Genomic DNA, 230,686 nt, shown 5'->3' on the forward strand with positions numbered 1-230,686 from the left:
GCGGTCATACTGATCGCCCAGAATGGTTTCAGCAGTCTTAACAGTACAGTCAGCAGGATGCCCCTGAACAGGATTTCCTCGGTTATCGGGGTGAGCAAGGCAGTCCCGATTGTGCTGGCCAAACTGCTGGCTGTAAGCATGTTGTATTTGAAATCGTAAATATAATAGATATCCAGCAGCACTTCAAAGTGAATGCAGAACCGGAAGAGAGTGTAGGGAATCAGAAAGGTGGCAAAAATGAAGAGATAGCTTTTGGGATCTTTCATAGCCTTGAAGTTAAACAGCGGTGTAATCAGCCTCCGGGTTGGAGCAAAGCCGAAAGTGACGATCATAAAATAGGAAAACCATATAAAATCCTTCGCACCGTTGAATGGATCACCTGGGAAAGGAAGCCGGTTGATGAAGTATCCCGGTACGGCCAGGATGACCCCATAAAGCAGGAGATGCAGAAATCGCACCTTGGCATCATTTTTTATCACCGGACTTTCTGGATTCGGCTGCAATTGACCTAACATGAGCAACTCCCCTTTTGGAAAATTCATACATATTAAGTTTATCATAAAAAGATTGTTTTATAGACATATAGAAGGGAAAACACATAAAAAAACAGGAGGGATAGTTCATGTCAGGCAAACAAGAAAAGAATGAAAACCTCAAAGAAACAGAACGCAACTTTCAGGAAGAAAAGAAGAATGAAAGTGTAGAAGACAAAAGCAGAGTGCCCGATCAGCAGAACAGGCTGAAGGATCAGGAGAATTTGAGGCGATAAGTGTGAGGAGGGAATGAAATCATAGAATTTCATTCCTTTTTTACGTAAATGGGGCAAACGTATCCTTACAGGATGGGGGTTACCTCGGTGTACGATTACAAAGAAACCTACTAATAATAGTATTTAATAAAACAATTGCTCTCCGTATGGCAGGTAAATAGACTCGCAAAAAAAGAGGACGAAAACCGCCCTCTCCTCAAAACGTTTTAATTCCCATACCAGCTCTTATTGTTCTGGATCTGCGTATTATGCTGCGGGTGCCAGTAGTCGACAGAATAAGAATAATCATAATTCATGACACAGCGGATGCCACTTCCTTGGGCGTCATGGCTAAGGCCGTAGTTATGGGAAAATTCATGCTGCGCGGCTTTCGCCGTGTTGGTGACACCTTGATCCAAGTTGACACTGAACGCGCTGCCGCCAGGTGCGGAAGGATACACATAGGCGATTCCGCCGGCTTCAAAGTTTGCGTCCCTTGTGAATCCGACAACGAAGTCATAATTGTAGCCGCTCCAGTCCCTGCTCAGGTCGGAGAGGATCTGCGAGCTGTTTCCGCCTTGGGAAGTCCAGTTTGCAACGGCCTGAACTTGAAAGTCGATGCCATGATCACGGGTGAAAGCATCATCTGCCTTTTCAACGATTTGCTGGACGCGTGTCTGCCAGTCGCTGTAGGCTGCACGGTATTCTTCATCGGCCACTGCCAGAACTGTGACTGTTTTAGTGGCGGCCGCTTTTGCCTGGGCTTTATTGGTATTTTTAGATGAGAGCGTTTTTTCTGTTTTCATATTCGCTTTTACTTTTCCGTTTTCATCAAGCTCGACCACATTGGTTGATTTCTCAACGACGGCCGGCCCTTTATCCGGGGCGAATTCCTTCGCTTTTGGAAGGGAGTCAATATACGTGGATGTGACGTTATGGTCATGATGATGCTCCGTTTCAACAGCTTTATCCTTCGCGATGCTGAAGGCAGGGGCGACAGAAAGGGACAGGGCTAGAGTGACAGCGGCAATTTTTGATTTTTTCAAGTTCATTCCTCCTCTAATAGATTACCTACTAAATTCGGAGAAAAAGCCTGTTATCCTGCTGTTTGAGGGTTGGGAAAGAAAGCGGAATTCCACAGATTTTAATTGCGGTTTTCCACGATTTTTGTGGAAACTTTCTTTTTAAACACGCGAGATACCCTCCTTAATTTCAGCTGTCAATCTATTGGAAATAGATCCTTCTTTTCACGGCATAAAAATTACCAATTCAGGGCTGTTACAGCTTTTCGCAATCAGCGGTTCAATTGTGGTACAATCAGTTACGACAAAATGAGCGAAGGAAGTAATACGATGAGTAAAAGAGCACCCGTTAATAAAAACGATTATATAGAAGATGCCTATTTCGAAGACCTGACCCACGACGGGAACGGGGTCACGAAGATCGATGGCTATCCATTGTTTGTACCGAATGCCCTCCCTGGTGAAAGAGGGAAAGTCAAAGTCGTCAAAGCGAGCAAAAACTACGGCTTCGGCAAGCTGATTGAGCTTCATGAAGAAAGTCAATACCGCAAAGTCCCTGAGTGCCCAATCTATCACCAATGCGGCGGCTGCCAGGTCATGCATATCTCTTATGAAGGCCAGTTGAAGGCAAAAGAAAAGCATGTCCGCGATGTCATGGCCCGGATTGGCAAGCTTCCTGAGGTACCGGTGCACCCGACACTTGGAATGGATAATCCGTGGCGGTACCGCAACAAAGCTGCCGTACCGGTCGGCGAAAGGGAAGGCGGGTTGGTTGCAGGTTTCTACCAGCAGCGCACCCACGAAATTATCGACATGGAACGCTGTGCGATCCAGCATGAGAAAAACGACGAGATCATTCAGAAGGTAAAAGAAATCTGCCAAAAGTACGGCATCCGTCCCTATAATGAAGAAAAGCACCGCGGCACCCTGAGACACATCATGACCCGGTACGGATATCAAACGGGCGAAGTGATGGTCGTCCTGGTGACCCGGACAGCGGATCTTCCCAATAAAAATCAAATCGTCGAGGAAATCGTGAGCGCCATTGAAGGGGTGAAATCCGTCATCCAAAACGTGAACTCCAAGAAAACAAACGTCATCATGGGCGACCAGACGAATGTCCTTTGGGGAGAAGAAGTGATCTATGACTTCATCGGCGACGTTAAGTTTGCGATTTCAGCCCGCTCCTTCTATCAGGTGAATCCTGATCAAACACGTGTCCTTTACGAAAAAGCCCTGGAATATGCAGATTTGAGCGGAGATGAAAACGTCATTGATGCCTACTGCGGCATTGGCACGATTTCCCTGTTCCTTGCCCAGAAAGCGAAAAAGGTATATGGAGTCGAAATCGTCCCGCAGGCAATTGAAGATGCAAAGAAAAACGCTGAATTGAACGGCTTCACCAACACCGAATTTGAAGCAGGACCGGCAGAAGTGGTCATCCCCAGATGGTACGAAGAAGGCATCAAAGCGGATGTGCTTGTCGTGGATCCACCGCGAAAAGGCTGTGATGAAGCACTTCTGAATACAATCCTGGAGATGAAACCGGGTAAGGTTGTGTATGTATCCTGTAACCCTGCTACCCTCGCCCGCGACCTGCGAGTGCTGGAAGACGGAGGATACAAAACACAGGAAGTGCAGCCGGTGGATATGTTTCCGCAGACGATGCACGTGGAGTGTGTAGCAACGATAGAGTTGCAATAGCTTTTGATATTGTTTTAGTTGAATATAAAGTGGTTGATGTTCCCCCGAACTAATGGTTCGGGGGATTTTTTTGAACGAGGAGTTGTACGTTTCACAAAAGGAAAAGGTATGGATCAATATCTAGTGAATGCTACTTATATAAATCTTCTTTAAATTTCCAAACGAGTTAATTGAGAATAGTTATCAATTATTGTATAGTATAAAGTAACGATCAATTTACGTGAGTGAGGAGAATGTATTATGCAAATTTATTGGACTAAGATAAATAAAATTATTGAAGAAACGCCTGAGGTCAAAACGTACTTACTCGACATTCCGGAAAACTTCACATGGGAAGAAGGTTCCCACACGCACTTTGCACTGGAAGGGTTTAATGCCGGAGATAAACCAAACCGAAGCCTGATTCGCCATATGTCAATCTCTACTTTACCGCATGAAAATTCAATCGGAATCACGACACGCATTAAAGAGCAATGCTCTGAATTCAAATCGATTTTAAGAAATCTTGATGTCGGAAATGAAGTGGCGATATTTAAAACACATTCGAATGTACCGCTTAAAAGAGAAGGGAAAAGTGTTTACCTGCTGTCATCAGGTGTCGGCCTGGCAACTTTCAGACCGCTTGTACTTGATTATCTCGAACGTGCGGACAATGTTAATCAAGTACATTCCCTGAACATTGATTCATCTAAGGATTTCCTCTTTACTACTACTTTTGAATCAACACCTGATAAGAAGTTCACAGCACAGTTCGTTGATAACCGTAATGACTACTATGAAGAAGTGAACCATCTTGCAGCAGACAAGGATGGACTCTTCTATATTGTTGGAAGTGACGAATTTCTCGTTCAGAACATTGAAGTATTGCGCGGGCATGGAATCAAGCCCGAACAGATCATGCTCGACAAACATGAGCAGTCACTCCAACATTTTTTAGCATTTGAATCAATCAATTAAGTCCTGTTTAGTATCACTCTAAGCATAATGACGGTTCCTATGGTTGTGGAAATCGTTTTCGCGCTGCACAAAACCGGAAAATTGGTGTGAATATGTCAATTGCTCAAGATTACACTCGTGGAGTTTGTGCCACGGCCGATACATCCATAAGAAAAGGGACAAGGGACCGCCTTGGCCCTTTTCTTATGGAACAGGACGAAGTGAACTCCAACCTTGGGTGAGTCCATCTTCCCTCCTGAAAAACAGACATACATAAAAAAGAAACGAACCCTCTCTATATCAAGCTTTTACAGATCCGCAACCAGTGGTTGCACGGGGCTGCAACGATAATTATCTTTACTTTTTAGGCTGATTTCACCAATATGGAATTATAGATTAGTAAAGGGTGGCGTTACGATAATGATATTTAGTGAAAAGTTGAAAACGGAGAGAAAGAACAAAGGCTGGTCTCAGGAAGAGTTGGCTGAACAGCTCTTTGTGAGCCGGCAGTCCGTTTCTAAATGGGAGAATGGCCAGAATTATCCCAGTATCGAAGTCATCATCCGCTTAAGTGACCTATTTGGAATTACCATCGATGAACTGTTAAGAAGTGATGAAGAACTGCAGGAGAAAGTGATTAAGGATAGTAAGCAGTTAGCCTACCCCAAGGTAAAGTTTTTCTTTGATGTACTGTTCTTAATTGGGTTTGTCCTTTTGGTCATGAAGATCGGCGTTCTTCTTCTGAACAAATTTTTGTCTTTTGATATCACTTTTATTGGTGGTTCTTTCCTTTGGAACTTTGGTCCGTTGATATTGATGGTTGGGGGCGGAATCGGTTCCGGTGCCGTTAAGGAGAAATATAAAGAAAGCTGAGGATCGAATTAACGATCTTCGGCTTTTTTCGTAGGTTCTGTTAGGTAAAGGTGTAGGAAGAAGTCGTTTCTTTTTTTCAGTTAATCTAAAACTATATCACCGCTTAAATCTTCTATAAAATGTTAATGGAAGATTAATCTCTCTATGAAATGCTAGTTTCCGTATCTTTTTTCGAATAGATACTTTAGTTCTTCTGCAGCGTTGATTGAAGTGGAAGGTGTGAGACCGCCCCGCGGAGTCGCACACCTGGAGCGGAAATCAACATATTCTTCAAAAACAATAACATACTTTAACAGAGCCCCTTCGTGAAATGCATTGCGGCCATTGAGTTTCCCTGAATTCGGCAAAGCGTTTGATTCCCTGCTGGCTTTGACCAACTTGACATTCCCCGCAATTCAATAAATGATAAGGTTAATAACGATGAGGATGATTGCGATGAATGATACAGTAAATATCTTAATAATCGAAGACGATGAGGACATTAACCGCCTGCTGTGCAATATTGTCAGTAAGAGCGGCTATTCGCCAAAGCCGGCTTATTCCGGAACGGAAGCATTGATATACCTGGATTCCCAAAAATGGGATATGGTCCTGATTGATCTGATGCTCCCGGGTTTGTCCGGTGAGGAGATTTTAAAAAAGGTGACAAATGAGAGCAAGATCCCTGTCATTATCATTTCGGCAAAGCTTGAGACTCAATCCAAGATTAATGCGTTAAGAGCCGGGGCTGATGACTACATAACCAAGCCTTTCGATATTGAAGAGGTATCTGCCAGGATTGATTCATGCCTGAGAAGATATCGTGATCTATCGGGTAGGGCGGAAACGAAACAATTGATCCATAAGGACATTCGGTTGGATGTGGACACTAAGATCGTGACAGTGAACGGAATCGAGCTTAAATTGACGGCTCGGGAATACGATATAGTGCTTCTGATGATGTCGTCCCCCAAAAAGGTTTTTTCCAAGGCGAACTTGTTTGAGAGCGTGTGGAATGAAAAATTTTACGGAGATGACAATACGATAAATGTTCATTTGAGCAATATCAGGAGCAAACTGGCGAAAGCAAATGGGAATGAAGAGTATATTGAAACGATCTGGGGAATGGGCTACAAACTCAAAACTTAAGGTTTTCTTAAGGATTCGCTTAAGACTTTCTTATGGTTTCCTTCTTATAGTATAAGAGCGTTCAAATTGGAATTATGACGTAAGGAGGAAGCTCTTCATGAATGATTATGTACTGACAACCAGCCAATTGTCGAAGAAATATCAAAAGAATATGGCGCTTGATAAAGTAAGTGTAAAGATAAAAAAAGGTTCTATTTATGGGTTCATTGGACAGAATGGTGCCGGGAAATCAACGTTGATCCGTGTGATCACCGGTCTTGCGTACCCAACATCGGGAACGTTTGAATTATTTGGAGAGAATAATGAACGGGACATCATTGAGGCCAGAAAGAGAATCGGAACGATCATTGAAGGGCCGGCTTTATATCCGCAGATGACCGCCAAGGACAACCTGGAAGCACACCGTCTTTTGAAAGGCATACCAGGCAGAGAGTGCATCGACAAAACGCTTAAGCTGGTTGGGTTGCAGGATACAGGAAAAAAGAAAGCGAAGAATTTTTCTTTAGGAATGAAGCAGCGCCTTGGTCTGGCGATTGCGTTATTGGGAGATCCTGAGTTTTTGATTTTGGATGAACCGATTAATGGGCTGGACCCAATGGGTGTTGTGGAAATCCGGGAACTGCTGAAAAAGCTTAACAGGGAATATGGGATTACGATTCTGATTTCAAGCCATATCTTAAGTGAGCTGCATTTATTGGCCACCCATTATGGCATCATCCATAAAGGGGAGCTGCTGGAACAGTTATCTGCGAAAGAGCTTCATGAAAAATGCCAGCAGTACTTGCATATCAAAGTAGATGATCCAACCAAGGCGGCAACCATAATAGAAAGCCAGTTATCTACGAAGGATTTTGAAGTAATGCCCGATGGAACGATTAAGCTGTTTGCCTCTGTTGGTGCACCAGGAAAAGTCTCCAAATTCTTAACGGATGAGGGCTTGATCATCGAAGAATTCATGCCTATGGGCGAAGATTTGGAAACCTATTTCAGCAATCGTATCGGAGGTGTGCAGCATGGGTAACTTACTGAGAACAGAGTGGTACAAGTTAAAGAAAGACCGTTCATTCCGCTTCCTGACCTGGATGTTACTTGCGCTGGCAGTCCTGTTTCCTCTTATAGAATTCGACAATGGCGCTTCAGGCCTGCCGGCAGTAAGTGATTACTACCGGGAAAGCATTCTTGGGCCACATGCGAATATTGTGAAACTGATCCCGAGTATTCTCGCCGGGTTCTTTATAACAAGTGAATATTCCATGGGGACGATGAAAAGCATCGTATCTTCAGGAAAAAGCAGGCTGAGCATCTACTCTGCGAAGTTACTTGCGTTTTCCATTGGAGCGGTCATCATATCCCTGCTTTTACCTATTGTGATGACGGGAACAAGTGCTATCTATTTTGGATTTGACAGAATGCCTGAAATGACATATTACCTGCAAACCATAGGGCTGATTGTTTTATACGGAGCTGCCTTTGCCTCCATCATGGCGATTTTTTCAATCCTGTTCACGGACAGTGGAAAAACGATAGGCTTTCTTCTGATGTTCTTTATATTTGCTGACTGGCCGCTGCAAGTGCTGGCCGCTAAAGTACCGGCTTTTGAACCTATACTCACTCATTCTGTTTTTATGTTGATCTACAAGATCAGCATTGTAGAGACCTTGAATAGCAGTGACATGGTTTTCATCGTCGTGATTCCCATTTTAACGTTTCTATTATTCTGGGCAATAGGCGTCTTTATCTTTAAACAAAAAGAAATTAAGTAACCAAGAAAGCGGGTGAGGTCTGATGCTCTATTTATTCATAATCGTCATGATAGCATTCGCAGTTGTCCTCACTCGTTTCTATCTGCTGAAAAAAGAAATAAAACATACAACCCGTCAGCTTCATCAATTCAATCGTAACCAAACAGCCAAGAAGGTCGATATCAGCTATAATGACCGCCATTTTGAGGAACTGGCAAAGGAAATCAATAAACAGATTGATCTGACCAGACAGGCCGAGGCCGTCAAACGTTCCACAGAAAACGAGCTGAAGCAGGCAATCTCTCATATTTCACATGATATCCGCACACCTATGACCTCGATCCTTGGGTATATACAGTTTTTGGAATCTGATGAAATTAGCCCGGAGTTGAAAAAAGAATACATTAAAACGATAAAAAATAGTGCAGGAAGATTGAAAATCCTTCTTGAAGATTTTTTTGAGCTGTCGATTATCGAACAAACAGATTATCCGTTGAAAATGGAGAGAGTCAGGCTCAACGATTTGATTACGGACGCTCTATTGGGGTTTTATGAGGGTTTTAATAAAAGAAAAATAGAGCCGGAAATCCATATTCCGGAGCAGGAAATTATGATGTCAGCCGATTCATCTGCTGTTAAAAGAGTGGTGGAAAACCTAGTGGTCAATGCGATCAGATACTCAACAGGAAATGTGGCCATCAGCCTTGAAGAAGCGGATGCAGCGGTTCAACTGAGGATCTCCAATACAGTCGATCAACTCACTGAACAGGATGTCACTCAAATGTTCGACCGTTTTTATAAAGCGGACCAGACGCGGACAGGAAAAGGTACCGGGTTAGGGCTGCCGATTGCGAAGAGCTTAATGGAAAAAATGAACGGCCGTATCTCGGCTGAGTTAAAAGGAAATCAATTGACCTTGATATGTGAATGGAAGGGCTGAAAAGGACTAAATACAAAAAGCTGCATATCCCTCACTGGAACTCCATCTTTCATCAATTCGGATTTTCCTACAACACTGCTCGATCAGCAGGTATTTCACAAATAGGGTTTTTTCGGAACGAAGGCTTTTCAAATAGGGCGAAAAAAATAGGATGCAGCTGCATCCTATTTTTCATTCTTTAGTTTCATTCATTAAAACTCTGCATTTCCTGGTGTACGAGGGAATGGAATGACATCTCGGATATTCTTCATTCCAGTCAAATACATGACAAGGCGTTCGAAGCCAATTCCATAGCCTGAATGTTTTGTTCCGCCGTATTTTCTAAGTTCGAGATACCACCAGTAATCTTCTTCAGACATACCAAGTTCTTTGATTTTATCCACAAGGATTTCTTCTCTTTCCTCACGTTGGCTTCCCCCGATTAACTCGCCAATACCGGGAACCAGAAGGTCTGTCGCAGCTACTGTCTTGCCATCCTCATTTGCTCTCATGTAGAATGCCTTGATTTCTTTCGGGTAGTCGGTTACGTAGACAGGGCGCTTGTAAATTTCCTCACTAAGGTACCGTTCATGTTCCGTTTGCAAATCAGTACCCCATTCAACCGGGTAGTCAAATTTCTTACCGGAGTTCTTTAATAATTCAACAGCTTCTGTATAAGTAACTCTTCCGAAATCGGATTCTAATGCATTCTTCAATCTGTCAATAAGTGTTTTATCAATAAAGCTATTAAAGAAGTTCATTTCTTCAGGGGCATGTTCAAAAACGTAATCGATGACGTACTTGACCATTTCTTCACCGAGATCCATGATATCCGGTAATTCTGCAAAGGCAACTTCCGGCTCGATCATCCAGAATTCCGAGGCATGGCGTGCTGTATTTGAATTTTCTGCTCGGAAGGTCGGACCAAAGGTATACACATTACGGAAAGCAAGGGCAAAGGTTTCCGCATTTAATTGACCACTTACGGTTAAATTGGTTTCCTTGCCGAAGAAATCAGCACTGTCATCGAAATTTCCTTCTTGATCTTTAGGAAGCTGGTTCATATCCATTGAGGTCACGCGGAACATCTCTCCGGCGCCCTCTGTATCGCTTCCGGTAATAATCGGTGTATGTACATTTACAAACCCTTTTTCTTGAAAGAATTGATGAACTGCATAAGAAGCAAGAGACCTTACCCTGAAAACGGCTGCGAAGGTATTGGCTCTCGGACGTAAATGAGCGATTGTTCTTAAGTATTCAAGAGAATGTCTCTTTTTTTGTAAAGGATAATTTGTATCCGATAAGCCTTCCACAACAATTTTTGTTGCTTTAAGTTCAAAAGGCTGCTTCATTTCAGGAGTCAGTACGAATTCACCTTCCACTGAAACAGAAGAGCTGATTGGTAACTTCGTAATTTCTTTGAAGTTGTCAAGGGTATCCTCGAAAACAATTTGTACACTCTTAAAGAATGTTCCGTCGTTCAACTCCATAAAGCCAATGGTTTTGGAATCGCGAAGAGTACGGATCCAGCCGGAAAGTTGAACCGTTTTGTCTTTGAAATTTTCTTGGTTTCTGTACAGGTCTTTTACTACGGTCTTTATCATAATTCGCCTCCTAATAGTCTTCTTTATAAAAAAAGCCTTCCATCCCAAAATAAGGGACGAAAGGATTACTTCCGCGGTACCACCCAAATTGTCATAAAATGACCATCTTTAAAGTTACCCCAGTCATTAACGTCCTGGCAACGTCTAAGCCTACTAAAGAAATCTCTTTCGGTCAGAACTCAGAGGTGTTCTTCATTCATGCTTCATCGCCAGGCTTCCACCGTCCCTGGTTCGCTTCAGAATATAGCAAAAACTACTTTCCTCTTCATCGATTTAAAATATATAGTTTTAAATGAAATTTTATTGTAATAATTTATCATAAAACACAATACTTTGTCTAGTTTTCACAGGAGGATAGTGAATGGGTTAGGCAATAGTGTGCTTAAACTAAGTGGGTCGATGACTAAAGGGCAGCTACTGAATGCCGCCTATTGCTCTTTCCAGCAATCAGAGCCTTATTTCTCTATAGTGGCAACTTCTGTTTTACATCCATTCGGAAGGAGGTAAATGGAGTTGAAATGGCTTGATGAAAGGAAAAGATTAGGGAGAAGGGTAAGATAATTAAGTGGAGTGTCAGTGGAGCATTTGAAGTGATCGGATCCCGCTCTTATTTCATATAAATCAAAGAACGCGTCTATACATTTTATGCAAAAATGTATAGACGCGCTCTTTTCGTGGATTTTGTTGCTATTCAGATGAGTTGCGAAAAGCAAGAAAGAAAAAACTGCACTTTCATTCATAATATAAGCTTTAGTATCCAAGGGGAAATCCAACCCTTTGGATTTTTCCAAAGACTGTGTTTTTCCTTTCTCCTATAACTGCATGACGTTGCTTGCCAGATGCCTCGTTTTTATACTGTCTCATTTATAATGGTAAGAATATTTTCACTAATGGGTATGATGTAAATGAGCAGATATGGTTTCATGTTAACGGGCATCCGCACTTGTCCATGCCAATCGATAATCATTTATCCAAAAAATGCTGCGAGATAAAATCCCGGTATGAATGGAGACTGGGATATCCGGAGAAATTCGACAGCATTCCATGAATGACCGGCCCTCTAGGAGCTTCTTTTTCAATTTCCTCTTTTAGGACTTGAAGGGTGACCGTCAGTTCGTCTGCCCCCAGCTTTTCAATTTCTTCTTCAAGGTCTTTCATCACAGTGGACAGTTTTGGCTGTTCCGAAAATAAGATATTGGATAAAACGGTTTCGGCCTTTTCTTTTGTAAAGAAGGGCTGGTCTTTGTGAATATCTTTTACAATACTGTCAATCCTGTTCAGCATATATTCTGTTAAGCTTCTCAAATCAAAATCGTGAGTGGAAAACAATAAAATGCCCATATACGATTTGATGATTCCTTCAAGGATAATGGTGATATCCCAAGAGAAAGGCTCGATTTCAGGACCATAAATCTCAATAATGCTTTTTCGGTAACCTTGGTGTGTTTCCATTTGTTTTTCAAAAATCAGCTGCTTTACCGTCTCGTTTCTCGGGATTGCCTGCTCTTTGGCCAGCATGACGAGAAGATCGCGGTGGGTAATGAAATGTGAATACACCGCCATTTGTTCCCGTAATAATTTTTCCCGAGGATCTTGTATATCCTTTGTTTCTTCGATAGTCGTTCTGCTTATCATGTCAAAATGATATTGTAAAATACCTAGTAATAGATCGTCTTTGGATTTGAAGTGTAAGTAAAAAGCTCCTTTTGAAATCCCGCTTTCTGTGGCGATCTCTTGGACAGAGGTGGTTGAGAACCCCTTGCTGGCGAACAGCCTCATTCCTACTTCAATTATCTGCATTTCTTTCTCGTTCATAAAATCCCCCCGGAACCCCAAGTTCGACTTGAATGTTTATTCGAAATGTGAAACTTTTGTTAACGGTAAACGTAAATAACTGTGTAAAAAGTAACAAAAAGATTGACGTCTGACTGGTCGGTCAGTTATATTTGATTTATTGCAATTGGGGTTATGACTAACCGGTCATTTACATTATACCAAAGTTGTCAACGTTATTCAAAAGGGAAGAGGAAGGTGTCTTTTATTGAAAAGTTTAGTGAACTTTGTCCTGAAAAATAAACTGGCTGTATGGTTATTGACGATCATCATTACCGTTGCGGGTTTATATTCAGGCACAAAAATGAAGATGGAAAGTATACCGGATGTATCCATTCCGTACTTGATTGTTATGGATGTGTATCCAGGCGCCACTGCTGAACAGGTGATGGACAAAATATCCATGCCTATGGAGCAGTCGATTGATGGACTGGAAGATGTTAAAGCTGTTTATTCGAATTCTTCAGCAAACGTGTCACAGGTCCAAATCGAATATGAATATGGCGTCGACATGGATGAGAAGAAACGCGAGCTGGAAGCAGCCATTGATAATATTTCATTGCCGGAAGATGCGGAAGAACCATCGATCATGGCAATCAGTATGAATATGATGCCGGTTGTGGCATTATCCGTCAGCAGTACAGAGGGAGACATTGTTGATCTGTCGGCTACTGTTGAAGATAAGATCCTGCCTGAGATTAAAAAGATCGATGGCGTTGGATCCACAACGATCACGGGGCAGCATGTTGAGGAAGTGGAATTCACCTATGACCAGGCGAAGATGGAATCATTGGGATTAACCGAAGATACGGTCAAACAAATGGTTCAAGCAAGTGACATGGCTCTGTCTCTTGGCCTGCAGGAATTCGAAGAAGGGGAAGAAGCCCTTGCGGTTGATGGCGACATTAAAACGATTGATCAATTGAAAGAACTGATGATTCCTGTTACACCATCAGAGGCCAACCCGAATCCTTTTGTAAAATTAGGGGATATTGCCACAATTGAAACAGTTGGCCACGTTCAATCCATTTCCCGCACAAACGGGGAAGAAGCGATTTCTGTCCAAGTAACGAAAGGGCAGGAGGCAAACACAGTAGATGTCGTGAATGCCGTTAAAGATGTAATAGCAGAACAAGAAGAGGAAATCGATGGCCTAGTCATTGATGTCACACTGGATCAGGCAGAACCGATTGAAGACTCTGTTTTCACAATGGTGGAAAAAGCATTATTCGGCGGCTTGTTCGCAGTCATCATCATTCTGTTATTCCTTCGTGACTTCAAGTCAACGATCATTTCGATTATATCCATTCCAGTATCGATCTTTATGGCATTCCTGCTGTTGAACTGGCTCGATATAACCTTGAACATTATGACATTGGGTGCGATTACCGTGGCAATCGGCCGGGTTATCGATGACTCGATCGTTGTAGTGGAGAATATATACAGAAGGATGCATTTACAAGAAGAGAAACTTCGCGGCCGTGCGTTAATCCGTGAAGCAACGATTGAAATGTTTAAGCCGATCCTATCCTCAACACTTGTAACGGTTGCGGTATTCGCGCCGCTTATGTTTGTCGGCGGAATGGTTGGCGAATTGTTCAGGCCGTTTGCCTTAACGATGGCATTTGCTCTGGGTGCATCACTGCTTGTTGCGATTACAATCGTACCGGCACTGTCTCACTTCTTATTCCGTAAGTCATTATACGGAGAGAAGAAAGAATCGAAGCATAAAGAAGTTGGCAGACTTGCTAACTGGTATAAAGGCGTACTGGTAAAAGTACTGAACCACAAGATCATCACGTCCATCCTGGCGGTCGTTCTGTTAGCTGGTTCCCTTGCTTTAACACCTCTTATTGGCTTCAGCTTTATGGGGTCTGAAGAGGAAAAAACGATTTACCTGACCTATACACCAGCAGCTGGTGAGCTTGAAGAAGAATCGTTGGAAAATCTTGAAGAAGTTGAACAGGAATTAATGAAGCGTGATGACCTCAAAACGGTTCAGTTATCGTTCAACAACAGCAATAGCGCAGATGCCTCTACGATGATGATGGGCGGAAGCAATGGTGCGTTGATGTATCTTTTCTTTGATGAAGATACCGAAAACTTCTCTGATGTGAAAGAGGAAGTTGAAGACTATGTCTTCAATATCGGCCATTCCGGTGAATGGAAGTCCCAGGATATGATGGGCGGAGGAATGGCATCGAATGAAGTAAGTTATACATTGTACAGTGAAGATTTAGATGATCTAAATACTGCAGTTAACGAGATTGAAGACTCTTTGAAAGAGGTGAAAAATCTCGAAGATGTGGGATCCGACATGGAAAATCCATATGTCGAGCATGTACTGAAAGTAGATCATGAAAATATTATGCAGTATGGATTGACAACAGGACAAATCGTTGGCGCCTTGACCGCTACAAGTTCTGAGGAAGTACTGACAACGGTGGAAAATGATGGTGAGGAAATTGATGTTATCGTCCAGCGTGAAGAGAAAACGGACGCAGCATCCATTGATGAACTTCTGGAAACACCAATTCCTACTGCAACTGGTACGACGATGCCGCTATCTGAACTGGTAACGACAGAAGAGGGTACGACGTACAACACATTGTCCCGCAGTAAGGGAGAATACTACGCAACAGTTTCAGGCACGGTGACGACTGATGACGTATCTACAGCAACCTCTCAAGCGGATAAGAAAATTGATAAGCTTGATTTGCCGGAAGGTGTAGAAGTTGGCGTGGCAGGTGTTGCGGCTGATATGCAAGAAACATTTACACAGCTGGGAATTGCCATGCTTGCAGCGATTCTGATTGTTTACTTCATCCTGGTTGTAACATTCGGTGAAGGATTAGCACCATTTGCGATTTTATTCTCCTTGCCATTTGCTGTGATCGGTTCCTTTGCAGGTCTATACATCGCTGGGGAAACCATTTCAGTTTCGGTCATGATGGGTCTTCTGATGCTGATTGGTATCGTTGTGACTAACGCAATTGTACTCGTGGACCGTATCATTCATATGGAACGCGATGGAATGCCGCTGCGTGATGCCATTGTGGAAGCAGGAGCGACAAGACTTCGCCCAATCCTGATGACGGCGATTGCTACAATCGGCGCCATGACGCCAATGGTATTTGGCGGTGCCGGATCTGCCCTCATTTCAAAAGGGCTGGCCATCACCGTAATCGGCGGTCTGACATCATCTACGATCTTAACATTATTGATTGTGCCGATCGTATATGAGCTTCTCTCCAAAATGCTGAAGAAAGACCGTAAAGAAATCGAAGAAAACTAGAATAGACAGTGAAAACCCCTCCGTTATCGTGAGGGCACTGAAAAAGTCCGAGAAAAATCAAAAAGGCAGAATCGTTCAATTCAATGAGCGATTCTGCCTTTTTCACTTGAGATTTTATGAGAAAGTGTTGGTTTCCGTTCCAGGTGTAAAGTCGATTATTGTAGATGCCACCCACAAAGGCACGATATAACCAAATGACCCCATGCAAGTACTCAAGGATCGCTCCAAGAATCTAAGAAAATCCATTTATAAGATTAAAGTATGAAGGATAAATTCCCCTCTATTAGAGCGCTTTTTGAAGGAAAGACACCAACTACCTGGCAAAAAAAATGCCCTCCCCAAATGGAAGGGCAAAGACATTAGGTTGTTAGCGAAGGTGTATTCTTAATAAACTTTATGAACACCATCCGAATAATAGGTCCCATCACTATTAGTTGTAGAGGGAGGGCAAAAATGAAATTCATAGTGAAGATATGCAGGTAGTCTTTATAGAGAGTCCCATTCTGGAACCCGGCATGTAGATAAGACGTAACTAAACCATAAAATGACATACAAAAAGCCATGCCAATTACCATGCATGTAGACATAGAGATAACAAACAACGGGACATTTCTCTTGTTAAATGGCAGTGAAGAAACGATCTTCCTGGCAAGCGGCCCCACAAGGAATAAATCCAATACAAGAGCAATGACATAAGCCAGAACAAATTGAATGACGATCTCTTTGAATGATATCTTGCCAAATAAATCATTCAAAAATAGGTTATAAATGGTCATTACCACCACCATTCCAAAGCACATAAACAAACCAAAGTATAAACCTTCTTTTCTCGTTTTCGGCAAACCTTTCCACCCCTTGATTTTTCATAATGAAAGTCACTCAGTAAGTATAGGTAAAGATAAGTCCTTCTCGTAAGTGACAAATTTGTGAACATATTTGACGGGAAACATCAGAGATCAATAACTAATTCTACTGACAAGGAGTCGTAATAAAAAAGAAGAAGAAATAATCCCTTGCTGCACAATACAACCAGAAAAATACGAATGCCCCATTACCACAAAAATGTGCTATTGATCCGGCTGCTGCCCACCGTCCATGACTGCACAGATGAACGGAGGATGAAAAAAATGAATCTTTTTATTGTTCGTTTTCGTAAAAGTAAATAATTAGGAGGGGAAACGTATGAAAAGAATATCTGGTATAGTAGTATCCTTATTAGCCATTTTCTCTTTGTTCGGATGTGGAAATGACGAAACAGAAGAAATGACAAAGGAACAAGCTGAAGAAATTGCAATCGAGGAGTTGGAAAAAGACTTAGCCCAATTCAATGAAAAGAGCAACGAGAATATAGAGATGGGAACTGTTGAGTTATTATCAAATGATACCCACCTCAGTAGTTCTTCAAAAGCCTGGGAAGTAACGTTCAATTTAAAGGATGGGTTAACCAATGAGCAAGAAGCAACAAATTCTATCGCACAATACAGCATAAGCCCTGATGGGGACATCAAACGGAAATCAACCTCTTTTGAGTGATGCCTATATTCAATGACAGGTGGCAATAAGATCTGGTGTCCAACTGTTGCTGAATTGAATGAAGGTCTTCTTCCTTAACCATTCCATTTAAATTAGAGAGTGCCATTTCAGGAATCAATCCTGCAGGATCCCTTGCGATTTTCCAGTCCCGTCTAGAGATGTTTTACCTGGAGGGGGGATTTTCCGGCAGGGTCATTCTGCAGGTGGCTTTGCTTTTTACTTGAGCAGGCATATATACCGTCTAGAAAAAATAACGGCCACGTTTTTAATTAACATGGCCTATTTGTGTGTCCAGCTCAAAAGCAGTCCAGTCACAGGCAGCAGTTTAAGGTAGGCGGCTATCCCTCTGTTCTTCCGAAAACTCCGCTGCAACCTGTTTATCCTTTTTAGTAAAACGCGAAAGTGTTTCAATCCACCCAGTGCATATTTTATAAGACAACTGAAAGATCGGACTCTGGATGAAGGTGAAAATGAAGGTGAAGATAAAGACGGGACCCCCTAGCAAAAGCGCCACCAGGAGTACCGCGCTTTCGACGGATATTCTCACTTTGCTTATCGAATATCCCAGCTTATCTGAAATCGAAAGCATGAAACCGTCCCTTGGCCCGGCGCCGACTCTCGATGCGTTATACATTCCTCCTCCAATTCCCATAATGACAATCCCTATCAATAGGACTAGAATATCCCACGGCAGTATGGAGGGCTGGGGAAGAACATCCAGCCAGAGAAAAAGGTCTACCATCGGCCCGACCATAACTGCATTGAAAAAAGTGCCGACATTGATATAGCTTCGATCGATGACCAATGAAACAAGTACAAGAATAATGCCGACGATCACGCTCCACGTTCCGATGGTGAACCCCCATCTTTCTTGGAGTGCGATGTTCAGAACATCCCAAGGGTGTACGCCAAGAGATTGCACCTTAATTGCCACAGCTATCCCATAACTAAAAAGGATCAGCCCTGATAGGAAAAAGGGGATCTGTATTTTAAGCCTCACAACATCACTCCTTTCCACTGTTAATTTTCATTAGTTTACCTTATTACCCTAGTGTAGAAAAGATGTTTATCTTCATATAGACCCTGTTGGTTAGTAATCATTGGCGAACAGATACAGTGGCGGTCCTTCCTGCACGAGAGACCACACAGGTTTCCCCTGGGAAGAAGTTGTTCTGAGGCCGTGGCTGCCTGAAAAAACGATCCTGAAACAAAGCTGCTGAGTCGAAAAGTTTCTTAATCAAGAGAATAGTAAAGTATTCTTGTGATTCACATAATAAAATCGCTGTTATTAAAGTATAAGCCAGCCAGGGTGTATTATATTGGTCATTATCAGAATTTACTAATAATTTAAACTATAGTATTATTTTTATATACTAATGACAACTTGGTAACACGAAGGCACCTCCTTCTTCCTTCCCATTTCCTCAAGGAAACAAGCCAAAATCTCCATTAGTAAGACATCTCTAATCGTTCCTCTTCATGGAACGAATCTAAAGAATGTTATATTCTAAAAACAAAGGAGTGGTTGGTTGGACACCGACAAAATTAGAAAACCGTCTTTTATGTACGCGCTGATAATGTTACTCTCAGCAATTGCGATTATTTCAGTTGGAATCCTCGTTTTTGATGCACCTATTCAAATTCTGATGTTTATGAGTATGCTTGTACTGATTCCCTTTATGATGAGATTGGGATTCACGTATAAGCAAGTTGAAAAGTCGATGATGAGATCGATGAGCAAGGCATTGCAGCCTGGCTTGATTCTTTTAACCGTCGGGATTTTAATAGGTGCATGGATTGCGTCCGGTACCGTACCTACATTAATTTATTTCGGTATTGAAGCCGTGTCGCCTCAATTCTTTTTAGTGACAACCTTGATATTCTGTTCACTTGTATCATTAGCTACAGGTACGTCCTGGGGAACAATCGGTACGGCAGGGATAGCCATGATGGGTGTTGGCACAAGCCTCGGTATACCGGCTGCCATGACAGCCGGTGCCATAATCAGCGGAGCCTATTTCGGAGATAAAATATCGCCTCTTTCCGATTCGACAAACCTGGCTCCAACTGTTACTGGGGGAGAGTTATTCTCTCATATTAAACATATGCTCTGGACCACTGTTCCAGCTTATATCATGACAGCTCTCATCTTTACGGTCATGGGCTTGCAATATAATGCTGGTACCGCTGAAGAAGGAAGTGTTACGGCATTGACTTCTTATTTAGCTGAAACATTTAATCTGGGGCTTGTGCCGTTACTTCCGATTGCTGTTCTTGTGGCTCTACTAGTATTAAAGAAACCGGCCATTCCATCTATCTTCATTGCTTCAGCGACTGGCGGACTGGTTGCCATTGTCTATCAAGGGGTCGGTTTCGCTGAGACCATTGGAATTTTTTATAATGGATACAACGTAGAGTCTGGTATTGAGGTTGTTGACAGTTTACTGCAGCGCGGCGGCTTGACAAGTATGCTCGGCCTGATTGCCTTATTCTTGTTTGCCTTAGGGCTTGGAGGAATGCTTGCTGAATCAAAGGTCTTGGAAGCGCTGATTGCTTCCTTTGTAGATAAAATTCAACATACGGGCGTCCTTGTTTTCGTCACGATCATTGTCAGTTATGTGACCCTTGCTATTGGAGGAGCGATTTATTTCTCTACCGTCATGGGCGGAACGCTAATGAAGCCGATTTTCGACAGGTTGAATCTTAAACCGGAAAATCTCTCAAGGATTTTGGAGGATACAGGTACCCAGGGCGGTGCGCTGATCCCGTGGACTGGAAGCGGAATTTATACAGCAGGTGTGCTGGGTGTCGCGACGTTGGCCTATCTTCCATTCTGCTTCTTGGCACTTCTTACACCGATGGTTTCATTGTTCTACGGAATAACTGGTTTAACGATGACGAAGAATGAGGAACCAAGGAAAGGCAAAAGAAAAACAGGTGCTGTTGAATCTGTAGGAGCGTAAGACTGAATGACCCTTAAAGCGGAGGTTGAAAGACTCTGCTTTAAGGTTTTTTTTGTTTGTTATGGTTCTTATTGGCTTTGCCGCGATTCTGGAGGATGGGATAGAAAAAAGGCAAAAGAGAAGAGGAGTAACTGAAGGGATAAGGGAGATTTACTATCACGCGATACCAGATCCGTTATCAAATGACAACCAGGCGATTCATTACCCGAGAATTAATTTTCGAAAAAGTGAAAGTTTTTCCATTTTAATGTTGACAATCGATAATGATAATTGTTATCATTTAGTCGGAAGTAAGATACTTGTTTAAAAAGACAGGTAAAAGTGAGTGGATGGCTCACTACTTTTTTTGGCTCTTAATGATAATCATTATCATTGAGAATGCAGCCGGGATGATGTCATAGTTGTGAGGAAGAAGAGGTTATGAAACTACTTTATTTAGTGATCATGTTAGTGGTATTGTCGATTACATCACTTTTTGTAGGCGTTTCCAGTTTATCGCCATTGGATATCTTCAGTTTAAGTGAAGATCAGCTTGAAATCTTGCTGATTAGCCGCATCCCGCGGCTCGTCAGTATCCTGATTGCGGGTATGGCAATGAGTATTGTCGGCTTGATCATGCAGCAGCTCAGCAGGAACAAGTTCGTCTCTCCCACGACTGCGGGAACGATGGATTCAGCGAGACTCGGAATCCTGGTTGCGTTGATTCTTTTCCCGGCAGCAGGAATGCTGGAGAAAATGGCGGTGGCTTTTGTTTTTGCCCTGCTTGGAACGTTTGTCTTTATGAAGATACTGGACAAAATCAAGTTCAAGGATGCCATCTTCATCCCGTTGGTCGGATTGATGTTCGGGAATATCGTTGGATCCATCACAACGTTCTTTGCCTACAAATATAACCTGATCCAGAGCATCGGATCCTGGCTGCATGGTGATTTTTCCATGATCATCAAAGGACGGTATGAGCTTCTGTATATCAGCATACCGGCTGTCATCCTGGCTTACATATTTGCAAACCGCTTCACCATTGCCGGAATGGGCGAGGATTTTGCCACAAACCTCGGATTGAATTTTAAACAGGTAGTGAATATCGGGTTGGTCATTGTCGCTCTTGTATCATCCTGCATCATGCTGACAGTTGGTTCGCTGCCGTTCCTGGGTTTGATCATTCCCAATATCGTGACGATTTATCAAGGAGACCACCTGAAAAAGAGCCTGCATCATACAGCGCTTCTTGGCGCCGTGTTCGTATTGATTTGCGACATCTTCGGCAGGATCATCATCTTCCCGTACGAAGTGTCCATCGGGTTGACTGTCGGTGTCATCGGGAGCGGGATTTTCCTTTACTTACTGATAAGGAGAAGAGCGCATGGGCTATAAACCAAAACTTATCATTCTCTTAATCTTAGCCATAACATTATCGGCCTTGTTCTTGTTCTGGGATATCGGGGAGCATTGGGGATACATACTTCCGAAACGGGCGATCAAAGTATTTGCCATCATACTGACGGGCAGCTGCATTGCCTTTTCAACCGTCGTGTTCCAAACCATAACGAACAACCGGATCCTGACTCCGAGCTTAATCGGCCTGGACTCCCTTTACATGCTGATTCAAACCGTTATCGTGTTTGTGTTCGGCGGGGCTTCGCTTGCCATGATGAGCAGAGGATATCACTATCTTCTGTCTGTTGGACTGATGGTCTTATTCGCCATCATTTTATTCCGGTTCATTTTCATGAAAAAGGAAGGCAGAAACATTTACTTCCTTCTATTAATAGGCATCATCATGGGGACTTTCTTTGGAAGCATTTCGTCCTTCATGCAGTTACTCATAGATCCCAATGAATTCCTGGTAGTGCAAGATTCAATGTTTGCGAGTTTCAACAATGTGAATACAGACCTTCTATGGGTTTCGGTCCTATTGCTGATTCTTGTGACGCTTTATTTCTTCAGGTTTATAAAGTATCTGGATGTCCTGTCGCTGGGCAGGGATCAGGCGGTAAACCTTGGAGTTCCTTACGACTTTGTCGTCCAGCGCCTGCTTATCGTCGTAGCGATTCTTGTGGCGATCTCGACTGCATTGGTGGGACCGATTACATTCTTAGGCCTCCTTGTCGTCAATGTCGCTCATGAATTTTTAAAAACCTATCGGCATGCTGTCCTGATCACCGGTTCGATTTTGATCAGCATCGTGGCATTGGCCGGAGGGCAGTTCATTGTCGAAAGAGTCTTCACGTTCTCTACAACCGTAAGCGTCATCATCAACTTTATAGGCGGCGTCTACTTCATTTATTTGCTGCTAAAGGAGAATAAATCATGGTAGAAGTAAAAAATGTTTCGAAGCTCTATGGAAATAAGAAGGTGGTAGAGGATGTATCGCTCAATATCCAAAAAGGGAAAATCACTTCTTTCATCGGGTCGAATGGGGCAGGCAAGAGCACCCTGCTGTCGATTGTCTCCAGGCTGATTCCCAGGAATGAAGGGTCTGTCCTTCTGGAAGGAAAAGAGATCACGTCTTATAAGAGCAATGATCTTGCCAAGACGATTTCAATTTTGAAACAGTCCAATAACGTGAATGTGCGGATTACGATTCGTGAACTCGTGAGCTTCGGCCGTTTTCCCTACTCACAGGGCAGGCTGACAAAAGAAGATGAGCGATTCGTTGATGAAGCGATTCACTATATGGAATTGGAAGAATTGCAGGATACCTTCATCGATGAATTAAGCGGCGGCCAGCTGCAGAGAGCGTATATCGCGATGGTCGTCGCCCAGAACACAGAATACATCCTGCTGGATGAGCCCCTTAATAATCTGGATATGAAACACTCAGCCCAGATCATGAAAGCCTTGCGGAAAATGAGTGATGAGCTTGGAAAGACGATTGTCATCGTCATCCATGACATCAATTTTGCCTCCTGTTATTCGGACTATATTGTCGCCCTGAAATACGGAAAAGTCATCCGGGAAGGCAAAACCGAAGACATCATCAACAATGAAGTTCTGAAGGAAGTATTTGATATGGATTTTCACATCGAAGAAATTAACGGCAACCGTATCTGTGTCTATTTTACTTAGGTCTTAAAATATTTTTAATGGCTGTATTCTGAGAGATTGTTGATTCTACACGATTTAATCCTACTTCTGTAAACAGCGGAAATCTTATCTGAAATCAACAATTTTACGGAACTGGCCATTTAGAATAATTTAAACATAAATCAAAAAAATCTTAAGGAGTGGTATACATGAAGAAAGGTCTTGTAGGTCTATTGATGGCAGCCATGCTAATGGTTGTTCTTGCAGCTTGCGGTACAAATGAGGGAGCATCAACGGATACAGAAAGAGTAGAAACAGCAACGGAGTCTGCGACATCATCAACGGATACTGAGGAAAAGGCAGAAGAGCCTGCTGACATCACAGTGAAGCATGAACTTGGTGAAGCAGTCGTTCCGAAAAACCCTAAGAATGTCGTTGTGTTCGACTTTGGTGCATTGGATACATTGGATAAGCTTGGCGTTGAAGCAGCTGGTGTCGCGAAAGGAAGCGCATTGCCTAATTATCTCTCAAAATATGAAGATGATAAATACGAAAATGTAGGGAGCTTGAAAGAGCCTGACTTTGAAACCATCTACGGCATGGAACCGGAATTGATCCTTATCTCCGGAAGACAGTCTGCTGCCTATGAAGAGTTGAACAAGATTGCCCCAACTGTATTCATCGGGGTAGATGAAGCGAATTACATGGAGTCGTTCTCTCACAACGTAGAACTTTTAGGTGAAATCTTCGGCAAGGAAGAAGCAGCTGCAGAAGAGCTTGCCAAGATTAATGAAAAAGTGGCAGAATTGCAGGAAATGACAAAAGCAGATGACAAAAAAGGATTGCTGACGTTAACAACAGGCGGTAAATTGAGTGCTTATGGTGCAGGTTCAAGATTCGGCATCATTCATGATGTTTTCGGTGTCAAGCAGGCGGATGAGAATATTGATGCTTCTACACACGGCATGAATGTAACATTTGAATATATCGCTGAGAAAAATCCTGACTACCTATTCATCATCGACCGTGACCAGGCTATTGGTGAAGACGCAAAAGCAAGCGAAATATTCAACAATGAGCTTGTGAACAAAACAAATGCTGCTAAAGAAGGGAAGCTTATCTATTTAGATCCGACTGTTTGGTATCTATCCGGAGGCGGCTTGACTTCCGTTGCGCAGCAAGTGGATGAAGTAAAAGCAGGGCTTGAGCAGTAAATTATACTTAGGACAAATGCCCATTTCCCGATGGGTATTTGTTTTTTTAATGTAAAAAGGAGACTACTAACCATGACCAATATGAGTATCAGTGGAGCAATCAAAGGGCGCCGGTCGATCAAACGGTTTAACAGCGAGGCCATCCCAACAGAAGTTTTGTTTGAACTATTGAACACAGCCGCATGGGCTCCAAACCATGGGCTCAGGGAACCTTGGAGATTTATTCTATTCATGGAAGACGGCCGTGAGCAGCTGGCAGAAGCGATCATCAATAACCCGGGCGGCAAAAAGAAAACGCCGGAAATGATCAGGGCAAACATCATGAACGCCCCGGTATCCCTGCTGGTCGTCATGAATGAAGATCCACGCCAGAAAGAATGGGAAGAAGACTATGCTGCGGTTTGTGCTTTTATCCAGAATCTTCAATTGGCTGCCTGGGAAAAGGGCATCGGGACCATCTGGAAAACAAGCCCGTTCATCCACTCGCCATTCTTCAGGGAACAGGTTGGCGTCAAGCCGGGGGAAAAAATCGTCGGGCTGATTCATTCCGGATATCCGGAGAAGGTACCGGAAGCAAGACCAAGGACGCCGATTGAAGAAAAAGTTCAAATGATTACGGCTAAGGTGCACTTGGTCGAAGCATAAGAGAAACAGGACAGGCCGCCTGTCCCTGTTCGATCAAAAGAAAGGATGATAAATCATGAAACAAATCAATCGCTATATTGATTCACTATTTGGTTATCAGGATGAGCTTTTGGAAGAGGTGCTCTCCTCTATCAAAGAAAATGGGATGCCTTCGATATCAGTATCTTCTTCATCGGGAAAACTCCTTACCATGCTTGTATCCATTTCCGGAGCCAGGAATGTCCTGGAAATCGGGGCGCTTGGCGGATTCAGCGGAATTTGCCTGGCAAGAGGTTTCGGCAGTGAAGGGAAGCTGACTTCTCTTGAATTGGAGGACAAATATGCACAGCTTGCCCACAGCAACCTAGAAAAGGCAGGCTATGGTGATCAAGCATCCTATTTGGTTGGACCTGCCTTGGAGAGCCTTCAGAAACTGGCAGGCGAAGATCGTCAATTCGACTTCTTCTTCATTGATGCGGACAAAGGAAATTATGAGAATTACCTGAAATTCTGTGTTGAATTGGCTGAACCGGGTGCCTTGATCGTTGCGGATAACGTGCTCTCACGCGGGAGCGTAGCAGATCCAGCCATTGAAGCAAGACACTCTACCGAAGCCATGAAGAAGTTTAATGAAGCAGTATCCAAACATCCTCAACTGGAATCGATCCTTCTTCCTATCGGAGATGGATTAACCGTTTCAAGAGTGAAGCCGAAATAGGCTCTTACTCCTTTCAATCGTTGGATTCCCAGAAAAACGGTACTGGCCTTAAACCAAACTGCGGCTGGCAGGAGATCCAGCTGATTTTTTGAACACTCAATGACAGGCTTTTTAGAGACATCCAAAACGTACCTGTTTGTTGTTAAGGAAACAGAAGCAATTCACAACTAAAATGTAATCCTTCTTTAACACATCAAATCATATAAAGAATAGCAGGCCAAATGGTGAAATGGGTGTCTGCTATTCTTTTTTGTTGTAACGCCGGATCAACGGAAATGGTAGCTGTATGTCTCCATGAGAATGGTCTGGATAGAAATTCAGTTATCAGAACCTTGCCGATTAATTAGTGGTTGGAGGATGTTCCGTGAATGGAGCTGGTTACTGGAAGAGGATTGGATAGAAATGAAGGAGCTTTTACAATCTTTATTGAACCTAAAAGGAAAGGGAAAAGGGGGAAATTAAATTGGGTTCGAGAATAATGCACTTGGTTATAGCAAATAGAATAGCAGACGACCTATCAATCAAAGATAAAACATCATTTCTTTTAGGGGCCATCGCAGCTGATGCAGTTTCACCTAAAGACTTATCACATTTTTACAAAGGTGAAGTTAATGACTATTCCCGATATATTGATTACACGGAATTCATATATAAATATAATTTTAATAAAGATTCCCACTTTATACAGGGATACTATACTCACTTAATCGCTGATGACATTTGGTTGAAAGGCTTTTATTTACCTTGGTTAAAGAACCGAATGGAGGCAGACGAAAATATATACAATCGATACCATAATGATTTTCGATTACTCAATGGGAAACTATTAAATTACTATGGTTTCACACAACGATTAAGAGAATCATTAAGTAAATGCGGGACAATCATTGACACGGAAGAGGTAAAATCCAACGATATAAAAGAATTTGTCCCTTATGTAATAGGGGATATGGATTATGGTAGCGGCGAACTGGAACAGCCACTAAGAGTGTTCACAATGGAACAAATTATTGGGTATATAGAGACTTCCGTAGATAAGGGCTTAATCTGCATTAAATCTCTATAAATAGTTAAGGGGCTCGTGTTGAACTAAACCACTTAATAAATGATTAACCTTATTTTTAAAACGGGGAGTTTCTGAACAAGCATCCGCTCCTACTTTATTCAAGTAAGGTTAATTGGAGAGATAAAATAAAAACGGGAATACCAAACCAATCAAAATTGAAGCAGTTTTTGTTGACCGTGATGGAACTATTGCTGGTAATGGACCCTTTAATCACCCGCAAGATTTCTCCCCATATGCATTTTGTAGAGCTGCCATACAATTTTTAAAGGATAATAACATAAAAACTTTTGCCTGTACTAATCAACATAGAATAAGTAGAGGTGAAGCTACTCTCGAAGATTTTCACAAGGAATTTCAATCGTATAAATTTGATGATGCCTTTATTTGTCCTCATAGTTCAGGAGATGATTGTAATGGTCATAAGCCAAAACCAGGAATGCTTTTAGAAGCATCAAAGTTTTACTTGGCGAAAGTTTCACAAGTGAAGAACTAAAAGCAGCAATAGAAAATGATCCTGCCACAAGGGAGTACCTTGAATATGTTGATCACAAACGTGAAAGAAATAAATAATGAAGAACAAATAAAATATCTTTCCTTTCAATTATTGAATTTCTATCTGAACTACATTTTCAACCTATCTCCAACTTAGATATAAAAAAACAGAGTGTTGAAGATATACATCAATCCATAGTTGAGTTATACGACATTTTTAGAGATAAGCTATTCCCATATATGAATGAAAAATAAAAGTCAGAGGCCTCTCAAAACTGTCTTATCACGGGGATTTTGCTGCATCTAATATTTTATGGGATTCAAAAGGCAACGGCTACCCTATGTGTATCAGAACCCGTTCATAAAAGTTGTACTTTTATGAACGGGTTCTGAACCATATGTTCAAATCATATTTCATTTTCTTAGAAAACTATAAATGACCGTTGCACATTGCAGCAGACTAGGGATTTACCTGTGTAATTTTACATAACGATATAGCTGCAGTGATTATGGTTTCTTCATCAATAGGTAGTTCACCAATTACAATTCCAAGACCTGTTCTGTCCACATTATAATTGGCAGCCACTGAACCTTGACTGAGCCTAATATCTACTGTTGAGCCGATAAGAGTATCAAATAATTGTCTAAGTGGTCGTTCGCGACAGGCACATTCGCCTGGGAAATCGACAGGAGGTTCCAATTCAATGTCAGGTCCGGGTAAAAAGGCGACCCCAAGTAAGTCTGCGATGCTGACTACAGAAGTTGTGGATGTTATTTCGTTTGTAACAGTAACCAAAAAATCATTTACATCATTGATGGTAACTAAAAATAGAAGGGGGGGTTCATTTGGTGGGTCTGCAATAGTTGGGAGGATAACCATTTCTCCGATTAGTTGTTGTAGAACATTTTGAAGAGGAGAAACACAACAATCACAAATACTGGTTTCTGGTCCAGGAGGTCCTTGTTCTCCTTGAGGTCCAGAAGGTCCTTGCTCTCCTTGAGGTCCAGAAGGTCCCTGTTCTCCTTGAGGTCCAGGAGGACAATCACACTTGAACGGGAAAAAATCACAACTTTCAGGAGCAACCACCAATTCTTTTGGGTGATAGCTGTTTCCTTTTCTAAGTTTAGGTAATATTCCTTTCTCGAGATCTCTCATCATTTATCTAGTTCCTTTCTATTTTTTATTAAGTGAGATAAACCTATAACGGCCATTTTCACTTACTTTGCACTAGGTTTGCTTTACTTCACGGTTATCGTTCTATACTTTATGGTAAGTACAAGGAATTGGCTTGGACGAATAATAGTATCACCCCAATTAGTGATACTTTAATGGATAAGTTTCCAGATGGGAATTTAAAAGCCAAACCAACAGCACCGCCTGGGGTGCTACTGGTTAGGTGAGTAGAAAATAACGACTTCGGAGATATGGACAAGCTTACACCTCCGTTTATTTTTCGAGGTTTCTATATACATTTATAAATATGTTAGGTGATTAAATTCAGCTTTAATTTTAATGGGTTAAAAATGGTCAAAACCAAAAGTTTGTGAATAATTGCACTTAAACTAACGTGGGCTTTAATGGAACACAAAAGAATCCTCCTTATTGTGGTTTTTAGTCTTTTTTACCACCTGTATGATTGGATCGATAGGCGGGCTCGCCGCACGCCTGGAGCGGAAATCATTTTGAAGAACGTGTTCCATAACCATACTAGTCACGAATGCACTGCTAAAAAAGGGGGGGGGGACGGTGGCAGGTTCCTCCTCTAGAAGCTATGCTATTTTATGTTTTAGCCCCGGAAAGGATGTCTTTTTTCGTTGGAAGGATAGGAGCTTAAGGAGAAAAGAAGCCTGTATGAGCAGCCCTGCTTCATCAATCGTTGGAATACGCAAGTTACTTCATCTGTCTTTTGAGCATTAAAGTGGTAAGATAGATGAAGGATTTTCATGTACTTTTTTAAATAGAGGCGAAGAAAGTGCACACCAGATATCCTGATCTCCGCATCTTCGTTTGGTTTTGGCCGGAATTTACATAGAAGAAAGGGATAATACAAAATGAATAGTGAAACCAAACAAAAATCAGTTGTTTTTGCTTTATTAATTGCAACGTTTCTAACTGCGATAGAAGGAACGATTGTCAGCACAGCGATGCCGAAGATTGTAGAAGATCTGGGAGGGAGTGAGCTTTATACCTGGGTCATCTCCGTCTATCTTCTGGCCATTGTCATTAGTACGCCTGTCTTTGGGAAACTGGCCGATTTATTTGGTAGAAAGATCATGTTTACTATAGGGGTCAGTATTTTTCTAGCAGGATCGATGCTCTCCGGGTTATCACAATCGATGGAACAGCTGGTCCTGTTCCGCTTGATTCAGGGAATTGGAGCAGGGGCGTTGACGACACTTCCTTTTACCATCATTGGTGACGTTTTTACATTTGAACTGCGTGCCAAAATGCAAGGATGGATGAGCAGTGTCTGGGGGATAGCGGGGATAGCAGGTCCGCTTGCAGGCGGGTTCATTGTGGATACCATTTCATGGCATTGGATCTTCTATATGAATCTTCCATTCGGAATCATTTCGCTCTTCCTGTTATGGACGTCGTTAAAGGAGAATGTAGAAAAGAAAAAACACAAAATCGACTATGGCGGGATTTTCACTTTTGCTGTCAGCATAACGGCCTTCCTGTATTCCTTAACCTTATTAAAGGAACAAAAGCAAGTGACGACTGGAATTCTATCTTTAATGATTCTGGCGGTCGTTGGAATCTGTCTATTTATCTGGATTGAATCGAAGGCGGAAGAGCCCATGCTGCCCCTTTCATTATTCAAGAATCGCTTTATCACGATCTCGACTATTGCAGGTTTTCTGCTTGGCTTCATTCTGGTTACCGTCACGTTCTATATCCCATTATGGGTCCAGGGGGTCACGAATTTAAATGCCACCCTGTCTGGTGTGACAATGCTGCCGATGTCCATTACCTGGCCGTTCGCTGCGGTCCTGTCAGGGAAACTGTTAGCCAAAACCTCCATTGGAAGAATTACGATAATGGGGATTACGGTCATTACAGCGGGATGCTTAGGATTAGTACTATTTAATGAACATACGACTGTGCCGTGGATGATGGTTGTCACGGCAATCATTGGATTTGGTTTCGGCTTATCGCTGACAGCCTTCACTGTAGCGGTCCAATCAGCCGTTGAATGGAAAGTCCGGGGAGCGGCCATGGGCACATTCAATTTAATGCGGAACTTGGGCCAGTCCATCGGGATTGCCGTTTCAGGCCTGTGGCTGAGCGACCAGTTAAGAGGCTATGTGTTAGAGACCAGCTTACACACAGTCTTTATAATTCTCGTGGTACTAGCAGTTTGCGCCATCGTGACAGCAGGAATGTTACTTGGTGAAAAAGGGAAACAACTCTCATTGAATTAGAAAGTAAAATAGTGAAAATCAAAAGTAATGCGCCGTCCTAAAGATCTGCGCATTGCTTTTTTTTATGCCGTTTTCACTCTTCGGCCAAAGAGATCGTTCCCTTGTTCATTTTGATCTTTTGTTCCTACTTTTTGGCGTAACCCATATATATAGGAGTAAAAGCAAACAGGAGTAGATCTCATTGAGCAAAAACAACAATAAATTCAGATGGATCATATTTGCTTCCGTATTGTTCACTTATTTGATCATATCGAGCCAGCGGACGGCTCCGGGCTTGATCACAGACAAATTGATGGCTGACTTCAGTGTGACGGCGTCCACCATAGGATTGGTGGCAAGTATTCAGTTTTTTGTATACACCGGTTTACAGATTCCAATGGGGATTTTGGTTGATCGTTATGGACCCAATGTTTTTCTTATTTTCGGTGCGGCACTTACGGGTATAGGGACAATCCTTTATAGCCTCGGCACACATGCATTCATCCTGTTTTTTGCACGGATCCTCACGGGAATAGGGGATGCCACGATCTGGGTAAGTATGGTGTTAATCCTTAGTTTATGGTTTGGCAAGGAGGAATTTCCACGATTGATTGGTTTTGCCGGGATGACAGGAAGTCTTGGTTTCTTACTGGCAACCGTTCCTTTCTCTGCAGTCATCGTCTCGCTTGGATGGAGGGAAGCATTTCTAACAGCGGGGATTCTTTTGTGTCTGTGCAGTTTCTTTCTGTATTTGATACTTGTAAAAAAACCAAAGCAATCTTTATTTGTGAAAAGTAACGTACAACATGAAAAAATAGCAGTCGTACTGCGAAGAATATTCCTGAACCGCCAGGCATGGGCCTTATTCTTGTGTCATTTTGGGATTGTAGGGGGATATATAGGGTTTATTGGGTCATGGGCAGTTCCATATACAATGGATATGTATGGGATGACGCGTATACAAGCAAGCCAACTCATTATGATCAGTCTAATTGGCGCATTGGTTGGCGCCCCTCTGATAGGATGGGTTTCAAGCAGTTTAGGAAAAATCAAACGGCCTTATGTTGTTTTTCATATCATGGTTCTAACGTGTTGGGCTGCCTTTCTTTTATTTAAAGGACATCCGCCGTTTTTTTTGCTGATCGTCCTGATTTTTCTCATAGGATTCGGATTCGGCGCCAATTCATTGACGTTTGCCGCTGTTCGTAAATCGTTCCCTGTCACGGAATCTGGTATCGTTTCCGGGTTTGCGAATACCGGCGGTTTTCTCAGTGCGGTTTTGCTGCCGGGCGTTTTCGGATTCATATTGGAATGGGTTCAGTCCACATCGGGGACTATCGGTGTTGGATACTACTACGGTTTCTTTACCCCGGTGATTTTCTCCATGTTTGGCTTGATCGGCGTGATTATTTTAAAAGAAAAGCAGGAAGCAGCCGGGCGGAACTAGTCTGCTGTTCCTGATTCTTTTCCTGGACAGAGATCCTGATCCTCTGGAAACTGTGCAGGGTTTCCTTGTATCGCTGTCTTGGATGTGAACTGTACCCTGAAAACGGGGGTGGCAAAGGGAATGGCCTGTCCTGACCAGTAATTGCAAGAAAATTATAAAAATAAGTTGACATCGGACCGTTTGCCGTTTATAGTGTATTTAATAACTTAATAGTGTTTCATTTTCTTATCCAGAGAGGTGGAGGGACTGGCCCTTTGATACCTCGGCAGCGGACTATTTATAGTACTGTGCCAATTCCAGTAGCGTAATGCTAGAAGATAAGAAGAGACGGTCATTTACATTTGTTTAATCAACCCCTCTTCTTATGCCGAGAAGAGGGGTTTTTACATTTTGCAGAAAAGGAAGGGATTCAGATGACAAAGACATTGGTTGCTGCACCATTCAGAGCGGATCATGTAGGGAGTTTATTAAGGCCGGAGAGGATTCATCGGGCGAGGAAGGAATTTCAGGAAGGAAGCCTATCTTCAGAAGAATTGCACAGCATCGAGACAGAAGAAATTAAACGAATTGTAGACAAACAGATTGAAGTCGGGCTCCAGGCCGTAACCGACGGGGAGTTCCGCCGCAGGTTTTGGCACACCGATTTCCTTGAGCATTTAAATGGTGTGGAGGGATACGTTCCAGAGCACGGGTTCCATTTTAAAGGTGAGGAAACCGAAAGATACGATGTGCGTGTTACAGGGAAGGTTTCGTTTAACCCGGATCACCCGCATGTGAAGGACTTTGTTGAATTCAAAGACATCGTCGGAGACAGGGCGGTTGCCAAACAGACGATTCCAAGTCCCAATCAGTTGTTCAATGCCGGCATCCGTGATTTGGAGATCTATCCGGATGTGCAGGAGTATGCGGAGGATGTAATCCAGACCTATCGTGAGGCTGTAAAAGCTTTTTATGATGCAGGCTGCCGTTATCTGCAATTTGATGATGTCTATATTGCCGGGCTGAACGCGCCGGAGATACCGTTCAACGACAGCGGCTACTCACGGGAGGAACTGATTGATTTAGCCTTGCACGTGGTGAACAGTGTATTGGAGGATAAGCCGGATGACCTGATTGTGACGACTCATCTCTGCAGAGGCAACTACCGGTCGAAATGGGCCTTCGAAGGCAGCTATGCCAAAATTGCGCCTGTGTTATTTGCCAAAGAGAAAGTAAACGGATTTTTCCTGGAATATGATGATGACCGTTCTGGTGACTTCAAGCCGTTGGATTACATACCAGACGGAGGGCCGAGGGTTGTGCTTGGTGTGTTCACGTCAAAGCATGGTACGTTGGAAGACAAGGAAAACATCAAGGCACGTATTGAAGAGGCAACACAATTTGTGCCTCTGGAACAATTGTGTATCAGCCCGCAGTGCGGTTTTGCCTCCACGCATCACGGAAATATTCTAACCGAAGAAGAACAATGGGAGAAGCTGAAGTATATTGTGGATGTTTCCAGAGAAATTTGGGGATAAGATTCTAATCGGGACGGGGCTGCCTCGTCCTGATTTTTTTGGAGGGCTGCAGACCTGTCCGCCAGGTTGTCTGGTGTTCGAAAGAGTTATATAATGGAAGTATCTTAGACATAAAGGAGGGAATATCATGCAATCGTTCACTTTAGATATCAAAGAAGAGAAAAAATATCTTGTCTTCATGATGTCTATTTTTGGATTTTCAGCTGCCAACGGGACAAGTCTGTCCATTTTCAGCTGAGGATTTAATCTGAACGATTCATGGATTTCCTAAAGATAGTCACGACCACAGGGGATCTCCCTGTGGTTTTTTACTTTTATGTTTAAGAGAGGGCGTATTTTATGGCTATAAAACAAAATAATATATACTTGCTTTATTTTTATCTATTTTTTGCTCAGTTATTTTTTGACCGGGCGTTGTGGGTCATCTACCTTGGCGACAAGGGGTTAACATTCGGAGAAATCGGAATTTTAGAAGCGTTTCTTCATTTAGCAATCGTTCTTTTCGAGGTTCCGACCGGAATGGTGGCTGATTTATATGGAAGGAAGGTCAGCCTGATAATCGGGAATGTTTTCAGTCTTCTTTACGGATTGTTTATGCTGATCAGCGGCACATTTTCAATGTTCACTCTTGCCTTTTTATCCATGGGGCTCCTGGTCACATTCCACTCCGGGGCCGAGCAGGCATTTGCTTATGACACATTGAAAAGTCAAAATCGTGAAAAAGAGTATACGAGGGTCATTGGAAGTATGACCGCTCTCAGCTTATTATCGTTGAGCCTTGCCAAATTCCTCGGCGGCTTCATGGCCGATATCAGCTGGGAGTGGGTGTACGGTTCAACTATTTTCACCCATGTCCTTGCGATTGTTCCGCTCTTATTTATGAAGGAACCAGACCGCGAAGAGCCGGAAGAAATTTCGGGACGCTGGTATCACCAATGGGTTCACCAATTCAAGTTGGGGATCAATGTCTGGAGAAAGAATTCTGTCATTCACCAGCCTGTCGCACTCTTTATTTTAGCGAGTGCCGTCATGGTGATCATTGTGTTCTACGGGCAGGAATACTTCATTCAATTGGGATATTCCCCCGTGGTGGTCGGGGCTGTTTTTACAATTGAGGGGCTCCTGGGAGTGGCGATGGCCAAGATGGCATACAGGGTGGAAAGGCGATTCAAGTTTTTCAATATTTTATACTATGGGTTCGGCATGTTTCTTCTATTCTTTGTGCTTTTCATCTTTGCCAGTGACTGGGCCATCCTGTTGTCGTTTCTTTTCCTTGCGCAGCTGCTGAGCCTGTTTGAACCAATCTTCAGCTCGTTCGTGCAGCAATTTTTAAAAAGCAATATCAGGTCTACTTTCCTTTCGCTTATCGGGCTGCTGGAAAGTTTCGTCATCATGATCAGCTTTCCGTTATTCGGATTTGCGATAGAACGAATCGGTTTCACCAACGGCTTTACTGGCCTTTTGCTTGCCTTCTTTTTTCTGGCAGCGGGGTATCTGGCGGACCAAAGAGTGAAGATGCATCGAAAATCTTGAATGGTAAAGTCAAAAGCTGAAGTTCCCATGCGATCTTCAGCTTTTTTATTGTTTAGCAAGTTATAAAACGGTTGGGGTGTGGATATTGAGGGATAGGTCTGCATCCAGCTCCAGCGGCCAGCACCTCGGGGGCATAAGCCAAGCCGTCAAGAAGGTTAAAGACCAGCCTTCCCGCCGGATCGTCTTATGGCTGTCGGGGCTGATCAAGTCGCTTTCGCTTTTGTTATTGACCATGGCTACTCAAGCCAACCGGAGCCAGGTGGAAATCCGATATAACTGGATGCTTCGGCCCCGATCATGGTCCTGCCTTCATATTCATAGCGGTTAAGATTCCTGGCGATGACAATCTTTTCCCCTCGTTCACCGTAAATTTCTTTCAGCTCTTCAGACTGTATTTCCGGCCTGAATTCAACGGACAAGTTATAAATCTGGTCTTCATCCCGCTTTACCGGCAGAACGATATTTTTGGACCTGGCTTCGACGGTCCCTTCATAAACCGGGGTCTCCACAGGCTGGACACTTTCGTCCGCAATCCCTCTTAGGGAAGCGCCCTTTGGATACTCCCTTAATATGATGTTCAAAATCGTTCCCTTTGGCAAGGCTGTTTCCAGCTTCAGGGTGATTTGCTTTTCTCTATATACAACATCCCCATTCAGAAACACACTCACAGGTTCTTTCTTAATCGTGTCATTGGGAGTGCTGGGCTGCCCATCAGCTTGGGCAATTGGGCGTGGCGAAGAAACCCCGTTTAGATCCATCTCTATACGGCAGCCGCTTAAAAGCAGCAATAGAACCATCATCATACATGCCTTTTTCACTATAAAACAAGCCCCCTTTGGATATGACCTTGGTTCCTATTGAAATGGCTGGTTACTATATCTTTTCTACTATATGCGGGGATATTCCTGCATAGTGGTCTTAATGAAAAATAGGAGAACTTCTAATATCGATCAATCATTTTCTTGAGTAAGGTGATCAATTTCGGAATAATGAATAAAAAGATAGGTTAGTCGGTTTTGGGTGGGGGGCTGTTTGGATGGCGGGGGTAAGGCTGGATTCCTTGTGAGTGAGTTTGTCGCGATTTTTGTGGAATCGGGACAGGAAGGGGCTGGGATTGGGGAAAGGAGTCGCGATTTTGGTGGAATCGGGACAGGAAGAGGCTTGGATCAGGGAAAGGAGTCGCGATTGTGGTGGAATCGGGACAGGAAAGGGCTTGGATTGGGGGAAGGAGTCGCGATTTTGATGGAATCGGGACAGAAAGGGGCTTGGGTCAGGGAAAGGAGTCGCGATTTTGGTGGAATCGGGACAGGAAGAGGCTTGGTTGGGGGAAAGGAGTCGCGATTTTTGTGGAATTGGGACAGGAAGAGGCTTGGATCAGGGAAAGGAGTCGCGATTTTGGTGGAATCGGGACAGGAAGAGGCTTGGTTGGGGGAAAGGAGTCGCGATTGTGGTGGAATCGGGACAGGAAGAGGCTTGGTTGGGGGAAAGGAGTCGCGATTTTGGTGGAATCGGGACAGGAAGGGCTGGGATTGGGGAAAGGAGTCACGATTTTGGTGGAATTGGGACAGGAAGGGGCTTGGATTGGGAAAAGGAGTCGCAATTTTGCTGGAATCGGGACAGGAAGGGGCTGGGATTGGGGAAAGGAGTCGCGATTTTTGTGGAATTGGGACAGGAAGAGGCTTGGCTTGGGGAAAGGAGTCGCGATTTGGTTGGAATCAGGACAGGAAAGGGCTTGGAACAGGGAAAGGAGTCGCGATTTTGTTAGAATCGGGACAGGAAGCGGCTAGGATAGGGGAAAGGAGTCGCGATTTTGCTGGAATTGGGACAGGAAGGGGCTTGGATTGGGGAAAGGAGTCGCGATTCTTGTGGAATCGGGACAGGAAGAGGCTTGGTTCAGGGAAAGGAGTCGCGATTGTGGTGGAATCGGGACAGGAAGCGGCTTGGATCAGGGAAAAGGAGTCGCGATTTTGCTGGAATCGGGACAGGAAGGGGCTGGGATTGGGGAAAGGAGTCGCAATTTTGATGGAATTGGGACAGGAAGGGGCTGGGATTGGGGAAAGGAGTCGCGATTGTGGTGGAATTGGGACAGGAAAGGGCTTGGATCATGGAAAGGAGTCGCAATTTTGATGGAATCGGGACAGGAAGAGGCTTGGTTCAGGGAAAGGAGTCGCGATTGTGGTGGAATCGGGACAGGAAGAGGCTTGGATCAGGGAAAAGGAGTCGCGATTTTGGTGGAATCGGGACAGGAAGAGGCTTGGTTCAGGGAAAGGAGTCGCGATTGTGGTGGAATCGGGACAGGAAGAGGCTTGGATCAGGGAAAAGGAGTCGCGATTTTGCTGGAATCGGGACAGGATGGGGCTGGGATTGGGGAAAGGAGTCGCGATTTTGCTGGAATCGGGACAGAAAGGGGCTTGGGTCAGGGAAAGGAGTCCCGATTAGGACGGAATCGCGACAGAGAACCCTTCGCTCCGTTAAAAAGAGCCCGATTAAACCAGGACGTTTTAGAAATCCATTTTTTATAGGGGGAAATCTTATTGATACGTTTGGCGAAAGAAACTGATGCAGAAGCGGTAATCAAGATAAAAGAAGATATCATTTTATCGGAAAGGACCACAAAATTCTTTCTATCTTCACCAGATGAGCTGGAAGGTGACATCGAGAAGGAACAGAAGAAAATCCGGAGAAGCCTTGAGAAAGGGAATCTTTATGTTGTCTATGAAGCGGACGGAGAAGTTGTCGGGTTTATGATTTTTTATCGGTATGATATGAATCGCTTGAATCATGCAGGATCTATGGGCATGGGAATCAAGGAAGGGTACACCAATCAAGGGATCGGCACAAAACTTATTGAGTACCTTTTGAATTGGGCTAAACAGCAGGATGGCTTGGAAAAAATCTGTTTAGGGGTTGTGTCTGTCAATCATAGAGCCATTAATCTATACACGCGTATGGGTTTTATGGAAGAAGGCAGGCAGAAGAACCAGGTTAAATATGAAGACGGTACATATGCGGATGATATATTGATGGCTTATTTTATATGAAAAAGGAGGCTAAAGCATGTTTGGTAAAAATGAAGAGAAAAAGGAAAAGAGATTCATGTTGAGGGTACGGTGTCAGGGAAAAAATCAGCGTAGATAAGGAGAAGGGGGTGCATTTTCCGGAGGGCACACGCCGTTATTGGCAAGCTGGTAGTTAAATAAGGTAAGAGAAAACTCGTCGATGACGGGTTTTTTGCTTTGAAAAATTTAAGAAATTGAGTGTTTAATGGTTGGGAATATGGAGAAAATGGTGTTAAGAGGAGATGGGCCGGCTTAAAAAAGCCTTTGATCTCAGGTTCTATCAATCTTTTTGGAGACATTCAGTCTGGAATTACTGGACATGTCTCCCCGTAACTTTATAGATTGTGAGGGGAATGTATATGAAAGCGCCTGGTACGAAAGAGAATAAGACCGGCAAGCCGACGGTTGAAAATGTTTTAAGCACACTTTCAAAAGAACAGTTGATTCAGATAATCGCAGATATAGCTGATGAAGATGAGAGGGTGGAGAACAGGCTGCTGCGGACCTATGGCACAGCAGACAGCGGCGAGGCACTGAAATTATGCAGACAAGAGATGAGATCCATTGTAAGAAGATACAAAGGAAGAGAAAGATTTATCCACGCCAGGGCGGCAGGGAGCTTCGCGGTGGAAATGGAAGGCATTTTACAAACAGCAAGGAGCAGGAAAGATCCAGTGTCAGGAGTGGAGATTGCCCTCATGATAATGGAAGAAGCCATCAAAGCATTTCAATATGCTGATGATTCAAATGGAGACCTGGGTAGTCTCATTTCACAATCACAGTCTGTCCTGGAAGAAATCTGCTCCACTCTTGATAAGTCCTCGAACCTTAGGGGGGGGATTTCCACAAAGCTTCTAAAACATGCGGATAAAAAGGTTTTTGAAGGCTGGGAAGATTTCAGGATTGACCTGCTGAATGGTTGTTTTCTGTTTGCGGATGATGAGGTTTTTAGAGAGCGGTTAAGGGATAAAATTGAATCCTTCTTAAGTGAGAAGCCGAATGGTTTTTCTTCAAGATACGATAATGAAAGGTTGCTTCAATTGCTGTACAGACTGCTGGATGAGTATGGAACAGATGGTGAAGCGATGCAGTTTATCCTGGAGAACGTGCATCTTCCCTCTTTTAAAGAGCAATTGCTGGAGAAATACCTTCAGGAGGGAAGTTACCAAAAGGCGGTTGACGTCTGTCTTGAGGGTGAAAAGGACGATCGTCAATACCCCGGGCTGGTGGCGCGATGGAAAAAGTACCGTTATCAGGCATATAAGTCACTCTCCATGAAAGAAGAACAGGAACGATTGGGAAGAGAACTTCTGTTTAATGGGGAATTCGGCTGCTACTATGACTTGAAAGAACTGGCCGCCGGCAATCATGAACAATTCTACTCAGAACTGAAAAAGGAACTGAAGGAAGCCGGAGGGGTATACGCAGAACAGATCTTTCTTAAACTGGTAGAAGAAGAAAATGATATGGAGGCATTGCTGGAGTTCGTCAGGAATAAACCAAGATATTATATTGAACAGTACGCGGGGAAGCTGGAAAAAGATTATAAAGAAGATGTCCTGCAGATATATAAGCAGTATTTATTTGACCAAGCTACGGAGGCATCAAACCGCCGGATGTATAAGGAAGTAGGCCGCAAACTTAATCGATACGAAAAGATTGCTGGAAAAGAAAAACAGATGGAGGTCGTTGACACATTGGAGGATTTGAACAAGAATAAGCCTGCGTTTTTGGATGAGTTGAAGAAGATTAAGTGAGTGGGGAGTGAAGGATTGGGGGCGATGGCCGCAGGGACAGGCAAGGATGCTGCCCCCAGAATCCATCATTAGTTCATACAACACTTTTTATATTTCTTTCCGCTGCCGCAAGGACAAGGGTCATTTCTGCCGATTTTGTTTTGGTTGACGGCAGGCTCGTTGCTTCCTGGTATGCTGCTGCTGGGGCTTTGATTGTCCATGTGGGCAGCCATGGCATCCATATCCCCTGATTCGAATGCCATTCTGGCTTTCTGAGCTCGTATTTCAATTTTTTCCAAGTGACTTCTCCATTTTGACATATGGGGGTGATCAATATTGTTGATGACACAGTTAGCGTAAAGTGACTCTTCTAATTCAAGCAGTCCGCTGTCATACCCTGTTTCAACCAGGTCAGCCACTAAAGGAATTGAATCTGCGGAGAGATGTTTGCTCAGCGCTTCTGCAATCATTGTTTTTGCTGTAAGGTCTTTGGCCTCCGGCAGGAGCTTCATCAAAGATTGTTCTGCTTTCAGGGTCTTAATATTCTGCAGTACTGGTATGGAAAAATAGTATACGTCATCCTTTAAAGCAATCTTTTCGACCTCATCAATCACATCGTCTGTACCGATTTTCACCAATGCATCGACAGCCTCTTCCAAGGCTATGTCACTTTCCTCAGCATTTCCAAGTACTTCAATCAAATAAGGGATGGCCTTTTCACATTTTAATTCTCCAGCTGCATATAAAGTGTAAAAACCGTGATAATCAAGAAAATTTTTCTGAAGCTGCTGATTCAACCAATTTGTTACCGCGAACTCATCGATGGCTTCCGACTTAATCAAGCGATCGACAATACGCTTCCCAAAGTCGAACACCCATTGCTCATATCGATTGTTTTCGAGATATTGTTTTGTTTCTGAATAAGTATCGAATAATTCTTCTTCATCCATGACGGCTATCTTCTTAATGTCTTTTAGTGCATCGTGGTTAAAATAATCTTTCAATTGTGATTCATACGTTACCAGCAGCTCTGTGTCAGCACGCAATAAAAGTCTAAGATAGAAGAATTTATCATTGTTGCTTGTTTCCTTTTGTTCTGCCCGTGACAGGATGTCAAAGAGTGCTTTTTCGTTTATAGGCATATACCCGATGAACGGAAGAATCTGCTTTGAGAGTGGACTGGAGGGTACACTACCTGCTGCTTCCAATGCTTTCAATAGTGTCTCTTCTGTAGCAAGATGAGTTCCTTTCAATGCGGTAATAGCAAAATGCTGAACAATGGGGTCTTCATGGGAGAAATAACTTTCTATTCTATCTTTGAATCTATTGTTCATGGCTGTAGGCTCCTTTTGGATTTATTTTAGGCAGGATGTAAGGACTATTTTATCTAAGTAACTTGTTTTTGTTAAGGAAAAGGTAGAGATATTCTTCCGGGTGCAGTCAATCCCTATGACACTAAGTCTGTCTTGCACCCTTTATCCATAGAGCCGGCCCATGATAATATTAAAAGAAGGGATTATGTGATTCGGCTAACAAACAAAGGAGATAGGAGTGTTGGAAAATGGCCAAAAAGAAAAATGCGGATGCCTGGGCCGAGGCGAAAAAACGCTGCCGGCTGAATGAAGCGGATATACGAATGGCGAAGGAACTGGGGATGTCTCCAAAGAGTTTGATAAGAAATATCCCTTCCCCTCAACAGCAGTGGAAAGCTCCTGTAAAAGACTGGGTCAGGGAGATTTATGAAGAAAAGTTTGGAAAAGTGCTTAAATCTGAAGGTAATCCTAGAAGAAAATCGGTTGAAACCATCACTATTGATAAGGATCCATTTTGATGGGTGTTCAAAAGCGAATTTCCCCAGAAGAAATTAAAGTGATTTTGAGAGCGGCTGATCCCATTATTGCTCAGGGAGGCAGGACACTCCTCGCTAAAATATTGAAAGGCTCAAAGGAGAAAAAGGTGTTGGAACTGCAGTTGGACAAGACTCCGTTTTACGGATACTTCAAAAAAGAAAAGCTGGAGACTGTAGTGGGAAAAATCGATTGGATGATTGACCATGACTTCCTCGATATAGAGTATTTTGGAAAGCTGCCGATGATTGTCTTTACAGAAAGGGGCTGGCTGATAGAGTCTGACCAATATGCCGACGAATTAATCAGTGAGTGGAAGGACTGGATATCTGAGGGAAAAGAAACGCCTGACATGGCCTATTTAAAAGACCGCAATCGGCAGATGATCCTTTTAATGCTGGAAAAGATCAAGGAATCGGGTAATACAGCGTTTATCCCTTATCTAAGACTCTGGGAAGAGGTTGAGTACAAAAAAGTCAGGGGAGAAATCCGAGAAACCATCTGTATGCTTGAAATTCAGACACCGATTGAGGACCAGCCAGTCCGGCAAAGACAGGACAAGATTGAAGAAGCATTGCAGGGCTCAGATCCAAGTGATTATCTATTAAAATGCTTTGAATGCGGAGATCGGTTCACTTTTACTGTGGAAGAACAAAAGTTTTACAAACAAAAGGGATTTAAACTGCCGAAGCGATGCAGGAAATGCCGGAATAAGAATCCGTTTTGGTAAGTTGAAAAGGCAATTGAGGGAGAAGATCCATTGCTAATAAAGGGGTGGCTTTTTATTGATTTTTCAACATCCGTTTAAACTCTTTCAATTCGCTTTCGTGTTGTATTGAACGGGCTGAAAGTGTATCGATTACGTTTTGCTGTCCCTTGATGGTTTCTTTCACTCCATCCAGCTTTTCATCGATGTGTTTCTCTATCTGCTCAAAATAGGGTCCAAGTCCATGGATAAGTTTATCTTTCAACTGTTCTTGTCCCACTTTTAATTCTTTTACGTCTTTTTCTAACCCTTCCATTCGCTGGTCCATTCGATCAAGCCGCTGGTCCATTTTTTCGAATCGCTGGTCCATTCGGTCAAGCCGCTGGTCCATTTTTTCGACTCGCTGGTCCATTCGGTCAAGCCGCTGGTCCATTTTTTCGAATCGCTGGTCCATTCGGTCAAACCGCTGGTCCATTTTTTCGAATCGCTGGTCCATTCGGTCAAGCCGTTGATCCATTTTTTCGAATCGCTGGTCCATTCGGTCAAACCGCTGGTCAACTTGGTCAAAACGGTTGTTCATCTGTTCCATAAATTGTTTTAATAGTTCTTCCATTATCATCATACCTCCTTTCTTTTAAAAGATTATATCATGATTGGCAGTCGTTTTGTAAGAATAACTGACTTCCTGGAAATGGAGGAGGGCAGGGGTGGTTTCAAGGACATGGACCAGGGAAACTGAAGCTGAAAAAGACTTGAAAGAGGGTTTCAAAGACATCAAAGAGAGAAACTGTAGCTAAAAAGATTTTGAAAGCGGGTTTCAAGGACATGAACAAAAGAAACCGATGCCGAAAGTGTCTTGAAGGAGGGTTTCAAGGACTTGAACCCGAAGTAACAACCCCAAACGTGCCTTGAAAGTTCCATCTCAACAATCAAGAAAGTCCCCGGTCCACACCGCTGGGGACTTTCTTTGTATCGAGGGCAGGAATGCGGGAATTCTACAATGAATGGGGTATTAGGCCTGTCCTGGCTGGGGTTTTTTCCTCTCCAAAAAGTGGTAAAGGTAAAATGGATTCTGTTTTGAATGAAGGAGGAAGAATGATGTCAGAACATAAAGAGATGCCGAAAGAGTCAGGGATACTGGAAAACGTCCGCCTTCTTAAGGAAGGTTATCTATACATCATGAACCGGAGTGAAAAGTATGATTCCCCGATATTTGAGACGAGCCTGCTGGGAGAAAAGGCTATTTGTTTGACTGGGAAGGAAGCGGCTGAACTTTTTTATGATAATGAGCGTTTCAGGCGGGAAAATGCAGCACCTAAGCTCGCCCAAAAAACCTTGTTTGGGGTGGGTGGTATCCAGGGGCTCGATGGCGAGGAGCATCGGAACCGGAAAGCCATGTTCATGTCTATGATGTCGAAGGAGTCGCTCGCTGAGGTCCAAGCGATCTTTGCTCAAAAATGGGACCTCTATAGTAAGCAGTGGGAACTGGAGGATGAGATCGTCCTTTATGATGAAGTGAAGAAGATGCTTGCGGAAACGGCCTTCGAATGGACGGGAGTGCCGCTGGAGAAAGACCGTTTAGAGGAGTGGACGGACGAGCTTAGCGATATGTTTGAAGGGGCGGCGAGCTTCAGCCTGAAGCACTGGCAATCAAGAAGGTCCCGGTCCAAAGCAGAGGAGCGGCTGGTCGATTTGGTAGAAAGGGTGCGGAACAAGGACGTACACCCCGATGAACAGCGGGCGCTTTACCGCTTTTCTTTTCACAAAGATCGGGATGGGGAGCTGCTGGAACCCCGTATCGTTGCGGTGGAACTCTTGAATCTGCTGCGTCCGATTGTTGCGATTTCTGTCTATGTGGATTTCACCGCCCTCGCTGTTCATGACTATCCGAGAGAAGCGGAAAAAGTGAGAAATGGCGGAAAAGCTGAACAGCAGCGCTTCATCCAGGAAGTGCGCCGATACTACCCGTTTTTCCCCTTCACAGCTGCCCGTGTAAAACAGGACTTCGAGTGGAAAGGGTATTCATTTAAGGAAGATACCCTGACTCTTTTGGACCTGTACGGCACCAACCATCATCCGGAGTTGTGGACTCAGCCGGATACTTTCAATCCTGACCGTTTCAAATCCTGGTCAGGAAGCCCATTTGATTTTATCCCGCAAGGCGGGGGAGAATATGATATCGGACACCGCTGTGCCGGGGAGTGGATAACGCTTGATCTTCTCAGGGTGGCCGTCGATCATTTGGTGAATCATCTCAGCTATACCATTCCGAAGCAGGATCTAAGCTACAGCGTGAATGACATTCCAAGCCTTCCGGAGAGTAAAATGAAAATGCGGGATGTGAGAAGAAAATAAGCTGCTCGGGAACGTCCAGTCACCAAAGGCAGCATCGATTCGCGGGAAACAGGACATCTTTTCCTAAGGTTGCTATCGCATGGATTGCTGCTCTTGGGATCATACCGAATGCCGGTTTTCCCCCTTTACATTCGTAGACGCATCTCGTTCATTTACGTTATGAATCATTCCATTTGAAATCAGGCGGCTGACAATACGTTCATGCCCACACTATTAGAATGCCGCCTTTCAATCAGCCGATAGTGCGACTAAGCTCCGGATCCCACTGGAAGGGGCCCAGCCTTCATGGTCAATTTCATAAACCACTAGTACAGATGTTTTCACAGCATACTCTGAAGGTTTAATGGGTACCCTTCATGATACTGCAGGTCCTGAAAAAGATACATTTTGATGAAGTTGGAATCTTTTTTATGTGAGAATCTCCAGAATGGAAACCGTTTGGCGTATCCCCTTAATTTTTTTATTTACAAAAGGATTTTTTATACTTACATAACCTATGAAAACGGTTTAGATTGGCCTAAGATGGACAGGTAATTAACTTAAGGGGGATATCCAGCTATGAAACAGACTTCAAGAGAAAATCTTATCCCGGCTGATGAAAAAAATAATAAGGGTGGCTTTTTCTCCAAGCTGCTCAGCGTGAAGATTGGCGTTATTCCACTTCCGCTTTATATATTTATTGCGGTCGTTGTCTTATTCGCCACAGTTTATGGCATCCTTCCTGCAGACATGATCGGCGGCTTTGCGGTCATCATTACTTTAGGAATCTTACTTGGACATCTAGGACTGAATATTCCTGTATTAAAAGATATCGGTGGGCCTGCCATTCTTTCGCTTCTGGTCCCGTCCATATTGGTATATTTCAGTATTTTTAATGAAACAGGAATGGATGCTGTCACTCAGTTAATGAAGACATCGAACTTCCTTTATTTTTATATCTCTATATTAGTAGTGGGAAGTATTCTGGGGATGAACCGCAGAGTACTCCTCCAGGGCTTCAGCCGGATGTTCGTGCCTTTGATCATAGGTACACTGGCTGCTGTAGCTGCGGGGATGGCAGTCGGCATGCTGTTTGGTTTTACTGCTAAACATACATTGTTCTACATAATTGTTCCCATTATCGGGGGAGGTATCGGTGAAGGGATCCTGCCGCTTTCCATCGGCTATAGTGAGGTTCTCGGACAGGCACCGGAATCCTTCGTCGGCCAAATGATCCCGGCAGCTGTCATCGGAAACATTGCCGCTATCATTTGCGCGGGTCTCCTTTCCCGACTGGGGAAAAAGAAACCACATCTTACTGGTAACGGTGTCCTGGTTAAAACCAAGGGCGGAGATGGAATTAATGAACCTGCCACGATTGACAAGCCAGTTGACTTTCAATTGATGGGGGCCGGCCTTTTACTTGCATGTACTTTCTTTATCCTTGGCGGATTAGGACATGAATTTTTAGGTATGCCAGGACCGGTTCTAATGATTGTGGCCGCAGCCTTGGTGAAAAGCTTTAAGTTCATGCCGGCAAAAATGGAGCAAGGTGCCCACCACATGTACAAATTTGTATCAGGAAGCCTCACATGGCCGTTGATGGTAGGATTGGGAATGCTGTACATTCCGCTCGAGGACGTTGTGAAAATTGTGACCCCTTCCTATATTGCCATTTGTGTCGCTGTAGTACTGGCTATGATTTCATCAGGTTACTTTGCCGGGAAACTTATGAAAATGTATCCAGTCGACTCGGCAATTGTCACAGGCTGCCATAGCGGTCTTGGCGGAACGGGTGATGTTGCGATCCTTTCTGCATCCGGCCGTATGTCATTGATGCCTTTTGCCCAGGTATCGACCAGGCTTGGCGGTGCATCTACCGTCATCCTGGCGATCCTCCTGCTGAAACTGTTCAGCTGATAGTAACGAGCAGGCAGCTGAAACACTGCCTGCTTTTATTCGTTACAGAAAGGGGAAATCAGGTTACATAACCTGGACGATCAGGCAGACATTATGAACATTGAAATGGAAGAGGTAATTTGCGAGAATTGATGAAGAAAGTCTTATAAAAAAGGCCTCATGTCTAAAAGTTCTATTTGGCAGGATCTTTTCGCAAACGTTGCGAGTGAATATGAGTTGGCCCTGTTTCCGGAAAGTCTCAAAAAGAAAAGAGCAGACCTGCCAATCAGACGGATCACTTGGGATTTTTTCAGCAGCAATCTATACGAAGAACAGCCTTTTGCAAACGTTGCTGCTATCCATATGAAGTTCGGAAATTACGCCATGACTCACCAGGGACATTTCGAAAAGCAAAAAAGAAAAGAGCTGCCCTCCTGTTGAGAGAGAACCCCTCCAGCTCTATGTGAAAACAGCATCATCAATAGAAAGAAGGTAAACTTATGATTACTCCAGACAATACCATTATTACAACATTAAAAGGAAAAGATATTCTCTCCAATCCCTTTTTGAATAAAGGGACAGCGTTCACTAAAGAGGAAAGGGAGGATCTGGGACTCGACGGATTGCTTCCGCCACAAGTGCTTACACTCGATGAACAAGTGAAGAGGGTGTATGAACAATATTCAATGAGAACGACGAATTTGTTTAAAAACGGGCTTCTTTATGATTTGTACAACCGCAATGTGGTTCTGTTCTACCGTCTGTTGAAGGAGCACCTGGCTGAAATGCTTCCGATTATCTATACCCCTACAGTTGGCGAAGCAATCCAGTCCTACTCCCATAGCTACCGCCGTCCTGGAGGCTTATATCTTTCCATTGAAGATCCGGAAGGCGTTGAAAAAGCATTTCAGAATCTCGGGCACTCGAAGAATGACATTGATTTAATTGTGGTCACGGATTCTGAGAGCATTTTGGGTATCGGAGACCAGGGAGTAGGCGGGATCAATATTGCTATCGGTAAGCTTGCCGTGTATACAGCGGCTGCAGGTATTGACCCAAGCCGTGTTCTGCCGGTGGTACTTGACGTTGGTACGAACAATCAGGAGTTGCTTGCTGATCCCATCTATATCGGAAACAAATTCGGCCGTGTGCGCGGTGACCGTTATGATCAATTCATCGACTTATTTATCCATACAGCACGAAAATTCTTCCCGGAAGTCCTTCTTCACTGGGAGGATCTTGGCAATGTCAATGCCCGCATGATCATGGAGAAATACGGCGACAACATCCTGACTTTCAATGATGACATCCAAGGAACAGGTGCTGTTACCCTTGCAGGAATTATGTCTGCCTTGAAAGAAACAGGGGAATCCATGAAAGATCAGCGCATTGTCGTCTTTGGGCCAGGGGCTGCGGGAATCGGTAATGCCGATCAAATCGCAGGTGCAATGGTTCTCGAAGGCCTGACCAAAGAAGAAGCTTATGACCGATTCTGGGCGATTGACTACCGGGGATTGCTGACAGATGAAACGCAGGATGTCCTTAAATTCCAAAAGCCGTATGTAAGAAAAGCAGAGGAAGTGAGCGGCTGGGATCGAAATGAGGACGGAATCATTACATTAGAGGAAGTAATCCAAAAAGTGAAGCCGACCATCTTGATCGGTACTTCCGGACAGGCAGGCGCCTTCACTGAGAACATCGTCAAAGAAATGGCCAAGCATGTAGAGCGTCCGATCATCATGCCTATGTCCAACCCGACGGCTTTGGCTGAAGCCATTCCGGAAAACCTGATTAAATGGACAGAGGGCAAAGCGTTAATTGCCACGGGAAGCCCCTTTGCCAATGTAGAGTACAATGGTGTTTCTTATGAAATCGGACAATCGAATAACGCCTTTGTATTCCCGGGTCTTGGACTAGGTGCGATTGTGGCGAAAGCTGAAATCATTTCAAAAGGCATGTTCACAGCCGCTGCAAATGCAGTTGCCAAAATGTCTGATAGCAGCACACCAGGTGCATCCCTGCTCCCTTCGATTGAGAAATTACACGCTGTCTCTATCGGTGTAGCCGTTGAAGTAGCGAAGGCAGCTATAGAAGAAGGGGTGGCCAGAGCAGACATTACGAATGTAGAAAAAGCAGTCGTGGATGCTGTTTGGGAGCCGGAGTATAAAGAGATTAAGAATATTGGTAACTGGACAAGCCTGACCAAGGATCAATAAGGTGAAATCTCCATCTTCATGGACGTTTTTAAGGGAAAGATGTCACTTCAACACAATATGAATTTTTGCCTTGAATCTTTGGGCGGAAAATAGAGGACCTTTACTAGAAGAGTCCCCGGCAGCTAGTTGCCGGGGACTCTCTTTTTCTGTCCGGAAAGGGCGGACAGACTTGAATCTCCATCCCTACCGCATATTCGACAGGCCTTTATTAATAAAATTATTAAGGATTTCCGCCATTTCCTTCGGGGTTTTGTTCTGTCCATTTTCGAGCCAATTCTTGGTTACATAGATGCTGCCGCTGACGATGAAGAGGTTGATGTATTCGTAAGTTTCTTCATCCATTTTCATGTCGGTGATCCAGTCGTTGAAGATGTATTGCCGGGTGATCATCATGCCCTTTTTTTGAAAGTGGATATCGGTGTTTTCACTCAGGAGGGTTTGGCAGACTTCACTGTTTTCGGCAATGAATTCAAAGAATTTTTCGGTCACTTGCAGGGAGTCCTCTTCTTTAGACAGGTTATATTGAGTGAGCGTTCCGACCAGGTCCTCGATGAATTCTTCTTCGATTGAATTGAGCAGCTCGTATTGGTTGGCGAAATGGGCATAGTAAGTCGAGCGGTTGATATCCGCTTTTTCACAGATTTCTTTAATCGTGATGCTGGAAATGGATTTCTCCTGCAGCAGTTCCATCAAGCTCTTCTTTAACACCATCCTTGTGTATTGCTTTCTCCGATCCATTTTTGAACTCATATTCAGCAATCCTTTCTTTCACACTTTATTCACAAAGTTAACCAACATAATGTTAAAAAATGTTGTGTAATGTACATAATATACGCAACTGTCTGTTGAATATCCAACACGGTGTTTAATATAATGATATAGTGTAAATCGGAAAGTGACAAGAGAGGATGAAAAATCATTAATATAGCATCTCGGATCATCAAACATAAAAAAGCTGTTTTGATCGCCTTCGTCCTTATTACGGCGCTCTCAACAGCTGCGCAATTCTTTGTGCAGGTCAATTACAATATGGTCGATTACTTACCGGAAGATGCCCAGTCGACACAGGCGATGGACATCATGGAAGAGGAATTTACTGGTGACGTCCCGGATACCCGGGTCATGGTCACCGATGTCACCATACAGGAAGCCCTCGATTATAAAAAACAACTAGAGGATATCGACGGGGTTTCAAGTGTGATGTGGCTTGACGATATGGTCGATTTGAAGAAACCACTCGAAATCGCAGAAGAAGAGACGGTGGAAAACTATTATAAAGACAACAATGCCCTCTTCTCAATCAGTGTCCGGAGTGGTGATGAAGTCGAAGCTACAGATGCCGTTTATGAACTCATCGGTGAAGACGGCGCGATTGCCGGGGAAGCCATCAATACGGCAAGCTCACAGAAGATGGCAGGATCGGAATCCATGTTCGCAGCCATGCTGCTGGTGCCGATCATCATCTTGATTCTGGTCGTTTCGACGACATCGTGGATTGAGCCGCTGTTTTTCCTGACAGCGATCGGTGTTTCCGTTCTTATCAATTTAGGAACGAACATATTTTTAGGGGAAGTTTCATTCGTTACACAGTCGGTCGCGCCAATCTTGCAGCTGGCGGTTTCCCTGGACTACGCAGTCTTCCTGCTCCATAGTTTTTCGGATTATCGGAAGACAACCAACAGTCCGGAAGAAGCCATGGAGCTGGCAATGAAGAAATCCTTCCCGGCGATCATGGCCAGTGCCGCGACGACCTTCTTCGGATTCATGGCGCTGACATTCATGAAATTTGAAATCGGGTCAGACCTTGGGTTGAACCTGGTCAAAGGGATCATCCTGAGTTTCATCAGTGTCATGGTCTTCCTGCCTGCATTGACGCTTGTCTTTTACAAATGGATGGATAAAACGAAGCATAAGAACTTTGTGCCTAGCTTCAAGGGCATCGGCAATAAAGTGATGAAGCTGAAGTTTCCAAGCTTGATTCTTGTCGCTGCGATCATTGTGCCTGCCTTCCTGGCGCAGAACAACACGTCGTTTATCTATGGGACGGGTACGCAGCCTGAAGATACACGTGTCGGAAGTGACGCGAAAATCGTCAATGAAGCCTTTGGTGAAACAACTTCAATCGTGCTGCTGGTCCCTAAAGGGGATGCGGCGAAAGAGTCGGAGCTTGTGGAGGATATCGAAGGGATGGATAATGTCACAGGCGTCATGGCCTATGTGAACCAGGTCGGTGCTGAAATCCCGCCTGAATACCTGGATGAATCGATTACGAAGGAGTTTTACTCTGAGAACTACAGCCGGATCATCATCAATACGAATCAGGGAACAGAAGGGGACATTCCTTTTGAAATCGTCGAGAATGTAGAAGGAGCAGCCCAGGACTATTATGGAGATGAGGCGCTTGCTCTGGGCGAAAGCGTGACCCTTTATGATATTAAAAATACGGTCAGTAAAGACAATGTCGTCGTCAATGTATTGACAGTAGTAACGATCGCGCTTGTCCTGCTGTTCAGCTTTAAATCGGTTTCGATCCCGATCGTGCTGCTGGTCACAATCCAGACAGCAGTCTGGATCAACTTATCGATCCCGTATTTCAGCAATACTTCACTGGTGTTTGTCGGATACTTGATTGTCAGTACCGTACAGCTGGCGGCGACGGTGGATTACGCGATCCTGTTCACGGAAGAATATAACCATAACCGGAAGCAGATGTCGGCAAGAAAAGCGATTGTGAAAACGCTGGATGAAAAGACGTTCTCGATATCGATTTCAGCCGCAATTTTATCCAGTGTCGGTTTCATCCTCTGGATCACTTCTTCCAACCCGATCGTCGGCTCCATCGGGCTGTTGATGGGAAGAGGGGCACTGCTGGCGTTCATTATGGTTCTATTCGCGTTGCCGTCCATGCTGGTCATATTCGATAAATTAATCAAAAAAACAACCTATAAATCAAATTACTATGAGGAGAAATGATGATGAGAAAAAAACAATTACGATACACTGCTCTCGCTGCGATGGTCATCATGCCTTCATTTCTTAGCCAACCTGCGCAGGCGGCAACGGAAGGGAATGTCGCTTCAAAAGATGAAGTGATCTATGCCACATTGAATGCCAGCGGGAACCTGGATAATATATATGTCGTGAACACCCTTGAGGTTGAGAAGGCAGGGGAAATCCTGGATTACGGGAAATACAGCAGCGTCAAGAACCTCACTGATTTAGCGGAAATCAATCAGGAGGGCCAGAAGATTGAGTTGGAAGCCCCGGAAGGAAAGTTTTATTATCAGGGAAACATGGATAAGGAAACGGAACTTCCTTGGGATGTAAAGGTTACGTATTTGCTTGATGGTGAAAAAGTGAAGCCGGAGGAACTGGCAGGAAAGAACGGGCACCTTGAAATCTCGGTGGATATAGCAGAGAACGAAGAGGGAGATGCCGTTTTTTATGAAAACTATCTTCTGCAGGTGTCCCTGGCAATGCCCAACACCTACCGGGACATAGAAGCACCTGACGGAATGGTGGCCAATGCAGGAAAGAATAAGCAGATCACCTTTACTGTCATGCCTGGGGAAGAGAAAACACTCAGCGTGGAGGCCAATGTATCCGACTTCGAGTTTACCGGAGTCGAAATTGCCGCGGTCCCATCCACACTGCCGATCGATGCATCAGGAACAGGAAGCATGACTGGTGACATGTCGGAGCTGTCCAACGCCATCAAGGAACTGAATGATGGTGTAGGGGAACTGGAAACGGGTGTATCGGAACTGAATGACGGAACAGCCGGCCTGCAGGATGGTTCGGCACAATATAAAAATGGGGTGAACGAATTGAGCGGGTCATCTGCCGGGCTTGTTAACGGTTCGGCTTCCATCCGCGAAGCGCTCGCGCAGATCAATCAATCCCTCTCAGGGGAGTCTGCTCAGGTGGACCTTTCCAGCCTGAATGAACTGCCTGATGGGTTGAAGCAATTAGCTGGCGGGTTGACGGATGTGGCGAACGGGCTTACATCTCTGCAGAAAAACTATGCACAGGCTTATGCGGCGCTGGATGGAGCAATCAGTGAGATTCCAGCGGGGCAGGTTACTGAGGAACAGATTGCAGCGCTTTATGAAAGCGGAGCTGATCGTGAGGTAGTGGACCAGCTTGCAGCCTCTTATGCTGCTTCGCAAAAGGTAAAAGCAACGTATGCCCAGGTAAAGGAAGCTTTTGCAGCGGTTGAACCGGCACTGATAGAGTTGAGCAGCTCGGTAAATACGATGAGCGGCCAGCTGACATCCACGGCTGACAGCATATCTGCTTCTCTCGATAAAACAGATATGAGCGGCTTGGTTGAATTGCAAAAAGGCATCGCCTCCCTGTCTGCCAATTATGGTGAGTTCCATTCCGGCCTGGTCAGCTATACAGGTGGAGTCGGGAAATTAGCGTCTTCCTACAGCGAACTCCATTCTGGAATTGTAGAGCTGAATGGCGGCACGAGTGAGCTGGAGAACGGAGTCGGCGAACTCCACAACGGAACTGCCCAATTATATGAAGAGACGAAAAACTTGCCGGGACAAATGCAGGAAGAGATCGATAAGATGATTTCAGAATACGACAAATCGGACTTCGAACCGGTATCCTTCGTCTCTTCTGAAAATGAAAATGTTTCGTCCGTCCAGTTTGTCATCAAGACGAAAAGCATTGAAATGGAAGAGCAAAAAGAGAAAAAAGCAGAACCTGAGAAAGAGAAGGGGTTCTGGGAGCTGTTCATGGATTTGTTTAAATAAGAGGAAGAATGAACCAATGAAACAGGACGAGGCGAAAAAAGCCTCGTCCTGTTTTTGTACGTGTCCTTCTTGTCGAAATTTGTCAGTTGGTCGATAGAGAGGTGATTTTCGCCGAAAGCGGTGCAGTTTTCGCCGAAAGAGTGCCCGGAACCGCCGAAAAGGGATCAATTTCCGCCGATAGTACACGCACGGCCAAGAATGTTTAAAGGGGGACAGTCCCCGCGTGCAGTAACGCGTTACCGCGTCAGCGTACCAGGGGACTGTCCCCACATGCGTTAAAGCGTTACTGCAACACAGAATCTCTTCCTTATGAAATCTTTTCTCTCCCCGCCAATTCGAACAGGTTTTCATCGGACGTGACCCCTATCTCTTTTTCCTTGACAGGTTGCTGAGGCGTTTCGCTTTTTTCAAGTTCTTTTAATAACCCTACGAGCATCATTTTCCCTGCCAGGATTGTCAAGGTGAAGAAGATGACAGGGATAAAGGCGATCCACGGGTACGTTGTCCAGAGGAATTCCCACCATGAACCAAGGGACCCCGACCATTCGTGGGATAACGAAACAAAATTGGGATTATTGAATACATCCTGCGCCAACTTGTTTCCGCCGATGAAGATCCCGAGCACCCCCAAATGCGAGATCAGCAGCATGGAGGCAATGAATTCCCGGATCAACACAAGATAAATCTGCGGAACGATGAACGGCCGGATATGATTCCTGATGAAATGAAATTTTTGGGCACCCAGCACCCTCGAACTCTGAATGAATTCCTTATTCATGACCGTCTCTATCTCATTGGCAAACAAAAGTGAGACGGATGGAAGCGAGATGGCCACCAAAATCATAATGTAAATGATGACTTTCTCTGAGAAGGAATACGGAAAATGTTCCGGATTCATAAGCGGGCCATCAAACATCACCCAGTTCATCAGCAAAAACGCCAAAAGAGTCGTCGGGAAGTAGTTGGAAGCATCCACAATGGAAGCCAGTACCCGCTTGATTTTATTCAAATAAAAGTGGATTCCCAGCCCGATCAAAACAGCCGGAATGACCCTCAGGAAGGCAATGATCATGGCAGCTCCGATGGTGTATTTGGCTCCCGCCAGCATCAAATAGAAGACATTATGCCCGAAATTGTCGGTCCCCAGCGGAGGGAATTCAATCGGCGAATAGGGAGGACTCATATACTCCCCCTTTTCATCTTTCAGAAGTCCGACTTCCGGTATCTGATCGCCCGTGATCCAATAATAAACAAGACTTCCACCGAACATGCCGAACAAGAACAGGAAACCGATGACAAAATAAGGATTCTTGAGTAACCTGAGAAGCAGCATCAGATCACCACCCTTTGCCCGGTTGTCAGGTGGATGATGATAGTACTGATCATCAGCAGGATGAAAATCGGAAGGTAAAACATAATCAGGCTGAAGCAGATCACATCGACCTGCGGAAAGGCAAAGATGAAGTGGGTGATTCCGTAGATGTTAAACAGCCGTTCAAAGACAATCAGATTCGATAACAAAATAAGGATAAATGCTTTCATATGGTTCATCAGGCTAGGCAGGATGTTCCGGATAATATGGTTCCTGAAAATATACATCTTCTTGAACCCCTTGCTGACAGCGAGATCCACATAAGGCTTGGTCAGCTCATCCTCAACCAGCAGCAGGCACATCCTGAAGATGAAGATCGAAGGCAGGATGCTGAGCGCAAAAATCGGCAGAAGGTAAACGGGGTCATTGCCTCCTGCGACAGGTGCAAGAAGGATCCCTGTCCTTTTAAAAAAGACAATCACCGAAAACTGAATGATGATGATGATCAATAGATCCGGGAGGGACTCCAGGAAATTGAGGATCCTAAGCATGATGCGTGAGGCCCTTTTCGGAAGCCTGATGGTAATAAAGGTTAAAACAAATGCCGCTAAAGTTGCCAGCAGAATGGAAGAAATAAAGATAATCATAGAATAGAAGTAATAACTCCAAAACGTCGGAAACATAGGATATGTATTATTGCTTTCGTTGGTGATGGTAATGGCGGCTGGGGACCCCAAAGACTGGATGATCAGCCAGATATTCTGAATATACTCCGTCAAACTAAGCCGGATGCCGCCGGTGAACAAACCGATAAGGCTGCTGATCAACATAATCCCAACCGAAACCAGGAGAAACTTCGCAGCCATACCGGCCAAGCTCCTATACAACAAGGCAATCACTCCTTCGCGAATTAAGTAATTCAAATATTTACCATAAGTATACCAGATAAGCAGGATGCTGTGCGGAGAATAACAGTCACCCTCATTGCAGGCGTGTTGTGTCGGAAATTGTCGTTTCGGCGATAGGAAGGGCTTTTTCGCCGTAAAGAGTGCCATTTTCGCCGAAAGGGAGTTCAGAAACGCCGAAACGGAGGCGGTTTTCGCCGATAACGCTGCTATTTTCGCCGAAAGGGAGTTGCGTTTGGCGTCGGAAAAATATCTTTTGGTCGAAAGGAAGCTAAACTCCTGCGAAAGAGTACTCGTAATCGCCCGATATAGGGACCAACGAAATTACTTTCTAAAATAAAGGGATTTCCTTCCTTTTTGTAGAATTTTTTTAAGAAATTAAATGAAGGAGTGAAGCGATGATCATAAAACCAAGAGAGAAGCCGCTGCATTTATTGAAGCTTGAAGCTCTGGACGGCCGCCTTCCAGCAGACCATCCTATGAAGGAACTAGTAAATCAGCACCTGACCAACAGAATGACCGGGTACAAGGGAGAGCAAAGCATTGATTATTTCCTCAGTTTTCTGAAGGAAGAAGAGTATAATATCTTCCACTCACTCAGACTCTATGACGGAACTAACTTCTTTCAAATCGATACGCTGCTGGTTTCCCGCAGGTGCATTTTGATTCTGGAAGTCAAACGGATAGCGGGAATACTGCAATTCGAGCCGGAATTTAACCAGTTTACGAGAATCACGGAACAAAATAAAAAGGAACCTTATTCAGACCCTATCCTACAGGCGGAAAGGCAGAAATTTCAGTTGGTCAAGTGGCTGAGAAAAAACAAAATTTTCAACATTCCAGTAGAAACGCTTGTTGTCAGTACCTCTCCTAAAGCCCTTTTACAAACCTCGCCTCATGATAAAACAGTGCAGGAAAAAGTCATTCATAAAGAAGCCCTCCCCTTCAAAATTGCAGAGCTCGGATCCCGGTTTTCTGCCAATTTACTCAACGAACGCCAACTGCTGGAGATGTACAACCACCTTCTCCATTCACACATTCCCTTAAACACCGACATACTCACCCTTTACAAAATTTCAAAAAGTGATATCCGCACTGGGGTCAAGTGTCCGGACTGCAACCACCTCCCGATGATTAGAGAGAGGGGGAAGTGGGGGTGTTCTGCTTGTAAAAAGACAAACAAAACCGCACACCTGCAGGCATTAACAGATTATTCGCTCCTGATTGATCCTCAAATCACAAACGAAGAGGCGCGTAAATTTCTTCACATTCCTTCTCAGCCTGCCGCCAAAAGAATATTAAAAGCAGCATGTTCAGATTGCAAAGGAGAAAAAAGAAGAAGAGTTTATTTAATATAATTGTGATGGCCAGAGGCTGGCTTGGGCATTTTCGAGTTGCGGTTTTGACGAAAAGTGCCGATTCGTCGATAGGGGAGTGATTTCCGCCGAAAGAGGTGTGGTTTTCGCCGAAAGCCTGCCCATTTCCGCCGAAAACCACTCCGGAATCGCAGAAACACACTCCGAAATCGCCGAAACCACCTACATCTGACCGGCGCTGAAAGCATGTTCAGGTTCGTCGTGATTGGAGTGGCAGTCATGCGAAAAAAAGTCGATTCGTCGATAGGGGAGTGATATCCGCCGAAAGAGGTGTGGTTTTCGCCGAAAGCCTGCCCATTTCCGCCGAAACACACGTGGAAATCGCCGAACCCACCTACATCTGACCGGCGCTGAAAGCATGTTCAGGTTCGTCGTGATTGGAGTGGCAGTCATGCGAAAAAAAGCAGATTCGTCGATACGTGCGTGATTTCCGCCGAAAGAGGTGTGATTTCCGCCGAAAGCAAGCCCATTTCCGCCGAAAACCACTCCGAAATCGCCGAAAACCACCTGCATCTGACCGGCGCTGACTGCATGTTCAGGCTCGTCGTGATTGGAGTGGCAGTCATGCGAAAAAAGCCGATTCGTCGATAGGTGGGTGAATTGCGCCGAAAGAGGTGTGGTTTTCGCCGAAAGTCTGCCCATTTCCGACGAAAACCACTCCGAAATCGCCGAAACACACAAGAAAACCGCCGAAAAGCAAGGGTCACCACCGCACGTATTGCTGTCAACCGGTATGCGCCGGGACAGGGCGGGATAGCGTTTGTTGAATATATTTTATAATGGAGCCGGAATGAACAAAGGGGACAAGGGGAAATCTTGTCCCCTTTTTATGGTCGGGACACCAAACAGTCCCTTGCTAACTATTCCTTCTCTTGGTATACCGATTCGCATAACTTGATGCAACGAACGCATCCGGCTTGATCTTCGGTTCCACGCCCATGGCTTCCATCCGGGCGACCATCTCCGTCACAAATTTACTGGTTTTGCTTCTCTTGCCGGCCCCGATATCGATATGCCCTTCCATGGTAAAGGAAGCGCCTTTATAAATGTAGGGGAGAACAATGTCTATCAACTGTTCTTTTCGTTCCTCCGTAAACAGCGAAACAATCTCCTCGGATAAAGACAATTCATAGGAAATCCGTTCATGCAGCTGTAGCATTTTCCGCGGGACAATTACTTTTCGGATGCAGGCCCAGGCCCCTTTTCCTTCATTTAAAATCACGATGCCGGTGATGAAGGTGGTGTGCTTTGAGTGGACTTGGGAATCCGTCCCGACCATAAGCCGGTAGTTCCCATTGGGCCGCAGATTCATGAATTTCACGATATGGTCAAACACTTGTTCAAACGACATATTGCTTTTCTTCAGGTTTCGGAATGAGTAGTGATCAGCACCATCGCTTTTCATCTTTCATATCACAGCCTTCTTTGCCAATTTGTGAATGAGCCTCTTATTGATATCTTATGATGAAAAATTTGATTGATGTGGGCAAATGGAGGGCGTCACAGTGTGCATGACCGAGCATTTCCTTTTTCGACAAGGCTCTTTTCGTAAGCTTTGTTGCGATTCACCATCATGTTTCGATCTTCTCATTCACCGGAAACGCCATGGTAAGCAAGAAAGAAAAGAGAGGGAAATCCGGCTCTTGGGATTTTTCCGAAAGCTACAATATACGAATACAGCCCTTCGACAAAGAGCGGGGAGTGACTGGCACCTTGTTTTCTCTTTACAGCGTAACAGTGTTATGTTACATTACTATCAAGGAGTGAGAAAATATGGAGAAAGATTTGATTTCGAAGAAGGATTTGCTGGAGCAGACGGATATTACGTACGGCCAGCTTTATCGCTGGAAGAGGAAGAAGCTGATCCCGGAGGATTGGTTCATCAGAAAATCAACGTTTACTGGGCAGGAGACGTTTTTTCCAAAGGAACAGATCCTCGAACGAATCGGCAGGATTAAAGAATTGAAGGATCATCATTCTTTGGATGAGTTGGCCACTGCGTTATCACCAAGAACAAAGGATATCAAAATCAACAAGGCGGATTTTATCCAAGGTAACATTGTTTCACAAAACACCATCTCGATTTTTGAAGAGCAGTTCGGCACCCTGGAGACCATCACCTTTCAAACCGCCCTGTACCTATACCTTTTAGATAGGTCGCTGGAGTCGGGAGAGGTCGGCTGGGAAGAAGGAAAACAGCTGCTCCAGACGCTCGAGGCTCATTTTCCTAAGTTGGAGGATAAGCAGGCTTCGTTGGTGGTACTCCGGAAGATGGGTGTTGTAACAGTGTTGCTCGTCACGAATGTCAAAGACTTTTATGTGGATGAAAAAACGAAAATGGCGGTTTCATTGTCCATTGATTCTGAAGTGGACCATCTGATGAACAAGCTAGTGACAGGAGGTTTTTAAATGAGTGTGGAAAGAACGAAACGATTAAAGGTTGTAGGAGAAGGCAGTTATCCGGGCGGAGATTATGAGAAAGTGAAAATCACCGGACAAGGGACTGTATCAGGGGATGTTCGTGCTTTGGAGGCAAAGGTGACTGGGGAAGGCCGCGTCAGGGGAAAAGCACAGGTGAACCAGTTAAAAGTGGTCGGAAAACTGACTATAGATGAGGAACTGAGCAGTAATGACATAAATATTATTGGAGAATTAAATGTGGGAGGTTCGGTAAAAGCAAACACCGTGCAAACGAGAGGATTTTTTAACAGCACAGGGAATGTCGAACTGGAAAAGCTGAACGTTAGAGGGGGCGTCACGATCAAGGGGCTGCTGAATGTCGGCAATCTTGAAATCAACTTGCAGAATGCGCCGAGCAGGGCGGCTGAAATCGGCGGCGAGACGATCAAAGTGAAAAGCAGGAGCTTTTTTACTAAATCGTATACCCTGGAAGCGGACATCATCGAAGGAGACAACATTCATCTTGAACACACAACAGCGAGAATGGTCAGGGGGAACCATGTTGAAATCGGGCCGGGCTGCCAGATTGAAAAAGTGGAATATCGATCGACTTTTACCAATAAGGGTCACAACCATTTGGACGCTGAAAAGATATAAAAGGGGGACTTTAGAATGAATCAGGAAGCTAAAGCAGATTTGGTCCTTTCAGGGAGCGGCGAGTCTGGAGGCGGCTCGTTTACGAAGGTTATCATCAACGGAAGTGGAAAGATTACCGGAAATGTGAATTGTGAACACCTTGAATGCAACGGGTCAGCCAAAATTTATGGAAATATTACCTCGGAGAACACACTCATCCAAGGAAGTACAAACATACAGGGGAATCTGACGTCGGAGGATATCAAGATTCATGGAGATTCCGGAGTGAGTGGAAAGATCGTCTTCAGAGAAATGGAAGTCAAAGGCCATGCCAACGGAAGTCAGTCATTGAAGGGAGATTCCATCCACCTTGAAGGAATGATGAAGGTGAAAGGCGATGTAGAAGTGGAAACGGCTGACCTCAAGGGTGCCTTCACGATCGGCGGCCTGCTGAACGGCGACCGGATTGATATCGAGCTTCATGGGAAATCGAAGGTAAAAGAAATCGGCGGGGAGACCATCACGGTAAAAAGGTCCGGGCGATCCCTTCTGAACCTGGATAAAATCATCAAGACCTGGAGCAGAGAACTGCATGCCGATTTGATCGAAGGAGATCAGATCAACCTTCAGTATACAAAGGCAAAAGTGGTCCGCGGGAATAATGTGGAAATCGGGCCGGGGTGTGAAATCGAGCTGATCGAGTATGGAAATGACCTGCAGGTTTCCGACAAAGCACAAGTGAAGAAGACAGAGAAGTGGCAATAACGGATTTGGCAGGAGATTGCGCAGCTTGAAACAGGGCTGCGTTTTTTTCTATGGGGGATAGCCGGGACATCGACACTTTGGCAGCACGGTCTATAAAGCATGAAAGTGAAATAAAAGACTTTAAACGCCTTCCACGTTGTTCTCCTACTGAACAAGATGCTTGCCATCCAGGGGATTTTAAAGGTTACCATTCAATCTGGCTCCACTCCACTCCACTACACTAAAGCATTAACGCGGTGGGGGACAGTCCCTCACTACGCTAAAGCATTAACGCGATGGGGGACAGGCACCCATGTATGCTCTCCAAACGTTTTGACATTTTAATGACAATGTTTCAAAATGAAAGGAGATAAGAGGTGACACGATGAGTGAACAGGTAACGAGTGTAAAGTGGTTTGGCATGGCGATTCAGGCGCTGGTCGTGTTGGCCAGTAATGAGGGGCTCTGCCCAAGCGGAGAGCTGGCAGAGAAGCTTAATTCCAAATCAGTGTTTTTGAGAAAAATATTAAGACACCTGGTGAAGAAAGAGTTAATACAGGCAAAAGAAGGCCGGGACGGCGGCTACTTTCTTGTGAAAGCTCCTGAAGATATCAAGCTGTCTGATGTTTATGAAGCCATGAGATCGGAGACCTTTCCAAAAGGATTCTTCGATGTGGAAAGCAAAGGATGTTTTGCTCCCTGTACGCGGGAATCGATGAGTGAACTGCGCGATGAGATGGAAAGCTGGGTAGTGACTGGTTTGGAGCAGAAGACGATCAAGGATTTGATGAAGTCATAGAAAGCTTTTTAAATAATAATAGATTTACAAGAATGAGCGGCGCGATTCAGCGCTGCTCATTTTTGTGAACGAAAGCTAAGGAAACCATCGCATGGAAAAATGAAAATCTTAAAGAACAAGTCAGGAACTGGCTGATGGAATAAAATATGCCATTTTCAGTTAATTCAAGTAAAAAAAACACAACAAGCCTGAAACTATAAGAGTCATCATACGTCACATATAGTAAAGGGGGGCTGTCATGTGTAAACGACTAGTGTATTTAACGGTATTTATGCTGTTTATATTCGCTGGCTGCAGTAACACAAATGGCAATGGGCATGGTGGGGAACCAGAACCTGGCTCAGAACCAGGCATCACCGGCTATGTAATGGATAAGGAAGGACAAGAGATTTTGATTGTCAGTACAGAAGCAAAAGACTTTAGCGGAAATGGCGGCATGGAAGAGTTTTATGATGCCGTATGGGCAAGTAATCCACCAAATGATGTTAAGGTAGGAGAACAGGTGAAAATCTGGTTTGACGGAGGAGTGGAAACGTCTTATCCGGGTCGAGCGGCTGTTGGGAAAATAGAGGTTATGCCAAGCTCCACTCCTGAAGGTGCAACCCTATCCGACACGGAAGCCTTGAATAGAGCATTATCGAAGAATAAGTTTGAAAATGAAATTGTAACGCCCCAGTCCTTTTTCTATGATGCCGATAAAGAGGAATGGACAATGATATTGAAAAACACAGACACCTACGAGGAACATACAGTTAAGGTAGAAGATAAGTGAAGATCCACGAATTATGTTGCAAGAGAAAAAGACCCGTCAATCGACGAGTCTTTATGTTTTAGGGTGCTGGCTGTGATTAGTCGGCCTGTTCAGGGGCTAAAGGGACCCTCTATTTTTCCACCTGATTAACTGTAGTTGACAAGAGAACAGTTTAGGATTTATACTGTTCCTGTGAAAGATACAGTTTAAGGAGGATGTTTTTTATGTCTGATAAAACAATGAGCAAAGAAGAATATTTAAATAAAGCAAAAGAACTTGATACGAGGACAGAAGCTCCGAAGCAACTGGAGGATACGGATTTTTTGACCGTTGCGAGAGAACGCCGTTCAGTCCGCCAATATGATCCTGCGTTTAAAATAGATGAGAGTGAAATCAGAGAATTGCTGGAAACAGCGACGCAGGCACCTTCCTCCAGCAACCTTCAATCATGGAGATTCTTAGTGATAGAAGACCAGAAGGAAAAAGAGCGCTTATTGCCGATTGCCAACAACCAGCAGCAAATCGTGGATGCTTCCGTGGTCATTGCCGTGCTTGGCGATCGTGAAGCGTACAAAAATGCTGATCGAGTCTACAGCCAAATCGCTGAAAAAGGAAACATGCCGCAAGACGTAAAAGAAATGTATGTAAACAGCATCATGGATAACTACGGGAATTTCCCTAAAGAGCGCCAAGCCAAAATTGCCCACATTGATGGCGGGATCGTGGCCAATCAGTTAATGCTTGCAGCCAAAGCGAAAGGCTATGACACCGTGCCAATGGGTGGTTACGATGAGGCGAAATTCATGGAAGCATTCAATGTTCCGGAAAGCTACGAACCAATCATGCTGATCTCACTAGGAAAAGGAACCAAAGCCGGTTTCGAAAAAACACGTCTTCCTCTTGATGATGTGATGAAATGGAATCGTTTCTAAAAAAATGATAGAACGGGACTTTGTCCATAATGAAGTGCGCAGCTTGACGAAAAGCTGCGCATTTTTTGTGTGCGCAACGCAACCTGAGTCAGTGGCGCAGATTTGTTTTTCGGAATTTTCCAAAAAATAACCTTGTACCCCTTTGGTAAGTCTAGTAGTATATATCTAAATGATATATATCTTTTAGATAGGTGGTTCAACATGAAGAACTATAACGATACAACGTACTCGATTTTAGGGATTCTCACCACGGACTGTAAATCGGGGTATGACATCAAACAACTGATTGATAATAGCTTGAGCCACTTTTGGAAAATCAGCTACGGCCAAATCTATCCTGCCCTGAAACTCATTGTACAAGAGGGGCTGGCCGAGATTAAAGAGGCTTCCACACCTGGCAAAAGGGACAAAAATGAATATCACCTAACCTCTCTTGGGAAAGAAACCTTAAAAAGCTGGCTGGAGGTGCCGGTTGATCAATTACCGGTCGAACGCAATGAAATTTTACTGAAGTTATTTTTTGGACAGCACCAGACCAAAGAGAAGACCCGCTTGCTTTTACAAAATTACCGACAGGATTTAGAGAAACGGTACCAGACGTATGTGGCAATCGAGCAATCCATCACTACGCAGCATGCTCACGATAAGGATGCTGCGTATTGGCTGTTTACATTGGATTATGGAAAACGGGTAACAAAAGCTGCTGTGGAGTGGTGTGAAGCTACTTTGGAAGAATATCCAAAAAATGGGGGATGAGTAATGGGAAATCCGATTTTCACTGGGCGTTATACGACTGAAAACAGTGATGACATCGTCGTGTTCATGATTGGAATGAGAGTCAATAAGCCGCTGAAGCTTCATAAGTGGCTGCCGGTTTTTAGCGCTATGCCGGGAATGATCAAGGAGCTTTACACCAACAAAGCTGAATTGGGCTTTCTGTCGATGGAAACTTATTTTGGGCTCAGAACCACTTGCATGATCCAATATTGGCGTTCGATGGATGACCTGCTCGCTTATGCCCATAACGAAAAGCATCTGACTGCCTGGAAAAACTTCAACCAGAAAATCGGCAGCAATGGAGCGGTCGGCATCTATCATGAGAGCTACCGGATAACGAGCGGCAACTATGAATCCATTTATGGAAACATGCCCCGCTATGGATTGGGGAAAGCTCTGCAGCATATCCCTATTTTTGCCGGACGACATACGGCAAGGGAACGGATGGGTACTCATGACTAATTGAAGGGCATCTAACCGGTTCACCAAACAGCTCATTAGACATTAAGCCTCCATACGATATACGATAATCCTATAAACGAAATCAGAAAGGGTGGAAATAATGAAAACACTAGTTGTCGGAGCAAACGGACAAATCGGAAAACAGTTAGTCGGACTGATTCAGGACAGCGGCAGCCAAACGGCCATAGCGATGATACGCAGACAGGAGCAGGCTTCCCACTTCGAATCACTTGGTGCGGAAACGGCAATTGTCGATCTGGAAGGTGAAATAGAAGATATCGCAAAAGCGGCAGAGGGAGTCGACGCCATCGTTTTTACAGCCGGGTCCGGCCCGCACACTGGTGCAGACAAAACCCTTATGATTGATTTAGACGGTGCCGTAAAAACAATAAAAGCAGCTGAAAAGGCAGGCGTGAAGCGGTTTGTCATGGTCAGCTCTTTCGATACGACGCGCAAGGCCATACAGGAAGCACCCGAATCCTTTGCGCCTTATGTAGTCGCCAAGCACTACGCGGATGAGTGGCTGCGGGGAACAGACCTCGATTACACAATCGTCCATCCAGGCAGGCTGACAAATGAAGATGGAACCGGAAAAGTGGAAATCGCGAGTGAAGTGGAAAGAGGAGACGTTCCGCGTGAAGATGTGGCACAGGTTCTCTTTGGATGCTTGGAGGATGATTCAACCATCGGGAAAGAGTTTCAAGTGGTCAGCGGATTAACAGGTGTTAAAGAGGCGTTGAGTAAAATGTAATTTATAAGGGGCAAGGTGCGGGTTTCTGCACTATTGTCCCTTTTTTATGGACAAGACTCCTGACTAACCTATTAACATACCGGGTGTGTGGATCTCCTTTCATTGGAGTGTGTCGAGATGTGTCGTTTGGCCGATGAACCAGTGAAAAGCGCCGAAAAAGAGTGCGTTTCCGCCGAAAACGGGGTCGAAAGCGCCGAAAAAGTATACGTTACCGCCGATAAGAGAGTCAAAAACGCCGAAACAACAACAGTTTACGAAAAGCGCCATCTGACTCGACTTTTAGCTTAATGGGAGTGGATCTCCTTTCATTGGAGTGTGTCGAAATGTGTCGTTTGGCCGATGAACCAGTGAAAAGCGCCGAAAAAGAGTGCATTTCCGCCGAAAACGGGGTCGAAAGCGACGAAAAAGTATATGTTACCGCCGATAAAAGAGCCAAAAGCGCCGAAACAACAACAGTTTACGAAAAGCGCCATCTGACTCGACTTTTAGCTTAATGGGAGTGGATCTCCTTTCATTGGAGTGTGTCGAAATGTGTCGTTTGGCCGATGAACCAGTGAAAAGCGCCGAAAAAGAGTGCATTTCCGCCGAAAACGGGGTCGAAAGCGCCGAAAAAGTATATGTTACCGCCGATAAAAGAGCCAAAAGCGCCGAAACAACAACATTTCACGAAAAGTGCCATCTGACTCGACTTTTAGCTTAATGGGAGTGGATCTCCCTCATCGGAATGTGTCGGAGTGTGTCGTTTGATCGATAAACCAGTGAAAAGCGCCGAAAAAGAGTGCGTTTCCGCCGAAAACGGGGTCGAAAGCGCCGAAAAAGTATACGTTACCGCCGATAAGAGAGCCAAAAGCGCCGACACAACAACATTTTACGAAAAGCGCCATCTGACTCGACTTTTAGCTTAATGGGAGATCTATAATAATCCTTCCTACCATAGTGAGTACTTTACAGGGTATGAAGGGCAGCTGGAAAAGTTCAGGAACATATTGAGGAAGCAAGACAATGAAGAACTGTATGAGTTCCTTTTTACACACACCAAGAGAAGCAAGGAGGATATAAAGGTTGATTTTTCTCTGTGAAGGAACTTCGATCATTTTTAGAAACAGTAGTTTCAAAGGCAGATAGACCCACTGTAAAAGAAGGTCCATCTGCCTTTATCAACATTTACTCACCCATTAAAGGATACGTCATAATTTCTTGTTCAGTTTCGTTCACCAATCGAACTTCCTCTGCATCGAAATCAAGGGCTGCAAGTTGGACTGCTTTAGTAAACACAATCCGATCAGCTTCTGTTACAAGCTCATCATCGAACGTATAGTGAATAGTAGCAATGCCATTTTCAAGTGAAGTGTTCACAACTTCCAACCCTTCTACAATGGCTGAAGAGTAAAACGCATGATCATTATCCACTGTGCCCATCGCTTCTATCGTTTCCGGAAAAGATAAAGGCTCTCCGTTCTCATGCGCCACTTTCTCACCTAATTCCCTGCCAGGCAGGAACAAGGTTTGCTGTAGGTCTTTGTTGTAAATAGTATAGTACCCACGCGGCAGACCTCTTTCCTCTTCGATTATTATAGGTGCATCAACCTGCCTTCCGGCTACAATGATATTCTGCTCTCCATCGGGATTGAAAAACACGATTTCCTCAATGCCATATAGATCACTGATCCCAACCAATGAGTCATAAAATAGCGTCATTTGGGCAGAGGTTGTGGATAATTGACTTCCCTCTTCCTTAAAATGGACATGAAGCTTTGGCCAATCGACAGATATATCAGAAAAGGAGCCAAGGATGTCTTGTTCAGAAGGATCGTTTTCAATAAGAGACAGCCTTAATCGTTCTTCGGGAGAAGTGTTCTCGTCTTCCTCTCGTTTAATAGTAAAGGCTGTAAGAAATTTGGTTTCGGCACTATACGTGTGTGAATCAATGAAGTAATCAGTCGCCGCTTCCGTTCTTCCGTAGGTGTCTGATTCATTATCAGGAGTCTCATTTGTTGACTCCTCTTCCACGTCCTCGTTAGTGCTGTTTTCATTACCATTTTCATCCGTTTCAACTGAGATATCTTCATTTTGAGAATTCCCATCAACCGGTTCGCTGTCTTGATCAGTTGCTGCATTTTCAGAGTTTTGGCAGCTTGCCAGCAAAAAAGCTATACAAGCCATTCCAGCTATTCTAGTTATTTTATTCACTCCTAACGCCTCCTTATTTATTCCTGTACCCTATGCGGTGAGATATAATAGCTTATTTTTCCAAATGTGGAAATGTTCAAGAAAAAGTGGGCAGCCAGAGAAATACGCTTAGTAAAACAGTTTCCTGTTTGTCCCTTTTCTGCGTAATGAGTGACCATTTAAAGGATTTCCCCCCTTTAACTAGAATTTAAAAAGTAATAGCACTGGAGGGGATACCGATGTTCAAAGAGATGAAGAAAATCATAGATGAAGAGATATCAGGCAGACAGGCGTTCCGATATGCCGACCGGATCGCCCAGTATCACCGCATCCAGGCCTCACCGGGTTACCGCGAAGCAGCCCATGAAGTGATGAAACTATTGAAAAGAGACGGAGTGGACGCTGAACGGGTATCGTATCCCGCACAATTTGGCGAGCGGTTTCTATCTCATCAGTCCTTTAAAGAATGGAGCTGCGAAAGTGCAGACCTGTGGATCGAAGCCCCGGAACGCAGGAGGATTGCCAGATTCACAGAAGAAGAGATTTCCGTTGTCCAAAGAAGCGTCTCGACACCGGAAGAAGGGGTAGAGGCTGAGCTCGTCGTCATTGAAAATGCAGAGGATGAAAGCAGTTATGAGGGACTGGACCTGGAAGGCAAGATGGCGCTTGTACGAGGAAATCAGTTCATCATCCATGCCTTGGCCGTTGAAAAATACAAGTGTGCCGGGCTGATCTTTGACAACCTCGCTGAATTCAAACCGGTCCGCACACGCATGGACATGCCGGACACCCGCCAGTACACATCCTACTGGTGGCATCATGAAGAGGAAGTGAAGTCCTTCGGGTTTGTCGTTTCCCCAAGGATCGGCGAAGAACTCAGGCGTCTGGCTGCAAAAGGGCCGGTCCAGTTCAAAGCCCATGTAAAAGCAGAGCTGAAGGACGGCCGCTTCGAAAACATCGAATACTTCATCCCGGGGAAAAAAGAACAGGAAATCCTGCTCGTCAGCCACCTGTGCCACCCCTATCCAGGAGGGCAGGACAACGCATCCGGCCCCGGTACCTTAATGGAAGTGATGCGGACATTAACGCGCCTGATAAAAGAGGGGAAGCTGCCGCAGCCGGAACTGGGAATCCGCTTTTTGATGATGCCGGAAATGACAGGGACGGCAGCGTATTTCCAACAGCACCAAGACCGGATCTCCAAAACCATCGCAGCCTTAAATCTCGACATGGTCGGAGCAGACCAGACGAAGGGCGGCGGACCGCTGTGCATCGAACAGCCGCCAATGGCTGTGCCGACATTCTTGGACAGGTTTGCTTACAAATTGGTTGAAGATACCGCCAACAACACATCCAACTTCACCGGCACGTCTCAATACAGCACGGTCCACTATGTCAAAACACGCTTCTCCGGCGGAAGCGATCACTATATCATCTCGGATCCGACCATCGGCATCCCGTGTCCGCTGCTGATTCAATGGCCGGATAAGCATTACCACACCACCTCGGATTCAGTAAACAATCTCGATGAAAACATGATGAAGCTGGTCGGGACGGTCACCGCCTTATATAGTTATGGCTTGGCGAATGGAGGAGAGGCGGAGTGGATTTCGTATACCTTGCAGCATATGGGCAGGGCTGGTTCACATATGAATGAAGCCAAAGAGTGGCTGGTAAAAGACAACCCTTCCAAACAAGAATTCCAGGATGCGTTCTCATTTTATATTCAGTATGAGAAGGACTCCCTGTCCCAGCTGGAAAAGTATGCGGAGGTCCGCGGCTTTGACGGTTTACAAGAGGAACTCGGGAAACTGAAAAACCTGGTCGAACAGCAGGCGGAGGCCGTCGCTGCTATTGGAGAGCGCGGACTCTCAGCGGAAACAGAAGACAAGGAAAAACAGAGCTGGACGACCGCCATTTATAAAAGAAACCATCAGGGGCCCGTCCGCCTGATTGATGAAATAGCCCTTCTGCCGCTGGAGGAAAGATACCATTGGCTGAAAGAAGTGGAACCGAAGATCCCGATGGGCCATTCAGACTTCATGTTATATTGGATGGACGGGAAGCGGACCATTCAGGAAGTGCTTGACCTAACATACTATGAAACGGGACAGTTTTACCCGGACTATGTAGAAAAACTCCTGAAACTCTACACAGAGCTCCATATCATCACTAAAATAGGAGATGCATAAAACCATGACGCGGATAACAGAACTCGACACACCAGCATTGCTGCTGGATTATCAGAAGTTGTTGAAGAACATGAACGAGATTGCCAGCTTTGCGAAAGAACACAGCCTTGCTTACCGGCCGCATATCAAAACACATAAATCCGTCGATATCGCGAAGCTGCAGCTGCAAGCGGGAGCTGTCGGTGTCACAACCGCCACCATCCCGGAAGCCGAAGCGATGGCTGCCGGCGGGATCAATGACATCTTAATTGCACGGCCAATCTCCAGCCCGCAAAAGATTCAGAGACTGATAAAGCTTCTGGGGCAAGGGGTAAAACTGAAAGTAATAGCAGACAGCACAGAGCAGCTGGCCTATCTGCAAACAGAACTGGAGCACACCCCTTTTACACTAGAGGTGTGGATCAAAGTCAATTCAGGCTTGAATAGATGCGGAGTGGAGCCTGGCAGGGATGCCGTGATATTGGCGAAAAAAATCAGGACGCATTCCAAGCTCAAGCTTGGCGGCATTTTAACCCACGCCGGACATTCCTATGCTGCATCAAGTTACGATCAGATTGAAGAGATTGGGCTGCAGGAAGGGAAGGCAGTCGTCGAAAGTGCCGAGGAATGCGAGAAAGCGGGGATCCCGATTCCTGTAAGAAGCGTAGGTTCCACGCCGACTTATAAAATCTCTGGAAAGGTACCGGGAATTACCGAAATCAGGCCGGGGAACGCGGTGTTCTTTGATGCCATTCAAGCGGGATTAGGTGTGACGACACTTGAAAATTGTGCGTTGACTGTAAGGGCTTCCGTCATAGGTGTCCACCCAGATCGAATCGTCTTTGATACAGGGAGTAAAACGCTCTGCCTGGACAAAGGTGCACATGGAAACGAGTCGGTAAAAGGGTTCGGCCATGTTGTCGGGCATCCGGAAATAACAATCGAACGGCTGTCGGAAGAGCATGGAGTTGGAGTATTCTCAGGGGGAACTTCACTAAAATTAAATGATAGGGTGGAGATTATTCCGAACCATGCTTGTACGGTTGCGAATATGTTTGAGGAGTACGTATTACATGAGGAAGGAAAAGTGGTTGATGCTTGGAAGGTGGAATAACATCACAGTAGAAGAATGGAATAATTAGGATGTTATGCAGTGTTTAAATGCAGTAAATAAGATGCTTTCCCTTTTTAGGGAGCAACACCTATCCCTCTGTCCATTGGCTTCAGCCCCATCCACTGACACTGATCAATTTGCGAAATAAGCACAAAGCTGAAATAATAGCTTTGTGTTTTTTTATTGTCTTAAGACGGCGCTGTGAATGGGCATCGAAGCCATTTTTGAGTATGAATTTACCCGGACTAACAGCATTGCCATCCCAATTTACCATGATATAAAATATAGATCTCTTGATTTCTAATTCAAGAAAAACGATCAGGACACCAAGCACCCAGGAGGTTTGACCATTATGTACGCTTCAAGTGAATTAGAAATGCTTCTTCGGTTATTTGAACGGGCAGCCCTGCTGCTTATCACGTTATTCTTTATGACGAGGATTCCGAAATTCAAAGAGATTCTTCAGCGAGATCATCATTCTCCGATAGAGCAGTCACTGTTAACGGTGATTTTCTGCATATTTGCGATTTTTGGTACGTATTCCGGCATTGAAGTGGAAGGCTCTCTCATCAATATCAGAACGATTGCCATCACAGCAGGCGGGATTCTGTTTGGACCGTGGGTCGGGATTGTGACGGGAATCGTTTCAGGGGTCCATCGCTATCTAATCGATATTGGCGGAGCGACCTCTGTGCCCTGTTTGATCACAAGCATTTTAGCCGGAATCATAGCAGGTTATATTCATGTTTATAGGAAGAAAAGCAGACGGTGGATATATGGGATTATAGCAGGGATGTTTTGTGAGAGTCTGACGATGATTCTAATATTGGGAATGGCGGATTCATTTGCAGTAGGGTTGGCGATTGTCTCAAAGATCGCTTTCCCGATGATTTTGGGGCAGGTCAGCATCGGGCTGATCATCCTGATGATTGCCAGTGTGGAAGGAGAGAAAGAGCGAATCGCAGCCCAGCAGTCCCAGTTAGCCCTTAACATAGCCAACAAGACCCTTCCGTATTTTCGCTCCATTAACGGGGAATCTCTTCGAGTCATTTGCAGGATAATAAAAGAGGATATTAAGGCAGACGCGGTTGCCATCACTGATACAAAGGATGTTCTTGCCTATGTAGGATATGGGGAAGAAAAATATAGGATTGGACAAGAAATCATTAGTGATTTAACGAAAGAAACCATCCGCAGCGGGGACATTACGATCAGAAACAATATTGCTGATCATCATACTCCGCAGATTCACTGTTTATTGATCATCCCTTTAGAGGAAAGAGGCATCATTACGGGCACGTTGAAAATTTACTATCGCAAAGCCTATACGATTACCTATACGCTGCAGACGATGGCCATTGGACTGGCACAGATCATCTCAACCTTGATGGAAGTGTCAAGGGTGGGGCAAATGAAGGAAGAAGCCGATAAAGCCGAAATCAGGGCGCTGCAGACAAAAATCAATCCGCACTTTTTATTTAATGCCCTCAATGCGATTGCTTCCACCACAAGGCGCGATCCCGAGAAAGCAAGGGAGCTGATCATCAGTTTATCCGGATATATGCGATATAATTTGGAAGTGGGAGAAGAATTGATTGATGTGCAAACAGCCCTCGAACAGGTGAAGAATTATATAAAGATAGAAAAGGCGAGGTTCGGCGAACGTCTTCAGGTTGACTATGATGTAGATGATATACAGTTGAAACTGCCGAGTCTCCTTATCCAGCCCCTGGTGGAAAATGCTGTCGTCCATGGCATTTTAAAACAGAAAGGGCCGGGCAGTGTGACCATTTCCATTAAAGATGAAGAAGATAAAATCCGGGTAAGTGTAAGGGATACAGGAAAAGGAATAGAGCAAGAAGTGATCGACCGTTTGCATCAAGGGAAGGTTTCCTCCAAACAAATCGGTCTATCCAATGTACATCAACGGGTGAAATTGATATACGGAACAGGTCTGGTCATCCATAGGCTGAACCCAGGAACGGAGATTTATTTTGACATAATGAAGGAGCAATCATGAGAGCAATCATAGTAGAAGATGAAATTCCAGCGAAGGAAGAGCTGGAGTATTTAATTCAGACCCATAGCAGCATCGAGATTGTGGCTTCCTTCGAGGATGGTCTCGATGTATTGAAGTTTTTACAGGAGGAAGAAGTGGATGCGATTTTCCTGGACATTAATATCCCCTCATTGGATGGCATGCTGCTTGCCGGCAGTATCAGTAAATTTGCCAAGAAGCCGTCTATTATCTTTACGACGGCCTACAAGGAACATGCAGCACAGGCATTTGAATTGGAGGCTTTTGATTATGTTTTAAAGCCTTATGATGAGAAAAGGATTGCGTCCATGCTGTCACGGCTGGAAACCGCTTTTAACAAAGGTAAACAAACACAGGAAGAGGCTTCCCAGGACCGCAAACAAAGGATTAATCTCAGGAAAAATGAAAATATCATTGTAACGGATGTCAATGACATTTATTATGCAGAGGCTAATGAGAAGTTCACCCTCGTCTATACAGAATCAGCCGAGTACACGATGCCGATGTCCATTACTGAATTCCATGACAAATTGCCGCAGGATGCCTTCTTTAGATGCCATCGGTCTTACACTGTGAATCTATCCAAGATCCGCGAAATTGTGCCATGGTTCAATAATACGTATCTGTTGAGACTAAAGGATGTACCAGCGGAAATCCCCGTCAGCAGAAGCAAGGCTAAAGCTTTTCGACAAATTATGCATTTGTAAAGACCGTTTATTCCGAATCTAAGGCATTTCGTTCTGAAAGCGATTTTATTTTGCTTTCCAGCGGTACAATTCAATTATAAATTATTGATACTGCTTAGAAAGAGGAGATTCGAATGAACGACCGAAATGTAAATCGCCTTCTTATCATCATTGGTACCGTTATTGTTCAGATGGGGCTGGGAACCATTTATACATGGAGCCTGTTTAACCAGCCTCTTGTAGATAAATTCGGCTGGGAATTAAGTGCAACCGCCATTACTTTTTCAATCACAAGCTTTGCCTTGGCCTTTGCCACGCTTTTCTCAGGAAAGCTGCAGGACAAATGGGGGCTTCGCCGACTAGTCGCTGCAGCAGGGGTCATGCTTGGTGCTGGCTTGATCCTCAGCTCGCAAGTATCCTCCTTATGGATGCTGTATGCTGTAGCAGGTGTGATTGTCGGCTTTGCTGATGGTACTGCTTATATCACATCATTAAGTAATCTAATCAAGTGGTTCCCAGAGAAAAAAGGCTTGATCTCCGGTATTTCAGTTGGGGCATTTGGGACCGGCAGCCTGATCTTTAAATATGTAAATGCAAGCTTGATTTCCTCATTCGGTGTTTCGACCGCTTTCCTTTTATGGGGAACAATCGTCTTGGTCATGGTCGTTGGCGGTTCTTTCTTACTAAAAGAAGCAAAAGAATCTGCGGAGAGTACGAAGAAAGCGGAATCCAAGCAAAAGGATTATACAGTCAAAGAAATGCTTAAAACGAAGCAGGCGTATCTCCTGTTTGTGGTCTTCTTTACAGCCTGTATGAGCGGGTTGTACTTAGTCGGGATTGTAAAGGACATTGGCGTCAGCTTGGCTGGTTTGGATGTAGCAACAGCCGCAAATGCTGTAGCCTTAGTAGCCATCTTTAATACATCGGGCAGAATCATTTTAGGAGCATTATCAGACAAAGTGGGGCGGATGGAAGTCATCAGCGGGACATTATTGGTCACTGCCATTGCCGTCTCTGTCTTAAGTTTTGTTCCATTGAATTTTCCGATTTTCTTCGCCTGTGTCGCGGCGATCGCCTTCTGCTTCGGGGGGAATATCACGGTATTCCCAGCCGTCGTGGCAGATTTCTTCGGGCTTAAGAATCAAAGTAAAAACTATGGAGTGATTTACCAAGGCTTTGGGATAGGAGCTTTAGCGGGATCAATCGTAGCCGCGATACTTGGAGGATTTCAGGCAACCTTCACGATTATTGCCGTATTATGTATCATCTCCCTAGTCATCGCCCTGACGATTAAACCGCCGAGCGAAGGCAATCATCCTAAGAGACAAAGAGAACAACTAAAGAACATGCAGCCTGATACCAGAGTTGGATAATCAAAGAGACGAGAGCGATCCTGGCTCCCGTCCCGGACTGTAAGCAAATTCGGTGAAATCGAATTTGCTTACAGTCCTTTTTGTTTCATGGTTTTGAAAACCCCTGGCTACGCCGGGGGTTCCAGAGAGCTTATAGCGTGGTATGGAAGATTCTCCCTTCATGATAGGTAAGCAGGTTTCCCTCACTTTATTTCTTTGTAGCAGGAGGTACGCCCTGTGAAGGAAATGAATAATCCTATCTAAAATAAGCGGAATTTTTCCCGTTAAGTTGTGGAATAGAATTCGATCTAGGGTATATAAGGGGAATTTTTCCACTTAAGTACAGCAAAATGAACCAGTTTCGCAATTTTTTAAGAAATAAGGGGAATTTCTCCGCTTATTTTAGCTGTTTTTCGTGCTTTTTCCTAAATAAGCGGAATTTCTCCCCTTATTTTTCAAAACCTTTCAAAGGGAATAAATGGCTGGAGTAAATCATTCAGTGGCCTTTTAGGCCGAGCCCGGCAAGAGAGGCTTACAGCCGAAGTGCAAGAGGCTGGGACATAAGTTGAAAACTAATTGATTTAAGTAGAAATAATCGAAAATAAAACCGTATGAGATCAAGGTTATATACTTGACTTCATGCGGTTCATTCATGTTATTAGACTCCATATTTAAAGGTGCTGCTTTTAAGGTTATTTACCGCTTCTTTCTGAACGTAGGCGGATTGGAGCGGAAGGTGTGCGGCCTCCTGCGGGACAGGTGAGACCCCGCAATCTAGCTGTAGCGCCCAGTCCCTCGGGGTCAAATAACCCTCAGAGAATAAAAGGAAAGAGCGCCTTTTTTTCTCTGAGGAACATTTGCCTGTCGGGGCTGAACAGGGCGATTCCGCTTTTTAGACAGGCAAAGCCGAGGAGGCCAATCCGGCTCCAGCGGCCAACGACTAGCGGATTTCGGTCTCCTTCCTTGCGATAAGTCATCATCAACTCACTATGTTCGTTGTGATTCCTTTATCTCATACAGAAGCCCTCCAATCCGTACGCCGTTGAACGGCCGCTTCCGCTTTTTAGTTCACCGCCCGCCCCGCGGAGTCGTGCACCTGGAGCGGAAATCCATCCTTTTTACTCTGACGCATTCTTTGCGAAAGGCTCTTTTCGTAAACTTTGTTGCTATCTGATATTCATTCCGAAAGATAATGGAGTAATGAACCAGAAAAAACCCTGTTTAACAAGAGAGAAAAGAGCTTCTCTCTTCGTTCAGAGCGAAAAACGTAGTATGCAGGGGAAAAATCCGGCTTTTGGGATTTTTCCGAAAGCAACAATATATGCGAAAACAGCCTTGCGAAAAGAGCTTTTTTATAGGTTTTGTCCCAGCCTCTTTGATTTTGCCTGCAAACGGAGTCTTTATTCAGAGAGAGCCCGGCCAAAGAAAGTGTCTGGGTTCAATCATTCCGCTTTATCAGGTCCCATCGCTTAAGGATGCACGGACCATTTCTTCTCTAATTCTTGATATGTGCTCTCTCATAAGATTTTTTGCGTTTTTAGAGTCTTTCAGCGCGATAGCAAGATAGATCTCCTTATGTTCATCCAGCGTATCCTGGAAGTTGCCGACACGTAAGAACCGATGATTTCGAGTGGTCCGGATGGTATCTCTTAATTGTTCACTTAACGTTTGTAAAAGGGCGGTGAAGATCGAATTGCCAGAAGCGTCAGCGATCGATTCATGAAACTTGATATCAGCCAATAAGCCAAGCTCTTCATCGTTTCCGGCTTTCGCCATATCATCAAGACATGCACGGATTTTTTCTAAATCAGTGGAGGCGGCCCGTTGTGCAGCAAGAAAGGCACATTCTGATTCAATGACGAGCCGCACCTCTAACATTTCATAGATTGAATTGTCATCCACCTTAAAAATGATCCCCGACAGCTTTTCGATCAATGACTGGGTCTCGGAAGATCGGATGAACGTCCCATCTCCCCGCCGTGCTTCTATAATTCCATTAATCTCTAAGACTCGAAGCGCCTCTCTAATGGATGTCCGGCTTACGTTGTAATGGCTGGCCAACTCTCTTTCGGGAGGCAATTTATCGCCAGGCTTCAATTCTCCATTTAAAAACGCCTCTTTGATTTTATGAAAGATTACTTGGTATACTTTTTGATTTTTTGTACCTTCCTTTGACATCTGATCACCATCTTTTGCTGAAAAGTATTGGACTGACCAATCTACAGGGTTAATGGTATCACCTTTTCTCTGTGAAATCAAAGTAATTTGAATAGTCAAAAAATAAGTATTGCAAATTTTCGAAAGGTATTTATAATAAATTGGTAAGACCAATAATAAATTATTAGTGATAGTTTAGTTATTGGTATGACAAATGAACCTCTTTTTTGAAAGCGATTTCATGTGTGGTGTATTTTAAGCTCGGCAACAAATGCAAAAGGTTTCTGAAAGATTTGCAACCCTTACTACTGATTTAGTTGATTGGAGACGGACAGCTGCAGTGTAGATCAACATTTCTGTTCCAAACACCAAAGAGCTAAGAATAAAAAAACATGGAGGATAACCAATGGTGTTGACTAAAGAAAAACTAATGGATGAATTGAAAGAGGTATTATCTGAGGAACAAGTAACCATCAACCCCACAATCTTAGAACAACACAGTAAAGATGAATCCTATCATGCCCCTCACCTTCCAGACGTTGTTGTATTCCCGAAAAGTACAGAAGATGTAGCGCGCCTATTGAGGTATGCGAATGCCCATGAAGTGCCGATTATCCCTTTTGGCGTCGGCTCAAGTGTAGAAGGACAGGTAATTCCCTATCATGGAGGAATCTCCATGGATTTTCAGTTGATGAACAAGATCTTAGAGGTCCGGCCAAAGGATTTCCTTATTCGGGTTCAGCCGGGGGTGACAAGAACTCAGCTCAATAAAGAATTGAAAAAATATGGATTGTTCTTTCCGGTCGATCCGGGTGCAGATGCCACGATAGGAGGGATGGCGGCCACGAATGCAAGTGGTACTACTTCTGTAAAATACGGGATTATGCGTGATCAAGTCCGGGATCTAGAGGTGGTTTTAGCGGATGGGCGAGTGATCCATACGGGAAATCAAACCGTAAAGTCTTCTTCAGGATACCATCTTACCGGCTTATTTGTTGGTTCTGAGGGAACCCTTGGTGTATTTACGGAAATTACACTTCAGGTATACGGTATCCCCGAATCGATCGTTTCCGGACGAGCGGTCTTTTCCACAACAGAGGCAGCAGTGACGACGGTAATTGACTTCCTGTCAGCAGGGATATCGGCCGCACGTACAGAGTTTGTGGATGGAGAGTCTATTTCTAAGTTCAATCTTTCTAATCAAACCGATTATCCTGAGAAGCCTACCCTTTTTATCGAGTTTCATGGCAATGAAGCCGGGCTTGGGCAGGATATCGAGTTTGCAAAAGGTCTGGCTGAAGATAACCAATGCGTTGAATTCATCATTGAAACCGATTCAAAGGAACGCCATCAATTATGGGAGGCAAGGCACAACTTAGCCTACGCTTTTATTCATAGTTCACCAGGAAAGAAGATGATGGTCACCGATGTCGTTGTGCCCCTGTCTGAATTGGTCGGTGCTGTTCAGGATGCGAGAGTGAGCATTGATCGCTCAGGTTTGAATGGAGGGATCCTCGGCCATGTAGGAGATGGGAATTACCATGTTCTTTTAATGATTGATCCCGGCGATCCAGATGAATTGAGTAAAGCAGAGAAGCTGAATGCCCATCTGGTGGATTATGCCCTTGAAGTTGGCGGGACCTGTACAGGTGAACACGGGGTGGGGATCGGGAAGATCAAGTATCAGCGCCAAGAACATGGGGATGCCCTTGATGTGATGAAAGCATTTAAACAAACAATCGATCCTAAAGGAATTTTGAATCCTGGCAAGATTTTTGAATTCGAATAATAGAAAGATAGGTTGAGAGGGGAGTAATCATGAGCGAACTAAAAGCAGGTTCCCATTTACAAGAGATAGAATCCAGCCAAGTGGTGCAAGAAACGAAGATCTCGGTTACCGAGAAAATGGCCTATGGAGCAGGAGATATGGCCAATAATCTCATTGCTCAGATGATACTGGTCTATTTGATGTTTTTCTATACGGATATTTACGGACTTCCTGCTGCCTTTGTCGGTACGATGTTTCTGGTCGTCAGGATCTTGGATGCCGTATTTGATTTAGGCATGGGGGTCATCGTGGACAAAACCCATACAAAATGGGGGAAATTAAGGCCGTATCTTTTGTTTGGAGCGGTTCCGTTTGGTGCCCTGGCGTTTTTATGCTTTACCACACCGGATTTTGGATTGGCAGGAAAAGAAATTTATGCCTACATCACCTATATCCTGTTGAGCCTTATGATATCAGTCGTGGGAATTCCCTATTCTGCATTAACCTCTGCCATGACCCAGGATGGGAATGAGCGGGTTTCGCTTTCCACATTCCGGATGATTTTTGCAGCTGTTGGCGGGATTGCGGTTACGGTTGTCGTACCGATCGTGGCTCCTAAAGTGGCCAATGGAGATCTGAAAATAGGGTACTCAGTGTCGATGTTGCTATTGGCAGTCGTTGCCGTCGCTCTACTCCTCTTTACCTTTAGTAAAACAAAAGAGAGATTCACTGCCCAAAGCCATGAGTCGGTTCCGTTCAAAATCATGCTCAAAACAACCCTTGGCAACAGACTGCTGTTACTTTTATGTTTATGTGTTACGTTTTTAGTAGGCTCCACGAATATCCGGGCATCCGTCATTGTGTATTATCTTACGTATAATCTGAACCGGCCCGAATTGCTGTCGATCTACTTCCTTGGACTCTATGCGACGATTATCCTCGGCATGGTCTTTGTGCCTTTCTTCAGTAGATTAATGGGGAGAAAAATGGCCTTCATCGCCGGATTGGTCTTTTTTGCGATTACCAACGGAATCATCTATTTTATACCGTATACAAACATTCCGTTGTTTTTGACGGTTACCCTGCTCAGCGGATTAGCGACTTCATTTACTTCGGTCTTACTGTGGGGGCTGCTTCCGGATTCTGTTGAATATGCAGAGTGGAAATATGGAGTCCGAACGGAAGGCGTCATTTTTTCCTTTAACAGCTTTGCGCAAAAAATGGCTACAGCGATCGGCGGTGCGATCCCTGGATTTGTATTGGCCTTTACGGGATATGTCCCCGGTGCTGAACAGAGTGCTTCTGCGCTTAATGGTATAGCACTCATGATGTCATTGATTCCTTCTGGACTGATCGCGATATCGGCCATTGTCATGTTGTTTTATAATATGGACGATAGGAAATACGCAGAGATTGTAGAAGAATTAAAAGAGAGAAAGCTGGCGACTAAATAGAGTGAGGAGAGGGTTGAATGAAAACAATCAAAACGAACGATGGCATTAACTTATCTTACTCCGATGAAGGTACAGGTCAGGCGGTCATCTTTATTGGAGGGTATGGTATTTCAAGACATACCTGGTCCATGCAAACCAAAGCGTTTCTTGAACAGGGCTATCGGGTAATCACCTTGGACCGGCGATCGCACGGAGCTTCTGATAATCCATCTTTTGGGCAGCGGATGTCCCGGCATGGAAAAGACCTTGGCGATTTCATTCAGGCACTCGACCTTCATGATGTACTCCTGATTGGGAATTCAATGGGGGCTGCTACCATCTTTGCCTACGTTTCATTGTTTGGCGATGAAAGATTAAGAGGGTTCGCAGCCATTGACCAAACGCCGAAAATGATCAATGACGACACCTGGCAGAATGGGATGTATGGATTGACCAGGGAAAGCATTGCCACATTTTTTGACGACCCTTTACCAAATCCGCTTTATAAAGAAGTGGATCCTAATTTTCTAATGCAGATTGCAAGAGAAACGGCCGATCTGCCGCCATTCGATTTGGTGTCAACAAAGCCGCTGCTTCTGGACCATGCGCACGCTGATTGGCTGGATGTATTCCCGCTCATTGAGGTACCCGTTCTCTTTATAGCAGGCAGAAACAGTCCCTTCTGGTCATGCGAACATGCTGCCGTTTCTGCTTCTTTATGCAAGAACGGGCAAGCCGTGGTAATTGAAGATTGCGGGCATGCCGTGAATTGGGAACAGCCTGAGGTATGTAATGAGAAATTAATTGAGTTTGCTGAATCCTTATGATAATCAGGGCCTGCCCTCCAGTACCTAACGTGTGAACGTACTGGGGGGCAGGCTCTGTCTTTGAAGTAGAAATGATAAGAGAATGGATTGACAAATATAGGAATTCTATTAAACTAAAAATAGTTCTCCACTCAAGTTTCTTCCTTAAGCTTCATTTGCTTAATTTCCCCCCAGGATAATTCCACGCGAAACGGTTTTTCTTACTCGCATTAATACAAAAAAACTTTCGTAATAAGAGTCCTATGATAAATATGAACATTGGATAGGAAGAGGGATGCTATGGGATTTGAAGAAGAATATCAGAACCTTATGGATAGCCACTTACAGACAAGAACCGGAGAACGGCTGCGGCGCTTGAAGGAAGGTCACAAACATGCGGAAATGTTATTTTTAAAACAAGTGTGGTGGCCATTATTTCAGCATTTTCGGTATCTGCATCCTGAATATGAAGTCAATGATTTTAAGGATGGGAAAAGGTACTTGGACTTTGCTTATATTCGCCCAACCATGCAGATTTGCTTTGAGATTGACGGGTACGGCCCTCATTTACAGAAAATAAGCAGATGGCAATTTTCCGATAGCCTGGAACGTCAAAACCAGCTGGTGATCGACGGATGGACCGTGATCCGCTTCTCATATGACCAAGTTAAAGAGAAGCCTCGCCGATGCCAGCAAATTATCCAGCAAGTGATTGGCCGATGGCTGGGGGATGAACTGGAACAGACGGCTCTTTCCTTAGTCGAAAAGGAAGTAATCCGGCTAGCGATCCAAAAAGGAGAGGCCATATCCCCTATAGAAGTCGAAAAGTATCTGAAGCTAAGCAGCAAGACGGTTAGAAAAGTACTTTCTCAACTAGTTGAGAAACAGATGCTCACTCCCGCATCCGGGACAGTGAGAGTGAGGTCTTATCAGTTAGGGGGTCAACTAAAACTATTTCATTTAACCTAAATTAGCGGTAAAATTTCCCCTTATTTGAGAAAAATCATCGAAAACAGGTGAAATAAAGGGAAAAATTCCTCTTATTTGACTCGAAAAACGCTAAAACAGGAAATTTGCTATGTATAAGGGGAAAAATTCCCCTTATTTATGCCAAACCAAGCAATAATCTGGATTTAACGGTAAAATTTCCCCTTATTTTTTTCGTTAGTGTTCAAAGGAAGTGAGATGAAGGTGGGAAACTTTGAGACGGGACGGAGAACTGTACCATAAGTATGAGGCTTATTAGAAGTTACCATAGAAGAATTAAATAAGCAGCAAGACGGTTAGAAAAGTACTTTCTCAACTAGTTGAGAAACAGATGCTCACTCCCGCATCCGGGACAGTGAGAGTGAGGTCTTATCAGTTAGGGGGTCAACTAAAACTATTTCATTTAACCTAAATTAGCGGTAAAATTTCCCCTTATTTGAGAAAAATCATCGAAAACAGGTGAAATAAAGGGAAAAATTCCTCTTATTTGACTCGAAAAACTCTAAAACAGGAAATTTGCTATGAATAAGGGGAAAAATTCCCCTTATTTATGCCAAACCAAGCAATAATCTGAATTTAACGGGATAATTTCCCCTTATTTTTTCTTAGTGTTCAAAGGAAGTGAGATGAAGGTGGGAAACTTTGAGACGGGACGGAGAACTGTACCATAAGTATGAGACATAGCAGGACCTGACCGCCGTAACGAACACGGGGGGGCAGGCCCTGCCTTTTTGTTTCGCATTATACCTTATGGGAATAAAGAAATAAGGCACCTCTGAGAAGCAGACTCAACCAATGGGTCAAGGGGTCAGACCCTGCCTTTTCATTTATCTCTTATTTCCTAACAACCGGAATCCACATTTCCCCAAAAATGAATCCGTTTTGCTGCCCCATCTCGACAGATGTATTTGGGCCGCCCACATAGGCAAAATCCGTTGCTTCCGGCAAGACTTGACCGAAGGCAATACCAGTTAGCTTATTATGCAATTCATCAGCGGTCTCTGCTTCACCTTTTACAACCAGGTATTCTCCCTTGGGAAATTGAACCACTCTGTCTGCTTCTGGCAGGGACTCATTTGTCAGGACGCCGGCATAATGCATCATTTTGTTGTTCACCGCTTCATTCACTACAAAAATGTAGTCGTTTGCGGCGATGGCTCTTAGAGCGTCAAGCCGTCCATCTTGTTTGACTGCCTCCCAAAAGTCTGCCTTTTCCTTATTGATGCCTGCGAAATCTGTATAATCGCTCTTAAGTTCGGTTCCAATACCTAGAACCGTAAAGCTTTCCTTTTCTTCCAGTGTATACTTTTCCATAGTAAACCATCCTTTTTTTAAAATTTATCATGTGATTTGTCTTTTCACTTGATGAGTTTATACTAGTCTTTAACCATGTCAAAAAGTGATACTGTTTAGGAGGACCTGATGAAAAAAGTTGAACGGATCAATACCATCATGCGATATATCAACAACCGAGCCCACTTTACTATTTCGGAAATCATGCAGGAATTCAACGTTTCCCGTTCGACAGCTATAAGGGACATCAAAGAGATTGAAGCCATGGGGATGCCGCTTGTCGCTGAAGTGGGAAGGGATGGGGGCTATTCTGTCATGACTAATTCTATCCTGCCCACCATACGCTTTACTGATAATGAGATTAAAGCTCTATTTATTGCTTTTATGGCAACAAGAAATCAACAGCTCCCTTATCTTGAGAGCCGTCAGTCATTAGCTGAAAAGTTACTGGGGCTTATTTCAAAAAACCAGCAAGATGATCTCGTTCTTTTAAATCAAATCCTGCTTTTCGAAGGGACCAACCCCAATAATCCCGACCTGCTTGAACTCTCAGACCTTCCACACCCCCTGTTGGAAAAGCTTATCCAAACCATCCTGGTTGAACGCCATTTATTGATTACGATTAAAGAAGGGAAGGGGGAAACGTCTTATCCGATTTATCTCCTCCACCTTTATCGTGAAAAAAGCTTCTGGCTGATTGAAGGCTTTGACGTAAAGGAAGAAAAGACGTTGATTTTTCCTGTAGACAATCTCACCAATGTTGAACTATATCCGGTGAAAAAACGGTTAAGTGAGAAAAAGATAGCAGAAAAACGGACAAAGCAGGATGAAGGAAACAACCTTGTCCTTGAACTGGGGCCAAAGGCAATTGCACAGTTCAAAAAATACCATCCATTACAATGTTCGATTTCCTATACGAATCCCTACCAGACCACAGCCATTCTAAAGACCTCTATCAATGTTAAGGATTCAGGAGAATTGGAAGACATAACGAATTGGCTGCTTTTCCTAGGCGGGGATATCAAGGTAAGGGCAATGCCGGAAGAGGTCCTGGAAGGGTTACAAGGGAGATTATCCCTATACTGCCCATAACAATGCTGCCTTAATAACGGAAGGAATCAGGGCAAGACCTCCAGTCAACAAACTTATGAACATACCGGGGCCAGGCACCGCATTCAGCAGAGATGACATACTTTGCTTATTTTAGCGAGGGAGACATGCCTTCTGTGGGGAGAGAGAATCCTGTTCCTCTTTCCCTAATAGAAACAGGTAGTGAAAAGCCCCTTTTCAGAGGGAGCATTCCACTACCTGTTTTAATGATTGCTGAAGCTGATTAAGAATACACCTTTACCCGGTTATGATAACGGCCAATCGGTACGACTGAAGGGGAACCGGAAACAGGGTCTGACACGACAGTGCAATGAAGACCAAAGATGTCTTCTATCATTGTACTTGTAATGACCTTGGACGGCTCTCCCTCAGCAACAAGCCGCCCTTTTTGTAGAGCGAATATATGGTCTGCATACCGTGCTGATAAGTTGATATCATGAAGAACCATTACAATGGTTGTTCCGCGTTTTCGATTGAGATCTGTTAGCAAATCCAAGATTTCGACCTGATAGGTAATATCTAAATAGGTTGTGGGCTCATCAAGGAACAATATGTCTGTTTGCTGCGCCAGGGCCATGGCGATCCATACACGCTGTCTTTGTCCGCCTGAAAGTTCATCAATGCTTCTGTCGGCATATTCAGTGATATTCATAATTTCCATCGCCTCAGCGACCGCTTCATAATCCTGCTTTGTCCAACCCTTCAAAAACGATTGATGCGGGTACCTTCCCCGTCCAATTAAATCTGCCACCGTTATCCCCTCTGGAACGATGGGTGACTGCGGCAGGAGGCCCAATACGCGAGCCAGTTGTTTTGGGGGGATTTTATTGATCGGTTTTCCATCCAGCGTCACCTCTCCGGAAGTAGGTTTAATAAGCCTGGCCATCGTCTTAAGCAGTGTGGATTTCCCACAGCCGTTGGCTCCGATGATCACGCTGATTTTATTATTGGGTATGGAAATACTTACATCATGCAAGATGGTCCTGTCATCATAGCCGGCGGTGATTCCTTCAGATTGAAAGTTATGTGTTGGTTTCATTATAAATCCCCCTTTCGGTTCATTCGAATGAGCAAGTAGATCAGATACGGTGCACCGAGAATCCCTGTGATGACACCCACAGGATATCGGGCAGTGAAAGCAAATTGTCCGATAAGGTCTGCCCCCAATACCAAGATGATTCCAATAAGACCTGCTGGGATGAGAGGAGAGAATCCAACACCAACCAATCTTTTGGCGATTGGCCCTGAAAGGAATGCAACAAAGGCGATGGGCCCTGTTGCAGCAGTAGCTAACGCAATCATAAGGACAGAACTGATAATAAGTATAAGTCGCGTCTTATCTGTATGGATTCCAAGTGATGTTGCTGCTTGCTCCCCAAGTTCCAGCATCTCTAATTGTTTCCCGAAGATGCTGATAATAGGTGCGCAGATCAGAACAATAATGATAAGAGGATAGAGAGTCTCCATCTTAGCTCCATTCAGGCTGCCGCTCAGCCACCTCATGGCTGTAGGAATATCGTGATGCTGCCCAATAAGCAATAGATAGGAAATGACGGCATCCAGCATCGCTTGAATCCCAATTCCCACTAATATTAGTCGCCCAATTGAAAAAGAAGTGCCCTTTGATAGTAGAAAAATAATGACTACTGCCGCAAGTCCGCCCACAACAGAGGCGATTGAAACAATCATATTACTTGCATGGAGAACAATGATACAAAATACGGCAGCAGCACTTGAACCTGCTGTAATTCCAATCACATTGGGATTTGCCAGAGGATTCCGTAACATGGTCTGAAAGACGGTTCCGGCAACTCCGAAAGCAAAACCAGCAAAAACCCCGGCAATCATTCTTGGCAGCCGGATCGTACCAACTGCAAACGATACTCCTTTAACATCCTCACCCAGAAGAACACGGAGGATATCCTGAGGAGGATAAATCGTATTTCCCAGCATAAGCATCGTACAGCAAAGGGCCAAGGAGATGATGGCCAGAAGGGAAGTAATGAGAATAAAGCGTCGTCGTCTTTTCATTCTGCCTGACATAACTGTATTTAGAGTAATGGATTCATTCATCATAAGGCACGCATTTTCGCTTTCATAGTTAGTAAGATCAAAATAGGAGCCCCAATAAACGCTGTTACGACGCCAACTTCCAATTCGCCAGGACTGCCGAGAAGCCTGCCGCTCACATCGGCAACCGTTAAAACAATGGCACCTGTAAGGGCGGACATCGGAATAACAAAACGTAAATCGGGACCAATCATGAGCCGTATCCAGTGAGGAGCTAACAGCCCGATGAAGCCGATCGGACCTGCTAATGCTGTTGTCACACCGCACAATAAAACCCCGCCAAAAGAAGCGATAAGCCGGAGTGTGCCAGTGCGCACGCCAAAGCCTTTGGCAACTTCATCCCCCAAGGCCAATGCATTTAGTGCTGGAGAGGTGAATAGTGCGATAAGGATTCCAACACTGAGAAAAGGAATGAAAAGGGAAATGGAATCCCAGTTTCCTGCTCCCACACTGCCCACCTGCCAAAACCTGAATTGGTCCATGACGTTTGAGCGGGGAATCATAATGGCGATGACAAGAGAGGATAACGCAGCACTTGTGGCAGCCCCCGCTAAAACGAGTTTAAGGGGCGTGGCACCGCCACTCCCCATTGAACCAATTCCGAATACAAAAATAGCTGTTATGAACGCTCCTATTAATGCTAGCCAAATGTATTGACTAGCAGAACCGATATTAAAAAAAGAAATTCCAATAACGACAAATAATGCTGCTCCTATATTAACTCCCAATATGCTGGGATCCGCTATAGGATTCCGAGTAACGGATTGCATGAGGGCCCCGGAGACCCCCAATGCAGCGCCACACATCAGACTGAATATCGTTCTGGCGATTCTTTGGCGGACTACATTGGCCCCATGGGTTTGTACATCAGGATGAAACAAGCCATTCATCAACTCATTCCATCCTACTGTACGGGACCCGAAGGCAAGTGAAGCCACTATACAAATACCGAGTAAGATAATAGAAAGGATCAATACCTTAATGAAGTTCTTTGGTAAAAGTAACTGCTTATTTTCTGAACCGGATAAAGTAGTCATTATTCAACTTTGCTTACAGCTTCTGAGAGCAGGTCTACGTACTCGTCAATTGTATAATTAATTGAAAGTGTGCTTGGCGTTCCTGCCGCTGCAAGTGGTGTGTTTTCTTCGATTATCACAACAGAACCTCTCTCTACCGCTGGAATCTTTCCAAGAATAGGGTCAGCCTGCATAGCTTCAAGTGTATTTTCATTCCCATATGATACGAATACATCAGCATCGTTCAGCATATCGGAATTCTCCGCGCTTACTTCTATATAGAAGCTGTCAGGATCCATTTGGCTGGAGATGCTTTCAGGATATTCAAACCCCAACTCAGTAAGGAAAGCTCCGCGAGGATCTGTTTCCGAGTAGATATAGAACTTGGATAAATCAGCAGCATCAACACTTACGAATGCAGCTTTCTTACCTTCGAATTCAGGGTGTTCACTGGCTTTTTCTTCAATCAATTGTTCGGTCTCGGCAATCAGTTGTTTCCCTTCTTCTTCCATTCCCATTCCCATTGAGTTGTAAGTAACTTGTTCTCTCCAAGAAGCAACCCAAGGACTAGTTTGATAAGCGACAACTGGAGCAATTTGGCTTAATGTATCATATTCTTCTTGAGTAATGCCGGAGTATGCTGCCAGAATGACATCCGGATTCGAATCAGAAATCGCTTCAAAATCCAACCCGTCTGTATCTTGGAAGACATTTGGGTTTTCTTCGCCAAGCTCTTCAATTTTCTCTGCAGTCCAAGGCAGCATTCCGCTTTCATCTTGAACTCCGTAGTTTGCCGCTGAGAATCCAACAGGCACAACACCAAGAGCCAGCGCAACATCCTGGTTTGACCATGCAATAGTAGCAACACGTTCAGGTTTTTCTTCGATTGTCGTTTCACCGAATGCATGTTTAATAACAATCGGATACTCAGTGCTTGATTCTTCAGAACCCGTCTTATCTGAATCAGATGCTTCATTGGAATCAGAATTGGATCCCTCACCAGAACAGCCGGCAAGTAAAAGCATAAGTAATGCAATCAATAAAGTGGAGACAAATGAGATTTTTCGCTTCGAATTCATATGTAAACCCTTCCTTAAACCGTTTTATTTGATAATGATTATCATTGTCATAAATATATAACCTAATTGTAAAGTTGTCAATACAATATTGACAAGGGCATGGAGAAAAAATGCTACAGAATAATAATAAGATATTTAGAGACATATTGATAGTGATTGTTCTCTAAGAATGCAGGGACCAGGGGACGGAGGGGCAAGTGAACGGTCCGATAAAAGAGAAATCAGCTGGATAGCCTTCGGAGGGACAAAGAACTCCGTACTAGTATTCACGACGCAAAAAAACAGGCTTGAGGTTCAAGCCTGTTAGAATCTACTTCCTGTACTCTTTCTCAGTGCCGCTGCCAAATTGGATCTCCAATTCAATAGTTTGTGCGTCCTCAGGTATGCTAAATGCTTTGGCAACAGTACTTAACACTTCCTCATCTGATGTATTTTCATCAAAGGTAAAGGAAGAAAAGATTCCATCAAGCTCGTCCATTGCTGCATCGCCAGTTAAATGTATATCTTGTGCCTTATCCAGATAGGAAGCTTCCATTTTGTCATTCTTTTCATTTTCATATTCAACATCCAGCGCATCATTGGTCTCATTATAATCTGCGTCAAGATCAAAGCTCGTGAAACCATATGCAGTGTTTGTATCTGCACCTGTATCGTCCGTTGTGTTTGTATTACTTTCATCTGTTTGCTGCTGATTTTCATCAGTGGTGTTTTGTGGTGGATTTTTTACTTCATCATTATCACCGCAAGCTGCAAGTAATAATAACAACATGAAACCCACCATTCGAAGTATTCCTTTTTTCATCCTTATAAGCACTCCTTTATCTAAGGTATGGTTTGAATTATTTCCAATTCAGACGTGGAATAAACTGCTCGGGTGGACATACCAAGGAAATGGAGTATGGATCGTTCTCTTGTTAGCGTAAAGGCATCTTCTTAATCAAACGTTTGATTAAGTAATAAGGCTGTTTTCACATAGATTGTGGTTATTTTAAAAGTACCGCTCCAGGCGCACGACTCCGCGGGACGGGCGGTGAGCCTCCTCGCTGCGCATGCGGGGTCTCACCTGTCCCGCTAATCCCGCAGGAGGTCACACGCCTTCCGCTCCAATCCTCTACGTAAAAATGGGGAGGCGGATAATAAAGCATCCAAAAGCAACAATTTTTTTAGAAAACAGCCATTAATAAAAACTCAATGTTGTCACTGCCGTGTATGAATCCACCTGCAGCTGGCTGCTTTCTGCCTGTTCCAGGACTTATAAAGTCTCTTGCATAAACACAACATAAAAATGTTTAACGACGAGCAAACGATAGAATAATATATTTGTATTTCGTCATTGACATTGGGTAAACTTTGTTTTAATGTGTTTATATAATGGCAAACAAATACATCATATGTTTAGTTTTATTGGTAGAAATTGATCGGGAGTGTTTATGACGATGGAAATATCAACTGATTTTTGGAATGCCTCTTTGGACGAATTAAAACGAGGCTATATTCAAGCTAGCGGGTCATTTACCTGTTTACTATGTGGCAAAACCATAGAAAAAGGAATAGTTTACCCTCATGAAAATAGACTTTACGAAGCTGAAAGATTTATGCGTATACACATTGAAAGTTCCCACGATTCCGTATTTGAGTATTTGCTTGGCATGGACAAGAAACTAACGGGTCTCACTGAGCACCAAAAGAAACTATTATCCCTGTTTTATCAAGGGAAAAATGACAAAGAAATCCAAAAAGAACTAGGTACCGGGAGTGCCTCTACTATACGTCATCATCGTTTTACTCTTAAAGAAAAGGAACGTCAGGCAAAGACTTTCTTAACCATGATGGAATTATTGAAAGAAAAAGATGAATATGCACCGGCTTTTGTACCTGTACATAAGACCGCTGCAATGGTAGATGAGAGATATAACATTACTCAAGAGGAACAAGAAAAATCGTTAAAAAAGTATTTTTCTAATGGAACATTGGTTAAATTTCCTCAAAAAGAAAAACAAAGACTTATGATCCTTAGGGAAATTACCAATCATCTAAAGCCCGATCACCATTATGATGAACAAGAATTAAATCAGGTATTGAAAGATATCTACGAGGATTACATGTTAATCAGAAGATATTTAGTGGAATACGGTTTTTTAAATCGTAAGACTGATGGAAGCCGTTATTGGGTGAATAAGTAAATTAAAAAAAGCAGGTGAAAATCATGGATCGAAAAAAAGAATTGAAACAACAATTTAAAGAAACATCCGTTGACGCGGGCGTATTTCAGATAAAAAATACGATGAACAACAAAGTATTGATTCAAAGCACGAAAAATCTTAAAACCATAAACGGACTGAAGTTCATGCTTGAAGGAAATACCTATAACCCTAACAAAGAACTGCAAAGAGAATGGAATCAGTATGGAAAAGAGGCTTTCAGTATTGAGATACTGGAAAAATTAAAAAGGGAGAATGATCCGTATTTTAATGAAAAAGAAGCATTAGCTGCTCTTGAAGAAAAATGGCTGGAAAAGAAACAACCATATGGGGAGCAAGGATATAACCGAAAAAAGGGGTGAATGGGGACAGGAAGGACGGGCTTTATCGATTAGTAACAATAGGATAAGTGAGTATGTCAGCAATAACAGGCTGTCATTTGTGACTGCTTTAGCGGACATTTTTAAGCAGACTCAAGCTGCTATTTCTACTGTTTTTTTAGAGGGTACCGCCTGTAATGATCTTACCAGGGTCTTAGTTTTCTTGAACAAATTAAACTAAAACTTTGGTAAGGTCATTTTAGGAGAGTGATAACATATGGGCAGAAGAAGCGTGGGGATGTCATTTATCGCGATATCAACACTATTAATATCGATAAAATATATAAGCGAAGCCATGTGGAAAGGCGATGTCGGGAGCACACTCAGTACCTTTAGCGTACTCTCCCTAATAGCAGGAATTGTTTATTTGGTGTGGGGAGAAATTGAAGAATTTAACAAAGATAAGAGAATTGAACGATAATTAGATTTCTTTAACGGAAAGGGTGCGCGAGCTGAACAAGCACCCCCGCCATTTTTCGTATAACTTTACTTAAAAACCGTGCAGAATATGATTGGCCAACCAGAATAAGGACAAAAGCCCGCATATTAAAATGGATAACCCGTTCAGTTCAGAGGGAGAAACCAATAAATTGAAAGGTAATTTGCGGTACAATTTGCCTAGCATTTTGTATCGGTTTTTTTATCGGCATACCAATGGTTTTGAAGTTTTTTCGCTTATTGTTGCATACTGATTTGCAGGCCAATTTGCACTACCGCAAGAATTTATATGGTGTTGCAAACTGGTCTGCATTTTATGTTACAAATTTGTCTGGGATTCGTTATTGCCAGATACACTAGATGGGAGAGAAAGGGGAATAACCCAGTGGGAGAAAAATAAGGGGAGATTTTACCGTTAGATGTAGAGTAGACGTGGTTTTTGCGGAAAATAAGGGGAGTTTTTCCCTTTATACAAAGCAAAGCTGCGTATTTTCAGGTTTTTTGAGTCAAATAAGAGGAATTTCTCCCTCTATTTAAGCTGTTTTCAATACTATTTGCTGATTAAGGGGAATTTTTCCCTCTATAAACCTCAATTAGCAAAAAAACCTGGTTTCATTGCTGAAGAATGAAAAGTTTAACGGGAGACCCGTTGTTCAACCGATCTGGGGCTTAATTAAATAACGCATAATAGAAGTGAGGAGCTGCAAGGTGGTTGGCAGCTCCTTTTTTTGTGCAATTTTTCATACATATTACACTTCAAAACAGCCTGCAAAAGTCTTTGTATTTTAATCCGCAAAACCACCAGCAAATAGGCATTATCTCCCACTCAACCGAACGAGTTGTTAAAATGGATTTACGGGTTATTTGTTGTTCACCTTCCTCGTTCTCACTTCAACCGGAACTGTACGGGCTTGCTGTCCCGTGTTTCGATCGTTTGCGGTTTCCTCTTATCGATTGTCTTTCTTTTCACCGAGCTTGTTACACTGTGGAGCATTTCGCCTACGTCTTGCGCCGACTCGATCAGTGGATCAACGGCTTTCATTTTGCCTTTTACATCGGCAGAAATTTGGTTGGCTGAATGAATCAATTCTTCTGCTTCATCTGAGATGCCGTTCACTGCAGTTCGGGCGTCATGTAATGTCTCTTTCGTTTCATCAAGTGCGGACATTAATTTCCGTAGTGTCAAAATCAAATAAACAACGAGGATGGAAAACGCGACAGCCGCAATAACAGCACTCCATGCAAGCATTGAGACCAGCTCCCTTCTTTTACTATATGTCTATGAGAAGGGCAGCTGAGAAATTCCTTCTCCTAAAACTTTCAATGGGGAGGAGGCACCGGATTTTCTTCTTAATCAAACGTTTGATTAAGAAGAAAATCCCGAACTCATGGATGGAAACACCCTATAATTGAAACGAAAATGAATTATCATTTCGATATATGGTAAAATTTAGATGAAGGGAGGGTTTCCGATGATTATGGAAGAAGGAAAAACAAATCCTGCAGCATTAATAGTAGACAATATTGATTACGATAAAGACCCTGGCTTTGTTTTTCTAATGTTGGCTCATGCAACTGAAATCAAACATCGCAAATTTGTTCGAAAAATATTACACACAGAAGATACTGTTTTTAAAAATAATGTCCGTTCTCATCAAGAGTATACAATGAATGTTTCATCTCTTATAACTGAGTTGAGAGATACTGAAAATCATCCCGTTGAGAATTTGGCCAATAGTAAATATTTGCTGGACTCTTTGTTTTTGCTCATCACGGAAAAAGGTTCATTGAAATATGAATACCAACAAGGATACCTTTACCGTTCCGATAGCATTTGCAGAAGCTTAGGGATATCTAAATCAACCTTAAGCCGATATGTAAAAATCGGGCTGGAAGTAGCGGAAACAAAAACACATTACCGATATCCCGCACATGTAACTTACACTTGGCATAACGCATTAGAGGCTTCTCGAACACAAGCCCTAAATCAAGCTTTTCAGGTCCGAAATCGCTCCACTTCAAGCATCATTAAAGAACTTGAAGAAGAAAATAGAAAATATGAAAAAAAACATGGGGACAAATCCTTTTACGATATCTATGCCAAGGTTGGAAATCCAGATGAGTTAGAAGAACCAGATGACTATTATGACTGGAAAGACGTAATTGAAGAACTTGAGGAACTGAAAAATGAAAACAAATCTGACTAAGCGTATTTAACATATCCTAAAACTCTTCAAATCACATCCGGACTTATTCGGCTATACAAAGCCTGAGATAGTTGAAATTAGAGCAAGGGGAAGTAAAAGAGTAGCAGCCGTACTTCCATTAAAGTATCACCCTGTTCATGGAGAAACAGTCCTTTTCATCAATGAAAAAATTGAAAATGAACATCTGGAAGAATACAGGTACGGATGGGAACGATCGCAAAGAAAAGGAAAAATGGGGGTTCCAACAAGGTTTTTGACTGCATTCGATAAACAGCGAAAACCGAACCCCCTTATAACAACATTGAAACAGACCGCTATCATCACCATTATGAAATAGGTAACAAGGTGCCACGTACTGAGACCTCCATAGAAACATTAGAAGATGTTATTAATATTTTAAAAGACTATATTAAAAGTGGACAACCTTATCACAGCAGCGATAGATTCATATAAAGTAAAAAACCCCCTCACCTAAGTTTTTCATTACTTTTTCATGCCATCTCTTTTTTAAAGAATTGCTTGTGAGTCGCACAGTAACCCCCAAAAACTCAAAGTTCCAATTTACCAAGAAGCAAAAGTGCCTTACTGCTGCAGTGGGGAAAGAGGGACAGGAACCATCTTATGTCTCATGCATAACGAATCTCCATCCTGGCAGTGACTCCCTTTATTCCTGACTGATTGACTGAAAGGACAAGAATCACATTGAGTCCGTCTTCCAATCTCCAATCAAGAAGCTCGTCTTTTATAATTTTAGTCTCATTATGTAACTGCACTTCATAATGGCTGAAGTGATCCATATTATTAAAGAATCTGAGATGAAAGTCAGGTTCTGCTAGAAATAAATGTTTGTTTTCTTCATAATCTTCTAAGCTTGTGATTTTATTGTCTTTAATAATTTGATTGGGATCGAGCTTTTCCTTGAATTCCATCAAGATGAGAGTGCGGTTGATTGAATGGTAAAGGTCATCTTCATCCTGAGTGTAAGTGGCATTGTTGAGGTCTGAATACTGGAAGGCGAGTTGCTGTTCATGATTGTCCAGGTGAAGGGTCAACCTTGTCTTTAACGAGTCTGAATATGGAAAAACAGCCATATATCCAAAGTAGTTCGAGATGAAGTTCTTATAAGCATCAATAAAGTTTTCTGCTGCAGAGGAAGCGTGGTTTTGCGACTTGATATCAATTTCATCAAAGGATCGATAAATTTCCAAGTAACTCAGGGGCACATCATTCAGTGTGGCAAAGGTATTGAATTGAGGGTCAAGATATATCCACTTTTCCAGGGAGTTTGACCAAACTTCAGCGGCCATATGCGCTTTCCCCAACCCTCCATAATCAGCATCTCTACTTAGAATATTAACCATTCTGGCGGAATATCCAAAAGCATTTAGAATGTCAGCCGTCACTTTGGAATACTCAACACACCGAAATCTTTCTCCTTCTTCTGCTCTATGTAATATCTCCAAGGACCTCGTTTCTTCAGGCACATGATTTCCGCCATCATGGCTCCATTGGGAATGGACCCAGTTCATCGTTTTGAAGAATACTGCAGGTTCATCCAACGTGTCGAGATGCACTTTTGATAAAACATACTCTCTGAGATCCACCCTCTCCTTGGATGCTGGGTCTTTAAAGTTGAAGTTGTATGGCATTCTCTCAATGCTGCGGTTATTTGATTCCACTATTTTTATTCTTTTCATTGTTTTCCCTCCTCTTACTTCCAATTATTTCAATTATTAAGTGATATTTCAATACCTGCCTGGGGTTTAGGCAAACTTCTCATTATTTTAAAGGCTCTTTGCGTAAACTTTGTTGCTATTCAATATAAATTTCAACTAATATCCTGGAAAATCGTCGATAAAAACAGCGGTGAGCAGGAAAGAAAAGAGCAGCCCGTTCTATTTCGAGAGTAAAGCCCTATGAATACAGGGGGGAAATCTGGCACTTGGGATTTTTCCGAAAGCAACAATAAATAAAGAGGGGATAGGGTGGGTGTTATTTTTGCAAGGGTGACAATCTGGACCTTAGAGTTCAATATTTTTTTAAAAAAGGGTGTCCGCTTCCCAAACAACTCTCTATATAAGAGGTGAAACTACTATTATCCAGGGAGGAATTTAGAATGACAGGATGGATCAAGTTTGAACGAAGTATGATGGAAGGTCCGATTTGGGGAAGTCCGCTTACTTTGAGGCTGTTTTTACTGCTGAGCTGCAGGGCGGTGCAGAAAGATTTTATTTATGTGGAAGACGTGAAGGTGCATAGAGGACAGTACTTGCGGTCCTATTCGTGGCTGGCTGACGATTTGCAGTATGTGGACAATGGCAATCTGAGAATCCCGTCGAAGAGCACGATCAAAGCGAGTGTGGACCGGTTGAAGAAGTATGGGTACATCTCTACGGAGGAAACAACCAGGGGCACGTTGTTCACTTTGCTTGGGAGTGAAGGTGATTTTTCTTTGCCTGAAAACGGTAGAACGGCAGAGGAATCCCAAGCGGACGAGCTGGATACGAATGCGGTACAAAAAGAAGAATGTAAGAAAGGTAGAGAAGGGAAAGAAGAAGAGAGCGGGCGCGCGAGGAATGAGCCGTCTTTCAAACCGGATAGGCAGAATAAGATCGAGAAAGTCACGGAAACGTTTTTGAAATTGCGAAACTCAGGATTCTATATCCCGCCAAAGGAACAGTGTGCCATTGAAAAAATCTGCGAAGAGGAGGTCGACTTGGACACGCTGCTGTCCTGGATGGAGACGATCGACTCCGATTATCGAAAGCGGAATGGTGACGACACCATCAGGTCATTTACATACTACGAGAAGGCACTGCAGAAGAAAATCAGGAACCGTGCGGAAAGGCAGCCAAGCTCTTCTGCCAGCCAGATAAAAGAAACGAATGAGTTCCTGGCCAAACTGGAAATGTGGAAGACAGAGGGGGAGAAGCGCCTTGCAAACGGAACAAAGAGAGTCAAACCGACATTTAGGCCTGTTTGGAACCGATGAAATGGCTGCTCAGCAGGAGCTTTTTGAAGCCGAAAGCATGCTGCTTGGTGCGGTTTTCCTGGAGCCCGCCGCCATCAACGACATCATCCTGAAACCGGAACATTTTTCACAGAGCCGCCACCAGGTTATTTTTACAGCGATGAGGGATCTGCAGCGCGACCGGTTGGAAATCAATTCGTTCAGTGTGGTCAATCTTCTCGGTGCTGAAATTGAAAATGTCGGCGGGGTTTCGTATCTGACGGAGATCTCCCTTTGCTGTCCTTCCGTAAGCGGGCTGGATCATTACCAGGAAGTGGTGCTGGAATCGTACCAGCTAAGGGAGACGAGGAAAGCGGCTGTCCATTTCCTGAATCATTCCAGTGCTGAAACAGCAGAGGCTATGTATCAAAGATATGTCGAGACACAGGAGCTCAGAATCGAGAAGGGTCAGGGAACAGGCAAAGCGTTGGCCGAGATCTTCGAGTCCTTGTATTCCGAGCCTGCACTCGGTGGCATTCCTTCCGGATATGAACCCCTTGATGGATTGACGGGAGGCTTCAAACCAGGGGAACTGATCATTGTCGCCGGAAGACCGTCAATGGGAAAGACCGCCTTAGTCCTGAATCTGGCCTATAATGCTGCCTCAACCGGAGCTGTTGTCGATTTCTTTTCACTCGAAATGAGCGAGGTGCAGCTTTATCAGCGGCTGATCAGCCGGATGACCTGCATTGATGCATCCAAGTGGCAGAATCCGTCCCGTGTTATCTCGGTAAAAGAGATCCAGAAGGCGAATCAAGCACTGGATGCCTGCTACAATATGCCTTTACATATTCATGACCAAGGCAGGCTGACCCTGGACGAAATCCGCGCAAGGATCCAGAAGACGAGAAGGGAAAACGAAGATGCCCCTTGTTTAGTTGTCATCGATTACCTGCAGCTGATCCCGGTTGAAGGCAAGTTCGAACGCCATGACCTCGCAATAGGAGCCGTCACCAGGGAATTGAAGCAGATGGCAAAACAGTACAAAGTGCCGATCATCCTCCTGTCCCAGCTGTCCCGCTCAGTTGAACAACGCCAGGACAAACGCCCGATGATGTCCGACCTCCGTGACTCCGGCAGCATCGAACAGGACGCGGACATCGTGATGTTTCTTTACAGGGAGGCGTACTATAAACGGGATTTTACTGGGCAGGAGACAGAAATCAATCTGGTCAAGCATCGGAATGGCCCTGTTGGGATGGTCCCATTGAGGTTTGTTAAGGAGTTTAGTTGGTTTAGGTTGTAATCAATCGAATTTAGAATTAATCAAACGTTTGTTTAAGTGGGGAAGAGGCTGAACTGTCATATCATTCATATATGTGGTTGACTCCTATGCACCTGCTGAAAATACGAAATTAGTTGATCAATCTTCAAGTCCATTCTCTTTATAGTAGAAGACAGACGCGTTTTCGGTGGGACAAGGAACCTGTCCCTCCGTCCCATCCCTCCGTCCCAATGTACCGAGGACAGGCCCGTTTTTCGGCTGTTCAATTAACCCATAAATGTAAAGCGTAATTGACATTTTGAAAAATGTAAGGTAAGCTTTACATATAAGCGATTGTAAAGTGCGCTTTACAATTGTGTTGGAGGTGAGGGCACACTGAAAAATCGAATTAAAGAGCTTCGCAAACATTCGAAGATGACGCAAGAGGATCTGGCCATAAAGGTAGGCGTCTCAAGACAATCGATCATTGCCATCGAATCCGGAAAATACAACCCGTCACTCGAATTGGCGTACAACATCTCAAAGGTATTTGATTGCATAATTGAAGAGGTCTTTATATTGGAAGAAGGGGGAGAATCATAATGGGAGAACAACTGGCTGGGGCCGCAGGATTATATGGAGGAGCGATACTTGGTATATTAGGCTGGTGGTTTGGCAGGCGAATGGCCGCAAAGCAAGGCGGGTTGGATGAATTATATGAACATATTTGGCAAAAGGCCCGGTCCATTTCCTGGTTTTTCACCCTTGCTGCAATCTATATTTTCTTTTCATTACTGATATTCGGCGTTGAACTTAATACAGCAATGGTTCTGGGAGTCATCCTTCTTGTTCATTTTGCGAGCTGGGGGTTTACCGGCGTGATTTTGTCGATCAACATGAATATGTCAGAGCCCTTGAAACCGTCCAGGGTTAAATTCGGGATTTCTATCGTGGCAATCTCACTGATCATTTTTACGATTACATCCATCATCACAGGGAACTGGTTTTTCCTGATTGCCAGCATCCCGCCCAACATGATTGGGCTGATAAGTGCTTTAACTCCTGAAAAAGGCAGTGAGGATTAAGCTTGGTTAGGCTTTGAAAAATTCAATAATGTCAGGCGTAGAAGTCTTTAAATAGGGACTGTCTCCGCCATTATGAAAACAAGCCGCTCCTCAAGAAGGAGCGGCTTGCGTTTGGTTTGTGACACACGGATTTTTCCGTTGACAACCTGTCCTGGGAATAGTGATAAAAGGTGAAAATGCTAAGTATAGAGACCGACCTGAATCCCATCTGAAATGCATGTACTGTTTTTTGTCTATATCCGAAGTGAAGCTGTTTTTCAATAAAGAGAATGGAACAACTCTTTATTAAGAAAAGTCAATGTTTTTAGCAATTAGTTCCGTTATAATGATTAGGGAAAATGGAAAAACCTTTAGACATCTGTTTAAGGGTAATTTTCACCTTTAAGTATGAAGCGAACGTTACGAACTCTCCTACAAGGAATGATGAAATGAAAAAGACGATGCTTTCCCTCTTTGCAGCAACAGTTATTTTGATTGCTTTGGCTTTTAATTGGACAGGTTCTGCTCATGACAAAGCGATATACGTTGCTGAAAATGGAAATGACCAAAATGATGGGACTAAATCAAATCCATATCGCACACTTAAGAAAGCTGCTTCAGAAGCTAGACCTGGGACGATTGTTTACATAAAAGAAGGTACCTATAAAGAGAGGCTGAGTGTTAAGCATAGCGGAACAAAATCAAAACCAATCACGTTTAAGGCCTACAATAAAGGCAAGGTGGTTCTTACTGGTGAAGATTTGAAGAATGTGGAAGGGGATACTTCCCTCGTTAACATAGACAACAAAAATCACATCACAATTAGCGGCCTCACAATTCAGGGTTTAACTACTAACTTAAAGGATGAAACTGTAATCGGGGTGTATGTAACGGGCTCAAGCAGCCACATTACGTTAGAAAATAACATTGTAAGAAGAATAGAAACGCATGCAGAAGATGGGAATGCACATGGGATCGCTGTATACGGAACTGGCCCGATGAAAGATATTGATATAGTAAATAATACAGTAGAGGATTTGAAACTCGGGTGGAGTGAATCCCTCGTACTTAATGGGAATATAGATGGCTTTAATGTTTCAAATAACATAGTCCGCAGAAACGATAATATTGGCATCGATTTAATAGGTCATGAAGGTATTTCAAATGATCCAAAAGCTGACTACGTTCGGAATGGTACCGTAAATAATAATGAAGTGTATGAAATATCCTCATATGGTAATCCGGCATATGGAGAAGACTATAGTGCCGGTGGAATTTATGTGGATGGCGGGGAAAGTATTACGATTGATAGGAATACTATTTATAATTGTGATATCGGAATTGAGGCAACCTCTGAGCATGCAAAACAATATGCTGATAACATCCAAATTAAAGAGAACATTGTGTATAACAACAATTATACAGGCATATCGATTGGTGGATATGACGAAGAGCGGGGAGGGACGATAAACTCCTCCATTACCAAAAACATTATCTATCGAAATGACACGAAAGGGCTGGCAGGGGGGCAGCTGCTATTACAGCATGATCTAAAAAACAATGTAATAGAAAGAAATATTCTGACCGCCGGGCCATCTCGTATTTTCATCGCCAATTACTTCACAACGAATTATGATAATACACTGAGAAGAAATGTCTTTCATAAAGAAAAGGGCAAAACAGGCCTTTGGGTGTGGAAGGAAGAAGAATTAACTTCATTTGAAGATTTCAAATCGGCTTCAGCCAGTGACTCAAAATCCAGTTACCTGGACCCCATGTTTGAAAATAAAATGAACTATCATTTTACATTGAAAAAGGAATCTCCTGCAAAAGATATAATAGAATAATAAACCTTAGTCCAGATGATGGTTTCATCATCAGACTTTTTTGCGTCAAAAAATATGTAACTATAGAGAATCTCTATGATTCAGCCTCTCCAGTCATTCTTTGGTAATCTCCAATATTCCTCTCTGTAAAAAAATGAATTGGTACTGCGCCTGTTTTCAGCTGATGGCCAAAGGGGTCTGCCCCTGCCTTCCTGATTTCCCGTCCATTAACCGACGAAGCGGATTTACGAAATACCGAAACTTCCCCGCGCAGGTTTTCGTCTAATGCATAAAGGGGGCGTCAACATTCAATATAGTTTGTGTGTAATCGTAGTCGTTGGATTTCTGTTTCTAACCGGGTGTTCTCCTGATTCCAGGGACTCCACTATTTTTGAGACACTGAACGTATCACAGGACGAAGTTGTTCCAGAAAGTACTCTTTTAAAGAGAGAAGAAATGGACAATAAGACCATGCGATACACTGAAGTAAAGATAGCAGAGGCAGGTGAAGAAGCAGCCAGGTTGTCTGCCGCCGATCGTTTCTCCGGGCTGAATGATCACTTCTCTTCCGGACTTATGAAAATTGTAGATGCAGAGGGCAATGAGTATCGTGCTATTTATATTGGCGGAAATTATAAAGAAAATTTCAGTGCTGAAAACGAGTACGAGAAAGCAGTTTTAGAATTTTACCGGTCAAAAGACAAGGAAGATGAGAAACCCTATATAGAATTTAAAGTAATGGATTAGAGTGGCCTGATGGAGATGGTAATTTATGATAAACTCAACAGTGATGACCAATAAGTGGAAAAGGGAGAAGAATAAATGAATAACAAGAACGTGATGATTCTACTGACCGTTTTTCTGGTTACTCTATTTTTATCAGCCTGCGGGAGTTCGTCAGCTCAAAATGATGCCAACAGCAGCAATCAAGATAAGGCGGCTGAAGAAGAGAATGACCATGGGGATGAGTCAACTAACGATGCTGAAGAAGTAAGTACTGCCAATAAGGATGAGACAGTATCAGATGAAAACAAGAGTGCAGATTCCAAGGAAAGTGACGTCCTGTCCGGTTATTCTGCTGAGGAAATAGAATACGCCCGCGTCTGGCTGCAGATCGTCGGAAATACAGATATAGAGGAATTGAATGTTGTCCATATTCCGGCAGGAGATCAAGTCAATCCATATGATGATGACAGCGTCAACTATCCGGAAGATGTCATCTCATTGGGCGGCAAGGCTATGGCAGATGGAACAGTGACCTATAGCGGCAATGGGGATGGTACGATTAATGTATATAATATTCCTTCACATTGGCCCAGCAATCAACAGATCGATACGTCCATGGAAGAGTATACAAAAGACATCATCACTAATACAAAGCAGGTTTACATAGAACCACGCAGCGATGAAGAAATCAGCACGTTAATTGAAAAGATTAAGCAAAAGAATAAAGATCAAGCTAAGGTCCAAAGTGGGAATGAGGATGGGGAAATTAAGACAGATACCCCTGAAAAAGACCAGAAAAAAGCGATTTCCTTAGTCAGAAACTATCTGCGTACTAACTATGAAGATTTCGTAGAAGATGAGGACCACTTCCTGGCATACGATGGGGAGATAAACGGTAAAGTCATTGTGAGATATGCTACATTACTTTCGGGCCATACCTCTACAAATGGGCGCTATGCAGTAGATATTTCCAGCGGGGAAGTCAAAGACTTTACTGCGGATCCACAAGCTATTAATTAAAATATGTTGAACAAAATAACAAATTTAGTTGCGACAGAAAAAATCAGGGCCTGATCTCCGAGTACACTTATGTTCGGGGATCAGGCCTTTGTGTCTCGGCCAGTTTTTACTTCACCCTAATCTTTTAGCCACAGAATCCTGGATGACTATGGAAGTAGGAATATAGGATCTTTGAACCGAATTGTTCTTGTTCTTTTTTATTTGATTGAACAGCAGTTGAGTCCCGACTTCACCTAATTTTCTAACTGGTATTTCAATCCGTGTCAGCCCTGGTAGTAAAAACGGTGAATAACTAGGATTACTGTATCCTACAATAGAAACGTCTTCAGGGATAGAAATTCCTTCTTCTGAGCATACCCTATAGACACTCATTACCTTTAAATCGTCAGTGGCAAAGATTGCTGTGGGACGTGATTGGGAAGTTAGCAGCCTTTTACTTGCCCTGTAGGCTTCCTCGATTGTAATCCCGCTATTAATGATCAGTTCCCCTCGAGGGGGGAGGTTGTTATCTTTAAGGCAGTCCATATACCCTTCTAACCGATCTATTGATACATGATAATCAAGTGTGGAATGAAGGCAGGCTATATCCCTATGCCCCTGCTTAATCAAAAAATCGGTGAGATCATAGCTGTCCTGGTAGTTATTGGTGTCGATAGAATAGATATTATTATATTCTCCTTCCACTTTTCCTACCACAACTATAGGAATATTAAATACATCAAGCTGCTTGAAAAAGTTTTCATTTGCAGGGGAAGTCAACATGATGATTCCCTTTATCATTTTTTCTTTTATCTTCCTTATACATTTTGCAAGTTCGTCTTCTGCATTCTTGGAAGTCTGCAAGACCACATCAAAATTTTCTTCCTCCGCTTTCTTTGAAATGGAGTATAGAATTTCTGAGAAGAAGGGGTTATTGGCTGTTGTCTTGGTAGATCTCGAGATGACCATGATAGCATCAAAGCCGGAAGAAAGGCCGCGTGCAAGTTTACTGGGATGATAATTTAGCTCTTCCATTGCCTTTAATACCCTGCTTCTGGCTTCTTCCGAAATGTTTTGTTGGTTATTCAGCACCCGGGATACTGTTGATTTTGATACATTCGCCACCCGGGCTATATCATAAATAGTAGGAACCATTCCTACAGTCCTCCTTTTATAAATCACTGAAGTATAGATGCTTTCAAGCAGCTATACGTGTATGCGGTTACAATTCAGGCTTTGATGAGAATGGATATATCAGGAAACTATAAAAAGAATCATAGTAAATTTTTTGGGAACGGTACAGCATAAATTATATGGATGAATCTGAAAAGTATCAATAAAAACTTCTCTCCATTTCATTTTAGAATCGGCTCCTGCATAGAGTGGTGCTGTATTCGCTGAATTCAAAAGAAATAAAATTCATACTTTTCCGTTGACAGAAAGCGCTTACTATACTAAAATTCTACTCGTGGGAGCGGTACCACGAAGTTAAATTTTCAGTTTCATCTAAGCATCAAGGCTGCTTTTTTCGCAAAAAAGGAACAAACTTAATGTACCTGGCTTCGTCCGGGAAGGGGCGTTAACCGAAAAATCAACAGTATTGCTTACTAGAACTGAATATATAAATCTTTTTCTTAATGCACTAAACTATAAATCTATTTTTTTTAGGCTTAATTGGGAGCGGTCCCAAACGGGAGGTATGTATGGAGACGATAAAAAAAAGACTTGAATTCATCTATGAAGACAAAGAAAAGGCCAATAAGCTTTGGAATGAAATGCAGAAGCGTATGGAAGAGACAAAGAGAAAATCGCTTGCCGGGAGAAAACAGGGGTGGGATGAAAAAGATCTCGTACTCATTACATATGGAGATCAGTTTCAGGAAAAAGATATCCCTGCGTTACCAACCTTTAAGAAAGTATATGACCGCTTTCTTAATGATAAGTTTGAAATTGTTCACATCCTCCCATTCTATCCATATTCTTCGGATGATGGCTTCTCGGTCATCGATTACAAGCAAGTGAATCCGATTATTGGAGATTGGGAAGATGTTGAAGATTTAACGAAATCCACGAGGTTAATGTTTGACTATGTTTGCAACCATATTTCAGCTAAGAGTGAATGGTTTCAGGAGTATTTAAAAGGAAATCCTGAGTATGATGATTTCTTTATAAACCTGGATCCATCAGTTGATGTCAGTGCTGTGACAAGGCCTAGGGCTCATCCGCTTTTGACAAAATTCAATATGGCCAATGGTGAAGAGAGGCATATCTGGACAACCTTTAGTGAAGATCAAGTTGATTTGAATTTTTCAAATCCGGAAGTCCTTATGAAGATGCTCGATGTCCTATTGTTTTACATTGAAGAAGGTGCTGAATATATTCGTCTGGATGCTGTCGGTTTCATGTGGAAAGAAGTAGGAACATCGTCGATCCACCATGAGAAAACACATGAACTTGTTAAATTATTCAGGGACGTCGTTGATGCAGTGGCGAAGGGAACAGTGATCATTACAGAAACGAATGTGCCCCATAAAGATAACGTCGCTTATTTTGGTAACGGACATGATGAAGCCCATATGGTTTATCAATTTCCTCTTCCGCCGTTAGTCTTATATTCATTGAAAAATGCAAATGGAAAGGCCCTCACGGAATGGGCCGATAATCTTCCTGAGACAGCTGAAGATACAACCTATTTCAATTTCCTTGCTTCACACGACGGCATCGGCGTTAATCCGATCAGAGGCATTATTCCTGAAGATGAAATTATATCCATGGTAGAGGAACTAAAACAGGAGGGAGCACTCGTCTCCAATAAACGAAATCCTGATGGCAGTGAAAGTCCATATGAAATCAATGTGACATATCTGGATGCCTTGAACCGCAAAGATGACAGCGATGATCTCAAGGCCCGAAGATTTCTGCTTGCTCATTCCATTCTTTTAACACTTCCAGGAGTGCCGGCTGTGTATATTCAAAGTATGCTGGGCTCCAGAAATGATTATGAGGGAGTCAGCAAAACAAAGATGAACCGCTCCATTAACAGACAGAAGTATGACTATGATGAAATTGAGCAAGAATTGGTTGATGAAGGAACGTTAAGAAATAAAATTTTTCATTCCCTCACAGACATGATTATGAGCAGGAAATCCGAGCAACTGTTCCATCCTAATGCAGGAATGAACGTGTTGAACTTGGGAGACTCCTTCTTTGCTTTCCAACGGTTCAATAAAGAAGGAGATCAATTGACCGTCATTCATAATTTGACAAATGAAGAGGCGGCGTGCGGAATTACCGGTGAATTCATTGATGTATCCACAGGAGAAAAGCTAATAAGCAGAGACTCTATCAAGTTGAGTCCTTACCAGTATTTATGGTTAAAAACTATTCAGTAGGAGGCAAAACGAATGTTTAAAAAATTCTTTGGTTTAACAGGTGTTTTGGTCCTGTCAGCAGCCTTGACAGCATGCGGAGGGGATGAGGGGAGCGGAGACGGAACGACAATCGAATTCATGCATTCTTCCGTTGAACAAGAACGTTTAGCGGTCATTGATAGCTTGGTAGAAAAATTCGAAAAAGAAAACCCGGATATTAAAATCAAGCAGGTTCCGGTTGAAGAAGATTCTTACAATACGAAAATTGTCACTCTGGCAAGTGCAGGGGAGCTTCCTGAAGTAATTGAAGTAGGGCAGGATTATGCAAAAGTAATGGATAAGGATCAGTTGATTGATAAAGAGTCAGTCAAATCAGTCCTGGATGAAGCAGGAGAAGATAACTTCTATACTGGTGCTTTGAAACTATTGAAAACGGAAGATGGGAAGAACTTTACGGGTCTTCCGATAAGCGGATGGGTTCAAGGAATCTGGTATAACAAAGAAATGCTGGCGTCTAAAGGATTCGAAGAGCCGCAAAGTTGGGATGAAGTAATGGAGATTGCAAAAGCCTTCACAGACAGCGGAAACAAGAAGTATGGCATTGGGCTGCCGACAGCAGAGAGTGGTTTCTCTGAACAAGCATTTTCTCAATTCGCTTTATCAAATAAAGCCAATGTATTGGATGGAGACGGAAATTTAAATATCAATACTCCGGAAATGGGAGAAGCATTAAGTTATTACAAAGAACTGGCACAATATACGATGCCTGGATCAAATGATGTTACAGAAGTTAAAGACGCTTTCATGAACGGCACCGTGCCAATGGCTGTCTATTCCACTTACATCCTTCCTTCTGTTTTTGAAGAAGGAACAGCTGACAATATTGGATTTGCAATTCCGACACAAGATGAAAAAGCTGTATTCGGAACTGTTTCAGCACTGACGGTTTCTTCAGGTTTAGAAGAAGCTCAAAAAGAAGCTGCTGAAAAGTTCATGGAGTTCATGGCACAGCCGGAAAATATGACCGAATGGGTCTTAATGTCACCGGGCGGAGCTCAGCCGGTCAGCCAGTTAGTTACTGAAAACGAAGACTATCAAGCAAATGAAGTCGTTAATGCATTTGGTGACTTATCGACGGAAATTGCAGATTCTTTCAATGATATCCAGGTATTCGGTTTGGTAGATGGAAAGAATTACTTGAAAATGGGAGATATCACAAGCTCGGGATTTATTCCGCGAATGGTAAATGGAGTAACTGTCGGCAGAAGCGAAGTCGACGCTGCATTGAAAGAGGCGGAACAAGAGCTTCAGGATGTCTTGAAATAATTATGTGAAGGGAGTTGCCTGTTAGGGGCAATCCCTTCTGTTTCTTCCAGGCTTTACTAGGATATTGCATAGGGATGCCTGGAGCTCAAATCCTGTTATAACTAATTAACATGTAAACGGCCATAAAGATAAACCAGAATCAGAGGATGCCAAAAGAAAGCCTTCAAAGGCATCTCAGTTTCGTCAGGGGGGAAAACCATGAAAAGACCTAAGAAAAAAACCGATTTAAAACTGGCGATAGTATTGCTTTTTCCGAGTATGTTCCTGCTGCTGTTGCTGGTAGCGTATCCTATGTTATCGAATATTCAGATCAGTTTCTTTGAGCAACCTGTTAACCCTCGTCTGCCTTCTACTTTTGTGGGATTGGAGAACTACATCAGTATTTTGACAGATAGTGCATTTTTCAAAGCGTTGGGAATCACCTTTTTATATACGATTCTGACAGTAGTGGGAAGCACCGCTCTGGGGCTTGGAGTTGCCATGTTCTTTAACAGGCCGTTCCGCTTCAGAAAGATTGCGCGTTCTTTAATCATCTTATCTTATGTAACGCCATCCATATCCTTGGTGTTTGCATGGAGATACATGTTTAATAATGGCTATGGGGTCGTCAACTATTTAAGTGTGGATGTTTTCAAAATCTTTGAAGAAGCTCCACTATGGTTTGACAGGCCAGTCAGCAGTTTTATCCTCGTAGTCTTATATGCCATTTGGAGATACTTCCCGTATGCGTTCATTTCCTTCCTTGCCATCCTTCAGACAATTGATAAAACATTGTATGAAGCTGCAGAGGTTGATGGCGCATCCGCCTGGGAAAAATTCAAGATCGTTACACTGCCGGCGATCATGCCAGTATTATTGACAGTCGTGACACTGAGAGCCATTTGGATGTTCTACATGTTTGAAGATGTATACCTCTTGACAAATAAAGTGAATATTTTAGGGATTTATTTATATGAAACAGCTTTTGCCTTCAATGATCTGGGTAAAGCTGCATCCATTTCAGTCATCTTATTCATCGTCTTATTCACTGTAATCATGTTAGCAAGAAAGCGGGTGAACTTTAATGGCAATGGCTAGGAGCAAGAAAAACAAAGTATATAAGAAAATAGGTTTTTATGCGGGATTGGTGTTGGTCCTGGCAGTCTCGCTGTTTCCATTTTTTATCATGCTGATGACTTCCTTCAAAAGTTCTAAGGAGGCTATTTCAACGAGCCCGACGCTCATTCCGAAGGAGTGGACGTTCCAGCATTATGCAGATATTTTCAATCCGGACATCTTTCCGTATATGTCCTACTTCACTAGCAGTTTAGTTGTGTCGTTATCAGCTGCAGCATTGTCAGTGACGATTGCCATCTTTGCTGCATACGCGCTGTCGAAACTCAAATTTATAGGAAGAACGACGATCAATGCCAGCTTCTTCACGGTTTATATGTTCTCGGGTATTCTGCTCGTTGTGCCTTTATTTAAGATCATATCAGGCTTAGGTTTATATGATACGAAGACAGCTTTGATCATCACGATGATCGTTCAAACTCTGCCAACAGCGATTTACATGCTGAAGAGTTATTTTGATACCATTCCGGAAGACTTGGAAAAAGCGGCGATGATTGACGGATTGAACCGCGTGCAGATCATTTTCTACATTATCATTCCGCTTGCGGTTTCAGGAATCATTTCTGTATTCGTCTATGCTTTCATGATTGCCTGGAATGATTACTTGTTTGCATCCATCTTCTTGTCTGATACAGGAAACTTCACATTGCCGATCGGCCTGTATGCCCTATTCAGTACCCCTGATTATATCTGGGGACGTATGATGGCTGCTTCATTGATTACGGCCTTGCCGGTAGTCATCTTATACGGTTTATCCGACCGTTTCATTAAAGGGGATATGACACAAGGCGGAGTTAAAGGATAAATTCACACCATTAAGGAAGGACGTTATTGTTATGAAAAAATTAGTTGCTGTAGAGCCGCGTGTAGCGGAATTAGTTGAATATGAAGAGGCTGGCGTAAAGCCCCATGAAGTGAAAATAAAGGTGGAATTTGCTTCGCCAAAGCATGGAACAGAGGTAATCGACTTCCGCGGGCAGACACCATTTATGGATGAAGATTTTTCAGAAGAATGGCGGATGTTCATGCCTCGTGAAGAAGGAGCAAAGGGAATCGTTTTCGGCGAATTCCAGCTTGGAAACATGGTGGTCGGAAAAATTGTTGAAACTGGCGATGCCGTGTCAGAGTATGAAATTGGAGAATTGGTCTGCACTTACGGCCCAATCAGAGAAACCGTCATCGTCAATGGAGTGAATAACCACCGCCTGAGAAAGATGCCTGAAGGAGCTAAATGGCAGAACGCTGTATGTTATGATCCGGCACAGTTCGCGATGAGCGGAGTGAGGGATGCCCATGTCCGTGCAGGTGATTATGTCGTTGTAGTTGGTCTGGGAGCCATTGGGCAAATTGCCATCCAGCTGGCTAAAAAGGCAGGAGCCAGTATCGTGGTCGGAGTTGACCCTATCATCCAGCGCCGTGAAATTGCCATTAAGAATGGTGCGGATTACTGTCTGGATCCAATTGTCGATGATGTCGGCTATGAAGTGAAAAAACTTACCAATAAGAAAGGTGCCGATTCCATCATCGAAACAAGCGGGAATTCAGAAGCATTGCAATCTGCTCTGAAGGGAATCGCTTATGGCGGAATTATTTCTTATGTAGCTTTCGGTAAGCCATTCCCAGTCGGCTTGAATTTCGGACGTGAAGCACATTTTAATAATGCAAAGATTGTATTCTCCCGTGCAGCCAGTGAGCCTAATCCGGATTATCCACGCTGGGACCGCAAGAGAATTGAAGATACGTGCTGGGAACTGTTGATGAATGGTTACCTGAATTGTGAAGACATCATTGCTCCAATCGTGCCTTTTGAAGAAAGTGCCGAAGCTTATATGAAGTATATCGACCGCCAGCCGCAGCTAAGTATAAAAATGGGAATTGAATTGAAAAAGTAAGCCAACCATCATAACAACGGCCGAGGAGGAATACTGGATGAAAATAGGTACTCAGAATCAACATTTTTTTCCGGAGAATATGAAAGAGAAATTCCGCTATCTGAAAGAAGCAGGATTTGAAGGATTTGAAATCGATGGAAAAGTACTGGTCGAACATTTGGAAGAAGTAAAGGAAGCCATTGCCGAAACAGGACTGCCGGTCACGACAGCATGCGGAGGGTACAATGGCTGGATCGGCGATTTTATTGAAGAAAGAAGAATCAATGGGTTGGCAGAAATAAAAGAAATCCTGAAGGCGCTCCAGGAAGTCGGCGGCAAAGGAATCGTTGTTCCGGCCGCCTGGGGAATGTTCACTTACCGCCTGCCGCCAATGGAATCTCCGAGAAGCAAAGAGGGAGATAGAAAAGCGATAGCAGAATCCCTTGTATACCTTGATAAGATTGCAGAAGAGACAGGAACGGATATTTTATTGGAGCCTCTGAACCGCTATCAGGATCATATGATCAACACATTGGCTGAAGCAAGAGAAATTATTAAAGGAAGCAACTTGAAAAATGTGAAAATCATGCCTGACTTCTATCATATGAATATTGAGGAAGATAGCATTTCCGAAGCGCTTCATGAGAATCGTCAGCTAATCAATCATATTCATATAGCCGATAATCACCGTTACCAACCCGGTTCAGGTTCAATCGATTTTGCTGAACACTTTAAGAGGTTAAAGGAAGACGGATATGACGGTTTCCTGACGATCGAGTGCAGAGTGAGAGGCGAAAATCCGGAAGCAGCATATTTAAAATCCTTGGAGTTTCTGAAAAATTCTTTAGCAAAATAGAGAGGAGTCCCATCGTGAAGAAATTGAAGGCAGCCATTATCGGCGGAGGGAATATTGCAGAAAACATCCATGTACCCTATTACCGGTCCAGGGAAGAATTGCAGGTGACAGCCGTTGTCAGTCCGAATGCCGAACGTGTCAAGAGCTTTGCGGACAGAAATGGAATCCCTCATTATTATACAGATACAGCAGAAATGCTTGAAAAAGAGAGACCAGATATAGTGAGCGTCTGCACACCAAACCGCTTCCATTATGAAAATGTCATGATGGCATTGAACAGCGGATGCCACGTCATGTGCGAAAAACCGCCTGCCATTACTGCCGCCCAGGCAAAACAGATGAAAGAAGCAGCAGACAAAAATGAGCGCATATTAGCTTACAACTTTCATCACCGTTTTGCGGAAGATGTCAAACTAATCAAAGAGAAAGTATCAGAAGGCGTGCTTGGTGATGTATATGTAACAAAAGTCCAAGCGTTAAGGCGGTGCGGAATCCCCGGCTGGGGACATTTCACTAATAAAGAGATGCAAGGCGGCGGGCCGCTGATCGATATCGGCATCCACATGCTTGATGCTGCCCTGCATGTACTGGATTATCCCAAAATTGCCAAGGTCACAGCCAAGATGTACAAAAAAATAGGTAATCAAAAGTCAGAAGGATCTCTTGGTAAATGGGATCCTTCCCACTATGAAGTGGAAGATTCGCTCTTCGGTTTTATAGAACTAGAGGGAGGCGGCCTGCTGCAGCTGGAAACCTCCTTTGCTTTGAACATGAAGGAAACATCCATCATGAACGTGGAATTTTTTGGAGACCAGGCAGGAGCATCCTTATTTCCTGCTGAAATCTACACAGACCATAAAGGTGAATTAGTAACTTTATATGAGAAAGAAGCTGCAGACTCAAAACGGAGCCAGAAAGGTATGGCAGCCTTTGTTGACAGGTGCTTGGGAGAAAATGTCATGGTGGCAAATGCAGATGAAGGATATGTTATCCAGAAACTGGTGGAAGCTCTCTATAAATCTGCAGAAAAGGGTGAAAGTATTTCCTTATGAAAAACCAACAGTGTATCTACGACAACAAGTTCGATCTCCATTACGTAAACAAGTTTGCAACATTAATGACCCTTGGGAATGGATATATGGGTATGCGCGGTACCCATGAAGAAGAATATCCCGACCAGACCAGAGGCTTCTATGCGGCCGGCGTCTATAACAAAATGACACAGGATGAAGCATCTGACTTGGTGAATCTTCCAGATATCGCAGGAATGCGGATTGAATTAGATGGAACGGTGTTTTCCATGCAGAATGGAGAAGTCTTATCCTATGATAGGCATTTAAGTCTTCTCACGGGGGAACTCCGCCGCGATATTATGTGGAGGAGAAGAGATGGAGCACGTTTTCATCTATTATTTCAACGGTTTGTTTCCAAAAGTGACCTGCATACATTTGCTTCAAAGGTAACCATTAACAGCCTTGACCAAACCACTGAGGTGAAGGTAGTTACGGGAATAGATGCACAACAGACCAATTTTGGAAGGCAGCACTTAATAGAGGATAAAGTTCGTGTGCTTAATGAAAAGGACATGCTGGGTGTCTATCGGACCACCGAATCCGGCCATACCATTGCGATAGCCGCTTCTTGCGGGACATCAATGAATAATGAACAATCCTTTGGAGCGAAGAACCGCCGGCTGTTAACAACCATTCAGCACACCCTTCATGTAAATGTTCCGCTAGTTTTGGAAAAGACAGGAGCTATTTATACTTCTCTTGATCATGGAGAAGAAGGGAAAGACCCTGAAAAGGCAAGTCTTAAGAAGCTGAATCAAAATATAGCCTTAGGATACGATAAGCTTCTCAAAAACTCTGTCCTTGAATGGGAGGATTTCTGGAACAAGAAACGAATACAGATTACCTCTTCCAATGAATTCGATCAGCTGGCGCTTGACTTTGCGCTCTATCATATAGAAATTATGACTCCTTTCCATGACGAACGATTCAGTGTCGGGGCTAAAGGATTGACAGGTGAAGGCTATAAAGGACATGTATTCTGGGATGCTGAAATGTTCATTGCTCCCTACCATATGTTAACTGAACCTGAAACAGCAAGAAAACTTTTAAGATATCGTTATCTTAAGCTGGAAAAGGCGAAAGAAAAAGCTGCTAAAAATGGATACAAGGGTGCGCTCTTTCCATGGGAAAGTGCATTTTCAGGAGAAGAAGAAACGCCTGAGTTTGCCGCGATTAATATCAGGACAGGCGACAGACAAAAAGTGGCTTCTGCAATAGCGGAACATCATATTGTGGCAGACATTGCCTTTGCTGTATGTCAATATTATCAATCTACAGAAGACGAAGAGTTTATGAAAAAAGAAGGTCTTGCTCTATTGAAGGAAACCAGCAGATTCTGGATCAGCAGGACCACAGAAAAAGATGGGCAGCTTTCCATCAACGATGTCATCGGCCCCGATGAGTATACAGAACACATTGACAATAATGCTTATACCAATTATCTGGCTTATCAAAATGTGAAGCAGGCAATACTCTTTATGGAGAAATTCCATGATATTGAAGAAGATCTGATCATTGAAGGAAGAGATTTTCTGGAACGATTGTATCTGCCTGTGCCAAATGGCCAAAACCTTATTCCGCAGGATGATTCATTCTTAAGCAAACCTGAGATCGACCTTTCACGTTATAAGAAACACCAGGGAAGTCAGGGCATTCTCCTGGATTACTCACGACAGGAAGTCAATGAGATGCAGATATTGAAGCAGGCGGATGTCGTCATGCTTATGTATCTTTTCCCAGACTTATTTCCGAATGAAGTAGTAGTGGATAATTTAAATTATTACGAAGAACATACAATTCATGATTCTTCTCTTAGTAAAGCAATCCATGCAATTGTTGCGGCAAGAATGGATCAGAAAGAATTGGCCTATCGCTTCTTTCAGGAAGCATGTTTAATAGATTTAGGACCGGAAGCCCATTCTTCTGATGAAGGGATACACGCTGCATCACTTGGTGCTTTATGGCTGTCAGTCATATTCGGCTTTGCCAATATTTCTATGAAGGAAAACGGCTTAAAGATAGATCCAAAGTTACCAGATGAATGGAATGAGGTCATCATACCGATCCAATACTTAGGAAGGGAACTGGAAATCCGATTGACTTCTGACAAAACGGAAGTGACTTTGCATTCCGGTTCTTCCATAGACATTGAAATCCGTGGAAAAGAGTTTCTATTATCAAACAAGATTGAACTTTCGCATGGTCAGCAAGAAAGTATCAATTAAGAGTTTTATAGAGAGGAATATAGATATGACGAATTCAATAATCGAAGCTGTTATCTTTGATCTTGACGGCGTAATAACCGATACAGCCCATTTTCATTTTCTGGCGTGGAAGCAGCTGGCGGAAGAACTGAATATTGAGATAGATGAGGAGTTCAACGAGAAGCTGAAAGGGATAAGCAGAATGGATTCCCTGGAACTCATCTTAAAAAAAGGAAACAAAGAGAATGACTTTACACTTTCAGAAAAAGAGGAAATGGCCGCAAGAAAAAACAGCCATTACCGTCATTTGCTGAAGGAATTGACTCCAAAGGATATCCTCCCGGGAATCATTGATTTAGTCCAAAACATTAAAGCAGAAGGTCTGCCGACAGCTATTGCCTCTGTATCCAAAAATGCACCAACAGTATTGAAAGCGCTTGGAATGGAAGGTACATTTGATTATGTAGTGGATGCTGCAAAAATCAATAATTCAAAACCGGATCCGGAAATCTTCCTGACAGCCAGTGAAAAACTGAACGTTAATCCCCGCAATTGTATAGGGATCGAAGACGCAGCAGCAGGCGTAGAAGCAATCAAAGGGAGCCAAATGTTCGCGGTCGGTGTCGGGGCAAACCTGGCAAAAGCGGACCTCAGAGTCCTTTCAACCAATCAGCTGGAGTGGGAATCCATCAAAACGGCTTACCAGAAGGCCAACAGATAAGTTCTATTTAACCAATGGAATTAATCCTGATGATCAGTAATCGGTTGATACGTATTTAAATTTTTTATTATGAATCAAGGAGAGAATGATGAAAATTGTAGTGGCACCTGATTCTTTTAAAGGTTCATTATCGGCAAAGGACATTTGCAAAGCGGTGAAAATGGGCGCAGAGAAAGTATTTCCTGATGCCGACGTCTTGGAAGTGCCATTGGCCGATGGAGGAGAAGGCACCATGGAAAATATGGTGTACGCATCCGGCGGCAAAACGATTGAAGTCACGGTCAAGGGGCCGCTTGGATTGCCGGTACGCGCCTCCTACGGTGTGTTAAACGATCAAAAGACCGCTGTCATTGAAATGGCCCAGGCCTCCGGCTTACCCTTATTGAATGTAAATGAACGGAATCCCTTCAAGGCAACAAGCTTCGGAACAGGCGAACTAATCAAGGATGCCCTTGATAAAGGCTACCGCCAATTTCTTGTTGCCATCGGGGGAAGTGCCACAAATGACGCCGGAACCGGAATGTTAAAGGCACTAGGGATGAAATTCTATGACGATAACAAGGTTGAGCTGCCTGAAGGAGGAGGCTATCTATCACTGCTCCATCACTATGATGATTCAGGGCTCGATGAAAGAATAAAAGAATCCAGCTTCCTCGTCGCAAGTGATGTGAATAACAAACTTTGTGGTGAAAATGGGGCATCGGTCATATTTGCTCCCCAAAAAGGAGCAGACGCTGAAATGGTATCCCGATTAGATACTGCCTTAAATCGTTTTGCTGATGTGGTCTATGCTCAAAGTAAAACAGATATGCGTGAGATTAATGGTGGAGGAGCTGCAGGAGGAATGGGAGCTGCACTAGTAACCTTCCTGAATGCAGAACTACGATCAGGAATCGATTTAATGATGAAGGAAATCCATTTTCAAGAACTTCTCAGTGATGCAGACCTGGTTATTACCGGGGAAGGAAGTCTGGACATGCAAACACTAGAAGGAAAAGTCATAAAGGGAGTAGCAGATGCCGCCGGTAAGCAGGGAATACCCGTGATAGCTTTGACAGGGAATTTGAATTTACCAGTAAATAAATTTGATAGCCTCGGCATCGTATCTGCCTTTTCGGTTGTACCTGGACCATGCTCCCTTGAAACGGCATTTGCTAATGGGAGTGAGTGGATTACTGACAGAACGGTATCTATCTTGAGGTTGCTGAAGGCAGTTACTCAATCATAAATCTAAAAAAATGTGATCATAAGTGGATGATTTCACAAAACCAGGGCCAACCCCTGCACCAAAAATTAGCGTAACAGGGGGCAGTCCCTTTTCTTCTTATCTTAAAAGTGATCTTGTAGTAAGGGAAAAGTGAATTTGAATTTTGAATGCTGGCTCTCGAACTGGGAGTTCAGCATTTTCTTATATAAGGGTGTCCATTTTCCAAGAAGTTCTTTCAACAATGTGGGAAAGAGAGACAGGTCACCCGTCCCATATTTACTGTATGATGTTAACTCCTATTCACCTGCTGATATACGATTTAGTTGAGGAGTCTTCAAGAAGGCAATTCCTAAAAGTCGATTCTGTATTTTAGCAGAGAGATATATCTTCGGTGTGACAAGGAACCTTCGTCCCTCTAAGATGGTCTCCCAAAGGCAACTCAGCGACAAGCTGTTGAATCAGCGGGTTATCGTCAACCTGTATCGAAACAGACTGCTCTTGAATTCCGAGCCACTCGATATAACCCAAACCCAAACCCAAATAAGCAAGCGTGTTATAAGTCCCCCAGTTTTCATGCTTCCCCACCCTCAATAACCTTAATGCCATGCTGCAGCATCGTTTCTTTCGCGGCTGTAGGATCAGATGAAAAGTGGACAAGATGATCAAAGGCAAGTGAAGTCATTTTGTTTTCCTCTTTTCTGGTTAGTGGTGTGATTCTATTTTAGCAGGTTTGTAGAAAGGACCTGAGTGTCTTACTCTTTCTCTAGGAGAATACAAAGAGGAGGGATAGGCTGCTGTTACTCCTTTACCCTTTTCGTCCCTCCGCCCCTTTTAAATTCCCTTTTCATAAAAAAACATTTTCTTATTGTCGAATCAACTCGCATTAGGGGTTGAAGGGTAAAATTCGGGTGCCACAGTGAGTTTATTTAATGTTAAAATCAGGTATAACAATATCTGTAAAAACTGAACAGATGATATTGGTGTGCAGCTATTTTATCTGCAAAAGGTTTATTGTGAGTTATTAACTAAATTGGATAGAGGAGTAGGGGAATGAATCAATTTCTTCAAATGGGTGCAAATACAGTTTTAGGTTCTACAAAAGGCTATGTTACTGTCAGCTACGAAATTTCTAATTCGATAGATATCTCTTTAACAGCTTTCCTTTTAAATGATTTAGACAAGGTACAGGGAGATAGCGGGATTATATTTTATAATCAACCAAAGAGCTTATCTGGTGCAGCTACCTTGATGCCATCTGAGAAAGCAGGTAGTAAAAAAGTACATAAACTTAATTTTGACATGAGTAAAGTCCCTGATGGTATTACTAAAATGGCTATAACTCTTACAGAAGATAATAACACGGGATTTTCAAATGTTAAGGATTTGAAGGCAGAGATATGTACCGGTAATACTATTATCCAATTGAACCCGTCTAGTTTCACTAATGAAAATGGAATCGTAGTTCTAGAATTATATCTTAGGAATGGTCAGACAAAGGCTAGGTCAATCTGGCGTGGATTTGATTCTGGGCTTGAAGGGTTATGTGTAAATTACGGTGTTGAGGTTAAAGCGGACGAGCAAACCAAGCCTTATGAACCTAAAACAATTCAAAAACAAACACCAAAAGATCCTGATCAAAGTAGTCAGGGTCAGATGTCATCGATCAACCTGGAAAAGGTAAAGGGCAAGATTAGTCTCGACAAAAATCAAAAGCCCGTTATCATTGAAAAAACACCAGAAATAACGGCTACAGTCTCTTGGAAGACCGGGACAGATTATGATATATATGCTCTTGTTTATACGAGTGATGGTAAACAGATAGATGTAGCGATGTTTGGGGCAAAAGGAACACCTCCCCTTAGGAATTTCGGCAATGGAGCAGTGGAACATATGGGGGATGTTAGGCGAGATAGTGGCCGATCCACTAAAACAGAAATAATCAAATTAAGATTAAATAATAATATTCTCGCAGTTGTTCCTGTGGTGTATTCTGCTCAGTCGAATGGAACAGGGTCATTCTACAGATACCAGGTGTCCATGAGTATTGATAATCATAATGGAACCTCTGTCACCGTATTCGCCAATAATGCAAATAATAATGAAAGAATTTACTCTTGTGTGCCCGGAATACTTCATAATACGCAAGATGGAGTGATTATAAGTCCATTAGAGCTTTACAGTATGCCCAACTCGGAGCGCAGACCTAAGCTTAGAATGGGGTCTTCAAATATGGTAGAAGTAATAATGGATAAAGGACCAATAAACGATTACAAGTAGACTTGAATTATATAAAGCTGTCTTTCTATATCTCTGAGTAGATAAATTATTTGTCGAGGAGTTACTGTGCCTTTATTTGAGTTGAATTTTTTATTAAGGAGTTTAGTTGGTTTGCATAGGATAAGTGTGGTTTGTGTATAACCAGGTAATTCTGCTTTGTTTTCAATTTCGGATGAATAGAATAATTTGAATGAAATAAAAAGTTATGGAAAAAGCCAGAGCCATAAAGTATTGTCATACCCTGGCTCTGACTTCAATCCCCCTTTGATAAGAAGGAAATTCAACGCCACATCTGTTAAAGCACTAAAGCAGCAGGGTCTAAGCTTGATACATAAGAACAAGAAACTACACTAACACCTTCCGACAAATTTCGGGGTGTCACTGTGACTTTATTTTATAGAGTATTTGGTAACGGTTATACACTAAATCAATTTACCACTGTAGGTTCTACAATATCCTTTCTTCGATAAACGTTCAGAATAAGGCCTAGCAGGGCAGAGTAAACGAGCAGCAGGCTCCCTCCATAACTGATAAACGGCAGGGGTACTCCCATGATGGGGACTATTCCAAGACTCATTAAGATGTTCCAGCAAGCAGGAACAATGAAGAATGCAGCCCCTCCGATGGCTAATAATCTGCCGAATAAATCCTCTGTTTTAAAAGCATTTGAAGAAATCCGCAAAATAAATACAAAGAGCAGTAGACAAAGGACAATTCCAAATACCCAGCCAAAAGAATAGACGAGAAATGGGAATACAAGATCTGTATGTGCTTCAGGGAGCTTTAGATTATTGTAAAGTCCGTTGCCGAACCAACCAGCCTCTGAAAGGATATCTTTCAATGGTATGAGTGAATCAGAGAGAGAGCTAGTAGGGAATGTAAGGATCATCATGCTAAAGAAAAGGATGCCTATAAGCAAATTACCCACGGCTGCTTTAATGGCAAATTGTTTATGAACATAAGAAAAAACATACATCGCTAATACGCAAGAAAAGTATATACTACTAAACATCAATTGTGGGACCATGATGTAGAGAAGGACTGGAGTCCAAAATAGGAATAATAGCAATCCTTGTTTTTTCCACCCCTTAGACTCATTGATTTTGGCTAAAATGCCGGCCCACGCGATCAAAAATAAAAATAAGGATATAAGTGGACCATCAATCGTAATACCTCCGAAAGAAATCCACCTTTTTGCTCCATTAATCTCAACGCCAACTAAAAAAGTGGTGAAAAATAGGATTAAGCCGCCTCCATAAAAATACATCCACAAATTTTTCAGTTTCCTGTAGTCAAAGAAAAGAAATCCTATGAGAGCAAGAACAGCAAGGACGACCCAGAATGCTTGTGTTTTCATAAAAGAAACGCTGGGTACTGAAACACTGCCAATCAGTGGAAGAAAACTAATGCCTGCAAGAAGGACAAATAAAGCAATAAGGAGCCAATCCATTCTCGGTTTATGAAGATGATTCATGTTTTTACCGACAGTAGAGGGATCTCCCATTTCCTGCATTGCCTTTTTATCCGCCTCCTTTACAGATAATCCTCTCTCTTGAAAGGACCGGCTTAGCTCTTCCATATGATTACTAAGCTCCTTTTTGATCATACTGTGAGCTTCCTTGGATTTCACTTTAGAGATTACTTTACTTAAATATTCCTCAAATTTAGAAGAACTCATAAAGAAGCCTCCTCGAGTAAGGATTGAAGTGATGCGCGTTGTTTAGAACCTCTAGGTTCCCGAGCAGCTGCATATTTTTTCCCTTTCGCAGTCAGGGAATAGTATTTCCTGTCTTCAACCCACTTGGATGTAATGATTTTCTTATTTTCAAGTAGATGTAAAAGGGTATAAAGCTGGCCTTCATCGCCTTTAAAGCTAAGCTCATTTTTTTGAAAAAGCCCGGTGGAAATATCGTACCCTTGCTTTGCTTCATCCTGCAGTGAATACAATATATTTTGAAGGGTTTCTACTTTCCAAGAATGAAGGTCCATGTGAGATTGCTTCTTCCGGATCGTTTCTTTCACCGCATTTTTTCTCTCCTCGGAAAAAGAAAACCCCTCAAAATCTTTTTTTATAGAATTCTTTAAGTTTTGGAATGAATCACCCATGGCTAAACCTCCTTTTTCATCTTGTTCTTTAATAATTCCCTGGCCTGTTTTAATCTGGTTTTTAAAGTATTTCTATTTACACCCGTAATCTTGCTGATCTCTAATAAAGAAAGCTCCTCGTAGTAATGTAAAAACACAACTTCCCTGTACTTTACCGGTAAATCTATAATGGCACTCGTCAAGCTGCTTGCTACATTCTTTGAGATGATTTCCTCTTCAACGTGTTTTGACTTGGATGGGATATAATCCAAAATTTTATCGCTGAATTTTAGTTTGCGATAATGCCAACTACGCAAATAATCCTTACAATGATTAATGGCAATTCGATATAGCCACGTCTTTATTGATGACTTATTATTAAACTGACCCAGTTTTTCATGGCATTTAATAAATATCTCCTGCGTTAAGTCCTCAGCAGTCGTTCGATTCTTTACATAGGAAAAAACAAGATGCAGTACATCATCGCTGTAGTTATCCATTAACTGGCCGATAACTTGTTCATTATCTTCTATGCTATTAACATTCACTGCTATTTCTTCAAGTTCAGCCATCTTCGTTTCCCCCCTTTCCCCATTTTAGACGAAGCAAGCATCATTTTGGTTTGGAAAAATTTAAAGGGAAAATAAAGGAAATATTTATGTTTTATTGGAATTGAAATACAAAGATCGTGTTTTCTATATAATGTCAGGCTGTCACTGTGACATAAAAAAAGGTCATAGAAAATCCCCCTCACCTTTTTAAGCGAGGGGGATTACGGGTTCTATTTGGACAGAGGTGGGATTCAGGGCCAGCACCAGTATACTAAAGCATTAAACTACCAGGAGCCATGCCATTGTCTTCGAATGCTGACTCTCGTTCTGAGAGTTCAGCATTCTTTTATAAAATGGTGTCCTTTTCTTAAAAATTTCTTTATATAAATCTCTAAATTTTTGCAGAGAGATACGTCTTAATTGTGAAAAGGAACCTCCGTACCCCTAAGATTCAACCTCTCTACTCATTCTTTCGTTATCTCATATAGTGCTCCTTGTAAAAGAATGGATTGGTTCTGTTGGCCGTTTTCAAGCTGAATGCCAAAGGGTCTTTCGCCAAATGTCTTGATGAAATCTTTAACAATGCCATCCTCAACAGGAGTACAAAACAACAGGTTTCCGTGCGGCATGTAAAGACGCTGGCATTTTGCACCCCATTTCTCATTTATAAACGCTTCTCCGATTTGCAGATCAAAAAGGGAAGACCAGCGGGAAATTTTTTCATCCAAGTTTTCAACGGCGAACAACACATCCTTAATTTGAAGAGAGCCGGCTGGATGGCTGGAGTGTACCTCCAGTTTCTCTCTTCTGACAGCATCATCTTCTCCCCATTGGATTAAGAAGGGAAGGGGAAGTGTTGGATGCTCCTCCGCAATAAACAGCATGGACCATTGCAAAAGTTCTCCACTGTCCGTTAACCGCGAACCTTTGACAGGGCCATGGAGTTTCAGCCCTTTTTCTTTAAGTTCGACAGCAAGTTGGTCCATGTTATTCGTCCTGAGAGCGATCCTTCCCGGGTGGTCTCCCAAAGGCAGCTCAGCGACAAGCTGTTGAATCAGCGGGTTATCGTCAACCTGTATGGAAACAGATCGATCTTGAATTCCGAGCCACTCGATATAACTCAAACCAAAATAAGCAAGCGTGTTATAAGTCCCCCAGTTTTCATGCTTCCCACCCTCGATAACATGAATGCCGTGCTGCAGCATCGTTGTTTTCGCGGACGTAGGATTAGTTGAAAAGTGAACAAGATGATCAAAGGCAAGGGAAGTCAATTTTATATCCCTCGTTTCTGTTTAGTAGTGTAATTCTATTTTAACAGGTTTTCAGAAACGAGCAGAGTGTCTGACTCTGTGTCCATGCAAGATGTGGGACAGAGGGACAGGTGAACTGTTCCATAATTTCGTTATGGTAATAACTCCTAAAAGCGTCTGCCGAATATATGAAATTGGTTGATAAGTCTTTAAGAAGGCCACAGCTAAAAGTCGACCCTCTGTATTTTAGCGGAGAGATACGGTTTCGGTGGGAAGAGAACCCAGCTTCTCAGTTCCTAAAAAGTATAAAGAGGTGAGATGTTAATCTTTGCTTTTTGGATTTTATAATCTGAATTTTCGGTCCATTGTGTTAAGATAGAAATAGAACCACTACTAGAAGGAGATGAAATTATGTGGAATAGAAATAAGAGTACGGGTCCAGGAGGTGGAATGTCTACAGGTCCAGGGGGCGGGGCTTCGACAGGTCCAGGAGGTGGACTATCTACAGGTCCGCAAGGTGGGATGTCTACAGGTCCAGGAGGTGGGCTATCCACGGGTCCGGGAGGTGGGCTATCCACAGGTCCAGGAGGCGGGCTATCCACGGGTCCAAGAGGTGGACTTTCGACAGGTCCAGGAGGCGGGCTATCCACAGGTCCAGGAGGTGGACTTTCTACAGGCCCCACACCTTATATGAGTAATGTTCCGCCTTGGCCTGTATTTGTTGAAGAATTGGAAAAGAGAGGAATGTATCAGCAGGCAAATATAATTAGAAAACACCATCTTAGATAAAAGATACAAATTGTGGCCCCACATAGGAGATTTATCATTCATCTTTTAGGGTGAAGTATATTTTAATAAGACTTGAAAAATTAGCCATGGGGCGCGTTTATATCTTAACGCGTCTCTTTTGTTGGAGCGCCTATTGCCAATACATAAAAAAAAATTAAGGGAGATAGAACCACTAAACGAACCCAGAGTGAGCTTGTTGTTAATATAAATTGTTCTTGTGCCAATAAATCCATAATAGTTAGGCTAGTAGAAATAAATAAGGGGGGCATACTAAATGGTTGATTTGAGTCGGAAATATTCGTGGAACGGAAACGAAGCACTGACAAATGCTGCTCATATGGTACATGAGTTACATGGTATTAATCAGTTACAAGTAGAAAACTGGTTAGATTATGATGAAGTTGATTTACTTTCGAAAACTTCTAAGCCGCACAAAGAAACCTTGTTACATGACTATATTCGTTTTATTAACTTTACAATGTATGAATATGCATTGGACAAACACTTTCCAATGACAGTGATCAATCCCTTAGTAGAGGTCATGGACATTTATGGTGTGCATTATTCTCACTTAGGAAATGCCCCTTTTATTGGATTGGATGATGAAGAGATACATGGATATGATCAGAATTTAGTAGAAGGTTTCGCTCATAAAATCTTTGACGTATATATTGAAACGTTAGAACCTACTATGATTAGTGACATATTTACAGTGCTATTTGCAAACAAACAATTCTTATATGAATTTAATAAGCAGATCCAAGAGGTGGTGGGAGGTCTGGAATTGAAAGACCACCCAAACTATTTAAGGAAAGACGGAGTACTTAAACGGTGTAAATATTTGCCGAAGTGGTTACAAAAAGGTGTTTTTATGAGGGATAAAGGTAGATGTCAAATCTGTGGAACAGATTTAACTAAAGTATTACATCTAGATAAACAAGAGAATTATGATCATATCATTCCTCTAAAAGCAGGGGGGACTAATGATCCGACTAATTTCCAATTAACATGTGAACATTGCAACAAATCTAAAGGTGCCAGAAGCACAATATATCATAGTTTGGGCACTAGGTTTTGGGAAAATGAGAATCTTCTCTCAAAATAGTTCTCACTTTTGTTACTTTTTAGAGAAAGGTAAAGGTCTATCTCCTGTATACTAACATGTTTATGTCCCTCTACAGTTATTTATAGAACAGCTCTTAAATCCGTTTTCATATATACTAATGTAAAATAATGGTATTATTAGTTGTGGAGAGGGTGAATAGAAATGAGTAATGATAACTTCTCGTTTTTAGATCAAAAAGAGATAAAGCTATTGGAGACTCTTACGAAGAAATATGAAGAATTCATTGAGCCGAACCCTTTGCAAAAACAATTAATTAAGGCAAAATATAAATTCACAGAGCTATTACCAGAAAAAGTAAAGGGGGTAACCTCAGATACTATTAAAAAAGCAAGCGATTGGATAGTGATAAGAAAGGCTATAGAAAGTGCTGGTAAAGGTTTTGGAGTCGTAAATGAAAATTCTGCAAGATTTACTTTAAGTAAAAAGAATGTATTAAAATCGTTAAATAGGGAAGATATCCAGATTAGTCAGTTTGATAGAATATGTGAATTAAGAAGTTATTACATAGAAAAGAATGTAGTAAATCGGAGGAAAGTATTTGATTTACCCACGGCGTTTCTAGGGGGAGGAGTAACGGGATTCTTTGGTCTATGGGGTGTACCGTTTAATTTAGCCTATACTTTTTTTATGTATTATAGAACTGTTCAGGCTGTGGCATTATATTATGGTTATGATGTTGTTGATGATCCAAGTGAGTTAGAGTTTGCATCCAGTGTAACAATCACGTGTATATCGCCTCATATAACATCAGATGCACAAAATCTTGGAACAATAGTTAGTAAGATGATGTTTGCTACAAACGTTACAGTCTTAAAAGAGTCATTATCGAAATTATCATATGAACAGATGGCACAAAAAGGAGGGGCTGAATTACTTTATGTTCAGTTAAGAGCTTTAGCTAATGCACAAGCAAAAAAGGCACTTAACAAAGCGGGTAAAGAGGGTGTAGAAGCAGGAATATTTAAAAATATGCTTGAACAGATTGGTAAAAAAATGAGTAAAGAAACTGGAAAAAAAGCCGTTCCTGTAATTGGAGGGGTAGTAGGAGCTTTATCCGATACACATACCATGAATAAAATAATTAAAGGGGCAAATTTAATTTATCATAAGAGATTTTTATTTGAAAAAGATATTAGAATAAATGAACTTCGTTCAGGCTCAGATAATGACCATAGCCCGGATATATTGGACTACGATGAAATAATGAAAAAAATCAGACCCTGACACAGTATGGATTAGTGGAAATGTAATTAATTTAAGTCAGATAAATAACTTCAATTCTTTCTACAAATGAAAATGACTAGCCCTTCAACGTAAGCTTCCTGCCTCATTGAGTATAGCTGATATAACCTACAATAATAACTTTGAAATATCCTATGAAAAATATATAACTAAAATTAAAAGTCGGGACAAGCTTCTCCTTGTCCCGAAAAAATCTTAGTGATTGTTTAAAAAGTAGATAAGTATTGTTGTCAGAGCCGCTCTCTAATTTTTCTTCAACAATCATCTTCACATCTAACTCAGTAAAGAATCACAAATAGGATTAGGACAACCGCAATTTCTTAAGATGGTAAAATCCTTTTTGTAGTACTTTCTCCTTTTCGATCATCTCCATGAATTTCACTATGACATTACTTTAATGCTTTTTATCTTTTGGAGGATGAGGATCATTACCGTAGCTATCTGAGTCTCGGAATTTTCCATTTTTTCCTTGAATTCGTAATTCTGAGCTGTTGCTCTTGGCCCTATCCCTTCCGTAACTAATGGCATCCTTTTGCGTATTGAATGTTTTTGATACCCTAGACTTTTTTTCTCCACGAACAGCCCATTTTTCTCCATGTTTTACAACATACTGATTTTCCTTGGCCAACTTTACACCTCCTATCTTTTTACAATATTCCACAAATTCATTAGCTAACCTTCTATTTTTTGGGAATTTTGATAAACTTAATTTATGGATGTCGTAAAAGATCCTTTGCTGGAAAGTGAACTTATATTTGTTCTCGAGGTTATTCATAAAGGCATTTAATTTTATCTTTATTAGTATTAAAAACCATCCTCATTAACTTAAATTTCCAAACATACAATTGTGATATATTTACTATTAGAAACGATAAGAGGTGTGTGTAAGTGAATGACAAGGCAAGGCAGTTATTTGAATATTTATTGGCCGTCAATAATTTGCGTTTCAATGTGATTCGGGACTACACGGAATATGATAAAAGCTGGAATAAACAAGCGTTGGAGGAATATGGGAAGGATGTATTTCTCTTTGGTGAGGGCAACGATGAGGAAGCGATTTTAGAGATTCATAGACAGAGAATTACCGCTGATGTGTTAACACCGCCACAACCAGACAAAAAGATAAAAGAGTGGATTACATATTCTTATAATAAAGAAAACCAACTTCTGCAAATGCCTGGTTCAAAAGTTATGCTGGAAGACGGCGAAAGAGTGGAAGTTAAATTTGAAGAGGACAGTTACAGGGTAAAGCTTTTTAATGAATGGAAAAAAGAGTGGCAGAACTGGGCAAAAGAAGTCACTAGGATGAAAAAAGTACAATCTCTTTATGAACTATTCTTTAGAGTGCATCAAGATTTCCAAAAGGAAGGTGAAGGACTTGAGCTCCTTCTCGGGGAGACGTTATTTACTTGGAAACAAGACGTTGGCACCATTCATCACCCTTTGTTTACGACTAAATTGGATATAGACCTTGATACTGATAAAGGTATTATCACGGTTAAGCCCACGAATCAAGGGTATAAGCTGGAATTAAACATTCTAAGCGGCATATCACTTCCTAATATAGAAAGCATACAGAACATTGGAAGGTTGGCTAGATACAAGGATGTATTAGAAGAAAATGTCCAGGAGCTTTCAAGCCAATTTATGCAATTAGTCGATGCAGCAGGAAGAACTGCAGAAAAGGGTGAAGCCTTACTACCTACTAAAGATGCAGTTGCTCACTTGGACGAATATGTCATTCTTCTCAGGAAGAAAGATAATCAAGTGTTGAAAAATGATTTGGAACAAATCATTGAATTAATGCAGGAGGAAGAGTATCCAGTACCTGCAACTATAGACTCCATTGTAGGAAATGAAATGAGCGAAGACACAATAAATAACCTGAAGTGGGATGAAGTAGGAACTGATCTGTATTTTCCATTAGCAGCAAATGAGGAACAAAAGGATATCGCCAGAAGATTAGCGACAAATTACGGTCTTACAGTTCAAGGTCCTCCAGGAACTGGTAAAACCCATACAATAGCTAACATTGTCTCGCATTTACTAGCTCATGGGAAAAAGGTTTTAATCACCAGTCAGAAAGAGAATCCCTTAAAGGTTCTAAAGGATAAGATTCCCGAAGAGATTCGTGACCTATGTGTCCCAGTACTCGGAGGAGGAAGGGATTCTCTAAGAGAAATTGAGAAATCCATCCGAACAATATCCGAAAAACTCGGGAACGCTTCTACTGAAAAGTTAGAAACAGAAATTAAAAGAAGTAAGGAAGAGTTGGATAAAAGTAGAAGAAAGGAAGCTAAGTTTAAAAATCAACTTCTTGAGTACAGTAAAAGCGAACAGACGGAAATAGAGTTTAAAGGAAACTTAATTACTAAAGCAGATGCAGCTAAAATGTTAATTGAAGAGAGTTTAGATTATAAGTGGATCCTGGATAGAATTCAACTAAACACCGAGTTTCCACTTACCGAAGAGGATTTCAAACTGCTTTGGGATATAAGAGGAACCATATTAAAAGATGACTTATACCTAAAGGAATCTTTACTCCCTGAAACAGACTTTCTAAAAAGCCCCGAAGAAATGAAGAAGTGGTTGAATCATGGAAGAGATTTAAAACACAAACATGATAATGCAATATTTCATACAGAGGAAGTCAAATTTCCAATTGAGAAAGAGTACGCTAAAGAGATTAAAGAACAACTTACAGCAATTATAAGTATGAAAGAATTCTTAAAAGAAAATACTGCATCACATAAAATTCTTGATGATATTCTTGCCGGTGAAACGCGCAAAGATCGTTGGATTAATTTTCTTGAAGATATGAAATCAATTAACAATGAAATGGCCTCAATTAACAGTTCTATAATTAGTTTTGATATTAAACTGCCGGATAAAGCAGATCACGAATTAGAGTCAGATATCTACCTATTAGGTGAAAGATTAAGACAAAATAAAAAGCCGAACGCAATGTTCGCTCTCACTAAGGGGAAAAATGCAAAGTATCTATGGCAGACCCCAATTATAAATGGAAAGCCAGTTACAAATGTACAAGAAATTGAGATCCTCCAACAACATCTGTTGCTTAAGAAAAAGAAAGAAGAAGTGGTAAGGACTTGGAATGCTAATCTTGACGAAGTTAATGGCGAATTTATTGAAATTGATGATAAACGTATTATTAGCTCGTTAGCTAAAAAGATCGCAGATTTTGAACAGGTTATTAAACTAGCTTCTAAAATAGAAAAATTCAAGGGGACCTCCAACCGATTATCTTTTAAAAATACGAATTGGTTAGATTATCACTTTTACAAAGAGTTACTTAAAGTTACTGATTTTGTATTTGATGCACTTAATTATAACGAGTGGGGAAAGGATTATACTTCATACAAAGGTAAACTTGAGAATACGCTTAAAGTCCAAAATGCTCATCCAATAACCCAAATATTAATACAAGTACTGCAGGATCAAGATGAAAATAGATGGGCTTCCATTCTTAATGAAATATCAATTCTTAAGGGAACAAAAGAGAAAGTATTGCAGTTCGACTCTTTAATAAAACGACTTGAAACCCAAGCCCCTCAAACAGCAACTAGGATTACTGAATTGCTGGGGAAAGAAGCTAAAATACCTCAAAACCCTTCAAAAGCTTGGGAGTTAAAATCTTTATACGATTGGATGACAGAAAATCAAGACTTCGAAGTAGAACGAATTGAGGGTCAAATTAAGACTGAGCAAGATTATCAAAAGAAATTAATAACTTCAATCGTGTCTAATTCAACATGGTTAAATCAAATTGTCCGTATAACAGAAACTCAGAAGAGAGCACTGGTCGCTTGGAAAAACTTTATAAAGCGCTACGGAAAAGGGACAGGAAATAATAAGCGTTATTTAGCAGATGCCCGCATGGAAATGGAGAAGGCTCAGTCAGCTATTCCTGTTTGGATCATGCCAGTGAATCAAGTGATTGAGAACTTTCCTGTCTATAACGAAAAGTTTGATGTCATTATCTTTGACGAGAGTAGTCAATGTGACATCATGTCTGTTCCTGTTTTATTACGAGGAGAGAAAATCGTCGTCGTGGGTGATGATGAACAAATAAGTCCATACGGGATAGGGACAAAGGACTCAGAGATAGAAGAATTAATCCAGCGTTATTTGGAGGGTGTACCAAACAAGCGGTTGTTTGACCATAAAATATCACTTTATGAAATCGCCGATCAAATTTTCCCTAAAAGCGGAAGGTTGATGTTAAAAGAGCACTTTAGATGTGTACCGGAGATTATTCAATTCTCTAATGACTTGAGTTATGGAGGACAGATGGTACCACTCAGGCTGCCTTTTGATTATGAAAAAATTGATCCACCAGTACTTGCAATAAAAGTAGAGGATGGCTATGCAAATGAAGGCAATACATTAGTAAATGAACCAGAAGCAGATAAGATTGTTGAAGATATAGAAGCAATTATTTCAGATCCAAAATATGATAACCAAACAATAGGGGTTATCACCCTGCAAGGAACAAAGCAAGCAGCTCTTATAGAGAATAAAATCCGCGAGAAAATATCTGAAAGTGAATTTGTAAAAAGAAAAATCATCTGTGGAAATGCCTATAGTCTTCAAGGCGATGAAAGGGATATTGTTTTTCTTTCGATGGTGGTTGCTGGGAACAGAAGGTTTGTTACAATGACAAAGAAAGATCAGCAGCAAACATTTAATGTAGCTGCAAGTCGAGCTAAAAATCAAATGAGACTTTATCACTCTGTAGAATTAGATGAACTGAAAAAGGACTGCTATAGATACAAGTTACTAAGTTATTGTAAGAACCCTTCAAGAGTAAACGAGATTGTAGAGAACTTAGAAGCGAAATGTGAATCTCCGTTTGAAATTGATGTCTTACGTATGATTGTTGCTAAAGGATATAGAGTTCAGCCTCAAGTTGAGGTAGGTAGAAACCGTATTGACTTTGTTATTGAAGGGATTAGAGACCGCTTGGCCATTGAGTGTGATGGAGAAAAATGGCATGGGCCAGAAAAATGGGAAGAAGACATGCAGCGACAGTATGACCTTGAGCGAGCCGGTTGGAAGTTCTGGAGAGTTAGAGGTCGACAGTTCTATTATGACCGAGTGGCTGCAATGGAAAGCCTGTGGAGGAAGTTGGAGGAATTAGGTATAGAACCCAGCCCGTTAGAAAACTCTGTAGAGCAGCAGGTTGACAGAGAAATCAGACCTAAAATTGAACGTGTAACCTTAAAGGCTAACCATTCAGAGAGAATTATGTCGCCTGTTATTGATAACTTAGAAAGTAAAAACGAATATGTAAAAGCTCAGAATGGACAAATAAAGTTAGACTTGTTTAACGGTACTGAGCTATCAAATGAATCATATAAGCAGATTGCTTTGTTTGATCAAGAAAATAATATCATTGAAAATGACCATCAATCTAAAGGTTTCTCTTTGCTTAAATATTTAAAACAGAAAGAGGTTGAGGTTATTGATCAACGTGAAAAGGGTGGCAGCCTATGGATTGTTGCTGGTGAGGAAATTGATCCTCTAATTGAAGAGCTGGATAAGAGGGGGATTACGTTTAGCTTTACCCAAAAAGGGAGTAAGTCTACAAATTATTTGCCAGGTTGGTATACGTCGTTTAACGGATAAATTCTGAAAAGTTTTTACAAAAAAAAATCTTGGCCTGCCCTACGGTACATTAATGAACGAAGGGCAGGCCAAGTCTTTATGCAATTTTCCAGGATATATTGATAAGGTATTCTTTGAAGTTTGTAGCCTGGAATGTGGAGAGATTTAGAAAGTAATTCAAATAAATTAAAAGGTAACAGGTTCTTTCTACTGTGATTAGGACAAGGTAGCTGTCCCTGCATTTCTTCAGAATACCAACCAATAATCCTAAATCAGAAAACATCCAACAAAATTCGACAGTGGTCGGGATGTCACTGTGACTTTACTTCAAACAGCTTTAGAGAAGATGAATTTAAGGTAAGCCAAACTGAGCTTACATTAGGAAGTTATTATTCCGTCTATAAAGAAGTATTGGTCCATCATAAGAAACCGGCTGGTGAACTGCTTCCAATGATGTACCAGGGAATACAGTTATTTTTAGAAATGCAGACAGAAAATAACACCGTCGTAAAATATATTTCTAAAAATAAACATTTACCCAAAGCCGAATTGCTTGAGCGGTTATTCGAGGTTTTTCCGACAATAGGATATGGAGATACACAATATATGGAGCTGATCAACAAAACAAAGTAAATGAAGGGATTCCGGGGGCTGCGTTTTCCCAGTTTCAAAGGTACCAAATTATTTATGTCGTTTGTTAACTTCAATCGAAATGAACTCCGGCAAATAGTTGGGGGTACATCCTTTTGATACTTTTTCATCTTTGTAAAGGCCCGTTTTCTCCCCAAGTTGAATGCAACGCTCACGATTCTTTTCATCATAAATGCCGATCCAGCCTGCGGTGAAATTCATCGCCCATTGAACTTCGGGTTCTTCCTGCGTAATATCAGCCTCTAATGCAGATAACAGGTCTGCGGTATTATCAGGTGGTGTTTGCCCGGTCCATCTCAATCGCCCTTGATAATACCAGAATGCCCGTCTTTGTAGAGCGGAAGGACTCTTTTGCCAAGACTCTATCAAGGCAATTCTCTTCTTGTCTTTGGTGAGCTGATTAGCCATCAACCAATCCATTAAGTTATTCCGCTCTTCAAAAGAGTGAGTCTGCATATCCTTATCAAGGCTATTCAGCACATCTTGTGAAAGAAGTTTTTTGTCCATAATCAAGATGGCTAGAAGTCTGGGCAAAAACTCTTCGGTTGACCAAAGTTCCATAGCCAGTTCGTGATCTTTTTTAATGTCTTTCGCGATTTTTCGCAAGTCGCCCAGCTTCGTTTTACTATTGATCTGAGATAGAATGTTTTCTGCTTTTGAAGAGCGTTTTAGTTCTGTATCATTTTTTTTATCCATTTTATACAACTCCTTTATTAAAGCACTGCTTCATGGAACAGAAGGACAGGTGACCCTCCGTCCCTCAATAGTGCAACCTCTCTAATCATTCTTCAGAGATCTCATATATTCCTCCCTCTAGGAGAATGGACTGGTTTTGGTGGCCGTTTTCAGAATCAAGGCCAGACCCCCCGTACACTAACGCATTAACGTACCGGGGGTCTGGCCCCTTTTCCAAATTAATTTACAATTGTAGGTTCTACAATATCCTTTCTACGATACACGTTCAGAATAAGGCCGAGTAGTGCAGAGTAAACTAGCAGCAGGCTTCCGCCATAACTAATAAACGGCAGGGGTACTAGCATGATGGGGACTATTCCAAGACCCATTAAGATGTTCCAGCAAGCAGGAACAAGGAATAATGCAGCCCCTCCGATGGCTATTAATCTGCCGAATAAATCCTCTGTTTTAAAAGCATTTAAGGAGATTCGCAAAATAAATCCAAAGAGTAGTAAACAAAGGACAATTCCGAATGCCCAGCCAAAAGAATAGGCGAGAAATGGGAAAACAAGATCTGTATGTGCTTCAGGGAGCTTTAGATCATTGTAAAGTCCGTTGCCGAACCAACCAGCCTCTGAAAGGATATCTTTCAATGGAATGAGTGTATCAGAGAGATAGCGATTAGGGAATGTAAGGATCATCATGCTAAAGAAAAGGATGCCTATAAGCAAATTCCCCACGGCTGCTTTAATGGCAAATTGTTTTTGTGCATAAGAAAAAACATACATCACTGATACGCTAAAAAAGTATATAATGCTGAACATCAATTGTGGGACCATGATGTAGAGAAGGACTGGAGTCCAAAACAGGAATAATAGCATTCCTTGTTTTTTCCACCCCTTAGACTCATTGATTTTGGCTAAAATGCCGGCCCACGCGATCAAAAATAAAAATAAGGATATAGCCGGCCCATCAATCGTAATACCTCCGAAAGAAATCCATCTATTTGCTCCATTAAGCCCAACGCCGACTAAAAAAGTTGTGAAAAATAAGATTAAGCCGCCTCCATAAAAATACATCCACAAATTTTTCAGTTTCCTGTAATCAAAGAAAAGAAATCCTATGAGAGCAAGAACAGCCAGGACGACCCAGAATGCTTGTGTTTTCATAAAAGAAACGCTGGGTATTGAAACACTGCCAATCAGTGGAAGAAAACTGATGCCTGCAAGAATGACAAATAAAGCAATAAGGAGCCAATCCATTCTTGGTTTGTGAAGATGATTCATGTTTTTACCGACAGTAGAGGGATCTCCCATTTCCTGCATTGCCTTTTTATCCGCATCCTTTACAGATAATCCTCTCTCTTGAAAGGACTGGCTCAGCTCTTCCATATGATTACTAAGCTCCTTTTTGATCATACTGTGAGCTTCCTTGGATTTCACTTTAGAGATTACTTTACTTAAATATTCCTCAAATTTAGAAGAACTCATAAAGAAGCCTCCTCAAGTAAAGATTGAAGTGATGCGCGTTGTTTAGAACCTCTAGGTTCCCGAGCAGCTGCATATTTTTTCCCTTTCGCAGACAGGGAATAGTATTTCCTGTCTTCAACCCACTTTGAAGTAATGATTTTCTTATTTTCAAGTAGATGTAAAAGGGTATAAAGCTGGCCTTCATCGCCTTTAAAGCTAAGCTCATTTTTTTGAAAAAGCTGGGTGGAAATATCGTACCCTTGCTTTGCTTCATCCTGCAGTGAATACAATATATTTTGAAGGGTTTCTACTTTCCAAGAATGAAGGTCCAGGTGAGATTGCCTCTTCCGGATCGTTTCTTTCACCGCATTTTTTCTCTCCTCGGAAAATGAAAATCCCTCAAAATCTTTTTTTATAGAATTCTTTACGTTTTGGAATGGATCGCCCATGGTTAAACCTCCTTTTTCATCTTGTTTTTCAATAATTCTCTGGCCTGTTTTAATCTGGTTTTTAATGTATTTTTATTTACACCCGTAATCTTGCTGATTTCTGATAAAGAAAGCTCCTCGTAGTAATGTAAAAAAACAACTTCCCTATATTTTACTGGTAAATCTATAATGGCACTCGTCAAACTGTTGGCTGTATTCTTTGAGATGATTTCCTCTTCAACGTGTTTGGACTTCGATGGGATATAATCCAAAATTTTATCGCTGAATTTTAGTTTGCGGTAATGCCAACTACGCAGGTAATCCTTACAATGATTAATGGCAATGGCATATAGCCATGTCTTTATTGATGACTTATTATTAAACTGACCTAGTTTTTCATGGCATTTAATAAATATCTCCTGCGTTAAGTCCTCAGCAGTCGTTCGATTCTTTACATAGGAAAAAACAAGATGCAGTATATCATCGCTGTAGTTATCCATTAACTGGCCGATAACTTGTTCATTATCTTCTATGCTATTAACATTCACTGCTATTTCTTCAAGTTCAGCCATCTTCGTTTCCCCCCTTTCACCATTTTAGACGAAGCAAGCCTCATATTGGTTTGGAAAAATTTTAAGGCGTCACTGTGGCATAAAAAAAGGTCAAAAAAATCCCACTCACCGTACAAAGAGAGGGGATTTCGGGTTCTAATAGAAATCAGGGCCTGATCCCATGCACATAAATGTACCGGGGGTCAGGCCCTGTTTTCCTGCGTCTCGGGTAGGATAGGTAAATTTCGAGTAGATACATCTTTAAATGGTATCAGCTATTACTCAAGGAATTTTTGAACGTAGTAATTTCCTCTTCTGAAATGATCTTATCGCCGTATCGAACTTTTTCATAAGTATGGATAATATCGACCGGCCCACTTATACGACGGAACCATTCACTAATAGTTTCCTGGGGTTTTTTCTTAGATGAGCTGCTTAAACTATTTTCCCATTCTATCAAGATTCTTCTGATCTTGTGCAGGTCATTGTAAGCTAAGGTGTCAATAACTTCGGGGGTATGGTCATACCCAATTTCTTCATTAACTGACGCTTCTGTTAGTATTTCATCATCTGCTATTTCACTTTTCTGCGCTCTTTTTTTATACCGCCTTATCAATACAATGGTTACTATTGTTATAAAAAGTAAGGCGGAAATACTGTACGTGATAATTTTTTTCTTAGACGTTCCAGGTTCGAAGTGCCATTCATCGAATAGTTCATCAAATTTATCATAATATATCCAACGCCCTCTTTCAGGATCTTCATCTAAAAGGGTCCATCTTGTGTATGATTCTAAAGGTGGCTTTGTTTCACTATCCTCGTTTGCAAAGTTATCCCTGATGCCAGAAGCCACACTCGAAGATAGGGTGGTGATTAAATAACCGCAGCCAATGCCTGCTACTAAAAACAACACGACAATTAGTTTTTTCATCTCAACCCCCAGGTAATATAGTTCTATAGAGAAGTACGTCTTTGGTTGGATAAGAACCTGCGTAACTCTAAAGTTCATCCTCTCTAGTCATTCTTTAGAGACCTCATATATTCCTCCCTGTAATGGAAAAAGGGGCAGATCCCCAGCACACTACGTACTGGGGATCTGCCCCCCGCCTTTCCAAATATTTATTCACCATATCTCCCGCTAAAGGAAACTTTTGTGATTGTATCCATATCTTTAATGGCTAAAGATTCATCATGATTAATATCTTTGATGGCAAATACTTTCGTTCCTTTTTGGAATTCGTTAGAAAATATTTGTTTTTCATCTTTTAATGATACATCAAGTTCGTTATCTGAAAAAACCGTTACTTCTCCTATTTGTTCTCCCAAATTATCTTCTGAAATACTTTCAGATGACACCTCATACATGTTACCCTTTCAGACAATAAAGCTGGAGTTCCAGTCTTTACTACCGGTTTGAGATTGATCACAGCCAACTATAAAAAAAGAAAACAGACTCAAGAATAACAAATACTTGGTAATGACTTTCATGAGGTACCCCCAATTCCTGAATATATCATTGTTTAAGATTGAAAATTTATAGCGACAGGTGAACCTGGGTCCCTATAAGATGCAGCCTCTCTAATCATTCTTTCTTTACCTCATATTTTCCTCCCTGTAAAAAATGGATTGGTTCTGGCGTCCGTTTTCAAGCTGAAGGCCAAAGGGTCTTTCGCCAAATTTATTGAGAAAATCTCTAACGACTCCATCCTCGACAGGAGTACAAAACAACAGGTTTCCGTGCGGCAAATAAAGGCGCTGGCATTTTGCACCCCATCCCTCATTTATATAAGCCTCCCCGATTTGCAGATCGAAAAGAGAAGACCATCTGGAAATTTTATAATCCAAATCTTCAACTGCTAACAACACATCCTTTATTTGAAGAGAGCCGGCTGGATGGCTGGAGTATACTTTCAGTTTCTCTCTTCTAACCGCATCATCTTCTCCCCATTGGATGAAGAAGGGAAGGGGAAGTGTTGGATACTCCTCCGCAATAAACAGCATGGACCATTGCAAAAGTTCCCCACTGTCCGTTAATCGCAAACCTTTGACAGGACCATGGAGCTTTAGACCTTTTTCTTTAAGCTCAACAGCAAGTTGATCCATGTTATTCGTCCTGAGAGCGATCCTCCCCGGGTGGTCTCCCAAAGGCAGCTCAGTGACCAGCTGTTGAATCAGCGGATTATCGTCAACCTGTATGGAAACAGATGGATCTTGAATTCCAAGCCACTCGATATAACCCAAACCAAAATAAGCAAGCGTGTTATAAGTCCCCCAGTTTTCATGCTTCCCACCCTCAATAGCCTGAATGCCATGCTGCAGCATCGTTTTTCTCGCGGCTGTAGGATTAGAAGAAAAGTGAACAAGATGATCAAAGGCAAGTGATGTCATTTTGTTTCACTCGTTTCTGTTTAGTAAGATAATTCTATTTTAACAGGTTTTTAAGAAGGAGCTGAGTGTCTGAGTTTGTCTTTATAACGAACCAAGAGGAAGAGGAGTCATTTCCTGATGCTATAAGAGGGTCAGATGAAAATTGGGGACTTTGATAGCTAAAGAAATGAAAGGTGGGCTGTGAGCCATGGACACTTGAGTATTGCGGACAGATTGAGCCATCAGTGCGGAGATTTGAGCCACTATTTGCGGGCAACTGAGCCATTAAGTGCGATGGTGAGAGCCACTCGTATTAATGTAGCTAATAATATAAACAACCACTGGAACTTCACTGGCTCCAATGGTTGTTTATATTATTATTTGAATCTCTTATCTCTCAATTCCTGATCAATAATCTCAATAGCCCAACGAACTAATTCATCCTGATCTATCAAATGCAGGAGGGTAATAGTTTTTCCTCTACAGCCTGCTGTACCTTATCAGGTAAATACATATGCAGAAAATATCTAGCTATACGGTTTTCAACTGCTGGCGGAATCATTTAAATACCCGCAATCCATGGCGTTCCCTCATCGAAACTTCACCATCAACTAGAATCTTATATGAATCATGGACGATTCTGTCAAGAATCGCATCTGCTATTTGTGCCTGTCCTAGTTTTGAATGCCATCCCTCCGGTGAAAACTGGGAACAGAAAATAGTAGAGGCTCTTTTGAGCCTTGCTTCAATAATCTCCAACACATGTAGTACATTCTCCTCTGAGAGCTCTGTTAGTAGCCACTCATCCAGGATTAATAAATCAATCTTTTTGTACTTCTGAATTAACTTACGGAAGCTGCCATCTGCTTCATACTTTGCTACAGCTAATTCATCCAGTAATTCCGGTAACCTTATATATTTCACTTTATAAAATTGGCGACAGGCATGTACCCCAAAGGCATTAGATATCCACGTTTTTCCGTTCCCGGATGCACCCATTAAAATGATGTTATGGTGATTTTGAATGTAATTTCCTGTTGCTAACTCTAGTATTTGATTCTTGTCTAGATTACGACCCGGATGATATTCGATATCTTCTATGGCTGCGGTTGGTTCGCTGAGTGTCGCCTGTTTAATTAGTCGTTCAAGTCGATTCGATTTACGTCTATCATATTCATAATCTACCAGGAGATTGAATCTATCATCAAAATCCATGTCCCTATAATCATTATTCTGCTTTTGCTGTTGATATAATTCCGCCATCGCACCCATTTTCATTTCTACTAGTTTACGTAAAGTTTCTTGGTTCATTATTTTGTATCCCTCCCAAAGTATTTAGCTCCACGGACAAATCCATAGTCGTCAGATGTAGTGCGAGGTCTGTTAATATCCGTTTTTTTAGTTTGTTTTTTCTTCTTATTTCTTTCTACTACACTTTTAAAGACAGAAACCGTTGGGTTTGTTGAAATTTCAAGTAAGGTTTCTGTTGCTTTCTCTATTTCTTCATTTGGGTATTTCTTAGCTATATTCCTCAGTGTGCTAAGGCTATTTAATGCTTTTTTCTCTACATTCATTTCTAAGATATGAGAGACAAATTGAGTCATAGATGGACCAATTGTTTCTGCCCACTTCCGGTTATTTTCTGGATTATGATCTAAATATAATCGGTGATTGTCAGGCATATGGTCTGGATTGGTCTCTAACTGGCCAATTTCACCATGTTGTCGTTTATGGGATGCAATCCGGACTTCTTTGAAGTAAACTTCAATTAAATCCGTGGTCAGTCGAACATCGACATTCTCTCGGACATAATCATATGGAACGGAATAATACATTCGATCAACTTGGATGTGGTAGTTCAGTTGAACTTTTGCTGTTTTCCATTCCGCAAGTTTATACCTTGTTTGAGGAAGCTGTTGAAGGTAGGATTTCTCTTCTTCCTCAAACACCTTTTTACGCGAACCTGGTCGCTTTTGAAATTCAGTGGCGTTGATTTCTTCTAACTTTTCAAAGATTTTCTGGTTTAAATCTTGAAGATGAAAACACTGATAGTTTCTTAGTGGAGCGATAATCTGCCTGGAAATATATCCAACAGTGCCTTCGACACTTGCTTTATCTTTTGGCCGTCGAACACGGCTTGGAACAATGACAGTACGGTAGTAATCTGCCATTTCACGATAGGCTTCATTTAGAAGAGGCTCTTCACGATGTGCTTTCGTAACCCCTGTTTTCAAATTATCGGGAACCATTGTTTCAGGAACTCCATCAAAATACTCCAATGCATGAATATGAGCGATAAGCCAATTAGCTGATTTCATATCTAAAAAGGCTTCAACATAACTGAACTGACTATAAGGTAAGGTCGCAATAAAAACATACGCCGGAAGCGTTTCTCCTGTTGAACGATCATTAATCTTCAGTGTAGTTCCAGCCCAATCTACTTCCATGACTTCACCTGGTTTTCTTCGAATAGGCATTGTCAATTTATACTTTTTCGCATATTTCCCATAGTTCTCACAAAAAGTACGATAGGCATAGGGGATCTTTCCACCTTCACGTGCCTCTGTCGAGTACTCGTGATGCAGTAGGGACAGGGTTACATTCTTCTTTTGTAGTTCCTTATGCACTCTTTCCCAATCAATTGGAAAGTACCCTTTCTCAACAGCCTGTTTCTCTGGGAAGAGAAACGCTTCTAGCCATGGATTGGTCATGGTGTCATTCAAGCTTTCTACACCCAGTTCTTTGGCACGTTGAACGACATCTGAAACTGTATTCCTTGAATGCCCAGTGCTTGAACTAATCGTTCTTTGACTGACTTCTTCAAAGTGAAGTGCCAAAATCTTACGGTAATTAACCATAAAAAAGCCTCCTGTATAATAATGTCATGCTTGCTGGCATGCAAGATAATTATACAGGAGGCCTTTCTCTATTCTATTTATAGTGGCAACGCATTCCGCAAAGGGTGGCTCTTTTCTCCGCAATGACTGGCTCAAAACTCCGCATAAGTGGCTCATTTCAACTGCAATAATCAGACACTAGATGAATATTCACTAAATTTTGTGTATAATCTTCCTTTGTATACATTTTAGAATTAAAAGATTGCAAACGATAGAGCTTGAGGTGATTAACAAATACAATTTTAGCGGAAAATAAAAAGGTGATGATGTAGACTGAGATATTTCTACACCACCACCAATGAAATTTTGTTCTTTTAGAATAAGAGTTAAACATTATGATGTTTAACCGCTATTTTAGATTTATTAAATCTTTCCACCCACACCCTTGAACTTATCCACAAAGGCAGAGATTTTCTGAAAAACGCTCTGCTTTTTTGTTAAATACTGAGGATTAAGAGGACTCATTCTAGGAAGAACTTTATTAAGCTCCGTTCCATTTTCACTGGCATATTCTCTTTTTAATGAAGCTAAAATATATCTTCTTGCAGCTTCTTCATCAAGATTTTCAGTACTAATCAATTCTTCTGCTTCACGTTTTTGCTCAGTTTGAGCAAATGAAAAAAAAGCATCGATAATACTTGCTTTATCTTGAATACGATCTAAATCAGCTTGGTTGATAAAATCAACGACTAAGCTTTCTTTTGCACGGTTTCCTACACTAGAACGAATGATGCGACGAACTTCTTCAACCAAGGACGCTTTATCTTTTACTTTTTTGTTATGTTCAAAAATAAGTTCAAGAATGTAATCTAAATTGATTTCTTGGGATTTTAATAGATCTACTTCAAATACAACATCATCCCAATCAATAGAGGAATTATCTTTTTCTTTTCCAGTCTTTTCACGGCGAAGCCAATCACGAATGTCATTATATGAAGAGCGATAATCTTGAATTGTTCTTTCTTCTGGTACTTGAATCTCTTGCATAGCCGCTATATCTTCATCTGTTACATAATGAGTCGATTTAAAATCTTCAAGAGCCATAGGGTCACTCACATCGAGTGTTTGTAGAGCTTTTAAACTTGTAAATTCATCATAGTTCTGTAGGGTATTTTCAATGCGCAAATATTCACCAAAAAGTTTCGCAAAATCCTTTTTATCCTTCTCTGTAGCAATATCTTCAACATTAGGAAAACGCTCTTGTAGCTCTTTGACTACGTCTACATAACCACGACGAGCTTCACCCGTTGCAACATCGGAGAATCCTTCCATGTACTCTTTATAGCTTTTTTCCAGCACCACATTTTTAGTGTTTTTATCCCCAAAAAGAGTAATGGCGTCTATGGTTGCTTGTTCTAAATCTCTAAAAGTAGCAATATTACCAAAGGTTTTGGTGGAATCATAAATCCGATTTGTTCTTGAAAAAGCTTGCATTAAACCATGATACCGAAGATTTTTATCAACAAATAAAGTATTTAAGGTAGGCGCATCAAAACCTGTTAAAAACATTCCTACAACAATTAATAAATCAATCTCTTTGTTTTTTACCCGTTTAGCAAGGTCACGATAATAATTTTGAAATTCCTTACTTTCAACGCCATAAGTGGTTTTAAACATCGCATTGTAGTCTTTGATGGCTGAACTTAAAAACTCTTTTGCACTACTATCCATTGCTGAAGGTTCAAAAGTTTCTTCAAGAATTTCACCTATAGCATTCTGGTCTTCATTAGCAGCAAAAGAGAAGATCGTCGCAATCTTAAGGGGCTTACTGTTTCCCTTTTGTAAGTTATTTAATGATTCATAGTAAAGTTTGGCTGCGCCAACACTACCCACAGCAAACATGGCGTTAAATCCTTTTCCATTCGCGTTTAAACGATGGGTTTTTACTTTAAAATTATTAAGAATATATTGAGAAATTTCTTTGATTCGTTCAGGATGCAGTAAAGCTTCTTTATTTTCTGCTGCTGATAGCTTTTTCTCATCCTGTTCTGTTTCAAACGTTTTAAACTTGGGACGTACATCGTTATAATCTACTTTGAACTTTAAAACTTTTTCATCTCTGATGGCATCTGTAATGACATATGAGTGTAACTCTCGCCCAAAAACAGAAGCAGTCGTTTCAGAACCCGAAGCATTTTCCGGAAAAATAGGCGTACCCGTAAATCCAAATTGATAATACTTCTTAAACTTTTTCTTGATATTTTTTTGAGCTTCACCAAATTGTGAACGGTGAGCTTCATCAAAAATAAAAACCACTTGCTTATTATATAGAGAGAGTTCCGCTTCGCTTTTAATGAGATTATTCAATTTTTGAATCGTCGTCACAATAATTTTATTATCATCTTTTTCAATGTTACGCTTTAATCCTGCAGTACTTTCTGAACCATTAACACTATCAGGAGAAAAACGCTGATACTCTTTCATAGTCTGAAAATCCAGGTCTTTCCGATCGACAACAAAAAATACTTTATCTATAAAATCCAGTTCAGTAGCCAAACGAGCAGCTTTAAAACTCGTAAGCGTTTTCCCTGAACCTGTTGTATGCCAAATATACCCTCCGCTTTCAGTGGTACTCCATTTTTTGGCTTGGTATGTACTCTTAATTTTCCATAAGATTCTCTCTGCAGCGGCAATTTGATAAGGACGCATAATCAACAGGTTATCACTCACATCAAAAACGGAATATTTCAGTAGTACATTCAATAAAGTATCTTTTTGAAAAAATGTAGCTGTGAAATCTTTTAGATCTTTAATCAGGATATTATCCGCTTTTGCCCAATTCATCGTAAAGTCAAAACTGTTCTTGTCACGTTTCGTCGTATTCGCAAAATAACGGCTGTCTGTCCCATTAGAAATCACGAAAATCTGTAAATATTTAAATAGAGATTTTTCAGAGTTAAAACTCTCTTTACTATATCGATGAACCTGATTAAAGGCTTCACGAATAGCAATACCACGCTTTTTAAGCTCCACTTGTACTAAAGGTAATCCATTGACCAGGATGGTCACATCATATCGATTGGCTTCCTTTCCTTTTTGTTCAAATTGCGAAATGACCTGCACTTTATTGTTGGCCATATTGTTCTTGTCTACCAGGTAAATATTCTGAATATGCCCATCATCAAAGACAAAGTCATAAATATAATCATTATGAATTTTACGGGTTTTATCAATGTGGTTATCACCGGGTTTATCTAAAAACTGCTCACAAAATCGAATCCATTCCTCTTCTGAAAACTGAACATTGTTGAGGTTTTGCAGTTGCACACGAACATTAGCAAACATTTTATCGCGAGTGTTTAAACTTGGCAGATGCTCATAGCCTTGATTAACTAAATCTCGAATTAGCTCTCGTTCTAAATTAGCTTCCGTTTGATAGCCAACCCCTTGTTCTGCAATCTTGGTATACTTATCTAACACTATATATTGATTTGATTCTGCAATGGGTTTGAAATCGCTCATTAAATTCCCGCCTCCTTTACTTCAATTTTATATCTTTCATCTTATTTAAAATGATATTTTTCCTTAAGTCCCTTTAGTAAATAATTCAAAACACGTTTATCATCATCTAATAATTCAGCTATTTCATCTCCTGAATGCTTAGAATGACTCGAAATATTAATGATTCTTGTAATATAAGGTTCAGGGTTTCCCTCTGTAATTTCAAATAAAAGTTCTCCCCAGTTGTCATAACCCAAAAATGTCGATGTTTTCTCCAAAATATTCCTAAGGTAATTAAAATGATACTTTTTTAATTGATCTGTTTCAATAGCTGTCTCTATTTCAGTTTTTAAGAAAAGATGATAGGAAAAAGGTGAATCATTTCTTTGGGAAACTAATTCATGTTCTCCATCTCCCTTTTTTTTAAGAAAATATTTTTTAAATTTATCTTTCTTAAACTCATTATGTAACACATTATAAAATAAAGGATTATGTGTGGTTATAATAAACTTAAGTTCTGACTGACTGCTCTTAATCAATTTTGCCAAATTCACCGCTAATTCAATCAAACGATTGTCATCCAATGAACTTACTGGGTCATCTATAAATACATATTCCAACTGATTAAATTGATCTGTTTCTCTATCACTTGGTTCAACTACATTTAATACATCAATAACTTGTTCAAGTAGAGAATTAAAAACACACCATACAAAGTTACTCTCTTCACCTTTTGAAATTTTAATGCTATCAGAACTCTCATCATTACCACGTTCATATGAAAAGGTTATTTCTGTAAAAGCCCCTACTATTACATTATTCCCATTCTTATCTTTAATAGAATATTCTTCATTAAAATGTGGAGTTAATTTTTCATCGGTATAGTGCTGAAAATTAGAAATAATATTCCTGTCTTGTCCTTGCCTTTCTAAAATCCAGTTTGTAAAAGTATTAGGATGAATTTTAAGTTTTGGTTCAGTATCATTTTCTAAGTCATTATCCCAATAAAACAAATCTTCCGTAAAAGCATTATAATAAAGATAATTTTTACCCACTACTTCCGATAACTCTAACTCCGTATCCCCATCTAAATTCGTTGATAATAACGATTTGAATTCCCGTGAAAGCCTAGTTTTCCCAGTCCCATTAAAAGCATAAACCAACTGAACTTTTACATTAGATTCACTCGCATCTTTGGCTTTAGTTTTGTGTTTTGCGTCTTTCAGCATTTGTGCAATTTCAGTTAATGAAGTTCCCATATTACTCCTCTACCTCCTCTTTTGGAAAACTAAGAAGCATATTACGATAATATTCGTACTGTTTTTCACGCAATTCTATTTCACGAGGTAAACCTTCAGTAATTGATGATGTCAAGGCTTCGAATTTATCTAAAATAGATACGATGCGTGCTTGTTTTTCTAGTGATTTTGTAGGATTGCTTGGATGAGGAATAGGAATAAGGTATTCCATAATTTTATCTCTGTTGCCACGTGGCATCTTTGCACCTTTAGAGTGTTGCATATTATAGTCAAAGAATCTGTCGTCAGCTAAAACCTGGTATAAAAATTTAGGGTTTACATCCTTGCCCGTTGGATGAATAACCAGTACATCACCATTGGTTCCACCAACACAATTAGCAAACCATATTTTTTTTAAGTAAGGGCGAATATTCCCAATAAGAATGTCATTGACACAATACCCAGTTGAGTTTCCTTCTGTTGGAACATAGTTGGAATCTGTTTTCCCAGCTTTATTTTGTAAAAGGTTGTCAACTCCAACATAGTTTGTTTTATTAAGATTTGCGCTTGCTATACGCGATTTAGAATATTCAGCAACCTCCTCTAACCTCTTCCACTTAACTTCACCCTCTTCAAAAGTAAACAACTTATCACGATAATACTCATATTGCTTTGTACGAGCTGTAAGCTCTACTGTAAGCTCTGCTGTAAGCCCTGCTGTAAGCTTTGAGAAGCCATCCAAAATACGAACGATTTCTTCTTGCACTTTAAGGGGTGGAATGGGGATTTGAATTTTTTTCATTAAGTTGTTAGAACTTAAATTTGGTTGTGCTCCTCCACCTGCTAAGATATAAATCTCTTCAACTTTAGATAAAAGAAAATGGTATAAATATCTATTATTAAGAAATGCTATGTTAGGTACAAATTTACCAACTCTCTGATTAAGATAGGCTGTATACTTATAATCATAAAAACCTATTTTTCCAGTAGTTGCACCAGACATTGCTATTAAAATATCCCCTTTATTTACTTCATATTTCTTTATGTTTTCCTTATAATCTGATGGATTAAAGTATTTAGCAAACGTTAAATCAATATTTTCGCCATTAATGTTAGCTATTCTAATTATAGGTAAACCCTTTTCTTTGAATAGACTACTTTTAAAGGCAAAACCATTTTGAAAGGAACAAACATCCCCCAAGTCCTTCCACTCAACTTCAACCCTCTCAAGGAGTTTCTTTATATAATTCGGCTTAATCATGATTCAATCACCTCAATAATATCATCAATTTCAGCACGAATTTGGTCTATCTTTGTTACGGTGGTTTTTATTTCTGCATTAAGCTCATTTATATTAATGACTTCCCTGATATCTTTTCTTACCACGTAGGTGTTCACAGATAGGTTGTAATCTTTTTCAACGATTTCAGCATAATCAACAGATTTTACAACATGATCAACATCTTCTTTGCTGTCAAACATGTTTATAATTTTTTCAATGTGTTCATCTGTAAGGATGTTATTATTGGTTCCTTTTTTATAAAAATCTACTCCACTTGCATCAATAAATTGGGTTTTATTATCGGTTTTATGCTTAGAAAGAATCAAGATATTAACCGCTATTGAAGTGCCATAAAAAAGGTTAGGTGCTAATGAAATAACCGTTTCAACAAAGTTATTATCAATCAGATACCTTCTAATTTTTTGCTCTGCACCACCACGGTAAAAAAGACCAGGGAAGCAAACGATAGCAGCACGACCTTTGCTTGAAAGATAACTGAGGGCATGAAGTACAAAGGCAAAATCGGCTTTGGATTTTGGCGCTAATACGCCTGCAGGGGCAAATCTCTCATCATTAATAAGCGTTGGGTCATCACTACCATCCCATTTTACGGAATAAGGTGGATTCGATACAATGGCATCAAAAGGCTTCTCGTCACCAAAGTGAGGATCTCTAAGCGTATTTCCTAAAGCAATATGAAACTTATCGTAGTTTATATTGTGTAAAAACATATTCATACGAGCAAGGTTATAAGTTGTAAAGTTAATCTCCTGTCCATAAAAACCATCTTCAATGATATAATCATCAAACTGTTTTTTTGCTTGTAATAACAATGAACCCGAACCGGCTGCTGGGTCATAAATTTTATTAATGGTTGTTTGCTTGTGTATTGCTAATTGAGCAATAAGCTTAGACACACTTTGGGGTGTGAAGAATTCACCTCCTGATTTACCAGCATTGGCAGCATAATTAGAGATTAAAAACTCATAGGCATCACCAAAAAGATCAATTTGACTATCTTTAAAACCTCTAAAATTAAGCCCTTCAACGCCTTTAATCACAGCAGCTAGACGACTGTTTTTATCCTTTACAGTATTTCCTAATCTATTACTTGTCGTGTCAAAATCAGCGAATAATCCTTTAATATCTAATTCAGAAGGATAACCATTTGCTGAATTTTCAATAGCAGAAAATATAGCAGCTAAATCCGTATTCAAACTTTCATTTGTTTTGACGGTTTTCGCTATATTAGCAAACAACTGATTTGGATATATGAAGTAACCTTTTGTTTTAATGGCATCCTCTTTGATTTCCTTCGTTATAATATCATCAGGAAGTTCTGCATATTTGATGCTTTCATCTCCAGCTTCAATATAGCTAGAAAAATTTTCGCTAATGAAACGATAAAATAGCGTTCCTAAAACGTATTGCTTAAAATCCCACCCATCTACAGAGCCACGGACATCATTGGCTATTTTCCAGATTTGAGATTGTAATTCGGCTCGTTGTGCTGCACTTGACATTTCTATACCTCCGATATTCTTTTTATACATTGAAAAAGTAATTCGTTCTAGATAGGTTTGAAGTTTTCCTTCAACCTTTAAGTTTCTTGCCATATTCAAACAGCAATATAATGGTTTGTTTTCTCTTCTGGCATAACATTTAAAGGTATGTGTAGATAATCTGTATATCTTTTTTTATTATGCTTTCGCAAGATATCCTAATGACAGGAGTGTACCTCCAAATTATACACCATCCCACCGTGATGAGGTCGATCGATGAGAAATTAATAGCAGGTGGATTAATATTTCATGAATTTAATGCACTCAAACGGCTAAAGCCTAAATAAAAACTCTCACCGACAATCATTCGGCGAAAGTTTTTGGCGACAATTCAAAAGAAATTTAGTCTCAGAAAGTCATATGTGTTTTACCTAAACGGCATAAAATCAACGTATTTCAGTGTTTAATGTGCCGCTTAATCACTCCCATTCAATCGTTGCTGGTGGCTTAGATGTAAACACTACGAGAATTAGGGGCAGGTGAACTGTCGAATTGTTCTATATTCCCTTTAAACCATTGATGAGTCTTTAAAATAGGAACTCAAAAGTCAATTCTCAGTATTTTAGCAGAGAGATACGCCTTCGGTGGAACAAGGACTTCCGTTCCTCTATAGGCTCAATCTCTCTAGTCATTCTTCGGAGATTTCATATATTTATCCCTGTAAAAGAATTGATTGGTTCTGTTGGTCATTTTTAAACTGTAGGCCAAAGGGTCTTTTGCCAAAAGCATTGAGGAAATCTTTAATCCTCAACAGAAGTACAAAATAACAGGTTTCCGTTCTGCAGGTGAAGGAGCTGGCATTTTGCACCCCATTTCTTATTTATAAACGCTTCTTCGATTCGCAAATCAAAAAGAGAAGACCATTTAGAAATCTGATTGTCCAAATCTTCCACTGCTAACAAGACTTCCTTTATTTGAAGAGAGCCGGCTGGATGGGTGGAGAGTACCTTCATTTTCTCTCTTCCTATAGCATTATCCTATCCCCATTGGATGAGAAAGGGAAAGGGAAGTGTTGGATGCTCTTCCGCGATAAAAAGCATAGACCATTGCAAAAGCTCTCCACTATCTTAACCGCGAACTTTTGACAGGGGCATGAAGCTTCAGACCTTTTTCTTTAAGGTCGACAGCAAGTTGATCCATGTTATCCGTCCTGGGAGCGATCCTCCCCGGGTGTCTCCCAAAGGCAGCTCCGTGACAAGCTGTTAAATCAGTGGGTTATCGTCAACCTGCATGGAAACAGAAGAATCTTGAATTCCGAGCCACTCGAAATAACTCAAACCCAAATAAGCAAGCATGTTATAAGACCCCCAGCTTTCATGCTTCCACCCTCAATAGCCTGAATGCCATGCTGCAGCATCGTTGTTTTCGCGGATGCAGGTTTAGATGAAAAGTGAACAAGATGATCAAAGGCAAGTAGAGTCATTTTATATCTCTCGATTCTGTTTAGTGGTGTATTTCTATTTTAACAGGTTGCCAGAAAGGACCAGATTGTCGTGTGTTTGTTAAGAACGTTAATTATTAGTCGTTAAACGTTTTATTTAATTATAAAAGTAATTTCAAAGAGGGATTTTTTGTTTAGAGCTTTATAATAGAGGGGATATACATAAATTTGTCGAACCTTTAAGTTAAGAAATACTAAACGGGATAACATAAGAGTAACCTACAAATAAAAAATACATGGGGTAGGTTTCAAACCAGACACTTAAGAACGAAGGTCTAAATATCTTAAAAAACAATTTAGAAGGTGGCAATTCTTATGGTCAAATTAAAAGAAATTAACTGGTTTCGAGCTTCAACTGAGATTCGTATGAGTGAATTCAAAGAATATGCGAATAACATTCAATCTTTTTTAGAGCAACAGTTAAAATTAATGCAAGAAGATTTTGATAAGCGGGCAGCGGGTTTAACTGATGATGAAAAAAATAATCTGTTTGAAGGAATGTTTGAGAATGACTTTTACAATTTCAATAAGTCATTCCCGAACATTTTGAGAGAATCTCTATTTATTTCCTGTTATGCATACCTAGAAAAAGAGTTGATGAATCTTTGTAAATTCATAGAAAGATCAAACGATTATAAAATTGGGTTATCGGATCTAAAACATAAAGGAATTATTAAAACTAAAGTTTTCATAGAAAAGATAGCGGAAGTAGATTTCCCTGAAAACACTAATTCTTGGAATAAGATTTTAAAGTTTAATATAGTTAGAAACCATATTGTTCATGAAGGTACTTACACAATAGAAAGAGGTTCAAAAATATTTAATGCGTGCAGAGATTTAAATACAATTTCACTTGAACATAGATTTACTAATCTAGAAAACCAGAAAGAATATTATCGCCTACAATTAACTGGGGATTTTTGTTTGGATTTTATTAGTACTGTTTCTGAATTTTTTTCTGAATTATATAAGGCATTTGATTTAATAAATCCAAGCAAGTAATATTTATTTATTATCTCATTAAATCAACAGAAATGGAGATCCATCAACTTGACGAGTCTCTTATCTATTAATGGATTGAATTAATTTTAATTGCTCTTTTAATGCATTTTGCCTCTTAAATACCCCCGGTGAACCATATCACAAATCAATAAATATTTATGAAAAGGAAGCTTGTTCATAAATCGAAGGAGCTCACATTGTTAGTGAGCTCTTTTAATCTAACTATTTGATCAAATGTATTTGTAGATATCTGTTAACTATTACAATATATTCTTATTAGCCCGAGGCACCAAATAAGAAGGCATCTCCTTCTCAAGCTCCCAAACAAAACTCATAGGCTTGTTACCAGAGTGCTTAATATAATTGGCTGTGCCAAGAAAGATGAAAGGTGAAGGAATGCTGCCTTTCTCTTTTTTGTATTCTCTGACAAATAGGGCGATTTTGTTTCCGGTCTGACGGTGGTGGATATATCGCTGGCCGGTCGGGCTTTCTTCACTGACTTTACTTTGGGTTTGCCAGTGGAATAGCTTTTCGTTAATGGCGTAGTCCTCGTAAAGTGTTGATGGCGAGAAGTCTTTTTCGGATTTGTTCAAAGTGATGAAAAAGATATCCAGGTTCTTGTCTTTGAAGTATTTGACTCCTTCCCGGAACGCCGGGCTTTGCTCTTCGTTGTTGTAGTCAAATCCGGCCAGTACTTGAGCTGTTGAGTAGCGGCTGTGGACTTGGAGCGGGCAAGGGAAGGTGAAGTTCGCCTTCAATTCAATCGTTTCTAGAGAGTCATATAGAACCTCTACAATTTGTTTGATTTCCTCTTTGAACGCAGGATGCTCTAACACTTTTTCAATTCCTTCCTTTATGGAAGAGAGTCCTTCTTTTTCAGGATTAGCTTGATAAAAGGAATAATAGAACATGTTCAGCATCAGTTCTTCTTCTTTCCCCTTCGCTTCTTCCGTTTCCATATAGTTTTTTAAAAACGCCAGCAGCTTTCTTGAGTTGAGGTGAAAAAGATTCGGCAGGCGGCTTGTAAGCCACTGTTCTCCTTCATAGGTGAAATCTTCTGCAAGTCCCGCTTCCACTAGCAAGCGAGAAAAGCTTCTATTTTTATTTCCTCCGTAAAAGTCATAGAGATCCAGGTGGTAGTGCTCCAGGAAGTTTTTCAAAGTAACGGGTTTCCCGGTAACATGCTCAAAGGATTTTAATTTTGAAACTAGGTTCAGTTTGGTATTGGAACCAGCTTTAATGTTTTGCAGAATGTATTCTTTCGCCTGTTTTTCCAGCTGGACGAAACAGCCTTTTGGCAGGTTAAAGAATCCGTTTTCGACATAGTACTGAACGGAGTGCTTTGATTTGCCGATCAGGGCTCTCAGTTTTTCTTCATACGAATAGTTGCGGTGGGCTTGTCCGACGAAATCCAGGACCGTCAGGCATTCTTTGTCTTCTGATAGACGAAGGCCGCGTCCGAGCTGCTGCAGAAAGACGGTTAAACTTTCTGTTGGCCGCAGGAACAGCACGGTGTTGATTTCCGGGATGTCGATTCCTTCATTGTATAAGTCGACGACGAAGATGAATTTGATTTCTCCTGAGACGAGCAGTTGCTGAGCTTCCTGACGGGATTTTTTGTCCGTTCCTCCGTGTAATGCAATGGAGGGGATACCCGATTTGTTAAAGAAATCGGCCATGTACTGCGCATGTGCAATCGACACGCAGAAGCCCAGTCCTTTTACATCGCTGATATCCGTTACATACTTCTGGACGCTTTGGACGATCTGCGAGCTTCTGAGGTGATTGGACGTATAGACATTTTCGAGTTGCTTGGTATCGTAACCGCCCCGGGACCATTTCAGGTTTGAGAGATCGACGGTATCGGTGACACAGAAGTATTGAAAAGGACTTAACAGCTTTTGATTGACTGCTTCGGTTAACCGCATTTCGGCTGCGATGTGATCATCAAAATAAGAGAGAACACTTTTTCCATCCATTCTCTCAGGGGTGGCTGTCAGTCCCAGGAGAATCTGCGGCTGATAATGGTTCAGCAGTTTTTGATAAGAGTCGGCGGCCGCATGGTGGAACTCATCGACGATAATAAAGTCGTAGAAGCCACTTTCGGTATGCTGATGAAGCTCCTTGCTGTTAAAGCTCTGGATGCTGACGAATAAGTGATCGAGAGAGGACGGCTGCTGTGTTCCGACAAGCATGTCCCCGAAGTTCGGTTCCCGTAAAATCGCACGGAAGGTGTTCAGGCTTTGTTTTAAAATCTCTTCCCGGTGAGCAACGAATAGCAGCTTTGCCTTCCCGCCGTTTGCCTTCCTGAAACGTTTGTAGTCAAAGGCAGAAATGACCGTTTTTCCAACACCTGTTGCGGCGACCAACAGGTTTTTATAGCGGTGATGAACTTCCCGTTCTGCCTGCAGCTTTTCCAGGATCTCTTTTTGATAGTAGTAAGGCTGGATGTCAAAGAGATACTGAACCGATTCCTCAGCGACTTTGCTTTTTTCCAAAGCCAGCTTAAGCGTCAGGTTGTCTTCCTCATTTTCTCCGTTAAACGCTTTGAACTCCTTGTCATTCCAGTAGCTTTCAAAGGTGGCCTCACATTTTTTGAGCACATCAAAGGAATCCTTCTCGGTTACCTTCACATTCCACTCGAGCCCCGAAGTCAGAGCGGGATTGGAGAGATTGGAGGAGCCGATGTAAGCTGTGCTGAAGCCGGTATCTCTTTTAAAAAGATAGGCTTTGGCATGCAGTCTTGTCCGCTGCACATCATAGGAAATCCGGATTTCGGTGTTGGGAAGCTTGCTCAGCTCCTGGATCGCCTTATAATCAGTCGCCTCCATGTAGGAGGTCGTGATGACCCGGAGCCTGCCGCCACCCTCCGTGAATGTCTTCAATTCTTCTAAAATGATCCGTAGCCCGCTCCACTTGATGAAGGAGACGAGCATATCAATAGAATCAGAGGAGACGATTTCCTTCTTCAATTCACCAAGCATATTCGGCTCGTAGCTGGAGCCGGTGAATAAGGAGCTCTCAGAGATGGGCGTCACGGGACGGATGACTTCCTGACTCCCGATGCTTCGGATGGAGTTCATTTTGGAGTAGATATGTGTCAGGACCTCACCTTCTTCGGCAATCTTTAGCCGTTCAAACTCCTGGCGGTCCAATCGCTGGCTAAGGATGGTGATAATTTCGTTGCAGGTCTCGATTTGTCTGAGAAGAGCCTGCCCATCATTCCGCTCCTCATCGCGGACAGCTTTCAGAGCATTCCTGGTAACCGAGCTGATGTAGGAAGAAAGGACCTTTCGTGCTTCCTCCACGTCCAGAGGGGTCTTGCCGATATCAAAATCCAGGTCGGAGCCTGCAAGCTCTTCCTGTAGCTTTTCAGTAATGATTTCTTCGTAGATTCCTTGTTTTAGCATGATGGGGATCCTTTCCTAATATATGGTTTTATTTGGTATAATCATAACATAAGTAATCTTAACTAGATGATGTTTTAAGAAACTTGTGTGGTTTGGAATTCATAGGGTGATTAGTTTACTCTATTGACGAGGTGGAAAATAGTGTATCAATATTTTGCTGATAACTATGAAAATATTAAATTCACTAAAGAAACAAAAGATAATAAGGGACTGAGAAAAGCTCAGTTAGGTGCAGTTCATGCGATTGCTTCCTATTTTACGAGAAAGAATCAAAATCAAGCTTTAGTAGTTCTACCTACAGGAACTGGAAAAACTGCAGTGATAATGATGAGCCCATATATTTTAGAGGCTAAAAAGGTTCTAGTTATTACTCCTTCAATACTAGTAAGAAATCAAATTGCTGAAGACTTTAGTGATTTAAAAACACTAAAAGAAATAAACGTTTTACCGGAAATCTCTTTAAAACCTAACACCTTTGAACTGACAGATAGCAAAATTAATAAACATAGAGAAGCTATTAATAACAGTGATGTTGTTGTATCCACTCCTCATGGTGCTTATAATATTTCGCTGGATGAAAATTTGCAATCTGAATTTGATTTAATCTTAGTAGATGAAGCACATCATGAGCCAGCAAAGAAGTGGAGAGAGGCGCTTAAGAATTTTTCAGATGCAAAAAAGATTCTTTTTACTGCCACTCCTTTTAGATTAGATAACAAAAAACTTAAAGCAGACTTAATATATTCTTATTCTTTGTCTCAAGCTTTTGATGATTAAGTGTTTGGTGAAGTCACTTTTATACCTATCACAAAAAATGGAAGCGAAGATAAACATGTAAGAATCGCAAGAGAGGCTGAAAAGGTATTTTTTGAGGACAAACTAAAAGGATATAAACATTCTTTGATGGTGAGAACGGGATCAATTGATGAATCGAAGTCATTATTAGAAATTTATAAGACGAATACTGATTTGAATCTTGAAGTTGTTCACAGTAAGCTGTCCGCTAAAACAATTAAATCAGTAATAAAAAATTGCGAGAGAGTGCTTTAGATGGAGTTATTTGTGTTGATATGATGTCAGAAGGCTTCGATTTTCCAAATTTAAAAATCGCAGCAATTCATTCTCCACATAAATCGCTAGCTGTAACTTTACAATTTATTGGTAGGTTCGCTAGAACAAATTCAATTAATATTGGAGATGCAAAATTTCTAGCAATTAATGATGATGATTTTATATTGGAGAATAATAGATTATATTCTCAAGATGCGATATGGAAGGATATTATCATTAACCTTAGTGATTCTCAAGTGAGAAAAGAAGAAAATAATCAACAGTTTATTAGTAATTTTATTGTTCAATCTAAAGAATCGGAAGAAATTATTAACGAAATACCAAATTTAAGGCCGAATTTTCACGCGAAAATTTTCCATACTTCTACTTTTGACATTGATTCAAGTTTCCCCAAGTTAGGGCTTACACTTGCTGGAGTACTAAAAAACAAAGAAGATAATACTTATATAGCTATATTAAAAGATTTAGTTGTACCAAAATGGGCAACAAAAGAGAGTGAATTATATGATCAAAATTTTTATTTGGTTGTAATGTATTATTCGACAGAAGCAAATTTATTATTCATAAATTCACAACTGAAAAATGAAAGTTTATATTACATGATTGCTAGCGCTTTTTGCGGAGAAGATTCCTTTTACAAAATTAGTAGAAATAATCTGCATAAAGTATTGGGAGGGATGCAGAATTTTGAAATATTTAATTCTGGATTACAAAACCGTGTATCAAACGAGGAATCTTATGTCATAAGTGCTGGTCCAGACGTAAGTAATACTTATGATCCTGCTACAGGGAAATTGTATGCCGCTGGGCATGTGTTTTGTAAAGCAATCTATAATGGAGTTGAAACAACCTTAGGATATAGTAGCGGTTCAAAAATATGGAGTAGTACTTATGGGTCTATAAAAGAATTTATAGAATGGTGCCAGGTTAATGCCTTAAAGATCAAAAATGAAAAACTAGTTGTAAAAACCAACACAGCGTTTGACTTTGTTCCAATTCCTGAAAAGATTAAATGGTTTCCTGATACTATATTTCTGATTAGGTGGTCTAATAATACCTATTCAAATCCGCGTAATTTAATATTGGAAGGGCATATTAGTAAGCGGTCTGTTCTAGATATAGATCTTGGTATTGTTGAATTATCTAAGGACACAATTAAGTTTTCATGCAGCTTTGAAAAAGAGGAATTCTTCTATTCTATATCTACTGAAGGGAAGGTTACTTCTTTTCAAAAGGAAGAACTAATGGTTCAATTTGGAAAACAACAACTTAAATTATCACAATATTTAATGGGAAATCCAGTAGAAATGCTTACAACGGATTTGTGTTTAATCTCGGATGGAGAGATAGCAAAGAGTAGTTATGAAATAGAAAGATTTGTTCCTAGCTTGATTAAAGATATAAATTGGAAGTCACACAATACAGATACTACACTTGAATTTGGAACATCCAAAAGTAGTGGAATGATATCCATTCATGACGCTTTAGCAAAAGTTCTAAAAAACACTAGTTATGATTATTTAATCTATGACCATGGTTCTGGAGAAATGGCAGATTATATTGGTGTGAAAACTACAGATTCAGAAATTAACATTGATTTTTATCATGTAAAGGCTATGAAAGCAAAAACTTTTAATAATTCAGTTAACGACGTTTATGATGTATTGGGGCAATCTGTTAAATCAGTAATTTGGTTAAAGACCAAATCTGTTTTTAGGACCAAAATGGCAAGCAGGAAAGAGTCAGGTTACTGTAACTTCCTTGTAGGAAATGTTACTAGTCTGAAAGATGAACTTCAATCAAATAAGGTACTAAAAGCAAAGGTGATTGCTGTACAACCCTCAATTCACCACACTAAAAAAATGACCAATAAAATTGCAGAGTTGCTGGCAGCCACGAACCATTATATTAAGCATTCTGGTGTAGCAAATGAGTTTGAGATTTGGGGAAGTTAAACAAAAATACTTATTGGAATTATTCTATCTAATGTTTGTCCAATACACAGACTATGTCGTAAGCGAAGATCTGAGAAGAATAAAACAGGTAGGTAGAATTACTAATAAGGTATAACTGACTGTATGCCAATTATACCTTATTAAATATTAACCGTTTACTTCCTTTTTCTTTTTCATATAATCCTCATAGTCATCCCTAACACTTTTGAATAATCTATCTAAAGCAATAAATAGAGTTAAAAGAAGTATAACAATATATTCATCGACTTCATTAAAAATTACGATTCCCAGCAAAGCCTGAAAATCAGAGTAACTCCTTACAAAAGCTAGTACCAATATTAATAGGTAGACCAAGATCCTACGTAAACCTTGCTCTGTTTTATTTTTGGAAGTGAAGTATATCCAACTCACCAAAGCAATTGGCAAAGTAAGCAATATAAAATAGTAGGTTTGTGTAGGTAATGTATTGACTGCAGCGGAAGCTACTAACAAAAAATACACAGCTAAAAAGTGAATCATAAAACTAAAAAACGTCCTCCCGAAAAGGAGTTTTAAACGACTAAATATATAGTTGTCAGAGCTAAGATAGGACATGAAATTTTCTAACTTACTCGAATAATTTCCTTCTCCAAGTTCTTTTTTGATTTTTGACACAAAAGAAGATTCCACTACAACAAAAATTGAGTAAAACAACATTATAATAAAAAACAGATATTGGTTTTTCTCTTCCCAAAGATTATTAGATATAACGAAAAAAAATAGACTTCCTAAAAATAATACTGAGGCAAAAACAAATAAGATTTCTGCTATAAACAATGTCCTATGTTTGTTATTAATCTTGTTTAAAAAGAAAGTAGAAATCCTATCACTTATGGTAGTCAAAAAAGGAAAAAGAATTTTGTTTAATAATAAATATGAAAGAACAGAAATTACTATTAATAAACCTATTAATACTAAAAATAAGAAAATGGCTTTCAAAAAATCACCCCAAATATATATATGGGATAATTGTACCAGAACTTAACTCCTGCATAACATAATTTTAAGCATAATTTGATAATGAAATATATAACTGGAGCAAGGTCATTCCAATTAAAGAGATATAGGTGTTTATTTTATAGTGAGTATTTGATTAATAAAGGAATCAACAAAGTTTCTCAAGTTGATGAGACAACAAGGAGACTTAATATGATGACTGAAATATTATCAAAGTATCATTCGTTAACTACCCATGATTGATATCACAGATTTAAATCATGGGAACATTGCTAAAAATTTTTCTCAGAGAATTAGGATAGTCTCAATGAAAAAAGTGTGTTTGATCATACTTGTCTCCACTTAGAACTTTATTTAGCGAGTTGGGGATGTTGAGAGGAAGTTCATTTCTATTGTATAAGGATTATAAGGTGTATCAATATTGAATAAGGAATGTCGTTATTAACCCGCAATATCACCAATTTTTCAATTTATAAAAGTAAAGATAGAATACCACCTGTATGCAATGCAATGGTCTCGCTGGGAGTCTACAAAATGAGGTATTACACCAAACAGCAAGTGGAAAGAGTTCAACCAATCTTGTACGATATTATTTAAAGTGAGATTTGTCGGATAAATACATAAATCTTGCAGATTAAAGACTAAGGAGACAGATAAACATGCTAAACCTAAAAAAAGAAATCCTAAAATTCCGATACGACCGAGGCTGGAATCATGACCACCGGGAAAAGGACCTGGCGATCTCCATCGTCCTTGAAGCGAGTGAACTGCTGGAGAACTTCCAATGGAAGACGAGTGAAGAGGCGGCAGCGGATACCAGGCAGAATATCAAAGAGGAAATGGCCGATGTGCTGATCTATTTAGTCCAGCTGGCTGATTCACTGGATGTGGATCTGGAAGAAGAGGTTTATAAGAAGCTTGAAAAGAATAATATTAAATACCCGGTAAAGCAAGGAAGTTAATGAATAGGCCAGTCTCCCGCAAACTAGGGGGAACAGGCCATTTTTATTTGGTTCGGACCTCAGTCTCCTTCTGACGTTCAGACACAAAGGCAATACTCCGTTCCACAAACTCCAGAACTTCCTCCGAAACCGGATACAGCCCCGTTTCCTCGGCAGGCAGCTTCCTGACTTCCCAGAATTTGTCCATCAGCTCTGTATCTCCTTCGAAACTGGCATCCGTTATTTCGATTAGTTTAGCTGCGATTTCGGCGCCTTGGTCTGATTCGGGCTTGATGTCGTGTTTTATACACCACTCAATCTGTCGCAGCAGGTTCATATATTGTTGTGTGGAGTCATCGTTATGGCTGAGGTTTGGGATGGCTTTTTGTAAGAATGTTTTTTCATCTTCTTGAAAGTAATCGATCCACTTTTTCGAGATCTCTTCGGAATTTTTAGCAAGCTCGGAAACGCGTTCCCAGGACAGCGTTTCTTCCAGGTCGATCATGTTGATCAGTGAGGCGGTCTTGGAAATGCTTGTTTGAAGGGCCGCTTGCTGCTCTTGCAGATAATTGTAGTGAGAGATCAGGATTTGCTTATAGGAAAGCTTGTCCAGTATCGTGCGGATGTCTTCCAATGGGAGCGAGAGGGATTTCAGGATGATGATTTTTTCCAATGTGAATAAATCTTCCTCTGAATAATACCTCTTTCCGTTATCATCCTTGAAGCTCGGTGTAAGGAGGTCGATTCCGTCATAATATCGAAGCGTGCGGATGGAGATATTCCTCTGTTTGGATACCTCTCCGGTTGTCCAGCGTTTCATTTCATTCCCCCTGAAAAAAATGCTTGCGGGTAACGCAGCGTCACCCTGTACAGTTGGATTATAGCATATAAAGGAAGAGGGATGAGGATGGAACAGCAAAACTGGAAAGAGAGAGACCAATGGGGTGTGAAAGAATTTGTCCTGCTCATGGTCCTTGAGTTTGTCATTGTGATTGGCGTCATTAAATGGACAGTGCAGCCGATATACTCAAACTGGCTGAACAACGAATTGTACGCGGGGTCGTTGATGGGATTAACGATCGCCATCGTATTACTCGGAGGCGTTTACATTATCGCTCTGCGTCCAAAAAAGCTTTCCTGGAGTGAAGTGGGAGTAAAGACATTTCAGATGAAGGATTGGAAACTGATTATTTTATATTCTTTTATTCTACTGACGGGTGCTGTCATCATTGTGGTGCTCACCAGTTTTATAGGGAATACGTGGGAGAACAGCAAGACGGAGGCAATGCAGCGGAATGTGACGCTGGTTACGGTTCTGCTTGCCTTTATCTCTGCTGCGGTTATTTCTCCCATTTACGAGGAGATCTTTTACAGAGGCTTTTTATACCGGTGGCTGCGGACGCGTGTTGGTTTTAAAGGAGCGATTTTGCTTAGCTCGCTCATCTTTACAATTGTCCATATTCCAACCTACAATGTCATGCCGGTCAATTTCTTCAGCGGGATTATTTTTGCGCTTGCCTATGAACGGACGGGTTCGATCTGGCCATCCGTATTGATTCATGGACTGACCAATGGAACGATGGTGCTGTTGACGAGTTTGGGGTGACGGGAAGTACTTGTAAAGAGACAGGGGGAACCTTGTCTCTATTTTTGTTGCTGAATTGTAGTGAAAAGACTAGGGAATTCGCAGGTTAGCTAATTACTTCTTACTAAGAAATATTTCTACTATTAAAGGCTATGTTTTGAATAATTGGGGTAATTATCCAAATGTAGAAGTCGTAAAACCTATGGGAATTTCAGCAGGATTAATAGGGGATGGCGAACATTCATACATAAAATTTAAAGGTGATTTGTAAAATGAACCTATTGCATTAGGAGGACCAGACATTCATGAACAGAAAAAACAAGGTGATTATATATGGAATCGGACTTTCATTAGTACTTGGAGGATGTATGGGTAATGGTGTGGATGAGAAGCAGGCTGAAGTAAAGGATGAGTATGCAAGAGTGCAGGATTATAAAGGGGAAGGGTACTCTTTGAATGATGGAGACGAAAACGATAAGATTGCCGAGGCTAAAAAGGATGAAGTGGAAAAAGCGGTAAAGGATTTCTTTTTAACGAAATATAAGACGGAGGTTGATGTACATAATCTGGTGGGGAATGTCGATGGAGTGACGGTATTTGTGGAATCGACAGGACCTGTGCACTTTTATTCTTATGCTATAGTACCGATTAATCAAGGAACGGAAGAAATCATTTCTGATGAAGTGAGATCCCAGGAAGATGTGGTGGAAGAAGGGATTCGAGAAGGCTTATATTATAAGCTTTTTGAAGAAGAGTTTAAGAATCTGGATCAATACCTTGAGGAACTGGCATCTGAAAAAGAGGTAGTGGGAAGAACGGTTAAATCACTGCAGAATACAGGTGGATCAGGATTCATGACACCTTACTATACGATTACTTCGTTTAATGGTGATGAGGCAATCCAGCCTGTGTACGATTTATATATGGAAGCCCCGGATACCAAAACAGAAGACCTGAAAAGTGCATTCAATACGGAATTATTTGATGAAGAATTTCTAACCATGAACGTTATCTTATATATGAGCGAGGAGAAGGCTTCCCCGAGTAAAAGCCTTCTGGAAAAAGTTTTAAAGGATTTAGAAGGGATGGATTCAATTCCGAATGGGACTTATCAAATCATCATCAATGATAATGGAATACACAAAGAAACATCTGAAGGGTATAAGGATAATTCGATTAAGGCTGAATTCATCAAATCTCAATAGGAGATGAACCCAGCCAATGAGGAGGATCAACCATTCATGAAACGAAAAAACAAGTGGATTATATATGGAATCGGGCTTTCTTTATTACTCGGAGGATGTATGGATAATGGTGTGGACGAGAAGAGTACGCAGGATGAAATGGAAGAACAGTATGTAAGTGTACAGGATTATAAGGGCGAAGGCTACGCATTAAAAGGTGGGAAGGAAAACGACAACATCGCAGAAGAACAGCGGGAAGAGGTTGAGAAGGCAGTAAAAGATTTCTTCCTGAATAAATACAGTACAGAAATCAAAGTTCATAATATTGTTGGGAATGTGGATGGGGCCACCGTGTTTGTCGAGTCAACCGGCCCGCTTTCTTTCTATACGTATGCTGTTGTCCCCATTGATTCGAGTGATCAGACCATCCAATTTGATAAGGTTTGGTCCCAGGAAGGGCAAGTAGAAAGTGCCATAACAGATGGCTTGTATAAACAATTGTTCGATAAGGAATTTAATCAATTAGACAATTACATGGAGAACGTTGTAACGGAAGGAGAAGTTGTTGGAAGGACAAAGGAATCTCTGGAAAATGTTGCAGGGGATGGGTATATGACTCCGTACTATTTCCTTTCAACGTCGCCAATGAAAGATGAGGCTATTAAACCTGTATATGAACTATACATAGAAAATCCTGATGCGGGTGTGGAGCAGTTACAAGCAGCGTTTAAAAAAGAAGCATTTGATCCGAAAAATCTAAGAATATCCATCATGCTTTTCATGAAAGAAAAAGGCGTGGAACCAAGCGAAAAAGTATTCAACCGGATTATTCATGATATAGAGGATGCAGCTGATTTTCCAAGGGGGGCCTATAGTGTCTTCGTAAATGATAATCGAATCCACAAGGACTCATTTGAAGGTGTGAAAGACAATTCCCTAGAACGGGCTTACCCAGATGAAATCATAAAAGAATAAGCTGATTTAATACGATGGTGACCCAACTGGACTTGAGGAAAATCCAGATATAGACGAAGTACCAATTAGGAGGAGCAGACATTCATGAACAGAAAAAACAAATGGATTATATATGTAATTGGACTTTCCTTCTTGCTTGCAGGATGTATGGGTAATGGTGTGGATGAGAAGCAGGCTGAAGTGAAGGATCCGTATGCAAGAGTGCAGGATTATAAAGGGGAAGGGTACTTTTTAAATGATGGAGATGAAAACGATAAGATCGCCGAGGCTAAAAGTGATGAAGTGGAAAAAGCGGTAAAGGATTACTTCTTAGAGGAATATAAAACGAAGATAAAAGTACATAATCTGGTGGGGAATGTCGATGGAGTAACGGTATTTGTGGAATCGACAGGGCCAGTGCACTTTTATTCAACTGCCATTGTTCCAATCAATCAAGGAACGGAAGAAATCATGATGGAGGATGTATGGACGCAGGAGGATGTAGTTGAAAAAGGAATCAGGGAAGGATTATACAGGCTGGTGTTCGAGAATGAGTTTGAAAACCTGGATAAATACCTGGAAAATGTTGCGGCGGAAGAAGCCGTTGTTGGGAGAACAGTAGAGTCCCTCGAGAACGTTGGTGGATCTGGTGTTATGACACCGTACTACTTTATGTCGTCCCTATTTGGAGATGAGGCAATAAAGCCGGTATATGAGTTGTACATGAGTAATCCAAATACGAGTAAAGAACAGCTGGAAAAAGCATTTGATCAAGCTTCATTTGATGAAGAAAATGTAAGAATTAACATCATGCTTTTTATGGAAAAAGAAAACGTATCGCCTGATGAAGAAATCCTGAAAAAAGTAACGGATGATCTGAAAGAGATGAAGTCTATTCCTGTTGGGATGTATAGAGTGATTGTGAATGATAATGGTGTCCATAAAGAATCATTTGAAGGCAATAAGGATAATTCAATAAAAAATGAGATTGTAAGAGCGGAAAGTTTGGACTGAATTTGATTAAAATACCTACACCAGACGTCCTGGAATTAAGAACTGTCTTGAATAGCAGCTTATCAAAAATCCCACCCCATTAGGAGGACCAGACATTCATGAACAGAAAAAACAAATGGATCATATATGGAATCGGACTTTCTTTATTACTCGGAGGATGTATGGCTAATGGAAAAATTAATGCGGATTCACAAGAGGTAACAGGACCCTACAAAGACACGTTTGTAAGAGTGCAAGATTATCAGGGTGAGGGATATGTACTCAGAAACGGGGAAGACGCAGATAGAATTGCAGAAGAAAAAAGAGATGAAGTTCAAAAAGCTGTTAAAGATTTCTTTTTGGAAAAATATAAAACAGACGTCAAAGTCCACAACATTGTAGGGAACAAGGATGGTGCGACTGTGTTTGTCGAATCGACAGGTCCGGTCCACTTTTATACGACCGCGATCGTGCCGATTGATTTGAGGGAAGAAAAAGTGAAGGCGGATGAAGTAGTGTCTCTTGAAGGTGAAGTGGAAAGTGCCATCCGTGGAGGGCTTTACCATTTACTGTTCGAGAAAGAGTTCCAGTACCTTGATACTTTTGTAAACGAGCATAAGGTAGTGGGAAGAACCATAGAAGCTGTAGAAAATGTGGGAGGAACCGGGTATATGACTCCCTATTATTTTATAACCACCTCTAAATCCGACAAAGCCATAAAGCCAGTATATGATTTATACCTTGAAAATCCAGATACTCCAGTAAGTGAATTCAAAGCTCAATTTGCAGAAGACGGGTTCTCTGCTGAAAATATCAAAGTAAATATTGAACTATTTATGGAGGAAGAAGACTCAGAACCGAACGTGGAATTGTTAAATCAACTATCAAATGATTTGAAAGGAATGGCCGGCATTCCTAAAGGAAGTTATAGCCTGACCCTCAATGACAACTTAATTAATGAGAAAGTGGGTGATGGATTGAAAGACAATTCATTAGAAGTGGGGTTTCCTGACTATATCGAAATTAATTAAGGTTGGTGGAAAGGAGGGCCAGACATTCATGAACAGAAAAAATAAGGTGATCATATACGGAATCGGACTTTCGTTATTACTCGGAGGATGTATGGCTAATGGAAAAAATAATGCCGATTCAAAAGAGGCAACAGGACCCTACAAAGACACGTTTGTGAGAGTGCAAGATTATAAGGGTGAGGGATATGTACTCCGGAACGGAGAAGACGCAGATGAAATTGCAGAAGAAAAGAGTGATGACGTTCAAAGAGCTGTTAAAGATTTCTTTTTGGAAAAATATAAAACAGACGTCGAAGTCCACAACATTGTAGGGAACAAGGATGGTGTGACTGTGTTTGTCGAATCGACAGGTCCGGTCCATTTCTATACGACCGCGATCGTGCCGATTGATTTGAGTGAAGAAAAAGTGAAGGCGGATGAAGTCGTGTCTCTTGAAGGTGAAGTGGAAAGTGCCATCCGTGGAGGGCTTTACCATTTACTGTTCGAGAAAGTTTGCGGAACTTGATCAGTACCTTGAAAAAATAGTGGCAGAGAATAAGGTGGTTGGCAAAACAAAGGAATCTATAGAGAATGTTGGAGGAACCGGCTATATGTCCCCTTATTACTTTATTACGACTTCTTCTTCTGACAAGGCCATAAAGCCTGTATATAATGCGTATATTGAAAATCCAACCATTCCTCCTGCTGAACTTAAATCCCTTTTCGCCATGGATGAATTTTCGGTTGTAAATCTAAAAATTAATCTGCAGCTTTTTATGGAGGAAGAGGGGGCAGAACCCAGCAAGGAATTATTTCATGGGATTCCTAAAGATTTAAAGAAAATGAACTCTATTCCTAAAGGAAGTTATAGTCTAGTAATCAACGATAATTTAATTAATGAAAAAGTCGACGATGGTTACAAAGAAAACTCATTACGTATTGGGGTTCCTGACTATATTGTCATTGAGTAAGCTTGAGGTGAAGGGGAAATGGGAAAGGAGGACCAGTCATTCATGAACAGAAAAAATAAGGTAATCATATACGGCATCGGTCTTTCATTGTTACTTGGTGGATGTGTGGATAGTGCAAATGGTAATGGCGTGGATGAAAAGAATACTCAAGTTGAAGGGAAGGACTCTGGCAATCGTTTAGTAAGCGTACAGGAATATGACGGAGAAGGGTTTTCTCTTGAAAACGGGCAACAAAATGACAAGATTGCAGAAAAACACCGTGATGAAGTGGAACAGGCTGTGAAAGATTTTTTCTTACACCAATATAAAACAGATGTTGAGGTTCATAATATTGTCGGTAATGCAGATGGAGCTAGTGTGTTTGTTGAGTCGATAGGCAAGCCGCATTTCCATACATATGCAGTTGTGCCCATAGAGGAGAGCGAGGAAAAAATTCTGATTGACCAGGTTTTTTCACCAGAGGGAGAGGTGGAAAATGCCATTGCCTCAGGTGTTTATGGGTTACTATACGAGGATGAAATCACCAAGCTAAATCAAGTAATTGAGGGACTGGTAGAAGAGCTGGCATTCACCGGAGAAACAAAAGAAGCAATAAATAATACTGCAGCATTCGGCTATGGAACTCCTTATTATTATGTTTCTTTTGGCGATATAGAAAGATCGAACCTAATCATGGACACATACATAAACAATCCCAAAACCAGTAAAAAGGAATGGAAAGAAACGCTGAACATTTCAGAGGTAGATCCTGAAAATATTTATATCACCATTCAACTCTTTAAAAATAGGCCAGGAAAAAATCCCACAAATGAAGAGCTGGAAAGGGTAGTTCAAACGATTGAGGATACGGAAGGAATACCTGCAGGTGCTTATAATATTCTGTTACATGACAATACCATTGATAAAGAAACAGGGGTTGGAAGCAAAGAAACCTCTATTGAAAGATCTTTGCCTGACTATATTATTAAAAAATAATCAGAGAAGGAGATCAGACATTCATGAACAGAAAAAAGAAGTGGATCATATATGGAATCGGGCTTTCATTATTACTTGGCGGGTGTATGGATATGGATAATGCGAATGGTAATGGTGAGGATGAGATCCAGGCTGAAGTGAGAGATCAGTATGCAAGAGTGCAGGAGTATGAAGGAGAAGGTTACTTTTTAAATAATGGTGACGAGAACGATCAGATTGCCGATGCTAAAAGAGATGAAGTGGAAAAAGCGGTAAAGGATTTCTTTTTAACGAAATATAAGACGGAGGTAAAAGTACATAATCTGGTGGGGAATGCTGATGGAGTGACGGTGTTTGTGGAATCGACCGGGCAGGTGCACTTTTATTCTTATGCCATGGTTCCCATAAATCCAGGAACGAAAGAAATCATGACGAAAGAAGTGAGGACACAAGAAGGGGAAGTTGAGCGCGGGATTCGTGAAGGATTATATAGATTAATATTAGAGGAAGAATTTAAGAATCTGGACTCGTATCTTGAGAAGGTCGTTTCGGAAGAAGCCGTTGTTGGGAGAACCGTTGAGTCCCTTCAAAATGTTGGTGGATCGGGTAGTATGACGCCATATTACTTTATGTCTTCCCTAAATAGCGATAAAGCCATAAAGCCTGTTTATAATCTCTACATGGAAGACCATGAAACAGCGGGCACCATACTAAAAAAAGCGTATGACGGGGAGTCGTTCAATCCTGATAGTTTAAGAATTAATATTATGCTCTTTATGGAAGAAGAGAATGTGGATCCAAGTGAAGAGAGCATGAAGCGTGTAGTAAAAGAGATAAAAGAAAAGAGCGCTCTCCCTAAAGGGACATATAGAGTGGCCATAAATGATAACGGGGTTCATAAGGAATCATTTGAAGGGTTTAAAGATAATTCAATTGAACAGGAAATGATTCGGAACGAATAGTGGTTAGTATGCCTGAAATTCAGCAGCCAGACGCACTCGTTATCAGTACCCCCGTCCCTTAAGGAGGATCAGATATTCATGAACAGAAAAAAGAAGTGGATCATATATGGAACAGGGCTTTCATTATTACTTGGCGGATGTATGGATAATGCGAATGGCAATGGCGTGGATGAGATGCAAGATCATAGCGATCGTTTAGTAAGCGTGCAGGAATATAAGTAATAAGCAAGGATGTTAAACAGCGTTAAACGCAGTAAGTGATTCGGGATGACTAGGAAATTCGGAGATTAACTAATTACCCAATATTAAGAAATATTTTCAAATTCATAGGCTATGTTTCGGAAAAATGGGTAATTATACAAGTGTATAAGTCAAAAGGCTCACAATGATTCCAATAACATAAATAGGTTAAAAGAAATACAGAAACGAAATGCCGCCACTACTTTTTTCCTGTTTTTCCTAATTAATCTAATGATTTCCCGAAGTAACTGTTAATACTTTACAGACTTTTATAAAATAAAAAGGTAATGCTTTAAATGAACCCATCCAATTAGGAGGATCAGACATTCATGAACAGAAAAAAGAAGTGGATTATATATGGAATCGGACTTTCATTATTACTTGGAGGATGTATGAATATGGATAATGCGAATGGTAATGGTGTGGATGAGACGAAGAGTACGCAGGCTGAAGTGAAGAATCATAGCGATCGTTTAGTAAGCGTGCAGGAATATAAGGGAGAAGGGTTTTCTCTGAAAAACGGGCAAAAAAATGACAAGATTGCAGAAGCAAACCGTGAAGAAGTGGAACAGGCTGTGAAGGATTTTTTCTTAAAGCAATATAAGACGGATGTTGAGGTTCACAATATTGTCGGTAATGTTGACGGAGCTAGTGTATTTGTAGAGTCGATTGGTAAGCCCAACTTCCATACATATGCAGTAGTACCTATAGACGCAAAAGAGAAAAGGATTTTGACTGACAAGGTTTATTCATTAGAAGGAGAAGTGGAAAATGCCATCACTTCTGGAGTTTTTGGATTGATATATGAAGATGAATTTAACAAGTTGGATAAGGTGTTGAAAGAAATTACAAGAGATTATCCATTTACTGGCGAAACGACTCAAGCCATTAATAACACTAAATCATTCGGATTTGGGAATGAATACTATTTTGTTTCATTTTTCGATATGGAATTATCAGAGCAACTCGTTGAACTTTATTTAGAAAATCCTGACCTCACAAAGGAAGAGTTAAAAGAATTTAATATAGAGAAATTAAGCCCTGAGTCAATAAATATTACGATTCAGCTTTTTAAGAACAAAAGAGATTCAGATCCAACCAAAGAAGAGCTGGATGCAATAGCAAAAATTATTGAAGAAGCGGAAGGGCTGCCTTATGGGGCGTATAACCTTCTTTTACATGACAATATGATTGGAGCAGTTTCGGGCAGCGGAGATAAAGATACTACGGTTGAAAGGGCAGACCCCGATTATATTATAAAAAAATAAAAATTGGAAAGAGTTGAGTAAGGTGCCATCAGTAAATAAGGTAAATCAGGTTAATATTACTACAGATACAACTGATAGGGACTTGGTAGAGTTAGCTGGATTACACGCCTATTCAGAAATTAATAGATTTGATGTTATAAAAGTTAATGGGAAAGTATTTAAGGTACTTGATGTAAACTTTCTCGATGACACTGGACTAGATGCATTTACAGTTCGAAATGAATCCACAAAAGAAATGACAATAGTGTATGTTGGTACAGACGCAGCAGCTGAAAATGGAAAGCAAGACATCATAACGGATGTTCAGCTGCTAAGTGATTTAACTTTGCCTCAACTTGAGGCTTCTTCTGAATATTTTAATAAGATGCAAAAGAAATATGCAAATGAGGGTGGAGTCAGCTCCGTTACCGGAAACTCCCTAGGCGGCCCCCTTGCAAACTACGCCGTAAGAAATCGCCCAGACATTAAGTCCGTTACTCTGAATCCAGCCCTATTCCCAAATGGTGTAATGGACCCTAACAAAAGCTACGACAACATCACCAACTACTTCACTAACTATGATCTCCTGACAGGCACCCTCATCGCCCTGGATCTCGATTCACGCATCCCGGGCAAAAGATATGATATATCAACCGGGATCCCCCAGACCGGAGAAGGGTTTAACATCCTGAAAAACAATCATACGGGATATATTGAGGATGGTAAGTATGAGATTGGTCAGCCCGGGTCCCCGGGTCATGGGTACATCTACGACGAAGCCGATGCCCATATCATGACAAGCATATGGACGGGTGAACCCCTTTATAGCGGCCATTCAGACAGAATCGACATCAATCGTGACAACCTCAATCTCCTGGCTGAAGCCCTGGCAGGAGATGTGTTGACAAGGCTGACACAAGCTCAAGAATACTTGACCCATTCAGAAGAAATTGCCCAGCATGAAGGCGACCGGTATGCTGAACGGTTAAGCCGCCTGCAGATGGTTTTTGAAGATTCTTTTGAAGGTCTGATTGGTAATCCTTTATTTATTGGCATTACCACAACCTCTCACCGATTGACTTCGGAAATCGATCACCTTATTTCTCTCGTTAATATGGCTGAAAATGCGAGCCGGTCTCTCAATGGTGTATTGAATTCACCGCCTGTCGAATTGGTGGAACACCTATTCAACAGAAGCATCAGTGTGGAGAGTATTTTCGGGCAGGCACGGAGTCAGCTGCTTGAGTTCAAAGGGGAGATCGCCAGTATGACCGGCTTCCTTCAGAACATCCTCCACAAAGAAATCCCGGAACTTTTTAGTGGGGGGAAGGAGACATTCGAGGACCTTCTTGTAAACGACATGCTAGAACACTATAAGATTATCGACTATAATACTGCGAAGCTGAATAGTAATATTGCAGAGTTTCAGAGTCAGGTTGCAAAATTGGGAGAGAACTTTGGTGAGCGGGATGCCTCCTTAAGCGCGAGTATTTCATCAGGGGCTTCCGTTCAACATACTGTGGCGATACCCAAGAAAAACGAATATGTTCTGGAAGCGTCTGATCATATGCTTATTGGAATGAAGATGAAAGAAGTCATTCTGGAAGGATCCTTTGAAAGTTTCAAAGGAGCTTCCCACGGTTTGCTTCTCCCACTGTTAGGATCATTAACCGGACTTGCGTTTGCCATCGAGAATACGCTGGAAATCATCTCAGCGTCGATCAAAGGCGCCATGAACATCGCGCTAAGCGGAACGGTGCCTGGAAAAATCATCAGCATCTTTTCCGACTTCGATGACAAAATCCGTTCATACGTATCTTCCGCACTGGAACCAATCGATGAGCTTGCCGCCACCATTGAAGGGCTCAGGGATGGATTAACCAGATTGACCATCGGATTCCCGGCCTTACTGGAGAGCTTCAAGCCCTATATAAACGCTGCTATTTTTGATTCAACGGGCTACGCGAATATCCACTTATACAATGTTTCAGCCATCGCCATCCATCAAGAAATGGAACTGCTCTTTGACGATATCGTCTATCAGCTCAGTCATCAAAAAGGAAAATCCATTGAAGCGTTATGCGAAATCTCAAAACGGCTGAAGAACAACATGATCCAACTGCGTCAACAAGTGGATCGTGTCACATTATAGGGACAGGTCCTTCACTTGTTCCTCTTTTTTTTGCCGATTTTGGAGATGGGACAGAGGGACAGGTACACTGTCCCATATTAAGGAACAATTCTGAAGGGACAAGGAACCTGTCCCTCCGTCCCAAAATTAGGAGGATCAGACATTCATGAACAGAAAAAAGAAGTGGATCATAAATGGAATCGGACTTTCATTATTACTTGGTGGATGTATGAATATGGAAAATGCGAATGGTAATGGTGTGGATGAGAAGCAGGCTGAAGTGAAGGAACCGTATGCAAGAGTACAGGATTATAAAGGGGAAGGGTACTCTTTGAATGATGGAGACGAAAACGATAAGATTGCCGAGGCTAAAAAGGATGAAGTGGAAAAAGCGGTAAAGGATTTCTTTTTAACGAAATATAAGACGGAGGTTGATGTACATAATCTGGTAGGTAATGAAGATGGGGCAACGGTTTACGTAGAATCAAAAGGCCTACTGCATTTTTATACTTACGCAGTAGTTCCAATTGATACAAATCAAAAGAAAGTCAGAACTTCAGAAGTGATGTCTGTTGAAGGTCAAGTGGAGAACGCGATGAGAGGAAGTCTATATGTCCATTTATATAAAAAAGAGTTTCAAAAACTTGATCAATATTTTGAGAAGCTAACATCTGAAGGAAAGGTGACAGGGAAAAGAATAGAAGCAATACAAAATGTAGAGGGATCAGGGTATATGACTCCTTACTACTTTGTCTCTACTTTTAATCATGATGATCAAATGAAACCAGTATATGATCTTTATCTTAATGATCCAGATATATCAGATAGTGAACTGAAAGAAACGTTGGATTATAACTCTTTTAAGTTGGAAAATTTAAAAATTAATGTAAGTTTGTTTATGAAAAAGAATGGCGCAGATCCTAATAAAGAAATATTCAAAAAGATATCATCAGACTTAGAAAGTTTAGAAGGCATCCCCAATGGAACCTATAGTTTCTTCCTTAACGACAATAAAGTTTTAGTAGAATCATCTGAAGGCATTAAGGATAATTCCTTAAAAAGGGCTTATCCGGATTATATTGTAAATAAAATTGGTAAGAGGTGAGTATTGGGTGGGACAGAGGTGGGACAGAGGGACAGGTACACTGTCCCATATCAAGGAACAATTCTGAAGGGACAAAGAACCTGTCCCTCCGTCCCATGAACTCATCCAGTTAGGAGGACCAAACATTCATGAACAGAAAAAATATGTGGATCATATATGGAATCGGACTGTCATTATTACTTAGTGGATGTATGAATATAGATAATGCGGATGGAAAAGAGAGCAATGGGAAACAAGCTAAGAATCAATATGTAAGAGTGCAGGAATACACAGGAGAGGGATACGCCCTTAAAAACGGGGAAGAAACAGACAAGATTGCAGAAGAGAATCATGAAACGGTGGAGAAAGCAGTTAAAGATTTTTTCTTGAAAGAATATAAGACAACTGTAAAGGTACATAATATCGTGGGCAATGAAGACGGAGCAACAGTGTTTGTGGAATCAACCAATCCGCTTCACTTTTACACTTATGCAATTGTTCCCATTGATAAATCCAATGAAAAAATTCAGTCCGACCGTGTGTTTTCACAAGAGGGACAGGTGGAGAGCGCTATAACTGAAGGCCTGTACAGAAGTATATTTAAAGACGAGTTTGATCGCTTGGATGAATATTTAGAGGGAGTTGTAAATGAAGAGCCTGTAACTGGAAGAACAGTTGAATCTCTTCAAAACGCAGGGGGAACTGGTTATATGACTCCCTATTATTTCTTGTCATCTACTGTAGTGAATGATGAATCAATTAAACCGGTTTATGGTTTATATATGGAAAATCCTCAGATCAGCACAGATAAATTAAAGGCTGCCTATAATAAGCAAGCATTCGACCCGACTAAGTTTGAAGTAGTAATAAATTTGTTTATGAAAGATAAAAATGCGGAGCCGGACGAAAAAGTGTTTAATAAAGTAGTGAGCGATATTGAAAGTATGGGTGATATACCAAAAGGGACGTATAGCATCTTCGTCAACGACAATACAGTCCTTAAACAATCATTTGAAGGGGTGAAAGATAATTCGCTCGAAAAAACGACTCCAAATGAAATTATTAAAGAGTAAGACGGTGTGTAACAGGGGGACGGTTCTTGTGGTTCATTGGGACAAAGGGACTGTCCCTCCGTCCCCATCAAATATAAAGCGAAAAGACACAAATAAATTATTCCCCTACTTGTGTCTTTTTACGCGCAAAACTTCCGATTGATTCCTTTAAGAACTATCCCCTTGCTTTTCTTGTTTTATGACTTATCGCTTATTATCATCTTTTATAGAGTAAGATATAATATACTTTAAGAAAAGTGAAGTCGGCAAACGTGAAGAAATTGAGGTGAGTTTGATGTTTGGCTTTTGGATTATCGTGACAATATGTTTAGCCATTTGGGGTGGGTATATTGCTTATAAATCTGAACGGTAAGTAGGATCAGTTGATCCTCTTACAGCCATAAAAAAATCCTCAAATATGAGGATTTTTTTATCGAAGGATCAATTTTGTTCAATCAAGTGTGAGGCAAATTCTCCGATGCTCCGTAGCATGTCTTCCCATTCTTTCTCATCCGCTAAATGGAAATGGATGGTCTCTGAATCATCTCTATATTCGCTCAGCCAAATTCCTTTTGTGGAAGGAAGGAAGAATAGGATATTCTCCAGATACATTTCATTCTCCAGTGACACAATACTGAAATTAGATATATTGAATAATGTCCATTCAAAGCTTTTTAAATCATCAATAAACAAGTCGAAGCTAATCTCTTCTTCGGGTGTGAAGCGTGAACTTTTTCGGACCTTCTCTAGTTTATCCCGATTGCTTAAACGGTCGAAGTTCTTCTCGCTCAAAATGAAGGATCGCTGCTCGTTCTTGTAAAGCTTCTGGATGCCATAGTATTCGATCATATAATGTCCCATTTCATCTGACGAAATGATGGAGAACTCATGGATGATATCCTTTTCAATAAGGTGAAGCAGCCACTCATCGTTTTCGTAGTGATGAATCATCAGCACAGACTGAGCGGGTGTATTGGAACAGCGGATCAGCCTCTTGGATTGCACATAGTTTTTAATGAAATGGAGCATTTCCTCCGTTAAAGGATTCTCTCCTCTTGCATCCCGCTTTTCATCCAAGATGACGCTTCATGATCAGCTGTTTACTCGTCGCCTCCATGATGGCAATCCATTCCTGTTCGTTTTTCTTTCCGATCGCTGCCTCTGCAATTCCCTTAGCTACACTGTCGTAGCCTGACAAACTGACCATTAACGCTAGTTCTTCTGATGTGCAGGTTAGTATATGGTTCATGGGATCACTCCTTAAATGATTCTGTCTACGTATAAGACGGTTGCTATTTGAATGTAATAATGTTTTAGGCGCAATATTTATCCATTTTAATAAGGACCGTAATTGTTTTATGATAGAAAAATGAGTTCTAGTAACCCGGTTATAATATAGTATAAGATGATTGAAAGAATTCCTTGGATAGCCAGTGCAATTAGAAATAAAATTTTTCTAACGAACCAATTATATTTTCCGATTTTCGTATAAATATAATGCCCGGAACCCAACAGGCCTTTTTGAAATGCGTTAATCATTTTCTGAATGGTGGTAGTGGGTGGATCGTATATCGAATACTCGTAGAAACCTAACATCGTTTTTTCTAAGAGTACTATTGTACAGCCGTAAGCAAATTGAGTACTTAAAATCAATGCGACTCCTATTTTAACAACTTCAATCGTGTCTTCTATTGTCCAAAACATAATTTCCTCCTAATTAAACCAACTCATTACAGAGTCCTTTACCTTACTGATCTTCTTGACTGTAGGGGATTCACCAATTGATTTACCTATTTTTCCTGTGAAATCCTTGACCTTTCCACCAAATTTAGAGCTGGCAAGACCGCCGACCAAACCACCAATTGCTCCTCCTGCTACTATTCCGATAGGTCCGCCAATACTCCCAATAGTTGCACCTAATTGAGTGCCTGCGGCAATTGCGGCCAAATCTGTTCCTACCCCACCGACGAAGCGACCGATTTTCTCGCTGGAACCCATATTAGCATTCTCGGAAGATGTAAATTCTCCAGCATTTGCTATAAATGAAACGGCAGTTCCAACAAAAGGTATTTTTTTACCTACTGTCGTTAGCCCTTTTGCACTTGCCGTTTTTCCGAGAACCTCTTTGGTACCTGTTGTCATACGGTTATATATGTTCTTTCTTAACTGTTCTCCGGTTAATTTATTGAAGTTTTTTGGAAATCCAGCTACATGTTTATATATATGGGCAGGGCTTTCGTATGTCTTAACGAATCCATGGAGTTGTTTTAATAAGGGGTTACTTGGCGTTTCTGCTCTTGAAAATGTAAGGATTTTTTTCGCCAGCTTGGAGCTGTGTTTTCCTTTACTTGTCCAGGATGGGTCTGTTCTGACACTGAACTCATATTTGCCTCTTAGTTTTTGCAATAGAGTAGGTTTGCTGCCAAGATAATGTACTTTAAGTTTCGAAGAAAACAGACCTGCAGACAGGACAGATAGAGTTTGGTAACCTGCCAGAAGATTGTCCCCCCAGCTCATCTTACTATTGATCGTATCGAATGGAGAGAAGAACATATCCCAAGCGGCAGAAATTTTTCGGTTTTTTTGAAATGAATTTATTTCTTCATGGAGTTTCGAATCATCTAGAGTGGAACTGTCGTACTTATTAATGTTTAATGTACCATTCTTAAACATCCCGTTCACTTCGTATAAATACTTTTTTAGCAGTTGAATATTTTGTTCAACCGTATCAAGTTCCTTGGTTTGGGCAATATCAAATGCAGTCAAGTCTTCAATCGTTTGGTCTATTTTGTTTTGAGCCTGTTGTTGAATAGTGGTAAACCGGTTTTCTTGAAGAGTTGGTGAGTAAACAATATCACTCACCCGCCTGATTGTGCAATTAGCTTCATCAACCAGTTCAAGTGTCAAGTTTTCACCCTTTCTTAAGGCTGCTTTCAGGTCATGGGAAAGAAATGATTGTTGAATATACCCGGTATCATCGGGCTCTAAGTCTCCGGCTGCACTCTGAATGTTGCTAAGGGTTCGCTCGAAGTCTTCTAATATAAATGAAAAGGCTGAAAGAAGAGTCCTATGAAAGTCCTCATAGAATGCACGGATGGCTGCTCCACCTTTTCCTTCAAAGGAATCGTCAAGATGAATAAATGCCTCAATTTCACGTTGAAGGGAATAAATCTGCTTGCCTTCCGTTGAAAGCCCGTTTATCAATTCTGCAATACCGTTCTGTAGTGATTGTGAATCCAATATTCTCAAATCTCATCCCTCCTAGCGCAGCTTTATAGAGGAAGATACTTGATGGTCTGCTTCCTCCATACTGATTAATGATTGTTTTACAGATTGATTATTCTCTGCCAAAAGTGTTTTATAAAGATTTCTGATTTCTCATAATTGATTATTCAGTTCATTTATTCGATCCACAACGTCTAAACGATTGCCGCTGCCAGTATCTTTAGGAAGTTCAGTATCAAATGAACCGGCGGCACTTTCAATATTCGAAACAGCTTGTTCTACAGCACTGTAACGTATCTTCAGTTCTTCAACCAACGTGATCGTCTCCTTTTCTCTTTTCCTCGTTTATTCTGGAAACCTCTTGAGAGATGTTGTACTGCAATGTTTGTATCTCATAATGGAGCGTAGTGACTTTATTTTCAAAGATCGTAATAGCCTCACTTAATTGCAATTGATAAAGATCCCTGTAGCTCAAAGAAAGATCTTCACGATACTCTTGAAATGCATTTGCTAACTGGCCCTTCCACGTATGTGAGGAGAGCTCTGGATCATTTATGGAATGTCGGTTGTGAACGAACTCATTTTGTATTTTCTCTAATTCTCGTATACTCGATTCTAAGCGGTTAACCTGCTCTTTTTTTTCTGTGAGTTGAGATTGTAAGTATGATAGGTATGACATCAGATTCATCTTCTTACAAAAAAATGTCATAATTCTTCCAGTAAAAATGGTACCAAATGGAATTTAAGAAAGTAATAGGAAAATAAGCACATATTTGCGACAGTAAACTAAGCATTTTGTCTTTTTAGAGGATATATACAACGAAAATTTACCCATAAAATGTAAAAGAAATTCCTTTTTATTAAAGATAAGGAGGTGAGGTGGACGGTTCTTGAAGAGGGAAATCGGACTTTTGCGTGGGGATATTTGGATGTTGGTAGGTGGATGAACAGTATGGGTGGAGTCGGTTTTCTATGGAGAGTACGGTTAAGGAGAGAAGTACTATTTATGGGGTTACCACTAAGGGTAACGGTGCCTAGGAAAATGAAAATTACTTTATAGGAACCCTGAAAGTAGGGACAGAGAGCCAGTGAAACTGTCCCTCTTCCTCATTAAAGCGTCTGTTAGCTCAGGTAGAACTTTTAAAAAGCTGCTCATTAAATATATTAATTGAATATACGTTTTCTTCTACTAAGTTATCCATTATCTGCTTTATTACATGCGGTTCTCGTAAATCCTCGCTTTCAAAGGCTAAAAGGTCGTTAACTTTTATCCATTGGCTGTCAGTAATTTCATCTTCTTCAAGGTTTAATGTACCTCCAGTAACCTCACCAATAAAATGAAATAAAATTACTTGATGGTTCGTGTTACTGATAAAATTATAGACTCCAGTCGTGCCAATCAGTTTTACCTCTAACCCCGTTTCCTCTTTCACTTCCCTTCGAGCTGAGTAAAGAATGTCCTCAGAAAAATCTACATGCCCACTCGGAAAGTTCCACTTATCGACTGCAGTAGGTTTATTCTCTTTTATCATTAAGACTTTATCATTATCAAAGATTGATACACTTGCTATTAAGACAATTCCATCTTGAGACATCCATTCTCCTCAATTCTATATGAAAATTTTACCTTTTTTAATTACACTGGCAATGGGACTGAGGGACTGAGGGACGGAGGGACAAGGAACCTGTCCCTCCGTCCCTTAAACCGGCATCAAAATCCGAATCGAAGTCCCTTCCCCCGGCGTGCTCTTCACATTGATGCTTCCCTTGTGAAGCTGGATCAGCTGCTTTGTGATGGCCATCCCCAAGCCGGTTCCGCTTCCGGAGTCGCTTGTGTTGGTGCCGCGGTAGTAGCGCTGGAAGAGGCTGTTGACGGTTTTTTGGTCCATGCCGATTCCGTCATCCGAGATGGTGATCTGGCGCAGGTGCTGTTCGATGACGGCAAGGGAGACGGTGACGGTCGTTCCTGCCGGGTTGTATTTCAGGGCGTTTTCGACGATATTGTCGATGATCCGTTGAAACCATTTGGGGTCGACGGATGCTGTGACGTTTTCGTCTTCTGCCTGGAAATCGATGTTCATTTTTTTGTAGTCCGGGTTGTTCATATAGCCGATGATGGTCCTGCGAATGAGTTCGGTTACATTCATTTTTTCACGGACGATCGGCAAAGCGCCGTTTTTGATGCGGTAGGTCAGCGTCAGGTCATCGAGTAGATCCTTCATATAGGACGATTTGCTGCCGATGATTTCGGCGAATTCCCGCACTTCTTCCTGGGACCAGTGATACTCCTTCGACTCCAGCATCTTGGAGTAGCCGGCGATGGAGGAGAGGGGTGTTTTCAGGTCATGGGAAATGCCGCTGATCCATTCCTCGCGGGTCACTTTGATTTTTTCGCGTTGATCCTGGTTGTCTTTCAGGGTTTCCGTTAGCTGTGAAAGGTTCATGATCAGTTCTTGATACAGCTTGTATTTTCGTTTGATCTTTCCGTTCTTTTTAAAAAGGAGAGGCTGCTCGACGTGGTTGACAGGCTGTTCGTAGACGCCGTTCCCGAGCTTCTCGATCCACTGCATCATGGTCATCAGGGGCTTGCCGAATTTGCGGGCATACCAGAAGGTGATGAGAAGAAGCAGTAGAAAGAGCAGGACGGAGACAATGATGATGCTGTTTCCAATCTTGTTGTCGATTTTCTCTTCCAATGTAGCCGCCATGTCCTTGAGCGGCATCCCCATCAAAATGGTCTGCTGCGAACCTTCATCATAATAGGAAGAAACGGATTCTTCCTTGGATTCCGTCATGGACAGGATCTCTTGATGAGAGTACGTCTTGGGCTTATTCCCGGCATTATAGCTGTCGATCACTTCCCCCGAGTTGTTCACGAGCTGGACCCAGGCGTTTTTGTCCTGCAGCTCCGAAAGGACACCTTCCTGAAAGACGAGCTTTCCCTGCCTCCAATCGACATGCTGTTTCACTGAATCGAGAAGAAGCGACTCGCCATTTTCCTCCCTGAAGAAGACCAGTGGGCCATCAGGATCGGTCTCATCCAGCCGCCAGTAGGAGTAGTCGAGCGTTGGGTCGTTTTCGAGCACCAGGCCGGCGAGTTCTCCTTCATTAAAAGTGGAAGGGAACTCTTCCAGCTCCGGATATCCGCCGAGAAGTTCTCCATCCTTTGATACGACCAGCAGGCGGCCATGCTGTTCTCCTGCGAGCTTCTTCAAACGGTCGGAAATGTCTGCTTTTCCATTTTCGACTGTAATATTTTGCGAAATAAAATAGTCTTCCGCCAAGGACAAATCATGTTCTGCTTCACTGTCGGAAAGGAAGTAGCCGATGATCCCGAAAAGGAAGAACAGCAGCGCGCCGATCAGGAAGAAGATGAGCATGAGCTGAAGAAACAGCTGGACGACAAATCGTTTATGGATGTTCATTCTGTGCTCCGTGGGGGGATGAATTTGTAACCCAATCCTCTGACCGTCAGGATATACCGGGGATCGCTTGGGTTTTCCTCGATTTTTTGCCGGAGCTTCCGGATATGCACCATCACCGTATTATCCTCGCCAAGGAATTCCTCGCCCCACACTTGTTCATACAGCTGATTTTTGCTGAACAGCTGGTTGGGATGTTTGCAGAAGAAGATCAACAGCTGATAGACCTGTGCCGGCAGTTCGACTTTCCTGCCATTTACCGTTACTTCCCCGGAAGAGGTATTGACGATGAGACCGCCGAATTGATACGTTTTTACTTTAGGCTTCATGGAAGTGCCGCCGCTCTTTCGCCTGAGGTGCGCCTTGATCCGCGCTACGACTTCCAGCGGATTGAACGGCTTGGTGATATAGTCATCCGCCCCTAAAGCAAAGCCTGACAGCTTATCCAGATCGGTGGTGCGGGCAGTCAGGAAAAAGATGGGGGCATCGGTTGTTTCCCTGATCAGCGGACAGATTTCAAAGCCGCTCCGGTCCGGCAGCATGACGTCCAGCAGGATCAGATCATATCTTTTATCACTGCAGCGGGCCAATGCGTCCTCCGCGTTATGGGCGGAATCGATGTATGTAAACTGTTCTTTTTTTAAAATGGTCGTGAGCATCTGGACAATGGACACTTCATCATCGACAATCAGAATCTTGCTGTCATGCATCTTGTAATCTCCTATTCTTGCTGAATTTATAGCTCCATCATATCAATTATTTTTAAGGGGAAGTAGGAATTAAGGTAAAATTAAGGAAGAGGTTCGCAAGGCTTAAGATACCCGATGTATGATCAGGATATCACAGAAAAACGTGTTCATATTGAAGGGAGATAAGGTATGCTTGCCATTGGAAAGAGAGAATTTCTGAAACTATTTAAAGGAATCAAATCGATTATCATTATTGTGATTTTGGTTGTAACGTCCTACTATTCTGCAAAGTTTTCGAATCTGCTGCTCTCGCTGGAGGAGTTCTCAGCTGAGGATGCGGATAAGATCGAATACGCGGGATTATTGGCCTTGCTGCTTTTTCTGGGGCAGCTATTTGTGATGGGGCTGTCGCATGATGCGATGAACAGGGAAACCCATGACCGGACAATCCGCTTCCTGGTGACAAGGACATCGAGGCTGTCGATCCTGCTTGGAAAGTTTTCCGGCATCGTGCTGTTTTGGCTGGTGTGTGTCACCGCGTCCTTCCTGATCATCTTTTTCATGACAGGAACCATGGACCCCCTCAGCTTCTTCCAGACAATGAGTTTGTTACTCTATCAAATTGCGTTGACCATCCTGCTGTCGACTGTTATCCCGAAGCCGGCATTCACAATGTTTCTCAGCATTGTCATCGGCCTGGCGTTTCCGATTGTCAGCCTGTGGTTGGCATTCACCAGCAATGGGTACGTGAGCTGGCTGAAATATTTGACGCCATTCTATTACTTGGAAGAGGATTATATGTTCTTTATGATCTTCCCGCTGGCCGCCGTCATGGTCGTGATATCCCATCTTGTGTTTAAAAGGAGAGAGTGCTGATGGCTGCAATTGAAACCAAACAGCTGGTTAAAACGTATGGTAGAGTGAAGGTGGTAAAAGGAATTGATTTGTCTGTCCAAAAAGGGGAGATCTTTGGGTTCCTCGGCAGGAACGGCGCAGGGAAATCAACCTTCATCAATATGCTGACAGGGATCATCCACCCAAGCGCCGGTTCGTTCTCCTTGCTTGGCACGGCCGGAGTGAATGATGACGTCAAAAGGCGGATCGGGGTCATGCCGGACTACACCAGCTTTGACGGTTCGATGACCGCGATCGGTTATTTAAAATTTTTATCAGAGGTGTCGGGGAAAAAAGCATCGACTGGAAGGTGCCTGGATGTCCTGAAAAAAGTGGGACTGGAAACCGATGCCGCTAAAAAGGTCGCAAAATATTCGTTCGGGATGAAAAAGAAGCTCGGCATTGCCCAGGCCATCATCCATGATCCCGAATTGATCTTCCTGGATGAACCGACATCCGGATTGGATGCAGAATCGGTTGTCCACATACATACCTTGATCCGCGAACTGCACCAACAGGGAAAAACGCTGTTCATGACGTCCCATAACTTAGGTGAAGTGGAAAAGCTCTGCTCCCGGATTGCCATCATGAAAGAGGGACAGATCGTAAAAATAGGGTCGATGGATGAACTGAGGTCCTTCTATCAATCCAGGATCGTCGTGAAAATCAAGCACGGAAGCATCCCGGCATCAGAAGAAGCCCGGTTGACACAATGGCTGGAAAGTGCGGGGGAAGACGTGAAGATTCAGGATAGGTATATCCACATCACCGTCGAACAGGAGAAGAAGATTGCGGAAATCATCCGTGCCTGCAACGAGTGCAAGGTGGATGTCTACCGCGTGGAGGTTGAGGAACCGTCACTGGAGGACATCTTCCTCGATGAACAACAAAATTCACATCACGGTTAGGAGAAAAGAATATGGAAATGCCGAAGAAGAAATTAGCGAAAGAGGTTGTCCGGGTCTGGCTGGTCCGCAATATCATTTCAAGTGTTGTCGGTTTTGTCGTCCTTGGGGTTCTGTTTTACCTGGATCACCGGTTCCAATGGACAGAGTGGATAGGCTGGATCCTGATTGCATTGGCAGTCTATTCTGTCATCGATTTCATTTGGTCGTTTTTCCAGCCCAAGTTTCTGTACAGAAGCTGGTTGTTTGATTTTGATGAAGAATTTTTACAATTGAAATCGGGTTTCTGGCAGGAGCAGCATCACCTGGTGCCGATGACCAAAATCCAGGCTGTATCGACTTCGCAAGGGCCTCTGCTCTGTAAATTCGGGCTGCGCTCCATTGGGATTGAAACGATGGGATCGACTCACGAGATACCCGCCTTGTCAGAGGAGATGGCTGTCGAAATCAGGAATACCATCGCTCATCTCGCCAAGGTCAAGGAAGTGGAGCAATGAGTACCCCAAAGCGCTATCATCCACTCATGATGGTCCTTCAGCTCTGGAGCTTGATCCGCGGTTCTTTCTTCTTCGTGCTATTTTTGTTCGTCATCAAGGCAGGATCCGACTCAGCCCTCGTCTATTATGCGAGGTGGGGATTGCTGATCGTCATCGGAGTCTCGCTTTTGGCCATTCCATTGAAGTGGCTGTTTGAGACGTATGCTTATGATAAAAAGGCTTTCTACCTGAATAAAGGGGTCCTATTCAGATCTGAACAGACGGTGGCTTTTTCAAAGATTCAAAACGTGAACCGCCACGTGTCCGTCATTCACCGAATGTTCGGTTTGACAGCCCTTCATTTTGAAACGGCGGCAGCAGGGGAAGATGCATCCGTTAAATTCGAGGCTTTGACTCTCCAGGAAGCGGAAAAGCTGGAGAAGATGGCCGCGAATAAGGAAGAAAAGGAAGCAGTCCTGGAGGAAACAGAGGAAGGGCAGGTGGCTGAGCCCGAGCTGCCGAGCGAAAGGACCCTTCACTTCCGCCCGACCAAGAAGGATACCATCAAAGCGTCCTTCATCTCGCTGGGCTTTCTGTTTCTGATTCCGCTGCTGTTTTCGATTTACTCGAACATCAGTGACATCTGGAATGTGGACGAGGAGGCGAAGGGCATCTTCTCATGGATCGCGCAGTCTCCGCTGACCTTCACGATTGTGCTGATCGGCTTGTTGATTGTATCCGCCATCCTGGGAATGGTCAGGACGTACCTGAAGTATGGGGCGTACGAGCTTTCCTCCGACAAGGATCGGATTTACAACCAAAACGGGGTCATCGAGCTGCAGAGTTTCTCGATTTTGAAGGAAAGGGTGCAGGCAGTGGAGCTGAAGCAGTCCTTGATTAAACGGTTGTTCGGCATGACCGAGGTCGAGCTGATCAGCATCGGACAAGGCGTGATTTCTGAAGACAGTCCGGATATCAAGTCGCTCTATCCATTCCTCCCGACTGAGCGGGCATATGAATTGGTGTCGGAACTTCTGCCGGGTTATCAGGTGGAGAAGAAGATGAACCCGCTTCCGTTAAAGTCACTGGTGATCCGATTGATCCAGCCCAGCTGGATTTGGGTGATCGCCACAGGGGCGCTCTTCTGGTTCAAGCCGGCGGTCTTTGGGATAGCCGGCTCATGGATCTACGTATCGATCGTCCTGTTGATTGCGATCTTGGTGTGGAGATGGCTGAATTTCCTTCACACCGGCTATCTCCTGCGTGATAACTTTGTTCAATTCAAAAAAGGCTTCTTTGAATCGTCGATCTTCTATACGAAGCGGGAAAAGGTGATTGAAGTAGAGGTAAGCCAGTCACGGCTGCAGAAAATGATCGGAGCAGCGTCCATCTCGACCATCAACCGGGCCAAACCGATCCGGGTGGAGGACGTAAGGGATATTCCATCTACCGTTGCTGAGGAATTTTATTCTTGGTATTTGGGGAGGAAGTCCTGAACTCCGTACTCTAATATGAGGGGGCAGGAGCTTTTTAAATAAAGAATGATACTCTGTCAAGAAAATGGACACTTTAAATTGAGTAGTTCCCTCTTTTCCCTACCGCGCTAACGCGCTTGGTGGCCTCATGTAAGAAATCAGGGAGGAACCCCGATTTCTTACATGAGGGCCAATCGGTTATCTTTTCTTTCTCTGTAATACTTAAGTTCGAAGTCAAGCAAAGAGAGGTAATCGCAAGCAGAGTGAATTCGCTCTGCATTATAAAAATGGACAAGGTACTCGAAGGTTTCCTGTTTTGCTTCTTCTCGTGTTGTAAATCTACGATGGAAGACGAGCTCACGTTTAATAACACCATGAAAAGACTCTATACAAGCATTGTCGTAACAGTTCCCTATTCGACTCATACTTGTGTACATTCCATTGGCACGCAGTAAAGCCTGATAATCATGCGAGGTATACTGGCTCCCCCGATCTGAATGATGAATTAACCCTGGAGTAGGTGGTTGTGCTGTGATGGCTCGCTTTAACGCCACCATAACCAATTCCTTTGTCATACGATGGCTCATTTGCCAGCCGATAATTCTCCTGGAAAACAAATCCATAATAGTCGCCAGATACAACCAGCCTTCTTTTGTCCAGATATACGTAATGTCTGCCACCCAAGCCTGACTTGGATGATTTACCTTAGACTGTTGATTTAAGAGATTGGAATACACAGAAAAAGAGTGCTTCGAATTCGTCGTCGCCTTGTACTTCTTCACTGCTTTTGACCTTAATCCTTCTTCCTGCATGATCCTTGTTACAGTCTTTTCTGAGACCTTGTTTCCTTTAGAGTGAAGGACTTTAGTAATTTTGGGGCTGCCATAATTTTGACGTGAAGCATAAAAGATAAACCGAATTTTGCGCGCTAATCTTTCTTTCCTTTTCTTCTGTTCACTTTTTTCTCTTTTCAGCCAAAGGTAATAGCCACTTGTTGAAACACCGAGGACGTCACACATCTTTGCCACACGAAATTCGTGTCGGTGCTGTTGTATAAACCCAAAAATCACTTCGGGTCTTTGGCAAAGATGCTCATAGCCTTTTTTTTAGATGGCATTCTCTTCTTCCAGATCTCTAATTCGTTTCTGAAGATTGGCATTTTCTTGCTTTTCAGGCTTCATATTCCCACTGCCCACAAAACTGGCTTCTCTTCTTCAGCATATTTTTTAATCCAGTTGTGAAGTGTTTGTTCAGCCAATCCCAGTTCCCGAGCTACTTCAGCTTTCACACGTCCTTTGGCCAATTTAACTGCTTGAATTTTAAATTCTTTATCATAGGTTCTTTTTGTCATTCTAAACACTCCCGTTCATTGGTTTACATGTTAGTTCTATTATACATGCATTTCTCCCAATTCAACGTGTCCAGTATACCCTAGTGAAGTAGTGGATGTTCGGTGTGCTGCTTAATATTTATAGATAGAAAGTACTGTAGAAACTTCAAAGTTGAGAAAATGCTTGGGATTTTTGGGGATTAGAATTTGTTTGTTTTGTGAATTTTTTTAAAACTCTATTCTTTATGTTGTTTTGAGCCACTTTCTTATTTTGCAAGTTTAATATGTTGAGAAATATAATCGTAAAATAAGTTATCACTTTATTTTATGAAGTTTAATTTATATACCGTTTGATTAATTTTTAACCTGAAATTACAAAATATGTTAAAATATTAGGTGTTAGGGAGGTGTAGGGGGATCGATACAGTAAATTTCGGAACGAAGATTAGATTTGAGAGAGAAAGACAAGAAATTACTCAATCAGCTTTAGCCTATGGAGTGTGTTCTATTTCTTATCTCAGTAAAGTAGAGAACGGGAAAATGGAACCCAGCCCTGAGATACTGGCACTTCTATGTAAGAAACTCAATATTGACATGGAGCGAGCAGGTGATTCTTCTAAATTAGTTCCTAGGTTCAAAGATGATATTGATCGTTTGTATAGTGCAATTAAACATTCAGATTTTGAAGAATCTCATTCAATCTATGAGGAAATCAACAATAAATATGAAACATTTACTCATCCTGCATTCTTATTAGTTAAAAAGCTATTTGATTTAAGGATAGCTATTTTAAATAATAAAATGAGCTAGAAAAGTTTAAAGATTTGGCATTAGAACAAATCAATTCTGGTAAAGTGAAAATTGATTCGAAAGATCTTCTCGATTTTTCAGGAATTACGGCTGTAACCACTACTTTTGAGAGAGTCTCTTCACTGTTACTGTACCGATTGTGGAAAAAGATTATCATGAAATGAGCAATGTTGTACTTAACTTCACAAAAGATTTTTCATTATCCACTTATTCAGAAACGATTGTAAAGAAATCAGAAGAAGGGACTTTTCACGTGATTGTTTCCATGAATGGTGAAGTAAAAACAAATCAAATAGTAGATACACCATTCATGACAGCAAAAGAGTATAGAGAAAATCCACCGTTCGAGATTGCAGGATTAAATAGGACAAAATTCTTCAAGTGTATGGAATTACCTACTGTGGTCGGAGCTGCAGTCATGCTCGCTTGCGAAGGTGCGTGTATGTTAATCGTCCCATGTATTCCTTGTCTAGCACTAAACGGCGGCTTTATGATTTCTTCTGTCTCCCGTTGTGTATATAAAGCCTGGGACTAATCTTTTGATATAAACCAAAAATGCAACAAAAATTTGTTACCTTTTCACCTTGCTTTGTTACTTAAGCAAGGTGAAAATAATTTTGGAGGAGGTGTACAATGACAACTTCGTTTAATTTTATGCTTGTTATTTTTATTCTAAGTTTGATATTTGTTCTTATTAATTTTAAATTAAGGAGCAGACATAAAGTTAATAGAGTGACTAGTATTTTTCTTTCTCTTTTTATTTTTTGCCAGACTATATTAATTGGATCTTTTACGTATAAATTTGATAGTACTTTTCTATTAATTGTTCTTCTTACAACTTGCCTTTTATGTATTGTAATACCCTCTATTTATACTATACGCTCTGAAAGAAATGGTGTAACTAGAAAGAAATAGACTTACCTCACTTACTATGATTGAATATCGTCAATCTGTGTCTTCAGTCAAAGTGTTTGTAAGGCTTGGAAGCAATTACATAACGATAATAGCCTAATACCACCTTTACAATGTCGGTAGATTAAGGGACGGAGGAACAGGTGATCTTTCCCGTATTCAGGGATATTGGAGGGATAAGGAACCTGTTTCTTCTCCCTCCGTGAATGGTCAGGACGTACCTGAAATATGGCGCATACGAGCTTTCCTCCGACAAGGATCGGATCTACATCCAAAACGGGGTCATCGAGCTGCAGAGCTTCTCGATTTTGAAGGAAAGAGTGCAGGCGGTGGAGCTGAAGCAGTCCTTGACCAAGCGGTTGTTCGGCATGACCGAGGTCGAGCTGATCAGCATCGGACAAGGCGTGATTTCTGAAGACAGTCCGGATATCAAGTCGCTCTATCCATTCCTCCCGATTGAGCGGGCATATGAATTGGTGTCGGAACTTCTGCCGGGTTATCAGGTGGAGAAGAAGATGAACCCGCTTCCGTTAAAGTCACTGGTGATCCGATTGATCCAGCCCAGCTGGATTTGGGTGATCGCCACAGGGGCGCTCTTCTGGTTAAAGCCGGCGGTCTTTGGGATAGCCAGCTCATGGATCTACGTATCGATCGTCCTGTTGATTGCGATCTTGGTGTGGAGATGGCTGAATTTCCTTCACACCGGCTATCTCCTGCGCGACAACTTTGTTCAATTCAAGAAAGGCTTCTTTGAATCGTCGATCTTCTATACGAAGCGGGAAAAAGTGATTGAAATAGAGGTAAGCCAGTCACGGCTGCAGAAACTGATCGGAGCCGCATCCATCTCGACCATTAACCGGGCCAAACCGATCCGGGTCGAAGATATCAGGGACATCCCTTTTTCTGTTGGGGAAGAGTTTTATCGTTGGTATTTGGGCAGGCGGGTGTGACAGGGGGACGGTTCTCTTGTTTCAATTGCAAGCGTCCCCGTGCTTTCCAGAAGCAATATACAGAAGCACAAAAGACTCATCGATTGATGAGTCTTTTTTTAGGGGAAGGAGGTTTTGGCAATGATCATTTCATTAGCCAGTTTACTTGGACAAACAATTGATGTTCCGGGTGACACAGGTTGATTATTCTGGAATCCACCCTAACTTAATTCATTTTTCCAATATATCGTTCTGCTAAAAAAATTTTTCAATAGAGTGATCCAAACCTTAACTAGTTCCGTTAGCTCGTCGAAAGATTGTTTGAATTCTTTTTATTAGGGAAAATCGAAAAGACGATAGTGAGAAGGAGGTGAAGAGAAACCGTGCCAAGACGATTTATACAGGCCCTGCTTTTCCTCGGAATTGTCAGCAGCCCTGTTTTGGCTTCCGCTGAAGACGGCTTACTCACGACTATCTCTGACAACTTGAGCAGCACTGTGGAGAAAGGGAAAGATGCCGTTCCGGTTCCTGACGAGGAAATGGATAATGCATCCGAAGTGGAAAAGGCTGTAAAGAAGTTAGATCTATCAAATTCACTTGATAAAGCTTCCAAGGCAGCTGGCGAAACAGTCAAAGCTGGTTCAACAGTTGTTTCCGATACCGTTAAAGATACTGCAAAAGCTGTTACATACACAGTAGATCAGACTTCAGGCAAAACAGCCGGCACATTATCTGAAACAGTTAAGAATACCACTGAACCCGCTTCAAAGATTTTATCTGAAACGACGGAAAAGGTCACTCGGACAGCTGATCAGGCAACAGCTACCGATACTCTCTCCAATACAACAAAAGTGGTGACTGACACTGTAAACAAGGTAACGGAAAACCTGACATCTTCTGTGGGAAATATCGGCAACGATGCGTCAGAAGATGTTTCTGGAATAGTAAAAAACACAACGGAAAATCTTACTGACACGGTCTACGGGACTGTCGAAACGGTGGCCGATACAGCAAATACGGTTGTAACAGAGACCACTGATTCTGCAACAGACATCGTTGACGATACAACTGACACAATCCATGACACCGCTTCTACTGTAAACGACACTGTCAAAGACACAGGAAGCATAGTGGCAGATGGAGATGAAACTAAAGAAAAGGACCTTGATACCACAGAACCAGTGAGTGAGAAGGACCTTTCGCCTAATCCAAAGCAGTCCTCTGATAAAGATGAAATTACTACTACTGATAAGGACGCAGTTATTACTACTGATATGGATAAGGATAAAACTGCAGCAAAAGCCAAAGGCGAGGCTGCCAAAACCCATAAGGCAACTCAAGAGTCAAAGGCCGTGCTGCAATTGACGAATAATAGTATTCCTGAGCAAGCACCTCCCAAACATCAGGAGAGCTATGACAATGCAGAACCGTCCCGAGAGGCCGCTCCTGGCAAAGTACCTGCAGATAACAGCAGCAGGAACTGGGAGCCTATCTTGCCAAATACAACCAGCCAGCCTGCAGGATCATCTCAGGTAAACGGGCAGCAAACCACAGGAGCCAGCCCAATCTGGATGCTGGGGACACAAAATGAGAACGGGATCCGTTTTCAAAAGATCAGTTCCCACGGTCATGAAAAAATCTATTATGATCAGTGGTTGAACGCACCACCGGCGCAGCCGCCGCGAAATTCTCTTCTTTTAAAAAGTATATAACCCAAAAACTTTTAAAAAGGAGAGAATTAAAAAATGAAAAAAAATGTATTTAGAACTTTAGTGGTTACAGGCAGTTTAGCAGCAGGATTAGCAATTGGAGGACAAACAAGTCTAGCCGCAGGTCATGACAGCCATAATGAAGACCAGCTTCTGGAAGGTATCGATCTTTTAAATTCTGAAGGTGGTTTGGCAGACGGAATCAACGTACTTGATACAGATGGTCTGCTTGGAAATTCCAGCCATTCTGATGAGGGCAGCATTGAAGTAAATACCGATGCGGACACAGAAACCGAGGTCACATCTGAGGAAAATAAGGATGAAGTATCTTCCACTACGGAAGCGGATGCTTCCCAGGACGTGAACGCTTCTCTTGAAGGCGAAGACGAGTCGGCAGAAGTGGATTCGGAAATGGATGCAGGTGTCATGAACGACACAGTAGTGAATGAGGATGAAGTAGCTTCCACTACGGAAGCGGATGCTTCCCAGAACGTGAACGCTTCTCTTGAAGGCGAAGACGAGTCGGCAGAAGTGGATGCAGAAACGGATGCAGGTGTCATGAACGACACAGTAGTGAATGAGGATGAAGTAGCTTCCACTACGGAAGCGGATGCTTCCCAGGACGTGAACGCTTCTCTTGAAGGCGAAGACGGGTCGGCAGAAGTGGATGCGGAAACGGATGCAGGTGTCATGAACGACACAGTAGTGAATGAGGATGAAGTAGCTTCCACTACGGAAGCGGATGCTTCCCAGGACGTGAACGCTTCTCTTGAAGGCGAAGACGGGTCGGCAGAAGTGGATGCGGAAACGGATGCAGGTGTTATGAACGATACAGTAGTGAATGAAGATGAAGTAGCTTCCACTACGGAAGCGGATGCTTCCCAGGACGTGAACGCTTCTCTTGAAGGCGAAGACGGGTCGGCAGAAGTGGATGCAGAAACGGATGCAGGTGTTATGAACGATACAGTAGTGAATGAAGATGAAGTAGCTTCCACTACGGAAGCGGATGCTTCCCAGGACGTGAACGCTTCTCTTGAAGGCGAAGGCGAGTCGGCAGAAGTGGATGCAGAAACGGATGCAGGTGTTACGAATGAAACTGTGTACAATGAAGAAAGTGAATCTTTTTACTCTAAAACTTCTGGACAAGCAGCTTCTGATTTAGGAACTTCTGTTTCAAACGACGACTATGAAGCTGGCGCTGATGCCAACACAGATTCAAATGTTTGGGTAATCACAGAAAAAAATGGAGAAAATGATTCTTCCAAAACAGAATTCGGAACAGAAACCAATAATGACTTCGTTTTATTCTCAGAAGATAAAGAAGATGAAGAGACATCAACTATATTCGGAAACGCCGATGCAGGATTATGGGCTGTTTCTGAGAACACAGACGATTCTTCTAAATTTGAGACTAAAGCTATGGGGAATCTAATGGCAGGATTCATGAACAACGGTGAAGACAGCTCCGCTGATTTCCTGACTGATACAACAGCAGGCTTTTGGTTCGAGTCAATGGAAAGTGATGAAGAAGATTCTGTCCATACTGGATTGAATGCAGATACAGCTTCTGCCCTGAATTTCCTTTTTGAAGAAGACGAATCTTCTCTTTTGACAAACCTTGGAGTAGAGGCAGATGCCAGTTACTCTCAAGTTGACAACGAAGATTCATCCGACTCGAAGCTAAGTCTTGGTTTATCAACTGACCTGGGTCTAAATACAATGATCGAGTCCACTGATGAAGGAATAGATTTAGAATAGTGATCTATTAAAAAAGGAATGACCTTCCCGGGTCATTCCTTTTTTGTGTCTTCACACCAGCAGTCAATGAGGGCCAAAGGGACAAGAAACCTGTCCCCCCGTCCCTACTCCAGAAAAACTATTAATACAATGGAAGCTCTGCCTCCTCAAGATTAAGCACGATTCTTTGAATAAGAAAAGTAATTGGCCTTTATTCTTGTACTGCTCTGCTTATAAATCTGTTATTTTCTTATCTTACTTATTCAAAATTACGCTTTGTTTGCTGAATAGCGGAAAATAAGATAGAGCTTTTATATATAATGCTGTCGTTTTGAATAGAATTTGGCGCAGTTAGCAAGTGTATTGTCGCCATTCGCTAGTTACAAAGCATCGTTGGAGAGTTACTATTAAACTGTACTATCAGCAAAGAAGAACACGCTAATCTACAAATGAAAATAGATAAAGGAGGCCGATAGGTATGACGTTCAATACCGCTGATCGTATAAAAATCCCTGCAGGATTTTGGACAGGATTACGTCAATTGGAAATAGTCGCAAACGAGGTACTTCGAAAAGCACAATTGCCAGTCTCCATTGTTTCTGCGCCATTTGTCACCACAGCCCAATATTTTGCAATCTGGCAGGCTTTTTCCGACCTTATTGGTGATCCCTCCAAAGGAATCATCAAGCTTGCGACATCCTTTGAAACAGATCATTTCCCTCCGACTGTCTTAGCAACTTATCACGCTCGTGACTACCGTGATGCTTTAAAGCGAATGGCCAAGTACAAACAGCTTTGCCCGCCTGAAAGCTTACATATCACCGAGGAAGGTGAACTCTGTACGATTGAAATCAAAACATTACATAGTGAACAACCGGGTCTGTCTATATTGATTGGCATTACTTTGGCATTTCTTCTCGAACTGGGGCGCCGGGGCACAGGGCAACCTTTGTCAGCAATGTTAGTGGAATTTTCTATCGATTCAATTGGCGACTTGCAGATACTTGAAGATTACTTCGGCTGCCGAATTCAAACCGGGGCAAATTGTAACAGGCTGACTATACATCGAGCAGATCTGGATCAGCCCTTTGTCTCGTACAATGCAGAATTACTGGAGATACTGACTCCCGTACTGGAACAGTCGCTGAATGAACAGCCTCACAGTCCTTCCATTACCGAGACGGTCAAGTGGATCATGAAACGCAGCTTAGCGGGGGGCCGCCCCGACATTCAGACTATTGCGGGCGAGTTAGGGATAAGTGACCGCACCTTGCAGCGGCGGCTTACGGAAGAAGGGACAAGCTTCAAGCATTTGTTAGCAAAAGTTCGACATGAGGAGGCAAGAGAATACCTGGCAGATCCGTCGTTGGATATTAAAGAGGTTGCCTTTTTGATTGGATATGAAGACCAAAACTCATTCTACCGCGCTTTTCACTTATGGGAAGGTGCTACCCCTTTAAAATGGCGTACTGAACATCTCGGTGCAAACTTGATAAAATGATAGTTTACTTTTCGATACTGTATCATCAGCAGGATAACGTAATAAGAACGACAAAAGAAACGGAATATCTTTCAATCTAAAAGGAGCACTGTATTATGGAGATGAACTTGAAAAATAAAACAGCATTAGTCACTGGTTCTACAAGAGGGATCGGTAAGGCAATTGCCATTGAACTTGCAAAAGAAGGTGTCAATGTACTGATCAATGGACGAAATGACGAAAAGGTAGAACGAACTGTAAATGAAATCAAGGTAGAGTTCCCTGATACCTTCCCTCAAAATGCTGCTGCTGATATTGTAGATAATCAACAACGGGAAGCATTATTTAAAAAACATCCCCAAATTGATATTTTAGTTAACAATATGGGAATTTATGAAATGATGAAGTATGAGGACGTGGATGATGAAGTATTGGAAAAGTATATCCGTACCAATGTCCTTGCAGCAAATGGATTATCCAAATTTTACTTGCCTAAAATGATAAAAAATAATTTTGGCCGAGTGATCTTTATTGCGAGTGAAGAAGCAGTTATGCCATCTGGACAAATGCCTCAATATTGTATAACAAAATCCATGCTGCTATCATTGTCAAAAAGTCTCTCCAAACTAACAATAGGAAAAGAAGTGACAATCAATACCATCTTGCCGGGACCAACACTCTCTGAAAATGTGCATCATATAATCGAGGGGATGTACCCAAATAAAGATATGCCTTTTTCAGCAAAAGAGAAAGAGTTTATGACTGAAAATCTGCCTCAGTCTGAAATACAACGATTTATCAGGCCGGCTGAAATAGGCAGATTAACTACCTTTCTATGCAGCCCTTTTGCTTCCGCCTTTAAAGGTTCTCCAATTCGTATGGATGGAGGCATGGTACCGACTATCTTCTAGCACTTTCGGGGACAGAGGGACAGGTGAACTTTCCCATTTTCAGGAAGACCTTATCAAAGGAGAGTGTGAACTATTTCTACTATGGGAGGGACAACGGGCCTGTCCCCCCGTCCCACACCTTCCCTCCCACCCTTTTTTTGCCCTTTCAAAGCGCGGATTCTTCTTTTTACATTATAGAAATTCATGAAATTATTTCCAATAGACATATCAACACAAAAAATCAATGGTTTTCCTATAATACCCTGTTAGTTTTTCACATTCTCTCACATAATTTCTTTCAGATCTTTTAGATAATACCACTCAGCGACGAACACCCATCCAATTTTATGTTAGTATTACATTTGTTGGTTGATTTCCAAGTTCCCTGAAGATGGACAATGGGAGGTGGTTTTTTTAAGTGATGTTTAGGGATGATAGTGTGAATTTCATATGTTAAAACACTTCAAACAGCAGCATTTTATAAACCACGCTGACTAAACTTGATTTTTTGGTATTCGTACCATTTGGACACTATTTAGGAGGATGAATTATGAATAAACGAAATCTATTAATAGTGATGATATCGATGTTGTTTCTTTTATTGGCTGCCTGTGGTAATTCTTCTGAAAAGTCGAATGCTGATTCCAAAAGCGAGGATAAATCCAATAGTACTTCTCAAAATGAAAATGACGATTCAATGAATACCGATATAGATGATGAAAAAACAGAAGAATCTGCTGCGTTAGATGAGGAACAATCGGAGGAAGATGGTACTTCTGATGCTTCCGACTCAGATGAAACAGCTCAAGCCAATAATGAAGCTGATGCTGCTGATGGCGGCATGAAATCAGAATATCTGGCTAAACTGAACAAGATGGAAGAAGAAGATAAAAACGCAGAAGCTAAAGAGACAACGGCCGGAATGGAAGAACAAGAGCAGGAAAGATATGCGAAGTGGGATAAAGCTTTGAATGAAATTTACGGAACGTTAGAAGATCAACTTAGCAAAGAAGAGATGGATACGCTCCGGGATGAGCAGCGGGAGTGGGTCCAGCAAAGAGATGCAGAGGCTAAGAAAGCGTCATTGAAGTATGAAGGCGGTACGACAGAATCATTGGAATACGTAGCCACCCAGGCAACGCTCACAAAGGAGAGAGCCTACTATCTGGTAGCACACTATATGGGGTGAAAGTTGAATTCACTTTAACACTCTAAAGCACGAAGAGGGACTGTCCCTTTTCGTGCTTTAAAGCGTTAAAAAACATCTTATTATTTTGATTCTACTATGGAGTGCTGGCTGCGACAGTATTGCAACTTACTCTTTCACTCCTAAAACGTATACAAGGGACAGAGGGACAGGTGAACTGTCCCTTTTTCAGAAGGCAATATTAAAGGAAAGTGCTAAGCAATATATTCTTATGCTCCAGTCTTTACGAGATTTAATATGGGAGGGACAACGGGCCTGTCCCTACGTCTTTCTAGAGTACAGAGAGATGTGATGAAAGTGATATAGATATTCAATAGTGAAATAATATATTTGAAGGGTGATAAGTCGATGATAGGAGTAAGTATAGCAACAAAATGGGAATATGAAGCGGCATTGGAATATTTCAGCATAAATGAAAATGAACGTTTCGGTTATCCTTATGGCGAGTATTTCATGAGAACCATTAATGATACTGAGCTTGTTTTTTACAGTACCGGTGTAAGAAAAGTAAATGGTGTTGGCGGTAATCAGTATATGATTTCTACGTTTAATTTAACGAAAGTAATCGTTGCCGGAACATGTGCGGGAATAGATGATAAGTTCAGTGTTTTGGATATTTTTGTACCCGATAAAGCCGTTCAATATGATTGCACAGTAAAAGAAATTGAGCCCTTTATTAAACAATCCTTCATAGTCGATATTAATCTATCGAAATATGGTAATGATTTTTATACCGGAACTATTGGCACCGCTGATAAAGCAGTGGTTATGTGGAAGGACTATTTAGAACTTAAAGAAAACAAAATAATAATTGCCGATACAGAAGGGGGTGCAATTGCTTATATCTGTAAGAAGAATGATGTGGAGTGCATTATTATAAAAGGAATATCTGATTTTCCAACGGAAGAAAGTAACTCTGATCAATTCGAATCGAATAGTGAACAAATGAATATTTATTTAGAAAACACCCCCAAAGTTATGAACAAAATATTTGGCGAGTATTTAAATAGATTTATTTAAACGTTAATAGAGGGGGACAGAGGGACGGGTATACAGCCCCATATAAAGGAACAAGTTGAAGGGACAAGGAACCTGTCCCTCCCATCGTCCCATACAAGTCTTTTTACCTAATTTACCCTTATCCAGAACTAAAAAATGGAAATAAACCCTCCCTTTGTTTATAAATAAATAGAGCATATTTTAAAGAAAAAAGGCGGGAGAGGGCAATGAAATCACTGAAAATCATCGTGTTGTTTTTAATCCTGTTTGCAGCTGGATGCAGCTCCAATCAAAAGGGTGCTGCAAGTGAGGAAAAGAAGCAGGACGAGGTGAAGAATGAAGAGACTGCAAATGCAAATGAGCAATCTGGAGATGCCGAAGAGGAAACTGATCTGGTCTGGCCGGAAGCCTTTGAAGGAAGCGGAGATGCTTTTGCTTTTCCCAGTTCGCTTGCAGAGGCAGAAGAACAGCAAAAAGGCATTTGGTGGGAGAAAATTGAAGATGAAGGCCTTTCCGAAGACGATTTGAATTCATCCGTTGCAGTGCTGCTAAAATCTATTTTAAATGAAGAAGATGACAGCAGGACCAATCTAATCAAACAATTCATATCAGATTCCTTTTTTCCTGACCTGCCTCCCATGTCGGAGTTTCAGCCAAGAGGAAAGATTAATCTCGAAGAAGTGGAAGCGCAATCAAGTATTAAACTGAACGGACGGGAAATGAAGGAGAAAATCAACATCGCCATCATTCTGGATGCGTCTGGCTCCATGAAAGCCGTACAAAACGGCAAAACCTTAATGGATATGGCAAAAGAATCCATACAGGATTTCACATCCAATCTCCCGGAAAATGCTCAGGTCTCCTTAACGGTCTATGGACATAAAGGGACCGGGAATGACGATGATAAGGAACTGAGCTGCAGCGGAATTGAAGAGGTCTATCCTCTTGGCAGCTATGAAAAAGACCAATTTTCATCAGAACTGCAAAGCATTAATCCCAGCGGCTGGACGTCCATGGGCAAGTCACTCGAGCAGGTTGGGGAGAAACTGAAACAGCAGACAGACAGCACAAATGTGATTTATCTGGTATCTGATGGAAAAGAGACATGCGATGGCAATCCGGCAGAAGCAGCAAAAAATCTTGCCGGTTCTACCATCGAGCCCATCATCAACGTAATCGGCCTGGCTGTAACACCGGAAGATGCTTCAGAGCTGGAAAGCATCGCCAAAAGCGGGGATGGCCGGTACATCAACTCCAAGACACAGCAGGAACTTGATCAGGAATTCCAGGAATCAACTGATACAATCGGCCAATGGAGCGACTGGTTCAAGCAAAATTCCAAGGAAAGCTCAGACCAGCTTCATGAAGACCAAAAACGCCTAAGTGAACTGAATGATGAAACCGTCAGCCGTCTGGGCGCCTTCCTCGATACAGGGAGAGAAGTCCTGATAGAACTCAATCGGCAGGAACTCCTTGGGGATGAAGTATATTCAAATGTATTTAACGCACTCGAAGATTTTTATAACACCATGTACCACGAAAAAGACAGCTTGTACCAGCAAAAATTCGGCGAAATCGAAGGCACCTTCAATAACACCAGAAAAGAAATGGAAGAAAAATTTGATGAAGGAAGCTAAGAGTGGCAGGGGGATGTCCCTCTGTTCAAAGTTGAATAAGAAAAAAGGGAAGAGAACACACCAGCAGACTGCTCATTATCTTATGTGAGGAAAAGCGGAGTATCTGTCTCCTTCCTTGTAAGTAACTGAATCGAAAGGGTAATGACGATGGTATCAAATTCATGCGAAGTGTTATTACATGACCTTTCTCCTTATTTGAATGCGCCAATCACCCTTAAAAAATGCTGGCCAGGCTAATTGGGCCGTTGGGTTTAACATCCTTTAGTTGAGTTTAGTGTAATATGTATGAAAAATTGCACAAAAAAGAGGAGCTGCCAACGACCTTGCAGCTCCTCACTTCTATTATGCGTTATTCAATTAAGCCCCAGATCGGTTGCACAGCCGGTTTCCCGTTAAACTTTACATTCTTCAGCAATGAAACCAGGTTCTTTGCTAATTGAGGTTTATAGAGGGAAAAATTATCCTTAATTAGCAAATCGTATTGAAAACAGCTTAAATAGAGGGAGAAATTCCTCTTATTTGACTCAGAAAACGTGAAAATAGGCAGCTTTGCTTTGTATAAAGGGAAAAACTCCCCTTATTTTCCGCAAAAACCACGTCTACTCTACATCTAACGGTAAAATCTCCCCTTATTTTTCTCCCACTGGTTATTCCCCTTCTCTTCCCATCTATTGTATCTGGCAATAACGAATCCGCGGACAAATTTGTAACATAAAATGCAGACCAGTTTGCAACACCACATAAATTTATGCGGTAGTGCAAATTGGCCTGCAAATCAGTATGCAGCAATAAGCGAAAAAACACCGAAACTATTGATATGCCGATAAAAAAGGCGATACAAAATGCTATGCAAATTGTACCGCAAATTACCTTTCAAATTATTGGTTTCTCCCTCTGTACTGAACGGGTTATGAATAAGAGTAAGGTGGAAATTTTCTATGAGTACGGAATGGAGTGATCTTCAATCCAGCAGACTATATCCTCAAAGGGAAGTGGGGGATTTTTCTTTCCTGCCATGAAAACGGTAAAAACTTCCGTTTCTTGGGGAGATACGGTCAACTTATAACTGTTTTGCCGAAGAAACATATTCAGACTAGCCAATGCTGTCCGCTTGTTGGCTCTATGGAATGCATGGTTTTTGCCAGGCTTTCATATCTTCCCGCCTAATCCTCGTCGCTAAATTCCTATCGCTTGACCCAAAATAGCCTCCATTTAAACACGCCCCTGTTTGTTCACTCTTCTCAGGAGAGCATAAGGATGCTTAAACTAGACGAGAATAGTAAGCTACATCGGCAACTCTGCCGCGTAAATTTGATTCAGGCAACACCGCTACCAAAGTAAATCCGAGTTTTTCAATTAACTTTTTGGACTTCACATTTTTATTATCTATAGTAGCAGATAGGCGTTTAAGGTTTACTGTGCTTTTACAATGCTCAATGACCGCGGAAACCGCTTCATACGCAAAACCGCTTCCCCAATGTTCCTTCATGAAGCGATAACCAATTTCTCCAAGATAATCTTCTGCTATTTCCGGAATCATTACATCGCCGATGAATTCATCAGTATCTTTTAAGGCGACCGTCCATTTTGTTTCAGTACGGTTCCTTACCATTTCTAACATGGAGTGTTCATCACGAGGGGGATTACTTCCCAGAAATTCTCTTACTTCATCAGTTTTAAACATTTTAAGCATATTGGGAATGTCTTTTTCCGCTCTCGGACGTAAAATCAATCGTTCTGTTTGAATTATCGGTGCTTCTTTTTTTGCCATAATGTATTCCAGCCTTTCGTACAGTATATAAGTGATCTATCAATGGGAAGGGTATTGAACTTCATCGTTTGTTATCACTTATGAAATATTTAATGTAATTCGTTACCGATTACGCACGAGAGTTTATACTTTCCGTGATCTTCATTTTTGTATACCATATAGTTTTCGTCCAGCGAAAAGCCCCATTCACTTAAATAACTTATACCAGTACAGTGTGGCTTCAATATTCGGATTATAAGACTGTTTCAATGTATCAACCCCGCCCAGTATGAATCCATGTTTCGCATAAAATCGGCAGGCTCCAAGATTATCGTCTTGTGCTTCCAGCGACATGCCTATAAGCTGCCTTTGTTTTGCCCACTCTTCCGCTTTAGTTAAAAGCAGCTTCCCAATCCCGCTTCCTCTATAATCTTTCTTCATAGCAATGTTTTCGATATAACAGAAGTGATTCCAATCCTTAACAATCCTGATCTGCCCTATGCAGGTATCATTCAGATAAGCTAAAAACAAGGCTCGATTCTCTCGGTTGATATATTGGCTCCAATCCAGTTTGTCATCTGGAAAACGTGTTTCTCTCGTCTCATCAAAAAGGACCTCTTTATAAGCCCATTTGCCTGATTGCAAACTGGGGACAACTCTGCCAAATAACGTAAAATGATCATTTGTCTTATTGATGTCGTCTATTAACTCATCTGTCAATGAAACAATTTTGATTTTATTTTCACTATTCATATTCCAAGCTCCCTTTTCTGATTGTTTTGAACTATTGAAAATTTCAAGAAACTAGCGTATTCAGCAAACGCCTATTATGGTTGTTTAAAACCCAAAAACGCTATAAAGGCTAGAAATAATGATAAAGAAATACCTAAAACATTCACCAAAACAAGACTGACTTTAATCTTGCCTTTTATCCCAATAAAAGCAAAAATTAAGCCTAACAGACCGAAAACCAATGGTGTAAAGATGCTTATATCTAATACAGCAACATATAGGCCATTACCCCAATTGGTTAAACCAGCTATTAGTGGCAAAATAGCTATTACAAAAAAACTCCCGACAAGACTGAACAAGTCTTCTTTTTCATGTTAAGTCCTCCTCTTCCAAGTGCAAACTCAGCAATCCTTCCTTTATTTGAACTTAGCGCGCAAGTTTATTTAGTGCTTTTTATTTTTATTATTAAATCTATTTACCACTAAACCAGTCAGAGCAGATAGAAAGACAACTATTAATCCCGTTTGTTCATTCAGATTTCCTGAACCCCTCAGGATACTTAATACTATGAATAAAAGCGGTAAGAAAACTACAAAGATTTTTATATTCAAACTCATCCTGAATCTACCCTCCCTTATGCTTTAGGGGCAGGTGAACTGTGAGAAGCTTGTTGAGAATCTTTTTGGCGTGATAATCCTTATATGTCCACATAAAGATTGAGTCATTGTGATCAAGAAATTTTAAAACGGAGGGATAAGGAACCGGTCTCTCTGTCCTCAATTTTCTACTTCAATTTAAAGATCCACTAAACTCTTTCCACTGACCGTTCTCTAATACCTCTAACACCTTGCCCTTTCCAGAAATAAATTCAATTGTCTTTTCGTCATCTTTGTAAGTGGTTATGGGGAGTTCAACTTTGATTGAATGAATTTCAGATTGGTTTTCTAGAAACATTTCGTGTGTTGCAGCCTCATCAAGTCCTTTCTGCACTTCATCGCCTATCAGCCTATATTTTTTAGAGTGACGTAACTCTTGGGACAACCCTCGTTGTTGATGCAGAGTCTCAAATATTTCTCCAAAGGTAACAACTCTTGTTTCAGTGGTAATCTCTTTGTTCTTATCGTATGAATAAAAAGCAGTATAGGCTATTATGTTCGGGATGTTTGCCAATAGGATCATTAGAATGAAAACACCTACTACTATAGAAACGGTCTTTTTCATAGCGGCTCCCCCTTCTACTTTCTGTTTACCAGAACATTCACATAATCTTCTATCCTGATTTTACCACAATTAAAACTCCTGACTTACCATTGATAAAAAACGTGATAGTGGCACTTTTTCTTTCACACCGCCTTATCTAAAAACTCAGCACATCGCAGCACCCCCATTTTTATTTTCTCTGGTCCATTAAGGGTATAATGATGGCAACTAGAACAACCATTGTTTGCGGAAAGCAAGGAGCGGAGGTGATAGCTTGTCTAAGTCGGTTTGTGTTATCGGCGCGGGTATGGGCGGATTGACGGCGGCTGCCTATCTGGCGAAGGAAGGGTATAAGGTGACGGTCCTGGAAAAAGCCACGACCGTGGGCGGTTCAGCGGGGTGGTATGTTCGCAAAAGAAGGAAGTTTCCTACTGGCGCAACGATTGCGTTTGGCTTGGAGGAAAAGGGCTTGTTGAGGACCGTGTTGAACGAGCTGGATATCGATCTTCCCGCGGAAGAACTGCTTCATCCCATGGATGTCATTTTACCGGAAGGGAAGGTTTCGTTTGTGAAAAATCCTGCGTTGTGGGAGCAGGAACTGAAGGGAGCATTTTATCCGAGAAGCGGGGAGGTAGTTAGATTCTGGGAGGCTCTTCAACGAATAAGTGACGGCGTCCTGGCTGTGACCGAAAGCAGGGTGTCTCTGCCAATCAGAAAATGGCATGACTTAGGGAGCCTGCCCCGTCACGCTGTGCAGCATCCAAAATCAGTGGCCCGTCTGGCGCGGTATGCGTTGTTTACAGTCGAAGACCTCATGAGGAAATTTAATCTCGAATCCTACGAACCTCTGCGCCAATTACTGAACGCCCAGCTGTTTGATGCGGTGCAGACGGATGTCTCAAAGGCAGCACTGCTTCCTTCAAGTTTGGCTTTGACGATTTATCGAAGAGGCAGTTTTTTTATAGAAAACGGGATGGGACAGCTGGGTAAAGCACTGGCGCATCGCATCAAAGGCCTTGGCGGTGAGATTCTGAAAGTGTCGCCGGTTGAAAGTCTTCTATATGAAGAAAGCCGGAAACAATGGAGTGTGACCAGCCGCAAATGTACGTCTTCTTTCGATTTTGTGATCAACAATTCAGGGATCTCCTTTGGGGAGGGAACGAGCTATGAGAGTGAGGACGAGTTTTCCTGGGGAGCCTTTAGAGTCGATGCGATCTTATCTGAAGAAGGGGTGAGCGAGACGTTAAAGGGTATGAAATTACCTTTCGCCTATCAAATCGTTCCGAGTCTGGATTCTCCCTCTCTCAGGGCAAACACCCATGGCCCTGTTTATGTCACCTTCAATCATTCTGTAGATCCGAAAGGTGATTTGGTTGAAGGGGAAGTGATGATGACCGTTTCGCTGCATACTGAATTAGAGAGGTGGCCGGGCTATAAAGAGGAGGAGTATAAGAGGATCAAGGAGAGGGTGACAGAAGAGATTCTGACAGAAATCGAGAGAGTCATCCCGGTAAAAGAGAACCTGCTGTTTGCAGAAGCGGGCACTCCCCTGACCTATGAGCGCTATATCGGAAAAAGGGCCGTCGGAGGTTTTCCGCTGACAGTGCGGAACGCCATCACCAAGCCGAAAAGCGTCCGGTCTTCACTGCCGCAGTTCTACATTGTCGGGGAGCAGGTTTTTCCTGGGCCTGGAACATTATCTTCGGCTCTCAGCGGCTATTACGCGGCGAGAAGTATTATGAAGGGGAGCTGAGCGTAAACTCGGCTTCCCTTGATTTTGTTGTGGAATTTACCGGCTGCCTCGGAATGTTAACATGGCCAATTCCTCCTGGCGATTTTATAAAGTATCGGTCTGATCAATCTGAAGCGGTTCATAGGTGATTTCGTATTCATCTGCTATTACCTTCATCATCCCATGATACTCCTCCAGCATTCCCTGGTATTCCAGCATCTTTTGATTCGCTTCTTCCATCACCTGTATGTCTTGCTTTTCCAGCGCTTCCTTTTGCAGTTCGACCGATTCCAAGAACGTCTTCGTGGTCATTTTGATCTGCTCTGTCGGCTGTTCAAGCTCTGGGATGGGGGCTTCCAGCTTTTCTGCTTCGCTCACAGCTTCTTTATAAGCAGGAAGAACGTCTTGCTTGATGACGGCCAGCATGGTTGGATCATCTGTGTAATTTTTGCCGGAAACAGACTCTAACGAATTAAAAGCGACCGTTTCCAATTCTGAAACTTTGTGGATATCCTCTTGGATAAAAGCAATGATCACGTCTTGCTTATCTGCATCCGTTGGCATAGCTTCTTCATTTTCTGTAGTCGATAAAGTTTCTTTGTTTTCTTCTGTGTCTGATACGGCCTCTTCATTTTCTTCAACAGATGACACAGTGTCTGCATTTTCAGTGGCTGGCTCAGGGGACGAGGTGTTAATCGAAATAAGACTGCAGCCGGACAAAACGAAGATCATACTAAGGGTTATGGGAATGGATTTCATAGCAGCTATCCTTTCTGGGGAAATTTGGTTTTGGTTCTCCTATACCCTAAAAGGATCTTATCCTAATCTGGAATATCAGAAAATTATTTATTTGAGAAGGAATAAGATTTGTCTTCGATTCAGGGTAGAGAACCATTCCCCATCATGCTACTATAGAGTAGGAAATTTAATAGAAGAAAATAAATTTTATAAATAGAGAGAAACCAAAGGAGACACAATCAAATGTCAGTCATAGTGAACAACGCTAGAATTGAAAAAGACTTCCTGGGACCAAAGGAAGTACCTGAGCATGCTTATTATGGGATCCAGACGCTTCGTGCGGTGGAGAATTTTCCGATTACGGGCTACAAAATCCATCCGGAATTGATCAAGGCGATGGCGATCGTGAAGAAGGCGGCAGCCAAGGCGAACATGGATGTCGGCCGACTTTATACAGGCATTGGCGAAGCGATTGTGAAAGCGGCAGATGAAATGATTGATGGCCAATGGCATGAACAGGTGCTCGTGGACCCGATACAGGGAGGCGCGGGGACGTCGTTCAACATGAATATCAATGAAATCCTGGCGAACCGTGCGCTGGAGTTCATGGGGAAAGAGAAAGGCGCATACAGCCACTGCAGCCCGAACAGCCATGTCAACATGTCGCAGTCGACGAATGACGCGTTCCCGACAAGCATGCATATTGCAATCCTGAATCTGCTCGAGCAGCTGATCTCGACGATGGAGCGCATGCATGAGGCGTTCAGTGCCAAAGCTCAGGAGTTCAGCCATGTCATCAAGATGGGGCGCACTCATCTTCAGGATGCGGTGCCGATCCGCCTTGGCCAGGAGTTCGAAGCTTACAGCCGTGTGATTGCAAGGGACATCAAGCGCATCAAGCAGACAAGGGAGCATCTCTATGAATTGAACATGGGTGCAACAGCAGTCGGAACAGGCCTTAATGCGTTTCCGAAGTATATCGAGCTTGTCGTGCCGTATCTTGCCGAAATCAGCGGCCTTCCGTTCAAGGGAGCGGAACATCTTGTGGATGCCACGCAGAACACGGATTCTTATACAGAAGTGTCCAGCAGCCTGAAGATCTGTATGGTCAACATGTCCAAGATTGCCAATGACCTTCGCTTGATGGCTTCCGGCCCAAGAGCAGGTCTTGGCGAGATTTCCCTGCCGGCAAGACAGCCTGGTTCTTCCATCATGCCAGGCAAGGTCAACCCTGTCATGCCGGAACTGATCAATCAGGTATCCTTCCAGGTGATCGGGAACGATCAGACGATCTCCCTTGCATCCGAAGCGGGGCAGTTTGATCTGAACGTCATGGAGCCTGTCTTGATTTTCAATCTGCTTCAATCGATCAGCATCATGAACAATGCCTTTGATTCGTTCACAGAGTACTGTGTAAAAGGAATCGAAGCAAACGAAGAGAGAATGAAGGCGTATGTGGAGAAGAGTGTCGGCATCATTACGGCCGTCAATCCGCATATCGGCTATGAAGTCGCGTCAAGAATTGCAAGAGAAGCAATCCTGAACGGCGAGCCGATCAGGGAGCTTTGCCTGAAGTATGATATCCTTACGGAAGAAGAGCTCGATTTGATTTTGAATCCTTATGAAATGACTGAACCGGGAATTGCCGGTGCGTCGTTGTTTGATAGAGAGTAATAGTAAAGGCGGGGCTAATTTCAGCTCCGCTTTTCTGTTGTTCTCTCAGGTGAGGGTTTTCATTTATAACTTAATGTACGATTTAGTCCGAAGAAAAGGATGGATTCGATGGAGTAGGACTCTCCATGGATTCTAAGGTATAATGGTAGGCAATTTCCAACTGGCCATCCTCCCACTTGGTTAATCTAACCGGAACCGTTAAAATGGACATACTAGTACTTTCATGCTAAATAAACCAACAGGTGTGATTCTATGAAAATTAAAACACTTATGATTGCTCCTTATCAGGCCATGACTCATTTGTTAGAAGAGTGCCGTCAAGATTATAAAGAACTTGATATACATATAGAAGTAGCGAACCTTCAAGAGGCAATTCCCATCGCAAAAGAGGCAGAGAACCGTGGTGTTGATGTCATTATCAGCCGCGGTGGAACATCTAAGTTGATTGAAGAAGCGGTCAATATTCCCGTCATTGATATTCCTGTATCAGGTTATGATATGTTGAGGGTATTGACGCTGGCGAATGATTTTCCTGGTAAAAAGGCGATTGTTGGGTTCTCGAATATTACCCTTGGCGGGAAGGCGATCAAGGATTTGCTTGAAATTCAAATTGATGTGTATACCGTTGAAATGGAAAAAGAGGTAGAACCTCTCGTTAAGAAGCTGAAGCTTGAGGGGTATGAGCTCATCATGGGTGATGTGATTACAATGGACGCTGCGATAAAGCACAGTCTTGAAGGAATTCTCATTCAGTCGGGACGGGAAGCCATATTTGAAGCTTTTCAGAAAGCGAAGTCGGTTTATCGCTTGCATCATAGACAGCAAGAAGAAATAACCTTATTACGTTCTCTTTTAGACGAAACTTCCTCGAACATGATCGTATTGTCACAGGATGGCAACGTCATGTATCAGTATTGGAGGGATTTTGAATCGTGTCCATTGCCAATAAGCAAGCTTCAGCAACAGATAGAGGAAAGCGATTGGAATGATGGCGTGAACATCATTGAAGCTGCAGAGAATCACCAGATTAAACAAAGTATGAAGAAGAAGGAAATAGATAACCAAACCTACTACTTGTTTTCGTTCTCTAAAACAATCACTCAACACCTGCATCCACAAGGGTTGAGTGTTGAGGTGATTTCCCAGCAGCCAATGTTTATTTCAAACAGCCAGTCAATGAAGAGATGTGTCAACTTGGTTGAAAAGAGCTTGAAGATCAACCAATGGCTGCTTTCAGGAGCTGAAGGGACAGGGAAGAGGTTGATGTCTCAGTATATTCACTATCGGAAAAACAATGGTAAAGGGCTTTATGCAAGTATTTCCGCACCGAATTTGCTGGCGATACAGGATGGGATTGATCGTGACATTCAGACCCTTTATATAAATGAAGTGGAAGCGTTGTCGACAAAAGAAATACAGACTCTTTTATCCATCGTTCAAAAATTAGAAAGAGTGAATGTAACCATCATTTTAGCCCTATCAAATGAAGAGGAAGTTCCTGATTCTCTCATTTATCATGAAGATATTCTAAAGATTCATATGCCTTCCCTAAGGGATAGAAAGGATGATATTAGACCGTTAGCAACCTATTTCATCGCGTTTTTTCACCGGCAGATTGGAACTTCTGCCATCAAGATGAAGGAAGATGCGTTAGATCTATTAGGACAGTATTCATGGCCGGGCAATGTCGCGCAGTTAAAGTCACTCATACATGCTGCCGTCTTAGGGGAAAAAGGGTATGTCATTGGCAAAAAGCTGATTCAACAGCATTTAGAAGAACAAAAAGAAGAAGAAACCACGCCGGAAAAGCATGAATTTCTTTCCGGTACATTGGAGGAAATAGAACAACGTATTATTGAGCATATTATGCATGAGGAAAATTATAATCAAACAAGAGCAGCAGACCGATTAGGTATTAACCGCTCCACTTTATGGCGAAAGCTGAAACAGTAAAATGTTTCAGCTTATTTTTATATGTTGCAAAATGCGACATTTTTATAGTGAAGTGTTGCAGAATTAAATGTAAGCCATTACAATAAGTTTTGTAACCGATTACTTTATGTATTAAGTGTTTAAAATTGAAACAATTTAAAAAGGAGTGTTACAATAATGAAGATAAAAGCAACTTTAGATCGAATTCCTGGCGGTATGATGGTTGTACCGTTGTTAATTGCAGCACTAATAAATACATTTTTTCCTGATCTATTGCGTATTGGTAACTTTACTCAAGCTTTATTTGTAGACGGAGCGGGTACACTCATTTCCCTTTTCCTATTATGTACAGGGGCACAAATCAATGTGAAATCGTTTGGTGTTTCAGTCGGTAAAGGAGCCACTCTATTAGGAACAAAATGGGCAGTGGGAGCCGTGTTTGGATTACTTGCTTACACGCTCGCAGGCGACAATGGCTTATGGTTAGGGCTTGCACCAATTGCTGTAATTGCGGCTATGACGAATAGTAATGGAGGCTTATTCGTTGCTTTAGTGGGTCAATATGGCAGTAAAGAAGACCGTGCTGCTTATTCACTATTAGCGCTTAATGATGGTCCTTTCTTAACAATGATCGCGCTATCGATCTTCGGGGCAATGGGCTTTGTTGATGGCATGTTCTCATTAACTTCATTTATTTCTGTATTACTTCCAATCGCTGTTGGGATGGTTCTGGGTAACCTTGATGATGATATGCGTTCGTTCTTAGACAAAGGAAGCTCAATGTTGATTCCATTCTTCGCATTTGCGTTGGGAATGGGAATTGATTTTGGAGCAATCCTTGAAGGTGGATTAGCGGGGATCATTCTTGGCTTATTAACGGTATTTGTAACAGGTACTGCTGGATATTTCGTATTTAAGGCTTTGAAGTGGAACCCGATTGTAGGGGCTGCGGAAGGTTCGACAGCTGGAAATGCGGTTGCAACACCGGCAGCGATTGCTGCAGCGAATGCCAGCTTTGCATCAGTTGTGGACATAGCAACTGTACAAGTGGCAGCATCCACTGTGACAACAGCGATCTTATTACCGATTTATGTTGGATTCCTGGTAAAACGACTAGAAAAAAGAGGCTATAAATTTGAACAGGAAGACGGAAAAGAAGCAAACGTCTAAGGGTGTGATAAGAGTGGAGAAAAGAATTGGCATTATTTCAGATGATTTAACAGGTGCTAATGATTCAGGTGTCCAATTAGCGAAAAAACACCTGACTTCGACCGTAGTGTTTGATTATGAAACAGCATCTGTACCCAAAAAGCCTGATGTATTAATCGTTGATACGGATAGTCGAGCGAAGATGGAAGATGAAGCGTTTAAAGCAGCATATGAAGCTGCTTTATTCCTTCAAAAGGAAGGCTATCCTCATCTATATAAGAAGGTTGATTCAACATTAAGAGGAAATATTACGGCAGAATTAACGGCAGTTGAACAGGTTTATCGACCTGAAATCGTTGTGATTGCTCCGGCATTTCCAAAAATGAACCGTCAAACGTTACAAGGAAATCATTATGTGAACGGCGAGTTGATCACAGATACAGAGTTTTCCAAGGATCCAAAAACTCCAGTAACTGAAGCGTTCATACCAAAACTGTTAAAGCAATATCAAGATAGAGAAATTGCTTTAGTGGAGAAACAAATGTTAGACCAACCGATGGAAGAACTAAAACAAGTTATCCATACGTTCCTCGATCAAGGAGTGACTTGGTTTGTGTGTGATAGTGAAACAGAAGAAGATCTTCAACGAATCAGCAGCCTGTTTTCCGCCCTCAATAAAAAAACGGTGTGGGCTGGTTCAGCGGGGTTGATCGAATATTTACCAGAAGCTCTTCAATTAACAGATTCTACTACAGCGCATCAGGAAGAAGTCAACATTGAAAAAACGCTGATCGTATCAGGAAGTTTATCTGAAGTGACGCGAAAGCAGCTTTGTCAGGTGGAATCTTTACAGAATTCTTTCTTTTTGGAAGTAGATCCTGCCGCTTTGGTGAAAAATACCTTTGAGCTTGATTTTTATATTGCCCAATTAGAACAGAATTCTCAGAAGTCACACTTTGTTGTATATGTAAAAGCTTCCGAGGAGAACCGCATATCTGCAAAGGAAGCAGGAGATAGCCTGGGATTAACATTTACAGAGATTAGTGAAGCTATATCGAATGGCCTTGGCAAGATAGCAAAAGGGCTTTTAGAAAACGGTCCGTCTATTCAAGGCTTAGTTCTTACAGGCGGAGATACAGCAAAGGCTGTCTGCTCAGAATTGAGCATTTCTGAAATGGAGCTATATTCCGAGGTAGAACCAGGTCTGCCATACGGCCGATTACGCAGTGCTGGCCGCAGCTATTGGGCCGTGACAAAAGCAGGTGGATTTGGGAACGAACACTCACTAGTGAATGTAGTGAATTATATGACAAACAAGGGAAAGGTGAGAGCATGAATCAACTAAAACCTATCGTCGGAATTACAATGGGAGACGCAGCAGGCGTCGGTCCTGAAATTATATTAAAAAGCCTGGCTAAAGAAGAAATGTATGAAATGAGCCGTCCACTTGTTATTGGGGACAGCAAAATCCTTGAAAGAGCCAAGAGTTTTGTGAAAAGTGAGCTGATCATAGAAGCTATCTCAGCTGACCGCATTCAAGATCTGACTTATAACTATGGAACAGTCTACTGCTTGGATTTGAATTTATTAGATGAAAATCTGCCAATCGGGCAAGTGTCACCAGATGCTGGTCATGCGGCATTTGAATATTTAGCAACGGCGATTGAATTAGCGAAAGACAACAAAATCGATGCAATTTGTACTGCCCCATTAAATAAGGAAGCATTACACAAAGGTGGACATAAATATCCTGGCCACACAGAAATCCTTGCTGATCTAACAGGCACTGAGGACTTCTCAATGATGTTATCAGCTCCTAACTTGAAAGTGATTCATGTAACAACACATGTGGGCATTATTGATGCAGTGAAAATGATTAACCCTGAGCGCGTATATCATGTCATTAAGCTTGCGCATGATACACTTAAAAAATCAGGCATCTCCTCTCCTAAGATAGCTGTTTGCGGGATTAACCCGCATGCTGGAGAAAACGGGCTATTCGGATATGGAGAAGAAGAAGAAAAAGTCATTCCTGGAGTAGAACGAGCACAAGGTGAGGGAATCGATGTCGTTGGTCCTCTGCCTGCAGACACGTTATTCTTCCGCACTGTTCGTGGAGATTTTGATGTAGTCGTAGCAATGTATCATGATCAAGGGCATGGGCCGGTTAAAGTTCTTGGATTAGATGCAGGTGTAAACATAACAGTAGGTTTACCAATCATTCGTACAAGTGTAGACCATGGCACTGCATTTGATATTGCCGGGAAAGGGATTGCTGATGAAAAGAGTTTGATGGAAGCGATCCGACAGGCAGTGGAGTTTGCCGGGTAAGAGTGTCTGTTGCACCAAAAAGCCCGTATGCGATTTGGAGCCAACCCGTTCGGATGAGAGAGAGAAAATGCCTATTTGCTGGTGTTTTTGCGGGTTAAAATACAAAGAGTTTTGCAGGCTGTTTTGAAGTGTAATATGTATGAAAAATTGCACAAAAAAGAGGAGCTGCCAACGACATTGCAGCTCCTCACTTCTATTATGCGTTATTCAATCAAGCCCCAGATCGGTTGAAGAGCCGGTTTCCCGTTAAACTTTTGCATTCTTCAACAATGAAAATAGGTTCTTTGCTAATTGAGGTATATAGAGGGAAAAATTCCCCTTAATTAGCCAAATAGACTGAAAACAGCTTAAATAGAGGGAGAAATTCCTCTTATTTGACTCAAAAAACGTGAAAATAGGCAGCTTTGCTTTGTATAAAGGGAAAAACTCCCCTTATTTTCCGCAAAAACCACGTCTACTCTACATCTAACGGTAAAATCTCCCCTTATTTTTCTATCACTTGTTACTCTCCCTTTCTCTTCCCATCTAGTGTATCTGGCACTAACGAATCCGCGGACAAATTTGTAACATAAAATGCAGACCAGTTTGCAACACCACATAAATTTATGCGGTAGTGCAAATTAGCCTGCAAATCAGTATGCAACAATAAGCGAAAAAACACCGAAAGCATTGATATGCCGATAAAAAAACCGATACAAAATGCTAGGCAAATTGTACCGCAAATTACCTTTCAATTTATTGGTTTCTCCCTCTGTACTGAACGGGTTAGATTTGCAGCACAGCGGGGCGGCATTATTGGATAGAGATTAATAGGAAAAGACCCGTCAACTAGGCGGGTCTTTTGTCTATTTTACTTCTGGCTGCAGGATATGAACATGGATGCATCTTTCTTCATGAAAATATTGCTGCCATGATGGAATGTCCTGATGGTGCTGGAAGAAAAGCCGGCGTCGGCTAATTTCGCTTGCAGCTCACCGTGTGAAAATCCGTTATGGACTTTCGGATGGCTGATCTGTTCGTTCTTGTCAAAATCGACAATGATGAGCTTGCCGCCGTCATTTAAGATGTTGAACATTTCTTGCAGGATTTTCTCTGTGTCCGGTATATGAAGAAGGACCAGTGACATGATCACGATGTCTGCCTTAAGGTCAGGAGTGGCCTGGGTGAAATCGGAATAAAGGGCTTCTGCGCTGGCCATTCCTTTTCTGGAAATTTTTGCTTTGGCCACTTCGATCATTTGTTCCGAGGAATCGACCAGCAAAACAGAGTACACCAAATCGGTTATCTCCAAACCGACGAGCCCGGTTCCGCTCCCATAGTCAATTAGTGATTTGGAGCGGCTGTTTTGCAATTCACCCCGTACTTCCTTCACGATAATCTCAGCCAATTCTATTCTCTCTTCTGTATCGTATCTTTTGGCCATTTGTTCAAAAACGTTACGGTTCATTCAATTCAACTCCTTTTTTATGATCTGTAGAAGATGTCTATAATCTTATCACAAATATCATGATGGGCAGTTCCGTCAAAATTAAGCAGGACGACCACGCCCAAATTGAGTTGGGGCACCATGGTTATGAGCGATCTTACGGCCATTTGACCGCCGCCGTGTTCCACAACTTTAAGCCCTTTATAGCTGTCCGTGAACCATGCCAGCCCGTAGCTTCTGACGTCACTTCCGAACCGCCACTCATCACTGACAAGATGGAAGGGATGCTGCATTTCTTCCACTGATTCTGAACGTAAGATATTCGGTTCCTTAGACAAGTGAAAAGCTGCATATTTTGCTAAATCATTGGCGGTTGAATACAAATAGCCAATTGGAGCGGAAAGCGAGTTCTTCGGAAAAGGGGTTTCAGTTCTTTCTTCGCCGAGATAATAGCGGGCACTGTTTTCATCCTGTTCCACTCGATGGGAATCACCTGTTGTCCGGTCCATATCCAGAGGAGTGAGAATCTCTTCCATTAGATGTTTTTCCCACTTTGAACCTGTGACTTTTTCAACTAAATCTGCAAGAATGACATAGGCATCAGTACAGTAATTCCATCCCTCTCCGACCGGATACTCCAACTCCACTTTTTGGAACCATCTCGTTATATCTTCTCTGGAAGTTATGCTGTCGATTTCTTCCTCCGTGAGCTGGTAGTGATCCAGTGCTTCCTGAAATTCTGTGGGGGTATCAGAAAAGATTTCTTTTACATTCGGAGCAATCATATTGGCGATGCCCAAGTCTGAAGGAAAGCCGGCCGTGTGAGTCAAAATATGGCGGATAGTGATGCGGTCACTTTGCTGCTTGACCTTTGTTCTGAAGTACGGCAGGTGGTGGACGACCGGATCATCTAATGTTAAAAGATCTTTTTCGGCAAGCTGCATAAGGGAAAGGGCCATGAAGTTCTTTGAAATGCTTTGAATGCTCATGAGCGTATCCCCGTCGATGGGCTTCTTGTCCGGCTGGGTTCGGGAATGGCCGAATCCTTCCGAGTAAATGATAGCCGAGTCCTTAACGATGGCAACGCTGAGACCAGTGCCGTTTTGTTCATGAAGGACTTCGTTAATGTATTCTGTTAGTTGATTAAGTTTGTTTTCGGTAGATAGGTTCATACTTTTCCCCATTCTATTGGTTGATATTGTTGGAATTATTCGATTTCTTACCTATCTTAACACAAGCAAGCTTTCTTTTTCGGTATAAACCAAAACGTTTATCCAGATCCCTATCTATTTCGGTACTAGAAATAACGTTGAAACTAAAGTAGACTATATCAAAGGATTGAATGCATCATTAGGAGTACCTAAATCAATGCAAAGGGCCAGATGGTTTTATATAAAATTCGTAACACAGTAAGGAAGGGATACAGCATGCCAGAGTTAACAGGGATACTGCCTGCGGTTAAAAGCATGAAAGAATTTGATAAGCTACTGGAGAGCGACCACAAGTACATCATTTTGCTGGAAACAAGGCTTTCGCAGCTGCCGAGCATGGCCAGCTACGCGCGAAAAGCAAATAAGAAATTGATTGTTCATGTCGATTTGGTCCAAGGGTTGAAAACAGATGAATATGGGATGGAATTTTTAATTAGGGTGATCAAGGTGGATGGCATTATTTCCACAAGAGGTAATGCCATTGCCATCGCCAAGAAAAACAACCTGATTGCCATCCAGAGATTATTCCTGCTCGACAGCCATGCGCTGGAGCATAACTTGAAAATCATCAACAATGTTCAGCCCGATTATATCGAGGTGCTTCCGGGGCTGATTCCAAAAATCATCCAAGAAGTGAATAGAGCCACTAATATTCCTGTGATTGCAGGGGGCTTGATCAGGCACGAAGAAGATATTCAAGCTGCCTACGAAGGCGGTGCGATTGCCGTAACGACCTCCAACCATTCACTTGTATGGGAATAGCAGCCGGAGTAACAAATATCTTTCCAAATGTATGGTTCGTATGCTATAATGTGGGTACATGTTAATACAACGGACGGAGAATTTGAGAGACCGCAATCGACCTATAACTTTATTATGGGTTGGTTTGCGGTCTCTTTTTTTTCGCCTCAAGTATAAAGAAGGAGAGATAATCATGTCTTTTTCAAGCTTAAATAGAACAGAACTATACCAAGAAATGAAAAGCACGACCCTTGATTTATTGGTCATTGGGGGAGGGATCACCGGTGCCGGGATCGCTCTGGATGCAAGCGTCAGAGGGATGAAAACAGGGCTTGTGGAAATGCAGGATTTCGCAGCCGGTACCTCAAGCCGGTCGACAAAGCTGGTGCATGGGGGCCTCCGTTATTTAAAACAGTTTGAGATCGGGGTCGTTGCCGAAGTCGGGAAAGAAAGGGCAATCGTATACGAGAATGCTCCGCATGTCACGACGCCTGAATGGATGATGCTCCCCTTTTATAAAGGAGGAACTTTTGGACCGCTGTCCACAAATATAGGATTACGTGTGTATGATTTCCTTGCGGGAGTGAAGAAAAGTGAAAGACGGAAGATGTTTTCAGCCAAGGAAGCATTGAAGCGAGAACCTTTGCTGAAGAGGGATGGCATCAAAGGGGCAGGTTATTATGTGGAATATAAGACAGATGATGCCCGTCTGACGATAGAAGTCATGAAGAAAGCTGTTGAAAAAGGTGCCATTGCTTTGAACTATTCAAAAGTGGAGAAGCTGATTTATAATCAAAACGGCAAGGTGGAGGGTGTCGAGCTTGTCGATCAGATTGACGGATCGAAACATCAGGTGTATGCCAAGAAAATCGTCAATGCGGCAGGCCCTTGGGTGGATACGCTGCGGGAAAAGGATAACTCGAAAAAAGGAAAGACGCTGCAATTGACGAAAGGGATCCATCTCGTTTTTGACAGCAGCCGTTTCCCTCTGAAACAAGCAATCTATTTTGATACACCTGACGGGCGGATGGTGTTTGCGATTCCGCGTGAAGGCAAAACCTATGTCGGTACGACGGATACCGTTTACAAGGGAAACATCAGCCATCCAACGATGACATTTGCGGATAGGGATTATGTTCTGAAGGCGATCGACTTCATGTTCCCTGAGGTGAAAATCACCGCGGATGATATCGAATCAAGCTGGGCTGGTCTGCGTCCTTTGATTTTGGAAGAAGGGAAGGACCCATCTGAAATCTCCCGTAAAGATGAGATTTTCATCTCCGACTCCGGGTTCATTTCGATTGCCGGCGGGAAGCTGACCGGCTACAGAAAAATGGCAGAAAGTGTAGTGGATTTGGTTTCGAAGCAGCTGAAGGAAGAAGAAGGTAAGACGTTTGGAGAGATTGCCACAAAGCACCTGGTGTTATCCGGCGGTGCTGTGGGGGGATCCAAAGGATACCCTGAATTCGTTAAGAAAAAAATTGAAAATGCGGCTGAGTTGGACATTGATCCGATTATGGCCAGGGGCTTGGTGACCCGATATGGATCCAATAGTGATAAGGTGCTGGATCTGTACCTGGAAGGAAAAGACCCTGCTGTAAACGGGAATCTTGATCCGATCGTGTATGCTGTCGTAAATTATGCGCTGAACTATGAAATGGCGTATAAACCGGTTGATATTTTCATCAGACGGACGGGAGCGTTGTTTTTCCATATTGACTGGGTTCATCAGCACAAAGTGCCGGTCATTCAGTATCTGAAAAAGGTGTTTAACTGGAGTGAAGAACAGGTGGAGGAGTATGCGCAGGAACTTGATGTGCTTCTTCATGAAGCAGTCACGCCTGTGGAAGGGTAAGGGGAAACTGCTTTACGTAATATGAAAGCTGACCTGTGCATTGCATGGGTCAGTTTTTTTATATCGTAACCCCTCGTTTTCAACTTGGACAACGAAGATCATCCGTGAAGAATAAAGAGCCGCTAGGTAATTTTATTATTAAGGGGTTCCGTTCAGGGAGAGAAAATAGTAAATAGCAGGCTAATTCGCATACGAATTAGACCTGCTTTATTTGTTTTTATATCAATGTTTTCATCAAATTCAGTGGTGAATTAGCACTTCAAATAGCACCTTAATTAACAATCGTACAATAATTATTGTGTTAACTGACTTTCCTATTCGCATCCGGTTCTTGCGGATATGAGCCTTTATTGAGGAATTGTGTGATACACTTGTAAATAATGGATTTTCCATTAAAGGGCAGAATAATTGAACATTGGGCAGTATTTTTAAAAGTAAAAAGAGAGGAGTTTTTAGTTTTTATGAAAGATGTTCCTAAAATTCAAATATATTTAGCTTTCTTTATGGCTATCATTTCTTTCTTTCAGGCGTTTAGCAACTGGGGAGAAAGAGTGGCTTTATCTTATTTCTTTTTAATTTGCGGGATTAGTCTTTTTGTTCTTTACTTTGTTGTACTATATAAAATGTGGAAAAATAAGAGCAATTTACATAAGGAATAGTCCTTCAGCAAGCGGGGAGTTTGTTGTAAAGGTCGTCGCCGTATGTTCAAGTAAAGGGCAGGTTAATTGAATAAGTATTACGGAAATTGTATGTTGGAAAGAACGTTAGTACTATACGTTTTTTCACTAAGTGCGGAGGTGTCATAATGGAAAGTAATAGAATAGACATGGAGTATAAACTTCAAGAAAAAGATTACATCAGTCTTTTTATGCACAGTCCTTCGGTAAGGTTATTAAGGTGGAAGGTATTAGGGGGAATGTTAATTTTAATTCCTATTGTCTATACTTTAATGAGCCTTGTGTATGTGTCAGTGTTTAATGGAGAACAGTATGAAATATGGGATAGTCTTGCTCTTGTTTATATTTTCTTGTTATATATTGGAGGCAGCTTCTATTTATTATCAAAGCTGAAATCAAAAACCAAAAAACAAGGGAAAGATAACTATGAGAAATTGTACAGTGGGCGAATGTTTTCTATTACTTATGATAAAAAGGAAGCAGAGTTCTTGGTGGGTAAACAGCAGAAAAGAGTTCCAGCAAACAAAGATTTGACGGTGTTTTCTACCCCTGATAATTATTTCTTTTATTATGGCAAAGGGAATAACGGAGTAATCTTTTTAATCCCTAGTAATGTTAGTGAACATCACGATTTGAAACTTCAATCTATTTTACAAGACCTAACGGGAAAAAAGGGAATTCAAATTCGTGAAATGAAAATTTCATAAAAATATAGGTAGCCTATTAAACTAAAGGGTGGCGCTTGTCGAATAGGCTGCCGCCCTTTATTGAGGTAAAGTGGCAGGTTAACAGAACAACAGAAGAAACATAAATGGATTGATTGCATCGGACATAATGTTAGGTACTGGATTTGTTCAGCAGATTTGAAATACAGTTGTAATTAGTATTATTTGTTTGCAGAAAGGAGAACGGAAATGGAGTCAGATTTACTAAAGTATGAGTTTGAATTAAAACAAAGGGATATTGTTGAATTAATGAGGTTCTTACCAGCAAGAAAAATTGTCTTTGGAATATTAATGATTGGAATTATACCTCTTATAATTATTATTAGACATACCCCATCTCACTCTGTAACTCTGGGAGAGGATTACAACATTATTGAGGTGGTTATGACTATCCTGACGTTAATAATAGCGGAATTTATGGCATATATAGCCTATAAATTGATGCCTAAAATTAGCGGAAAAAGTATATATAGGAAAATTTTTAAAAAATATGGAGAGAAAGTAACTATTCTCTTTAATAAGGACACAGGATACTTTTATTCAGGCAACCAACAAGAAAAAAAGGTCTTTTCTCCATCAAAGCTATTAATTGTTTCTACTGAGAGAAACTACTTATTCTACTTTGGGAAGGGGATTTTCTCCAAAAGATTCTACATTCCTAAATCTTCAATTAATTTAGATGATGTTTTAAAAGTATTGCCAGAAGACATTAAAATAGTGAAAAATACAGAATCATAACATCTTTTCGTTCTTATTGTGATTGGAAATAGGACTTAAAATGATAATAGACCGTTATTCCTTTAAAGGGGGCTTTAACAGAATAAGAAGTTAATAAAGACATACAATCCCAGAGTCATTTTCTCTGGGTTTTTTACTGTTAAATATCGTGCTATATACATCGTTATTTCTGCTGCTAATTGGTGTGTGATTTAAGGTTTTCCCTCCCTCAACGGAACCCGTTAGTAATTTTGCTGCCGGTTCTTCTGACCGGGTATTCCATTTATGGTAAAATAAGGATGGTGGATGGTTGTCGATTTTCCGGTGAAGGTGCATGATGCTTTGTCTGGAAGAAGGGGGTTAAAGCGTTTGGGATATCAACATTATAAAGAAATTTTGAGAACGACTGTTGGACAAGAATGTTCCCTTATTTATTGCAATACCCTTAGTCGTAATATTTCTACTGGAATTTTTGAATTATACGAACCTGCAATCTTACGGATAGGAAGGAAGTATATTCGTTTCGAGTATATTTAAGAGGATGCAGGCGCAGACGAAAAAGAACAGCATATTTTGGATATTCAAGTGCAAGATAGACCTTTTCCTTTGCCGCACACTCAATCAGAGTTTGGTTCAATAATGTTTAAGGAGCCGATATCCTCTATTGGGGTTTGGGCTGTGATATCTGAAGTGATCATTCACTCGGACAGTATTCTTGAATCTGTTACTGGAGTGGAAATGATTCTGGACAATTCAGGTTCGATAATGTTAACACACAATAAATCTTTTAGCGGGTGCAGTATTCTTTTTAAAAAATGAAGGTAGGGAAAAAGCTGGTCTCGCTTCAGTCATGACAGAAAGAGCTAGCAGCTTCGAAACGTGAAGGAAGTGATGCAATGCAAGGCTATAATGTGGTGATGGTTTATAACAAAGAGATGGACAAGCTGTTGATGTGTGAAAGACTGAAGAATCCTTATAAGGGATTAAGTAATTTAGTGGGCGGCAAAGTTGAAAGGGGAGAGCCGGGATTAAATGCCGCTTATAGAGAACTTCTTGAAGAAACGAATATTTCTAATGAAGATATAATTCTCCATCATTTAATGGATTTTACTTACTATCTTCAAGATTGATATGTGGAAGTATATGCAGGCAGGTTAAAAAGGGATGTATCGGTTACTGGTGGGGAAAATGTACTTTATTGGTCTCATTTGAATCATAATTTTTTGATCAGTCCTTATATGCAGGAGAAGGGAATATTGGTCATATGATAGAACAAGTGAATTCTGTTAAAGACAGACTATTCTCTGAAGAAGACTTCTCTGTGTAATCCATTTTTTATCAGCCGCTAAGCAAGGAGTGATTTATCTGGGAGTTCATTTAGCTGTAAATATCCCGACGTATACCAGTGGGGAGTCATCCTTCCCAAAACCAGTAAATAATAATTATGATTATTGGATTGCCATTATTGAGCATTTCCTGATAGAATCCGATGCTGTAGAAATCCAATGCTGGAATGAAGAGACGGAGACGATCAATGAAATCCTTTCTTTAGACAAAGGAAATTGTGAGACGGTGAAAGAAGAACAAATGAAAATTTTCAAATGGCCCCAATCCACCTTACTAGTAGAATATCTATTAAATAATTGTATACGTGATAACGGCGAGTTAAAGTGGTTCACACTCAATCTTGAAAAGAACAGGCTGCCTGTGCTGCATTCCGGCCACTGGGGTACAGAATTAGTCATCCCCAATATCCGTACAGAAGATATAACTTTTATTGAAAATGTATCACCAAGAGATACGGACTTTCTGGAATACTAGCCATTCAAGCCGGGATATTAATGACAGATCAATCTGCTGTCTCCCCAATAAGGATTTTTATAATCGTTGAATTTTCAAGAACCTGAAACTTTAATGGAATTTTTTTCGTATAACTATAAAAGAAGTATTCTTAGATATGGGGAGGAAGGGCCATGGGAGCGGGAAGGATCATTATATTAGCCATAATGGCAGGGGTTTACTCTGGTATTTTAGATGGGATTGAGGCCGAAACAGGGCTGAATAGTATTGGAAGCGCACTTATATTAGTTTTAGTAACATTCCTGACTGGTTATCTTCTGTTTAAGTTTAAAAGGAAAGATGTTAGCACAAAGCATTAATAGTTTTATGAAAATAGAGAAAAGACCCGTCACCATGAGCGACGAGTCTTTTTTTACATTAAGCGTTCTTCACAACATCTTGTCCGCGGACGTTCCATGTCACAGCGAATAGGATTGTAGCGAGTACACATGAGATAGTCAGCAGAATGAAACCTGCATCCCAACTTACGCGTTCTACGATGAGTCCCAACAAGGCATTGGCCATTACGGCTCCGCCTAAATAACCGAACAGACCTGTTAAGCCTGCTGCAGTACCGGCAGCCTTTTTCGGCACAAAGTCAAGAGCTTGCAATCCGATTAACATAACCGGCCCGTAAATCAGGAATCCAATCGCGATCAGTGCGAAGTTATCAATGAGTGGATTTCCGGCAGGGTTTAACCAGTAAACAACAACCGCTACCAATACACCAAGCATGAAGACGAAACCAGCAGGTCCGCGTCTTCCTTTGAATACTTTATCAGAGATATATCCGCATAGAAGTGTTCCTGGAATTCCAGCCCATTCGTATAGGAAGTAGGCAACACTTGAAGACTCCATATCAAAGCCTTTTTCTTCGTTTAAGTATGTCGGTGCCCAATCAAGTACGCCATATCGTACGAAGTAGACAAATACATTCGCGATGGCAATTGCCCATACCCATTTATTATTAAGTACATATTTAAATAGTATTTCTTTGGTTGTTAATTCTGTCTCATGCGTCTTTTTGGACTTGCTTGGATAGTCGTCGCGATACTCTTCAATTGGAGGCAGTCCAACTGATTGAGGCGTATCTCTCATCAAGAAATAAGACAATACCGCAAGTATCAGTGCTACGATCGCAGGTAAGATGAAGACCCCTTGGTAACTTGTATAGGCTTCCCCAAACAAGGCACCCATGATGGCGACCCCTCCGATTGCAAGTGGAGCCATCAAACCGCCGCCGACATTATGGGCGACATTCCAAATGGCGGTTTTCCCGCCGCGCTCACTGACACTGAACCAATGGACAAGGACACGGCCGGAAGGAGGCCATCCCATTCCTTGGAACCATCCGTTTAAGAATAACATAACGAACATAATGGCTACTGACGATGTGAATACAGGAATGGTACCGAATAACAAACTGACAATGGCGGAGAGTGCTAGACCTAAAGGTAAGAAAATCCTGGCATTGCTCCGGTCCGAGACGGTCCCCATGACAAATTTACTTATGCCATATGAGATGGAGATGGCGGAAAGAGCCAATCCCAGTTCAGTTTTAGAAAATCCTTCTTCTTGCAAGTAAGGCATGGCAAGAGAGAAATTTTTACGAATAAGATAGTAAGCTGCATACCCGATGAAAATCCCCATGAATACTTGAAAGCGGAGTTTCTTGTATTCTGGATCAATTCGATCCTCTGGCAATTTTTCAACAGGTGGAGCTGGTTTTAAAAAGTTAAGCATGTCAACAATCCTCCTCTTAATATTTTGATGGACTTGGTGATGATGGAATGCTGATTGATTGTCAATTCTATAATTGCTGCTACCATAAGGCCTCCTTGCAAATCTGGATTCAAGAATTAATCAATAAACCACAAAACAGAAAAGAGACCACACTGAATGGACAACTCCTTAGGGAAGTTGCCTGTCATGTGTAAGTCTCTTTTCTCCAACACCTTCTTAACTTGTATAACTAACTTACAATATTTTGATAGTTGTGTCAACGCTTTCAATCTTTTTTTTCTTCGGTGGTTTTCCGCTGATTACCTATAGGGAGGATCAGTTGTAAGCCAAAGCGTGGTTGGGTACATGAAACGGGTGAAAATGAAGAGAGCATGCTGTCAATCATGTATAATTCAGGTGTTGAAAATGCTGGAATTAGTACTTTTATAGTGATATCCTTCCTGGAGATGGTATACTGTTCGTAGATTACGTTTATAAGAGGTGGAACTAAATGAGCGAGTTGAAAAATCCCGAAGAGGAAATTCTTCAACTTAAAGATAGAATCAAAGAATGCGAGAGGTTGATCGATGAGCTTTCAACACCGATCATTCCGTCGATCATTCCTGATACGATGCTGGTACCTTTGACGGGGACGTTAAATGAAAAGCGTATAGATAATATCAAGAACAAGGTGTTGTTCAGCATTCAGAAGCAAAAAGCGGATACGGTTGTCATTGACTTTACAGGCATCAGCCATTTAGAGGTTGAAGATCTGGGAATGCAGAATCTGATTTACCAAATCACTGAAATACAAATAGGGTTGAAGTTGATGGGGGTCGAGACGATTTTTGTGGGATTCTCACCGAATTTCGCTCAGGAAATTGTTCTCTCGGGAGTGGACACCAGTCAATTTATCACCCATGCCACTTTCAGGGACGGCCTTAAATACTTGATGGGCAAAAAAGGGTTGGAATTTCAAGTAGTGGAAATATAGAAGGAGGAGCCTGCTCCCCCGGTACACTAAAGTGTTAGCGTACCGGGGAGCAGGTTTTTTAATGATGGGAACGGATCAGCTCCAGCCTCCTATTCGCATAATCAATGACCAAGCGTCCGTCTTTCGCAATATCACTTCCGAACACACCATCCGGAGTGAAGAAGGTGCCGAAATCAGACAGCATCATCCGTACATTTTGCAGTGTGATGTCCTGGCTGTGGTCGAATTGGATGCTTAGCTGTTCGATGCTTTTGGTCTCTCTTTCTTTTATATCTCCAAGACCGCCTCCATGCAGGATTCTATCCTTGACGGTGAGGCCATCTACTTTTGTAAGTAGCGGCGGCCCGAAGTGGGTTTTGTTCGCCCCGGTATCCAGCCCGAAATATAATGGGTTTCCGGTGGCGCTTTGCACCTTTACAAAGGGAGTGCCGCAGAAAAACAGATTTTGTTCCAGATTTTCTTGTTGGACAGGTTTCCGGATCATCACCTGTTTTTGCTGGTAGTCAATCTCTAGATGCATGTGCTGGATGATGTCCCACCCGATGATACCGTCAATGACCATTGTTTCGTTAAGGTGAGGAATTTGGATTTCTAACAGATGATCTGCGAGGACCAAGGCGGGATGCTCAGCAATCAGCAGATCCTCTATTTTAATAGAAGGAATGAATGTTAAATCCGTCTCCAGGTCTTGATTAGTAGAGTTCCCAACGACCATCTCCTTCTCTTTTACAAGGTTCATCTCACATTCTTCTGCTAAAGAATTGGAAACCACGGTCATGCCCGCGCCTGTATCAAGCCAGAAGGTTTTCTGTTTCCCGTTAATCAGGATGTCAATCGTCGGACAACCCGAAAGACTGAGTTCCATCGGTATATGTATAGGTGATTCTGGAAGAGAATAGAGGGCAGTTTCTGACTGAAGGCATGCTTTTGCAATTAACCGATTGCTTTTGTCGATGACTGGTTCTTCAAGGAGGCCCAATGTTTCCAATTGGCCCCATTCCGATCGGGTAAAATACAGGTCGAACAAAAGGTTGGCTGTGTGGCTTCTTAATGAAGAATCCCCGCCCGCAGTATATAGCCGCTTTAATTGCCCGATGGCAGAACACTCTTCTCCTTTTGTTATGAATGCTAAAGCGGTTTCGAATTCTTTGTAACCAGGTTCTGACTTACCAAATCCAAATACTTTCAATTTCTCTAACACCTTCAAAAATCCCACCTCTCTGAGAATGTAATGACTTACGTTTATTATACCAGTTGAAAGGTTAGCTACCTGTAATTCCCGCTAATAATATTCTCTTTTTTCTCAATAAACTGAAAAGGGTGGTTAGCCTGACATCACTGGTTTCTTAGTCTATAATTATAGGCGTCGTATTTTTACCCTTCATAAAAGAAAGGGGTTTATTTATGCTCGCGTTACAAGAGGTAACGAAAAGGTTTTCAGGATTTCAGGCCATTAACTCGGTGTCCTTAACTATACATAAAGGCGAGATTCACGGAATCATCGGAGCCAGCGGTGCCGGGAAGTCGACACTGCTGCGGCTGATGAATTTGCTGGAGGTGCCTGATGAAGGTGACGTTGAGGTGAACGGGGAAGTTCTGACAAAGATGAACAGCCGGAAGCTTCGGGAAGCCAGAAAGTCCATCGGGATGATCTTTCAGCACTTCAATCTGGTGGCCAACAAGACGGTTTATGAGAATGTCCTTGTTTCTTTGCAACTGGCAAATTTTCCGAAGAGAGAGCGCCGGAACCGTGTGATGGAATGTCTGCGGTTTGTTGGCCTGGAGACGTTCATGGTTAAATATCCGGCACAGTTGAGCGGTGGGCAGAAGCAGCGGGTTGCGATTGCCAGGGCGCTGGCGAATAAGCCTGAAGTGCTGCTGTGTGATGAACCGACTTCCTCTCTTGATCCAAACACAACGGCGGATATTCTCGGTGTTTTGGAAAACATCAATAAAAGCCTCGGGGTGACGATTGTGATTGTCAGCCATGAAATGGACGTGATCAAGAGTATATGCAGCCGGGTCACGGTCATGGCGGACGGGAAAATCCATGATACGGTTGATTCTGAACCGAGAGGGATTCAAGCCAGGGATGACAGCCCCGATTACTTTTTAGAACAGCTCACAAAGGATGTGTACTAGACGATGCTGGATGTTTTAGTTCAATATGAAGCTGAAATTTGGCGGTCTATCGGGCAAACCTTTGTGATGGTCGGGGTGTCCATCCTGGCTGCCGTGCTGGTCGGACTTCCGGTCGGGACACTGCTGTTCCTTTGCCGAAAGGGAAATCTGCTTCAAAATCAGGCTCTTTTCTCGACCGTTAATCTACTGGTGAACATCATACGTTCATTCCCATTTTTGCTGCTTGTCGTGTTCCTGATTCCTTTTACAAGGCTGATTGTCGGGACGGCGATTGGAACAGCTGCTGCGACGGTTCCGTTAGCGATCATCGCGATTGCCCATTACTCGCGGCTGGTCGAGCAGTCCTTGCTGGATGTGCCAAGAGGCGTGATCGAGGCTGCGATTTCGATGGGTGCTTCTGTGAAGGAAGTCGTCTTTAAATTTGTATATGTCGAGGCGCGTTCCGGACTGGTCCTCGGGCTGACGACATCGATCATCAGCTTTATCTCCTACTCCACGATCATGGGTGTTGTCGGAGGCGGAGGTATCGGTGACTTTGCCATCCGATATGGGTACCAGCAGTTCAAAACCGATTTAATGCTCTACATGATCGTCATCATGATCATTTTTGTACAGCTCATCCAATTTCTTGGGACGACGGTTGCGCGGAGGATTGATAAAAGATAAACAGTTGGTTGATTTCCGTTCCAGTATTTGCGACTCCGCGGGGCGGGCGGTGAGCCTCCTCGGCTGCGCCTGCGGGGTCTCACCTGTCCCGCTGCTCCCGTAGGAGGTCGCAAATCCTTCCACTACAATCAACCTGTGTAAGTTCCGCAAATTTAATATAGAACAATGATATACAAATATTAATTGTATTAGGAGGAAATCACAATGAAAAAGATACTTCTACTCATGGCTGCGCTTCTGCTTTTACTGGCAGGCTGCGGTCAGAATAATGAAGGAAATAAGGAAGAAAAAGCCACAGAGCCTAAAGATGAGAAGCAGGAAGAAGTAACATTGAAAGTGGCTTCCTTGATCCCGCCAATGACGGAAATCCTTGAATTGGTGAAGCCGAAGCTTGCTGAAGAAAATATCAACCTTGAAATGGTTGTACTGGGAGACAATGTTCAGCCTAACACCGCTCTTGCGGCAAAAGAAGTCGATGCGAACTTCTTCCAGCATGTGCCTTACATGGAGGAATACAATAGAAGCAACGATGCAGACCTTGTTCCCGTGACACCGATCTATTTTGCTAACTATGGTGTATATTCAAAAGAATACGCGTCAATGGACGAGCTGCCTGAAGGTTCCGTGATTGCGATTGCCAATGACGTCTCCAACATCGACCGGTCTCTTTCTTTACTTGCTCAACATGGAGTGATCACATTGAAAGAAAAAGAAGATGTGTACTACACACAGGCTGATATCGTGGAAAACCCAAACAACTATAAATTTAAAGAAGTCGATTTGCTGATGCTGGCAAGAATGTATGATGACGCGGATGCTGTTGTGATGACACCGGCCTATGCTGCACCGCTTGGGTTGACACCAAAGAGTGACGGGCTTCTTACAGAAGGCGTGGAAAATGACTTTGCCATCACGCTCGTAGCCCGTGAAGATAACGCCGACTCAGAGCCGATCCAAAAGTTGGCTGAAGCGATGACAAGTCCTGAAGTTCGTGCGTTCTTAGAAGAAAATTATGATGAAACGGCGATTCCGGCGTTTGAATAAATAAGCATTATAGGTAGGAGTTCACTTATTCGGTGAGCTCCTTATTTATTTTGAGAAAAGTGTGATTCCTGCCAGGTTTTGATAATCCACTGCTTGGTTAGTCAGACAGGTGAAAACAGCACTATTCACTTTATGGAAAAAAAGAATAGTAAGAAAATATAAAAAATAACTACCATACAAGTATGGTAATGTGGTAGTATGGTAGTCGAGAAGGCAAGGGGGGATGTTAATTTTGAATCTGCAATTAAATAAACAAGCAAGCAACTCTACAAGAGATCAAGTGTATTCCGTCTTAAGAGAAAACATCATATCCCTTGGATTGGAGCCGGGCAGAAGCATTTCTGAAAAAGAGATATCAGAATTACTGCAGGTAAGCAGGACTCCAGTTCGAGAAGCGTTTGTAAAGTTATCCCAAGAGGAACTTCTGGAAGTATTCCCGCAAAGGGGAACTATTGTGTCACTGATTGACTTGCATCATGTCGAAGAAGCGCGATTTATCCGGGAACATTTAGAGAGAGCTGCTGTCCGTGTTGCATGTGAAAATTTTCCTATGGAAAGCTTGTTCAAACTTGAAACGAACCTGAAAATGCAAAAACTCTGTATCCAGGAAAAGGACTTCACAAAAATGTTTGAACTCGATGAAGAATTCCATTATACAATCGCCCATGGCGGCGGTAAGGAACGAATCTGGGCGGTTATTCAGCAAATGAATGCCCATCTTAATCGTATCAGGATGTTGAGTTTAGCTGCTGATTATAATTGGGATTTGATTCTTGAACAACACGAGAAAATTTATACATCGATAAAGCATAATGACCCTGACGAGGCTGATTCTGTCATGAAGGAACACTTAAATAAACTAACCTTCGAACAGGAAACGTTGAAGAATGAGTATAAAAAATATTTCAAATAAAAAAATATAAAAATTTTTACCTGGTTTTGAAAGCGCTTCATAATGTTGTTTGATTTGTCGTTTAAATAATTATTAATAATTGAACAGGGGGATATGAAAATGAAATTAAACAGAAAAATAGTTTCCTTGCTTTTAGCATTGACGATGCTGCTGCTCGCTGCTTGTGGTGGTCAAGAGGCATCAGGTTCTGGATCTACCGGTGGAAAAGGTGAGAAGTATACATTGAAAGTGGGAACTGCTTTGACTGAAACTGACCCCATTTATCAGGGATTAGAAGCAATGAAAAAGAATGTTGAAGAGAAAACTAATGGAGACGTCGTTATTGAGATTTTTGGAAGCGGTTCATTGGGTGAAGACAAAGACATTCTGGAACAAGCAAAAGTTGGAGCAAATGTTGCGGTTTTGGTAGATGCAGGAAGGCTGGCTGAGATGGTACCTGAAATTGGTATCTTATCCGCACCATACATAGTTGATAACTATGATGAAGCTAATCAAGTTGTGCAGTCTGATTTATTTAAAGGATGGGAAGACCAGCTGGCACAGGAACATAGATTGCAAGTTCTTTCATTTAACTGGTATCAAGGCGACCGCCACTTGTTGACGAATAAAAAAATCGAAAAGCCTTCTGATTTAAAAGGTCTGAAATTACGTACACCAGGTGCGCCGATTTGGACTGAGACAATTTCAGCTATGGGAGCAAGCCCGACAGGATTGGCTTGGTCTGAAGTATATCCAGGAATTTCACAAGGTGTAATTGACGGAGCGGAAGCGCAGCATCCAGCTACTTTTGGAGCAAATCTGCACGAAGTCATTAAGTACATTACCAAAACAGGGCACTTCCAGCTTCTGACTGGTCTGGTTGCAGGTTCTGATTGGGTAGAGGGACTGCCAAAAGAGTATCAGGAGATTGTATTAGAAGAGGCTGCAAAAGCAGGTGAAAAAGCATCCAACGAAACAGTCGACTTATTGGCAGAATTTGAAGAAAAGCTGAAAGATAAGGGTGTAGAAATAGACGAAGTGGATGTAGAGCCATTCAAGGAAGCTACAGAGAGTGTCTATGGAAAGTTTGACGGATATGAAGATCTTAGAGAAGAGATTAACAAAATTCTAGGAAAATAGTGAGTGATAAAAATGGCAAAAATGATACAGGGATATGTAAAAATTGAGAATTTCATTACCAGTCTATTAATGATAGGTGTAGTTATCTTTGTATTCCTTGCTGCAGTAATGAGATGGGCTGGATCTCCCATCTCATGGTCTGTTGAATTCGCGCAGCTTCTGTTTGTTTGGGTGATTTTTTTAGGGGCAAATCGCTGTTTGCGTGAGGATAAGCATATTGGAGTTGATTTCTTTACAAAGAAGCTCCCGAAGAGACTGCGCTTGATTATCGAGATACTTATGAGTCTATTAGTTATCGGTTTTTTAGTTTTTCTATGCATCTATGGATTGCGATTAAGCATGGAGAATTCAGTAAGGATGATTAACAACCTGCCATTAAGCTATTCATTGGTTACGTTGGCAGTTCCGATTGGGAGCATTCTTATGATCTGTACATCGCTGTATAAGTTAAAAGGGAAATTTATGTCTCTTAGAGCTTCAGACTGAAGGGGAAAGGAGTGAAGATAAGTGCTTCTTGTAGCGATAATCTTCTTTATATTATTGTTTTTGAATATGCCTGTGGCATTTGCCATTGGGTTGGCCAGTTTATCATTTTTTATCATAGAGCCTAATTTGCCGATTGAAATCACGACGCAAAGAATGGTTGTCGGTACTCAATCGTTTCCATTATTAGCGGTACCATTTTTTATTCTAGCAGGAAATCTTATGAATGCATCTGGTATCACGAAAAGGCTTATCCGATTTGCAAATGCCTTAACTGGACATTTAGTTGGGAGTCTCGCACACGTTTCCATAGTACTCAGTACAATAATGGGCGGTATCTCGGGATCGGCTAATGCCGACGCCGCTATGCAGAGTAGAATATTAGGGCATCAGATGGTAGCTAGAGGCTACTCAGGCGGTTATTCTGCAGCAGTTATCGCCATCAGTTCTTTGATTACGGCGACTATTCCTCCAAGTATCGGACTGATCCTCTATGGATATGTGGGAGAAGTCTCTATAGGCCGGTTATTCTTGGCTGGTATTGTACCGGGAATCCTCATGATGTTGTTCTTGATGTTTGTTTCCTACGCTGTTGCCAAGAAAAGGGGGTACGACCAGGAGGAGACCAGAAAAAGAGCAACATTTAAGGAAGTCCTTGTTTCCCTGAAGGATAGCATATGGGCACTTATATTTCCGGTGATTCTAGTAGTAGGAATCCGTTTTGGTGTGTTTACTGCATCGGAGGCTGGAGCATTTGCTGTTGTCTATGCGATAATCATCGGCTTTTTTGTATATAAGGAATTGGATTGGAAAGGATTTAAGGAATCAATAGAACAGTCTGTATTGGATAATGCATCGATTCTGCTTATCATTTCAGCTTCTTCTATCATCGGGTTTCTTATTACATACGATAGGCTGCCGCAATCAGCAGCGGAATTTATGATTGGAATAACAAGCAA

At 41.9% G+C, this 230,686-nt stretch carries 198 protein-coding genes, 5 pseudogenes, 1 riboswitch and 1 other annotated feature (2 of these 205 cut by a window edge); of the genes and pseudogenes, 134 read left to right on the forward strand and 69 right to left on the reverse strand.

The annotated features are described in order from the left end of the window. On the reverse strand, positions 1 to 515 hold the 5' portion of the coding sequence (locus AC4E8A_RS02340) for a CPBP family intramembrane glutamic endopeptidase (RefSeq protein ID WP_490196575.1). It extends 163 nt beyond the left edge of the window; 515 of the gene's 678 nt are visible here — the first part of the coding sequence; it begins with the start codon at positions 513 to 515; its stop codon lies beyond the left edge, outside the window. A gap of 107 nt (positions 516 to 622) precedes the next feature. Between AC4E8A_RS02340 and AC4E8A_RS02345 the strand changes: the two genes are divergently transcribed. Next, positions 623 to 769, forward strand: a complete 147-nt coding sequence (locus tag AC4E8A_RS02345) for a hypothetical protein (protein WP_490196576.1) — start codon at positions 623 to 625, stop codon at positions 767 to 769. A 206-nt stretch (positions 770 to 975) separates the two neighbouring features. Here AC4E8A_RS02345 and AC4E8A_RS02350 read toward each other — a convergent pair whose 3' ends face one another. Next, positions 976 to 1,794, reverse strand: a complete 819-nt coding sequence (locus tag AC4E8A_RS02350; protein WP_490196577.1) for a zinc-dependent metalloprotease — start codon at positions 1,792 to 1,794, stop codon at positions 976 to 978. Between the two features lie 306 nt (positions 1,795 to 2,100). Between AC4E8A_RS02350 and rlmD the strand changes: the two genes are divergently transcribed. The 3 genes from rlmD to AC4E8A_RS02365 all read left to right on the forward strand — a co-directional run bounded on the left by rlmD (position 2,101) and on the right by AC4E8A_RS02365 (position 5,283). Continuing rightward, positions 2,101 to 3,474 carry a 23S rRNA (uracil(1939)-C(5))-methyltransferase RlmD gene (rlmD, locus tag AC4E8A_RS02355; RefSeq protein ID WP_490196578.1) on the forward strand — a complete coding sequence of 458 codons (1,374 nt, stop codon included), beginning with the start codon at positions 2,101 to 2,103 and terminating at the stop codon, positions 3,472 to 3,474. A 240-nt stretch (positions 3,475 to 3,714) separates the two neighbouring features. Next, positions 3,715 to 4,431 (forward strand): dihydropteridine reductase, encoded by a 717-nt coding sequence (locus tag AC4E8A_RS02360; protein WP_490196579.1) that lies wholly within the window; start codon positions 3,715 to 3,717, stop codon positions 4,429 to 4,431. A gap of 399 nt (positions 4,432 to 4,830) precedes the next feature. Beyond that, positions 4,831 to 5,283, forward strand: coding sequence for a helix-turn-helix domain-containing protein (locus AC4E8A_RS02365; protein WP_490196581.1), 453 nt, complete (start codon positions 4,831 to 4,833; stop codon positions 5,281 to 5,283). A 152-nt stretch (positions 5,284 to 5,435) separates the two neighbouring features. Here AC4E8A_RS02365 and AC4E8A_RS02370 read toward each other — a convergent pair whose 3' ends face one another. After that, positions 5,436 to 5,660 (reverse strand): hypothetical protein, encoded by a 225-nt coding sequence (locus AC4E8A_RS02370; protein WP_490196582.1) that lies wholly within the window; start codon positions 5,658 to 5,660, stop codon positions 5,436 to 5,438. 58 nt (positions 5,661 to 5,718) lie between these two features. Between AC4E8A_RS02370 and AC4E8A_RS02375 the strand changes: the two genes are divergently transcribed. The 4 genes from AC4E8A_RS02375 to AC4E8A_RS02390 all read left to right on the forward strand — a co-directional run bounded on the left by AC4E8A_RS02375 (position 5,719) and on the right by AC4E8A_RS02390 (position 9,093). Further along, positions 5,719 to 6,411, forward strand: a complete 693-nt coding sequence (locus AC4E8A_RS02375; RefSeq protein ID WP_490196583.1) for a response regulator transcription factor — start codon at positions 5,719 to 5,721, stop codon at positions 6,409 to 6,411. 97 nt (positions 6,412 to 6,508) lie between these two features. After that, positions 6,509 to 7,432, forward strand: coding sequence for an ABC transporter ATP-binding protein (locus AC4E8A_RS02380; protein ID WP_490196584.1), 924 nt, complete (start codon positions 6,509 to 6,511; stop codon positions 7,430 to 7,432). After that, positions 7,425 to 8,174 (forward strand): ABC transporter permease, encoded by a 750-nt coding sequence (locus tag AC4E8A_RS02385; RefSeq protein WP_490196585.1) that lies wholly within the window; start codon positions 7,425 to 7,427, stop codon positions 8,172 to 8,174. The genes AC4E8A_RS02380 and AC4E8A_RS02385 overlap by 8 nt, the downstream gene beginning before the upstream one ends. Before the next feature lie 22 nt (positions 8,175 to 8,196). Beyond that, the gene (locus AC4E8A_RS02390) at positions 8,197 to 9,093 is read left to right on the forward strand and encodes a sensor histidine kinase (protein WP_490196586.1); all 897 of its coding nucleotides are present in this window, start codon (positions 8,197 to 8,199) and stop codon (positions 9,091 to 9,093) included. Between the two features lie 191 nt (positions 9,094 to 9,284). Here the strand turns inward: AC4E8A_RS02390 and asnS are convergent, their stop codons facing one another. Further along, positions 9,285 to 10,676, reverse strand: coding sequence for an asparagine--tRNA ligase (gene asnS / locus AC4E8A_RS02395; protein WP_490196587.1), 1,392 nt, complete (start codon positions 10,674 to 10,676; stop codon positions 9,285 to 9,287). Between the two features lie 49 nt (positions 10,677 to 10,725). Further along, positions 10,726 to 10,954: a binding site (T-box leader), on the reverse strand. A gap of 685 nt (positions 10,955 to 11,639) precedes the next feature. Then, entirely contained in the window at positions 11,640 to 12,491 is an 852-nt protein-coding gene (locus AC4E8A_RS02400) for a TetR/AcrR family transcriptional regulator (RefSeq protein ID WP_490196588.1), read from the reverse strand. Between the two features lie 226 nt (positions 12,492 to 12,717). Between AC4E8A_RS02400 and AC4E8A_RS02405 the strand changes: the two genes are divergently transcribed. Continuing rightward, positions 12,718 to 15,804: an efflux RND transporter permease subunit gene (locus tag AC4E8A_RS02405; RefSeq protein ID WP_490196589.1), complete on the forward strand. Its 3,087-nt coding sequence runs from the start codon at positions 12,718 to 12,720 to the stop codon at positions 15,802 to 15,804. A 359-nt stretch (positions 15,805 to 16,163) separates the two neighbouring features. Here the strand turns inward: AC4E8A_RS02405 and AC4E8A_RS02410 are convergent, their stop codons facing one another. Beyond that, positions 16,164 to 16,646 carry a DUF2798 domain-containing protein gene (locus AC4E8A_RS02410; RefSeq protein WP_490196590.1) on the reverse strand — a complete coding sequence of 161 codons (483 nt, stop codon included), beginning with the start codon at positions 16,644 to 16,646 and terminating at the stop codon, positions 16,164 to 16,166. A gap of 340 nt (positions 16,647 to 16,986) precedes the next feature. Between AC4E8A_RS02410 and AC4E8A_RS02415 the strand changes: the two genes are divergently transcribed. Beyond that, the gene (locus tag AC4E8A_RS02415) at positions 16,987 to 17,337 is read left to right on the forward strand and encodes a hypothetical protein (protein WP_490196592.1); all 351 of its coding nucleotides are present in this window, start codon (positions 16,987 to 16,989) and stop codon (positions 17,335 to 17,337) included. A 325-nt stretch (positions 17,338 to 17,662) separates the two neighbouring features. On the opposite strand, the gene AC4E8A_RS02420 is transcribed toward AC4E8A_RS02415, so the two are convergent. Beyond that, positions 17,663 to 18,337, reverse strand: coding sequence for a YczE/YyaS/YitT family protein (locus AC4E8A_RS02420; protein WP_490196593.1), 675 nt, complete (start codon positions 18,335 to 18,337; stop codon positions 17,663 to 17,665). A gap of 529 nt (positions 18,338 to 18,866) precedes the next feature. On the opposite strand from AC4E8A_RS02420, the gene nhaC reads away from it, so the two are divergent. The 8 genes from nhaC to AC4E8A_RS02460 all read left to right on the forward strand — a co-directional run bounded on the left by nhaC (position 18,867) and on the right by AC4E8A_RS02460 (position 26,949). Beyond that, entirely contained in the window at positions 18,867 to 20,300 is a 1,434-nt protein-coding gene (gene nhaC / locus AC4E8A_RS02425; RefSeq protein ID WP_490196594.1) for a Na+/H+ antiporter NhaC, read from the forward strand. 420 nt (positions 20,301 to 20,720) lie between these two features. Next, complete coding sequence (locus tag AC4E8A_RS02430) at positions 20,721 to 21,674, forward strand: ABC transporter permease (protein WP_490196595.1); 954 nt, start codon at positions 20,721 to 20,723, stop codon at positions 21,672 to 21,674. Continuing rightward, positions 21,664 to 22,617: an iron chelate uptake ABC transporter family permease subunit gene (locus AC4E8A_RS02435; protein ID WP_490196596.1), complete on the forward strand. Its 954-nt coding sequence runs from the start codon at positions 21,664 to 21,666 to the stop codon at positions 22,615 to 22,617. The genes AC4E8A_RS02430 and AC4E8A_RS02435 overlap by 11 nt, the downstream gene beginning before the upstream one ends. After that, positions 22,611 to 23,369, forward strand: coding sequence for an iron ABC transporter ATP-binding protein (locus tag AC4E8A_RS02440; RefSeq protein WP_490196597.1), 759 nt, complete (start codon positions 22,611 to 22,613; stop codon positions 23,367 to 23,369). The genes AC4E8A_RS02435 and AC4E8A_RS02440 overlap by 7 nt, the downstream gene beginning before the upstream one ends. Positions 23,370 to 23,536: 167 nt before the next feature. Further along, entirely contained in the window at positions 23,537 to 24,541 is a 1,005-nt protein-coding gene (locus AC4E8A_RS02445; RefSeq protein WP_490196598.1) for a siderophore ABC transporter substrate-binding protein, read from the forward strand. 72 nt (positions 24,542 to 24,613) lie between these two features. After that, complete coding sequence (locus AC4E8A_RS02450; protein ID WP_490196599.1) at positions 24,614 to 25,186, forward strand: nitroreductase family protein; 573 nt, start codon at positions 24,614 to 24,616, stop codon at positions 25,184 to 25,186. A 55-nt stretch (positions 25,187 to 25,241) separates the two neighbouring features. Continuing rightward, positions 25,242 to 25,883, forward strand: coding sequence for an O-methyltransferase (locus AC4E8A_RS02455; protein WP_490196600.1), 642 nt, complete (start codon positions 25,242 to 25,244; stop codon positions 25,881 to 25,883). A gap of 463 nt (positions 25,884 to 26,346) precedes the next feature. Continuing rightward, positions 26,347 to 26,949 (forward strand): zinc dependent phospholipase C family protein, encoded by a 603-nt coding sequence (locus AC4E8A_RS02460; RefSeq protein WP_490196601.1) that lies wholly within the window; start codon positions 26,347 to 26,349, stop codon positions 26,947 to 26,949. Positions 26,950 to 27,901: 952 nt separating this feature from the next. On the opposite strand, the gene AC4E8A_RS02465 is transcribed toward AC4E8A_RS02460, so the two are convergent. Next, on the reverse strand, positions 27,902 to 28,600 hold the full coding sequence (locus AC4E8A_RS02465) for a hypothetical protein (RefSeq protein ID WP_490196602.1): 699 nt from the start codon (positions 28,598 to 28,600) through the stop codon (positions 27,902 to 27,904). Between the two features lie 893 nt (positions 28,601 to 29,493). Here AC4E8A_RS02465 and AC4E8A_RS02470 point away from each other — a divergent pair. The 4 genes from AC4E8A_RS02470 (at position 29,494) to AC4E8A_RS02485 (ending at position 35,343) form a co-directional block, all read left to right on the forward strand. Next, complete coding sequence (locus AC4E8A_RS02470; RefSeq protein WP_490196603.1) at positions 29,494 to 30,867, forward strand: MDR family MFS transporter; 1,374 nt, start codon at positions 29,494 to 29,496, stop codon at positions 30,865 to 30,867. Positions 30,868 to 31,048: 181 nt separating this feature from the next. Next, complete coding sequence (locus AC4E8A_RS02475) at positions 31,049 to 32,293, forward strand: MFS transporter (protein WP_490196604.1); 1,245 nt, start codon at positions 31,049 to 31,051, stop codon at positions 32,291 to 32,293. A gap of 222 nt (positions 32,294 to 32,515) precedes the next feature. Further along, a riboswitch (SAM riboswitch) is annotated at positions 32,516 to 32,617 on the forward strand. 89 nt (positions 32,618 to 32,706) lie between these two features. Continuing rightward, on the forward strand, positions 32,707 to 33,810 hold the full coding sequence (locus tag AC4E8A_RS02480; protein ID WP_490196605.1) for a 5-methyltetrahydropteroyltriglutamate--homocysteine S-methyltransferase: 1,104 nt from the start codon (positions 32,707 to 32,709) through the stop codon (positions 33,808 to 33,810). A gap of 339 nt (positions 33,811 to 34,149) precedes the next feature. Then, complete coding sequence (locus tag AC4E8A_RS02485) at positions 34,150 to 35,343, forward strand: MFS transporter (protein WP_490196606.1); 1,194 nt, start codon at positions 34,150 to 34,152, stop codon at positions 35,341 to 35,343. 236 nt (positions 35,344 to 35,579) lie between these two features. Here AC4E8A_RS02485 and AC4E8A_RS02490 read toward each other — a convergent pair whose 3' ends face one another. Next, on the reverse strand, positions 35,580 to 36,161 hold the full coding sequence (locus AC4E8A_RS02490; protein ID WP_490196607.1) for a hypothetical protein: 582 nt from the start codon (positions 36,159 to 36,161) through the stop codon (positions 35,580 to 35,582). Positions 36,162 to 36,375: 214 nt separating this feature from the next. On the opposite strand from AC4E8A_RS02490, the gene AC4E8A_RS02495 reads away from it, so the two are divergent. The 4 genes from AC4E8A_RS02495 to AC4E8A_RS02510 all read left to right on the forward strand — a co-directional run bounded on the left by AC4E8A_RS02495 (position 36,376) and on the right by AC4E8A_RS02510 (position 40,159). Beyond that, a complete protein-coding gene (locus tag AC4E8A_RS02495; protein WP_490196608.1) occupies positions 36,376 to 37,470 on the forward strand; it encodes a hypothetical protein in 1,095 nt (364 codons plus the stop codon). Continuing rightward, positions 37,470 to 37,865: a hypothetical protein gene (locus AC4E8A_RS02500; RefSeq protein WP_490196609.1), complete on the forward strand. Its 396-nt coding sequence runs from the start codon at positions 37,470 to 37,472 to the stop codon at positions 37,863 to 37,865. Before AC4E8A_RS02495 ends, AC4E8A_RS02500 begins: the two co-directional genes overlap by 1 nt. Before the next feature lie 12 nt (positions 37,866 to 37,877). Further along, complete coding sequence (locus AC4E8A_RS02505; protein ID WP_490196610.1) at positions 37,878 to 38,384, forward strand: GNAT family N-acetyltransferase; 507 nt, start codon at positions 37,878 to 37,880, stop codon at positions 38,382 to 38,384. A 377-nt stretch (positions 38,385 to 38,761) separates the two neighbouring features. Beyond that, the gene (locus AC4E8A_RS02510; RefSeq protein ID WP_490196611.1) at positions 38,762 to 40,159 is read left to right on the forward strand and encodes a hypothetical protein; all 1,398 of its coding nucleotides are present in this window, start codon (positions 38,762 to 38,764) and stop codon (positions 40,157 to 40,159) included. A gap of 68 nt (positions 40,160 to 40,227) precedes the next feature. Here AC4E8A_RS02510 and AC4E8A_RS02515 read toward each other — a convergent pair whose 3' ends face one another. Then, positions 40,228 to 41,472, reverse strand: coding sequence for a HEAT repeat domain-containing protein (locus AC4E8A_RS02515; protein WP_490196612.1), 1,245 nt, complete (start codon positions 41,470 to 41,472; stop codon positions 40,228 to 40,230). A gap of 227 nt (positions 41,473 to 41,699) precedes the next feature. Between AC4E8A_RS02515 and AC4E8A_RS02520 the strand changes: the two genes are divergently transcribed. Both AC4E8A_RS02520 and AC4E8A_RS02525 read left to right on the forward strand, forming a co-directional pair. Then, positions 41,700 to 41,969 carry a hypothetical protein gene (locus AC4E8A_RS02520; protein ID WP_490196613.1) on the forward strand — a complete coding sequence of 90 codons (270 nt, stop codon included), beginning with the start codon at positions 41,700 to 41,702 and terminating at the stop codon, positions 41,967 to 41,969. Beyond that, positions 41,969 to 42,715, forward strand: a complete 747-nt coding sequence (locus AC4E8A_RS02525) for an RQC-minor-1 family DNA-binding protein (protein WP_490196614.1) — start codon at positions 41,969 to 41,971, stop codon at positions 42,713 to 42,715. The genes AC4E8A_RS02520 and AC4E8A_RS02525 overlap by 1 nt, the downstream gene beginning before the upstream one ends. Before the next feature lie 52 nt (positions 42,716 to 42,767). Here the strand turns inward: AC4E8A_RS02525 and AC4E8A_RS02530 are convergent, their stop codons facing one another. Then, complete coding sequence (locus AC4E8A_RS02530) at positions 42,768 to 43,304, reverse strand: hypothetical protein (RefSeq protein WP_490196615.1); 537 nt, start codon at positions 43,302 to 43,304, stop codon at positions 42,768 to 42,770. 482 nt (positions 43,305 to 43,786) lie between these two features. On the opposite strand from AC4E8A_RS02530, the gene cypC reads away from it, so the two are divergent. The 4 genes from cypC (at position 43,787) to AC4E8A_RS02550 (ending at position 49,140) form a co-directional block, all read left to right on the forward strand. Then, entirely contained in the window at positions 43,787 to 45,046 is a 1,260-nt protein-coding gene (gene cypC / locus AC4E8A_RS02535; RefSeq protein ID WP_490196616.1) for a CYP152 family fatty-acid peroxygenase CypC, read from the forward strand. Between the two features lie 558 nt (positions 45,047 to 45,604). Next, positions 45,605 to 46,945, forward strand: a complete 1,341-nt coding sequence (locus AC4E8A_RS02540) for a 2-hydroxycarboxylate transporter family protein (RefSeq protein WP_490196617.1) — start codon at positions 45,605 to 45,607, stop codon at positions 46,943 to 46,945. A 159-nt stretch (positions 46,946 to 47,104) separates the two neighbouring features. After that, complete coding sequence (locus AC4E8A_RS02545) at positions 47,105 to 47,365, forward strand: hypothetical protein (protein ID WP_490196619.1); 261 nt, start codon at positions 47,105 to 47,107, stop codon at positions 47,363 to 47,365. A 59-nt stretch (positions 47,366 to 47,424) separates the two neighbouring features. Continuing rightward, positions 47,425 to 49,140 carry an NAD-dependent malic enzyme gene (locus AC4E8A_RS02550; protein ID WP_490196620.1) on the forward strand — a complete coding sequence of 572 codons (1,716 nt, stop codon included), beginning with the start codon at positions 47,425 to 47,427 and terminating at the stop codon, positions 49,138 to 49,140. Positions 49,141 to 49,323: 183 nt separating this feature from the next. Here the strand turns inward: AC4E8A_RS02550 and AC4E8A_RS02555 are convergent, their stop codons facing one another. Beyond that, the gene (locus AC4E8A_RS02555; protein ID WP_490196622.1) at positions 49,324 to 49,890 is read right to left on the reverse strand and encodes a TetR/AcrR family transcriptional regulator; all 567 of its coding nucleotides are present in this window, start codon (positions 49,888 to 49,890) and stop codon (positions 49,324 to 49,326) included. 165 nt (positions 49,891 to 50,055) lie between these two features. On the opposite strand from AC4E8A_RS02555, the gene AC4E8A_RS02560 reads away from it, so the two are divergent. Together AC4E8A_RS02560 and AC4E8A_RS02565 are read left to right on the forward strand one after the other, a co-directional pair. Further along, on the forward strand, positions 50,056 to 52,113 hold the full coding sequence (locus AC4E8A_RS02560; protein ID WP_490198752.1) for an efflux RND transporter permease subunit: 2,058 nt from the start codon (positions 50,056 to 50,058) through the stop codon (positions 52,111 to 52,113). Between the two features lie 2 nt (positions 52,114 to 52,115). After that, positions 52,116 to 53,906 (forward strand): YhgE/Pip domain-containing protein, encoded by a 1,791-nt coding sequence (locus AC4E8A_RS02565; protein ID WP_490196623.1) that lies wholly within the window; start codon positions 52,116 to 52,118, stop codon positions 53,904 to 53,906. Positions 53,907 to 54,213: 307 nt separating this feature from the next. Here the strand turns inward: AC4E8A_RS02565 and AC4E8A_RS02570 are convergent, their stop codons facing one another. Further along, positions 54,214 to 55,239 (reverse strand): ABC transporter permease subunit, encoded by a 1,026-nt coding sequence (locus AC4E8A_RS02570; protein WP_490196624.1) that lies wholly within the window; start codon positions 55,237 to 55,239, stop codon positions 54,214 to 54,216. Beyond that, positions 55,239 to 56,084 carry an ABC transporter permease subunit gene (locus AC4E8A_RS02575; protein WP_490196625.1) on the reverse strand — a complete coding sequence of 282 codons (846 nt, stop codon included), beginning with the start codon at positions 56,082 to 56,084 and terminating at the stop codon, positions 55,239 to 55,241. Before AC4E8A_RS02575 ends, AC4E8A_RS02570 begins: the two co-directional genes overlap by 1 nt. A gap of 437 nt (positions 56,085 to 56,521) precedes the next feature. Here AC4E8A_RS02575 and AC4E8A_RS02580 point away from each other — a divergent pair, with 437 nt between their 5' ends. Continuing rightward, complete coding sequence (locus AC4E8A_RS02580; protein ID WP_490196626.1) at positions 56,522 to 57,481, forward strand: nuclease-related domain-containing protein; 960 nt, start codon at positions 56,522 to 56,524, stop codon at positions 57,479 to 57,481. A gap of 874 nt (positions 57,482 to 58,355) precedes the next feature. On the opposite strand, the gene AC4E8A_RS02585 is transcribed toward AC4E8A_RS02580, so the two are convergent. Continuing rightward, entirely contained in the window at positions 58,356 to 58,904 is a 549-nt protein-coding gene (locus tag AC4E8A_RS02585) for a ribonuclease H-like YkuK family protein (protein ID WP_490196627.1), read from the reverse strand. A gap of 368 nt (positions 58,905 to 59,272) precedes the next feature. On the opposite strand from AC4E8A_RS02585, the gene AC4E8A_RS02590 reads away from it, so the two are divergent. From AC4E8A_RS02590 to AC4E8A_RS02640, 11 genes are all read left to right on the forward strand, one after another. Then, entirely contained in the window at positions 59,273 to 59,908 is a 636-nt protein-coding gene (locus AC4E8A_RS02590; RefSeq protein ID WP_490196628.1) for a YhbD family protein, read from the forward strand. Further along, positions 59,909 to 60,556 (forward strand): hypothetical protein, encoded by a 648-nt coding sequence (locus AC4E8A_RS02595; RefSeq protein WP_490196629.1) that lies wholly within the window; start codon positions 59,909 to 59,911, stop codon positions 60,554 to 60,556. It begins immediately after the preceding gene. Positions 60,557 to 60,571: 15 nt separating this feature from the next. Continuing rightward, the gene (locus AC4E8A_RS02600; protein ID WP_490196630.1) at positions 60,572 to 61,300 is read left to right on the forward strand and encodes a polymer-forming cytoskeletal protein; all 729 of its coding nucleotides are present in this window, start codon (positions 60,572 to 60,574) and stop codon (positions 61,298 to 61,300) included. A gap of 364 nt (positions 61,301 to 61,664) precedes the next feature. Then, the gene (locus AC4E8A_RS02605; RefSeq protein WP_490196631.1) at positions 61,665 to 62,078 is read left to right on the forward strand and encodes an RrF2 family transcriptional regulator; all 414 of its coding nucleotides are present in this window, start codon (positions 61,665 to 61,667) and stop codon (positions 62,076 to 62,078) included. A 238-nt stretch (positions 62,079 to 62,316) separates the two neighbouring features. Further along, positions 62,317 to 62,850 (forward strand): YobA family protein, encoded by a 534-nt coding sequence (locus AC4E8A_RS02610; RefSeq protein WP_490196632.1) that lies wholly within the window; start codon positions 62,317 to 62,319, stop codon positions 62,848 to 62,850. A 203-nt stretch (positions 62,851 to 63,053) separates the two neighbouring features. Continuing rightward, entirely contained in the window at positions 63,054 to 63,761 is a 708-nt protein-coding gene (locus AC4E8A_RS02615; protein WP_490196633.1) for a nitroreductase family protein, read from the forward strand. A gap of 201 nt (positions 63,762 to 63,962) precedes the next feature. Continuing rightward, positions 63,963 to 64,517: a PadR family transcriptional regulator gene (locus AC4E8A_RS02620; RefSeq protein ID WP_490196634.1), complete on the forward strand. Its 555-nt coding sequence runs from the start codon at positions 63,963 to 63,965 to the stop codon at positions 64,515 to 64,517. Between the two features lie 3 nt (positions 64,518 to 64,520). Further along, positions 64,521 to 65,000 carry a DUF4188 domain-containing protein gene (locus AC4E8A_RS02625; protein ID WP_490196635.1) on the forward strand — a complete coding sequence of 160 codons (480 nt, stop codon included), beginning with the start codon at positions 64,521 to 64,523 and terminating at the stop codon, positions 64,998 to 65,000. 100 nt (positions 65,001 to 65,100) lie between these two features. After that, positions 65,101 to 65,751, forward strand: coding sequence for an SDR family oxidoreductase (locus AC4E8A_RS02630; protein WP_490196636.1), 651 nt, complete (start codon positions 65,101 to 65,103; stop codon positions 65,749 to 65,751). Positions 65,752 to 66,074: 323 nt separating this feature from the next. Further along, positions 66,075 to 66,245, forward strand: coding sequence for a hypothetical protein (locus AC4E8A_RS02635; RefSeq protein ID WP_490196637.1), 171 nt, complete (start codon positions 66,075 to 66,077; stop codon positions 66,243 to 66,245). 249 nt (positions 66,246 to 66,494) lie between these two features. Next, positions 66,495 to 66,656 carry a hypothetical protein gene (locus AC4E8A_RS02640; RefSeq protein ID WP_490196639.1) on the forward strand — a complete coding sequence of 54 codons (162 nt, stop codon included), beginning with the start codon at positions 66,495 to 66,497 and terminating at the stop codon, positions 66,654 to 66,656. Between the two features lie 259 nt (positions 66,657 to 66,915). Here AC4E8A_RS02640 and AC4E8A_RS02645 read toward each other — a convergent pair whose 3' ends face one another. Further along, positions 66,916 to 67,941, reverse strand: coding sequence for a hypothetical protein (locus AC4E8A_RS02645; protein WP_490196640.1), 1,026 nt, complete (start codon positions 67,939 to 67,941; stop codon positions 66,916 to 66,918). A 218-nt stretch (positions 67,942 to 68,159) separates the two neighbouring features. Between AC4E8A_RS02645 and AC4E8A_RS02650 the strand changes: the two genes are divergently transcribed. The 5 genes from AC4E8A_RS02650 (at position 68,160) to AC4E8A_RS02670 (ending at position 75,302) form a co-directional block, all read left to right on the forward strand. Continuing rightward, positions 68,160 to 70,112 carry a DUF4910 domain-containing protein gene (locus AC4E8A_RS02650; RefSeq protein WP_490196641.1) on the forward strand — a complete coding sequence of 651 codons (1,953 nt, stop codon included), beginning with the start codon at positions 68,160 to 68,162 and terminating at the stop codon, positions 70,110 to 70,112. Positions 70,113 to 70,116: 4 nt separating this feature from the next. Beyond that, a complete protein-coding gene (locus AC4E8A_RS02655; protein ID WP_490196642.1) occupies positions 70,117 to 71,205 on the forward strand; it encodes a D-TA family PLP-dependent enzyme in 1,089 nt (362 codons plus the stop codon). Positions 71,206 to 71,557: 352 nt separating this feature from the next. Further along, a complete protein-coding gene (locus tag AC4E8A_RS02660) occupies positions 71,558 to 73,225 on the forward strand; it encodes a LytS/YhcK type 5TM receptor domain-containing protein (protein ID WP_490196644.1) in 1,668 nt (555 codons plus the stop codon). Further along, on the forward strand, positions 73,222 to 73,950 hold the full coding sequence (locus AC4E8A_RS02665) for a LytR/AlgR family response regulator transcription factor (RefSeq protein WP_490196646.1): 729 nt from the start codon (positions 73,222 to 73,224) through the stop codon (positions 73,948 to 73,950). Before AC4E8A_RS02660 ends, AC4E8A_RS02665 begins: the two co-directional genes overlap by 4 nt. Before the next feature lie 113 nt (positions 73,951 to 74,063). Continuing rightward, positions 74,064 to 75,302, forward strand: coding sequence for an L-lactate MFS transporter (locus AC4E8A_RS02670; protein ID WP_490196648.1), 1,239 nt, complete (start codon positions 74,064 to 74,066; stop codon positions 75,300 to 75,302). 1,434 nt (positions 75,303 to 76,736) lie between these two features. On the opposite strand, the gene AC4E8A_RS02675 is transcribed toward AC4E8A_RS02670, so the two are convergent. Further along, entirely contained in the window at positions 76,737 to 77,459 is a 723-nt protein-coding gene (locus AC4E8A_RS02675) for a FadR/GntR family transcriptional regulator (protein WP_490196649.1), read from the reverse strand. Between the two features lie 385 nt (positions 77,460 to 77,844). Between AC4E8A_RS02675 and AC4E8A_RS02680 the strand changes: the two genes are divergently transcribed. The 4 genes from AC4E8A_RS02680 to AC4E8A_RS02695 all read left to right on the forward strand — a co-directional run bounded on the left by AC4E8A_RS02680 (position 77,845) and on the right by AC4E8A_RS02695 (position 82,414). Continuing rightward, positions 77,845 to 79,227: an FAD-binding oxidoreductase gene (locus AC4E8A_RS02680; protein WP_490196650.1), complete on the forward strand. Its 1,383-nt coding sequence runs from the start codon at positions 77,845 to 77,847 to the stop codon at positions 79,225 to 79,227. 29 nt (positions 79,228 to 79,256) lie between these two features. After that, positions 79,257 to 80,660, forward strand: coding sequence for a glycoside-pentoside-hexuronide (GPH):cation symporter (locus AC4E8A_RS02685; RefSeq protein ID WP_490196651.1), 1,404 nt, complete (start codon positions 79,257 to 79,259; stop codon positions 80,658 to 80,660). Between the two features lie 17 nt (positions 80,661 to 80,677). Then, complete coding sequence (locus AC4E8A_RS02690) at positions 80,678 to 81,466, forward strand: alpha/beta fold hydrolase (protein ID WP_490196652.1); 789 nt, start codon at positions 80,678 to 80,680, stop codon at positions 81,464 to 81,466. 279 nt (positions 81,467 to 81,745) lie between these two features. Then, on the forward strand, positions 81,746 to 82,414 hold the full coding sequence (locus tag AC4E8A_RS02695) for a DNA-binding response regulator (RefSeq protein WP_490196653.1): 669 nt from the start codon (positions 81,746 to 81,748) through the stop codon (positions 82,412 to 82,414). Positions 82,415 to 83,266: 852 nt separating this feature from the next. Here the strand turns inward: AC4E8A_RS02695 and AC4E8A_RS02700 are convergent. Then, on the reverse strand, positions 83,267 to 83,746 hold the full coding sequence (locus tag AC4E8A_RS02700; protein ID WP_490196654.1) for a GyrI-like domain-containing protein: 480 nt from the start codon (positions 83,744 to 83,746) through the stop codon (positions 83,267 to 83,269). 108 nt (positions 83,747 to 83,854) lie between these two features. Here AC4E8A_RS02700 and AC4E8A_RS02705 point away from each other — a divergent pair, with 108 nt between their 5' ends. Continuing rightward, positions 83,855 to 84,817 carry a helix-turn-helix transcriptional regulator gene (locus AC4E8A_RS02705; protein ID WP_490196655.1) on the forward strand — a complete coding sequence of 321 codons (963 nt, stop codon included), beginning with the start codon at positions 83,855 to 83,857 and terminating at the stop codon, positions 84,815 to 84,817. 241 nt (positions 84,818 to 85,058) lie between these two features. Here AC4E8A_RS02705 and AC4E8A_RS02710 read toward each other — a convergent pair whose 3' ends face one another. The 5 genes from AC4E8A_RS02710 to AC4E8A_RS02730 all read right to left on the reverse strand — a co-directional run bounded on the left by AC4E8A_RS02710 (position 85,059) and on the right by AC4E8A_RS02730 (position 89,802). Beyond that, on the reverse strand, positions 85,059 to 85,874 hold the full coding sequence (locus AC4E8A_RS02710; RefSeq protein ID WP_490196656.1) for an ABC transporter ATP-binding protein: 816 nt from the start codon (positions 85,872 to 85,874) through the stop codon (positions 85,059 to 85,061). Continuing rightward, positions 85,874 to 86,911, reverse strand: a complete 1,038-nt coding sequence (locus tag AC4E8A_RS02715; RefSeq protein WP_490196657.1) for a FecCD family ABC transporter permease — start codon at positions 86,909 to 86,911, stop codon at positions 85,874 to 85,876. The genes AC4E8A_RS02710 and AC4E8A_RS02715 overlap by 1 nt, the downstream gene beginning before the upstream one ends. Continuing rightward, complete coding sequence (locus AC4E8A_RS02720; RefSeq protein ID WP_490196658.1) at positions 86,908 to 87,942, reverse strand: FecCD family ABC transporter permease; 1,035 nt, start codon at positions 87,940 to 87,942, stop codon at positions 86,908 to 86,910. The genes AC4E8A_RS02715 and AC4E8A_RS02720 overlap by 4 nt, the downstream gene beginning before the upstream one ends. Next, positions 87,942 to 89,000, reverse strand: coding sequence for an iron-siderophore ABC transporter substrate-binding protein (locus AC4E8A_RS02725; protein WP_490196659.1), 1,059 nt, complete (start codon positions 88,998 to 89,000; stop codon positions 87,942 to 87,944). The genes AC4E8A_RS02720 and AC4E8A_RS02725 overlap by 1 nt, the downstream gene beginning before the upstream one ends. A 310-nt stretch (positions 89,001 to 89,310) precedes the next feature. Then, the gene (locus AC4E8A_RS02730; protein ID WP_490196660.1) at positions 89,311 to 89,802 is read right to left on the reverse strand and encodes a YusW family protein; all 492 of its coding nucleotides are present in this window, start codon (positions 89,800 to 89,802) and stop codon (positions 89,311 to 89,313) included. 634 nt (positions 89,803 to 90,436) lie between these two features. On the opposite strand from AC4E8A_RS02730, the gene AC4E8A_RS02735 reads away from it, so the two are divergent. The 3 genes from AC4E8A_RS02735 to AC4E8A_RS02745 all read left to right on the forward strand — a co-directional run bounded on the left by AC4E8A_RS02735 (position 90,437) and on the right by AC4E8A_RS02745 (position 92,002). After that, a complete protein-coding gene (locus AC4E8A_RS02735) occupies positions 90,437 to 91,183 on the forward strand; it encodes a DUF2087 domain-containing protein (protein WP_490196661.1) in 747 nt (248 codons plus the stop codon). Positions 91,184 to 91,206: 23 nt separating this feature from the next. Next, positions 91,207 to 91,563 carry a GIY-YIG nuclease family protein gene (locus AC4E8A_RS02740; protein ID WP_490196662.1) on the forward strand — a complete coding sequence of 119 codons (357 nt, stop codon included), beginning with the start codon at positions 91,207 to 91,209 and terminating at the stop codon, positions 91,561 to 91,563. Between the two features lie 235 nt (positions 91,564 to 91,798). After that, on the forward strand, positions 91,799 to 92,002 hold the full coding sequence (locus AC4E8A_RS02745; RefSeq protein WP_490196664.1) for a hypothetical protein: 204 nt from the start codon (positions 91,799 to 91,801) through the stop codon (positions 92,000 to 92,002). A 903-nt stretch (positions 92,003 to 92,905) separates the two neighbouring features. Here AC4E8A_RS02745 and AC4E8A_RS02750 read toward each other — a convergent pair. Continuing rightward, positions 92,906 to 93,268, reverse strand: coding sequence for a DUF948 domain-containing protein (locus AC4E8A_RS02750; protein WP_490196665.1), 363 nt, complete (start codon positions 93,266 to 93,268; stop codon positions 92,906 to 92,908). Between the two features lie 223 nt (positions 93,269 to 93,491). Here AC4E8A_RS02750 and AC4E8A_RS02755 point away from each other — a divergent pair, with 223 nt between their 5' ends. Further along, positions 93,492 to 94,226 carry a hypothetical protein gene (locus AC4E8A_RS02755; RefSeq protein ID WP_490196666.1) on the forward strand — a complete coding sequence of 245 codons (735 nt, stop codon included), beginning with the start codon at positions 93,492 to 93,494 and terminating at the stop codon, positions 94,224 to 94,226. A gap of 626 nt (positions 94,227 to 94,852) precedes the next feature. On the opposite strand, the gene AC4E8A_RS02760 is transcribed toward AC4E8A_RS02755, so the two are convergent. After that, a complete protein-coding gene (locus tag AC4E8A_RS02760; RefSeq protein ID WP_490196667.1) occupies positions 94,853 to 95,923 on the reverse strand; it encodes a transglutaminase-like domain-containing protein in 1,071 nt (356 codons plus the stop codon). 419 nt (positions 95,924 to 96,342) lie between these two features. Here AC4E8A_RS02760 and AC4E8A_RS02765 point away from each other — a divergent pair, with 419 nt between their 5' ends. The 7 genes from AC4E8A_RS02765 (at position 96,343) to AC4E8A_RS02795 (ending at position 103,076) form a co-directional block, all read left to right on the forward strand. Beyond that, positions 96,343 to 97,218: a DNA helicase gene (locus AC4E8A_RS02765; protein ID WP_490196669.1), complete on the forward strand. Its 876-nt coding sequence runs from the start codon at positions 96,343 to 96,345 to the stop codon at positions 97,216 to 97,218. Next, positions 97,163 to 98,482, forward strand: coding sequence for a replicative DNA helicase (locus AC4E8A_RS02770; protein ID WP_490196671.1), 1,320 nt, complete (start codon positions 97,163 to 97,165; stop codon positions 98,480 to 98,482). Before AC4E8A_RS02765 ends, AC4E8A_RS02770 begins: the two co-directional genes overlap by 56 nt. Before the next feature lie 354 nt (positions 98,483 to 98,836). Beyond that, positions 98,837 to 99,043, forward strand: coding sequence for a helix-turn-helix transcriptional regulator (locus AC4E8A_RS02775; RefSeq protein WP_119548226.1), 207 nt, complete (start codon positions 98,837 to 98,839; stop codon positions 99,041 to 99,043). Further along, on the forward strand, positions 99,043 to 99,525 hold the full coding sequence (locus tag AC4E8A_RS02780; protein ID WP_490196672.1) for a hypothetical protein: 483 nt from the start codon (positions 99,043 to 99,045) through the stop codon (positions 99,523 to 99,525). Before AC4E8A_RS02775 ends, AC4E8A_RS02780 begins: the two co-directional genes overlap by 1 nt. Positions 99,526 to 99,953: 428 nt before the next feature. Beyond that, on the forward strand, positions 99,954 to 101,351 hold the full coding sequence (locus AC4E8A_RS02785) for a right-handed parallel beta-helix repeat-containing protein (RefSeq protein WP_490196673.1): 1,398 nt from the start codon (positions 99,954 to 99,956) through the stop codon (positions 101,349 to 101,351). A gap of 264 nt (positions 101,352 to 101,615) precedes the next feature. Further along, positions 101,616 to 102,077 carry a hypothetical protein gene (locus AC4E8A_RS02790; protein WP_490196675.1) on the forward strand — a complete coding sequence of 154 codons (462 nt, stop codon included), beginning with the start codon at positions 101,616 to 101,618 and terminating at the stop codon, positions 102,075 to 102,077. A gap of 75 nt (positions 102,078 to 102,152) precedes the next feature. Beyond that, the gene (locus AC4E8A_RS02795; RefSeq protein ID WP_490196676.1) at positions 102,153 to 103,076 is read left to right on the forward strand and encodes a hypothetical protein; all 924 of its coding nucleotides are present in this window, start codon (positions 102,153 to 102,155) and stop codon (positions 103,074 to 103,076) included. Between the two features lie 111 nt (positions 103,077 to 103,187). On the opposite strand, the gene AC4E8A_RS02800 is transcribed toward AC4E8A_RS02795, so the two are convergent. After that, entirely contained in the window at positions 103,188 to 104,210 is a 1,023-nt protein-coding gene (locus AC4E8A_RS02800) for a LacI family DNA-binding transcriptional regulator (RefSeq protein WP_490196677.1), read from the reverse strand. A 548-nt stretch (positions 104,211 to 104,758) separates the two neighbouring features. Here AC4E8A_RS02800 and AC4E8A_RS02805 point away from each other — a divergent pair. From AC4E8A_RS02805 to AC4E8A_RS02850, 10 genes are all read left to right on the forward strand, one after another. Continuing rightward, positions 104,759 to 106,447, forward strand: a complete 1,689-nt coding sequence (locus AC4E8A_RS02805) for a sugar phosphorylase (protein WP_490196678.1) — start codon at positions 104,759 to 104,761, stop codon at positions 106,445 to 106,447. 12 nt (positions 106,448 to 106,459) lie between these two features. Further along, complete coding sequence (locus tag AC4E8A_RS02810; protein ID WP_490196679.1) at positions 106,460 to 107,752, forward strand: ABC transporter substrate-binding protein; 1,293 nt, start codon at positions 106,460 to 106,462, stop codon at positions 107,750 to 107,752. Between the two features lie 198 nt (positions 107,753 to 107,950). Continuing rightward, positions 107,951 to 108,829, forward strand: coding sequence for a carbohydrate ABC transporter permease (locus AC4E8A_RS02815; RefSeq protein WP_490196680.1), 879 nt, complete (start codon positions 107,951 to 107,953; stop codon positions 108,827 to 108,829). After that, positions 108,822 to 109,670: a carbohydrate ABC transporter permease gene (locus AC4E8A_RS02820; RefSeq protein WP_490198754.1), complete on the forward strand. Its 849-nt coding sequence runs from the start codon at positions 108,822 to 108,824 to the stop codon at positions 109,668 to 109,670. Before AC4E8A_RS02815 ends, AC4E8A_RS02820 begins: the two co-directional genes overlap by 8 nt. Before the next feature lie 31 nt (positions 109,671 to 109,701). After that, positions 109,702 to 110,757, forward strand: a complete 1,056-nt coding sequence (locus AC4E8A_RS02825) for a zinc-dependent alcohol dehydrogenase (protein ID WP_490196681.1) — start codon at positions 109,702 to 109,704, stop codon at positions 110,755 to 110,757. Between the two features lie 37 nt (positions 110,758 to 110,794). Beyond that, positions 110,795 to 111,592 carry a sugar phosphate isomerase/epimerase family protein gene (locus AC4E8A_RS02830; protein WP_490196682.1) on the forward strand — a complete coding sequence of 266 codons (798 nt, stop codon included), beginning with the start codon at positions 110,795 to 110,797 and terminating at the stop codon, positions 111,590 to 111,592. Between the two features lie 14 nt (positions 111,593 to 111,606). Beyond that, positions 111,607 to 112,644, forward strand: coding sequence for a Gfo/Idh/MocA family protein (locus AC4E8A_RS02835; protein ID WP_490196683.1), 1,038 nt, complete (start codon positions 111,607 to 111,609; stop codon positions 112,642 to 112,644). Next, complete coding sequence (locus AC4E8A_RS02840; RefSeq protein ID WP_490196684.1) at positions 112,641 to 114,890, forward strand: glycoside hydrolase family 65 protein; 2,250 nt, start codon at positions 112,641 to 112,643, stop codon at positions 114,888 to 114,890. Before AC4E8A_RS02835 ends, AC4E8A_RS02840 begins: the two co-directional genes overlap by 4 nt. A 25-nt stretch (positions 114,891 to 114,915) precedes the next feature. After that, positions 114,916 to 115,590: a beta-phosphoglucomutase gene (gene pgmB, locus AC4E8A_RS02845; RefSeq protein ID WP_490196685.1), complete on the forward strand. Its 675-nt coding sequence runs from the start codon at positions 114,916 to 114,918 to the stop codon at positions 115,588 to 115,590. Between the two features lie 85 nt (positions 115,591 to 115,675). Then, complete coding sequence (locus AC4E8A_RS02850) at positions 115,676 to 116,818, forward strand: glycerate kinase (protein ID WP_490196686.1); 1,143 nt, start codon at positions 115,676 to 115,678, stop codon at positions 116,816 to 116,818. Between the two features lie 348 nt (positions 116,819 to 117,166). Here the strand turns inward: AC4E8A_RS02850 and AC4E8A_RS02855 are convergent, their stop codons facing one another. Further along, positions 117,167 to 117,382, reverse strand: a complete 216-nt coding sequence (locus AC4E8A_RS02855; RefSeq protein WP_490196687.1) for a VOC family protein — start codon at positions 117,380 to 117,382, stop codon at positions 117,167 to 117,169. 465 nt (positions 117,383 to 117,847) lie between these two features. Here AC4E8A_RS02855 and AC4E8A_RS02860 point away from each other — a divergent pair, with 465 nt between their 5' ends. Continuing rightward, a complete protein-coding gene (locus tag AC4E8A_RS02860) occupies positions 117,848 to 119,074 on the forward strand; it encodes a TerD family protein (protein WP_490196688.1) in 1,227 nt (408 codons plus the stop codon). A 427-nt stretch (positions 119,075 to 119,501) separates the two neighbouring features. Here the strand turns inward: AC4E8A_RS02860 and AC4E8A_RS02865 are convergent, their stop codons facing one another. From AC4E8A_RS02865 to AC4E8A_RS02880, 4 genes are all read right to left on the reverse strand, one after another. Further along, positions 119,502 to 120,752 (reverse strand): FtsW/RodA/SpoVE family cell cycle protein, encoded by a 1,251-nt coding sequence (locus AC4E8A_RS02865; protein WP_490196689.1) that lies wholly within the window; start codon positions 120,750 to 120,752, stop codon positions 119,502 to 119,504. After that, the gene (locus tag AC4E8A_RS02870; RefSeq protein WP_490196691.1) at positions 120,749 to 121,180 is read right to left on the reverse strand and encodes a PadR family transcriptional regulator; all 432 of its coding nucleotides are present in this window, start codon (positions 121,178 to 121,180) and stop codon (positions 120,749 to 120,751) included. Before AC4E8A_RS02870 ends, AC4E8A_RS02865 begins: the two co-directional genes overlap by 4 nt. 2 nt (positions 121,181 to 121,182) lie before the next feature. Continuing rightward, positions 121,183 to 121,731, reverse strand: a complete 549-nt coding sequence (locus tag AC4E8A_RS02875; RefSeq protein ID WP_490196693.1) for a sigma-70 family RNA polymerase sigma factor — start codon at positions 121,729 to 121,731, stop codon at positions 121,183 to 121,185. A 443-nt stretch (positions 121,732 to 122,174) separates the two neighbouring features. Then, the gene (locus AC4E8A_RS02880) at positions 122,175 to 122,981 is read right to left on the reverse strand and encodes a VOC family protein (protein ID WP_490196694.1); all 807 of its coding nucleotides are present in this window, start codon (positions 122,979 to 122,981) and stop codon (positions 122,175 to 122,177) included. 1,042 nt (positions 122,982 to 124,023) lie between these two features. On the opposite strand from AC4E8A_RS02880, the gene AC4E8A_RS02885 reads away from it, so the two are divergent. Further along, a complete protein-coding gene (locus AC4E8A_RS02885; RefSeq protein WP_490196696.1) occupies positions 124,024 to 124,854 on the forward strand; it encodes an HNH endonuclease in 831 nt (276 codons plus the stop codon). Positions 124,855 to 125,016: 162 nt separating this feature from the next. Beyond that, positions 125,017 to 126,099 carry an EcsC family protein gene (locus tag AC4E8A_RS02890; protein ID WP_490196698.1) on the forward strand — a complete coding sequence of 361 codons (1,083 nt, stop codon included), beginning with the start codon at positions 125,017 to 125,019 and terminating at the stop codon, positions 126,097 to 126,099. Positions 126,100 to 126,511: 412 nt separating this feature from the next. On the opposite strand, the gene AC4E8A_RS02895 is transcribed toward AC4E8A_RS02890, so the two are convergent. After that, the gene (locus AC4E8A_RS02895; protein ID WP_490196700.1) at positions 126,512 to 126,745 is read right to left on the reverse strand and encodes a DUF2188 domain-containing protein; all 234 of its coding nucleotides are present in this window, start codon (positions 126,743 to 126,745) and stop codon (positions 126,512 to 126,514) included. 260 nt (positions 126,746 to 127,005) lie between these two features. Between AC4E8A_RS02895 and AC4E8A_RS02900 the strand changes: the two genes are divergently transcribed. Together AC4E8A_RS02900 and AC4E8A_RS02905 are read left to right on the forward strand one after the other, a co-directional pair. Then, positions 127,006 to 131,766: an AAA domain-containing protein gene (locus tag AC4E8A_RS02900; RefSeq protein ID WP_490196701.1), complete on the forward strand. Its 4,761-nt coding sequence runs from the start codon at positions 127,006 to 127,008 to the stop codon at positions 131,764 to 131,766. Positions 131,767 to 132,075: 309 nt separating this feature from the next. Next, positions 132,076 to 132,378: pseudogene (locus AC4E8A_RS02905) on the forward strand (AraC family transcriptional regulator); the annotation flags it as partial. A gap of 48 nt (positions 132,379 to 132,426) precedes the next feature. Here the strand turns inward: AC4E8A_RS02905 and AC4E8A_RS02910 are convergent. The 15 genes and pseudogenes from AC4E8A_RS02910 to AC4E8A_RS02980 all read right to left on the reverse strand — a co-directional run. After that, positions 132,427 to 133,092 carry a DNA alkylation repair protein gene (locus AC4E8A_RS02910; protein ID WP_490196702.1) on the reverse strand — a complete coding sequence of 222 codons (666 nt, stop codon included), beginning with the start codon at positions 133,090 to 133,092 and terminating at the stop codon, positions 132,427 to 132,429. Between the two features lie 218 nt (positions 133,093 to 133,310). Then, a complete protein-coding gene (locus AC4E8A_RS02915; RefSeq protein WP_490196703.1) occupies positions 133,311 to 134,561 on the reverse strand; it encodes an FtsW/RodA/SpoVE family cell cycle protein in 1,251 nt (416 codons plus the stop codon). Then, entirely contained in the window at positions 134,558 to 134,989 is a 432-nt protein-coding gene (locus AC4E8A_RS02920) for a PadR family transcriptional regulator (protein WP_490196704.1), read from the reverse strand. The genes AC4E8A_RS02915 and AC4E8A_RS02920 overlap by 4 nt, the downstream gene beginning before the upstream one ends. 2 nt (positions 134,990 to 134,991) lie before the next feature. Further along, positions 134,992 to 135,540: a sigma-70 family RNA polymerase sigma factor gene (locus tag AC4E8A_RS02925; RefSeq protein WP_490196705.1), complete on the reverse strand. Its 549-nt coding sequence runs from the start codon at positions 135,538 to 135,540 to the stop codon at positions 134,992 to 134,994. 250 nt (positions 135,541 to 135,790) lie between these two features. Further along, positions 135,791 to 136,450 (reverse strand): hypothetical protein, encoded by a 660-nt coding sequence (locus AC4E8A_RS02930; RefSeq protein WP_490196706.1) that lies wholly within the window; start codon positions 136,448 to 136,450, stop codon positions 135,791 to 135,793. Positions 136,451 to 136,638: 188 nt separating this feature from the next. After that, positions 136,639 to 136,875 (reverse strand): hypothetical protein, encoded by a 237-nt coding sequence (locus AC4E8A_RS02935; RefSeq protein WP_490196707.1) that lies wholly within the window; start codon positions 136,873 to 136,875, stop codon positions 136,639 to 136,641. Positions 136,876 to 137,112: 237 nt separating this feature from the next. Next, on the reverse strand, positions 137,113 to 137,907 hold the full coding sequence (locus AC4E8A_RS02940; RefSeq protein ID WP_490196708.1) for a VOC family protein: 795 nt from the start codon (positions 137,905 to 137,907) through the stop codon (positions 137,113 to 137,115). A 537-nt stretch (positions 137,908 to 138,444) separates the two neighbouring features. After that, positions 138,445 to 139,200: an IS21-like element helper ATPase IstB gene (gene istB, locus AC4E8A_RS02945; RefSeq protein WP_490198756.1), complete on the reverse strand. Its 756-nt coding sequence runs from the start codon at positions 139,198 to 139,200 to the stop codon at positions 138,445 to 138,447. Then, on the reverse strand, positions 139,197 to 140,744 hold the full coding sequence (gene istA, locus AC4E8A_RS02950) for an IS21 family transposase (RefSeq protein WP_490193399.1): 1,548 nt from the start codon (positions 140,742 to 140,744) through the stop codon (positions 139,197 to 139,199). The genes istB and istA overlap by 4 nt, the downstream gene beginning before the upstream one ends. A gap of 402 nt (positions 140,745 to 141,146) precedes the next feature. Next, positions 141,147 to 144,245 carry a type I restriction endonuclease subunit R gene (locus AC4E8A_RS02955; protein ID WP_490196709.1) on the reverse strand — a complete coding sequence of 1,033 codons (3,099 nt, stop codon included), beginning with the start codon at positions 144,243 to 144,245 and terminating at the stop codon, positions 141,147 to 141,149. 41 nt (positions 144,246 to 144,286) lie between these two features. Then, positions 144,287 to 145,483, reverse strand: coding sequence for an AAA family ATPase (locus AC4E8A_RS02960; RefSeq protein WP_490196710.1), 1,197 nt, complete (start codon positions 145,481 to 145,483; stop codon positions 144,287 to 144,289). 1 nt (position 145,484) lies between these two features. Continuing rightward, positions 145,485 to 146,723: a restriction endonuclease subunit S gene (locus AC4E8A_RS02965; protein ID WP_490196711.1), complete on the reverse strand. Its 1,239-nt coding sequence runs from the start codon at positions 146,721 to 146,723 to the stop codon at positions 145,485 to 145,487. After that, entirely contained in the window at positions 146,720 to 148,360 is a 1,641-nt protein-coding gene (locus AC4E8A_RS02970) for a type I restriction-modification system subunit M (protein ID WP_490196712.1), read from the reverse strand. Before AC4E8A_RS02970 ends, AC4E8A_RS02965 begins: the two co-directional genes overlap by 4 nt. 686 nt (positions 148,361 to 149,046) lie before the next feature. After that, positions 149,047 to 149,259 (reverse strand): hypothetical protein, encoded by a 213-nt coding sequence (locus AC4E8A_RS02975; protein ID WP_490196714.1) that lies wholly within the window; start codon positions 149,257 to 149,259, stop codon positions 149,047 to 149,049. A gap of 249 nt (positions 149,260 to 149,508) precedes the next feature. Next, positions 149,509 to 149,616, reverse strand: a pseudogene (locus tag AC4E8A_RS02980) (VOC family protein); the annotation flags it as partial. 446 nt (positions 149,617 to 150,062) lie between these two features. On the opposite strand from AC4E8A_RS02980, the gene AC4E8A_RS02985 reads away from it, so the two are divergent. Beyond that, complete coding sequence (locus AC4E8A_RS02985) at positions 150,063 to 150,749, forward strand: hypothetical protein (protein WP_490196715.1); 687 nt, start codon at positions 150,063 to 150,065, stop codon at positions 150,747 to 150,749. Positions 150,750 to 151,009: 260 nt separating this feature from the next. Here the strand turns inward: AC4E8A_RS02985 and AC4E8A_RS02990 are convergent, their stop codons facing one another. Continuing rightward, positions 151,010 to 154,159, reverse strand: coding sequence for a DEAD/DEAH box helicase (locus tag AC4E8A_RS02990; protein WP_490196716.1), 3,150 nt, complete (start codon positions 154,157 to 154,159; stop codon positions 151,010 to 151,012). Between the two features lie 141 nt (positions 154,160 to 154,300). On the opposite strand from AC4E8A_RS02990, the gene AC4E8A_RS02995 reads away from it, so the two are divergent. Then, positions 154,301 to 154,936 (forward strand): DEAD/DEAH box helicase, encoded by a 636-nt coding sequence (locus AC4E8A_RS02995; protein ID WP_490196718.1) that lies wholly within the window; start codon positions 154,301 to 154,303, stop codon positions 154,934 to 154,936. Positions 154,937 to 155,229: 293 nt separating this feature from the next. Then, positions 155,230 to 157,185, forward strand: coding sequence for a hypothetical protein (locus AC4E8A_RS03000; RefSeq protein ID WP_490196719.1), 1,956 nt, complete (start codon positions 155,230 to 155,232; stop codon positions 157,183 to 157,185). Between the two features lie 147 nt (positions 157,186 to 157,332). On the opposite strand, the gene AC4E8A_RS03005 is transcribed toward AC4E8A_RS03000, so the two are convergent. Next, positions 157,333 to 158,163 carry a hypothetical protein gene (locus tag AC4E8A_RS03005; protein ID WP_490196720.1) on the reverse strand — a complete coding sequence of 277 codons (831 nt, stop codon included), beginning with the start codon at positions 158,161 to 158,163 and terminating at the stop codon, positions 157,333 to 157,335. A 677-nt stretch (positions 158,164 to 158,840) separates the two neighbouring features. On the opposite strand from AC4E8A_RS03005, the gene AC4E8A_RS03010 reads away from it, so the two are divergent. Continuing rightward, positions 158,841 to 159,143, forward strand: coding sequence for a nucleotide pyrophosphohydrolase (locus AC4E8A_RS03010; protein ID WP_490196721.1), 303 nt, complete (start codon positions 158,841 to 158,843; stop codon positions 159,141 to 159,143). A gap of 43 nt (positions 159,144 to 159,186) precedes the next feature. Here AC4E8A_RS03010 and AC4E8A_RS03015 read toward each other — a convergent pair whose 3' ends face one another. Beyond that, a complete protein-coding gene (locus AC4E8A_RS03015) occupies positions 159,187 to 159,942 on the reverse strand; it encodes a MerR family transcriptional regulator (RefSeq protein WP_490196722.1) in 756 nt (251 codons plus the stop codon). An 81-nt stretch (positions 159,943 to 160,023) separates the two neighbouring features. Between AC4E8A_RS03015 and AC4E8A_RS03020 the strand changes: the two genes are divergently transcribed. From AC4E8A_RS03020 to AC4E8A_RS03080, 13 genes and pseudogenes are all read left to right on the forward strand, one after another. Continuing rightward, a complete protein-coding gene (locus AC4E8A_RS03020; RefSeq protein ID WP_490196723.1) occupies positions 160,024 to 160,728 on the forward strand; it encodes a CPBP family intramembrane glutamic endopeptidase in 705 nt (234 codons plus the stop codon). Between the two features lie 284 nt (positions 160,729 to 161,012). Further along, entirely contained in the window at positions 161,013 to 161,912 is a 900-nt protein-coding gene (locus AC4E8A_RS03025) for a DUF1672 family protein (protein ID WP_490196724.1), read from the forward strand. Positions 161,913 to 161,948: 36 nt separating this feature from the next. Continuing rightward, a complete protein-coding gene (locus AC4E8A_RS03030) occupies positions 161,949 to 162,866 on the forward strand; it encodes a DUF1672 family protein (RefSeq protein WP_490196725.1) in 918 nt (305 codons plus the stop codon). 84 nt (positions 162,867 to 162,950) lie between these two features. After that, a complete protein-coding gene (locus AC4E8A_RS03035; RefSeq protein ID WP_490196727.1) occupies positions 162,951 to 163,859 on the forward strand; it encodes a DUF1672 family protein in 909 nt (302 codons plus the stop codon). A gap of 98 nt (positions 163,860 to 163,957) precedes the next feature. After that, positions 163,958 to 164,869 carry a DUF1672 family protein gene (locus AC4E8A_RS03040; RefSeq protein ID WP_490196728.1) on the forward strand — a complete coding sequence of 304 codons (912 nt, stop codon included), beginning with the start codon at positions 163,958 to 163,960 and terminating at the stop codon, positions 164,867 to 164,869. Between the two features lie 91 nt (positions 164,870 to 164,960). After that, positions 164,961 to 165,819, forward strand: a pseudogene (locus AC4E8A_RS03045) (DUF1672 family protein). Positions 165,820 to 165,861: 42 nt separating this feature from the next. Beyond that, positions 165,862 to 166,794, forward strand: coding sequence for a DUF1672 family protein (locus AC4E8A_RS03050; protein ID WP_490196729.1), 933 nt, complete (start codon positions 165,862 to 165,864; stop codon positions 166,792 to 166,794). A gap of 23 nt (positions 166,795 to 166,817) precedes the next feature. Next, complete coding sequence (locus tag AC4E8A_RS03055) at positions 166,818 to 167,735, forward strand: DUF1672 family protein (RefSeq protein WP_490196730.1); 918 nt, start codon at positions 166,818 to 166,820, stop codon at positions 167,733 to 167,735. 78 nt (positions 167,736 to 167,813) lie between these two features. Further along, on the forward strand, positions 167,814 to 167,957 hold the full coding sequence (locus AC4E8A_RS03060) for a hypothetical protein (RefSeq protein WP_490196731.1): 144 nt from the start codon (positions 167,814 to 167,816) through the stop codon (positions 167,955 to 167,957). A gap of 347 nt (positions 167,958 to 168,304) precedes the next feature. Next, entirely contained in the window at positions 168,305 to 169,243 is a 939-nt protein-coding gene (locus AC4E8A_RS03065; protein WP_490196732.1) for a DUF1672 family protein, read from the forward strand. A 22-nt stretch (positions 169,244 to 169,265) separates the two neighbouring features. Then, positions 169,266 to 171,374, forward strand: coding sequence for an SA1320 family protein (locus AC4E8A_RS03070; RefSeq protein WP_490196733.1), 2,109 nt, complete (start codon positions 169,266 to 169,268; stop codon positions 171,372 to 171,374). A gap of 145 nt (positions 171,375 to 171,519) precedes the next feature. Next, positions 171,520 to 172,458 carry a DUF1672 family protein gene (locus AC4E8A_RS03075; protein WP_490196734.1) on the forward strand — a complete coding sequence of 313 codons (939 nt, stop codon included), beginning with the start codon at positions 171,520 to 171,522 and terminating at the stop codon, positions 172,456 to 172,458. A 128-nt stretch (positions 172,459 to 172,586) separates the two neighbouring features. Next, positions 172,587 to 173,510 (forward strand): DUF1672 family protein, encoded by a 924-nt coding sequence (locus tag AC4E8A_RS03080; RefSeq protein ID WP_490196735.1) that lies wholly within the window; start codon positions 172,587 to 172,589, stop codon positions 173,508 to 173,510. Between the two features lie 420 nt (positions 173,511 to 173,930). On the opposite strand, the gene AC4E8A_RS03085 is transcribed toward AC4E8A_RS03080, so the two are convergent. From AC4E8A_RS03085 to AC4E8A_RS03125, 9 genes are all read right to left on the reverse strand, one after another. Continuing rightward, the gene (locus AC4E8A_RS03085) at positions 173,931 to 174,566 is read right to left on the reverse strand and encodes a hypothetical protein (RefSeq protein WP_490196736.1); all 636 of its coding nucleotides are present in this window, start codon (positions 174,564 to 174,566) and stop codon (positions 173,931 to 173,933) included. After that, positions 174,559 to 174,738 carry a hypothetical protein gene (locus tag AC4E8A_RS03090; protein ID WP_490196737.1) on the reverse strand — a complete coding sequence of 60 codons (180 nt, stop codon included), beginning with the start codon at positions 174,736 to 174,738 and terminating at the stop codon, positions 174,559 to 174,561. Before AC4E8A_RS03090 ends, AC4E8A_RS03085 begins: the two co-directional genes overlap by 8 nt. Positions 174,739 to 174,845: 107 nt before the next feature. Beyond that, positions 174,846 to 175,193: a hypothetical protein gene (locus AC4E8A_RS03095; protein WP_490196738.1), complete on the reverse strand. Its 348-nt coding sequence runs from the start codon at positions 175,191 to 175,193 to the stop codon at positions 174,846 to 174,848. Between the two features lie 9 nt (positions 175,194 to 175,202). Continuing rightward, the gene (locus AC4E8A_RS03100; protein WP_490196739.1) at positions 175,203 to 176,738 is read right to left on the reverse strand and encodes a T7SS effector LXG polymorphic toxin; all 1,536 of its coding nucleotides are present in this window, start codon (positions 176,736 to 176,738) and stop codon (positions 175,203 to 175,205) included. Positions 176,739 to 176,867: 129 nt separating this feature from the next. Next, the gene (locus tag AC4E8A_RS03105) at positions 176,868 to 177,029 is read right to left on the reverse strand and encodes a DUF5344 family protein (protein WP_490196740.1); all 162 of its coding nucleotides are present in this window, start codon (positions 177,027 to 177,029) and stop codon (positions 176,868 to 176,870) included. Further along, on the reverse strand, positions 177,022 to 177,423 hold the full coding sequence (locus AC4E8A_RS03110; protein WP_490196741.1) for a YwqH-like family protein: 402 nt from the start codon (positions 177,421 to 177,423) through the stop codon (positions 177,022 to 177,024). The genes AC4E8A_RS03105 and AC4E8A_RS03110 overlap by 8 nt, the downstream gene beginning before the upstream one ends. A gap of 418 nt (positions 177,424 to 177,841) precedes the next feature. Beyond that, on the reverse strand, positions 177,842 to 178,309 hold the full coding sequence (locus AC4E8A_RS03115; protein WP_490196742.1) for an NUDIX hydrolase: 468 nt from the start codon (positions 178,307 to 178,309) through the stop codon (positions 177,842 to 177,844). A 105-nt stretch (positions 178,310 to 178,414) separates the two neighbouring features. Next, positions 178,415 to 180,139 carry a sensor histidine kinase gene (locus AC4E8A_RS03120; protein ID WP_490196743.1) on the reverse strand — a complete coding sequence of 575 codons (1,725 nt, stop codon included), beginning with the start codon at positions 180,137 to 180,139 and terminating at the stop codon, positions 178,415 to 178,417. Beyond that, positions 180,136 to 180,846 carry a response regulator transcription factor gene (locus AC4E8A_RS03125; RefSeq protein WP_490196744.1) on the reverse strand — a complete coding sequence of 237 codons (711 nt, stop codon included), beginning with the start codon at positions 180,844 to 180,846 and terminating at the stop codon, positions 180,136 to 180,138. Before AC4E8A_RS03125 ends, AC4E8A_RS03120 begins: the two co-directional genes overlap by 4 nt. Before the next feature lie 168 nt (positions 180,847 to 181,014). Here AC4E8A_RS03125 and AC4E8A_RS03130 point away from each other — a divergent pair, with 168 nt between their 5' ends. Genes AC4E8A_RS03130 through AC4E8A_RS03145 form a run of 4 tightly spaced genes read left to right on the forward strand, consistent with a single transcriptional unit; the run spans position 181,015 to position 184,596 of the window. Continuing rightward, a complete protein-coding gene (locus AC4E8A_RS03130) occupies positions 181,015 to 181,701 on the forward strand; it encodes an ABC transporter permease subunit (RefSeq protein ID WP_490196745.1) in 687 nt (228 codons plus the stop codon). Further along, positions 181,701 to 182,627, forward strand: a complete 927-nt coding sequence (locus AC4E8A_RS03135) for an ABC transporter ATP-binding protein (protein ID WP_490196746.1) — start codon at positions 181,701 to 181,703, stop codon at positions 182,625 to 182,627. The genes AC4E8A_RS03130 and AC4E8A_RS03135 overlap by 1 nt, the downstream gene beginning before the upstream one ends. Before the next feature lie 11 nt (positions 182,628 to 182,638). Then, the gene (locus AC4E8A_RS03140) at positions 182,639 to 183,121 is read left to right on the forward strand and encodes a PH domain-containing protein (RefSeq protein WP_490196747.1); all 483 of its coding nucleotides are present in this window, start codon (positions 182,639 to 182,641) and stop codon (positions 183,119 to 183,121) included. After that, entirely contained in the window at positions 183,118 to 184,596 is a 1,479-nt protein-coding gene (locus AC4E8A_RS03145; protein WP_490196749.1) for a PH domain-containing protein, read from the forward strand. Before AC4E8A_RS03140 ends, AC4E8A_RS03145 begins: the two co-directional genes overlap by 4 nt. Positions 184,597 to 184,754: 158 nt before the next feature. Here the strand turns inward: AC4E8A_RS03145 and AC4E8A_RS03150 are convergent. Continuing rightward, positions 184,755 to 185,926: pseudogene (locus AC4E8A_RS03150) on the reverse strand (IS3 family transposase). A gap of 519 nt (positions 185,927 to 186,445) precedes the next feature. On the opposite strand from AC4E8A_RS03150, the gene AC4E8A_RS03155 reads away from it, so the two are divergent. From AC4E8A_RS03155 to AC4E8A_RS03200, 10 genes are all read left to right on the forward strand, one after another. Next, positions 186,446 to 186,715, forward strand: coding sequence for a hypothetical protein (locus AC4E8A_RS03155; RefSeq protein WP_490198973.1), 270 nt, complete (start codon positions 186,446 to 186,448; stop codon positions 186,713 to 186,715). A gap of 160 nt (positions 186,716 to 186,875) precedes the next feature. Further along, positions 186,876 to 187,250, forward strand: coding sequence for a hypothetical protein (locus AC4E8A_RS03160; RefSeq protein WP_490196750.1), 375 nt, complete (start codon positions 186,876 to 186,878; stop codon positions 187,248 to 187,250). Positions 187,251 to 187,833: 583 nt separating this feature from the next. Continuing rightward, entirely contained in the window at positions 187,834 to 188,577 is a 744-nt protein-coding gene (locus AC4E8A_RS03165; protein WP_490196751.1) for a PH domain-containing protein, read from the forward strand. 362 nt (positions 188,578 to 188,939) lie between these two features. Further along, positions 188,940 to 190,268, forward strand: a complete 1,329-nt coding sequence (locus AC4E8A_RS03170; RefSeq protein WP_490196752.1) for a hypothetical protein — start codon at positions 188,940 to 188,942, stop codon at positions 190,266 to 190,268. Between the two features lie 33 nt (positions 190,269 to 190,301). Beyond that, positions 190,302 to 192,023: a hypothetical protein gene (locus AC4E8A_RS03175; protein ID WP_490196754.1), complete on the forward strand. Its 1,722-nt coding sequence runs from the start codon at positions 190,302 to 190,304 to the stop codon at positions 192,021 to 192,023. 457 nt (positions 192,024 to 192,480) lie between these two features. Next, positions 192,481 to 193,503, forward strand: a complete 1,023-nt coding sequence (locus tag AC4E8A_RS03180; protein ID WP_490196755.1) for an AraC family transcriptional regulator — start codon at positions 192,481 to 192,483, stop codon at positions 193,501 to 193,503. Between the two features lie 95 nt (positions 193,504 to 193,598). Then, positions 193,599 to 194,393, forward strand: a complete 795-nt coding sequence (locus AC4E8A_RS03185; protein ID WP_490196757.1) for an SDR family NAD(P)-dependent oxidoreductase — start codon at positions 193,599 to 193,601, stop codon at positions 194,391 to 194,393. Between the two features lie 529 nt (positions 194,394 to 194,922). Next, a complete protein-coding gene (locus AC4E8A_RS03190; RefSeq protein ID WP_490196758.1) occupies positions 194,923 to 195,561 on the forward strand; it encodes a lysozyme inhibitor LprI family protein in 639 nt (212 codons plus the stop codon). Between the two features lie 366 nt (positions 195,562 to 195,927). Further along, the gene (locus tag AC4E8A_RS03195; RefSeq protein ID WP_490196759.1) at positions 195,928 to 196,599 is read left to right on the forward strand and encodes a 5'-methylthioadenosine/S-adenosylhomocysteine nucleosidase family protein; all 672 of its coding nucleotides are present in this window, start codon (positions 195,928 to 195,930) and stop codon (positions 196,597 to 196,599) included. A gap of 206 nt (positions 196,600 to 196,805) precedes the next feature. Beyond that, complete coding sequence (locus AC4E8A_RS03200) at positions 196,806 to 198,215, forward strand: VWA domain-containing protein (RefSeq protein WP_490196760.1); 1,410 nt, start codon at positions 196,806 to 196,808, stop codon at positions 198,213 to 198,215. A gap of 936 nt (positions 198,216 to 199,151) precedes the next feature. On the opposite strand, the pseudogene AC4E8A_RS03205 reads toward AC4E8A_RS03200, so the two are convergent. The 4 genes and pseudogenes from AC4E8A_RS03205 to AC4E8A_RS03220 all read right to left on the reverse strand — a co-directional run. Further along, positions 199,152 to 199,343 (reverse strand): annotated as a pseudogene (locus tag AC4E8A_RS03205) (type II toxin-antitoxin system death-on-curing family toxin); the annotation flags it as partial. Positions 199,344 to 199,476: 133 nt separating this feature from the next. Further along, a complete protein-coding gene (locus tag AC4E8A_RS03210; protein ID WP_490196761.1) occupies positions 199,477 to 199,986 on the reverse strand; it encodes a GNAT family N-acetyltransferase in 510 nt (169 codons plus the stop codon). 186 nt (positions 199,987 to 200,172) lie between these two features. Further along, on the reverse strand, positions 200,173 to 200,718 hold the full coding sequence (locus AC4E8A_RS03215) for a GNAT family N-acetyltransferase (RefSeq protein WP_490196762.1): 546 nt from the start codon (positions 200,716 to 200,718) through the stop codon (positions 200,173 to 200,175). 768 nt (positions 200,719 to 201,486) lie between these two features. Continuing rightward, complete coding sequence (locus AC4E8A_RS03220) at positions 201,487 to 201,918, reverse strand: hypothetical protein (RefSeq protein ID WP_490196763.1); 432 nt, start codon at positions 201,916 to 201,918, stop codon at positions 201,487 to 201,489. A gap of 253 nt (positions 201,919 to 202,171) precedes the next feature. On the opposite strand from AC4E8A_RS03220, the gene AC4E8A_RS03225 reads away from it, so the two are divergent. Continuing rightward, the gene (locus AC4E8A_RS03225; RefSeq protein WP_490196765.1) at positions 202,172 to 203,650 is read left to right on the forward strand and encodes a phytoene desaturase family protein; all 1,479 of its coding nucleotides are present in this window, start codon (positions 202,172 to 202,174) and stop codon (positions 203,648 to 203,650) included. An 84-nt stretch (positions 203,651 to 203,734) separates the two neighbouring features. Here the strand turns inward: AC4E8A_RS03225 and AC4E8A_RS03230 are convergent, their stop codons facing one another. Beyond that, positions 203,735 to 204,388, reverse strand: a complete 654-nt coding sequence (locus tag AC4E8A_RS03230) for a hypothetical protein (RefSeq protein WP_490196767.1) — start codon at positions 204,386 to 204,388, stop codon at positions 203,735 to 203,737. 222 nt (positions 204,389 to 204,610) lie between these two features. Between AC4E8A_RS03230 and aspA the strand changes: the two genes are divergently transcribed. The 5 genes from aspA (at position 204,611) to pdxA (ending at position 211,453) form a co-directional block, all read left to right on the forward strand. Continuing rightward, a complete protein-coding gene (gene aspA, locus AC4E8A_RS03235; RefSeq protein WP_490196769.1) occupies positions 204,611 to 206,041 on the forward strand; it encodes an aspartate ammonia-lyase in 1,431 nt (476 codons plus the stop codon). A gap of 252 nt (positions 206,042 to 206,293) precedes the next feature. Beyond that, entirely contained in the window at positions 206,294 to 207,994 is a 1,701-nt protein-coding gene (locus tag AC4E8A_RS03240; RefSeq protein ID WP_490196770.1) for a PrpR N-terminal domain-containing protein, read from the forward strand. Positions 207,995 to 208,150: 156 nt separating this feature from the next. Further along, positions 208,151 to 209,143: a 2-keto-3-deoxygluconate permease gene (locus tag AC4E8A_RS03245; RefSeq protein ID WP_490196771.1), complete on the forward strand. Its 993-nt coding sequence runs from the start codon at positions 208,151 to 208,153 to the stop codon at positions 209,141 to 209,143. Further along, a complete protein-coding gene (locus tag AC4E8A_RS03250; RefSeq protein WP_490196772.1) occupies positions 209,109 to 210,458 on the forward strand; it encodes a four-carbon acid sugar kinase family protein in 1,350 nt (449 codons plus the stop codon). Before AC4E8A_RS03245 ends, AC4E8A_RS03250 begins: the two co-directional genes overlap by 35 nt. Beyond that, on the forward strand, positions 210,455 to 211,453 hold the full coding sequence (gene pdxA, locus AC4E8A_RS03255; protein WP_490196774.1) for a 4-hydroxythreonine-4-phosphate dehydrogenase PdxA: 999 nt from the start codon (positions 210,455 to 210,457) through the stop codon (positions 211,451 to 211,453). Before AC4E8A_RS03250 ends, pdxA begins: the two co-directional genes overlap by 4 nt. Positions 211,454 to 212,303: 850 nt before the next feature. On the opposite strand, the gene AC4E8A_RS03260 is transcribed toward pdxA, so the two are convergent. Together AC4E8A_RS03260 and AC4E8A_RS03265 are read right to left on the reverse strand one after the other, a co-directional pair. Beyond that, positions 212,304 to 212,900, reverse strand: a complete 597-nt coding sequence (locus AC4E8A_RS03260; protein WP_490196775.1) for a class I SAM-dependent methyltransferase — start codon at positions 212,898 to 212,900, stop codon at positions 212,304 to 212,306. Between the two features lie 17 nt (positions 212,901 to 212,917). Next, positions 212,918 to 214,051, reverse strand: coding sequence for a serine hydrolase domain-containing protein (locus AC4E8A_RS03265; protein ID WP_490196776.1), 1,134 nt, complete (start codon positions 214,049 to 214,051; stop codon positions 212,918 to 212,920). Between the two features lie 255 nt (positions 214,052 to 214,306). Between AC4E8A_RS03265 and AC4E8A_RS03270 the strand changes: the two genes are divergently transcribed. From AC4E8A_RS03270 to AC4E8A_RS03300, 7 genes are all read left to right on the forward strand, one after another. Continuing rightward, complete coding sequence (locus AC4E8A_RS03270; protein WP_490196777.1) at positions 214,307 to 214,852, forward strand: glycerol-3-phosphate responsive antiterminator; 546 nt, start codon at positions 214,307 to 214,309, stop codon at positions 214,850 to 214,852. A gap of 172 nt (positions 214,853 to 215,024) precedes the next feature. Beyond that, on the forward strand, positions 215,025 to 216,686 hold the full coding sequence (locus tag AC4E8A_RS03275) for a glycerol-3-phosphate dehydrogenase/oxidase (protein WP_490196779.1): 1,662 nt from the start codon (positions 215,025 to 215,027) through the stop codon (positions 216,684 to 216,686). 805 nt (positions 216,687 to 217,491) lie between these two features. Then, a complete protein-coding gene (locus AC4E8A_RS03280) occupies positions 217,492 to 218,070 on the forward strand; it encodes a hypothetical protein (RefSeq protein ID WP_490196780.1) in 579 nt (192 codons plus the stop codon). Positions 218,071 to 218,277: 207 nt separating this feature from the next. Then, complete coding sequence (locus AC4E8A_RS03285; protein ID WP_490196781.1) at positions 218,278 to 218,826, forward strand: hypothetical protein; 549 nt, start codon at positions 218,278 to 218,280, stop codon at positions 218,824 to 218,826. Between the two features lie 875 nt (positions 218,827 to 219,701). Further along, positions 219,702 to 219,935, forward strand: a complete 234-nt coding sequence (locus tag AC4E8A_RS03290) for an NUDIX hydrolase (protein ID WP_490196783.1) — start codon at positions 219,702 to 219,704, stop codon at positions 219,933 to 219,935. Positions 219,936 to 220,161: 226 nt separating this feature from the next. Further along, on the forward strand, positions 220,162 to 220,626 hold the full coding sequence (locus tag AC4E8A_RS03295) for a hypothetical protein (protein ID WP_490196784.1): 465 nt from the start codon (positions 220,162 to 220,164) through the stop codon (positions 220,624 to 220,626). A gap of 152 nt (positions 220,627 to 220,778) precedes the next feature. Then, positions 220,779 to 220,964: a hypothetical protein gene (locus AC4E8A_RS03300; protein WP_490196785.1), complete on the forward strand. Its 186-nt coding sequence runs from the start codon at positions 220,779 to 220,781 to the stop codon at positions 220,962 to 220,964. Positions 220,965 to 221,022: 58 nt separating this feature from the next. On the opposite strand, the gene glpT is transcribed toward AC4E8A_RS03300, so the two are convergent. Beyond that, on the reverse strand, positions 221,023 to 222,387 hold the full coding sequence (gene glpT / locus AC4E8A_RS03305; protein ID WP_490196786.1) for a glycerol-3-phosphate transporter: 1,365 nt from the start codon (positions 222,385 to 222,387) through the stop codon (positions 221,023 to 221,025). A gap of 490 nt (positions 222,388 to 222,877) precedes the next feature. Between glpT and AC4E8A_RS03310 the strand changes: the two genes are divergently transcribed. After that, complete coding sequence (locus AC4E8A_RS03310; protein ID WP_490196787.1) at positions 222,878 to 223,360, forward strand: STAS domain-containing protein; 483 nt, start codon at positions 222,878 to 222,880, stop codon at positions 223,358 to 223,360. 58 nt (positions 223,361 to 223,418) lie between these two features. Here the strand turns inward: AC4E8A_RS03310 and AC4E8A_RS03315 are convergent, their stop codons facing one another. Next, positions 223,419 to 224,561, reverse strand: a complete 1,143-nt coding sequence (locus AC4E8A_RS03315) for a retropepsin-like aspartic protease (protein ID WP_490196789.1) — start codon at positions 224,559 to 224,561, stop codon at positions 223,419 to 223,421. A gap of 203 nt (positions 224,562 to 224,764) precedes the next feature. Between AC4E8A_RS03315 and AC4E8A_RS03320 the strand changes: the two genes are divergently transcribed. From AC4E8A_RS03320 to AC4E8A_RS03350, 7 genes are all read left to right on the forward strand, one after another. Further along, positions 224,765 to 225,502: a methionine ABC transporter ATP-binding protein gene (locus tag AC4E8A_RS03320; protein WP_490196790.1), complete on the forward strand. Its 738-nt coding sequence runs from the start codon at positions 224,765 to 224,767 to the stop codon at positions 225,500 to 225,502. 3 nt (positions 225,503 to 225,505) lie between these two features. After that, positions 225,506 to 226,168, forward strand: a complete 663-nt coding sequence (locus tag AC4E8A_RS03325) for a methionine ABC transporter permease (RefSeq protein WP_490196791.1) — start codon at positions 225,506 to 225,508, stop codon at positions 226,166 to 226,168. Positions 226,169 to 226,372: 204 nt separating this feature from the next. Further along, positions 226,373 to 227,212: a MetQ/NlpA family ABC transporter substrate-binding protein gene (locus tag AC4E8A_RS03330; protein ID WP_490196793.1), complete on the forward strand. Its 840-nt coding sequence runs from the start codon at positions 226,373 to 226,375 to the stop codon at positions 227,210 to 227,212. A 223-nt stretch (positions 227,213 to 227,435) separates the two neighbouring features. Then, positions 227,436 to 228,125 carry a GntR family transcriptional regulator gene (locus tag AC4E8A_RS03335; protein ID WP_490196794.1) on the forward strand — a complete coding sequence of 230 codons (690 nt, stop codon included), beginning with the start codon at positions 227,436 to 227,438 and terminating at the stop codon, positions 228,123 to 228,125. A 99-nt stretch (positions 228,126 to 228,224) separates the two neighbouring features. After that, positions 228,225 to 229,244 (forward strand): C4-dicarboxylate TRAP transporter substrate-binding protein, encoded by a 1,020-nt coding sequence (locus AC4E8A_RS03340; protein ID WP_490196795.1) that lies wholly within the window; start codon positions 228,225 to 228,227, stop codon positions 229,242 to 229,244. A gap of 12 nt (positions 229,245 to 229,256) precedes the next feature. Beyond that, the gene (locus AC4E8A_RS03345; RefSeq protein WP_490196797.1) at positions 229,257 to 229,730 is read left to right on the forward strand and encodes a TRAP transporter small permease; all 474 of its coding nucleotides are present in this window, start codon (positions 229,257 to 229,259) and stop codon (positions 229,728 to 229,730) included. Positions 229,731 to 229,751: 21 nt separating this feature from the next. Then, positions 229,752 to 230,686: the 5' portion of a TRAP transporter large permease gene (locus tag AC4E8A_RS03350; protein WP_490196798.1), read on the forward strand. It continues 346 nt past the right edge of the window; 935 of the gene's 1,281 nt are visible here — the first part of the coding sequence; the start codon lies at positions 229,752 to 229,754; its stop codon lies off the right edge, out of view.

The organism is Bacillus sp. SRL337, assembly GCF_984799155.1.

Bases quoted from the DNA above. Each gene is read 5' to 3' on its own strand.
- AC4E8A_RS02345 (WP_490196576.1), top strand. From the start codon at position 623: ATGTCAGGCAAACAAGAAAAGAATGAAAACCTCAAAGAAACAGAACGC.
- rlmD (WP_490196578.1), top strand. From the start codon at position 2,101: ATGAGTAAAAGAGCACCCGTTAATAAAAACGATTATATAGAAGATGCC.
- AC4E8A_RS02360 (WP_490196579.1), top strand. From the start codon at position 3,715: ATGCAAATTTATTGGACTAAGATAAATAAAATTATTGAAGAAACGCCT.
- AC4E8A_RS02365 (WP_490196581.1), top strand. From the start codon at position 4,831: ATGATATTTAGTGAAAAGTTGAAAACGGAGAGAAAGAACAAAGGCTGG.
- AC4E8A_RS02375 (WP_490196583.1), top strand. From the start codon at position 5,719: ATGAATGATACAGTAAATATCTTAATAATCGAAGACGATGAGGACATT.
- AC4E8A_RS02380 (WP_490196584.1), top strand. From the start codon at position 6,509: ATGAATGATTATGTACTGACAACCAGCCAATTGTCGAAGAAATATCAA.
- AC4E8A_RS02385 (WP_490196585.1), top strand. From the start codon at position 7,425: ATGGGTAACTTACTGAGAACAGAGTGGTACAAGTTAAAGAAAGACCGT.
- AC4E8A_RS02390 (WP_490196586.1), top strand. From the start codon at position 8,197: ATGCTCTATTTATTCATAATCGTCATGATAGCATTCGCAGTTGTCCTC.
- asnS (WP_490196587.1), bottom strand. From the start codon at position 10,676: ATGATAAAGACCGTAGTAAAAGACCTGTACAGAAACCAAGAAAATTTC.
- AC4E8A_RS02400 (WP_490196588.1), bottom strand. From the start codon at position 12,491: ATGAACGAGAAAGAAATGCAGATAATTGAAGTAGGAATGAGGCTGTTC.
- AC4E8A_RS02415 (WP_490196592.1), top strand. From the start codon at position 16,987: ATGAAAAGAATATCTGGTATAGTAGTATCCTTATTAGCCATTTTCTCT.
- AC4E8A_RS02430 (WP_490196595.1), top strand. From the start codon at position 20,721: ATGAAACTACTTTATTTAGTGATCATGTTAGTGGTATTGTCGATTACA.
- AC4E8A_RS02435 (WP_490196596.1), top strand. From the start codon at position 21,664: ATGGGCTATAAACCAAAACTTATCATTCTCTTAATCTTAGCCATAACA.
- AC4E8A_RS02440 (WP_490196597.1), top strand. From the start codon at position 22,611: ATGGTAGAAGTAAAAAATGTTTCGAAGCTCTATGGAAATAAGAAGGTG.
- AC4E8A_RS02445 (WP_490196598.1), top strand. From the start codon at position 23,537: ATGAAGAAAGGTCTTGTAGGTCTATTGATGGCAGCCATGCTAATGGTT.
- AC4E8A_RS02450 (WP_490196599.1), top strand. From the start codon at position 24,614: ATGACCAATATGAGTATCAGTGGAGCAATCAAAGGGCGCCGGTCGATC.
- AC4E8A_RS02455 (WP_490196600.1), top strand. From the start codon at position 25,242: ATGAAACAAATCAATCGCTATATTGATTCACTATTTGGTTATCAGGAT.
- AC4E8A_RS02465 (WP_490196602.1), bottom strand. From the start codon at position 28,600: ATGATGAGAGATCTCGAGAAAGGAATATTACCTAAACTTAGAAAAGGA.
- AC4E8A_RS02470 (WP_490196603.1), top strand. From the start codon at position 29,494: ATGAATAGTGAAACCAAACAAAAATCAGTTGTTTTTGCTTTATTAATT.
- AC4E8A_RS02480 (WP_490196605.1), top strand. From the start codon at position 32,707: ATGACAAAGACATTGGTTGCTGCACCATTCAGAGCGGATCATGTAGGG.
- AC4E8A_RS02485 (WP_490196606.1), top strand. From the start codon at position 34,150: ATGGCTATAAAACAAAATAATATATACTTGCTTTATTTTTATCTATTT.
- AC4E8A_RS02500 (WP_490196609.1), top strand. From the start codon at position 37,470: ATGGAATCGGGACAGGAAGAGGCTTGGTTCAGGGAAAGGAGTCGCGAT.
- AC4E8A_RS02510 (WP_490196611.1), top strand. From the start codon at position 38,762: ATGAAAGCGCCTGGTACGAAAGAGAATAAGACCGGCAAGCCGACGGTT.
- AC4E8A_RS02515 (WP_490196612.1), bottom strand. From the start codon at position 41,472: ATGAACAATAGATTCAAAGATAGAATAGAAAGTTATTTCTCCCATGAA.
- AC4E8A_RS02520 (WP_490196613.1), top strand. From the start codon at position 41,700: ATGGCCAAAAAGAAAAATGCGGATGCCTGGGCCGAGGCGAAAAAACGC.
- AC4E8A_RS02525 (WP_490196614.1), top strand. From the start codon at position 41,969: ATGGGTGTTCAAAAGCGAATTTCCCCAGAAGAAATTAAAGTGATTTTG.
- AC4E8A_RS02530 (WP_490196615.1), bottom strand. From the start codon at position 43,304: ATGGAAGAACTATTAAAACAATTTATGGAACAGATGAACAACCGTTTT.
- cypC (WP_490196616.1), top strand. From the start codon at position 43,787: ATGATGTCAGAACATAAAGAGATGCCGAAAGAGTCAGGGATACTGGAA.
- AC4E8A_RS02540 (WP_490196617.1), top strand. From the start codon at position 45,605: ATGAAACAGACTTCAAGAGAAAATCTTATCCCGGCTGATGAAAAAAAT.
- AC4E8A_RS02545 (WP_490196619.1), top strand. From the start codon at position 47,105: ATGTCTAAAAGTTCTATTTGGCAGGATCTTTTCGCAAACGTTGCGAGT.
- AC4E8A_RS02550 (WP_490196620.1), top strand. From the start codon at position 47,425: ATGATTACTCCAGACAATACCATTATTACAACATTAAAAGGAAAAGAT.
- AC4E8A_RS02555 (WP_490196622.1), bottom strand. From the start codon at position 49,890: ATGAGTTCAAAAATGGATCGGAGAAAGCAATACACAAGGATGGTGTTA.
- AC4E8A_RS02565 (WP_490196623.1), top strand. From the start codon at position 52,116: ATGAGAAAAAAACAATTACGATACACTGCTCTCGCTGCGATGGTCATC.
- AC4E8A_RS02570 (WP_490196624.1), bottom strand. From the start codon at position 55,239: ATGCTGCTTCTCAGGTTACTCAAGAATCCTTATTTTGTCATCGGTTTC.
- AC4E8A_RS02575 (WP_490196625.1), bottom strand. From the start codon at position 56,084: ATGGCTGCGAAGTTTCTCCTGGTTTCGGTTGGGATTATGTTGATCAGC.
- AC4E8A_RS02580 (WP_490196626.1), top strand. From the start codon at position 56,522: ATGATCATAAAACCAAGAGAGAAGCCGCTGCATTTATTGAAGCTTGAA.
- AC4E8A_RS02585 (WP_490196627.1), bottom strand. From the start codon at position 58,904: ATGAAAAGCGATGGTGCTGATCACTACTCATTCCGAAACCTGAAGAAA.
- AC4E8A_RS02590 (WP_490196628.1), top strand. From the start codon at position 59,273: ATGGAGAAAGATTTGATTTCGAAGAAGGATTTGCTGGAGCAGACGGAT.
- AC4E8A_RS02595 (WP_490196629.1), top strand. From the start codon at position 59,909: ATGAGTGTGGAAAGAACGAAACGATTAAAGGTTGTAGGAGAAGGCAGT.
- AC4E8A_RS02600 (WP_490196630.1), top strand. From the start codon at position 60,572: ATGAATCAGGAAGCTAAAGCAGATTTGGTCCTTTCAGGGAGCGGCGAG.
- AC4E8A_RS02605 (WP_490196631.1), top strand. From the start codon at position 61,665: ATGAGTGAACAGGTAACGAGTGTAAAGTGGTTTGGCATGGCGATTCAG.
- AC4E8A_RS02610 (WP_490196632.1), top strand. From the start codon at position 62,317: ATGTGTAAACGACTAGTGTATTTAACGGTATTTATGCTGTTTATATTC.
- AC4E8A_RS02615 (WP_490196633.1), top strand. From the start codon at position 63,054: ATGTCTGATAAAACAATGAGCAAAGAAGAATATTTAAATAAAGCAAAA.
- AC4E8A_RS02620 (WP_490196634.1), top strand. From the start codon at position 63,963: ATGAAGAACTATAACGATACAACGTACTCGATTTTAGGGATTCTCACC.
- AC4E8A_RS02625 (WP_490196635.1), top strand. From the start codon at position 64,521: ATGGGAAATCCGATTTTCACTGGGCGTTATACGACTGAAAACAGTGAT.
- AC4E8A_RS02630 (WP_490196636.1), top strand. From the start codon at position 65,101: ATGAAAACACTAGTTGTCGGAGCAAACGGACAAATCGGAAAACAGTTA.
- AC4E8A_RS02635 (WP_490196637.1), top strand. From the start codon at position 66,075: ATGTGTCGTTTGGCCGATGAACCAGTGAAAAGCGCCGAAAAAGAGTGC.
- AC4E8A_RS02650 (WP_490196641.1), top strand. From the start codon at position 68,160: ATGTTCAAAGAGATGAAGAAAATCATAGATGAAGAGATATCAGGCAGA.
- AC4E8A_RS02655 (WP_490196642.1), top strand. From the start codon at position 70,117: ATGACGCGGATAACAGAACTCGACACACCAGCATTGCTGCTGGATTAT.
- AC4E8A_RS02660 (WP_490196644.1), top strand. From the start codon at position 71,558: ATGTACGCTTCAAGTGAATTAGAAATGCTTCTTCGGTTATTTGAACGG.
- AC4E8A_RS02665 (WP_490196646.1), top strand. From the start codon at position 73,222: ATGAGAGCAATCATAGTAGAAGATGAAATTCCAGCGAAGGAAGAGCTG.
- AC4E8A_RS02670 (WP_490196648.1), top strand. From the start codon at position 74,064: ATGAACGACCGAAATGTAAATCGCCTTCTTATCATCATTGGTACCGTT.
- AC4E8A_RS02675 (WP_490196649.1), bottom strand. From the start codon at position 77,459: ATGTCAAAGGAAGGTACAAAAAATCAAAAAGTATACCAAGTAATCTTT.
- AC4E8A_RS02680 (WP_490196650.1), top strand. From the start codon at position 77,845: ATGGTGTTGACTAAAGAAAAACTAATGGATGAATTGAAAGAGGTATTA.
- AC4E8A_RS02685 (WP_490196651.1), top strand. From the start codon at position 79,257: ATGAGCGAACTAAAAGCAGGTTCCCATTTACAAGAGATAGAATCCAGC.
- AC4E8A_RS02690 (WP_490196652.1), top strand. From the start codon at position 80,678: ATGAAAACAATCAAAACGAACGATGGCATTAACTTATCTTACTCCGAT.
- AC4E8A_RS02695 (WP_490196653.1), top strand. From the start codon at position 81,746: ATGGGATTTGAAGAAGAATATCAGAACCTTATGGATAGCCACTTACAG.
- AC4E8A_RS02700 (WP_490196654.1), bottom strand. From the start codon at position 83,746: ATGGAAAAGTATACACTGGAAGAAAAGGAAAGCTTTACGGTTCTAGGT.
- AC4E8A_RS02705 (WP_490196655.1), top strand. From the start codon at position 83,855: ATGAAAAAAGTTGAACGGATCAATACCATCATGCGATATATCAACAAC.
- AC4E8A_RS02710 (WP_490196656.1), bottom strand. From the start codon at position 85,874: ATGAAACCAACACATAACTTTCAATCTGAAGGAATCACCGCCGGCTAT.
- AC4E8A_RS02715 (WP_490196657.1), bottom strand. From the start codon at position 86,911: ATGATGAATGAATCCATTACTCTAAATACAGTTATGTCAGGCAGAATG.
- AC4E8A_RS02720 (WP_490196658.1), bottom strand. From the start codon at position 87,942: ATGACTACTTTATCCGGTTCAGAAAATAAGCAGTTACTTTTACCAAAG.
- AC4E8A_RS02725 (WP_490196659.1), bottom strand. From the start codon at position 89,000: ATGAATTCGAAGCGAAAAATCTCATTTGTCTCCACTTTATTGATTGCA.
- AC4E8A_RS02730 (WP_490196660.1), bottom strand. From the start codon at position 89,802: ATGAAAAAAGGAATACTTCGAATGGTGGGTTTCATGTTGTTATTATTA.
- AC4E8A_RS02735 (WP_490196661.1), top strand. From the start codon at position 90,437: ATGGAAATATCAACTGATTTTTGGAATGCCTCTTTGGACGAATTAAAA.
- AC4E8A_RS02740 (WP_490196662.1), top strand. From the start codon at position 91,207: ATGGATCGAAAAAAAGAATTGAAACAACAATTTAAAGAAACATCCGTT.
- AC4E8A_RS02745 (WP_490196664.1), top strand. From the start codon at position 91,799: ATGGGCAGAAGAAGCGTGGGGATGTCATTTATCGCGATATCAACACTA.
- AC4E8A_RS02750 (WP_490196665.1), bottom strand. From the start codon at position 93,268: ATGCTTGCATGGAGTGCTGTTATTGCGGCTGTCGCGTTTTCCATCCTC.
- AC4E8A_RS02755 (WP_490196666.1), top strand. From the start codon at position 93,492: ATGATTATGGAAGAAGGAAAAACAAATCCTGCAGCATTAATAGTAGAC.
- AC4E8A_RS02760 (WP_490196667.1), bottom strand. From the start codon at position 95,923: ATGAAAAGAATAAAAATAGTGGAATCAAATAACCGCAGCATTGAGAGA.
- AC4E8A_RS02765 (WP_490196669.1), top strand. From the start codon at position 96,343: ATGACAGGATGGATCAAGTTTGAACGAAGTATGATGGAAGGTCCGATT.
- AC4E8A_RS02780 (WP_490196672.1), top strand. From the start codon at position 99,043: ATGGGAGAACAACTGGCTGGGGCCGCAGGATTATATGGAGGAGCGATA.
- AC4E8A_RS02785 (WP_490196673.1), top strand. From the start codon at position 99,954: ATGAAAAAGACGATGCTTTCCCTCTTTGCAGCAACAGTTATTTTGATT.
- AC4E8A_RS02790 (WP_490196675.1), top strand. From the start codon at position 101,616: ATGCATAAAGGGGGCGTCAACATTCAATATAGTTTGTGTGTAATCGTA.
- AC4E8A_RS02795 (WP_490196676.1), top strand. From the start codon at position 102,153: ATGAATAACAAGAACGTGATGATTCTACTGACCGTTTTTCTGGTTACT.
- AC4E8A_RS02800 (WP_490196677.1), bottom strand. From the start codon at position 104,210: ATGGTTCCTACTATTTATGATATAGCCCGGGTGGCGAATGTATCAAAA.
- AC4E8A_RS02805 (WP_490196678.1), top strand. From the start codon at position 104,759: ATGGAGACGATAAAAAAAAGACTTGAATTCATCTATGAAGACAAAGAA.
- AC4E8A_RS02810 (WP_490196679.1), top strand. From the start codon at position 106,460: ATGTTTAAAAAATTCTTTGGTTTAACAGGTGTTTTGGTCCTGTCAGCA.
- AC4E8A_RS02815 (WP_490196680.1), top strand. From the start codon at position 107,951: ATGAAAAGACCTAAGAAAAAAACCGATTTAAAACTGGCGATAGTATTG.
- AC4E8A_RS02820 (WP_490198754.1), top strand. From the start codon at position 108,822: ATGGCTAGGAGCAAGAAAAACAAAGTATATAAGAAAATAGGTTTTTAT.
- AC4E8A_RS02825 (WP_490196681.1), top strand. From the start codon at position 109,702: ATGAAAAAATTAGTTGCTGTAGAGCCGCGTGTAGCGGAATTAGTTGAA.
- AC4E8A_RS02830 (WP_490196682.1), top strand. From the start codon at position 110,795: ATGAAAATAGGTACTCAGAATCAACATTTTTTTCCGGAGAATATGAAA.
- AC4E8A_RS02840 (WP_490196684.1), top strand. From the start codon at position 112,641: ATGAAAAACCAACAGTGTATCTACGACAACAAGTTCGATCTCCATTAC.
- pgmB (WP_490196685.1), top strand. From the start codon at position 114,916: ATGACGAATTCAATAATCGAAGCTGTTATCTTTGATCTTGACGGCGTA.
- AC4E8A_RS02850 (WP_490196686.1), top strand. From the start codon at position 115,676: ATGATGAAAATTGTAGTGGCACCTGATTCTTTTAAAGGTTCATTATCG.
- AC4E8A_RS02860 (WP_490196688.1), top strand. From the start codon at position 117,848: ATGAATCAATTTCTTCAAATGGGTGCAAATACAGTTTTAGGTTCTACA.
- AC4E8A_RS02865 (WP_490196689.1), bottom strand. From the start codon at position 120,752: ATGAGTTCTTCTAAATTTGAGGAATATTTAAGTAAAGTAATCTCTAAA.
- AC4E8A_RS02870 (WP_490196691.1), bottom strand. From the start codon at position 121,180: ATGGGTGATTCATTCCAAAACTTAAAGAATTCTATAAAAAAAGATTTT.
- AC4E8A_RS02875 (WP_490196693.1), bottom strand. From the start codon at position 121,731: ATGGCTGAACTTGAAGAAATAGCAGTGAATGTTAATAGCATAGAAGAT.
- AC4E8A_RS02885 (WP_490196696.1), top strand. From the start codon at position 124,024: ATGGTTGATTTGAGTCGGAAATATTCGTGGAACGGAAACGAAGCACTG.
- AC4E8A_RS02890 (WP_490196698.1), top strand. From the start codon at position 125,017: ATGAGTAATGATAACTTCTCGTTTTTAGATCAAAAAGAGATAAAGCTA.
- AC4E8A_RS02910 (WP_490196702.1), bottom strand. From the start codon at position 133,092: ATGGATAAAAAAAATGATACAGAACTAAAACGCTCTTCAAAAGCAGAA.
- AC4E8A_RS02915 (WP_490196703.1), bottom strand. From the start codon at position 134,561: ATGAGTTCTTCTAAATTTGAGGAATATTTAAGTAAAGTAATCTCTAAA.
- AC4E8A_RS02920 (WP_490196704.1), bottom strand. From the start codon at position 134,989: ATGGGCGATCCATTCCAAAACGTAAAGAATTCTATAAAAAAAGATTTT.
- AC4E8A_RS02925 (WP_490196705.1), bottom strand. From the start codon at position 135,540: ATGGCTGAACTTGAAGAAATAGCAGTGAATGTTAATAGCATAGAAGAT.
- AC4E8A_RS02930 (WP_490196706.1), bottom strand. From the start codon at position 136,450: ATGAAAAAACTAATTGTCGTGTTGTTTTTAGTAGCAGGCATTGGCTGC.
- AC4E8A_RS02940 (WP_490196708.1), bottom strand. From the start codon at position 137,907: ATGACATCACTTGCCTTTGATCATCTTGTTCACTTTTCTTCTAATCCT.
- istA (WP_490193399.1), bottom strand. From the start codon at position 140,744: ATGGTTAATTACCGTAAGATTTTGGCACTTCACTTTGAAGAAGTCAGT.
- AC4E8A_RS02955 (WP_490196709.1), bottom strand. From the start codon at position 144,245: ATGAGCGATTTCAAACCCATTGCAGAATCAAATCAATATATAGTGTTA.
- AC4E8A_RS02960 (WP_490196710.1), bottom strand. From the start codon at position 145,483: ATGGGAACTTCATTAACTGAAATTGCACAAATGCTGAAAGACGCAAAA.
- AC4E8A_RS02965 (WP_490196711.1), bottom strand. From the start codon at position 146,723: ATGATTAAGCCGAATTATATAAAGAAACTCCTTGAGAGGGTTGAAGTT.
- AC4E8A_RS02970 (WP_490196712.1), bottom strand. From the start codon at position 148,360: ATGGCAAGAAACTTAAAGGTTGAAGGAAAACTTCAAACCTATCTAGAA.
- AC4E8A_RS02975 (WP_490196714.1), bottom strand. From the start codon at position 149,259: ATGAAGGTACTCTCCACCCATCCAGCCGGCTCTCTTCAAATAAAGGAA.
- AC4E8A_RS02985 (WP_490196715.1), top strand. From the start codon at position 150,063: ATGGTCAAATTAAAAGAAATTAACTGGTTTCGAGCTTCAACTGAGATT.
- AC4E8A_RS02990 (WP_490196716.1), bottom strand. From the start codon at position 154,159: ATGCTAAAACAAGGAATCTACGAAGAAATCATTACTGAAAAGCTACAG.
- AC4E8A_RS03000 (WP_490196719.1), top strand. From the start codon at position 155,230: ATGATGTCAGAAGGCTTCGATTTTCCAAATTTAAAAATCGCAGCAATT.
- AC4E8A_RS03010 (WP_490196721.1), top strand. From the start codon at position 158,841: ATGCTAAACCTAAAAAAAGAAATCCTAAAATTCCGATACGACCGAGGC.
- AC4E8A_RS03015 (WP_490196722.1), bottom strand. From the start codon at position 159,942: ATGAAACGCTGGACAACCGGAGAGGTATCCAAACAGAGGAATATCTCC.
- AC4E8A_RS03020 (WP_490196723.1), top strand. From the start codon at position 160,024: ATGAGGATGGAACAGCAAAACTGGAAAGAGAGAGACCAATGGGGTGTG.
- AC4E8A_RS03025 (WP_490196724.1), top strand. From the start codon at position 161,013: ATGAACAGAAAAAACAAGGTGATTATATATGGAATCGGACTTTCATTA.
- AC4E8A_RS03030 (WP_490196725.1), top strand. From the start codon at position 161,949: ATGAAACGAAAAAACAAGTGGATTATATATGGAATCGGGCTTTCTTTA.
- AC4E8A_RS03035 (WP_490196727.1), top strand. From the start codon at position 162,951: ATGAACAGAAAAAACAAATGGATTATATATGTAATTGGACTTTCCTTC.
- AC4E8A_RS03040 (WP_490196728.1), top strand. From the start codon at position 163,958: ATGAACAGAAAAAACAAATGGATCATATATGGAATCGGACTTTCTTTA.
- AC4E8A_RS03050 (WP_490196729.1), top strand. From the start codon at position 165,862: ATGAACAGAAAAAATAAGGTAATCATATACGGCATCGGTCTTTCATTG.
- AC4E8A_RS03055 (WP_490196730.1), top strand. From the start codon at position 166,818: ATGAACAGAAAAAAGAAGTGGATCATATATGGAATCGGGCTTTCATTA.
- AC4E8A_RS03060 (WP_490196731.1), top strand. From the start codon at position 167,814: ATGAACAGAAAAAAGAAGTGGATCATATATGGAACAGGGCTTTCATTA.
- AC4E8A_RS03065 (WP_490196732.1), top strand. From the start codon at position 168,305: ATGAACAGAAAAAAGAAGTGGATTATATATGGAATCGGACTTTCATTA.
- AC4E8A_RS03075 (WP_490196734.1), top strand. From the start codon at position 171,520: ATGAACAGAAAAAAGAAGTGGATCATAAATGGAATCGGACTTTCATTA.
- AC4E8A_RS03080 (WP_490196735.1), top strand. From the start codon at position 172,587: ATGAACAGAAAAAATATGTGGATCATATATGGAATCGGACTGTCATTA.
- AC4E8A_RS03090 (WP_490196737.1), bottom strand. From the start codon at position 174,738: ATGAACCATATACTAACCTGCACATCAGAAGAACTAGCGTTAATGGTC.
- AC4E8A_RS03095 (WP_490196738.1), bottom strand. From the start codon at position 175,193: ATGTTTTGGACAATAGAAGACACGATTGAAGTTGTTAAAATAGGAGTC.
- AC4E8A_RS03110 (WP_490196741.1), bottom strand. From the start codon at position 177,423: ATGACATTTTTTTGTAAGAAGATGAATCTGATGTCATACCTATCATAC.
- AC4E8A_RS03115 (WP_490196742.1), bottom strand. From the start codon at position 178,309: ATGTCTCAAGATGGAATTGTCTTAATAGCAAGTGTATCAATCTTTGAT.
- AC4E8A_RS03120 (WP_490196743.1), bottom strand. From the start codon at position 180,139: ATGAACATCCATAAACGATTTGTCGTCCAGCTGTTTCTTCAGCTCATG.
- AC4E8A_RS03125 (WP_490196744.1), bottom strand. From the start codon at position 180,846: ATGCATGACAGCAAGATTCTGATTGTCGATGATGAAGTGTCCATTGTC.
- AC4E8A_RS03130 (WP_490196745.1), top strand. From the start codon at position 181,015: ATGCTTGCCATTGGAAAGAGAGAATTTCTGAAACTATTTAAAGGAATC.
- AC4E8A_RS03135 (WP_490196746.1), top strand. From the start codon at position 181,701: ATGGCTGCAATTGAAACCAAACAGCTGGTTAAAACGTATGGTAGAGTG.
- AC4E8A_RS03140 (WP_490196747.1), top strand. From the start codon at position 182,639: ATGGAAATGCCGAAGAAGAAATTAGCGAAAGAGGTTGTCCGGGTCTGG.
- AC4E8A_RS03145 (WP_490196749.1), top strand. From the start codon at position 183,118: ATGAGTACCCCAAAGCGCTATCATCCACTCATGATGGTCCTTCAGCTC.
- AC4E8A_RS03155 (WP_490198973.1), top strand. From the start codon at position 186,446: ATGGAACCCAGCCCTGAGATACTGGCACTTCTATGTAAGAAACTCAAT.
- AC4E8A_RS03160 (WP_490196750.1), top strand. From the start codon at position 186,876: ATGAGCAATGTTGTACTTAACTTCACAAAAGATTTTTCATTATCCACT.
- AC4E8A_RS03165 (WP_490196751.1), top strand. From the start codon at position 187,834: ATGGTCAGGACGTACCTGAAATATGGCGCATACGAGCTTTCCTCCGAC.
- AC4E8A_RS03175 (WP_490196754.1), top strand. From the start codon at position 190,302: ATGAAAAAAAATGTATTTAGAACTTTAGTGGTTACAGGCAGTTTAGCA.
- AC4E8A_RS03180 (WP_490196755.1), top strand. From the start codon at position 192,481: ATGACGTTCAATACCGCTGATCGTATAAAAATCCCTGCAGGATTTTGG.
- AC4E8A_RS03185 (WP_490196757.1), top strand. From the start codon at position 193,599: ATGGAGATGAACTTGAAAAATAAAACAGCATTAGTCACTGGTTCTACA.
- AC4E8A_RS03190 (WP_490196758.1), top strand. From the start codon at position 194,923: ATGAATAAACGAAATCTATTAATAGTGATGATATCGATGTTGTTTCTT.
- AC4E8A_RS03195 (WP_490196759.1), top strand. From the start codon at position 195,928: ATGATAGGAGTAAGTATAGCAACAAAATGGGAATATGAAGCGGCATTG.
- AC4E8A_RS03200 (WP_490196760.1), top strand. From the start codon at position 196,806: ATGAAATCACTGAAAATCATCGTGTTGTTTTTAATCCTGTTTGCAGCT.
- AC4E8A_RS03210 (WP_490196761.1), bottom strand. From the start codon at position 199,986: ATGGCAAAAAAAGAAGCACCGATAATTCAAACAGAACGATTGATTTTA.
- AC4E8A_RS03215 (WP_490196762.1), bottom strand. From the start codon at position 200,718: ATGAATAGTGAAAATAAAATCAAAATTGTTTCATTGACAGATGAGTTA.
- AC4E8A_RS03220 (WP_490196763.1), bottom strand. From the start codon at position 201,918: ATGAAAAAGACCGTTTCTATAGTAGTAGGTGTTTTCATTCTAATGATC.
- AC4E8A_RS03230 (WP_490196767.1), bottom strand. From the start codon at position 204,388: ATGAAATCCATTCCCATAACCCTTAGTATGATCTTCGTTTTGTCCGGC.
- aspA (WP_490196769.1), top strand. From the start codon at position 204,611: ATGTCAGTCATAGTGAACAACGCTAGAATTGAAAAAGACTTCCTGGGA.
- AC4E8A_RS03240 (WP_490196770.1), top strand. From the start codon at position 206,294: ATGAAAATTAAAACACTTATGATTGCTCCTTATCAGGCCATGACTCAT.
- AC4E8A_RS03245 (WP_490196771.1), top strand. From the start codon at position 208,151: ATGAAGATAAAAGCAACTTTAGATCGAATTCCTGGCGGTATGATGGTT.
- pdxA (WP_490196774.1), top strand. From the start codon at position 210,455: ATGAATCAACTAAAACCTATCGTCGGAATTACAATGGGAGACGCAGCA.
- AC4E8A_RS03260 (WP_490196775.1), bottom strand. From the start codon at position 212,900: ATGAACCGTAACGTTTTTGAACAAATGGCCAAAAGATACGATACAGAA.
- AC4E8A_RS03265 (WP_490196776.1), bottom strand. From the start codon at position 214,051: ATGAACCTATCTACCGAAAACAAACTTAATCAACTAACAGAATACATT.
- AC4E8A_RS03270 (WP_490196777.1), top strand. From the start codon at position 214,307: ATGCCAGAGTTAACAGGGATACTGCCTGCGGTTAAAAGCATGAAAGAA.
- AC4E8A_RS03275 (WP_490196779.1), top strand. From the start codon at position 215,025: ATGTCTTTTTCAAGCTTAAATAGAACAGAACTATACCAAGAAATGAAA.
- AC4E8A_RS03280 (WP_490196780.1), top strand. From the start codon at position 217,492: ATGGAAAGTAATAGAATAGACATGGAGTATAAACTTCAAGAAAAAGAT.
- AC4E8A_RS03285 (WP_490196781.1), top strand. From the start codon at position 218,278: ATGGAGTCAGATTTACTAAAGTATGAGTTTGAATTAAAACAAAGGGAT.
- AC4E8A_RS03290 (WP_490196783.1), top strand. From the start codon at position 219,702: ATGCAAGGCTATAATGTGGTGATGGTTTATAACAAAGAGATGGACAAG.
- AC4E8A_RS03300 (WP_490196785.1), top strand. From the start codon at position 220,779: ATGGGAGCGGGAAGGATCATTATATTAGCCATAATGGCAGGGGTTTAC.
- glpT (WP_490196786.1), bottom strand. From the start codon at position 222,387: ATGCTTAACTTTTTAAAACCAGCTCCACCTGTTGAAAAATTGCCAGAG.
- AC4E8A_RS03310 (WP_490196787.1), top strand. From the start codon at position 222,878: ATGAGCGAGTTGAAAAATCCCGAAGAGGAAATTCTTCAACTTAAAGAT.
- AC4E8A_RS03320 (WP_490196790.1), top strand. From the start codon at position 224,765: ATGCTCGCGTTACAAGAGGTAACGAAAAGGTTTTCAGGATTTCAGGCC.
- AC4E8A_RS03325 (WP_490196791.1), top strand. From the start codon at position 225,506: ATGCTGGATGTTTTAGTTCAATATGAAGCTGAAATTTGGCGGTCTATC.
- AC4E8A_RS03330 (WP_490196793.1), top strand. From the start codon at position 226,373: ATGAAAAAGATACTTCTACTCATGGCTGCGCTTCTGCTTTTACTGGCA.
- AC4E8A_RS03335 (WP_490196794.1), top strand. From the start codon at position 227,436: ATGTTAATTTTGAATCTGCAATTAAATAAACAAGCAAGCAACTCTACA.
- AC4E8A_RS03340 (WP_490196795.1), top strand. From the start codon at position 228,225: ATGAAATTAAACAGAAAAATAGTTTCCTTGCTTTTAGCATTGACGATG.
- AC4E8A_RS03345 (WP_490196797.1), top strand. From the start codon at position 229,257: ATGGCAAAAATGATACAGGGATATGTAAAAATTGAGAATTTCATTACC.